This window comes from Kordiimonas lacus (genome assembly GCF_001550055.1).
Classification (GTDB): domain Bacteria; phylum Pseudomonadota; class Alphaproteobacteria; order Sphingomonadales; family Kordiimonadaceae; genus Kordiimonas; species Kordiimonas lacus.
Window position 1 is genome coordinate 745,937 of sequence record NZ_LRUA01000006.1, and the last position, 228,542, is coordinate 974,478.

The window sequence follows — 228,542 nt, forward strand, 5'->3', positions numbered from 1 at the left end:
TAGCCCACACCGCCCTCGGAAACCGGCTTGCCCGGGCCGCCGTCCATCTTGTTGGACACGGTACCGGAGCCGATGATGGCGCCAGCGCCCAGCGGACGGGTTTTCGCGGCATGCGACACCAGCTTGGCGAAATTGAAGGTCATGTCGATGCCGGCTTCGGGCTTGCCGAAGATAGTGCCGTTATAGTGGGACACTAGCGGCAGGTGCAGCTTGGTATCTTCCCATACGCCGTCCAGCTCATCAGGTGTTACGCACACGGGGCTGAAAGCGCTCGAGGGCTTGGATTGGAAGAAGCCGAAGCCTTTCGCCAGCTCACCCGGGATCAGGCCCCGCAGCGATACGTCGTTCACCAGCATCAGCAGCTTGATGTGGCCCGCGGCGTCTGCTTCGGACACACCCATCGGCACGTCGTCGGTGATCACAGCAATTTCAGCCTCGAAATCGATACCGAAGCCCTCATCCTGTGGCATCACAATCTTGTCGCGTGGGCCCAGGAACGTGTCGGAGCCGCCCTGATACATAAGTGGGTCAGTCCAGAAGGTTTCCGGCATTTCCGCGTTGCGTGCTTTACGCACCAGCTCAACGTGGTTGACGTAAGCGGAACCGTCCGCCCACTGGTAGGCACGCGGCAGCGGTGAAGCACAATCCGCTTCATTGAAGGCCTCGCCTTCAACCGCGCCGGAATTCAGCGATTCATAAAGCGCGCGCAATTTCGGCAGCGCTGTGGCCCAATCATCAATGGCAGCCTGAAGGGTCGGCGCAATATCTGCTGCCGATGTCATACGCTTCAGGTCTTTGGACACAACAACAAGTTTGCCGTCGCGGCCGTGCTTGAGAGACGCAAGTTTCATAAACTCTGTTCCTTAAACTTTTTTGTTCCAGATCGCCCATGGGTCCCGCACCCGTGGGCGTTTGCCAGATCTTACCCCTGATGCCCGGGGAATTCACCTTCGCCGTGCAGCCAGGCTGCCGTCTTTGGTGCTTTCTTGGTTTTCGACCATTCTTCCAGCATTTCCGGACCCACGCGCTTCAGCTCCTGAAGCATGCCGGGCTCGTCCGTGTTGGCGGCCAGCTCAATGCGGTGGCCGTTGGGGTCGAAGAAATAGATCGACTTGAAGATGGTGTGGTTTGTTGGCCCCAGCACTTCAACGCCCGCAGCCTCAAGACGTTCCTTCGCTTCCAGAAGTTCGTCCATGCTGCCCAGTTTGAATGCAATATGTTGCACCCACTCAGGCGTGTTGCTGTCGCGGCCCATCTCAGGCTGGTTCGGCAGCTCGAAGAAAGCCAGCACATTGCCGTTCCCGGCATCCAGAAAGATATGCATGTAGGGATCAGGCTCGCCCGTGGACGGCACTTCGTTTTCCGCAATCGCCAGCTGGAAATCCATATCCAGGTTCTTCTGGTAAAATTCCACTGTTTCCTTGGCATCCCGGCACCGGTACGCCACGTGATGAACGCCTTGAAGCTTCATTGGTCTAACCCTTCGAATACTTGATACCTGTTGCGCAGGGGCACAAAGCCCCTGCCCGACTGCCATTTGGTTAGGCTGCGTTTTCGTCGACCTTCAGCGCACCACGGCGAATCTGGTCGCGTTCCATGGATTCAAACAGCGCCTTGAAGTTGCCTTCACCGAAGCCGTCATCTTCCTTACGCTGGATGAATTCGAAGAACACAGGGCCCAGGCGCGTTTCAGAGAAAATCTGAAGCAGCAGGCGAGGTTCGCCGCCTTCGGTCGTGCCGTCCAGCAGGATACCGCGGGATTTCAGCTCGTCCACGGGCTCGCCGTGGCCTGGCAGACGCTCTTCCAGCATTTCATAGTAGGTTTCCGGAGGCGCGGTCATGAACGGCACGCCTTTGGCTTTCAGGCGGTCCCAGCACTCCAGCAGGTTGTCGCATGAGAAAGCGATATGCTGGATGCCTTCGCCGTTATAGGCCATCAGGAATTCTTCAATCTGGCCATTGCCGCCAGCCGCTTCTTCATTGAGCGGAATACGGATCTTGCCGTCAGGTGCGGTCATGGCTTTCGACGTCAGGCCGGTATATTCGCCTTTGATGTCGAAATAGCGGATTTCCTTGAAGTTGAAGAACTTTTCGTAGAAATCAGCCCAATATGCCATGCGACCGCGATAGACATTGTGTGTCAGGTGATCAAGCGTGTGGAAACCACAGCCTTCAGGGTGACGGTCCACGCCTTCGATCCACTCGAAATCAATGTCATAGATGCTGTTGCCGTCGCCGAAGCGGTCAATCAGATAGAGCGCGGCACCGCCGATGCCTTTGATGGCAGGCAGGCGCAGTTCCATCGGCCCCGTTGGCATTTCAATGGGCTGCGCGCCCTTCTTGAGGCACTCTTCATAGGCAAAGTGGGCGTCTTTCACACGGAAAGCCATGCCGCAGGCGCTGGGGCCATGCTCTTCGGCATAGTATGCCGCCGGGCAGTTCGGCTGATAGTTCGCGATGAAATTGATGTCGCCCTGACGCCACAGTGTCACGTCCTTGGAGCGGTGATTGGCCACGTGGGTAAAGCCCATGCTTTCGAATACCGGCTCCAGAATGCCTTTTTCAGGTGCCGTAAACTCAACAAATTCAAAGCCGCAAAGGCCCATTGGGTTCTCAAAGAGATCGGCCATCTTCCAACTCTCCTATATGTCCTATATACAAAATGGAAAGGCGTACAAAAATCTGCTCCCGGAATTTTCGAAATTTTGGACGCCGTGTTAATTTCTCTTGAACCCATATTAGTTTCATACGAAACTAATTGCAAGAGCATGTGTGAGGGAACGATGAAAAAAAATTCAGAGGACGCGATCTGCCTTGCGGATTTCCTGCCCTACCGGTTGTCGGTACTATCGAACCGGATCAGCCGCGCGATTGCCGACGGCTATGAAGAAAAATTCCAGCTGAGCCTGCCTGAATGGCGGGTTATGGCGGTTTTGGGGGAAGAAAGCGACCTCTCGGCAGCCCAGGTGGCCGAGCGCACGGCCATGGATAAAGTGGCTGTATCCCGCGCCGTGAACAAACTTCTGGACAGCGGCCGGCTGGAGCGCCACTTCTCGCCGGAGGACAAGCGCCGGTCCGTTCTCGCTCTCTCGGCCGATGGCCGCACCATCTATAACGAAGTGATTCCGATTGCGCTGGGCTATGAGGGCAAAATTCTCGCGAAACTGAGTGCTGTGGAAAAAGAGGCCCTCACGAGCCTTCTTGATAAACTGGAGACGATCCAGCTACAGGCTTAATCAGCCTTTACGGGCTCTGCATCCGGCATCCCGAACAGATAGCCCTGCAGATAGTCCACGCCCGCACTTTCAAGCATGCGGGCGGTTTTATTGTCTTCAACGCCTTCTGCGATCACTTTGATGTCTGATTGCTTGGCGGAATCAACAATATTGGCCACCAGCGTCCACTTGCGGCCATCATCATTCAGGTCGTGGGTCAGCGACTTATCAAGCTTGATGAAATCAGGCTGGATTTCCGTGATACCCGAAAGGTTATTGAAGCCGGTGCCAAAGTCATCAAGGGCAATGCGAATGCCCCGGTCCTTCAGGCGGCGCACCAGGCTGCGCACGGTTTCCAGGTCAGACAGCTGCTGACTTTCGACAATCTCGAACACAAGCTGGTCTTCGGCCAGCCCGCTTTCACCCAGCACGTTCGACAGCCAGGCTTCCATACCGTCTTCGGTGTCGATGGTGAAGGGCAGAACGTTCACAAATACGCTTTCCTTGAGGCCGAAACCCTTTGCGGTCCGGGTCGCGCACTCACCGGCGGCCATATCAAGGGCATAAAGCATCCCGGCGGATTCGGCGGTTTCAAACAGAACCGGCGCCGGGATTTCCATGCCATCTGTGTGCAGGCCGCGGATCAGGAATTCATAACCCATGATATTCTTATGGTCCTCAACACACACAATCGGCTGCAGCAAGGATTTGTAGCGGCGGTCGACCAGCAAATCACCCAGCCACTGGGCAGACAGGCGCAGACCGAGTTCCTCAACGGTATGAATACTGCCAAATTCCTGAAGTGTCGGCTTGGCGTTTCCTGACAGCAGCGCCCGGATCAGGCGGCGCTCCTTGGAGGCGAAGGCCTGCTCAAGAACCGGTAAAACCGATTCCATATCGTCCGCAAGGAAGCAGACAACAAGCGGCTCGCCCGTTGGCACTTCAATAAACCCAGCCTTGATGAGAATGGCGCGCAGACGGTCACTCAGATGCTCGTCATAGCACCAGAAGAAGGCATGCCCCAAACCTGAGACAATTGGAAACAAAGACTGATCAGGCAACACTCGACCCCTCAAGCTGTCTGATATTAACTATCACTATGGCCTCACACTCAATCACTTTTCACCACCCGGGTAAAGGCTTGTTTCCAATTTGTTACCCCCTGCCCCAACAGGCCAGAAAGAAGCAAGCGAGCCTTTCTTGCCCGCAACCATCCAGCAGGGACAAGTCCCCTGGACAGCAGATCAATTTCGGCCCCACGATAGCCATAAGACCTTTCGAATATCTTACCGCCACGCGCGCGAGTTGATAAAACAACGGGCATGACCTTTGCGAGCGCTTCAGCTTTGTCGGCCCAGATCTCAGACAGGTGCCCCGCCCCAAAGGCTTCTATCACCACACCTTGATAGCCAGCCTCGGCCACCATATCGAGCATTCGGCCGTCGTCATCTATCACGGCACTCACAAGGGCCACAGGCGCAAATTCTTTGACCCCAGAAAGACTTACGTCGCGCACTGGGCAATCCTTGCGCCAATGCAACTGCCCTTCCGCAACCGTAGCCATCGGTCCTTGCTCTGACTGGAAAGCCTGCAGGCTCGACGTGTGCTCCTTGGCGACACGCCAGGGATCGTGAAGCTCGCCGTTCATCATAAGCGCAACGCCGCGCAACCGGCTGTCGGTTGCCGCCAGTACAGAATCATAAAGGTTCGCCGGTCCATCGGCCCCCGGCTGATTGGGCGTGCGCATGGCGCCGGTAAAGACAACCGGCTTATCACTTTGGTTCATGAGGCTGGCCAGAAACGCCGTTTCTTCCATCGAATCAGTGCCCTGGGTAACAACGACAGCATCTGCGTCACAGGCGCTGGCACGGTCCATGATATCGGCGATCAGCGGCATGGTGAGATTGGCGCTGCCCTTCTGCACCAGCGTTTCAGCGTGCAGGTCGGCCAAATCCTCAAGGCCCGGCACGGCCGAGATAAGGTCGCGCGCGGTCAGAGACGGAATGACCCCCGCGCTTGCGCCGGGGGTCATCGCAATGGTTCCGCCGAGGGCGAAAACCTGGATGACGGGTTTCTTGTTCATACCCGCCATATATACCAGTTGACGTTACGCGCCAATAGCTTCCAGCGCTGGCGTGTAATCAAGGTTCTGGTCGCGTGCAACGGCTTCATACGTGATCTTGCCTTCGCACACATTCAGGCCCGCCAGCAGGTGCTTGTCGTCCGCCAGCGCTTGTTTCCAGCCCTTGTTGGCGATGGCAACAGCATGACGGAGCGTCGCGTTGTTGAGCGCCAGCGTGGAGGTGCGGGCAACACCACCCGGCATGTTGGCAACGCAGTAATGCACCACTTCATCAACAATGTAGGTTGGGTTCTCGTGAGTCGTCGCCTTGGACGTCTCGAAGCAACCGCCCTGGTCGATGGCCACATCAACAAGCACACTGCCGCGCATCATCTTGCCGATCATCTCGCGGGTCACCAGCTTTGGTGCCGCCGCACCCGGGATCAGAACCGCGCCAACCACCAGGTCAGACGCCAGGCAATGCTCTTCAACGGCATCCTGCGTGGAGAACACAGTCTTCACTGTGCCCTTGAAGATGTCGTCCAGCTGCTGCAGGCGGCGGATCGAACGGTCAAGGATCGTCACGTCCGCGCCCATGCCAACAGCCATACGCGCAGCGTTCGTGCCCACGACGCCACCACCGATCACGGTAACTTTGGCAGGCGCAACGCCTGGCACGCCGCCCAGCAGCATACCACGACCACCTTGGCTCATCTCAAGAGCATGAGCACCGGCCTGGATCGACATACGGCCCGCAACCTCAGACATTGGCGCAAGAAGGGGGAGGCCGCCAAAGTCGTCGGTTACGGTTTCGTATGCGATCGCAATCGCACCGGATTTGATCAGACCTTGGGTCTGCTGGGGGTCCGGAGCCAGGTGGAGGTAAGTATAGAGGATCTGGCCTTCACGCAGCATTTCGCATTCAACTGCCTGGGGCTCTTTCACTTTCACGATCATGTCGGCTTTCGCAAACACTTCAGCAGCTGTATCGATGATTTTGGCGCCAACAGCTTCATACATGTCGTTGGTGAAGCCGATCTCGAAACCGGCATTATTCTGAACGATAACCTCGTGGCCGTGTGCAATCAGCTCACGTACAGACGCAGGCGTCAGACCAACACGATACTCACGGTTCTTAATTTCCTTAGGAACACCTACAAGCATTCTGCCCTCCTAAAAACTGGTTTTGCTTGTGCGGCAAGGGATCGCCTGACGGCCTTATGATCGGTCGTTCCAGTCCCCTCACTTCTCTGGCAGGGAATTTACTCCAAAGCCGTTAGAATGTCCTTGCAAAGACATGCGTTTTGATTGATCATTTTGCATGATTATTGTGCTATTTAAAATATATACGCAGGAATCTGCGAATGATTAAACTTGATAAGATTGATCGTGCCATCCTGGATGCCCTGCAGAAGGATGGCCGCCTGTCGAATGTTGAGCTGGCTGACAAGGTTGGCCTATCGGAATCCGCATGCCTCAGGCGCGTTAAGAACCTCGACGACAAGGGCGTGATCATGCATTACGCCGCCCACCTGAACGCCAGCGCCGTCGGCCTACCAGGCACGGTGTTTGTGCGCATCTCGCTTGAAGACCAGCAGGAGGAAAAGCTCCGCCGGTTCGAGGAAGCCGTGCGCGGCGTGATGGAGGTGATGGAATGTTATCTGATGAGCGGCGACGTGGACTATATGATCCGCGTGGCGGTGAAGGATGCGCCGGATTATGAGCGCATCCACAATATTCTCACCCGCCTGCCCGGCGTGGCGCGCGTGCATTCAAGTTTCGCGCTCAGGAATGTGCTGAGACGGACAAGACTGCCCCTGCCCGCCCAGGAAGGCTAGCGGCCCGGCCTAGAGCCAATCCGGCACCGGCAGGTTCTTTGACTTCAGAAATTCAGGGTTGAACAGTTTGGACTGATAACGAAGCCCACTGTCACACAGCAACGTCACAATCGTGTGCCCGGGCCCCATCTGTTTCGCCAGACGAATGGCCCCTGCTACATTGATCCCGGTGGAGGAGCCCACACACAGCCCCTCGCGTTTCAGCAGGTCGAATGCGATCGGCAGTGCTTCCTCGTCCGGAATCTGGAAAGCCTCATCAATCGGCGCGCCTTCAAGGTTCGCCGTAATCCGGCCCTGCCCGATACCTTCGGTGATGGAGCTGCCTTCGGCCTTCAACTCGCCATGCTTGACATAGTTATAGATGGCGGCGCCCATCGGGTCAGCCAGGCCAAGAACGATGTCCTTGTTGAATTCCTTGAGTCCCATGCCGGTGCCCACAAGCGAGCCACCGGAACCAACTGCGGTGATAAAGGCGTCAACCTTGCCGTTCGTCTGGTCCCAGATCTCGCGCGCAGTGGTTTTGATGTGCGCCTCGCGGTTCGCCACATTGTCAAACTGGTTGGCCCAAATCACACCATGCTGTTCCGTTGCGGCAAGCTCTTCAGCCCGGCGCTTGGCCACATGGTTAAAGTTTCCCGGGTTGGAATATGGGGCGGCAGGCACAAGTTCGAGCCCCGCGCCCATAATGCGCAGCGTATCAATCTTTTCCTGGCTTTGGGTGTTGGGCATCACGATCAGGGTACGGTAACCCTTGGCGTTCGCCACCACCGTCAGGCCGATACCCGTGTTGCCGGCAGTGCCTTCCACAATCAGCCCGCCAGGCTCAAGAAGGCCCTTCTTTTCGGCATCTTCAATGATATTCAGCGCTGGGCGGTCCTTCAACGACCCACCGGGATTGGCATATTCCGCCTTGCCCAAAATGGTGCAGCCTGTCAGTTCTGACGCATATTTCAGTTTGATAAGCGGGGTGTTGCCAATTGCGGCAAGCGCGCCAGTCTGGGCCGTCATGATGAACTCTCCAAAAGAAACTCTTTCTTAATTGGCTAGCGTTTTGACAATTTCAAGAAAAAAATCAACCCAATAATTCGTGATGGCTGGAATTTATTTCTCTGACACGTGAAATTGGTTCAGGTAGAGGATCGTGTCCACCGTATCCCCATCGTCAAGAAACGGCAGGCACAGCGTGTCATAGGTTTTATAGTCCTTCTCAGGCGACCAGGCCAGTGGCAGGCCGATAATCAGCATGGGCTGCACCTTGGAGACAATCCAGCGGGCGCGGCGGATCAGCGGTTCGGTATTCGGGTAATCGTCGACATAGTGACCGGTCGCGTCATACCCGATGGCACCCACAAAGGCGGACCCCATCAGGCGACACTTCATTCTGAACGGATCATAGCTGACATCAAAGATTGTCAGAAACGGCAGATATTCACTGATATTCATAGGCGACAAGGTGGTCCGCGGCGGGGCCACCTTGTTACCTCGAAGGTCCTGCCACATCGCCAGGAACCGGTCCGCCAAGGGCCAGCTGTTTCCAGCAAGGTCACGACCGATATATACCTTTGCCGGAACGGACAGGCCGATCAGGGTTTCCAGGCTATCGGGCGCTGGCTCTTGGGTCATTCTTCCTCGTTCAGTTGTGCCTCAATCCATTCATCGATCCGGCTTTCCAGAATATAAAGCGGGATACCCCCCGCAGACAGGACTTTATCATGGAATGCCCGCACATCGAACTTGTCGCCCAACGCCTTGGTTGCCTTCTCGCGCAGTTCCACGATCTTCAACTCTCCCATCTTGTAGGCCAGCGCCTGGCCCGGCCAGGCGATATAGCGGTCTACTTCCGTGCGGATATTATGCTCGGACAAAGCTGAATTTTCCGTAAGCAGCTGGATGGCCGCTTCCCGCGTCCAGCCTTTTGAATGGATGCCGGTGTCGATCACCAGGCGGCAGGCGCGCCACATCTCGTAGGTCAGGCGGCCAAAGCGCTCATAGGGCGTCTCATACAGGCCCATTTCTTCGCCGAGCCGTTCGGAATAGAGGCCCCAGCCCTCGCCGAACGCATGCGGATATTGGCCCAGGCGGAATTCAGGGACGTTTTCAAGCTCTTGCGACAGCGCGATCTGCAGGTGGTGCCCCGGCACCGCTTCATGGAGCGTCAGCGCAGGCAGCGTATAAAGCGGCCGTTTGTCGAGCGCATAGGTATTCACCCAATATTCCCCACCCCGCGGCGCATCCAAGGGCGCACCCGAATAGCGGCCGGTGGTGTAATTTGGTGCCAGAACGGCGGGCACTGGTTCCACCCCGTACGGCTGGCGCGGCAGCTTGCCAAACAGTGCTGGTAGCTTGCCGTCAGCCTTTTTGGCCAGATAGCTGGCGACCATCAGCAGTTCTTTTTCTGTCTTGGCATAAAACTGCGGGTCGGTGCGCAGGAAGGTCAGGAATTCCGCAAAACTGCCTTCAAAGCCAACTTCTTCGATAATGGCTTCCATGGCTGCCCGGATACGCGCAACCTCGCTCAGGCCAATCTGGTGCACTTCATCGGGGGAAATATCAATGGTGGTATAGTAGCGCACCATGTCCTCATAGTAGGCCGCCCCACCCGGCACTTCGCTGATGCCCAGGCTTTCCCGTGCAGCAGGGTAATAAACGTCATGCATAAAGCTGGCGAGTGTGGCATAGGCTGGCAGGACATCGTCCTTGATGACCGCCCGCGCCTCTGCCCGCAACGCTTCTTTCTGCTCATCCGTCAGGCTTGCCGCCATATTGACAAAGGCCCCATAGAAGGAACTGTCCTCCGGTGCGCCTTTGGCCAGCACGTCAAAGCTTGGCATCAGGCCCTTGAGTACCACCTTGGGCATGGTGAAGCCTTCCTGCAGGCCCGTGCGCATGTGAGCCGTGTTTTCTGCCAGGTAACGCGGCAGGTCCCTCATCCAGCGGATATAGGCCTGATAGTCCGCCACTGTCCGGAAGTTGATGGATTGCCAGGCACGCGTTGGATAAGTGTGGAAGCCGCTGTCGCTAAAGAGCGGCTGGCGCCATGTACGGTGCTTGGAATTCAAGAGGCGGCTGTCGATCATGTAGCGGAACATGTCATAGTTCAGTTGGCCTTCTTCATCCAGCCGCTTGCGCTTTATGTCGTCCAGGCGCGCAAGGAACTCCCGGTTCTTTTCTGCCCGGCGCATTTGATCCTCAAGCGCAAGGGAGCGAAAACGGTCTGCAACAGGACGCGGCTTGCCGCGCGGGCCAGTCCCTGGGTTTTCCTGGTAATAGAAGGCGCGCTCATCCTGCATCAGCAGCTGAAACTTTTCTTCGGCGCTTTCGCGTCGCTCCATGCCCGAAGCCGTCACACTTGTCAGCATTATCGCTGATGCCAGCACCCCAGTTTTAAACCATACTCCCATGGATCGTCCCCTTCCCGATTTACGCCGATTGCCGCCTTATAACTTTCGTTCAGCAGCAAAGACTTGATGTTGTTTCCTTCATGCGAAACAATCCAGCGTCTGTCAAATGGGAGCGAAACATGTGGTATAAAAAAGTCGTCGCAGCAGTGGCGATTGTGACACTGGGGGCATGCATGAGTGAAACACCGGAAAAGCCTGAGTATGCACTTGTGATCCATGGCGGTGCCGGGACGATCACGCCAGACAAGCTGACGCCGGAACTGGAGGCCGAAATCCGCGCCGACCTGATGGCAGCCCTGACAGCCGGGGAAGCCGTTCTCAAGGATGGTGGTGAAGCGTTGGACGCCGTAACAGCCGCCATCCAGGTTATGGAGAATTCACCCCATTTCAACGCTGGTCGGGGGGCCGTGTTTACCGCCGAAGGCAAGAACGAGATGGACAGTTCGATCATGGACGGCCGCACGCTGGATGCCGGTGCGGTATCTGGTGTCCGGAACATCAGGAACCCCATCCTGCTGGCGCGGGCAGTGATGGAAAAATCGCCCCATGTGATGATGCAGGCGCACGGCGCCGAAGCCTTTGCCGCGACGCAAGGCATAGAAACAGCGGACGACACCTATTTCCACACCGATCACCGCTGGAGCCAATATGAAGACGCCAAAGCCAAAAAGGCCGGCCCCATGCTGGATCATGACGGCAAGCCTGCTGAAGGAGCCGATGCGACAAGCAGCGCAGACGATGGCCTGAATGGCGACTATAAGTTCGGCACCGTAGGGGCTGTCGCACTGGACAGAGACGGCAACCTGGCAGCCGGTACGTCAACAGGCGGCATGACCTACAAGATGCACGGCCGGGTGGGCGACAGCCCGATCATCGGTGCGGGCACATACGCAAACAACGAAAGCTGTGCTGTATCAGCGACCGGCCACGGCGAATATTTCATCCGTGCGACTGTTGCCCGCAACATCTGCGCACTCATGGAATATGCAGATCTCAGCCTGCAGCAGGCCGCCGACCGTATGGTGATGGACCAGCTTGTGAAAATGGGCGGTGACGGCGGCATTATTGCAGTGGACAAGGACGGGAATATGTCCATGACCTTCAACACATTGGGCATGTTCCGCGGCACCGTCAGCAGCAAAACGGAAGCCGGCGTCGCAATTTATAAGGATTAGGGGCTAACCCCCGAGTTCATCCAGAAGACCATCAAGGGCGTCTACGCCGCTTTTGTCTGGCGCGCTGGCAGGCTCATTGATGCTGCCCTTGCGGACTGGCGCCTTTTTGCCTTCAGGCGCGCCGTTTTTCGTCGCCTTGGGCGGCGCTTCAGGCAAGGCTGCAGGAATGTCTGTGGCAACGCCTTCCTTGACGATGGCGTGGATTTCTTCGCCCAGCACCTGGTTGATCACCATCAATAGCCGTTTGCGGTTGATGGGTTTGGTCACCACATCCTCCATGCCGGCCTGCCGAAACCGTTCGATCTGTTCAGGGAACGCGTCCGCCGTGCACCCCACAATCGGCACCCTGGCCTTGTCACCGTCCATGGCGCGAATCCATTTTGTGGCATCAATGCCGCCAAGAACCGGCATCTGAATATCCATAAGGATCAGATCGAAATCCTGTTCTTCCGCCAGCCCACAGGCCTGCGCGCCGTTTTCCACTGCCACCAGCTCATGGCCAAGCTTGCCCAGCATATTGTCGATAATGCGCTGGTTGATCAGATTGTCATCGGCCACCAGGATACGCAGTTTGCGGCTGGCAGAGGCTTCCAGCACCGCCATATCGGACGAGTCATAGCCAAAGTCATCAACCAGATCCTCTTCACTGCCCTCACGGCACTGAAAGGTGAACCAGAAGCTGCTGCCTTCGCCCTCTTCGCTTTCGACACCAATCTCGCCGCCCAGAAGCACCGTCAATTGCCGACAGATGGCAAGCCCAAGCCCGGTACCACCAAAACGCCGCGTTGTGGACGCATCGGCCTGGGTGAACTTCTGGAACAAGCGCCGCTGTGCTTCATTGCTGATACCAATGCCTGTATCGGTGACCACAATCTTGATTCCCAGGTCACTGCCAGAGCCATAATCGCGTGACGCATGGATGGTCACACCACCGACTTCCGTAAACTTGAGGGCATTACCCACCAGGTTGAACAGGATCTGCCTCAGGCGCGTGGGGTCCGTGATAACCACTTCTGGCACGTCTTCCCCGCATTCCCAGGTAACGTCCAGGCCCTTTTCCTTGGCCTTGGGCTCCAGGAAATGGATGGTGTCGGAAATCACTTTCTCGATTTTGGCAGCGTGGAAATCCAGTTCCACTTTCCCGGCTTCGAGTTTCGAAATATCCAGAATATCGTTGATGACAGTCAGCAGTGTCTGGGCGGATTGCTGCAGCGTCTGGGCGAAATAGATCTGGTTTTCATCCAGCTGCGTGTCCATCAACAGATCGATCATGCCAATAACACCGTTAAGCGGCGTCCGGATTTCATGGCTCATAGTGGCCAGGAACTCGGATTTGGCAACGTTGGCCGCCTCGGCGGCATCACGCGCTTTCGAAAGTTCATTCGCGAGCTTGGCGAAGGCCTCGCGCTGTTCCTTCAGCACCGCCTCGTTGCGGCGCTTATCCTGCACCACTTGCTGCAGGTTATATTCCACTTCGGAAAACTCGATCAATCGGGCCCGGGCTTTTTCCGCCGTCGTGCGTACCGTATCCAGGGCTTGCTGCAGGTCCGGCCGGTTGATCAGCTCTTCCGATGCCTCGGCATACTGTATTTTATCGCCCGCCACCCAGCTTTGCAGGTGCTTGAGGAAGTCTCCCTCAGGCTCAATCATATTGGCCTCGATATATTGGCGTAGCGCAAACCCGACGATGCCGCCAATCACGGCGGTCGCCACCAGCGGCCAAACCGGCGGAACCGTTTCGGTGGCGAACAGGTAAATAGGCCCCGCAGCCACAACTGCGGATATCGCTGCTATCCAGGGGATGACTTTGACCATTCGGGTCATATGCGTTGAGCCATAAAAGCGGTGGTTGTTTTTGCCAGACTAATGCGTCGAAGCCAAAATCGCAATATATGTAACCAGATCGGGTATTTAGAACTGGATTCGACGGGTAAATCCACCGTCAACCACCAGGTTTGTACGGGTTACCCAGGAAGCCGCCGGGCTGGCCAGAAACGCCACACAGTTTGCGACTTCCTGTGTTGTGCCAAGCCGCCCAAAAGGGTGCCTGGCCACGACACCGTCATAGGCTTCCTGCTGGGCGGCCTTCACCTGCCCCCAGAAACCATCGTCAACATGAACCGGGCCGGGAGACACAGCATTCACCCTGACCCCGTGCTGGGCCGCCAGGTCACCAAGCTGGCTAGAATAGGATATAAGGGCGGCCTTGGCGGTGTTGTATGGCGCAGGGGCGCCCATGGCTTCAACGCCTGCGATACTGGCAATAATGACAATTGCCCCGTCACTGCCCTGTACCAGTTGCGGCAACAGGCTTTCGCAGCCCCGAACAGTGGCCAACATGTCCACCTCAAAAGCCGTACGCCAGCCTTCTTCCCCCTGCCCGGCGCCTCCAGATACATTGGGCACGAAAATATCAACACCGCCCATCGCTTTCGCGGCTTCTTCAAGCCACGCCAGATAGGCCTCAGGCTGCCGGACGTCCACGGCACTACCCCAGACGTCATGACCGGCGTCGGTCCAGTCTTTCAGCCGGGCAGCCACTTCATCTTTATTTCGGGCACAGAAAGCCACCTTGGCGCCCTCCGCCAGGAAGGTCTGGGCAATGGCCAGACCGATACCGCGCGTGGCACCTGTGATGATGACGCGTTTGCCTTTAAGACCCAGATCCATAATCAGCCCCTTGTTGAGGCTTCCCCTAAAGCGATGCTGCCAAATCCCGCAGTTCGCGGCGCAGCACCTTGCCAACAGGTGACTTGGGAAGCTCGTTCACAAAGCATACAGTCTTCGGAACCTTGTATCCGGTCAAGTGTTCTCTGCAGTGACGGATCACTTCGTCATCTGTAAGGTCTTGATCTGCCTTGACAATATAGGCCACGACTTTTTCACCGGTCTCACCGTCCGGTGCCCCGACAACTGCGGCTTCCGCGACCCGGTCGAACCGTGTCAGCACGTCTTCAATGTCAGTTGGGAATACGTTGAAGCCCGATACGATCACCATGTCTTTCATACGGTCCACGATGGAAAGGTAGCCTTCTTCGTCAAAGATCGCCACGTCGCCGGTCCTGAGCCAGCCATCATTGATGGCTTCATCGGTGGCCTCGGCATTATTCAGGTAACCCTTCATGATTTGTGGGCCCTTCAACCAAAGCTCACCCGGTTCGCCGCGCGGACGATCCTTACCGTCCTCGCCCACGATCCGCACTTCAGTGCCCGGGATCGGGCGACCGCAAGTCCCCCGCCTGGGCGGCTGATCCAGCGGCATGGACGCGACAATGCAGGTCCCTTCCGTCAGGCCGTAACCTTCATAAATAGGCGCACCGGTGATGTCCTCCCAGGCGTCAGCTGTTGCAGGCTGCAGGGGCGCCGCACCAGACATGCAAAGCCTGAGCGATGTTGGTGGATTGGATGTAAACCATTTTTCCTGCATCAGGCCCAGATACAGCGTGTTCACGCCCGGCATGATGGTAATATCGAAATTCTCGAACACCGGCTTCAGATTTGAAAGCGGCCTGGGAACCGGCACCAGCACCACATGGATGCCCAGATGCATGCTATTGATGGCGCCAACAGCCAGTGCATAAACGTGATACAGCGGCAGGATCAGCATCAGCGCGTCATCAGGCTGCGCCGAGAAGGCTCCCTCGCGGTGGTTGGCCTGCGAAATGTTGCCCACGACATTGCGGTGAGTCAGCTCCGCGCCCTTGCTGCGGCCTGTTGTGCCGCCGGTATATTGGAAGATCGCCACATCATCGAGTGTCGCGCCTTCGCGGTAAGCCTCAATGTTGACCCCGGCCGCCAGATGCTTGCGCCCCTTGCGGATCACGCCGTGGATCGAACCGGCCTTTTCCGCGCCAAAATCAGGCACGGCCTTTTTGATATACTTCAGCGCAAACCCAAGCAGGTGGCGTTTCATACCGGGGAAGAAATCAACCAGCGAAATGGGGTAAATGCGGCTGACGTCCGTGTCCTTGATGGACTCCTGCACCCGGTCACCGAAAACATCAATCACAAACCAGACCTTGGCACCACTGTCTTTCAGCTGGTGGTTGGTCTCGTCCGGCGTATAGAGCGGATTCACATTGGTGATAATCAGCCCCGCCTTCATGATGCCGAAAGCCAACACCGGATAGGCCAGCGTATTGGGAGACTGGATCGCTACCACGTCGCCGGGCTTCAATCCCAGGTCTTCGCGCAGGTAGGCGGCGACGGCGTCAGAGTATTCCCCGAGTTCCGTGTAGGTCATGGTGTGGGAGTGGCCTGTGGGCAGCACACAACTGAAAGCAGACTTGCCCCCGTGGGCGCGCACACAGTTGTCCACCATCTCGCCAAGGTGCCCTGCAAGCAGGTCCTTTTCAGTAAACGGCACCTCGTCCATCAACGTTCCCTCCATGTTACTCCCACTTCCCTAATAATAGCCCACTAGTCGGGGGCGGCTTCAAGTCTATTCATCAGCGCGTCCTGATTTTGGCAAAGTTCCCCAAACTCGTCTGCCATGCGGTAGCTCATATCCACCACCTGGCGCCAATAAGGCAGGCGCTCACTGTCTTCCATATCGGTAAAATTCTTGCGGTCCGGTATTCGGCCGTTTGGCAGGCTGGCAACAAACTCGTCCGTTGGCGCCAGGATCAGCTGCTGGTCCAGCACGTCGCCTGTCACCCGCCGCCTCTCGCGCGCCTTGTCGAACCAGCCCGGCACCAGATGGCCGTAGAAATGCGGATAAAGCACAATGCCGTCGTCATACTGCCACGGGATCTCGAAGTGATAGTCAATCACCCCGCCATCCCGGTATACGCCCTTGGGCGCCCCCATGATATCACGTACGGCTTCCACCACGAAAGGAATGGAGCCTGAGGCCATCAGCGCATCGTGGATCGCGTCAGCCTGCAGCTTCACATCGATCCGGCCGAAATCTGCCCAGGCGCCTGAGCAAGCCACACGGTCGCCTGAATGGAATACGGCGCGCTGGAAGAAGTTCCCCAGAAGCGGCCGGCTGATGCTGTTGGCGGCGAAAGCGCCCAGAAGCCCTGCGCCCTCAAGGAAACGCGATTGGCTGCCGGTTGCGCCCAGGCACTTTACCGCCACGATATTGAGGTTCCGCGCTTTGTTGGCGATGATGGCGTCCCGCACATCCGGGCCCATAATCTGGTTCAGAATGCGGTAGGATGCCTTGGTCACGGCTTCGGGTGTGGCGCCGTCTTCCTTGCGGTAGCTGAAATAGGCATCCTCAAAGGCGTTGAACATGGCCCCCGCATCCGGGTGGGACGCCAGCGTCATACGCCAGGCGCCGATGGAGGAGCCCACCATGTCGATCGGGCGTTTGGCATCCTTCAGCCAGTCACCAAACACAAACTGGTCCAGCCCGCGCAGGATCAGCCACTTGGGGCCGCCCGAGGCGCCAACAACAAGCCGCACCAGGTCCGGGGTCAGCCCCTTTTCCTCTATGCGGCGGCGCGCTTCTTTTCCTGCGATAAGACGTAAGGCCTTCATACACTCCCCATTCCTGTTTGTGCCCGTGGTTTACGTTCACGGAAAGGAAGATACAGCCCTCGCGATCTTTTTCAAGACTAACCAGTCCAGAAATTTAAAAAACTAAAAACAAAGGCCGCGACATGACTGCCGCGGCCTCCACATTCAGGCATGCAATAAGCTTATGGCTTCAGGATCACTTTGCCTTTCGCCCGGCGTTCGGAAAGGCATGCGAAGGCATCCACCACATCGTCCAGGGCAAACACATCGTTCACCAGCGGCTTGATGGTGCCTTTTTCGAACATGCCGAACATATCGATCATATTCTGCATCTGCACCTTCGGGTTAGCGCGGGCGAAATTGCCCCAGAAGACGCCAACGATAGAACACTGCTTCAACAGACACAGATTGAGCGGCGGACGCGGGATATCGCCTGCGGCAAAACCGATCACCAGATGACGCCCACCTGGCGCCATGGTCCTGAGCGCGGCTTCGGTATAATCGCCGCCCACAGGGTCATAGATCACATCCACGCCCTTGCCGCCGGTGATTTCCTTCACCCGGTCCTTCAGCTCTTCCTTGGAATAGTTAATCAGGTGATCAGCGCCCGCGTTCTTGCAAAATTCAAGCTTTTCGTCTGTGCTGGCCGCCGCGATCACGGTCGCGCCCATGGCCTTGCCCAGTTCAACGGTTGCGAGGCCCACACCGCCCGCTGCACCAAGCACCAGAAGCGTTTCGCCCGGTTGGATACCCGCGCGCTGCTTAAGCGCGTGATAGCTGGTGGCATAGGTGATGGTGAAACCGGCAGCCACTTCAAACGGCATGCTGTTGGGCATTGGCACCAAAGTCATGGCAGGCGCCACGGCTTTTTCGGCAAACGCGCCCTGCTGGTTGAAGAAAATCACCCGGTCACCGACCTTCACATTGGTGACACCCTCGCCCAGTTCGGCAACGACGCCCGCGCCCTCGCCGCCCGGCGTGAACGGCAGGTCTGGCTGGAACTGGTATTTGCCCGCCACCATCAAAACGTCAGGGAAATTCAGCCCCCCTGCTTTAACGTCGATCAGCACCTCGCCCTTGCCTGGGGTTGGATCTTCGATCTCTTCAACTTTCAGATTGCTGGCGTGGCCCAGCGCGTGGCAGCGAACCGCTTTCATAATCTCTCTCCCGGAAACAAAAGGCAGGCCCCTCGAGGCCCGCCCTGTATTACATCAGATATTGGCTTATGCCACCTCAAAGAGGCCGGCTGCGCCCATACCGCCGCCCACACACATGGTGCAAACAACATATTTGGCACCGCGGCGCTTGCCTTCGATCAGCGCGTGACCAACCATGCGCGCACCTGACATGCCATATGGGTGGCCGATGGAAATGGCACCACCGTTGACATTCAGAAGCTCATTCGGGATGCCCAGCTTGTCACGGCAATAAAGCACCTGCACAGCGAAGGCTTCATTCAGCTCCCACAGGCCGATGTCATCCATCTTCAGGCCGTTCTTCTCAAGAAGCTTTGGAATGGCATACACAGGGCCGATACCCATCTCATCCGGCTCAAGGCCAGCAACCGCAATGCCGCGATAGATGCCAAGCGGGTTCAGGCCGCGCTTTTCGGCTTCCTTGGCTTCCATCAGAACGGATGCGGACGACCCGTCAGACAGCTGGCTGGCGTTACCCGCCGTGATGGTACCGCCTTCAATCACGGTCTTGAGGCCATTCAGGCCATCAAGCGTGGTCTCAGGCCGGTTACCTTCGTCCTTGTCGAGCGTCACATCGTGGAAGGTCATTTCCTTGGTTTCTTTGTTCACCTGCACCATCTTGGTGGAAATCGGTACGATTTCGTCGTCGAACTTGCCAGCCTGCTGCGCCGCAGCCGTGCGCTGCTGGCTCTGCAGGCCATATTCGTCCATGGCGTCACGGCCAATACCATAGCGTTCCGCCACAATTTCCGCCGTCTGCAGCATCGGCATATAGGTGTGTGGGTGCATTTCCACGAGCGACTTGTCCACGGCCTGCCAGCGGTTCATATGCTCGTTCTGCACCACTGAGATGCTGTCCTGGCCACCACCAATAGCGATGTCCATGCCGTCAGAAATGATCTGCTTGGCCGCCGTCGCGATCGCCATCATGCCAGATGAGCACTGACGGTCCATGGTCATGCCCGATACGGTAACCGGCAGGCCCGCGCGCAGGGCTGCCAAACGGCCAATGTTGGCCCCTTGCGAGCCTTGGGTCAGGGCGCTGCCCCATACCACGTCTTCGATTTCGCCGCCTTCAAGCCCAGCACGCTTCACCGCGTGAGCAATGGAGTGCGCGCCGAGGGTTGGTCCGAGAGTGGCATTCAGGGCCCCGCGATAGGCTTTGCCGATCGGCGTCCGGGCGGTTGATACGATTACTGCTTCCCGCATGGGAGTTCTCCTTGTTTGGTCTAAGCGCCAGGCGCGTTACATTTTTACGCCGAGTGTTTTCGCGGCTTTTCCGATAAACTTCATGGATTGCTGTCCGCCCTGCACCAGCTCCTGCTGGCCTTCCGGGTTGGACAAGTCGTCGAACTGGGCACGGACATTCTCCGGCGTCTGGTCTTCAGGCTTCAGGTAGATGCCGTCGGTTTCATACACCACAGCCTTGGCGTAACCACCTGCACCCGCCGCCAGAATGGTGCGGTTTGGTGCGTCCCGGTCACACAGGGTGATCAGGCCGGCCGTCACGGACTCAGGTGTCGAAAGGTCTAGCGCCGCTTGCGGCAGCAGGCCTTCTGTCATGCGCGTGGCGGCCATCGGCGCCAGACAGTTGACACGGATGTCATACTTGCCGCCTTCAAGGCACAGCGTGTTCATGAAGCCCACCAGCGCCATTTTGGCCGCGCCATAGTTGGATTGCCCGAAGTTGCCGTAGAGGCCCGAAGACGACGTGGTCATGACGATACGACCATAGGCCTGTTCGCGCATGATCTCCCACACTGCCTTGGTGCAGGTAACCGAGCCCATCACGTGAACCTTCATGACGAATTCGAAATCCTCAAGGGTCATCTTGGCGAACGTCTTGTCGCGCAGCACGCCGGCGTTGTTGATCAGCACATCGATGCGGCCCCATTTGTCCATGGTTTTACTCACCATGTCGGCTACCTGCTCGGCGTCACACACGTTGGCGCCGTGGGCGATGGCTTCACCCCCCGCATCGGTGATTTCCTTCACAACGGCTTCAGCCGCCGCAGATGAGCCGCCCTGACCGTGCACATCGCCGCCCAGGTCATTCACAACCACCTTGGCACCCCTGCGCGCCAACTCAAGTGCGTGGGTCCGGCCAAGGCCGCCACCCGCGCCGGTTACAATCGCCACCTGGCCTTCGAAACTGATACTCATGAAATGTCTCCTAACCTAAATCTATTCGCCCACCACGATCATGGTCAGCCACTCGGCGATCAGCGCCGGGCGGTCTTCGCCTTTGATCTCGATGGTAATCTCGTTTTTCAGCAGCAGCCGGTTGCCGGGCTTTTCGTCCACACTGGCCAGCTTGACCCGCGCACGGATTTCGCTGTTCACCTTCACGGGGCTCATGAAGCGAACCTTGTCGCAGCCATAGTTGATGCCCATCACCGTATCCTTCACCCGGAGCGATGCGCCGGATGAAAGCGGCGTCAGCAGCGACAGCGTCAGGAAGCCATGCGCGATGGTGGTGCCGAACGGTGTCTTGGCGGCGGCCTCAGGGTCGATATGAATGAACTGGTGATCGTCTGTCACGTCCGCAAACTTATTGATGCGGTCCTGATCAATTTTCATCCAGTCAGAGACACCTGTCTCCTTGCCGATGTAATTCTGAAGGTCTTCCTTTGCGACCATTTCTGCCATTTCGGCCCCCTCTCAATCCTTGAAAACTCCACTTTGGAGCTTTGATTCAACAATGCAGAACAAGTATTTGTTCCGACTCAATTTTTACGATTCGAATCAGTCTGCGTCGTCCGATTCGTTTTTGCGTCGTTTTCCCTCACATCACGGCAACGCCGACAGACCTCCATCCAGTGGGATAATGCCACCTGTAATGTAACTACCGGCCTTTGAAGTCAGCATCAGAAGCACGCCCGCGATGTCTTCTGGCGTGCCACAGCGGCGTAGAGGTACGCCTTCTTCCATCGCCTTGCGGCGCGCTTCGTCACTCGTGATATGGGCCATCATGCGGCTGGGAAAAGGCCCCGGTGCAATGGCGTTCACGGTAATGTTGTCGCTGCCAAGCTCGTTCGACAGCATGCGCGTCAGGTGATGCACCGCCGCCTTGGAGGCACCATAGCTGTAGGCCGTGTTCGACACAGGCCGCGTACCCACAACGGAACCCAGATTAACAATCCGGGCCGGGTCTGACGCTGTTGCTGACTTCCTGAGCATCGGCAAAAGGCGACGCGTCAGGTCGGCAACCGCCGTGACATTCAGGGTAAAGACCTCATCCCATTTGGACCGGGGAAACTCCTCGAACGGGGCACCCCATGTCATCCCGGAATTGTTCACCAGAATATCCAGCTTGTCCTCATGCGCCGCCATGGCCTTCGCCAGATGGGCCGTGCCCTCTTCTGTCTTCAGGTCAGCCTGCAGCGCAATCACCTTACCCGGGCCGACGGCATTCAGCTCTGCGGCAACGGCCTCGCAGCTCTCCAGCCGCCGGGATGCAATATAGACCTTGCATCCGGCGCGCACGAGCGCCTCTGTGGCCATGGTGCCGATGCCCGAGCCTCCGCCCGTCACCAGCGCCACTTTGCCTTCGATGCTGAAAAGGTTGGAAATCTCCATGCCTTTATCCTTCAAGCCCGCTTAAACGCTGTTTGAGCGGTATTTCTTCAACTCAGTCCGGGCGATCACCATGCGGTGCACCGCATCCGGGCCGTCGGCGAAACGAAGCGTCCGCTGACCGTGCCACATAGCCGCCAGTGGGAAGTCCTGGCTGATGCCCTGCCCGCCATGCATCTGCATGCTTTCGTCGATCACCTTCAGCGCCATGCGCGGTGCCACCACCTTGATCTGGCTGATGTAAGGCTGTGCCGCCTGCGTGCCGATGGTGTCCATCATGTGTGCAGCCTTGAGGCACAGAAGACGCGCCATCTCGATCTCAATCCGGCATTCGGCGATGATGTCATAGTTGGCACCCAGCTTCACAAGCGTCTTGCCGAAGGCTTCCTTGGAGAGCGAGCGTTTGATCAGCAATTCAAGCGCACGTTCCGCCGCGCCGATGGAGCGCATGCAGTGGTGGATACGGCCTGGGCCCAAGCGGCCTTGGGAAACCTCAAAGCCACGGCCTTCGCCGAGAACCAGGTTTTCCTTTGGCACGCGCACGTTGGTAAAGCGGATATGCATATGGCCGTGTGGTGCGTCGTCGTGGCCGAACACCATCATTGGGCGCAGCACCTCAATGCCGGGGGTGCCAGCTTCCACCAGGATCATGCTGTGCTGGCTTTTGCGCGGCGCTTCGTCGCCTGCAGTTTTCACCATGGTCACATAGACCGCGCAGCGCGGGTCACCGGCGCCAGACGCCCAGTATTTCTCACCGTTCAGGACATATTCGTCGCCGTCCAGTTCGGCCGTCATGGCAATGTTGGTGGCGTCAGACGAGGCTACGTCCGGTTCCGTCATCAGGTAAGCCGAACGGATTTTGCCTTCCAGGAGCGGCTTGAGCCACTTTTCCTTGTGCTCGTCCGTGCCGTAGCGTTCGATCACTTCCATGTTGCCGGTGTCGGGCGCAGAGCAGTTGAAGCTTTCCGCTGCAAGGTGGGACCGACCCATTTCTTCTGCCAGATAGGCATACTCGACAGTGGTCAGGCCATAGCCTTCCTTACTGTCCGTCAGCCAGAAGTTCCAGAGGCCGGCCTCTTTCGCCTTGGCCTTCAGGTCTTCAAGGATTTCCGTCATGCGCGGCGTAAACTCGAACCGGTCGCCCGTACCACCCACTTCGTGATGATATTCATCGTCAACTGGCACAACGTGCTCATCGATGAAGCTGCGAACTCTTTCTCTCAGTTCCTGGCCGCGTTTGCTAAGCCCCAAATCCATAGACATGACTAATTCCTTCTTCTCTTAACTCTATTGTTATGCTGCCGCTGCTGCCCAAAGGCCGCGGTATTGTTCCTTGATGCCCTTGCGGTCGATCTTGCCCGAGGCAATGATCGGCAATGGCTCATGCGTGATCCAGATTTTCTCAGGCACCTTGAAGGCGGCCAGGTGTTTGGCCACCTCGGCCTTCAGGTCAGCCTCGCTGATATCCCGGTTGACGGACACAACAGCGCCTACAAGTTCGCCAAGGCGTTCATCCGGCAGGCTGAAGACCATCACGTCATCGACTGCATCATGCGCGTGCAGCACGCCCTCAACTTCAAGCGAACTGATGTTTTCGCCGCCGCGGATGATGATGTCCTTCAGGCGATCAACGATATAGAGATACCCCTCGTCGTCCAGATACCCGACATCGCCGGAATGGAACCAACCGTCCTTGAAGGCCCGCGCCGTAGCTTCAGGGTTATTCCAATATTCACGGATGTTGACCACGCTCTTGATACACACTTCGCCGGGCTCACCCGCCGGCAGTTCCTTGCCCGTCGCCGGGTCGGTGATCCGCACATGGATCAGCGGCGGCGTCGGTTTACCCGTGCTGGTGGGCCGGTCAACATATTCGTCAGCCGACAGCACGGCGGTCAGACTGTTGGTTTCTGTCAGGCCATAGCCGATGCCAGGGTTGGCGTTCGGGAAAGACTTTTTGATCAGTTTGACATGCTCGGGCGGGCGCGCGGCGCCACCACCACCGATGTCTGTGAGCGTTGAGAGGTCATATTTGCCGCGAAGGTCCGACGCCGCCATCTCGTAAGACATGGTGGGTACACCGGTGAAGGTGGTCACCCCCTCCTTCTCGATCAGGCGAAAGGCTTCTTCCACGTCCCACTTGTACATCATCACAAGCTTGCGCCCGATGGTGGCTGACACAAACAGGACCGGCAAAAGCCCCGTGATATGGAAAAACGGCACCGCCACCAGCATCACAGGCTGGAAATCCGGGTCCGGGTTCAGGCGCCCCAGCATCTTGAGCGACAGGGCAATACACACCCAGTTCATCAAAAGGCTGACCACCGCCCGGTGTGTGGAAAGTGCCCCTTTCGGGAAGCCGGATGACCCACTGGTGTACATGATCATGGCCAGATCTTCTGGCCCCAGGTCCACCGTTGGCCACACAAACGGCTTCTTGCCTTCAAGCGTGGTGGCCATGGCTGTCACATTGGCAGCTTCCGGCGCGACATCGCGCGCGACAATGATCTGCATGTCGGCCTGTGTCATGAACCTGAGGGCACGCTCACCGTCCGTCACGGCAACTTTGGCGCCGCTGTCCTTGATGCCCCAGGCGATCTCTTCTTCGGTCCACCAGGCGTTCATCACCACCGCAACACCACCGGCGGCGATGATTCCCATATAGGCGATCGGCCATTCCGGATAGTTGCGCATGGAAAGTGCGACCCGGTCGCCCTTTTTGACGCCGAAGTCATCCACCAAGGCCTGCGCGAACATGGATGCGCGGGCGATTGTGTCCTTGAAGGTCAGCCGTTCATCGTCATAGACCATGAACTCCTTGTCGCCGTGCCCCAGGAACATCATGAAGGCTTCCCGCAGGCTGGGCGGCTGGTTGGCAAACACGGTGTGTGTTACGCCATTAATTTCCTGTTCCGTCGTCTCGAACGGCATGCCTTCGCGGGTCAGCATGCCAATCACCTGATCGGACGGCGTCGATGGGTCGACGCTTGGCAGGTTCAGATTATCAAATGCACTCATTCTCTACCCCCTCCGGCTCAATAGCCTGAGCAGGCTGCAAACCTGTCTGCGTGATAATTATAATCACCGAACAGATGCTGAAGCACCCGCGCGCGCTTGATGAAGAACCCGAGGTCGAACTCGTCAGTCACCCCCATGCCGCCATGCATCTGGATCGCTTCCTTGGTTGCAAGCTCCGCAGTTTTGCTGGCTTTCGCCTTCGCAAGGCTTGCGAACCAGCGGATATCGCCGCCCGCATCCGCCATCTGCAGCGCTTTCAGCACGGCTGACCGTGTCACTTCAATCTCGCCAAACCATTCAGCGGCCCGGTGTTGAAGCGCCTGGAAGGAGCCAATCGGCACGCCGAATTGCTTGCGTTCCTTGATATATTCCATGGTGACCTCGAACGTCTGCTGCGCGACGCCCAGCAGCTCCGCCGCCACGATGATGCGGCAGCGGTCCAGCGCGGGCTCAAGCACGTCCATGGCCTTGCCTTCAGCACCTAGAAGCTCAGCGGCATCGACACCTTCGAACGTCAGCTTGGCCCAGTTGCGGCTGTCCATGGAGATCACACGGTCGACGATCAGGCCGGATGCGCCCTTGTCCACCAGATAGAGGCTCAGGCCGTCCCGGTCACCCGGCTCGCCCGAGGTGCGGGCCAGCACGATGACCTTATCAGCCACATGCCCGTCCGGCACGAAAGTCTTGAGGCCGTTCAGCTTGCCGCCAGCGGCCTTGAGTGCCGTTCCTTCAGGGTCATGCTTGCTGGTCTCATCAAGCGCCAGCGTTACGATCAGCTCGCCGGATGCGATGGCAGGCAGCAGCGCTGCCTTCTGTTCCTCGCTTGCAGCAGCCGCAATAACCGATGCGCCCACCACGCTCGACGCCAGAAATGGCGAGGCCGACAGCGTTTTGCCCATGGCTTCCGCCACAATACCCGCGCCGACACAGCCGAAGCCGGTGCCGCCGTGGTCTTCATCCACCATCAGGCCGGCAAAGCCCATCTCGGACATTTCCTGCCACAGGTCAGCGGAATAGCCTGTCTCATCCTTGTTATCACGCAGCTTCCTGAGCTGGGTGATCGGTGCTTTTTCTGCGAAGAAGCCCTCTGCGGATTCTTTCAGAAGCTGCTGTTCTTCATTCAATACCATTGCCATGGTGAAACTCCCCCTTAACTCGGCAGGCCAAGCACACGCTTGGCAATGATGTTGTGTTGAATTTCGGTGGTGCCACCCTCAATGGAGTTGGCTTTGGTCCGGAGCCAGGTGCGCGGGATTTCGCCGTTGTTGGAGAACTGGCCTTCCCACTCAAACGCATCAGAGCCGTTGATCTTGACGATCAGCTCGTGCCGATCCTTGTTCAGTTCGGTACCGTAAGCCTTGAGGAAAGACGAATAAGCGCCCATCTCGTTGCCGGCCTTGGCCTCATCCTTGGCGCGCTCCATGGTGAACATGAAAGACATGACGTCGATCTCATGTTCGGCAATCTGGTGGCGGAGCATGGTTTCCGGCAGCTCACCCGCGTCATTGGTGCCCAGTTTGTCGACCGCAAGGCGGTTGAGCGGCGTGGGCACACCCATTTCAGAAATGCCCGTGCGCTCGTGCGTCAGCAGGTATTTCGCGACCGTCCAGCCCTTGTTCACTTCGCCCACAAGGTTCTTCTTGTATGCCTTCACATCGTCAAAGAAGGTCTCACAGAATGGCGAATAGCCGGAGATCAATTGGATCGGCTTCGTCGACACGCCCTCGGATGCCATATCGAACAGGATGAAGCTGATACCATTGTGCTTGTCTGTTGTATCGGTGCGGATCAGGCAGAAAATCCAATCCGACTTGTCAGCATAGGACGTCCAGATTTTCTGGCCGTTGATAATATAGTGATCACCCTTGTCTTCAGCCTTGGTGGCGAGAGCCGCAAGGTCAGACCCCGCGTTGGGTTCGGAATAGCCCTGACACCAGCGGATCTCACCGCGCGCGATGGACGGCAGGTGCTCAAGCTTCTGCTCGTGCGTACCGAACTTCAAAAGCGCCGGGCCAAGCATCCAGATGCCGAAGCTGGTGAGCGGCGAGCGCGCCTTGATGCGCTTCATCTCTTCCGCCAGGATTTTGGCTTCGTCTTTACTAAGGCCGCCACCGCCATATTCCTTTGGCCAGGTCGGCACTGTCCAGCCGCGCGCGCCCATGCGCTCAAGCCACAGCTTCTGGTCTTCGCTTTGGAAATTGAAATTACGACCGCCCCAGCAGATGTCTTTTTCGCCTTGCGCAGGCGTGCGCATTGATGCAGGGCAATTTTCTTCCAGCCAGGCCCGCGTTTCCGTGCGGAATGCCTCAAGATCACTCATTATACCAGTCTCCCCAGACGTCGCCCCTTCCCGGGCGGCAATACAAGTCTCAGGGGTAAGGAGTAAGGCGGTTTTGCCCCACGGCAAGGCGTGGAGCGAAAGTTTCTGGCCGAACTGGCCGTAACGTCAAAAAAACTTCTGATCGGCTGGCCTAAGCTGAAAACAATCCTATCTAACTGTCCGTCTATCCTGTCGTTAGAGACCGGCAGCGCGCGCAAGAATGAGGCTTATGGCTGGATTTTCCTATCAAACTGTATGGCGGCTCGCTGGGCCGAATATTGTCAGCAATATCCTGATGGTCTCCATCTCCTTCGCGCATCTCTGGATCGTGGCGCCTCTGGGGCCGGAAATGAGCGCCGCCGTTGTCGCCGGAGGGCGGGTGCATTTCCTATTGATGGCCGCCGCCATGGCGCTATCGGTTGCCACAACTGCTGTAGTGGCCCGTGCCTGGGGCGCGGATGACACGCATGAGACATCAGCTTCGACCGCCAGTTCGCTCGCCCTCGCGATCATGATTTCAATCGTGCTGGGTATCACCACCTACTTTGCAGCGCCTATTCTCGTGAAAATGTTCAGCCTGGACGGCAAGACCGCCGCGCTTGCGGTGGCCTATATCCAGCCGGCGGCGCTCCTCAATATCGTCTTCGCCCTGATGCTGACAATCGCCACAGCCTTTAGGGCCATTGGCGATGTGATCAGGCCGCTGCGTTATATGGCGGTCGGCGCCGGAGCCGCAATCCTGCTTTCCTACATGCTTGTGCGCGGCGCCTTTGGGGCGCCTGCTGTCGGCATTGCCGGGATTCCCTGGGGAACGGCTGCCGGCCAATCCCTGATTGTCCTGTGGTTCCTCGTCAACTGGTTGCGCGGGCGATATGTATTCCGCCCTCACCTTCAAGGGGCGCTCAGAAAACGCCGGATCGGGCAACTGGTCAAGATCGGGGCGCCTGCCGCGATCGAGCAGGTGTTGATCCAGATGAGCTTCCTTCTGTTCATGATGCTGATCAGCAGCTACGGCACCGCGGCCTTTGCCGCCTACGGCATCGGCATCACCATCCTCAGCATCACCATCGTGGTGGGACTGGGCTTCGGCACCGCCAGCGCGACACTTTCGGGCCAGTTGATCGGCGCTGAAAAGCACGACGAAGCCGTCGCCAGTGGCTGGGCCGCCATGCGCCTTGCCATGGTGGGCATGTGCGCGCTCGCGGTCGTCACCTACGCCTTCAAAACACCCCTGGCCAATATCCTGTCCGCAGACCCTGTCGTGCGGGCAGACACGGAATTCTTCATCCTGATCCTGGCGCTGATCCAGCCGCTGATGGCAATCGAATTTGCCATTGGTGGTGCACTAAGGGGTGCGGGCGATACGCGCTACCCGCTGTTTGTGACATTCTGCGGCATGATTGTCGGGCGCCTTTCGGTCGGGTTCGCTGTGCTGGCCCTGGGCGGACCGGTTGAGGCCATGTATAGCGTGATCGTTGGCGACTATGCCATCAAGGCTGCCCTTTTGGTGCGCCGGTACCGCAGGGTTGACTGGACAGAGATGGAGCGCCACCCTCATGCGCCCAGCGCACTGCAGTCAGTTGCGGGCATCAGTCGCGGCCCGGTCCGCAGCTTCTTTGGCCGCCGCGAAACCGTAGAAAAACAGCCATAATCACAAATTTACAGCCAAGCTTTGGACATGGCCCCCAATTGGCCTAGTTTCATGACTGGAAGACGTCGGGGCACGGCCCCAATCAAAGGAGGGGAAAATGGCAAAACCAGGCATGCTGGACATCAGAAGCGTCAAGGATCAGGTATCGGCAGAAGAATGGCAGGCCCGCGTGGACCTTGCCGCCGCTTACCGCATGATGGCCTATATGGGCTGGGACGATTTGATCTATACCCACCTGTCCATGCGCATTCCGGGGACAGACCACCATTTCCTGATCAACCCGCTGGGGCTGATGTTCGAGGAAATCACGGCTTCAAGCCTTGTGAAGGTGGACCTGAACGGCAACCAGCTGATGGACACACCCTTCATCCCCAACGCTGCCGGTTTCGTGATCCACAGCGCCATCCACGAGGCGCGCGATGACGCCAACTGCGTGATGCACCTGCACACGGATTACGGCATTGCGGTATCGAACCAGAAAGATGGACTGTTGCCCATGTGCCAGACCAGCATCGTGCCCTGGGCCATGGTGGCCTATCATGACTATGAAGGCTTTGCGGTAAACGACGGCGAAAAAGAGCGTCTGGTTGCAGACTTCGGCACCAAAAACGCCCTGATCCTCCGTAACCATGGCACGCTGACGGTTGGCGATACAGTTGCAAAAGCGTTTGAAGCCATGTGGTTCCTGGAGCGCGCCTGTAAAATCCAGGTGCTGACACAGTCTACCGGCGCTGCCATCTATAAGCCAAGCCAGGAATCGATCGACAATGCCCTTCGGGACCTCCGCGTCGTGGCCGGTGCAAACGGGGCTGACAATTTCGTCTGGCCCGCTATTCTGAGAAAAATGGAACGGCTTGACCCAAGCTTCCGTGACTAGCTTTTGATTTAACACCAGGGGTTTTATGACCAAGGTTCAACCGATTATTGACCAACTGGCCGTTGAACGGCTGGATAAGCTGCTGTTTCGCGGCACACCAAACCAGTGGCCGAACCAGCATGTGTTTGGTGGCCATGTTATTGCGCAGGCCATGGAAGCCGCAACGCTGACGGTCGGGGAAGGCTATAAGCTGCATTCGCTGCACTGCTACTTCCTGCGGCCGGGCATCGCCACCCAACCGATCCTTTATGATGTGGACCCGATCCGCGATGGTCGCAGTTTTGTGACCCGGCGGGTCGTTGCCATCCAGAACGGTGAGGCGATCTTCACGATCGCGGCGTCCTTCCATGTGGGCGAACAAGGCGTTGAACACCAGATAGATATGCCAGATGTGCCCCAGCCGGAAGACCTGGACGATGATGAGGCCTATTATGCCCGCGTGCTGCGCGCCTTTGGCAAACAGCCCAAGGACAAGCCTTTCATGCCGTTCGAGATGCGCTCCATTGACCGGATGGACCTTGAAAACCCGCAGCCCAAAAGCCCGGAAACAGGCTATTGGTTCCGCTTGAAGGAAAAAATTGATGGTGACCAAGCGCTGCATGCCCGCCTGATGGCCTATATCTCCGACTTCGCTTTCCTGTCAGCGAACCTCAGGCCGCACGCCATGATCCCGCGCGATCCGCGCCTGAAGACTGTGGCCAGCCTCGATCACGGCATGTGGTTCCATCGGGAAAACTTCCGTGTGGACGACTGGATTTACTACAAAACTGACGGCTACTGGACCGGCAAGGGCCGCGGCCTCGCCCGGGGTGCGCTCTATGACCGCACGGGCCGGTTGCTGGCCTCCACGGCACAGGAGTGCCTGCTGCGGCTCAAACAAGAAGAAAAAGAGGCCCTTTCCTAACCGGAAGGGCCTCTTTGGCTTGTTACCAATTTCAAGGGCTTACTTGAGCCCGTATTTCTTGCGCCAGACCACATAGCGCACTTCAACCCCGCTCATGATACTGCGCCTCAGCCCTGAGGCCGACTTGACCATATCGAGGGTCTCGATGGCCATTTTCTTGTCTTTCTCGTCCGGTTCCCACGTATCCAGCGCCATATAGCTGTCGCGAATCTGCACAGCAGTTTCCTCGCTGACATTATAGTTGCCGACGAGATCAAAATACTGATCCAGCGTGTTCTTTTTGGCTGGCAGATTGTTTGAGACCTGTGAATAGACAAAATAACCGTCCGCGCGCACCATGGCCTGCACATGGGCCGTCCATTCATGGTCTTCGCGGAAAGCGCGCAGGTCATCCATGCAGAAGAGCGCGTCAAACTTCATCTTCTCGCGCCGCATTGGGTCGTCCAGATGATGGGCCGGATGAATTTTGGCTGCACTTGTGCCGACGAACATACGTTCCAAGTGCTCGCGGCATTCGACCCTGCCCTCATAGGCATCCACCGTATAACCGCGCTCGACCATGGTTCTCACCAACCGTCCGCCGCCCGGGCCAATCACACCAACCCGCGCCCTGCCGGGCAGGTCACTGAACATGGCCATGTCTTCGATGATGTCCAGGCTGATCGGACGCTCGCAATAGTCCATATTCTGCCCATTGAAGAGCAAATCCAGTGCGAGCGAGAAAGCTAGTTTTTCAGCCACAAATGTCCCCTCTGCCGTGCTTGGTCCATAAGCCGCAGAATAACGACAGAAAGTGAACCAATGTTAAACAACTCGCCACAATTGTAGCTGAGTACGAAAGCCTGAGAATATTTGCCTGAAAGAATAAAGCCTCCGACGCACTGCACCGAAGGCTTCACCCTATACCATAGATTTTTCGCTAAATGCCAGATTTTTCAATCAGTAAGCGAGCATAGTTGCCGATCTGGTTGGTTCGCCCACCAAACCCTGCAAACGCCTTGTTCTTGGTCTGGCCATGGTAATAGCGATAATAGATTTGCTGCAAAATCACCGCCAGGCGGAACACGCCGTACACCAGATAGTAGTCGAACTTGGCCAGGTCATAGCCGGTCTTTTCGGCATAGAGCTCACAGATTTCCTCGCGGGTCAGCATACCGGGCGCCATGCAAGGCTGCATGCACATGGCAATCATCTCGTCCGGGTCACCGGGCTGCGACCAGTAGGCCAGCGTGTTACCAAGGTCCATCAATGGGTCGCCCAGCGCGCTGATTTCCCAGTCCAGGATCGCCTTGATCTCGAACGGGTTGTCTTCGCACAGGATCACATTATCGAGCCTATAGTCGCCGTGCAGCACCGCGTGGCCAACCTCACCCGGCGGCATATGGTCTTCCAGCCACTTGCGCACATCGGCAAAATCTTCGACGTCATCGGTGATCACGCGCTCATAGCGGCGGTTCCAGCCTGTCACCTGACGTTCCACATAGCCTTCAGGCTTGCCGAAATCACCGAGGCCCGCCGCCTCATAGTCAACCTGATGCAGTTCGATCAGTTTGTTGAAGAAAGACAGGCACAGTTTGCGGCCTTCTTCTTCGCCAAAGCCCCAGCTTGCGGGGATCGTGCGGTCCAGCTTGCGGCCGTCCACCTGTTCCATCACGTAAAATTCAGCGCCCAGGGGGCTGCCTTCGTCCGGCACATGGAAGTAGGTTTCTGGCACCGCCGGGAAGACCGGTTTCAGGGCATTCATCACGCTATATTCGCGGATCATGCTGTGACCTGATTTCGGACGCGTGCCATGCGGCGGACGCCTGAGAACCAGACTTTTGTTCGGGTACTGGATCGAATAGGTCAGGTTCGAATGGCCGCTGGCGAACTGGCGGATCGTCGGCGTGCCTTCAAGCCCGCCAATATGCTCTTTGATGATATTGTCGATCAGATGGCTGTCCAGCTCCTCGCCTTCACGCACATTGACCGTTTTATTGAGCGATTCTGTCATGTCTGCCTCCCTTACGCCGTCCAGCCGCCGTCCATCACCAGCGTGGTGCCGGTGGTGAAAGCCGCCGCATCAGACGCCAGATACAGAACGCCGCCCACCATATCCTCCGGCTTGCCCGCGCGCGGGATCGGGAACTGGCTGGTGTATTGGGACAGCATATCTTCATTCGACGTGAACACGGCCGTCATCTTGGTATCCACCAGCCCGGGGCAGATGGCATTCACACGAATGCCGTCATGGCCATATTCGCGGGCGTAGGCCTTGGTCATATTGATCATGGCCGACTTGGTCATTGAATAGATGCCCTGCAAGTGCCCCGGCGAGATACCGTTGATAGACGCCACATTGACAATGGCGCCGCCGCCCTGCTCTTTCATCATCTTCACCGCTTCAGCGGACAGATAGAAAGGGCCTTTCAGGTTCACATCGATGGTTTTATCGAACGCGGCTTCCGGCGTTTCGCCAATCAGACCATAGAATGGGTTGGTGCCACCGCAGTTCACCAGTACGTCCAGGCGGCCATATTCCGCCTTGATCCAGTCAAACACCGCCGTCACATCTTCCATCTTGCCGGCGTGCGCTGCCTTGGCCTTGGCGTCACCACCATCCGCCCGGATGCTTTCAGCAACGCCCTCACAGGCGTCCTGGTCACGGGAGGAGACGATGACCTTCGCGCCGTTGGCGGCAAAAGCGCGCACGATGGCTTCACCAATACCGCGCGAGGAACCGGAGACAAAAACCACCTTGTCGGTGAAATCCATTAATTTGGTATAATCCATTGAAAATACTCCCTAAAATCAGATCGGACGACCGGTGGTTTCCAGCTGGTGGCGACGGAACTTGCGCATGCCCCCCACCCAGCGGTCATAGTCATTGGCCTTGTGTTTGAAATAGCCTTCCACCTGCTCATGCGGGCGGATCATGAAGCGCCCTTCCCGCATCATGGCAAGTGTGCGGCTCGCCAGTTCCTCGGCGGGCATGATGCCGTCCGCGGCGGCAGAGCTTTTCTCCGCGCCCGCAGTCATCTTGCTGGTCACGGCCTGTGGGCACAGGCAACCGACATAAATGCCGTCGTCGCCGTGGCTGATGGCCAGGCTTTCGGCAAAGCCCACCGCTGCGTGCTTGGTGGTGGAATAGCTGCTGTCGCCAATCTGGCTCAGGAGGCCGGCAGCACTTGCGGTGATCAGGAAACCGCCTGAGCCGCGCTCAACCATGCCCGGCAACACTGCCCGGCACGCCAGGATGTGGGCGAACACATTGACTTCCCAGATTTTCTGCCATTCGGCGTTCGAACGGCTGATCACCGTCCAGTCTGGCGCGTCGGAGAAGATAATCCCGGCGTTCGAGCAATAAAGGTCAACCGGACCAGCCGACGCCTCGACATCCTCAACCATCGCCTTCACGGCCGCTTCATCGGTCACATCCAGCCTGTAGGCCTTGGCGTTCGGGCCGATCTCACCGGCCACCCGCTCGGCGCCCGCAGCGTCCATATCCGCCACGGCAACAGCTTTCGCGCCCTCGGCGGCAAACAGCTTCGCGAGCGCCTCACCGATACCGCTGGCACCGCCTGTCACCACAATAACCTTGTCTTTCACATCCATTACAAACTCCCCTCCTGGCAATATTCAGGGGCCGAGATGGATGGTCTCCAACAAGGCCCTGAAGTCCTTTGGTAATGAAGTGGGGCGGCGCGTCTTTCTGTCCACATAAACATGGACAAAATGTCCCTGCGCGGCAGGTTCCTCGGCGTCTCCAGCGAAAAGGCCTATCTCATAGCGTACGCTTGAGCTGCCGATATGGGAGACTGCGATGCCGGCACGGACGGGTTCAGGGAACTCAAGCGGTTTGAGGTAGCGGCAGTTGGTTTCCACCACCAGGCCAATCACAGCGCCTTCATGGATATCCAGCACGCCGCCCTCGATCAGGAAGCGGTTCACGGCGGTATCAAAGAAGCTGTAATAGACCACATTGTTGACATGGCCATAGACGTCATTGTCCATCCAGCGGGTCTGGATATCAGACACATGCGGGTATGCGGTCACGCTGCGCAGGGCTACTTTCTCGCTCACCAGGCCGCCTCATAAATCTCGAGGGCGTCACTCCGGGTAATCTCACGCGGGTTGTTGACCAGCAGGCGTTCCTGAAGCATGGCATCATCCGCCAGCATTGGTAACGCCCCTTCCTTCACGCCCACATCCCTGAGGCGCTTTTCAATACCCACATCATCCGCGATACGTTCGAGCCAGTCGATCAGCGCGGCGGCACTGTTCCCAGCCCCCACAAGCTCCGCCAGTTCGGCATACAGGCCGCCCGCAACCGGTTCATTGAACCGAAGCACATGCGGCAACACCAGCGCGTTCGACAGACCATGCGGGATATGGAAATGCCCGCCCAGCGGATAGGCCAGCGCATGCACGCCCGCGACCGGCGCGTTGGCAAAGGCCTGCCCTGCCAGCGTTGCCCCCACCAGCATGCCCCGGCGCGCTTCCATATTGTCGCCCTCCTTGCAGGCGACCTCGATATTGGCGCCCAGCATCAGAAGCGCCTGGCGTGCGAGGCCGTCTGAAATGGGGTTCTTCTTGATCTTGGAGGTGTAGGCCTCAATGGCATGCACCATGGCGTCAATACCCGTCGCCGCCGTGATATGGGGTGGCAAACCTTTCGTCAGCGTCGCATCAAGGATGGCCAGGTCCGCCAGTAGCGTCTTGTCGGAGACGCCCATCTTGGTGCTTTCGCCCGTCGTGACAATGGCAATCTGCGTCACTTCCGACCCCGTGCCCGCCGTTGTCGGCACCTGCACCAGCGGCAGACGCCCGCCAGACACCTGGTCAAGGCCATAGATATCGCCAAGCGCCTGTTTGCCTGTGCACAGGATCGCCACCAGCTTGGCCACGTCCATCGAACTGCCGCCACCAAAACCGACAATCAGGTCAGAACCGTGCGCCTTGGCCGCCTTCACGGCTTCCAGCACCACTTTCTCAGACGGATCGGCCTCCACACCGTCATAGAGAGACGGATGCAATTCCGCTTCTTCCAGCGCCTGCATAACTGACCCGACCATGCCAAGGCGCACCAACCCCATGTCCGTGATGACCATGGGTTTCTGGCACCCAAACCGGGCCTTGAGGGTTGCGCCCAAATTGTGGGCCGCACCGTCCTCAACCAAAATCGATGAGACGCTGTTGAAATTATAGGCGATCATGTCCGCCACTCCTGACTGCTGGTTAACCTGTTACTTGATCTGACGCTCCACATTCTTGCGAAGCTTGTCCGTGTATGGTGGGACGATCCCAAGGAGATTGCCGATCGACAGTTTCGGGTGCCTCAGCACCGATTTCTGGTGGCTGAACTCCAGAAAACCGTCATAGCCGTGATAATGACCCATGCCGCTGTTACCCACACCGCCGAACGGCAGGTTTTCATGGGCCCCGTGCCACAGCACATCGTTGACTGTCACGCCGCCGGATGTCGTGCGCGTCAGCACTTCGGCTTCCTCGGCCTTGTCCCCACCAAAATAATACAGCGCCAGCGGGCGTTCCCGCGCGTTGACATAGTCGATCACCTCAGACGTCTTTTCATAGGTACGCACTGGCAGGATCGGGCCAAAGATTTCTTCCTGCATCACCTTCATGTCGTCGGTCGGGTCCAGGATCAGGGCTGACGGCAGCTTGTTGGCCTGGTTCTGGCCTGCAAAATCCTCATCCGCGGGGTTGATGATGCGCACATCCGCTCCTTTGGCTTTGGCGTCCTCAATATAACCTTCAAGCCGCTCCCGGTGCCGCGGGCTGATGATCGAGGTATATTGGTCGTTTGCTAGCATGGACGGATACATGCTGGACACCTTCTTGGTGTAGGTGTCGACAAAGGCGTCGCGCCGGTCGGCATCAATATTGATATAATCCGGCGCCAGGCAGATTTGTCCGGCGTTCATATGCTTGAAGGTGGCAACGCGCTCGGCCACCATATCCAGGTCTGCGCTTTTGCCAACGACAACCGGGCTTTTGCCGCCCAGCTCGAGCGTCACGGGCGTGAGGTTCTCGCTTGCCGCCCGCATGATCAGCTTGCCCACCACCGGCGCGCCCGTGAACATCAGGTGGTCCCATGGCTGGCTGGCGAAGGCCTGGCTGGTTTGCACCGCCCCTGTCACAACCGCCACTTCGGTTTCATCGAAGTTTTGAGCGAACACTTCTTTGAAGAAGTTGGAAGTGCGCGGTGTGTGCTCACTTGGCTTGATGATCACCCGGTTACCCGCCGCCAGCATCTGTGCAAGCGGCACGAAAACCATGGTCAGCGGGAAGTTCCAGGGCGTAATCAGCCCCACAACACCTTTCGGCTGCGGCACCACCTGCGCCTTGGCACCCAACAGCCCCAGCGGGAACTGCAGCTTACGCTTAGAGGGTTTCATCCACTTGTCCACATGCTTGATGGCATCCTTGAGGGCGCCAGAGCTTGCCGCTACGTCAGCGAACAATGTGGTCTCGGCGGACCGGTTACCGAAATCTTCCGAAATCAGGCGGATAAAGTCATCCTTATGATCCATCAGGCACTTGAGCGCGCGCCTCAGCCTGTCCTTGCGCACCTCCGCGCTTACGAAGCCTTCAGCCAGATAGCTGTGGCGCTGGGCCTGAAGCTTGGCTGCGATGTCTTCCGCTGGCGTCTCGTTGAGCGTCATGCCGTCCATGGTCTTTTCCCCCTTTGAAAAGTTGCCTTTCCCCAAAGGCAATGTGTTCCATTAAAGTGTAGTTCGGCAGCGCCGGACTTCAAAGGCCAAAACGAAAAAAGCCCGCACAGATGCGGGCTTTTCCATAGTTTCATGATTAAAGTAATCAGGCTGACCGCAACAGATGTATCTCTGCGCCCTTGTGGCTCTTTTCATCGGCGTTGTCGGAAGACGCTACGGCCTCTTCTTCTTTTGTGTCGCGCACTTCAGCCAGGAACCGATCCACCTCGCGCTTCAGGCTATCCGATTCAGACATCAGGCTTTCCGCACTTGTCTGCAGGTCGCTGGACATGGTGCGGGTCTCAAAGGCGGCCGCGTCCACAATCGACACACTGGCCCGGACTTGTTCTGTCCCAGCCGAAACCTGCTGCACATTTTGGGCAATCTCGCCGGTGGCTGCGGCCTGCTGCTGTACTGCCGCCACCACAGACTGCGTCACATCATTCATCTGGCCAATAATATCGCCGATCCGCTCAATCGCTCCCGACGCGTCGTTTGACACCAGCTGGATCTTTTCCACATAGGCCGCGATATCTTCGGTTGCCTTGCTTGATTGTGCTGCCAGGTTCTTTACCTCGGACGCCACCACAGCAAAACCTCGGCCTGCGTCACCGGCGCGCGCGGCCTCAATGGTCGCATTAAGCGCCAGAAGGTTGGTCTGATCGGCGATATCGCGGATCATTTTGACCACAGAGCCAATCTGGTGTGCGGCCTCCGACAGGCCCGCCACGGTTTCCGTGGTGCGGCTGGCTTCATCAACGGCGCTCAGGGCCACCTTCGCGCTATGGTCAAGCTCATCGCTCACGGACCGGAACGAGACAGAGAGTTCCTCGGTCGCCCCTGCCACGGCCTGAACGTTGCGCGATGCCTCATCCGTTGCATGCTGGGTCGCGCTGACTTCCGACGCAGTGCGTTCGGTGTTGCCGACAAGCTTATTGGCCGCCCCCGCCATGTTCCGGGATGCGCTCGCCACCGTTTCCACGATGCGCATCACACCCACTTCAAACGCATCGGCCATCTGCAGGCGTTGCTGCTGGCGGGCTTCCTGACGCTCCAGCCGCGCGCGTTCTTCGGCCTGCTTGTGTTCTTCAAGGCGGCGGGCGTCCTCGATTTCCTGAAGGCGCCGGGCTTCAGCTTCCCGGCGCTCGCCCTCGCGTTTGGCTTCGGCCAGACGCTCCAACTCAAACGTCTTGTCCTTGAAGATGCCTGCCGCTTCGGCCATGCGGCCGAGTTCGTCACCGCGGTCACGGCCCGGAATTTCAACCGTCTTGTCGCCTGCCGCCAGCCTACTGATCGCATCGGTAATACGGCCAAGCGGGCGCGCGACCGAAAAACCGATATACCAGGCCATAATGGCTGCGATCACGGCGCCAACGATCAATCCAATCAGGCTCTGGACCACAGCCTTGTTCACGGCTGCGATCATATCGGTCAGCGCAAGCCCTTGCTCATCACGGGCAGCCAGTTTTGCCTTGCCCGTAATGTCTGCAATGGCCGTTGCCGCCCCTTCAAGCTGGGTCATGGCATCCTGCAAGGACGTGGCTGCCGCATTCTTGGCGCGCAGGCTTTGGCGGATTACGTCGCTATCGCGGCGGGCATAGATCAGCACCCGCATGTCGCGCCGCGGTATGCCCTTCAGCGCCACCTGTGCTGTCCTGATCAAACCGTCCAGTTCTTCACCTGCGGCAATGGCCTCGGAAAAGTCTGCGGTACGGCCCGATGCCACATAGGCAATGCTGGCCTGGTTATAGCGTGCCACAAGCGGCCCTAATTGGCTTGCAAGTGCAGCTGCCTCGCCGCCCCTGGACTGCAGGAAATCGGCCAGCTTGGCGGCTGACACTTCCAGTTTGCCAATGCCAACAGCAACAACCTGAAGGGCGTCCTCTTCGTTCCCCAGACGGTTTTCAACTGCCGTGAAAACAGCATCAAAATCATGGGACGCGGCCTCAAGGGCTTTTGCCGTCTCGGCTTCGCCTGTTTGGGTCAGGATGTCGGCCACCTCGGTGCGGGTTTCTTCCGCCCGGGCCTGGGCCTCGGTCAGGCGCTGCCTGTCTTCCTCCCGGCCTGAGAATGCGTAAGTCCTGAGCGCGCTGGTTTGTGCCGCGATATCGGCCGCATAATCATTGACGTGCCTGACAATGTCAGTCTTGTCGGCAATCGCCTGAGAGGCGGTATCGAGCCCGCGCAAACCGGATGAGGAGATGCGGTTCGCCGCCGCAAGCGTAACGATGACGGCTGCGAAGCCGATGAGAATCCGAAGACGAACGGAAAGACGCATGGAGTGACCCTCGCTATGCGGTGCCTGCCACGCGTGCTGGCCCACAGTGTTGTTGTGCGAGGAAAAGGTAAATCCCTATTGTGACAGATATATTTCACTTCAGTGACACTTCTGCCCCAAGGGCAATATAAGGTGTCACACAACGGAAATATTAGGGGTAAAGCTCCGCCAGCTGCCAGTCCTGAGCGGCTTCATCCAACCGGTAGGTAATGCGCTCATGCAGGCGGAACTTGCGGTCGCGCCAGAATTCGAAATAGCGCGGCTTCAGCCGAAAGCCGGACCAATAATCAGGCCGTGGCACATCGCCGGCGCCAAACTTGGCAGTATATTTCGCGATGGCGCCCTCAAACTCAAACCGGCCTTCCATCTCGCGCGACTGTTGTGACGCCCAGGCGCCGATGCGGCTGGCGCGCGGGCGCGAGGCGAAATAGGCGTCGGCTTCGGCGTCTGTTACCGGCTCGACAGCACCCTCGACACGAATCTGACGGCGCAGGGTCTTCCAGTGGAACAGAAGCGCTGCGTTCGGGTTTTGTGCCAGCTCCCCGCCTTTGCGGCTTTCAAGGTTGGTGTAGAAAACAAGACCGTCCGCATCGCAGCCCTTCAGAAGCACCATCCGCACGCTCGGGAAGCCGTCTGGCGTTGCTGTTGCCAGCGCCATGGCCGTCGGGTCATTGGGCTCGCTTTCCGTGGCTTCGGCAAGCCAGGCGTTGACCTGATCGAACGGGGTTTCAAAAGAAGCACGCTTGTCGGACACCGGTCTTATTCCTTGTCAAAAAAAATCTTTTTCCGCACGTCGGCTGCACAGTCTGCTATATCAAATCTAAGCATCTATAAATGCAAGAATATTGCACGCCGTGCCCTGCCCCTTATATGATAGCAAGACACGTGATTCAGTATCTGTTTTTTGGGTTTGATACAATCCTATGAGCGACCTTTATGATATTTTGGGCCTAAACCGCGACGCCAGCCAGGCTGACGTCAAGAAGGCCTATCGTACTTTGGCTAAAAAATACCATCCAGACGCCAACAAGGATAACCCCAAGATTGTCGACCGCTTCAAGGAAGTGTCTGCAGCCTACTCGATCCTCGGGAACGAGGAACAGCGCAGGCGCTATGACCGCGGCGAGATTGACGAGACCGGCGCCGAGAAGCGCGCCTATTCGAACCCATTTGGGTTTGGCGGCGGCGGCAGGCGGCGGGCATCTGCAGGGTTCGACGATTTCGATCTTGACGAAGCCCAGGATATCTTCACCGAATTTTTCCGCTCCTCAAGCCGGCGCAGCGGCCCATCGCGGGGGGATAACCCGTTTGAACAGTCAGGCCGGAAGCGGGGTCTGGACCTCAGCTACAAGATCACCATCGGTTTTGACGAGTCGATCAACGGCAGCACCCGGCGCCTGACGCTCAACGACAACCGCAACGTGGACATCAAGATCCCACCCGGCATCAAGGATGGCCAGGTGATCCGGCTTTCCGGGCAAGGCGGCCCGGCCTTCGGCAAGGGCCCCAAGGGCGATGCGCTCGTGGAAATTCGCGTGGCGCCTCACCCCTATTTCACCCGCAAGGATTTGGATATCCATCTTGAGCTGCCAATCTCACTTGATGAAGCGGTGCTGGGCGGTGATATCGAAGTGCCGACCCCCAAAGGCCGCCTGACAGTACGCATTCCCAAAAACAGCTCCACCGGCAAGCGCCTGCGGCTGAAGGGCAAGGGCGTCAAGCGCGGTGATGAGGTGGGCAATATGTATGTCAACCTGAAGCTGATGCTGCCGACCGACCGCGACGCGGAGCTTGAAAAGCTGATGAAACAATGGTCCGGCGGCAATGGTGCTGACCTCCGCAAGAAAGCGGGGCTATATTGACACCATGGTAGCGCTGGAACGGCATAAGCGGGCCTGGAAACGCGCCCTCGTCCTGTTTTTCAGCAATCAGGGCATGGCGGCGGCCGGTAACATGGCGTTCCTTTCCATGCTATCGCTGTTTCCCTTCATCATCTTCCTGGTCGCTGTTTCCGGCTTCATGGGGCAATCCGAGCGCGGGCACGAAGCGATCCAGTATATGCTTTCTATCCTGCCGCCCGAAGTCTCAAGCGTTGTCGCCGGCCCGATCAAGGGTATTGTCAGCAACACCGGCGCCGAAATCCTGACCGGTTCGATCCTGCTGGCCATCTGGACCGCTGGAAACGGCGTGGAAGCGGCGCGTGAGGTGTTGATCAAGGCGTTTGGCAAGGAACACGCGCGCGCCATCTGGATCAGGCGGCTTGAAAGCCTGGGCGTGGTGGTTTTTGGCGCCATTGCCATCGTGATTGCCATGTCGATCATGGTGCTGGGCCCGGCGGTCCTCAAGGCCATCACCAGCCTGTTCCCGGACGCCATGATGGACGGGGTCAACACCACCTGGAAATACCTCAGCCTTCTGGTCAGCCCCGCTGTGCTGACGCTGGGGCTTTATATGGTCTACCTGTCGCTGACGCCCAGGAAAGTGAAGAACGTGGTGCGCCTGCCCGGCACGCTGCTCAGCGTCGCCGTGTTGATCGCAACAGCCAAGGGCATGTCGGTTTACCTCAAATATGCAGGCAACTATGACGTCACCTACGGCAGCCTCGCGGGCGTGGTGGTGATGCAGCTTTTCTGCTTCCTTGTCAGCCTCGGTTTTGTGCTGGGCGCGGAACTGAACGCAGCCTATACGTTCGACGAGGCAGACAGGGCAAAGGCAGAGGCACGCGCCAGCAAGCGGACTGCAAAGGACGCGGCCAATAATGGCGATGACAAACCGGCAGAAACCGACGCATAATCAGTTTCCGCCAAAACAATTGACGGGCGGGGCGCTTCGTGTAGGATGCGCCGAATTCTCGGCCTAACAGATATAAAAAGGGGGCGAATATGACCAAATTGATGGAAGGAAAACGCGGGCTTATCATGGGCGTCGCAAACGACCGCTCGATGGCCTGGGGCATTGCCAAGGCCTGCGCGGAGCAAGGCGCTGAGGTTGCCTTTTCCTATCAGGGTGAAGCCCTGGAAAAGCGCGTGCGGCCACTGGCGGAATCCATTGGGTCCGATTTCCTGGTGCAGTGTGATGTCTCCGACGCCGCGTCGATCGACGCCATGGCTGCAAAGCTGGCGGAAAAATGGGACAGCATCGACTTCTTCGTACATGCCGTTGGTTATTCCGACAAGAATGAGCTGCGCGGCCGCTATATCGACACCACGCTCGACAACTTCCTGATGACCATGAACATCTCCGCCTACAGCTTCGTCGCCGTGGGCCAGCGTCTCGAGAAGATGATGACCAACGGCGGCAGCATGGTCACGCTCAGCTACTATGGCTCGGAAAAGGTTGTGCCCCACTATAATGTGATGGGTGTGGCGAAAGCGGCCCTTGAGGCCAGCACCCGCTATATGGCGCGTGACCTGGGCGAAAAAGGCATCCGGGTGAACACCATCTCCGCCGGCCCGATGAAGACGCTCGCGGCGTCCGGCGTTGGCGATTTCCGTATGCTTTTGAAGTATAACGAGAAAAACGCCCCCCTGCGCCGCAACATCACGCTTGATGATGTGGCCGGTGCGGGCCTTTACCTCCTGTCTGACCTGTCTTCCGGCGTGACCGGCGAAACCCACCATGTGGATAGCGGTTTCTCCACCACCTGCATGCCGACAGACGACGACGCGATGAAGGCCTTCATCAAGATCCTCGACGAACAAGACAAAGACTAGGCTTTCATATGTCCTATAACACCTTTGGCAGACTTTTCCGTTTCACCACCTGGGGCGAGAGCCACGGCCCGGCGCTTGGCGCCACCGTCGATGGCGTGCCGCCGCTGTTGGAGATCACGGAAGAGGAAATCCAGGTGTTTCTGGACAAACGAAAGCCCGGCCAGAGCAAATACACCACACAGCGCCGGGAACCCGACGCTGTGAAAATCCTGTCGGGCGTGTTTGAAGGCAAAACCACCGGCACGCCTGTGCAGCTGATGATCGAAAACACCGACCAGCGCTCGAAGGATTATGGCGATATCGCTGAACGCTACCGCCCCGGCCACGCCGATTTCACCTATATGGAAAAATACGGCATCCGCGATTATCGCGGCGGCGGGCGCTCCAGCGCGCGCGAAACCGCGGCCCGCGTGGCGGCCGGCGCCATCGCCCGCAAGGTGCTGGGGGACGGTATCACCATCCGTGCCTCCATGGTGCAGATGGGTGCCCACAAGATTGACCGCAGCCGGTTCGACTGGGCTGAAGTGGACAACAACCCCTTCTTCTGTGCCGACGCGCAAACGGCCGAAGAATGGGCAACCGAGCTGGACGCGATCAGGAAAAGCGGCAGCAGCATTGGTGCCGTGATCGAAGTGGTAGCCGAAGGCGTACCCGCCGGTTGGGGCGCGCCGGTTTACGGCAAGCTGGACGCCGACCTCGCAACCGCGTTGATGAGCATCAATGCCGCCAAAGGCGTGGAAATTGGCGCCGGCATGGAAGCAGCCCGCCTGACAGGCGAAGAGAATGCGGACGAGATGGTCCCCGGCGCAAACGGCGGGCCGCAGTTCATGTCCAACAACGCGGGCGGCATATTGGGCGGCATTTCAACCGGCCAGCCCATCGTAGCCCGTTTTGCCGTGAAGCCCACCAGCAGCATCCTGACGCCGCGCAAAAGCGTGAACACGCGTGGCGAAGCCGTTGATGTGGTTACCAAAGGCCGTCACGACCCCTGCGTGGGCATCCGCGCCGTACCCATCGCCGAAGCCATGATGGCTGTGGTGCTGGCCGACCATATGATGCTGCACCGCGCCCAGTGCGGTTAATCTTCCTGGTCGGAGGCTGACGGTTCCGCCTGCTGGTCTCGTTCCCCAAGATGATAGCTGATGCGCCAGACGTGGTAGGCTACGCGCTGCAGCCAGCGCATGGCATCCAGCCGCGCCATCAGCGTGGTGTCCGGCCCATGCTCTTTGATGGAGCTATGCACCTCTGACTGGCGGTACCGGTGGCGCTGGACACGCATGAAGCCGTGCAGGCGCTCAAACGCCGCCCTGCCCGCCGAGATATCACCATCCAGGGTGAACCGCCCCACGGCATGCGCCAGCACGGCGGTATAGCGCGCCAGCCGCCTGTCGGCAGACAAGGCCCCCACCCGGGTGATCTGCGTGCAGCGGTGATGCAGGCGGCGAATATGGTCAAGCGCATGCAGCGCCGCCACCTGCTGGTCGGCCGACACCGGGTCTAGCGCGCTCGATGAGATCTCCTCCACATAGAGCTGGGTGTTTTCCGTGGCGCGCAGAAGCGCTTCCAGTCTTGCCTCCTGGCTGGCCTGCCGCGTTTCCGGCCGCAACTGACTATGAAGGATGGCAAAAGCTTCCTGCCCCAGCCTGCGGGCAACCTCAAGCGCCGTGGCCATGGCCACGCCGGGTTCCTTCAGGAGGTGCCTGTCCAGCCCGCGCTCCAGCGCTGGTACCTGTTCAGGCACCAGACGGGTGATAAAGCGGGCGAAGGCACCGGTGAAAGGCAGTATCAGGATCACGCCAAGAATATTGAACATGGTGTGGAAGCCCACGACCGCCATCTGGGCATTGCCCGCCGCGCCGCCCGCCACCCAGGCATCCATGAAATTGGTGTAAATCCCCACCAGGAAGAAGGCCATGACACCCGTCATGACGTTATAGATCACGTGGGCGAAGCCGGTTTGGCGCATGGCGGTTGAACCACCCACGGTCGCGAGGGCGGCTGTGAAGGTGGTGCCCACGTCCATACCAATCACCATGGCCGCCGCCTGCGGGAAGGAAATCGCCCCGGACGACAGCGCCACAAGGGCCGTCGCCACACCGGCGCTTGATGACTGGGTCACAAGCGTGATCCCCACACCGATCAGCACAAGCTGCAGGCGGCCCAGAAGGGTATCCGCCGGGAAGCTGTCGGGCGTGACAATGCCTTCAAAGGCTGCCATGCCGTGCTGCAGCGTTTCAATGCCGATAAACAGCAGGCTGAAACCCGCGAGCGCGGTGCCCGCGTGACGAAACTTTGGCTTACCAAACAGGCGCATCAGCACCCCAACAAGCAAAAGCGGCATCACCATCAGACCAAGCTGGAGCTTGAAGCCGATCAGCGCCACCAGCCAGCCGGTGATGGTGGTGCCGATGTTGGCACCAAAGATGACCCCCAAGGCCTGCGAGAATGTAATCAACCCTGCCCCCACAAAGCCAACGGCTGTTACCGTGGTGGCACTGGAGGACTGGATCACGGCCGTTGTCAGGGCACCGGTGACAGCGCCTGAGACCGGATTGGTGGTATAGCGCGCGAGGATCGCCCGCAAGGCCCCGCCGGCCAGCGCGCGCAAGCCCTCTGTCAGCACCGTCATGCCGAACAGAAACAGGCCAATGCCCCCAAGGGCGGTAAGAATATGCTGCATCATGCTGCCTTGTTGCCGTGTCAGGCCCCAAGTGTCTCTGACAAAGGTCAAATCTGGCAAGTGTCAATTTTTGATGGCACCGCTGCGCGGCAGCAGAAAGGCTCCGACAGCAGCCAGCAGGAACAGGACTGGCAGCAGCCAATAATCAGGCTCGCCCATGGTGTGCAGTATGCCTGCGGATATAACCACCCACAAAAACGGGATCACCCACAGCAGAAGCCGCCGTTCGCCCACAAGCAGGAACCAGCCAAGCGTCAGTGGAACAGCGGGATCGGGCATCAAAGCCACGGCCTCAAACGCGGCAGGCGCCCTGCCCGCAAGCATGGCAACAACAGGGTATAGCACCAGCGCCACTATCATAAGAGAAGCGCCGCCCCACGCCCCAATGGGTGACACATGCGCCGGACCTTTGACAGGATGTGCCCGCGCAATCAGCAGCAAAGCCCCCTGAAGCGCAAATAGCGTGGCAAAGGCGGGCGCTGCTGTCATTATTTCGGCGTAACGGCCAAGAAAAAACAGTGGCACCGGCATGACCCAGGCAGCAGCCAACAAGCCCCAAACCGGCAAGTCCTGACCTTTCTGGTACCAGAGCCACAGCGTACCGGAGAACCCAAGCACGAAAGCCAACGCAAGAGGCCACCAACTGCCCACATAGGCTTCCACCATGCGGAAATAGACAGCTGGCGAGAACATCAGGAAATCGGCCAGCTCATAGCTTTGCAGGGTCTCCCAGAAGAACATCTACAGGTCCTTCACATAGGCAGCCATACGGGCCCGCAGGGTCGCATCCGGCAGTCGGCCCTTACTTGCGGCCATATTTTCCCGCACATGCGCCACTTGCGTGGTGGCGGGGATGGCGCAAACGACCGCCGGATGCGATACGTTGAATTTCAAAAGATAATCCGCCCACCCTTTGAAGCCCTCAGCTTTCGCCCAGGCGGGGAACGGGTGGCGTTTGACCGCGCGGATCAGCCGCCCGCCGTCAAAGGGCCGGTTGACGATCACCCCAATGCCGCGCTCACGCGCAAGCGGCAGGATGCGGTCTTCCGCCTCCCGGTTGGTCATATTGTAGGTCAGCTGGACAAAATCGAGCGGCTGGTTTTCAAGGATTGCCGCCAGCTCGCGGTGTCGCCTGCCGTGCGACGTGGTCACGCCTACATAGTCGATGGCACCGGCGGCCTTCATCTCAAAGAGGACCGGCAGATGGGCTTGCCAATCACGCAGGTTATGCACCTGCAAGAGGCTGAAACGCAGCACACCCCAGTTCTTGAGGCTCGCCTGAACCTGCGCCCTGCCCTGGCGCGCGCCGTTGATCCAAACCTTGTCGGTGGCCATCAGCGACGGCGGCGCGCCCAAGGCCGTCAGCGCCTGCCCAATGGTGGCCTGCGATGAGCCATACATGGGCGAGCTGTCAATCATGCGACCGCCCGCCTCAAGGAAGGCCGCGATGACCTTCTGGCTGGCCTCAAGGCCAACAGGGTCATTCCCGACATTGAAGGTGATCCAGCTACCGAGGCCGATGGTCGGAATGGCTTCCCCGCTTGAGGGGATGCGTTTCAGCAGCATGTCACTTGCAGCAGACGCAGCACCCAGGCCAGCCAGCGACACCCCGGCTGCCCCCAGCATCGCAAGAACTGTCCGTCTGTCCATCCGGCGGTCCATTGGACGGTCCATTGGACGGTCCATCTGCTTGCCTGACACCATGACATGCTCCATAAAGTTATGACATAACATTACCAGCCGCGCCCGCGCCTGTCACTGGGCCAAAGGTTTAGCGCGCTGAAAATCGCCGCTGGCGCGTGTAGGCCCCTTCAGGTAAGCTCCCGCCAAACGGGGGAGTGACAGATGATGAAATGGCTGAAATACCTGCTGGCCGCGCTGATGCTTGGCTTTGCGCTGGTGGTCTATATTTCCTGGACGCCGGATATACCGCACGAAACATTGGCCGAAAAATACGCCACAGGCGCTTCAGATTTCATCGAACTCCCGTCTGGCGCCCGCGCGCACTTTCGCATGCAGGGCAATGCCGAAGGGCCGACAATCCTGCTGCTGCATGGCTCGAACGCGTCCCTACACACCTGGGAAGGCTGGGTGGACGCCCTTGACGAAGACCATTTCGTTGTCACCGTTGATTTGCCAGGCCACGGCCTCACCGGGCCGACGCCCGCGGACGATTATACCTATGGCGGCATGGTGGCTTTCGTGGATGAGTTCGCATCAGCCCTCAACCTGCAGGATTTCATCCTTGGCGGCAATTCGATGGGCGGCGGTGTCACGCTGGCTTATGCGCTGGCGCACGGGGAAAAGCTTCAGGGCATCGTTCTGGTGGACGCCGCAGGAGTGAACCCGCCCGCAGACACCAAAATCCCCATAAAGCGCCCGAAAGCCTTCGACCTGGCTGGCCGCTGGTACAGCGACTGGATCCTGGAGAATATCACGCCGCGCAGCTTTGTCGAAGAAGGCCTCATGACCTCCATCGTTGACCATACGCTGATCAACGACGCCATGATCGACCGCTATTGGGAGCTGGTGCGCCATCCGGGCAATCGCCGTGCCACTGGCATCCGTTTCGCCTGGTACAGGGACGGCGGCCGGGCTGACCTTGATGTGGCCCAGATCAACCTGCCTACGCTGATCCTCTGGGGCGAAGCCGACAGCCTGATCCCCATGGAAGTTGGGCAAATACTGGCAGAAAAGATCGAAGGCGCCAAGCTGGTGACCTACCCCAACATCGGCCATATCCCGATGGAGGAAATTCCGGCCATCTCAGCCACGGCTGTCAGAAGCTTCGTCGCTGACCTGCAGGACTGATATCGGCGTTTATTCTTCGTTGCGGAAGAAGGCGGCCTCCTGGGCCTTGCAGCTGTTCGCCGGCTTGGGCCGGGTATTGATATTGTCGACGGTCCAGCATTCGCGGTAGAGCGAGCAATAACACATGGATACGGTGACACGAGAATCCAGCTGCCCCCTCATAAGCGCGGCAATTTCGGGCGTTGTGTCCATCTTGATCATCTGAACACGGACGTCAGCAGGCATCAGCGCGCCGGGGTCCAGATCGGTAACCGCAACGGAATCCACATTTCGCTCCGGCCCGTCCAGACGTACTGCACCATCTGTGGCCAAGGCCACAGCCTGTGTCCAGGTTGCTTGTGCTTTACCATCAACGCTGACAGTCAGCCCCTCAATGGACGCCGGACCTATGCCCTGGTTGGTCGCCCCGATATAGAAGCTGCCTTCCTCGTCGCCCACATGGCTGCCGGTGAACACCATGATGCTCGGCAGCACCGAAAGGCGGGCATGTTCGCGCTCCATCATCGCCTCGTCATGCATCACCTGTGTCTGCACGATAGCCACCACCACAGCAGCGACTGCCGTGATCATGGCGGTGATGGACATCAGGAGTTCAAAGCGAATTTTCATATTTAAAATAATGCCTTATTTTATTTTCTTGAGAAAATACCTACAAGCTCCATATGGGGTGACCACAGGAACTGATCAACGGGCTGGACGCTCTCAAGCTCATAGCCGCCATCGGCAAGCGTACGGGCGTCGCGGCTGAAAGTATTGGGATTGCAGGACACGGCTACGATGCGCGAAACACTCGATGTTGCCAGCTGTTCCACCTGGTCCTTGGCCCCTGCCCGCGGCGGATCGAAGACGACAGCCTCGAACATCTCAAGCTCCTTGGTCGTCAGCGGTCTGCGGAACAGGTCCCGATGCTTGGCCACAATCTGCTTGAAGCCTGTGGCCACATTGGCGGCTGCCTGCATGGCATCCAGCGCGTTCTTTGCGCCTTCGGCCGCCAGCACCTGATGCTCTTTGGCCAGCGGGAAGGTAAAGGTGCCGATGCCCGAGAACAGGTCCGCCACCCGGCCATGGCCTGCGCAGCCGTCCACAACAGCCTTCACAAGCGCGGCTTCGCCCTCATCCGACGCCTGGATAAAGGCGGCCGGCGGCAGCGGCACACGGGCGCCTGCGAAATCCATCACCGCTTCGCGGCGGATTGCCACCGGGTCCAGGAAGCCCTGGTCCTGCCAGTGAACGGCGGCGATATCGTGGGTGTTGGCAAAATCCACCAGCGCCTCGCGGTCCGCCAGATCAAGCGCTTTCGCGGCATCGATCAACAGGTCAACACCGGAAGCCGTGACGGTCATATGCACGGTCGCTGCCATGCGCTGCGGCAGAATGCCAGCGAGCAAGGCCCTCAAGGGCGCAAACAGGCGCGTCAGCTCGGGCCGCGCGATCGGGCATTCCTTGACGTCCACAATCTGGTGGCTCTGGCGTTCGTTGAAGCCCAGCACCACACCGGATGCCACCCTGAGCGCCTTCAGGGCCACCCGGCGGCGGCTTTCCTGTGGGGTGATGATCGGGTCCCGCACGAGGCCCGCGTCAAAGCCGTGATGCGCCAGCGCCATTGCCGTGCGGTCCCTGACCCAGGCGGCATAGACATCGGGCTTCAGGAACTGCAGCTGGCAGCCGCCACAAGTGCCGAAATGCTGGCACGCGGGCGCTGTTCGGTCCGCGCTCTCCTTCGTGATGTCCACAAGGTCGGCATAAATGCCGTTCCGGCGCACGTCTTTTGCCGCCACCCGCGCCACATCGCCTGGCACGGTGCCGGGCACGAACACCGGCGTGCCGTCCCGCTCGCCAACCCCGTCGCCTTGTGCGCCCAGCGCGGTGATTTCAACGTCAAACAATTCTGCTTTTGCCATCAGGCCTTCTCGCCATACAGGAGGAATTCAATATTGCCTTCGGGGCCCTTGATCGGGCTTTCGGTCAGGCCACAGGCCGTCCAGCCGTCCATTTCATCGTTCAGCCAGGCCTGCATGTCCGCACAGACGGCCGTATGGAGCTCAGGGTCGCGCACCACGCCGCCCTTGCCCACATTCTCGCGCCCCACCTCAAACTGCGGCTTGATGAGCGCGATAAGCCGTCCACCGGGCTTCACCAGTGCCATGGCGGCCGGCAGCACAGTCTTCAATGATATGAAGCTGGCATCACACACCACGATATCAATGGGGTCTGGGATGGCTTCAGCGTCCAGATAGCGCGCGTTGGTCTTTTCCATCACCACCACGCGGTCATCCTGCCGGAGCTTCCAGGCCAGCTGGCCATGGCCCACATCAACGGCATAGACCTTCTGGGCGCCCCCTTGCAGTAACACGTCCGTAAAGCCGCCCGTAGACGCACCGACATCAATGGCAACAAGCCCCGTGGGGTCCACACCAAACTCTTTGAGGCCTTTTTCCAGCTTCAGGCCGCCGCGGCTGACCCAGTCATGTTCCTTGCCGCGTACTTCAAGCGCCTGGCCATCCTTGATCTGCTGGCCTGCCTTCAGGATTTTGGTTTCCCCGGAAAACACAACGCCCGCCATGATCAGCGCCTGTGCCTTGGCCCGGCTTTCCACCAGGCCGCGGTCCACCAGTGCCACATCTGCCCTGACTTTTGCTGCCACTGGTTGCCTCCCCCGGCCTTATGGTTTCTGCGCGGCTGCGCTGTCCCCTAGGGCCTGGCCATAGTCATTATGGCCGAGCGTTTTCAAAATGGTCGCGACAATGCCGGACGCATTGAGACCCGCGTCCTCATACATCTGTTCCGGCTTGCCATGGTCCTGGAACTGGTCTGGCAACTTCATGGCGCGAACCTTCAGGCTGCCGCCATCAAGGATGCCTTCCTCAGCCAGGAAATCCATCACATGCGCACCGAAGCCGCCGATGGCGTTTTCTTCAAGCGTGATCAGCACGTCGTGGGTCGCTGCAAGGTCGCGGATCAGCTGGTCATCCACAGGCTTGGCGAAACGGGCGTCGGCCACTGTTGTAGACAGGCCCCGGCTTTCAAGGTCTTCGGCGGCCTTCAATGCTTCACCGAGACGCGCGCCCAGCGACAGGATCGCAACCTTGCTGCCTTTCTTGACAATCCGGCCCTTGCCAATCTCCAGCACTTTGCCTTCATCCGGCAGCTCTACACCCAGGCCTTCACCGCGCGGGTAGCGCACAGCGGACGGCCGGTCATCAATGGAAGCGGCTGTTGCCACCATATGCATCAGCTCGGCCTCATCTGCCGCTGCCATCACCACCATGTTCGGCAGGCTGGCAAGGTATGTCACATCAAAGCTGCCCGCGTGGGTCGGGCCGTCCGCGCCCACGAGGCCGGCGCGGTCGATGGCGAAGCGCACCGGCAGCTTCTGCACCGCCACGTCATGCACGATCTGATCATAAGCGCGCTGCAGGAAAGTGGAATAGATGGCCACAAACGGCTTGTAGCCCTCGGTTGCGAGGCCCGCCGCGAATGTCACAGCATGCTGTTCCGCGATACCCACATCAAACGTGCGATCCGGGAAACGGTCGCCATACTTGTTGAGGCCCGTGCCCGACGGCATGGCCGCCGTGATGGCGCAGATCTTGTCATCTTTTTCCGATTCCTTGATCAGTGCGTCAGCAAACACATTGGTGTAGGTCGGAGCCTTGGGCGTCGACTTCTTGCGCTCGCCAGTCACCACATCAAACTGCGGCACGGCGTGATATTTTTCCTGGTTCGGTTCTGCGAACGGATGGCCATGGCCTTTTTCCGTCACCACATGCACCAGGATCGGGCCGTCAATGGCGTCACGCACGTTTTCCAGCACCGGCAGCAGGTGTTCCATATTGTGGCCGTCAATGGGGCCGACATAATAGAAACCAAGCTCGTCAAACAGCGTCCCGCCGCCCGCAGCCATGCCGCGCGCATACTCCTCGGCCTGCCGCGCCCGGTCCGCAAGCGGCCTAGGCAGCATTTCGATGATCTTTTTGCCGAAGCCGCGCAGGCTCAGGAAGGTGTGGGAGCTGACGATCTTCGCCAGATAGGCGGAAAGCCCACCCACGGCAGGCGCGATCGACATGTCATTGTCATTGAGGATCACCACCAAACGGTTGCCGGCCTGCTCGGCGTTATTCATGGCTTCATAGGCCATCCCGGCGCTCATGGCGCCGTCACCGATCACGGCAATCGCCTTGCCCGGCTTGTCCGCCATCTTGTTGGCGACAGCCATGCCAAGCGCGGCGCTGATGGACGTGGACGAATGCCCGGCCCCGAATGGGTCATAATCGCTTTCACCACGCTTGGTGAAAGGCGAAAGCCCGCCGCCCTGGCGAATGGTGCGGATACGGTCCCGCCGTCCGGTCAAAATCTTGTGCGGATAGGCTTGGTGGCCAACGTCCCAGATCAGGCGGTCGTCTGGCGTATTGAACACATAGTGAAGCGCCACCGTCAGCTCCACAACACCGAGACCCGCGCCAAAGTGGCCGCCGGTCACGGATACGGCGCTGATCATCTCTTCCCGCAGCTCGTCTGCGAGTTGCTGCAGCTTTTCCTTGGGGAGCTTGCGCAGATCCACCGGGGTCTGCACGCTATCCAGCAAAGGCGTTTCAGGGCGTACGCTCAACTTCTTATCCTTCTCAGCCTCTGGGCAATCTGCCCATGTGGCACAGGCCTGTCTGCGCAGGCTTGGTTCGCTTTGGCCCAAAAGGCCTCAAACGTTGCGATTTATAACAAAATGCGCGACGGCGCGCAAAAGCGATGCTTTATCGTCGAATTGCGCCAAATGTTCAATAGCCTGATCCGCCAAAATCTGGGCCTGCTTGCGGGCGCGCTTCACGCCCATCAGGCCTACCAGCGTGGCTTTACCGGCATCCTGGTCCTTGCCGATGGCTTTTCCGACTTGTTCCTCGGTACCTTCAACATCCAGAAGGTCATCGGCAATCTGGAAAGCAAGACCCAAATCACGCGCATAGCCATGCAGGGATGCCCGTGCCTGTTTGCCAGCGTGACCCATGATAGCGCCCGCTTCAGCAGAAAAACAGATCAGCGCGCCGGTTTTCATCTGCTGCAGGCGCTGCACGTCCATTTCGTCCAGTTCCAGCTCCGGCGCCTGAAGATCAATCATCTGGCCGCCTACCATGCCGCGGTGCCCCGAGGCCCGCGCCAGGTGCTTCACAAGCTCCAGCCGCACATAGGGGTCGGAATGGGTCTCGTCGCTCGACAGGATCTCGAATGCGATGCTCATCAAGGCGTCACCAGCCAGGATTGCCGTGGCTTCGTCAAACTTCTTGTGGACGGTCGGCATGCCGCGGCGCAGGTCGTCGTCGTCCATCGCAGGCAGGTCGTCGTGGATCAGGGAATAGCAATGAATACATTCGATTGCCGCCGCCACACGAAGCGCCTGGGGGCGGTCCACGCCGAACAATTCAGCGCTCGCAAGGACCAGGAAAGGCCTCAAGCGCTTACCGCCGGAGAAAACAGAATAGCGCATGGCCTCGACAACGCGGTCTTCAGGGCCACCATTCCGTGCGAGAATAGGATCGAGAACCCGTTCTATCGCTGCAGAGGTGGCAGCAAGGGCATCGTTAAGAGGTCCATTATCTTCCACGAGCAATCCGCCTATTCGACTTCGAGAGGCTGGGTGCCGGCAGCGGCGCCACTGTCGTCCAGCGTGATCTTTTCGATCTTCGCCTGGGCATCCTTCAGCTTGGCTTCACAGTGAGCCTTCAGCTGGGTACCGCGGGTATAAAGCTCAATGGACTGCTCAAGAGGCGCATTTCCGGATTCAAGCTTGGCCACAATCTGCTCAAGGGACGCCATGGCTTCTTCAAAGCTCAGCGCACTTAAATCTTTGGTATCTTTGCCTGTTTCGTTCATTGTCCGGAACCTTCAGCCCTTAGAATTGCCTGTGTGTCATAATCTGAGGCTGTTATAGGATGGCCCATGCCGAGACGCAAAGGTTATTGCTGCGAACCACTCTCATTTTAGGGTCAGAAATGGCGGATTTCTGTCAGTAGATGTCGGCCAACTCACGCAGGGCGACGCCGGGCAACGCCTTGGCCTGGCCCGCCACCAGACTGGCATCATATGTGCCTACTGCCTCAAAACGGTAGACGTCACCATCAAACGTCCGCTTCATCAGCGACAAGGATTCCAGCAGGTGCAGGTGCGCCAGCGCTTCGCCCAGCGCCATATAGAAATCCATGCCCGTCAATTTGCGCCGAAACAGGGATGGGAAAGTTTCAACCGGGGTGCGCGCCTCACTGCACCAGTCATGCAGCGACTTCAGTTTGCCCAGATGGCTGTCCACGAGCGCCGTCAGCCGCGTTTCCAGCCCCTTGAATACACGGCCATGGCTTGGCAGCACCAACGGGTCTCCCGGAATGCCCTTCATCCGCTCCAGGGACGTGATCCAGTGCGCCAGCGGGTTGGCTTCCGGCTCGCGCGCATGCACGGACACATTCGAGGTGATGTTCGGCAAAACCTGATCGCCCGAGATAAACAGCGGCTCGTCCAGGCACGACAGGCAGGCATGCTCAGGCGAATGGCCGCGGCCAATCACCACGCGCCAGCGCCGGCCACCAAGCATCAGGTCACTGCCGTCCTCAACGCGGATATAGCGGGGCGGCAGTTGGTGCACACCGCGGCGGTAGTTATCAAAGCGCGCACTGCGCATCATGGGCTCGAACTGCGGGTCCACGCCGGATTTCAGCATGAACTCGATTTCATTGTCAGGCACTTCCTTGGTGCCGCCCATCCACAGGTTGGAGGCGGTCATATACTCAAGGGCGGTCATGGTCAGCGACGCACCGAAGCGTTCCGCCAGCCAACCCGCGAGGCCGATATGGTCCGGGTGGAGGTGCGTACCAATGACGCGGGAGATTGGCTTACCGCCCAGGAAGTCCGCCTCAAGCGCTTCCCAGGCCGCGATGCCGCGTTTGCCCATGGAGCCCGTATCGACGACAGACCAACTGTCGCCTTCATCGAACAGATAGACATTGATATGGTCCAGCGACCACGGTAGCGGCATACGCGCCCAATAGACACCGTCGGCTACCGGAATAACGGTGCTGCCTTCAGGCACCGCATCACCGTGCGGGTACCAAAGACCGTCGTCTTCCACGACACCGCGCCGGTGGTCTGCCACCGACGCCTGTGCCAGAGCTTTGGCCTCACCCTTGCTCACACCTGCTTTGTTTTTGGTCATATGTCCCTTGTCCCGCTTGGATACTCAATACAAAGGGCCCCATGACCCCCTAGTGGCGCAGAAAGGCCTCTTCGGCCATATCTGTGATGTGGCGTGCCCCCGCCTTAATTGAAGGTAGAAGCGCAACGGCAGAAGGCAAGATTTGTTCGCGGTAGAATGCCGCCGTGGATACCTTTGCCTTCAGGAACGAAGGGTTCCCCTCGCCTGCAGCCAGGCACTTTTCTGCTTCAACCGCCTGTCGGCTGAGCATATAGGCGCCCAGGACGGTGCCGAACAGCCGAAGATATGGTGTCGCGGCGGCTGCCGTATCGACAATCTTGTCGAACCCGTTTTCAAACAGCGTGTTGGCGGCGTCTTCAAGCGCATCAACGGCTGGCGCAAGATCACCCGCATAGGCACTGCCTTCACCTGCCGCGAAATCGCGCATTTCTGCGATTAGGGCACGCCAATGGGCGCCACCGTCCGCATTCAGCTTGCGGCCCACAAGATCAAGCGCCTGGATGCCGTTGGTGCCCTCATATATCGGCGCGATACGAGCATCGCGGTAATATTGTGCCACGCCGGTTTCCTCGACAAAGCCCATGCCGCCATACACCTGGATACCAAGTGACGCGGCCTCAACACCGATATCGGTCGAATAGGCCTTGGAGATCGGCGTCAGCAGATCAGCCTCGCCCTTCGCAGCAGCGCGGGCCTCTGCATCTTCAAGTGCGTGCGCCCGGTCAAGCGCCCAGACATTCCTGTAAATGATCGCGCGGGACGCTTCAGCCGTCGCCCGCATGGTCAGGAGCATCCGGCGCACATCCGGGTGGTTGATAATGGTGACGCTTTCACGCGTTTTGGCGCCAATGGCTGCCGACTGTACACGCTCAAGCGCGTAAGACGCCGCGTGCTGGTAGGCGCGCTCAGCAATCGCGACACCCTCAAGGCCCACGCTGATGCGCGCATGGTTCATCATGGTGAACATGTTGGCCATGCCGCGGTTCTCTTCGCCCACAATATAACCAACGCAGTTGCCGTTATCGCCAAAGCTCATCACGCAGGTGGGGCTGGCGTGGATGCCCAGCTTATGCTCGATGCTCACACATTTGACGTCGTTCGGCTCACCCAGGCTGCCATCCGCGTTCACATGTACCTTCGGCACCAGAAACATGGAAATGCCTTTGGTGCCAGCCGGCGCGTCCGGCAGGCGCGCCAGCACAAGGTGGATCACATTGTCCGCCAGGTCATGGTCGCCCCAGGTGATGAAAATCTTCTGCCCCGTGATCAGGTAGCTGCCGTCTGGCTGCCTTGAAGCTTTGGCGCGCAGGGCGCCGACGTCAGAACCCGCTGAGGGCTCTGTCAAATTCATGGCGCCAGACCATTCGCCGGTGATCATCTTGGGCAGATACAGGTGGCGCTGTTCGTCCGTGCCGTGGGCATCAATGGCCTCAATCGCGCCAGATGTCAGCATCGGCAACAGGCTGTAGGCCATGTTGGCGGATGTCACCATTTCGTCAACCGCGGTCGACAACGTGCTCGGTAGCCCCTGCCCGCCCAGCTCCGGCTTGGCCGACAGCGTCGACCAGCCACCTTCCACATAGGCTTGGTGCATGGGCTTGAACACGTCCGGGCTGATGACGCCCTCTTCCGTCCATTTGGCGCCGATCTGATCACCTGGCACATTGGTGGGCGCAATCTCTCCGCCGGCCAGCTTGCCGGCTTCCTCTAGAATTGCTGCAACAAGGTCGTCGCCCGCTTCCTCAAAAGCGGGGATGGACGTCCAGTCCGCCAGGCCTCCAGCGGTTTCAAGGGCAAAGCGTATTTCTTCAAGCGGCGCGCGATAGTCAGTCATTATCCGAAAATCCTGTTAAATTCCGTTGTCAGATGATGCCACCTGGCCTATCAGCATAGGTGGCCGGGCCGCGTTGCGACCCAACTTGCTTTGTCCCGTGAATGCGAAATTGTGCATGGCAACATTTAAAACACAAGTGGTTTCTGAAACGGAAAATGGGGCTGTTTCCCTTGCTGTCCAGCATTTGGCTGCTGGAAACCTGGTCGCGATCCCAACTGAAACCGTTTATGGTCTTGCAGCTGACGCTACGGAATATGCCGCAGTGCAGCAAATATACAAAGCCAAGGGGCGCCCCTCCTTCAATCCGCTGATCTGCCATGTGGCCGATGTGGCCATGGCAAAAAAAATTGTCACCGTGTCGGCACTGGCTTCAAGACTGATGGAAATCTACTGGCCCGGGCCGCTTACGCTGGTGTTGCCGGCCAGACCAGATTCGCCGATTGCGGCGCCAGTTTCTGCCGGGCTGGACACGCTCGCTGTGCGCTGCCCCAACAAGGGCATCACGCGGGAGATCATCAGGAAGCTCGAGAAGCCGATCGCGGCGCCCAGTGCCAACCCGTCCGGCAAGCTGTCACCTACCAGCGCGGCCGACGTGCTGGCGGGCCTTGACGGCAAGCTGCCGCTGATTATTGATGCCGGCGACGCGCCCGAAGGCATTGAGAGCACCATCATCGGTGTGAAGAATGACAAACTCTATCTGCTGCGCCCCGGCACCATCACCGCGGACGAAATCGCAGAGCGCCTCGGCCAGCCGGTGCTGGACCGCAATGAAGATGAAATCTCGGCCCCGGGCCAGCTTCTCAGTCACTATGCGCCGGAAGCCAGCGTGCGCCTGAACGCGACTGAGAAACGGGACGGCGAGCTGCTGATCGGCTTCGGCGACATCAAGGGCGATATCAGCCTCAGTGCCTCAGGTGATTTATCAGAAGCCGCCCATAACCTATTTAAAACTATAAGAAATGCTGATAAAACATCAACACGCATTGCCGTTGCCCCTGTCCCCAATGAAGGGATTGGTATCGCCATCAATGACCGCTTGAAGCGCGCTGCAGCGCCCCGGAAAGACGCATGACTGACCAGAAGCACATCGATGCGCTAGTCGCCCTCGCCGGCCCCAAGGGCGCGTCGACAGACGCAGGCGAGATTGCCCCGCACCTGAGGGAATGGCGCGACAAATTCAACGGCCAGACGCCCCTGATGCTGGCGCCCACTGATACGGCGACCGCAGCAAAACTAGTGCGCTATTGTAATGACCATAAGATCGCCATCGTGCCCCAGGGTGGCAACACCGGCCTGGTGGGCGGGGGCATCCCTGGACTTGAAGGCCGCGATGAAGTGCTTTTCAGCACCAAACGCATGCGCGGCAGCATCACGGTTGATCCCGATGACATGACCATCACGGCAGACGCAGGCTTTACGGTCGCGGAAATGCAGGCGGCTGCGGCCGACCATGACCTGCTGTTCCCGCTATCGCTGGCGTCAGAAGGCAGCTGCACGGCGGGCGGCGTGGTATCGACCAACGCGGGCGGTGTGCATGTGGTGCGCTACGGCACGACCCGGGCGCTGACACTGGGGCTTGAAGCGGTTCTGGCAGACGGCAGCATCCTGCACGACCTGTCGGCGCTGCGGAAAGACAACACAGGCTATGACCTGACCCAGTTGATGGTTGGCGCCGAGGGCACTTTGGGCGTCATCACCAAAGTCACTTTCAAGCTCGCGCCCGCGGAGAAGCAGCTGCACAGCTGCTGGCTGGCCGTGGGCAGCCCCCAGGATGCCCTCAGGTTGCTCAGGAGCGCGCGGGAAGCCACGGGCGACCGGGTATCGGCCTTTGAACTGATGCCGCGCTTCGGGCTGGAGCTGGTGCTGGCACATATCCCCGGCACCACCGATCCGCTTGAAGAAGCCCATCCGTGGTATGTGCTGACGGACATCGCATCAAGCAGCATGGACCCTGCCCTTGAAAGTCAGGTGAACGACTGGCTGGAACGGGAAATGACCGCCGGCACCATCAAGGACGGCGTTGTGGCCAGCACATTGGCACAGCGCGAAGCCCTGTGGCGCCTGCGCGAAACCATGTCGGAAGCGCAAAAGCATGAAGGCGGCAGCATCAAGCACGATATTTCCGTGCCGGTCTCGAAAGTACCGGCCTTCCTTGAAGAAGCGGGCGCGGCTGTTCAGGCTACCTGCCCCGGTGCACGCCTGACACCGTTCGGCCACCTGGGCGACGGCAACATCCATTTCAATGTCATGCAGCCGAAAGAGGCCGACAAGCAGACGTTCCTGGACGGCTGGGAAGCCATGAACGCCATGGTGCATGATATCGTGACCTGTTATGGCGGGTCGATCTCGGCTGAGCACGGCATTGGCACGCTCAAGCGCGCGGAACTGGCGCGCCTGAAGGACCCAGCCCAGCTGGCGGCCATGCGCGCCGTCAAGGCAGCACTTGACCCCAACAACATCCTGAACCCCGGCGCGCTGTTCGGCTGACATCTCTTGGTTTAAGGCGACTACTGGTTTCTGGGGTTGATGCCCTGCTTGCCCTCATAGAATGCCTGCAGCACTTTCAGGTCCGCTTCCATGTCACCTGTGGGGTAAAACAGGTCGCCAAAGCCAATTTCCTTGGTCGAGGCATCGAGGTAGGCCGGCAGGATCGGCACGCCCGCCTGAACGGCAATGCGGTAGAAGCCGGTTTTCCATTTGGTAACCTTGGACCGCGTGCCTTCCGGCGCCAGCCCCAGCACCAGGCGGTCGCGCTTGGCAAATTCTTCCACGGCCCTGTCGACTGCATCGGCCGCCGACTTGCCTTCCCGTCTCACCGGAATGCCGCCCAACCAGTAAAAGAACCAGCCAAGCGGCCCTTCAAACAGGGTGTGCTTGCCCAGGAAGCTGATATGCAGCTTCAAATAGCCCACAGCCGCCATGAATACGGGGAAATCCCAGTTGCTGGTGTGGGGGGCCGCGATCGCAACGAACTTGGCGTCACTTGGGAACCTACCAATCACGCGCCAACCAAACGCCTTCAGGAAAAGGCGGCCGGTATGATACAGCAGCGCGGAAAAGAAGCGGTTTTCGTAGATTACTCTGTTGGACACACGGGCCTCACAAACAAAAAAGGTTGCGCAGCATAGTCGGGCACCGCCCACACGCCAAGCTTTTCTATCGACCCCGGATTGTGCCCCAATAAAAAACGGGCGGACAGGACCAGGTCCCGTCCGCCTCGTAGTTCGTGCGGCATCCACCCTCAGGCAAAAGGCGAACGCGCCATACTCATTCGAGTAACCTTAGCAGATCTCAGGCAAAAATCTTTAAGGTGCTCTAACAATCGCAAGGGGTGTGCCAGAAATGAGACCCCTTATATTTCAATGGGATAGATATTTTCGTCCCAAATCAGGACACTGGACCATTTCGATATCGTGTATCAAAATGACACATGTGCCGTTTTGATACTATAACGCAGCAACTACCTTGTTGAACCGATCCTCGTCTTCGCCATCGACCCACAGATGGGGTGACAAGCGTAGCAAATCCCCGCGCAGGCTGACCGACACACCGGCGTCCTTGAGCGTCGCCTCAAGCGCAGGCCCCTTATCGCCGACACGCACGCCCAGGATATGCGCTGCCCTGCGCTCGGATGCGATTGGTTCCATGCCCCTGGCCGCAAGCACCGCTGCCATCCGCCCGGTGATGGCACCCAGGCTTTCATAGATATTCTCTACGCCCCAGCCCAACAGCTGGTTCAATCCTTCAAGAAAAATGGGGGCCAGAACATGATTGGCCCGCTCGCCCATATCGAACCGCCGGGCGCCAGGCTCAAATCCGTCGCGGTAATTCACCAAGTTGGCAAAATTCCGGCTGCCCTCGCGGGTAATCCACCCCGCTTCAATGGGCACGCCCCCGTGATGGCGCGGCGCCACATACATCAGGCTGATGCTATAGGGCCCCAAAAGCCATTTGTAGCCCGCAGCAACCATGAAATCCGGGTCGATGGCCGGTATGTCGATCGGCATGGCACCCAGCGACTGGCTCAGGTCCAGCACCAGCGCCGCGCCGACCCGCTTGCAGGCAACGGAAACAGCCACAAGGTCAACCACCGCGCCAGACGACCAATGCACATTGGCAACAGAAACGATATCGATGGCCTCGCCTTCGCGCTCCATAACCTCGAGTATAGCCGATGTCCAATCATCGTCTGACGGCTGCGGCACCGCCAACACCTCACCGCCGGCCGCCTTGGCGCTTTCCTGCCAGGGATAGACATTCGACGGGAATTCCTCGGCCATCACCAATACTTTGCCGCCCGCGGACACTGGCAGGTTCTTCGCGGCCGTGGAAATGCCGTAGCTGGCGGACGGCACAATGGCAACATCATCCGCTTTCGCCCTCATCAAGGCGGCACCTGCAGCGCACACATCGGCAGCGGTATTGAAAAAATCATCCGCGCCAATACGCCAGGGCTGGGAGGAAAGCTGAAGGGCCTGCTCTCCGGCAGTCACCTGCGCACGGCTGAGCGGCGTCATATAGGAAGCGTTGACGTAACAAACGTCGCGGGGAATATCGAAAAGGTCTCGCTGCGCTGGAAGGATCATTATTGGCTCCTGTTTTCAGCCACGGTAAGGGCTGGCCCACGAGGAACCAATAGAATTTTTCCAATATAAAGTTATAGAAAAGCTAATTGCCGCGGATCAGCCGGTCATAGGCGATCAGGAGCACGCCAATAACCGATTTGGAAAAGCCAGCGGCCTCGAGAAGACGCGCCATGACTTTCTTGTCACCCTTGCTGAGCCGTGCCTCCACAGCGTCATACGGGCGGTCCAGCAAAACAGCGATCGCCATGGTAAACAGCTTCACATTGGCATTCTGCAGGTAGCTGAGAAGCACGTCTGATGTCAGGCTGCCAACCTGGTCCAGTTGCTTCAGGTAATTTTCGACCTCGCTCAGCGGTGCCATTTCCAGCGTGCGTGAAAACACTTGGCGGTTCGCCATGGAGACCAGATAAGACGCATAGTCTGTCGCCAGGCCGAATTTGCTGGAGAGATATTCGCCGTATCGCTTTGAAATCTTGAAGATGATGCGCTCAACAACTGCGGCCGGCAGATCGGCCCGCTGGGCCAGCTTTTCCATCAACGACCGTTCTTCAGGGAAACGGTCAACAACCCGATTGCAGCTGCGCTCAGACAGTTCAACCGTGTCGTTCCCAACAAGCGATTCAACCGCGCTCTGGCACCCGACATCGCTGATGGCATAGCTGACAGCTTCAGACAGGCCTACACGCTGCGCAATGGCTTCCTGCGCGCCTTCGCTACAGCTGCGCACGATATCTTCCAACAGTGCATCATCCATGGCCTGTGAGGCCATCAGGAACGGCATGGATACCTGATCGATGTCCTGCGCCAGCTTGGCTACAAGGTCTTTGGGCAGAAAACTGCAGACTTTGAGCTCGCGTGACAGGGCCTCGCGCACAGAAACCGCAGCGTCTTCCATCAGAATTTGGGCCAGTTCAAGAGCGTCAGCCTTGTCGCCAGAACCGTTTTGCTTGGCCAGAATCTTGCCAACCTTGCGCGCGATCTCCACGCGGGCGGCCAGATCCACATGCCTCAATTCTTCGACATCATTGATATTAACGCTCATTCGATCCTACCCAAAACAGCTATCGGCCCCACACGCCCATTGAATGGCTGGCGCCCAGATACCCTTTTTGACGGCAAATTCCTAGTCAATTCTGACTTCCTTGAGACCCTTGGCAAATCTTGCTGCGTTATCTGTATATATTCGCTCAGACATCTTAATCATTTCTTGTTCTTCAGGCTTTAGCTTGCGCACAACCCTTGCTGGCGCACCCACAATCAGAACGCCCTCCGGGAACTCCTTACCCTCGGTAATCAGGCTGTTTGCGCCAACAATACTACCCGCCCCGATCTTGGCATGGTTCAAAATGGTGCTTCCCATGCCGATCAAGGTGTGATCGCCAATGGTGCAGCCGTGCAGCATGACCTTATGGCCAACAGTAACGCCCTTGCCCACAACGCACGGCGCGCCCAGATCCGCATGTAAAACAGAATTATCCTGGATGTTGCTGCCCTCGCCGATAGTGATCGGGTCATTGTCGCCCCGGATCGTGACACCAAACCAGACGCTGGCGTTGGCCTTGAGGATCACATTGCCGATCACAGCTGCATTGGGGGCAACCCAGACACTGTCGTCCGCGCATTCGGGCGCCACGCCATCAAGTTCATAAATCATGCACAAAATCTCTATTTGGGTTTTAAATCAGTCACATTCCAAGTATCACGCTAGCATAGAGGAAACAGATTGAAAGCCCAACATTGGATTGTGGCCGTCAACCCCGAACGAGTGCGAGATGGCAGACGAAGACGTGACGAAGGATCAAACGACCCAGCTTGAATGGCGTGGTAATGCGCCAGTCTCAAAAGCGTTTGACGATGTCTATTACTCGGCTGAGAACGGCTTGGAAGAAACCAATTTCGTATTCCTTTCCGGCATTGGCGCCCCTGACGTGTGGGCCGGCAAGGACCATTTCGTCGTTGCGGAAACCGGCTTCGGCACCGGGCTGAATTTTCTGGCCACCTGGAAGAAATGGGAAGAAAGCGAAACCGAAGGACGACTGACATTCATTTCGGTGGAAGGCTACCCGCTGTCTGAGGACGCGCTTGAAGAAGCGCACCAAACGTTCCCTGAAATCGAGCCCTATGCCGCGGACCTCAGGGCCGCCTGGCCACCGGCAGCCCCAGGTTTTCACGCCCGGTCGTTCGCGAACGGCAAAATCCGGCTGATCCTGATCTTCGGGCAGGCGGCGGAAGCGTTTGCCCGCCTGAACGCCAGCGTGGACGCCTGGTACCTGGACGGATTCGCGCCAGCCAAAAACCCGGACATGTGGTCGGACGCCCTGATGGACCAGATCGCGCGCCTGTCGCATGTAGGGACGCGCTTTGCCACCTTTACTGCAGCAGGGTTCGTCAAACGGGCCCTGAGGGACAGAGGTTTCCTTGTTGAGAAAACACCGGGCTATGGCCGCAAACGCGAACGTCTGGTTGGCGAAGCACAGGCCCCGCAGGACCTGGACCCGCAACCCACAACACGCCCTGAATGGGCGGACCTTGGCCAACCGAATGAGGGTTCGGTCGCTGTCGTCGGCGCAGGCATCGCCGGCGCCAGCGTGGCCGCAGCCTTGCAGGCGCGCGGGCGCCGGGTGACGCTGATCAGCACGCCGGAACGCCCATGCGCCAGCCGGGTGCCCGCAGCGATCCTGTCACCCCGTTTCATGCGGGAGCGCACGCCGGCGGCCGAGTTTTTCACCAGCGCCTATGCCTACAGCTGCGCCTTCCCGGCCTACCGGAAAGCCTGGGCCGAAGTGCCCGGCGTACACCAGCTTCCAAAGAATGCTGCAGACGCAGACAGGCTGGATGAAATCCGCACCGCCCTTCATTGGGGCAATGACTGGCTCAGCGCCGCCGATCAGGGGTTCCTCCTGCCGCGCGGCGGGTCGGTGGACGCCAGTCTGGCCCTTGAAGAGGTCTGCAGCAGTGTGCCGCAGACCCAGATGACCGTTGCCAAGATTGAGAAGGCTGGTCCGGTCTGGCGGCTGCTCGGCGAGGACGGCCAGGTGCTGACCGCAGACATTGTAGTGCTGGCGACCGGCATCGGTACATCCGACCTGCTGGCCACTGATGACTGCCCCGAGCTAAGGCCCAACCGTGGCCAGGTGGAGCTTGTCGGCGCTGACGCAGCCCCCACCCTGCCTTTAGAAAGCATCGCCTACGGCGGCTATGTGACGGCCGAAACGGCGGGCTTCCGCACCATTGGGTCCACCTTCGACCGGATGGAGGCGGTGTCCGACAGCGACCATGAGCCAAACAAGGATGACCGCTTGCGCATCCTGGCCATGCTGGACGAAATCGTCGGGGTAAAAATCGCGGAAGATGTGGTTGAGCGCTCGTGGGCAGGCGTGCGGGCCACCACGGCCGATCATCTGCCTTTTGTGGGGCCAGTTCCGAAAGGCGGTGAAGCCCGGGCACAATATGCCCCACTGGCCAAGGACGCCAAGCTGCGCGGCCTCGGCACGCCGCCGCTCCATGACGGGCTTTATATGCTCGCGGGCCTGGGGTCGAAGGGCTATCAGTACGGCCCCATATTGGGGGACTATCTGGCCGCCATGATCTGCGGTGACCCGCTGCCGCTGCCGGACAACCTGATCGCGCCCCTGCATCCGCTCCGTGACCTGGTGCGCACCCTCAAGCGCTCGAAAGCTTAGGTGCCCTCTGGACTGTCCTCTGGACTGTCCTCTGGCCTGTCGCCTTCATCCACCAATTGCTGCGCCAAGGCTTCAAGTCGGGCGATTTCATCCCGCTTGCGCTTCAGGAACGGTATGGTGAAAAAGGGAAACAGCAGGAAAAACAGAATGGTGCCTACCATCAGGTAATTCGCGACGGTCAATTCCGGGTGATCAATCGCCCCATATCGCTCGATCAACGACCAATAGATATAGATGAAGGTCAATAGGCCGAGGCCACAGCCCCAGTTGTTCACGACCATATAGCGGACAGAAGACCGGGCGCGCCTGATCTGCAGGTCGACAAGGGACTGGGCCGTGCCGTCCGCCTGCCCCCAGGCGCCCGCGCGAATGAAACAGGATGCCCAAAGGCCGAGGCCACACAGCAGAAGCATAGCAACAGACAGGGCCGTACCGCCCACTTTATCAGCCGCATCACCGGTCACCAGATGCCATCCGAACAACGCCATACCGCCCAGGCACAGGACCACCTCGATCGCGAAATTGATACGCATGCGCCACCAGACGAAGCGGGCGTGGCGGGCCATCTTGTCCATGTCGACTTCCGGGCTTTGCTGCCAGATGTCTGTCAGGTCATCCCAATCGGGCATGTTGCTGTTTTCCGTCATCGCCCTTCTTTCCCAACTGATGCTTGCATCAAATCTTTCAGGGCCGTCTTCGCCCTGCTGAAACGCACCATGGCGTTGTTTTCACTGATCCCCAGCGCGTCTGCGATCTCCCGGTGGGAGAAGCCTTCAAGCGCCAGCGTCGTTACCTGCTTAAGCGGCAACGGCAACGCCCGAACAGCAGAGAGAAGCGCTTCACGCTGCTGGGCTTTTGCCACGTCCTCCTCGGGGCCTGCCCGCTCGCTTGGCAGGGCGTCATCCAGCACGGTTTGGCGCGGGGCCTTCACCGCCCTCGCCACATGGCTGATGCACCGGTTCTGGGCGATCCGAGCGGCATAGGCCTTCAGGCTGCCGTCACCACGATACTTTCTCAGCGCCTGCCACAGCGCCAGCGAGACTTCCTGCATCAGCTCCTCCTGCAGCGACGGATCGGCCTCATATGACGCCACGATCCGCCCCAGCATGTTGCCGTGCTCCTGCAAGACTGCCTTGATATCCACGCGCTTGTCGCCCCGCCCCTACCGAATTTGCCCTATGCTTCAGACAGTATCTGTTCGCTGGAAAGCCGGCGGCTTGTCAACCACAAGCACACGGCGGTACCCAAAATGGCCGACAGGAAAGCCGAGCCAGTGACCGCCAGATCAGGCGTGCCGTCAAAGAAAATCCGTCCCAGGCTTTCGACATCCGCGAAGATCGGCAGATATTTGGTGACCGCCGGCAGTTTGTTTTCGCCGTACATCTTGGCGTAGCCCACAATCACCGGCGCCATCATCATCATGGACATATAGGTCTGGCCTTCCTTGAAGCTTTTGGCATGGATGCTGACCGCGAGCAGGACCGACGCCACAAACATGCTGAGCGCCGCCAGTTCCGCCACCGCAAGCGCGAATCCGCCCACCGTCAACTGCAGCTTGAACGGCAGCACATCCGCCGGCACGAATTGAAGCAGGATCAGGTCAACGGTGACCGCCAGCATGGTGCCGCCGAAACAGAAGCTGGCCACCATGGCCCATTTGCCCGCCACCAGATGGCCGGTGGAAATGGGCTGCGCCATCAAACACTGCAGGCTCTGGCGCTCGCGCTCACCCGCCAGCGCGTCAAGCGCCACACTCATGCCCATAACAAAAGGCGCCAGCATGAAGACCAGCATCAGGCTGTTACCCAGCATCTTGTTGATGAAGCTGGAAGGCGCAAGGTCTGACGTATTGACCATGATCGGCGCCATCAGCCCAAGCGGCACACCGCGTGTCACCAGCCGAATACCCGCCACATGCTGGCTGTAGGCATCAAGGGCCGCCCGCACTTCACCGCCCCTGTCCGCCTGCTGGCGCGAGGTCTCGTCCACATAAAGCTGGATCGGTACGCTTTCACCGCGGTGGAGCTTTTCGGCGAAATCGTCCGGCAGCACCACCATGGCATCCGCGCCATCCGGCAAGCTTTCAGGTTCCGCAAGCGACACCACTGGCGTAATTTCAAGCCCCTGTTTCTCCAGGAAAGCCACCATGCCCGGTGCCTGATCCCCGCCCGAAAGCGCGAGGGTCGACCTTGCTGTCTCTGCCCGGTCGTCAGCCATGAGGAAAAAGATGAAGGCCATCAGAAGCGGCACACCAAACGCATAGGACGCGATGGCCAGCACCGCGCGCTTGTCGCGCAGCATGTCTTTCATTTCCTTGCGGTAGACAATTTTTATCAAGCGGTTCATGCGGCGGCCCTCCCGTGCGCAGAAGTCAGCGCCACAAAGGCTTCTTCAAGGTTTGGCTGGCCCGCCTCGCGCACCAGGTCTGCAGGCGTGCCGTCAGCGCACACGACGCCGTCCGCGATCATCACCACATGGTCCGAGAGAATTTCCACCTCGGCCATCACGTGGGACGACAGCAGCACACAGTGCCCCGCAGCCTTCAGTTCCAACAGGATTTGCCGGAGCATCCGGATGCTCATGACATCGAGGCCGCGCGTGGGTTCATCCAGCACGATATTCTGCGGCTTATGGATGATGGCCCGCGCCAGGGCCACTTTCATGCGTTGGCCCTGGCTGAAGCCCTCCGTACGGCGCTCCAGGATATCTTCCGTATGCAGAAGGCTGATCACTTCATCCACGGCGCTTTTAAGCGCCGGCCCCTGCATGCCGTGAAGCTCCGCGTAATATTCCAGATGCTCGCGCGCCGTCAGCCGGGTATAGAGGCCAAACTGGTCCGGGAAAATGCCCAGCAGTTTCTGCGCCCCAAGAGGGTCTTCCTGGACACAAATGCCGTCCACCGTGACCTGGCCGTGGTCGGGCTTCAGGAGCGCGGCCACCGTCCGAAGTGTGGTCGATTTCCCCGACCCGTTCGCGCCGAGAAGCGTGGTGATGGTGCTGTCTTTCGCCGTGAAACTGACGTCCCTGACGGCCTGAATCTCACCAAAATTTTTCGCAATTTTATCAACAATAATCATAACTTACCCCCCTTACTTCACAGTACCATTGAGGCCAGTAACGACCGGCAGGCGCTTCAGGTGCCCAAGGCATGCCGTGTCCAACGCACCCGCATCAAGTGTGGTCACGAATTCATCCAACAGGTGCGGCATGCAGGCTGTGTTGCTGGTGATATGGCCATTGCCCGCGACCACGATATGGCGACCGTTCGGAAAGCCTTTCAGCCAATGCTCGCCCATCGAAGGCGGGGTCACGGGGTCCAGGTCCCCGCTGAGGATCAGCGCAGGCACATCGCTGGTGACAGGGTCATGGGCGTCTGGCGCACCAGGCAGCGCATCCCAAGCCTTGCAGCCTGCATTCCAATATTGATAGTAGCTATCCTTCGCGAAGCTGTCCTCGGCGGCGCGAGCGAGCGCATCCATATCCGTCCGCGGGACCTCTTCGCCGCACAGGATAGAAAGGGTGGCCCCCAGATACATGCTATCGGACACAGAGGCGCCGCCCGCATAAAGGGCGATCAGTGGCTCCAGGTCACCCTTCGCAGCGGCGTCCACCACAAATGGCAATAGCACAGTCGCGTCGGTCGAATACATGACAGAGCGGATGCTTTCCACCGCCATCACAAAGCTGATTTCAAGGTCAAGCGCGTCGCCTGTCATTGGGTCATTGCCGGTATAGCGCAAATCACCTGCGGCGGCCTTGTCGAGAAACGCTGCGACTTGCGCTTCAAAGTCCGGATAGCGGCTGGCGCAGGCTTCACTGTTGCGGCAGTCTTCGGCCAGCATATGCTTGGCGCGCTCTGCCGAGACTGGCGCGCTTTCAAACAGGGAAACGTCCGGCGGCGCGACACCATCGACGATGATGCTGCGCACATGCTCAGGATGACGCTTCAGATAGAGCCCGACCGTCCGGGTACCCCAGGAACCGCCCCACAGGTTCAGCTGGTCATAGCCAAGCGCCTGACGCACGGCCTCCATGTCACGCACCACATTTTCCATGGTGAAATGGCGCACATCAATGTCATTCTCTTTGCGGCAATCGGCGACGAAAGCCGTCCAGTCGTCCAGGCTGGACATCATCTCGCCCGGCTCAACCTCACAGCGCAAGCCGTGGGATTTGCCGGTGCCGCGCTGGTCCACCAGCACGATATCGCGCGATTGGCGGATTTCCCGAAATGCGGCGGACGCCAGAACACCATATTCACCGGCCGCCTGGCCCGGCCCGCCCGCAAACACCCAGATGGGGTCAGGTTCCGACCGGCTGCTTTTGGCCGGAATGACCGCCGCGTGCAGCGTGATCTGCTCGCCTTCCGGGCTGGCATAATCAAGCGGCACATCCATTTTAAGGCAGCGTACCCGCTCCCGCACACCTTTGATGAAGCAAGCTTCTGTCGGCTCCAGACCGCCCTGGCCTGCCGCATCATTATCCTGCTGGGCGCCTGCGGGCAGTATCGCCGCAAGCGCCAGCAGTCCTGCTGTCGTGATCTTGGAAAAAGTCTTCACCGAATTCGTCCCCCTGGTGATTGGCCTTATGTGTTTCTAACGCACTTGGCTTTTCAGTCCATAGGGGACGAAAAAACTTACAGGATTATTTTACCGTGGCACGTCACCCGGTGCGGCGCGCCACCGTATGGTTCTTCAGGACCTGGTCCTTCTGCCTGCCCGCCAGTTCGGCCAAATGGTCGAACTTATGCTCGAACGTGCCGACGCCTTGCGTGAGCGACCGAAGCTCAATGATCAGGTCCTGCATTTCGGACGCGGGCATCTTTGCGTCGATCTGATCCCACCCGGGCCAGCCGTCCCGGCCGTCAAAGCCCATGATCTGCCCCCGTCGGGAACTGATCATGCCGTTGATCTTGGCCATATAGCTTGTGGGCGCCATCACGCGGACATGCTCAATGGGCTCCAGGAGCACAGGATCGCACTCGGGCATCGCGTCAGCCATGGCCATGCGGCCCGCTGTCTTGAACGCCATGTCAGAACTGTCCACGCTGTGATGCTGACCGTCCTGCAACGTCACCTCCACGTCAACCACGGGGAAACCAAGCGGCCCTTGGCGCAAATATTCCTTCACGCCGGCCTCGACGCTGGGGATATATTGCTTGGGCACCGCACCGCCCGTGACCTTTTCCTGGAATTCAAAGCCTGCCCCCAGGCTACGGGGCCGCACTTCGATCACCACATCGCCAAACTGGCCATGCCCGCCTGACTGCTTCTTGTAGCGGGTGTGCTGAACCTTGTTGCGGCGGATGGTTTCCTTATAGGCCACGTGTGGGTCTGCGAACCGAACCTCAACACCATATTTGTCATTCAGGCGTATCATCGCGGCCCGCATGTGGATTTCGCCCTGCCCCCAAAGGAGAAGCTCGCCTGTATCTTCATTATGCTCCACCTCATAAGACGGGTCTTCTTCCACAAGCTTGGTCAGCGCCTCAGACAGCTTCGCTTCATTTTTGCGGTCGCTGACCTCGATGGCGCGGGCATAAACCGGCTGAAGCTTTTCAGGCATCGGAGCGTCCTTGCCACCAAGCGTTTCGCCGGTATTGACCCCATCCAGCCGCGGGACCGCCACGAGGTCCCCCACATCGGCCATGGTGGCTTTCTTGAGATCAGTCCCAGCTATCCTGAACAGGCCGCTGATCTTGTTGCCATCAACATGCAGCCCTTCAGTGACAGAGCCCTTGAGCACACGCGCGAAAGACAGTTTGCCCATATGGGACAGATGCCGTGTCTTCAGAATATAGGCGGCTATTTCCTTGGTTTTCTTGGGCATCATGCGCTTGGACGCCAGCTCAAAGCCGGGCATTTCATGCCGCAGCGCCTTCATCAAGCGCTTCAGGCCGTATGCTTGTGTCGCGCAGCCCATCAGCACCGGCATGATGCGCCCCTCTTTGAGGTCATCGGCCAGGTCGGCGAACACCTCGTCGCTCGGCGGGTCTACCTCCTCCAGCAGTTCTTCCATCAGGTCGTCATGGAAATCCGCGAGCGTCTCCAGCATATGGAAGCGGTCTTCGGCAATCTGCTCCAGAATGCTCTCGGCGCCGTCCTTGATTTCCCTGCTGCCGTCCATGCCGTAGTTGTAGGCCCGCTTGGACGCCAGATCGACGAAACCGGTGATGTCATTGCCGTCACGGATGGGTACGTGCCTCAGCACTGCCGGCAAGGCACTGACTTCATCGAGCGCCGCAGCGATTTCGCGGATATGCACATCCGAATGGTCAATCTTGTTGATGAACATCAGATGCGGAATGCCTTCCGCTTCCAGCTCATGGAGCAAGGGGCTTAAGGCGAATATTTTCGCAGGCTCCGGTTCAGCCACCACCACGGCGACATCTGCCGCATGCAGGGCATTCCTTGTTTCCTGCATAAATTCGATGGAGCCGGGGCAATCCAGAAAAATATACCGGTCATCCAGATAATGGACAGAGGCAATATTGGTATCGACCCCCATGGAAAGCGCTTTGGCCTCCACACTGTCGTCACCAAAAACCCGCTCGCCATTTGCCCGGCGGCGGGTTGTTTCTGTCAAAAAAAGAATATTTTCAAGAAGTGTGGTCTTACCGCTTGAATAGGGGCCCACGAGCGCAACCACCCGCGGGCCGTGTAGAGTGCCTTTGGCCATCTGTTCCTCCGTCCCAAACGTGTTTACCGCCGGGTGAAACCGAATGTTCCACCAGCGACCGAGGCACAGGCATGTTGTTCTTCGTAAGCGGACAAAAAGCCTACCAGAGGCGACGGCGCACCGCAAAAAAACTGGAGCTGCCGCAACGACGGTTCACAACCCCTTGTGCATACTCCACAATTTATTAGGTCAGATGCCCTGCCCTTTGACGCCCCCACGACAAATCCAGTTGCCGAGTCGGACCTTCAAGCGTGAAACCGCTTGACCATCGGAAGCTGACTTATCATGTATGTGTAGGCTTTTTCCCTGCGGAATGTTCAGGAGTGAGACGGGACCATGACGAACCAAACGGTTGAAATTGTTGAAGTTGGCGCGCGTGACGGCCTGCAGAACGAAAAAGTCATGTTCTCGACCGACCAGAAGGTGGCGCTGATCACCCGCGCGATGGACGCCGGACTGAAGCGTCTTGAAGTGGCAAGCTTCGTTCACCCCAAACTGGTCCCGCAGATGGCCGACGCCGAAGCGGTCATTGCTGACCTGCCGGATATCAAAGGCGTTGAATATGTCGGCCTGGTGCTGAACAAGCGCGGCCTCCTGCGCGCGCTGGCGACCCGTGAGGGTAACAAGCGCGGCGTGGATGAAGTGGGCTGTGTGGCCACCGCCTCCAACACCTTTGGTGAAAAGAACCAGGGCCAGTCACGGGAGGAGTCTGTGGCTGTCAGCAAGGACATCATCCGATTGGCGAACAAGGAAGGCCTCAAGGCACAGGTCACCATTTCAACCGCCTGGGGCTGCCCGTTCGAGGGCGAGGTACCCCCTTCTGTGGTGGTGGATATGGCCAAGGAACTGGCCGACGCCGGCCCGCGTGAGATCGCGATTGCCGATACCATCGGTGTGGCGGCGCCCATCCGGGTGCGCGAGATATTCGAAGCCGTCAGGGATGCCCTCCCGGGCATGCCGCTCCGCGCCCATTTCCACAATACCCGCAACACCGGCATCGCCAATGCCTGGGCGGCGTATGAAGCTGGCGTGCGCATTCTGGATAGTTCGGTCGCGGGCCTGGGCGGTTGCCCGTTCGCGCCGCGCGCCACTGGCAACATCGGCACCGAAGACCTCCTTTACCTGCTCGACCGCTCAGGCATCACATCAGGCGTGGACCTGGATAAGGTGATCGCCCTCTCGGCCTGGGTTCAAGAGGTACTGGGCCGCCCGGTGCCCTCCATGGTGGCGCACGCGGGCGGTTTCCCTAAAGGTCAGTCCTAATAGTTCAGGCCTGACGCCCTAGAGCGCGATATAGATCCACAAGGCCATCAGCGGCACGTTGCTCAGGAAAAATATCTTGAAGCGCGTAGGCACATCATTGCCGGTCACATGCACCAATGTGTGGATGACCCTGAGCGCCACATAGGCCCAGGCCAGACTCAGGCTGATGGCATCAACCTTGTCCAGCATTCCGGCGGCCACACACGCGGGGTAAAACAGCATTGGCATTTCGAACAGGTTGGCAAAGTTACGCTGTACTGCCTGCACGCTCGGGGGCTCCGGGCTTTCACCGCGAAAAGTTTTAAAGAAGGCCGGATTCTTGGTTTCACCAGATTTCACGGCCGCAAAGCGCCGCTTAGCCAACAAAGTGACGACGCTGAAAGTCAGCGCCGCCATGCCCAGCATTGGGTAGAAAATTGCCTTGTCCACCGATGGTCCCCCTTGGTGGTCTGCCAGGCCTCTATTTGGCCGCAGCAAACAGTTTCGGTTGCTCCTCCTGAAGCCGCGCCAGCGCCCGCTGTGCGATGTCACTTTTCGGCTTCAGCCGTACAGCCTTGGCATAGTCCTGATGCGCATCGGCATATTCGCCTTTGGCTTTCAGAACATTGCCCCGGTTCACATAAGCGCGCCAGAAATGGCGATCTTCAGCGATAGCCCGGCTACAGGCTTCTTCGGCACTATCCAGCTTGCCAAGCGCATAGTCAACGGCGCACAGGTTATTCAGAAGCGGTACAAGGCGTTCCTTGCCCAAGTTGGTCTCCGCCGCCCGGTGGAAATATTTGGAAGCGGTTTTCAGGTCACCCTGCATCAGGGCATCTGTGCCGCGCTCGATATTGCGGTCAGGACCGGCGTAAAAGGTTTGCGCATTCGCTGCTGCGGAAAAACTTGCTACCGCCAGCACCGCGCCGGCCACCAGTGATTTACGTGTCGTCCACATGTCTTGTCTCCTCGTCGCATGTCGTGACGCGGGCAAATGGGGTTCAGGGAGGGTTGCCCGTGTCATAGGGCCTATATGTGAATTTCATTTTTGGATGTAATTGACAATTTATGCAGATTAGCTATTCATAATTGAATTGTTCTAGATTTCTGTGGAGGCTTCCCATGCTGGATTGGGATGATCTGAAATACTTCCTGGCCATGGCCGAACAAGGCAGCCTGTCTGCCGCAGCCCGCAAGCTTAATGTCAGCCAGCCGACCCTGTCGCGCCGCCTGACCGCGCTTGAGGAAAATGTTGGGGCCGAGATTTTCTCCCGCACCCGTACGGGGCTTGAGATGACCGCCCTTGGCGAGCAGATGATGAACCACGCCCGCCACATGCAGGATGACGTGCACGCCATCGAACGCCTGATCACCGGCCACGACAGTAGCCTGCAGGGGTCAGTTGTAATCAGCTGCACCGAAGCCATCGGCTCCCTGTGGCTTGTGGACAAACTGATCGGTTTCCGCAAACAGTATCCCGGCATCACAGTGGATGTGAAGGTGGACAATGCGGTGTCTGACCTCCTCAGGCGTGAGGCCGATATCGCCCTTAGGATGTTCCGCCCAGTACAGAATGACCTGATCTGCAAACGCACGGTCTCAATGGCTTACGGCTATTATGCCCATAAGGATTATCTGGCTGAGCACGGCATGCCCAAAACCATGTCCGACATGAAGAAATATGACTTCATCCTGCCGCACGACGAAATTCTCGCCTACACCTCGACCGAGCACCGCAAGAGCATCGGCGCGCCGAAGGGCGCCGCTTTCCGGTCCAACAACCTTGTGGCGCTGTCTGCCGCGGTGAAGGCTGGCTATGGCATCGGCGCCTATTCATGCCTGGCCGCCGCCAACGACCCTGACCTTGTGCGCCTGTTTGACGATTATGTGGTCTTCAGCTCAGATATCTGGCTGGTGAGCCACACGGAACTCAGGCGCAGCGCGCGCATCCGCGCCATGTATGATTATCTTGGGGACCTGCTGCAGGACAATGCGGCTGCTTTCGCGGGCGCTGCTTGAGGGCCATAGGCCGCATCAGCCACCCAAGGCAGTTGAACGGCACGGCAACATGACCTAAAGATCATTCCAGACAAGATTTATGTGTGCCATTTCTGCGTACCTCAGGGGGAAAAGACATGATGCTGAACAAACTCTATGCCCGGCGGGACCGTGTCGCGAAAATGCGCCGTACGGTGGATGTTGGCTGGGTCATGAAAGCCCCCAAGGCTGGTGTTGTCTGGTATGAGCCCGAGCCCTTCCGCCAGAATGTACCGGAATCGCCCGACGCGAAATCTGTACAGAAATGCCCCGGTGCGATCGATTTCGACAGCCGTCATTTCGTGGTCAAATGCCCCTATGACCTGCATCTGCGCCTGACGCGCTCACCGGACGGGAAACCACAGCTCTTGAACGTCCAGGGCGCCAATTCGGCGATCCGCTCGAGCGTCATGAGCCAGATCATGCTGATGCACCCGCAAAGCGAATGGCGCCACCCCGACAGGCCGCTGTTGCAGTTCGTAACGCCCTATGTGTTCATCTCTGACGAACCGGTGTGGATCAACCAGCTGCCACCTTATCTGGATTACCTGAAAACACCGCGCCCCGGCCTGATGATTTCCGGGCGCTTTCCGATCCATATCTGGCCGCGCCCCTTCATGTGGGCGTTCGAATGGCATGACACCACGCAGGACCTGATCCTCAGGCGCGGCGAGCCCTGGTTCTATGTCCGGTTCGAAACGCAGGACCCAACCCAGAACGTCCGGATTTTTGAGGCCGAGCGCACCAAGGAACTTGAGGACTATATGCAGTCGGTGCTGGATGTATCCAACTATACCAACCGCACATACAGCCTGTTCCGCCAGGCGGAAAACCGCCGCCCAGAGCGCTTGTTGGTGAAGAAAAGCTGAGGCCTTAGCTAGCGCAGCCGGTATCGGGCCAACACTTCGTTGCCCCGGCCCATGTAGGTGACTTCATCAAAACAGCCACCCGCCATGGTGACACCCCGACCATGCTTTTTGGTGTGGCCACCTTCCACGCCTGTGAAAGCCTGATGATCAAACCCTTCACCAGGGTCTGTGATGCGGAAAAGAATATCAGTGTCCGTACGGCGAAATTCCACTGTGACATACCGGTCTGCATAAGCGGGCAATGACCGCCGGTATTTGATTTCCTCCGACAGCCGACCTTTTTCGATCAGCCGACCTTTTTCGCCGTGACCAATGTTGAGGCAGCCGTGCTCCACAGCATTGACGAACAATTCAGTCAACCCAAGCGCAACCGGAACCGGTTCCGCGCACGCCCCCGCGAGCATGGTGGCCAAATTCTTGGCCTCTTCCCGCGTCCTGAAGCGGTAGCTGGCGAGGTCCACATCACCAATTTCTGCCGTCCGCCGCCCAACAGCATCTGCGGCTGACAGGCGCAGCAGATAGTCGTCCGCCTCTGCGTGGACAGCGGCCCACAGGGCATCCGCCCCCTTACCCAGGCTGACAATGCGGCTGACATTCAGGTCAAACTGCAGTTGCTTCAATCCAGGCTCACGGTCAATATCCGCCCATAGCACAATCGGGCCGCCTGCCTTGATGAAGGCGTCGCCCAACGTCGAACAGATTTCCGCAGGCCCTTCCCGGCGAGCCGTTTCTGCGTCTGTGACAAACCCAACCACAGGCAAATCGCCGTGCACCTCGTTTGCAAGACTGGCGGTATCGGCCACGCGCAGGCACTCAAACTCTACCGGCTGGCTGACACCCACGACTTCAGCAAGCGTGCTGTTGTCAGGCGTCATAACCAAAACCCGCCCCTTGACCCCACCCGTGACAGCATCGTCTGAAATCGCACTGTGCTGATCACGGTGAATGGCCAGAGCTGTCAGGTCATCGGGCAGTTCGCCGGGCAACTTGGCGTAGAATGATTTCAGCAACCGGTCCAATAGTGTTTCGCGTTTACCTGCCTTTGCTTTGCTTTCAACTTCCGCAACGAAGCCGTCTTCACCCAAAAAGGCACCATCCGGCCCCGCAGCTTCCAGAAGCACGTCCGAATAACAGATGAGCGTTTCGCCGGCGCGCAGGCAAGCCGTCTTGTTTTCATATCCCGGACGGCTGAGAATACCCACCGGCGTGCCCGCACTGTCCAGCAGGCGCACCTTGCCCTCCGTGTTCACAATCATCGGCCTTGGCGCGCCGGCTCCGGCATAAACAATATCGCCGGTCCGGTGATTGATCACCGCATAAAACATGGTCACAAAGTGCCCCAGCGGGAATGTGGGCTTGAGCGCACCATTCAGGCACGTCAGGAAGCTTGCCGGGTCGTCACGGTACATCTCGAACCGGGTCATGGTCGCATGCAGGCGGAAGGTATTCAGCGCAGCCCCTACCCCGTGGCCTGACACATCCAGTATGAAAACGCCAAACTCGTCGTCAGAGAGCGCCCAACCGCCCCACAGGTCGCCGCCCAGTTCAAACGAGGCCTTATAGTGGGTTTCAAACGCCATACCCGAGATATGTTCAAGCGCGTCGAGGGACTCTTTGTCGGGCAGAAGGGAATGCTGCATGTCCCGCGCCATGGAAAGCTCGGACTGCATACGGGTCTGGAAATCGCTCAGGTTCTTGATCAGGAACTTGTTTTCAAGGTGCATACACACCCGGGCCAGCAGTTCCGGTTGGTTGATGGGCTTGGAGACAAAATCTGTCGCGCCACTGCTGAAAACCTTCACGCGCTCTTCCGCGGTTTCCGAGGCTGACTGCACAAGAATGGGCATTCCAGCCGTTTTCGGGTCAGCCTGCAATATCCGGCAAACCTCATAGCCGGTAACCCTTGGCATATTCAGGTCAAGGATCAACAGGTCAGGCGGCGTTTCCTTAATGAAATCAAGCGCATCCTGGCCATCTGCAGCATAAAAGAGTTCGGTAAATCCCGCTTGCTCGAGGCAGCGCCCAATGATCTGGCGCATGATCGCCATATCATCCACGATAAGGATGGTGGCACCCCGAACTTCGGCTGCGAGTTCCTCGACCCGGCCGGGTATGCCCGTATTCTCGACGCTGTTCACCGTTGCAGCCGTTTCTTGGCAGCCAGACGCTGCATCAAGACTGCAGCAGGTCAGAAAGCTTGGTCAGCTTCAACATGCTTGCCACGTGCCCCTGCGCGCCGGAAACAGACAGCTTCCATCCCGCCGTATCGGCCTGCTCTTTGGCAATGAGAAACATGCCGAGGCCTGCAGAATCAACCATATCAACGGCTGACAGGTCAAACACACAGGACGTGATATCGCGGTCTGCCAGGTCTTTCAGCAACTGCCGGAACGCAACATTTTCGGAAAATGTGATGTCGCCCGTGAAGGTCGCTGTGATTGCACCATCCTCTGAATCCTTGATGCGGTATTCCATAAAAATCCCCCTTCGGCCCAAAAAGCCTGAAATGACGGGGTAGACAACCAAGGCTTGACCCAGGCCACCTGCCCATTGGAAATAACACCCAACCCACAGATGGTATTATGCTTCAAAACTTTAATAATTCAATAAGATAGGCGGTCAATCACAACAAGCGTACAACGCCGGCGTGCCATCCAACCCTCAGGGATTTGGGCTCATACCCGCCGATGCTTGAAATCCCGGATGATTTCCGCCGCCGCATTGTGCCCCGGCACACCGGTTACACCGCCACCCGGATGCGCACCCGAACCACACAGGTAAAGCCCATCAACCGGCATGCGGTGGTCTGCATGTCCAAGCACGGGCCTGGATGCGAACAGTTGGTTCGGTGTCAGCTGGCCATGGAAGATATCACCGTCAATCAAGCCGAACTTTCGCTCCAGGTCCAGTGGCGAGTGAATTTGGCGCGCGATAACGGCCTTCTTGAAATTGGGCGCATACTTGGTGACGGTATCAATGATCAGGTCAGCCACCTCTTCCCTGTGGTCGTCCCAGCTCTTGCCGTCCGGCAAATGAGGAGCGAACTGCTGACAGAACAGGCTGGCCACATGCTGGCCCTCTGGCGCCAGTGTATCATCCAGCGTGCTGGGGATCAGCATCTCGACTATGGGTTCTTTGGACCAACCCTGAAGCTGCGCATCCAGATAAGCGCGGTCCAGATAGTCCATGCCCGGGCCGATCACGATGCCGGCGCTATGATGGGGCGCCTGCCCTTTGGCTGGCAAGCAGGTAAATTGCGGCAGTTCCGACAGCGCCACATTCATGCGGAAGGTGCCTGACCCACTTTTCAGGTGCTTGATACGCTTGCCGAAATCTTCCGGCACCAATTCAGGGTCCACCAGCTTACCAAAAAGCAGCTTCGGCGCCACGTTGGCCGCCACCGCGCGCGCCTTGATAATGGTGCCGTCCTCCAGCGCCACACCGCAGACCTTGCCTTTTTCCGTGATGACTTCCGCGACCGGGCTTTCAACCCGAATTTCGGCACCGGCCTCAAGCGCTGACTTGGCGATGGCTTCACTAATTGCGCCCATGCCGCCAATAGCGTGCCCCCACACACCCTTCTTGCCGTTCACTTCACCAAAACAATGGTGCAGCAACACATAGGCCGTCCCCAGCGCATTGGGGCTGGTGTAGGCGCCAACAATCCCGTCAAAGGCGAAGGCCGCCTTGATCATGTCATTTTCGAAATAGCGGTCCAGCATATCGGCGCAGCTTTGTGTTGCCATGTCCAAGAGCAGGCGCTGTGCCTCGATCGGCTGGCGTATGGCGCTCAGGCCCAGCTTGGCGGCCTTCATAATGTCACGCAGTCCGCCGCCCGCATTTGGCGGCGCCTGCAGCAGAAGCTGTCTCAGCTCGTCGGCCACCATGGTGATATCGGCGCTGTAGCGGTCCAGCGCCTCGGCATCATGTTTGGAAAAGCGGGCGAATTCTGTCTTCTGCTCCTCGCTGTCATAGGAAAAAGCCAAGTGATCGCCATTTTTCATCGGGAAGATGTTGGCCAACTTCCGCTCCACGAGCTTAAGACCATGGCGGTGCAATTCCAGGTCGGCAATCACCTTGGGGTTCAAGAGGCTGACGGTATAGGACGCAGAGCTGTTGCGAAAACCCGGGTGAAACTCTTCTGTCACCGCGGCGCCGCCGAGCATGTCACGGCGTTCAAGCACTACCACCTTGAGGCCCTTTTTGGCCAGATAGGCTGCACAGGTCAGGCCGTTATGGCCACCGCCGACAATTGCCACGTCATACATAGATTCACTCCCTCAAAAAAGTCCCCACAGGTTGGGTACGACAGTCCTTGCGTGCGGGCAATGGCATTTTTGCAGGTGCGGCTTTCCGATTGCCAAATCTACCCTTCACAGTCGCGCCCCTTTTCGCTACAAGCGGATTAAGTTTCTTTGTCAATTAAGGTTTCAGCCAATGAAGACCGTCTTTGTTATGATCAAATGTGAACTGGGTCGCACCTATGATGTTGCGGCTCATTTGGCGGATGAAATTCCTGAGGTTCGCAGTGTCTATTCCACATCCGGCAACTATGATCTTCTGGCCCAGTTCCAGCTGGGTACGGACCAGGAGATCGGCCGCTTCATCACGCAGCAGGTGCAAACCACGCCAGGCGTCAAGGACACCTACACGATCATCGGCCTGAATGCCTTCACTGAAGACAATATGGGCGCCGGACCAGACCCTATCTGAGCCAATCCCCATCTGACTTTCTGCTGATGTTCAGCAAAAAAAGGGGCGCCCCGAGGGTGCCCCTTTTCTATTCTGCTATCCCTTATTTACAGCCGTGCACGCAGGCCCCGCTGATAAAGGTGTTGATCACCGTGATATCGCTGATCGTCTCCGGGACAATCTTGTAGGGGTCGGCGTCCAGGATGATGAAATCTGCTTCCTTGCCCACTTCAATAGACCCACGGATATCGTCCTGCCCCATCAGGTAGGCGCCGTTAATGGTCAGCGCACGGATCATATCATCAACACTCAGCGCCTCCTCGGGAATCCAGCGCTGGTCTTCAGCATTCAAAGGGTCCTTGCGCAGAACCGCTACTTCAATGGAATGAAACGGATTGCTTGTGGATACCGGCCAGTCGCTGCCCCAGACAATGCGGGCATCCGCCTCGACAAAGCTTTTCGCCGGGTAAAGGCTGTCGCGCAGCTCTTCCTGCAGGAACGGTTCTGTTAGCTCAGAGATGTAAGCATCCCGGAAGTGCCACAGCGTTTGAAGGTTTGCCGTCACACCCAGGGGCGCGAAACGCGCGATGTCTGATGGCTGCACGATTTCCAGATGGGAAATATGGTGGCGACGGTCCCGCTCACCATTTGTTTGAATGGCAGCCTCAAAGGCGTCAAGACCGACGCGAGCGGCCCGGTCCCCAAGGGCATGCATATGCACCTGGAAGTCCTTGGCTTCAAGCTGGGCAGTATAAGCATTCAAAGCCTCTTCGCTCAGATTGATTTCGCCCGCGTGCTCCGGCCCCATCGGGGCGTTGACATAAGGCTCCAGAAGCGCCGCTGTATGGTTTTCCGGCACACCGTCGACAAAAATCTTCACAGCTTCTGCATCCAGGCGCCCGGCACTCCGGGCCCGGTACTGCGCACGGCGCGCCACCAAACGGTCAACAGTCTCTGCAACATTGTCCAAAGTCACCTCAGAGGTCACCATTTCGTTTGCCGCCAGCAGCGACACGCGCACCCGTTGTGGCAGGTCTGCGCGTTCCGATGCCGCCAGATAGGCCTGCTCGTTCACATCCGACATGATGGCCGCATCAATGGTTGCGGTAATGCCGTGACCGGCCTGATAGGCCATACCCGCTTCAAGATTCTTGATCACATCTTCAACCGCTGGCGCCGGGAATACGTGAGCCACAAGGCCTTGCGCGCTTTCCCTCAGGGTACCCGTCGGGTTGCCATCAGCGTCGCGCTCAAGTCGGCCATTCACAGGGTCTTCCGTGTCTTTGGTAACGCCAGCAAGTTCAAGCGCCTTGCTGTTCACCCAACCATTGTGACCATCCGCCGCCACAAGGAAAACAGGCCTGTCCGGAACAACAGCATCCAGCAGTTCTTTTGATGGGTTGGCGTCGGGGAACAGGTTCAGCTCCCACCCACCGCCGGTGATGGCCCCCAGTTCGGGGTGCGCTTCAGCATAGGCCTTCACCGCAGCCAGGACTTCATCCGCCGAGGTCATACCCTGGAGCCCGAGCCCCAGCAGTGTTCCCCCGCCGTCGGGTAAGTGGGCGTGGCTGTCGGTAAATCCAGGAAAGACGGCCTCGCCCTGCAGTTCGATCAGCTTGGTCGCATCACCCCTGTAGGCAGCAGCGTCCGCATCTGACCCGACATAAATAATCTTCCCGTCTCTGACAGCCATGGCTTCGGCGACGCTTTTTTGTCCGTCAATTGTGTAGATGGTTCCCCCGGTCAACAGCAGGTCAGCCGGCGCAGGCGCCTTGCCTGCCTGTTCCCCACAGGCTGCAGCGAGCAGAAGCGCGCCAAGCGGCAAAAATCTATTCATCCTCTTTCCCCTTGATAATGTGATCACATTTAGGCGAGAAGATATCGAAAACCGATGCCTAATGCAAAGCATTATCTGAAAAATAGGCGTGAATAATCCAAAAAACTTACTGACCGAGGCCTGACCGTCCAGTCAACATTGTGATCACTATATAGCGCCTCAAGAAGGCTTTTTAGGCCCGGACTACCCCTGTCCTGTCGATTTGGCGGTGCAGCGACACTACCCACCAAAGCACCAGCACCATGATCAAGCCACCCGCCAGAAGCGGCAGGCCATTGAGCTGCTGGTTCAAAAGCCCGGCAGTCAATGGCCCGGTGGAACGCCCCAGCGACTGCATCGACTGGAACACCCCCATCACCGCGCCGCGTTCGGTTGGTTTCGCCCTGTGAGATGCCAGCGCTGCCATGGATGTGTTGAAAAGTGCGGTCCCAAGGCTGGTGGCGGCAATACCCAGATAAACAAGGCTCGCTGTGGGCACCAGCATGATCAGGAACAGCCCCACCCCCATGAAGAACACCCCGACGCGGGCCAGCGAAATCTCGCCAAACCGGAGCGTCAGGCGCCCGATCAGACCGCCCTGCACAAGCATCAGGATCAGGCCAATCATGAAGAAGAGCTTGCTCATGTCCGGCGGCCCCCACTGGTAGCGCGTTTCCATGAAATAGCTGAGCACCGATTCCATCATCGACAGCGGCACGGTAAAGCACAGCATCATCAGGCAGATCTGAAGCAGAATTGGGCGGGTGCGAATGCGCCCGAAGGCTTCCAGGCGGCTGATGCGGTCTTCGCCTTCCACAGTATCCGTGTGGCTTTCGCGAAAGCGGACGGCAACCACAAGCGCGCCCACAAGCAACAGCCCGGCGGCAATGGCTGCAGGCACGGAAATGGTGGCGGTCTGTGCGTCACCGCCCCCAAAAATGCCGCCCACGGCGGGCCCCAGCGTGAAGGCAAGGCCGATGCCCGCCCCCATAAGCCCCAGCCCTTTCGCCCGGTTTTCCGGCGCTGTCAGGTCGCTCACGGCTGCCATCACCACCGACGTGTTGCCGGAAAAGATGCCGATGAGGGTAAGCCCCAGGAGAACCATGGCCGGCGTATCTGCCATGGTGGCCAGAAACAGATAGCAGGCGGAGGCGCCCACAAGCGTGATGATCAGGATGGGACGTCGGCCAAACCAATCCGACAACCGCCCCCACACGGGGCCAATGATAAACTGAGACAGGCTGTAGCTGGCCAGGATCGGCGTCGCTTCCGCCTGGCTGGCACCCAGGTTTTCCAGCACATACATGATGGACGGCAACAGCATGGCAAAGCCCGCCATCACGAAAAATACGACTAGAAACAGAATCGGCATAAAATATCCGGCGAATTGGGCCGCAAGCGGCCAGGAAACGTCATTGACCGGTTTTACGCACTCCACCCCAATAACTCAACAGCCGTGTCAGCGCCTCGTGGCCTATGCCTAAGTGGGCTCCCCTCAGGCCCCGCCGTCAGCCTTGGGCGGGTCGTCACCTGTCTCAGGTTCTGTCTTGGGTGCTGTTTCAGCTGCGTCGTCAGCCGCAGGCGCGCCATCGCCCCTCGTGTCATCAATCAGCTTCTGTTTCGCGGCTTCACGCTTTTTGCGGCCTTTCTCAAGCTTGGCGCGGCGCTCGGCCTCCTGTTCGGCCTCTGCATCCGCTTCAGCCTTGATGGTTTCCTGCCAGCCATCCACAAGCCCGGCCAGATAGGTCACCAGTCCGGCGTCAGTGCCTTCCGCCAGCTTCTGCGCCTTTGACGCCTTGTTGATCGCGGACGAATAATAGCCCTGACGCGCAAGCGCCAGCGACATGTCCGCTGCCACAATGGCAGAAGACGGCAGAATCTCTTCAGCCTGCCTCAGCTCAGCCATCGCCTTCTGCGTTTCGCCCTGTTGCAGGTAAACCCGCCCCAGCATGGCATGGATTTGGCCGTCCGAGGGCGCACTGGCCGCCAGCCCCACCAGGTCTTTCTCGGCATCATCAAACCGCGACAGGGCAATATAAACCAACGCCCGGTTCTTGATGGCTGACTGATAGTCGACATTTTCCTTGAGCGCCGCGTCGAAATGGCCAAGTGCCGCCTCAAAGTCGCGCTGACGATATTTGACCGACCCCAGGATATTCGCCGCCTGGGCAGACCCCGGCACCCGCGCCTGTATCTTGTGCGCCAAATCCTCGGCCGCTGCGTAATTGCCCTGCCCCAACCACAGGTTGGCCAGTACCGCCATGCTTTCCACATCATCCTGATTCTGCAGATAGTAAGCCTGCAGTTCCTCGGTCGCGCCTTTCTGGTCACCCGCAAAGAAGCGGGCCAGCGCCAGGCGCCGGGTCAGCCCCTTCATCAGTGTTTCACCGTCAGCGCCGCGCTCTGCCGCCAGGCTACGGGCTTCCCTGAGACGGTCCCGAACCTTGGCCACTTCCCCTAGCGCCCCGTGGGCGGCGGCGGCCATCAGGACAGCCTCAAGGTCCCCCTCTTCCTGATCCAGAAGCGGCCTCAGCACATCAAGGGCTTCCTGCGCCCGCCCGCGCTGTGAAATGCTTTCCGCCAGCGCCAGGCGCGTCAAGCGGTCGCTCGGCTGGCCCTCCAGAAACCGCTCCAGATACATGCTGGCCGTGGAATATTTCCCAAGCTGATACGCCACATGCCCGTAGGTGCGCGCAGCCGGCGGGTAAAGCCGCGTCAGGTCCCCCGTTCTCAGTAACAGCGCTTCGGCTTCGCCGGGCTTGCCGGTCATCGCCAGGATCAGTGCCGAATGATATTGCGCCATCGAATTACCGGGCGACAGAGCATAAACCGCATCCAGCTCCTTCTGCGCGTCTTCAAATTTTCGGGTATCAATATAAGTGCCCGCAAGTTCCAGACGCGCAAGCAGGTGGCCACTGCGGGCCGCGACAGCTTGTTTCAAAAGCCCCACGGCTTCCTCATGGCGCCCTTCATAGCGTGCAATGGCGCCGCGCACGTGCAACACGCCCGGGTCGTCCGGGGCCATCTCGCCCGCCTGTTCTGCAAGTCGCCCGGCCTCTGCCAGATCACCCTGCGAAAAAGCCAGAGTCGCCAACCCCAGATAGCCACCGAAATGGTCGGGCCGTTCCTTGATTGCCTGCTGGAAATACTCCCGCGCGGCATCCGGGCCGCGCCGGTCCCGCGCCACGTCGGCTTTCAGCAGCAAGGCATCAAACCGGTCATCTGGCGGGATGTCCCCTTCCACCAGCACCTTCCAGGCGCGGTCCATTTCCCGCTGGGCCACAAGGGCACGAGCCAGCGGCAGCACAAGCTCCGCCTCATCAGCGCCCGCTTCGCGTGCTTTCTCCAGCGCCACCTCTGCCGCAACACCGTCCAATACGTCGTTATAGACCTTCGCCAGCACCAGATAGTCATGCACATCGGCGATATCCGCCTTGTCCTGCGCCTCAATGATTTTGACAACCATCGGAAAATCGCCTGCGTCCACGAACGCATCGATCTCCGCGTCTGTCACGGCGTTATAATCAATATCTTGTTCCGCATCGTTGTCGCCACACGCAGCGAGCATCAGAAGCGATACTAAAGACAACTGTTTCAACATGCCCGAACCCCCATTCAGTTCATGAAACCCATAATGTGATATCCAGCATAGGTGATAACCATTCGCGATTACAACATAGCCGATATTTTCCCGTGACAATTTTATGCAAATGCAATAGAAAGCTTAGCTAATGCCGGAGCCTTTAGGCGCAGATAAACCTAGGTTTACAGTCAGGATTCCGGTTTCGGGCATCGTCGAAAATGACAACCGCAGATAGATAGGGCATAAGCGGTACAAAGCGAATTGGGGTTCGAACGATGAAATTCTTGAAAATGCTTGGCGCGGGGCTTGCGGCCTTTTTCGCTGTATCTACAAGTGCATACAGCCAGGACGCCACCTATCCTTTCATTGATGTAAAATCTGACGTGGGCAGCTACGACCCGGTAGCGCTAGGTGAAGACATACAGCTTGACGGGTGCGGCACCTCCATCTGGGCGGCCAGCGGCACCAGCACCTTTTCCTGGTGCGACATTACCGATTATGCCGAATTCTCGCTGTCCTGGTCAGTGTGGAACTGGGACACCTGGAGCTGGACAACCTTTGCCTCTTTCTCAGGCAACAGCGTAGGCAGCGGCCTGACTGCCGTGGTCAACACTGGTGTTGGCTCACCTTTCACATCGGCGGGTGTCTATTATATCGGACTGCTTGCTGAAGTGACCAGCTCTCAATATAGCCTTGGCAAGGATGTTTCCATCACACTGCCCGGCGGCCTTATCCGTTATCCGGGTGGCGACAGTTCCCTCAGCTATGACGGCAGCACCAACCGGGGCTTTGATTACACTGCGTTGGTAATTGACGACGCGGCATCGGTACCCGAGCCCCTTGGCGCGCTTCTTCTGCTGCCTGGCCTGATTTACATGGCGCGGCGCGAACGCAGACGTCGCAAGGCGTAAGAGGAACATGAGACACAAGAAAGGCCGGAACGATCCGGCCCTTTTTCTATGGCTTTGAACACCAGGCTGTTAGGGTTTCAAGCTACGAAAGGCTTCAGAATTTTGGGGCCTGAACGATATAAGCACCAATGTCCGATTCCCCCAGGGCCCTGTTGGCCTCCAGGCGGTTCATCCCTTCGACCAGCACATAACGGCCTTTGCCGTTGCGCACCTTGATCGGCTTCGGGTCTTCGCCATTCAGCAACTTCTCGGTTACGGCGTCCACCTTGCTTTGGTCCAGCTCACCACGCCTGGCTGTAGGGATGTAAATTTCGTCGATTTTTACAGACACGATTTTCAGCATTATCCGGTTCCATATCTGCTAATGCCCAGCCTTGCAGCATGGGCGTCTGGGCAAGGCGCGCCTGCCGGGTGGCAGAGGCGAATTTTTGAGATATCATAATTGCCCGTCAAGCTTAGCCGATCAGCCGCACTTGGCAAGCCGTATCAGTCTTCGGGGGGCGAGCATTTTCCCGAAAAAAAAAGGTGAGGCACAAAGCGCCTCACCTTCATGTCTTTAGGCTTGTCTTTAAGTCAACTGCAGGTTTTCAGCAGAAGATTTGCCGCGCATTTCGTCGACCTGGATTTCATATCCAACTTCGTCGCCTTCATTGAGGCCGCTCAGACCAGCACGTTCGATTGCGCTGATGTGTACGAATACGTCAGCACCGCCGTCAGTTGGTTTGATGAAGCCGAAGCCTTTGTCTGGGTTGAACCATTTTACAGTACCTGTAGCCATGTGAATTTCCTTTCAGTCTACATTTTGGATAACGGTATTAGTTGTTTAGTGTGTGCCTTTTTCAGGCGATGCCTGCCGCGAGTGACTTGCTCTTGCCGAGCATGCGCATCAAGCCGTCGGTGGGCATTTCCGGCCCAGGTTTGCGCCATGGTGGCGCGCTGGGCTTCCTGCTCTGTGGCTTGCTTTTTATTTCAATGCCACGGCTGGATTTCTGATTCTGCTCTGATGTTGCCTTTGTTGCCTGTGGGCGAGCCTGCGAGGCGGTGCGGGTCTCGTCGCTGCTGTCAGCGCCAACCTTGGCCTGTTCAGCCTTGACCTGATCAGAGGCAGGCAGCAATTGCTGGCCTGTGAGTTTCTCGATCTCGCGCAAAAGCTTCACTTCGGATGCATCGCACAGGGATATGGCAACGCCGCTTCGCCCTGCCCGTGCTGTGCGGCCGATCCGGTGCACATAGGCTTCGGGAACATGGGGCATATCGAAATTGATAACATGCGAGATGTCGTCGATGTCGATGCCGCGGGCTGCAATCTCGGTGGCGACCAGGATTCTGGTTTCGCCGTCCCGGAAGCCTGCCAGGGCCTTCTCGCGCTCGCCCTGACCCTTGTCACCATGAATGGCCTCGGCGGGTTGCCCCGCGCCTGCCAGATGGGCCGCGACCTTGTCCGCGCCGTGTTTGGTGCGGGTAAAGACAATGGCTTTTGTCACCGTGTCGTCGGCCAGAACATCAACAAGAGCACGGCTCTTGGCATTCTTTTCAACACGCATCACGATCTGGGAGATGCGGGCGATCGGCGTTGATGCCGGCGCAACTGAAATTTCGGTCGGGTTGGTCATGAATTCATTTGCCAGCTTCCTGATCTGTGGCGGCATAGTTGCCGACATCAGGATGGTCTGGCGCCCTTTGGGCAGTGCCAGCATGATCTTGCGAAGTTCAGGCAGGAAGCCCATGTCCATCATCTGGTCGGCTTCATCGGCCACCACCTGAAGCGTCTGGTCCAGCCGGATCGCGCCCGATGCCATATGGTCCAAAAGCCGACCCGGCGTCGCGACAATGATGTCGACGCCCGGGGCGCAAGCCGCAATCTGGGGCCGGGGGCTGACGCCGCCGACAACAACAGGGGCGCTCACTTTCATGAACTTGCTGAAGGTCTGGATTTGTTCTGCAATTTGCTGGGCCAGCTCGCGCGTCGGCGTCAGAATGAGCGCGCCGCAAGTTCCTGGCCAATGCCGCTTTTTCCTGGCTGCAATCCGGTTCAGGATCGGCAATACGAAAGAAGCGGTTTTACCGGTTCCTGTCTGCGCGATGCCAATAACGTCGCTGTGGGCGTTCATGGCCGGGATTACATCACGCTGGATAGGTGTTGGGGTAGTATATCCTGCTGCATCAACAGCGCGCAGGACTGACTCAGCAAGGCCGAGGTCTTTAAAATAAGTCAAATAGTCTCTTCAATCCTCCTGCAACACATCACCTCAGGAGGCGACAGAAAGCAGGCACTTTGTTTGGGAAGTCTGTGTAGATCAGCTGCCGTATGTTCTTTGCCAAAATTGGCTATTATTCAAGGCAGCAATCGAAGGATCAATGACGAGAATGGAATGCCGCTGATGAAGTCATCTACACACGGCATTTGCACCGCTTAGAACACGGATCCGGAACAATAGCAAGCAAATCATCAGTTGCCTGCCCATCAACTCGCCCCCCACAGCGTCTGAGCACTGAACATATCATGTCACCCTACCCAGCGCCTAACGCCTTACGATTGACTGATGGTTGTGTGCCACCGTAGGTCCATCCAGATAGCCCCCTTGCTGCTACCCAATAAAAAAGGCCGGAATGATCCGGCCTTTTCATCATTCGATTTCCCAGAACGTCTTACTTCGCTTCAGCCATGATCTGCTGCTGCGCTTCGCCCAGAAACTCTTCAAGGTGCTTCTCAATGCGGTGGCGGGAAATATCCAGGCCTTTGCCTTCGATATCCGCCAGCACCTTGCGAATCACGTCCTCGTCGCCGTCTTCCTCAAGGTCGGATTTCACAACCTCTTTGGCGTAGGCCGCTACGTCGTCACCCGAAAGGCCCATCTCACCGGCCAACCACTCGCCCAGCAGGCGGTTCCGACGCGCGCGCGCCTTGAACATCATGGTCTCGTCGTGGGCGAATTTGTCTTCAAAAGCCTTCTCGCGGCTGTCGAACGTGGTCATTGTTACTCATCCTCTTATCCGAGTCTCAGATCGAGACCCCACTAATTTAGCATAGCGCTTCCCTCTATAAAGGAAATTTCTGCGCACATTTCCAGACCTTAGACGAAACTTCTTGTTATTTGTTACAGAAAGATTGTCGCAGGGAACCTTTTCCCTTATGTTCGCGCCCGCGCAACCCACTGACATCCCTCAAGCTGAGGAAAAGAGGCAATATATGTCCCGCCGCAACAAGATTTACGAAGGCAAGGCCAAAGTTCTGTTCGAAGGCCCTGAGCCCGGCACTATTATCCAATATTTCAAAGATGACGCCACTGCGTTCAATGCCGAAAAAAAAGGCACGCTCGCAGGTAAAGGCGTGGTGAACAACCATATCTCTGAATATATTTTCACGGCCCTGGCCGACATCGGCGTTCCAACGCATTTTATCGAGCGCACGTCCATGCGCGAACAGCTGGTTAAAGCTGTTGAGATCATCCCGGTTGAAGTGATTGTACGCAACATCGCCGCCGGTGGCATCTCCAAGCGCCTTGGGATCGACGAAGGCACCCCGCTGCCCCGCCCGATTGTTGAGTTCTGCTACAAGTCCGACGAGCTGGGCGACCCGCTGATCGCTGAAGAGCATGTGCTGGCGTTTGGCTGGGCCGACGAGATCGAGCTTGAGGAAATGACGCACTATGCCCTGCGCATCAACGATTTCCTCTCCGGCCTGTTTGCCGGCATCGGCATCAAGCTGGTGGATTTCAAGCTTGAGTTCGGCCGCCTTTATGAAGGCGAAGACTGCATCACCATTCTCGCAGACGAGATCAGCCCCGATGGCTGTCGCCTGTGGGACATGAAAACCGGTGAGAAGCTGGACAAGGACCGCTTCCGCCGCGACCTTGGGGGCGAGATGGAAGCCTACCAGGAAGTCGCACGCCGCCTTGGCATTCTGCCGAACGCGGACATCACCGAAATCGCAGATCATCAGAACAAGGGCCAGAAGCAGTAGCTTCTGGTCCGACCTTTTTGTAAGCCCAAAGCCTAACGGCACAATTATCTGACTGAAAGAAAGTGAGCCCAATGAAAGCCCGCATTCACGTGACCCTTAAAAACGGCGTTCTGGACCCTCAAGGCAAAGCCATCGAGCACGCGCTCGGCAACATGGGATTTGACGGTGTCGAAGCCGCCCGCCAAGGCAAATATATCGAGCTGGACCTCAAGTCCACGGATCGCGCATCGGCGGAAAAGGAAGTGGACGAAATGTGCCGCAAGCTTCTGGCCAATACCGTGATTGAAAACTATTCCATCGAACTGGAGTAGATCACATGAAATCCGCGGTTATCGTTTTCCCGGGATCGAACTGCGACCGGGATATGGCTGTCGCCCTTGAGAAGATCACAGGGCAAAAGCCACTCATGGTCTGGCACCAGGAGTATGATTTCGACAAGGTCGATTTCATTGCCCTGCCAGGCGGTTTTTCCTACGGCGACTATCTTCGTTGCGGCGCCATGAGCGCGCGCAGCCACATCATGAAGGAAGTGATCAAGCGCGCGGAAGCGGGCGTGCCCACTTTCGGCGTGTGTAACGGCTTCCAGATCCTGACGGAAACCGGCCTCCTGCCCGGCGCCCTGATGCGCAACGCGGGCCTGCATTTCGTGTGCAAGGACGTGAAGATGACGGTGGAGAACGCCGACACCATGTTCACAAGCGCCTACGCAGCCGGCGAAGAGATCACCATCCCGGTTGCCCACCATGACGGCAACTATTTCGCTGACACTGAGACGCTCGACCGCCTTGAAGGCGAAGGCCAGGTGGCGTTCAAATACAACGAAGACATCAACGGCGCCCAGCGCCGCATCGCCGGCATCACAAACGCCAAAGGCAATGTCCTTGGCATGATGCCTCACCCTGAGCGCATGATCGAACCAGCACTTGGTGGCTCTGACGGCCGCAAGCTGTTCGAATCTGTCATGAACCGACTGGGCTAAGGGGAAGAGCAATGAATAACGGCAACGAAATCAAGATCACCCCGGAACTCGTCAAGGAACACGGGCTGAACGAAGAAGAATATGCGCGCATTGTCTCGGCAATGGGGCGTGAGCCAAACTATACCGAGCTTGGCATCTATAGCGTGATGTGGTCCGAGCACTGCTCCTACAAATCCTCGCGCTTCCACCTGAAGAAGCTGCCCACCAAGGCCCCTTGGGTTATCCAGGGCCCGGGCGAGAACGCCGGCGTGATCGACATTGGCGACGGCCAGGCCGCGATCTTCAAGATGGAAAGCCACAACCACCCATCCTATATCGAGCCCTACCAGGGCGCGGCGACGGGCGTGGGCGGCATTCTGCGCGACGTGTTCACCATGGGCGCCCGGCCTGTGGCCAACATGAACGCGCTCCGCTTCGGCGAGCCTGACCACCCGAAAACCCGCCACCTGCTGGCAGGCGTGGTTGAAGGCATCGGCGGTTACGGCAACTGCGTGGGCGTTCCCACCGTGGGCGGCGAAACCAACTTCGACGAAAGCTACAACGGCAACATCCTTGTGAATGCCATGACCGTTGGCCTCGCAGACACGGACAAGATCTTCTACTGCGCCGCAGCGGGCGTGGGGAACCCTGTTGTCTATGTGGGCAGTAAGACCGGCCGCGACGGCATCCACGGCGCCACCATGGCGTCTGCCGAATTCACCGAAGACAGTGAGGAGAAGCGCCCGACCGTGCAGGTTGGCGACCCCTTCACCGAGAAGCTGCTGATTGAAGCCTGCCTTGAGCTGATGGCCACCGATGCCATCATCGCGATCCAGGACATGGGCGCGGCGGGCCTGACGTCGTCAAGCGTTGAGATGGCATCCAAAGGCGGCGTGGGCTTTGAGCTGGACCTCGATCAGGTGCCACAGCGCGAAGCGAACATGCTCCCTTACGAGATGATGCTGTCTGAGAGCCAGGAGCGCATGCTCATGGTCCTCAAGCCGGGCCGTGAAGACATGGCGAAGAAGATCTTCGAAAAGTGGGAACTGGACTTCGCCGTGATCGGCCATATCACCGACACCGGCAACCTGACGCTGAAGTTCGGCGGCGAAGTGGTGGGCGACATGCCGATCAACAGCCTCGTTGAAGACGCGCCAGAGTATGAGCGCCCCTACGTGCCAACGCCGAAGCGCGACGCGGTGGACGTGGACGCGCCTGCCGACCTCGGCAAGGCTGTGATGGACCTGATCGGTGGCCCGAACCTTTGTTCGCGCCGCTGGATCTGGGAACAGTATGACCACATGGTGATGGGTGACACCATCCAGCGCCCCGGTGGCGACGCCGCTGTTGTGCGCGTGCACGGCACAGAAAAAGCGCTGGCGATCTCAACCGACGTGACCCCACGCTACTGCTACGCCGACCCGGTTGAAGGCGGCCGTCAGGCGGTTGCGGAAACATGGCGGAACATCACGGCTGTGGGCGCGACCCCTCTTGCCATCACCAACTGCCTCAACTTCGGCAACCCCGAGCGCAAGGACATCATGGGCCAGTTCGTCGGCTGCCTTGAAGGCATGGGCGAAGCCTGCCGCGCGCTGGACTACCCGATCGTGTCCGGTAACGTGTCGCTCTATAACGAGACCAACGGCTCCGGCATCCTGCCAACGCCCGCCATCGGCGGCGTGGGCGTGATGGCTGACAGCAACAAGATGGCCACCATCGCGCTTAAAGGCGCGGGCCAGACTGTGGTGCTGATCGGCGAAACCAAGAACGAGCTGGGTGCCAGCCTCTACCAGAAGCAGATTCTGGGCAAGAACGAAGGCTGCCCGCCGCATGTGGACCTGGATATCGAACGCCGCAACGGTGATTTCGTCCGCGCGCTGATTGAAAATGGCCAGGTTTCCACCTGTCATGACCTGTCTGACGGCGGCCTGATCGCAGCCCTCGCGGATATGGCGATCGCGGGCCGTGTGGGCGTGAGTGTGAATGTCGAGGGCGACCTGCCACTTCACGTAGTACTGCTGAGCGAGACCCAGGCGCGTTACCTTGTGGCAACCGACGCCGAGACGGCAGAGACCATCCGCAAGGAAGCCAAGGACGCCGGCATTCCGGTGGCCGTACTGGGCGAGACCGGCGGCGACCGCCTGACCGTCAACGGCGGCGTGCTTGATCTGGCGCTCAGCGACCTCACGGCCGCGCATGAGGGCTGGATGCCGAACTATATGGCAAAAGAGCCGCTGTCGGCCTAAGCAGGCAACACGACTTAATCACGAAAAAGGCGCCCTACCCGGCGCCTTTTTCTGTTTGCGGGTCACACGCCCACCGTGCCGGGGTCGACTAAAGGCCCCGGGCTTCCGCCCAGTCTTTCAACGCATCCAAAATATGCAGGGTCGACCGCCCTTCGTCGGTGATCTCATAGCTCACGGCGAATGGTTTTGTGCTGATCACCGTGCGCACCAGCAAGCCCGCGTCTTCCAGTTCCTTCAGCCGCTGGGTGATCATCTTCTTGCTGGCACCCGGCAGCATCCGGGCAAGCGCATTGAAGCGCACCGGGCCATCCTTCAGGTGCCACAGGATAGTGCCCTTCCATTTGCCGCCAATGATCCGCATGCCGTTTTCAATGGCGCATGGTGTCAGCCAGCCATCGGGCTTGTTGCTCGCATCCATCGCTTCTGCCTCACTCGCATTGCTGCCTGTTTGCATTCGAATTTAGGTTACAAAAAGTATACTAGTTGATTTTATAAACCAATGTACCCACCTTCGCCAGCATCATCTTCATGCAGACGAAGGAGCGACAAATGAAGGATCAGATTACCACGGCACTGGTTATCAACGGCGCGGACCCGAGCGCCTATTCACGCGGCGAGTTTAACACGGCCATGGCAGACGCGGCGGCAGCCGCACTGGCGCCGCATATGACCGTGCTGAGAAGCCGTGTGGCAGACAATTATAATGTGCAGGCTGAGATCGAAAAATATCGGGCGGCCGATCTGGTGATTTATCAGTATCCGGTGTTCTGGTTCATGGTGCCGGGGCGGTTGAAGCAGTATATGGACGATGTGTTCGCCTATGACGCTTTTTTCACCTACAACGATGGCCCGTATGGCAGTGGCGGCCTGATGCACGGCAGGAAGGTGATTTTTTCCACCACCTGGAATGCGCCGGCAGAAGCCTTCGCGGACAGGAATGCCTTCTTCGGCGGCATGAACCCGGCCGAGGCCATCCTGCCCATGCGCAAGGCCCACCAATATTGCGGCTTCACGGAACTGCCCCATTTCTCCAGCCACAATGTGATCAAAGACCCGCAGTTCGCAAGCCACAAGGCCCGGCTTGAAAGCCACCTGCGCAAGGTGCTTCACCTCGAAAAAGCTGTAGCCGCGGCCTGAGCTGTTTTCAATGTCCTCAAGGGGCCAATGGTGCCCCTTTGAGGTGCAGGATTCACTGGCGCCTTTCTATGGATCTAGCGCCGTTCAACGGCACTGATGAGCACGGAAAGGCCGAAGATGAACGCCCCATGGATTGCCGGGGCCACCAACAGGATGGGGATCGCCAGCGGCTCCTGCCAACCGGTATAGCCAACATAAGGGAACCCATAATTCGCCGTCAGCAGAAATGTCCCCACAAAGGCGGGCATCCCGCCCTGCATGACGCCACGCGCCCCCACCTTCAGGCCAGCAATCATAGGCAGGATGATCCAGATGGTCAGTAACGCACCACCGAGTCCCGTGAAAAACTCTCCGGCGATCAGGTAGCAGAGATGCAGAAGCCCAACGGTCGCGAGCCCCGCGATCACCCACTTATAGTGGCCCGGCCCCTCTGAATGCCGATGCCGCCGATGTGGAACTGTCTTCATGTCTGCCTCAATGGTCTCACCTACATCCGCAGCGACAATGCTGCGAATTCATCAGGCATGTACGATGCCATAAATTCTCCACATCTTATGGTATAGTCTGGCCGTACAGAGACAATCATAAAAAGGGAGATCACGTATGACACACTTTATGAAGCCCCTGACCGCCACTGCCATGCTGCTGGCCCTTGCCGCCTGCGGCGATAGCGGCGACAGCACGCAGAAGGCTGACGATACGGCCCCGGCTGCGACGGAAGCCACTGCTGAAAAATCCACCATGGACACAGCTGCCGATATGGCCACAAAGGCCGCTGAGGCTTTGAGCCTGGACACCAGCTCGCTCGACGCTTTCAAATCCAGCCTGGCGACCATGAAAGGGTCGCTGTCAGCAGAAGATCAATCGAAGCTGATGGATGCCCTTTCCGGCATGGTGGCAAGCGACGGCAAATCCAGCACCGGCGGCCTGATGGATACCGCCAAGAAAATGGCTGAGGGCAAGTCGCTCACCGAAACGCTCTATGAAAAAATGGGCGACAAGCTGGACGGCAAGACATTCGAGGACATTCTTGCCATGAACGGTTAAGTCCTTTCAATTTCACGGGAAAAGGCGCCCCAATCTGTGGGCGCCTTTTTCTTTGCGCCCTGCCCGCCACAGCCTTGCCGCACCGTCGTCACAATTCCGCTACAACCCTGCGTTAGTAAAAATAGCCAGGGGCTAGACATTGAGGGAGAATGACCATGAAACGCAATATGGCTCTGAAAGCAACTGTTGGCCTGCTGGCGCTTGGCGCCACCAGCACCTTGTCAAGTCTGCCCGCATTCGCGGAAGAGACAACAGAAGTGGCTGCCGCCGAACAGGCAATGGTGGCCAAACTGGACACCAGTTCACTTGCAACATTCAAGGCAAGTATCCGGGCAATGAAAGCCAGCCTGTCCAGCGAAGACAAAGAGCAATTGACTCTGGCTTTTGAAAAGCTTGCTGCAAGTGCCACTGAACCTGCCGCGGGTGGCGAACCAGGCACTGAAGCCAAAACGCCCGACGTGCGGTCGACCATCGAGATTGTCTATACCACGATGGGCGACAAGCTGAGCGGCAAGACCTTTGCTGAAATTGTTGCCCTGGCTGGGTAACACCTTCAGTTTCGGTCGTCATTCGCCAACTTGATTGGCGAATCTATAGGAAGCCCTGGACTCGCCGGTCAAGCCGGCGAGTGACGAAATGGGAAACTGACCCAAAAAGGCGCCTCACGGGGCACCTTTTCCTTTGCCGGATACAGAGCCGCTATTTGGCTTTCCTGAGGCCCATCAATGCCGCGATGGTCATCAGCACCACGCCGCCCAGGAAAACATAGCCGCCCCATTCAAAATCATCGATGCGCAGGAACAGGCGTTCTGCGATATGCTCGCCTGCTTCTTCAAGCGGGTCCGTGACATGCTTTTCCACTTCGCCCCAGAAGCCATGCTCTCGCTCAAGATGCAGCTGCCAGCGGATGAGCGGCCAACACAGCGCCCCCCAAACGCCCAAGACTGCGACGAAAGCGCCCTTGCGGGATTTCACAACGTCCAGCATTGGCGCCAACACCGCACAGGCAATCAACGCATAAAGCTGCGGCTTGCCAATGTCGGCATAGCTGATCACCTTCAGGTGGATTACATCCAGCAGGGGTGAAAAGGCGCCGATGATGGTCATCAGCGCCCCTGCAAACATCACAAGACTGATGTTTCGGTTCGGTTGCTTCACGGTATCGCCCTTAGGCTTTCTTTGCTGCCATAAAGGCCATCACGGCACCGACCGTCATGACGATCATGCCAAGAACGAACATCAGGCCGCCGATTTCCATGTCGAACACGTTCGAGAAAATCCGGCCAGCCACATCTGATGCGGCTTTCTGGATCGGGTCTGTCACCTTCGAGAGCTTGCCCATCAGGCCGCCATCGTCACCGCTGTCACCGCCCATATTCTTGATAACGGGCCACAGCAGCACCAGCCACGCACCGATGGCCGCGAACAGGCTGAATTTGCGTTTGTCGAGGAAGATCACAACCGTGGCCGCCAACGCGAAGGCCACCAGTAGATACACTTCCGGGTCTGCCGCGTCTGCATAGCTCATGGTGCCGATACGGCCAATTTCCACCATCGGCAGAAACGCGCCAATCGCCACCATCAGCGACCCGACCAAAGTGATAATATCATTACGCCCAAGACTGATTTTCATGAGATTGCTCCCCTCTTATTTAAAGCCCACGCCATCCTACGCCCAAAGTTCGATGTAAAACAAGCGCTTAGATCGAAGCCACCACCAACGGCGGTCCTATTGAAGGAACGCCTGCAATAAGGCACGGCGATCTTTTCAATCTGCGTTGGAGGAGCGCTTCCGATTGCCGAACCGGCGGGTCGCTGAAGGTAGCAGACGTGACGTGGCCGGCTGGACGCGCCCCTGCTGCAACTTGGATGAGGCATTAGAGGCTTCCAGCCTGGTTTTTTTTGTTTCTGGATAATAGTTGCTACCCAACCACCCAGTACCAATAACCGTGACTGCCAAGAGTGCAAATGGCCAGTGTTCCATGGCGCTGTGCACATAGGAGGCTTCTTTGACATTGCCGAGCGGGTAGCTAAATAGGTTCGCAAGGCTGACGCTGATCACTGTAACGAGAATGAGGCAGATAAGTATGCCAACATAATAGCCATGGGAGGAACGCGGCACGAAAGCAAAGGCGGCAGCCGCCAGCATCGGCACGTGCATCAATAAGCGGCCCGACATTGAAAGCTGGTTCACCTCAACCAGTGGCAAGGTAAACCAGGCGGCAAGCGATACAGCCACAAATGCAATGCTAATATAGGGTGTCCAGCCTGCATCCACGTATTGCCATGTTTTGTGTTGGGACTTCCACAGCACGGTTTCCTCAGTTGTCGTGAACAACTCGATCGCGGCACTGATCCACACACCGAAAGCCAACATAAGGAGTGACTTCGAAACAAAGCTCGTGAGCCCCAAATCCTCTGACAATATGGGATGCACATGAAATAGGACCATAGCCAGAAGGGGGATTGGAAGCCAACGGAAAAAATCGACTTTGAAAAGCGGCCAGCAGCCACCCAGAAGCATGAATAGTGGCAAACGACGCCACAATAGTTCGAGAAACGTTTCGCCTGCATAGGCATCGCGCCACATCGGCCCTGATGTCACAGCATAATAGTGTACGACAACCAACGCCGCCAACAATGTGGCGATAATCTCTTTAGCTTTCATGTCGGATATGCCCCCATCAGCAAAATCTCTTCTACGGATAGGCTATCGCACACCTATAGGGCGCGCAAACAACTACTAAAATTTGAGTTTTCTGATCAAGGCTATGAAATATTCCGCGCTAGCCAAAGGCTGCACTGTTCTCCAGTTCGCCACAACGAAGCAGGCGGCTGTCGAGAACGGCTGCCTGCCTGTGCTTCACCGCTTTGCGGTATTCAGGGTCTGTCACCATTTCCATGAAGGCGCCGGCATTCGGGTAGCGCGCCACAAATGCCAGGTCCCACGTTTCTTCCTTCGGGCCGATCAGCATCAACTGCGGCGCACCGCGCCAGACAATGCTGCCGCCCACGCGCGCGAAGATGGGGCCGCTTTCCTTGCCATACGCCTTGTAGGCGTCTGCCCCCGTCACCACTCCTTCTGGCGCTGTGCCCTCATACTCTGCCTTGTCCTTCAATCGGATCAGGTTCAGCATATTGATGGGCTGGTCGCGCGGCAGGTCCTTGAAGGCTTCGAACTGCTCGCGCTCGGGGTCGATGTGGCTCATAGTGTTCTCCCTTGTGGTTTATCCTGACATAGGGGAAAGCAGGCCTGCGGCAAGAAATTGCTCAGCCCATCCAGCTCACGATTTCGCGAACCACGCCGTCGGGCCGACGCGCCCAGTCAAAATGGCCAAGATACTCGCCCTGCTCTGTCTCTGTTAATTTGCGGCCTGTCAGGTCTGCCGATTTGAAGCAGCTACGGCTGAACGCAACAGCTGTATCGGGGGCCAGGCCGTCCCTCTCAAACGCAAGCGACAGCACCCGCCCCTCATAGCCCGCAATCGCGTCCATGGCATCTGGTGTTGCGGGGCCATCATAGCTGCCGCCCATGGCCCAGTCGCGCCAGTCCAGCATCAGCTGCCTGTATTCCCGCCCGCCAAAGCCCAGCCTGTCGCCCGGGAAGTGGCCCACAAGGGCGGTCAGCGCCGGCAGCATGCGACAAAGCCATTTGATCTGCCGCGCCCGCTTCGCGGGAAACAGGCCCTGGTAGGGAAACCCGCACGCCAGATGCACCACGCCCGCAATATCGTCCCGTTGTCCAGCTGTGATGGAACTCAGGTGCCCGCCCAGGCTGTGTCCGCCCAGAAAGAAGGGGGCATCGGGGAACAGGCTTTGGACGTGATTGATCGCCGCGGGAATATCATCGTTCAGAAAAGCATCGAGGCCGAAGGATTGGCCGCGCCCTGCCCTGTAGGGGCTTTCACCGTGGCCGCGTTGTTCAAACAGGCACACCCCGACGCCCGCGCCCGCCAACCCTTCCGCCAACCGGCGGTAGAAGCGTGCCTGCACACCAAGGGCCGGCAACAACAGCAGCGCCGCCTTTGGCTCCCCCCCGGGTTCAAATGACCATACAGGGACAGAGACCCCGCGGCCGTTATCGATGTTCGTCCAGTCCCCCATATGTGCCTTCCATTTATCAAACTGATCAGTCTCGTAAATGGACGCTAGCGACTTTGGGGATCAGAATCAATCCTGATCCGGATTGGGGAGGTGTGCTTTCAGAAGGGCCTCTGCGGCAGCTTCCTCTGCTGTGTAAAAGTCCGCGTCGACACTGTGGTCATAGCCTTCCTGCCGCGGCGCCATCAGGCCCTCAAGCGGGCTCAGGTCAAATGGGCACACTTTGGGCACTATGGGTGTGCCCTTTTGCGATTTTTGGGCACTATGGGTGTGCCCATTTTCCATTAAAAGATACCCTATTGTGCCGGCAAAATCGGCGCACAGGGCCTCGTAACTGATAGACGTGTGGGCCCATTCAGCCGCGAACAGATCAGAGAAGCGCGAGAGCAGATAGTGCACCCGGTAGGGATGAGTTTTCCGCGCGTCTGCAAGCAGCCACGGGTAGCTGATCGCCAGATCCCGATACCAGGGCAAAAGGTAAAAATGGCAGTAATCAGAATACGTTATCAGATTCCAGTCACGATCATTGGTGGCTCCCTTCAGTGTCGATCGCCAGCTGTCGCGCGGGTTTCTGCGCAGGTGCAGAATGCTGGCATCCGGGAATTTGGCGCGCAAAAACGGCAGGCGAAAATCGACCCGGTTGAACTGCAGAACAGGCCTCTCCGCAGCATGTGAAATCAGCGCGGCGACGTATTTTTCAAGGGCACTAGAATGGGCACTATGGCCCATGGCCAGATTCTGATAGGTCCATTTTGTCGAAAACAACTCGGACATATGCTCCAAGTCGTTGTAATTATTATAGTAATTCTGGACACCCCGATGAGTCTCGTCTGTGCCCTCGCCGCGCGTAGAAGGGTCAAACCAGCGCCTTTCATTCAGCGGCTCATAATAGGCGGTGAAGCCCGCGAGCCGGTCGAAGGCCTGCCACAACAGGGTTGATCCGCTCCGGAAGCGGGCCGTGATGAAGATCGCGTCATTTTCACCCAATACCCTGTTTTCATTAGGGAAATACCCTGCAGGCCGATAGCGCGGCAGCGGCGCGGCGGGCCGGAACAGGCCAAGCGTGCGGGCGGTGATTTGCTCCAAAGCCGAATGGCCTGCAAACCGTCGCATCAAGCGGTGTTGCAAAAGTTCACGCACGTCAACCCTCGTCCCGTAAGCGCTTGAAAAACTTCAGCAATTGATCTGCCTTGCTGTCCCATCCCTGGGTCAGGGCATGGGCGTGCGCGGCCTCAGCCATGCGTTTGCGCGTTACTTCGTCATTCAGCAGGTCGGTGATGGCATAGGCCACAGCGCCAACATCCTCGCCGTCCACCGACCGACCGGTTTGACCGTCCAGGATGGCGTCCACAGCGCCGCCGGCCTTGCCACCAACACTGGGCGTACCGGCCGCTGCGGCCTCCAGAAACACCAGGCCGAAGCCTTCGGTGTCACCGTCAGGCATGGTGCGGTTGGGCATCGCAAACAGGTCGGCACTGGCATAAAGGGACGGCAGCATCTCATCCTTTACAAAGCCCAGCATATGGACGCTGGCGTTCATTTCTGGCCGTTCTGCGGCAGCCTTCAACGCCTCCGAAAGTGGCCCCGTGCCTGCGATTGCGAGCTGAGCGCCGGGTACAGCGGCCAGGATGCGGGGCCAGGCCTCAATAAGGACGTCAAAGCCTTTCCGTGGCACCAGGCGACCGACCGCAAGCACTAGCGGGCCATGCCCCAACCCGAAGTGGGGCCGCACATTTTCCTTCGGCAACCGGTCGTATGTATCCAGGTCCACGCCGTTGGTGACCAGCTCGATGCGCTCCGGGTCCACGCCGTATTTGCGCGCCAGCAGGTCCGCCGTGAAGCTGCTCACGGCCACAATGCCGTCTGCGGCTTTCAGGGCCCTCCGTCGGCGCTCCTCCGCCCGAGCCGAATAGCAGGCCTGCGATATTTCTTCGCCGTGGGTATAGATCACGATTTTGGTGTCCGGGAAGATCGCCCGCAAGGGTTCCACCAGCCAGCCAAGCGCGTCCAGTGCCCCTAAGATAATGGTTTGATAGGATTTTTTCGACAATGTCTGTTTCAAGTAGGCGATGACTTTACGCCTCAGCAGCCTGTCCTGCACCGCCATCCAGGCGCGCCTCAACACGCCCACACGCCCGCTCACCAGCGGCGGACGAAGCTCTTCGATCCTGGTAATCGAATAAAGGGCACTATGGTCAAACTCCCCCACCCCCCCGACAATTTGGCCCGTCATATAGTCTTTTAAGGCGGTAAAAACTTCAAATTCATCCGGCTTGGAGGTAGCGACAGCATCATAGACAGTTTGAGCCCCACCGACCAAAGGGCAGTAATGTGTTGTTATAATTAAATTATTTTTGTTGGCTTTCACGAGCACAATTCCCCATTTGCCGCAGCAGCTAGATTGAGCCCTTCAGTGACGTGGCAGTCAACCTGTATTTTTTTGCGTATGCGTCATACGGGAAGTTGCCATTTTTCTTGCTGGAATATCCCAAAAGGATTGAAAGCAGCAAAGGTCGTGGTTAAAAAGGCAGCAAGCGGCTTGGATGCGTACATGCTATAAGAAGTTCGCGGTTATTGAGATATCGCACCAATCGGGTATTCAAGGAAAAACAGATGGCTATGCACGCAGAAGAAATAGAGAATCTGATCAAAGAGGGCTTGCCAGGCGCAAAAGTTCACATCGAGGATCTACGCGGCGACGGCGACCATTATGCAGCACATGTTGTCTATGATGGGTTTAAGGGTTTGTCGCGTGTCCAGCAGCACCAACTTGTGTACAAAAGCCTCAAGGGCCGTATGGGCGGCGAACTACACGCCCTCGCGCTCCAGACGAGCGCCCCCGAATAAGCGTCTCATCGCCTCCGCCACTGCTAAACCGGATAAGAATTATCACATTTTAACGCACAGCCCCTTGGAAAGTACACCAAGGAAGATTACTTGTAGCGAAGATGATTAAGTTAAAGGACGACGTAATGAGTGAAAATCCAGTGTTTGATCGAATCAAAGAATACGTCAACAAGGACGATGTAGTGCTGTTCATGAAAGGCACGCCAATCTTTCCTCAGTGCGGCTTCTCGAGTGTAGTTTCTCAGGTACTGACCCATGTCGGCGTACCATTTGAAACATACAATGTCCTAGAAGACTTTGACCTTCGCGAAGGTATCAAGGAATTTTCTGATTGGCCAACCATTCCGCAGCTGTATGTTAAGGGCGAGTTTGTTGGTGGCTGCGATATTGTTCGTGAAATGTTTGAATCAGGTGAATTGCAGCAGCTTCTCAAGGAACAAGGCCTTGCTGAGTAGTTAACTCAAAGCTTTAAATGCAAATCCAGAGGCGCCCGGTAGTTGGCGCCTCTTGCTTTTTGAGCCGCTATTTTTCAAATAGATATACAAATCGGCTTGTTTTCCCTTTGATCTCTGCATTGAAAGGAGACAACGTTAGGCTATCGCCTAGGTTAATAAGTATATCTGATTCAGCAACTAATTGAAAACCAACGCTCTCCATCTGAGCTTTTACTACATTAGGATCAATGCGGTGAAGGCGATCGAAGTCGTTGGGCCCTGCCCCTGCGGGGGCGACATGGTCGATGACAAGCACCTTCCCGCCTTCTTTCATCACCCGGTATAAGGACTGTAGAACAGCGTCCACATCTTCGTATCCGCCCCCTGGGCGAGCCTCATGAGAAAAATAATAATCATGGTAGGCCAAGACGGAGAATGCCACGTCCACGCTATTCGCCGCGATACCAAAAGTTTCTTTATTTTCATGGAGTTGAACAACGTTCGGTAGGCGGTTCTCGGCATAGCGGGCAGGCTCTGTTTCTTTCATAAAGGCCCAGTAAACAGCACCATTATGAGCATAAACCTTGCCGGTTTCACCGACAGCCCGGGACAGGATTTCAGTGTAGAATCCGCCTGCGGAGTTGATGTCTAGGACCGTTGTGCCCGGCTTTACCCCAGCGAATTCAAGGATTTCAGCCGGCTTGCGCTGGCTGTCGCGTGCGCGGTCTGCCGCTGGCCTCTCGGGGCTGTTGACCGCCGCCTGGATTGCGTCCGCGTGATGCTCTGCCTGAACCGTCACCGGCCCCATGAACGCGGCCCCAAGCGCCAGGGCCGCGGCGCCCGCGCGTAAAGAATTTCTAATCATCATCTGATTTCCCCACTCGTTCCAAGTTGATCCCCAAGTCATGGAGCATGCGCGCCGCGGCGGCACACACCAGCGGAAAGCGACGAACCGAGCCGAATGCGGGATAAAAGGCGCAGGGGCCCGCCCCCCGCGCGGGTATCAAGCCGACACGAGCGCAGGCTTGCCGGTCACAGGCTCCCCGTCCGGACCAAAGGCCCGCTTGAAAGTAAAGGCCATCGGCGTCGGGCCATTTTCCCGCAGGTATTCCAGATGCCTGGCGGCCTCATCAAGGCCGGGGCGGTGGCCTTTGGGCACCCACCACAGCACCATGTGCCCTTCGGACGGCATGTGAAACCATTCTTTCCGGCGCGCCAGATAATCAGTGTGGGCGGTCTTGTAGACATAGTTGAACAGGCTTTCCCTGTCCCGCCACACGCTGAGATTCGGCAGGGTTTCCGCGTCAAACAATGAGAAAGACATGGCGCTGCCCGTCTCGTCCTTGAGCCGCCAGACAAAGCCGTCCGACTGTTCGGCAAGCCCATTGATATGATCCAGCGCGCCAATGAAATCAGCCATTTCGGGACTGTCCTTGGCATATCTGATCTTGCCCACGTTAAGCTGAGCTAACTCGAAATCCGATGCATCAAAGGCCTTTTTGGGGTCGTCATCACGCGGCATTTCGCCCTCCGTTTTATCCTCACCTAGCTTTAGAGATGGGCACACAGGCGCCTGCATTAAAGCCACGATTTCTTCATGAAAGCATGAGCTTTTCTATTGAACGGAAGGCGAAAAAATGGGCACACTGGTAGTGCCCTTATGGCACAAAAGGGCACACCCATAGTGCCCATCGTGTGCCCTTTTTCTGTACCGAGGTTTTTCGACCCCATGGACACCTCCACGAGCCACACCGGAACGCCTGCGAAACGAATGCCCGCAAAGCCGCGCTGGCTGCGGCGTCTCACGGCCGGATCTGCCGCCGTCATGGTGGCGGCCTATGGGGGCCTGGTGATGAATACGGACCATAGTGCCCTCACGGCCCTTGAGGGCCTGTTTCTGTACCTTGTGGGCTTCGGGGCTGCCACCATCGCCAACTCAACCGGTGTGGGCGGCGGCGTCGTGTTCCTGCCGGCCTTCGAATATCTCGGCGCAGGCGGCCATATTGCCATCGTCGCCGGCCAGATTGTGGGCATGAGCTTCATCATCCAGTCGTTCGGCATGTCGACCGGGTCCCTCAGGTGGCTGCACCGCATCCACGACCCCAGAGGCACCGACACTGGCGTACCACCCGCTGTATTCCTGCGCATGCTGGGCCTGGTGTTGGCATGTGCCCTGCCCGCCATGCTGATCACCCAGAGCCTGCACACCAGCCCGCCGGAAGCCATTCTGTGGGCCTTCAAGACTGTTTCCGTGGCGCTGGGCCTGCTGGTGCTGATAACCAGCTGGCTGGGGCGCGGCCGGTTGCAGAACCGGTCACACCCAACCCGCGCTGATTATGCCCTGCTTGCGCTGCTCAGCGTCATCGGGGGTATCGCAACCGCCTTTTTCAGTGTCGGCGTGGGCGAACTGGTGGCGCTTTACCTGTTCACCCGAAACTTTCCGCTGATCACAACCGCCGCCCTTGCGGTCATTGCCAGCGCCGTCAGCGTGCTTTTTGGCGTGTGGGACCATCTGCTTTCCGGGCCCCAGCCGTGGGACATCCTGATGTATGTCATCCCTGGCGCGATCACCGGCGGCTTCATTGCCCGCCCTTTCGCGGAAATGCTGGGGCCGGTGCGGCTTAAGGTTTTTGCCGCAAGCTGGATTACCCTGTCTTCCACCTATCTTCTTCTCATCAGTTAGGGCAAGGCCAATTGGAGGCCTGCTTATCAGCAGCCTATTCGGGCTCCTGCCGGTCCGGCTCGCGACTGCAGCCTGGATGGCCTCGCGCAAATGACCAGGCGAAGGCCTGATGGCGGACGAGCGTTTTTCAGGCCCGTTTATCGCCCGATAGGCCTCAGGTAAAAAAGCGAAAAGGCGGCGTTTTCTGTGCCGCCTTTTTCTTGTTACTTCCAGGTACCTGTTTTTGGCATCAGTCTTCGGCGTCAGCGGGCTTTTCCGCGAATACCTTGCGGCCAGTAAACATGGCCGAGACAATGCCACCCCCATGGCGAATTTCCGTCCAGACCACCGCAGCGATATGCAGCACAATCAGCCCCAACAGGGCGAAGAAAACAATTTCGTGGGTGTCAATGAAGGGACTTCGAAACGCGCGCATGTCTTGGTAGGCTGCGGCATCAACCATATCCTTGGCATAGGGCACAAGGCTTGCGGGCTCTACCCCGTCTGCCGCGACCCATTCGGCGATCATACCGCCAAAGGGTGGGAAATAGATATCGGTGCCCGCCAGCACAAGGCCGGTCACGGCCTGCACGGTCATCAGCAACAGCAGCGCCGTCACGGCCAACCGTCCCATGGGATTGTGGCCCAGCCAGGCTGTCTTGTTGCCTGACCGATAGGCCTTGAGGTGAGCGCCATAGCCCCTGCCAAACGGCAGTATTTTGCTGAACCGGGCGTAGGTGCCGCCGATAAAGCCCCAGATGAGCCGCCAGAACAGATTGGCCGCGAACACATAGCCCGCGTACACATGCACTTCCTTGGCGAAAATCTTGCCTTCAGTGGAAAGCCCAAACGCCTTGCCGTTATAGATGACAAGCCCAACAGCAATCAGCACAAGAATGCTGAGGAAGTTGACCCAGTGGAACAGGCGTGTTGTGCGGTCCCAAACTTGGTAGCTTTTCATATGGTTGAACACTGGCGCGCCCCCTTTCATTAATGCATTGGATTAATGAAAGCAGGATATCAGGCATCCTGGCTGCGATAAAGACGGATCGGTGCGCTTATTGGTCGCGTTCAGTCGTCACCTTGATCTGCACGAGCCTGACGTTCAAGCATCACACCGTAGATGGACCCACCCATCACACCAAGCCCCATACCAATGGAAATCCCAAGTGGCATCCCCACGGCCATATCATTCATTACGCTTCCGAAAGCAGCCCCGAGAGCCGAGCCTACGCCAGCCCCCAGCGAACAGCCGAGCCCCACAGCCATGGCCTTTTGCTTATCAAGCGCGCGCCGGGCTTCCTTGTCAGTTTGAATATCAGGCATGTATCCCCCCGATAGTATCCCCTTATTGTCCCCACGGCGCTTATAGCAAACTTTTAGACAAATTGCACTGACATGATGTAGCTGCTGTAAGAGCATGCACCCCAACTGAAGAAGATGAAGATAGGGCTAATCGCCCCCTTTGACGACAGGAACTGCCCTCTCTATCGCTTCTTGAAGAGGAACTTTATCACCATGTTTGCCGTCAAGAGTTGCAGACGCATTATAGGCCACAACCCTTATTGCAGCCTCCAATAACTGTTCCATTATTACATCGTTTTCCTGCCCCAACTCATGAATTTGTTGCTTGAAGCTTTCATAAGACTTCGCCAATGCCTCTTTGTGCGCATATTCTTGCTCAAGTCTTTGTGCCTCACTTCTTCTTTTTGAAGCAAACACAGCCAACCAGATTAAAGGTCCTAGGAATGGAAGCTTCAGGAGAAAACTGCTGCCTAATTCAGATAAGTTTGTAGCGTGCGTAAACTTTAAAGGCCACTCGCCAATGCTCTCCACTGAAAAGATGAACCCAATAACGAACAACCCTGCCATCGCGGCGTAAAACAGACGGGAATTAAACTTTATTGGATCTTCAAAAGTCTTCCGCCTATCAGCATAAGCAGACGCTAGTCCGGCACTGGTAGCACCCGGCAATAAATCCTCAATTCTCTTTTCAAAAGCAGCAAACTTTTTCTGATGAGATTCCGCTAAATCTTTATAAGCTTGTATTTTTTCTTGCAGCTCATTTTTTAAGCCTCCCTCTATCTTACCTTCTTCATTTTCTTGCCCGAAGGCTTCGTGATAGAATTCAGACAGTTCTTCCAATTCTTTATCACAAGTTTTTAGGATCTCCTGAATTTGTTGCCTATTTCCCTGAGCTTCCGATCTTGCCTCAGCAATCTCTTTTACAATCCCATCCTTTTCTGCTTCTCCGAAGAGTTCTCTATGGTAATTGCCAAATCGCTCCTGATTTTCGGTGAGTTCGCTCAACAACTCCGACACCTGTTGCTTCAACGCAGGTTCACCATTGCATCCCTCAAAGTATTCATCTTTTAATTGGTTGATCTCACTACTATTTTTAAGACTAGTAGCGAGGAGTTCTCCTGTCTCCGTCGCATTTGCAGCTATTTGGGAGAGCGCCCCAGAAGACTTCTCTTCTATATCTTTTATCGCGCTCTCTAGCGTCTTAGCATATTGAATGAATGACGCTCTAGCAGAACGGACCGCTTTACCATCAAGCTTTTGGTAGGGCTGAATCTGAACCAAGATTTGATCCACACTCGCATTTGCTTGCTCCAAATACGCTGTATTCCTTGAGCTAACATAATTGGCAAACTGACCATTGCAGTTGGCGGCTGGCGTCTGACAATTGTTCCAAAGTGCCTGCGGGATCAGCTCAGGATCACATGCCTTTATGAAAGAATCAACATAACGAAATGCCTTAACAAATCTTGCCAATTCTTTCTTCTCTGGAAAGTTAGTCACCTTTCGAAGATCTATCCCCTTAGTCAGGTCACCCAGATTTTTCCATATCGTGACAAACTGACTTCCCTTGAATTGATCCAACCATCTGCTCATTTTAGCCCCCCTGAAATTGTCGACCGAAGCAATAGACCTAATCTTCGATCATTCAGTAGATAGCTGTAGAATGCAACTCAGTAAAAAGGCGGCCACAGGGACCGCCTTTGTATGTTCGCCACTCACCGGCTTGACCGGTGAGTCTATGATTGCCGCCACTATGGATCCGCCGATCAGGTCGGCGAATGACGGAGAGCGCGTTACCTATTCCGGCTTGCGGAATTTAAGTGTCATACGGTCGCTTTCGCCGATATGATCATTCTCGCCAGACCTGTTGGAGGGCGGCAAGCGCCAGACCTGGTCCCCTTCCGCGGGCTGGTCCTTCGGGTTGGCGTTCACCTCGCTTGTGGCCACGAGAATAAAGCCTGCGGCCTTGATCTCACGGATCAGGGCAGACTGCTTTACATAGCCATTATAGCCCCGCGCCCATTCATCTGAGGCCTCTTCAGGTGCCCGGTGTTGCACAACCCCGAAAACGCCGCCCGGCTTCAACGCCTTGAAAATGCCGGTGAGTGCCCGCTGCAAATGGCCGTCCACACGGGTTGCCAGATGCAGCGTGCGGATCGCCAGAACGGCGTCCAACTGGCCCTCAAGGCGCGCCGGGACATCATCCATGCGGAAGGCATCGACCTTTGCGTCCCCTGCGCTGCGCCAGCCTTCCGCCCGTTCGCGGAAGCGGCCAACCCAGGTTTCCTGGTCAGCAATATATTTGTCCGGATCGTCAGCAAAGCGGCTGTAATCCCGCCAGGATTCCATATTGAGGTCCGCGCCCACATAAATGCCCTTTTCCCCAAGGTACGGCAGCAAGATACCGCCATACCATTCCTGTCCTGGAAGGAAATCGGCCACTTTCATCCCCGGTTTGACACCGAAAAATTCAAGCGTTTCCTTGGGGTGGCGATACTTGTAGCGCGCCTTCATATGGTCTGGCTGCGCGGCCAGAACCTGATCCAGCTTTGTGGATGCGTCAGATGCAGCAACACTACCCACCCCAAAACCGCAAAGGCCAAATAAAGCCGCGATCAAAAGCCTTTTCATCTATCTGGCCCTATTCCGGCTTGCGGAACTTGAGGGTCATGCGGTCGCTTTCGCCAATGTCTTTTGCGTCACCCGATGGTGGCAGGCGCCAAACATAATCATTTTCTGTTGGCTGGTCCTTGGGATTGGCGTTCATCTCTGACGTTTCAACCAGTTCAAACCCGGCAGCTGTGACGGCCTTGACCACGGCATCCTGCTTGACATAGCCGTTGAAGCCCTTGGCCCACTCATCGCTGTTACCCTCTGGCGCCCGGTGCTGGATGATACCAAGCGTGCCGCCCGGCTTCAGAAGGCGCATGATGTCTGCAAGCGCGCTTGAGAGCGTACCACCGGTTTCTTCATGCTTGTGCAGGTGGTGGGTAGCGCGCACCATCAGGAACACATCGACAGAGCCGTCCATCGAGGCCGGGAAATCACCAAACAGGTGGGCGCTGATATCGGCTTCGCTGCCGCCACGCCATTGTTCCGCTGCAGCGGTGAAGCGGGCTGGCCAGCCCTTGTGGTTGGCCAATTTTTCGGCATCACCCTTCCAGTCGATCGCGCGGTGCGCCAGCGAATATTGCACGCCGATGAGCGCGCCATCGTCGCCCAGGTACGGCAGAAGGATGCGGCTATAGTATTCGCCCGGCAGTGTATCGGCCACCGTCATGCCCGGCTTGACGCCGAAGAACTCAAGCGCCTGTTTCGGGTGACGATATTGGTAGCGTGCCTTGATCGCATCGGGCTGGGCCTCGAGCACGGCATCGAGCTTCATAGACGCGTCATGGCCATGGTGCTCTGCTGTGGCAGCGCCCGCAAGCATGCCGCCCAGTGATACAGCCACCGCAGCGGCCCTGAATAAAGCTTTCATGAAAGTCCCCCTCTTATTGTTCCAAAATGGTTTGTTTCCATGAAGGGACCTTAACCGCGCGCGCAGTAGGCGACTATAAAACTTGGGGTTAGTTTCGGACACAAATATGTGATCAGCCTTGCAAGCCCTTTCTTTTGGACTTGCAAGGTATGCTGTGTGCATCTGGAAAATACCGCTTTAGTCCAAGTCAGCCTGTTTGCGCACCTGCAACAGGCGGTCAGCGGCATTTTGGAACTGCTCTGTGATATTTGCGAACACCGCCATGTTGTCCGCGTCCGACAGGCCAAAGATTTTCAACCCGTCCTGCACATCCTGAAGGTGATCCTTGATTTTACCTTCTTCCAGTCCATCGACCCGGGCGAGCGCGGCTGCAACAGCTGCCTGTGCGATTGAGCTGCGACGCTGTTGCTGAAGCACAGCCTCCTGAAACGCCATAGACAGTGCGTGTGCATATGACTGGCAAAGGCCGGCGAGTGCTACGTCGGAATAGGTCTTGCCCTGGCCAACCTGCTTTGCCGCTGCATCAAAGATTTCACCAGCATCCTGGGCGGGAGGGCCTCCGTTTGCCGCGGTGCTTGATTCCGATGTTGGCGCCTTGGCCTTCGCTCTGGTGTCGGAGGCAGGCGGCGTTTCCGTTTCTGGGTGTTGAGTATCGGGCATGGCCTAGTCCACCTCTTGCGTGGCTTTCAAGGCCGTCATCAAACTGAGCATGGTGTCTGGCTCCGACCGGCCTGCACCATAAATGGTCGCGACACCCTGCGCAGTCGCAGCCTGAGCCACGATATTTTGCTGCTGCTGGGCCGCAGTCGCGTTGGCGAACATCACTGCAAGCGAACTGGACATCGCCTGGCTTAGGGCGCCAATTGCCATTGCAGGCGCCTCACCAAGCACGGTGACATTGGTTTGGGTGATAGCATCGGTGATCTGACTGTTCACAGGTGTGTTGTCTGCCATGGTGGTCCCCTTTTCCGTGCCTTGCCTGCTATTTCTTGTGACTGTCTGACGCAACCATAGCGCTGCGCTGCTGCTCGGCTACCATGTTGGCGTACAGGATAGACTGTGCCTGCGCGAGCGACTGGTAAATCGTGCCCATGGCCATTGCGGGCGCCTGAGCAAGTACAGTGATGTCTGACTGGGTTACGGCATCTGTAATCTGGCCGTTTACGGGTGTTGGCATTGCCATGGATAACGCTCCTGTTGCTAAAAGTCCGGGACACTCAAGACAATTATTGGTAGAGCTTATGCTCGCAATGATAATTTTGAAAGAAGATTTCCTTTAGAGGCAATGGTTCCGGTTGTATTCGGCGCAAACAGATATTGTGCCCACCATGGAAGAAGGCCGGCGCAACAGCACCGGCCTTCGATGGTCTTGATCGTTCGTAGGACGAGTTTTATTCCGCCGCTTCAACCTCGTCGGCGGGCAGGTAGAGGTCGGCACCGCGCTTGGCGAATTCTTCCGACATCTGCTTCATGCCTGTCTCGGCCTCTTCCTTCTTGGCGGCGTAATCGCGCACATCCTGGGTGATTTTCATCGAACAGAACTTCGGCCCGCACATGGAGCAGAAATGCGCCACCTTGTGGGCTTCCTTCGGCAAGGTCTGGTCGTGGAAATCGCGGGCCCGGTCCGGGTCGAGCGACAGGTTGAACTGGTCTTCCCAGCGGAACTCGAACCGTGCGCGGGAAAGCGCGTCATCGCGGATCTGGCTCGCCGGGTGGCCTTTCGCCAGGTCCGCTGCGTGCGCCGCCAGCTTGTAGGTGATCACGCCTTCCTTCACGTCATCGCGGTCCGGCAGGCCAAGGTGTTCCTTGGGCGTCACGTAGCACAGCATCGCCGTGCCGTACCAGCCGATCTGCGCCGCACCGATGGCCGACGTGATATGGTCATAGCCCGGCGCGATATCGGTCGTCAGTGGCCCAAGCGTATAGAAAGGTGCTTCATGGCAGTGCTTCAGCTGCTCTTCCATGTTTTCCTTGATCTTGTGCATCGGCACGTGGCCTGGCCCTTCGATGAAGACCTGCACGTCATGCTCCCACGCGATTTTGGTCAGTTCCCCGAGCGTGCGCAATTCCGCGAACTGGGCTTCATCGTTGGCATCCGCGATGGAACCGGGACGCAGGCCGTCGCCAAGGCTGAAGGCCACGTCATACTGCTTCAGGATTTTGCAGATATCCTCGAAGTGGGTGTAGAGGAAGCTTTCCTTATGGTGCGCCAGGCACCATTTGGCCATGATCGAGCCGCCGCGGGACACGATGCCGGTGACGCGCTTGGCCGTCAGGTGGATGAACGGCAGGCGCACGCCGGCATGGATGGTGAAATAGTCAACGCCCTGCTCGCACTGCTCAATCAATGTATCGCGGTAAATCTCCCACGTCAGGTCTTCGGCGATGCCGTCCACCTTCTCAAGCGCCTGATAGATTGGCACGGTGCCGATGGGCACAGGCGAGTTCCTAATGATCCATTCGCGGGTGTTGTGGATGTTGCGACCGGTGGAGAGGTCCATCACGGTATCCGCGCCCCAGCGTGTGGCCCAGACCATCTTGTCCACTTCTTCCGCGATGGAAGAGCTGACAGCCGAGTTACCAATGTTGGCGTTGATTTTCACCAGGAAGTTCCGGCCGATAATCTGTGGCTCGCTTTCCGGATGGTTGACGTTGTTCACCAGAACCGCACGGCCGCGCGCGATCTCGGACCGAACGAATTCGCCGGTGATATAATCAGGAATTTCAGCGCCGAAGCTTTCGCCCGAGCGCTCAAGCTTCTCAGCCTGGATTTTACGGCCCAGGTTTTCGCGCACGGCAACAAATTCCATCTCAGGCGTCACGATGCCTTTGCGGGCATAGTGCATCTGGGTGACATTCATGCCTTCCTTGGCCTTGAGGGGGCGCTTCTTGACCGGGAATTCAGGCGCGAGATATTTGTCTTCCACATTGCCGTTGTCTTCCGGCTTCATGTCGCGGCCTTCATATTCCTCCACGTCGCCGCGCGCCAGGATCCACTCCTTGCGCAGTTCCGGCAGGCCCTTGTAGATGTCGATCTCCGCGGTCGGATCGGTGTATGGCCCAGACGTGTCGTAAACGCGCACCGGCACTTCATTGGCGGTTGGATGCAGGTGGATTTCCCGCATGGGCACGCGCACGCTCGGGTCGTTCTCGCTCCGTACATAGACTTTCTTCGAGCCGGAGATCGGACCGGTGGTGATTTTGAAATCGGTATTGGCTGTATCAGGCATAATAAGCTCCGTTCCTTCGCTGGTGTTAGCCAGATCAGGTTCTAAGGGTCACTGTTATGCGGTCAGATCGCTTGTGAAACCACTCGTGATCGCTGCTTGCAGACTCTCAGCCCTTCACGCCCTTATTGGCAGCGGGGCTCCCCTCGGAACACAGGTGTGTAGGCCCCCGGTGTACGCCTCTTGGGCGACCCGATCAAGAGCAGATTGGTAAGAATTGCGTGAAAGTCAAAGCTGTTTGATGAAACAATACTCGGTCGTGTTGGAACTATCATTCAAGTCCCGCGTGTAGCCTTGCTTCACATACCCTTCGCGTTCATAGAAGCGATGTGCCCGGGTGAAACGAGTGTCTGACCACAATTCCATTTCAGAAGCGCCGCGTGCACGGGCCTTGTCCTCAACAAAATGCAACAGCTTGAGCCCCATACCGGAACCACGCAGGTCTTTTGAAAGATAAATGCGCTTCAGCTGGAAGCGCATGCCGTCAAGCGGCGCATAGGAAACACAGGCGAGCAATGTGCCATCGTCGCCATCGACCACAAAACCTTCCCCATCAATGCTGTCCATATAAGATGCATAAGCTTGCAGGTCGGCATCCAAATCATCTGGCTCGAGGTGGACACCTTCATATTCACTGAAGATTCCCCCGATCAGAGAAATCAAACCGTCTCGGTCATCGTCTTTGACACTGCGTAACTGCATTATTGTTCCTTCCCATGCTCAGGCACCTCAGGTAGGCGGCGCCCTTGAAGCCACTTGGCCCGTGCGCTGAAGCTTGCCTTTATGGCCGCAATTTCTTCCGGCGTAAGGTCCGGATGCCAGACCTCAAAAATCAGGACGACGCGCAAGTCGTCACTATCATTCCGGGCTTCATGATCGAAGCTGTCGTCGAAAGCGATCAACTCACCTTCAATCCACTGCCTCCACTCCTGTCCGACGCGTATCTGACAATCTTTGGGAACAATCAGTGGCAGATGCACGGTTATTCCATGGTTTGATAAACCAAAATGCGGCGGGATATGCTGGTGCGGCTTCAGCAGCGAGAAGAACACTTCAAATGGGTTGTCCCCCACGCACACAAGGGGCGCAGATTTCAGGGCTGACAGTGTTTTCGGGAATTCGCCGATGAGCGCGTCATTGGGCCTGCCGTCACGGTAAAGGTCAAGCGCGGTCCAATTCATGGTGCCGTTGATCGGGTCAAACTCTGGTCCCAGCTGCTGGCCTGCGTCCAGATATGGTCTGCCGGCTTCATCGGCGCTCGGTAGAGCCGCCAGAAGTTCGGATTTGATATCGTCAAAAGCCGCCTCAACCGCATCGGCCCAGGGCATGTGGTCCCGCGTCAGATAGCGCAATGGACTAATCCCGGGAATATATAACTCATGGGGTTTCTGATCCGCCTCACGATAGCCGGAAAAGCCTTCAATATGCTGAACCCAGCTGGCTTCCTTGATCCGAGGCACCCCTTTGGTTGCTTCAGCATGCAGGCTTTGCATCTTCGCGGCGATGCAGTCAAACGCCGCGTTAGACCGTCGCGCAGTCTCGGGGTCAGCGTCAGGGCTGTGGTAAAGTGTTGTCATGCGGGCATCCACATCCGCGCCAAGGGAATAGATCTGGGCGGCCTGCTCCTTGTCACCCTGCGCCTCGAAGAAAGCCCCTGCATAAAGATAAGACAACATGTTGCCGGGGGCCGCCTTGATACACCGCGCATAGGCCACTCGCGCGCGATCCGGAGTGCCGATTTGCTCTTCCACCACCGCCAGCCTGTACTGGGTGGGTGCATGGTCAAGCGACGCGGCGCCCTGGCGCCTCAGATAGGCAAGCCCCTCTGAATCCTGCCCCCGATCAAATGAAATGTCTGCCAGGAGCCAAAGCGCTTTCTTGTGCTTTGGGCTCAGGGCCAGAACCTGCTTCATCGCCCCAGAGGCCTGCGCATCGCCCGTCCGCAGCCCCTGCTCGGCCGCCTGGAATAGCTTTTCGGCCTGCGCCGCCTGGGCAAAGGATGTCCCCAGAAAATCCATCCGCCGCCCGCGGCCGGAGAACCATTTGTCATAGCGGTCCATGATCGCAGCTGTTTCCTGCTGCTCTTCTTCTGTCAGGGCCGGGTTCCAGACCTCGAAAATCAGATTGACCCGCAAACCATCTGACCTGTTCCAGGCCTCATGCTCGAAGGTGTCATCAAAGGCCATCAGCTTTCCTGCCTCCATCACCCGCGTCTCCTCCCCTGCCCTTAGGGCACAGGCACTGCCCTCGGGTACAATGATCGGCAGGTGTACCGTCAGCCGGGCGTTCGAAGTACCAAAGTGCGGCACAATGTGCATGCCTGGCTGCAGTAGGCTGAAGAATACTTCGACCGGCCGGTCCCCTGTGCGGCATAGCGGCAGCGGTTCAAGCGCCGCCATGGTCTTTGGGAACTTTTCCAGAACCCGATCATTAGGCGTGCCACCGTTATAAAGATGGATGGCGCTCCAATTCATATTCCCTGCAAACTCTTTCCAGTGTTCGGCCTCGGCCATATGGGCCGCGATATAAGGCGTGGCGTCATCGAGAGAGAGCGCTGCCTGAACCTCTGCACGGATATCTTCGTAGGCATCTTCGATGGCTTTTGCCCATGGAAGATCCGCACCATCAAACCAAGCTTGCGGCGGCAGAGCAGGCAAGAAGAAGCGCTCTGGTCGCTGCATTGGGTCATTCCAAACGGGCTCCCCGGTTTCATGAAAGCGCCAGCTTGCGCCCTCAAGTGCCCCGTCGTGCGCAATGTCACCGAACACAAGGTCGGCAACATAGCCTTCCAGGAACGCTGGTGCTTTCGTCAGAATCGCTCGGAGCATAGGCTCTGCCTTGCCATTGCCCGAAAGGATATCAGCAACTGGCATTCCCTGAAGTGCAAGGGACAAGCAATCTGCGGCAAGGTCATCCTGGCCGGCTTGCTGTGCAGCGCCGCCCAAATACACCAGGTTGGCAAGGGCACCAGGCTGAAGTTTGAGTGCTTCCTTAAGCGCTTTCACCGCCTCTTGAAAACGGCCCTGCTGCATTTCCGCAACCCCGAGGGAGCGCCAGCCCTCGGCAGACAGATTATCAACCTTCAGATAATTACGGATTGCGTGGGCGCTTTTAGCAAAATCGCCCCGACTGGCGGCACGGGCGCTCAGGAATTGCCACGACGCCAGGGCATCTGGCTTACGCCCGACGATTTGCTTGTGCAGTGTTTCTGCCCTTTCCAGGTCTCCCTGCTTCTGGGCGTACTGCGCTTGCTGCCATATTTCCTGAAGTGATTGTGCCACACGTCGTCCCCTAAACTTCTGAAGCTTGTGTAGCCGATCACCGCGCGCTCGCCAAGGCACAAGCTGTCGCAGCGCATGCTAAATGGGCAGGGCAACCGCTTATAGATGCATGCGCTTCGTCGTCAGCTACACCAACCCTGGGCAGCAACCGAACAAAAGAAAAGGCCGCCCAGCGTCTGCCGGACGGCCTTCCCGAAATGTCCAGACCCGTAAAAATTAACGGGAGTAGAATTCCACCACCAGGTTTGGTTCCATGATCACTGGGTATGGCACTTCGTCGAGCGCTGGGATGCGAACGTACGTAGCTTTGTGGCCATCAACAGATACATATTCAGGAACGTCACGCTCTGGGCTTTGTGCTGCTTCCAGAACCATTGGGATGTTGCGTGATTTCTCACGAATTTCCACAACGTCACCAGCCTTCAGCAGGCGGGAAGGAATGTTACAGCGCTTGCCGTTCACGAGAACGTGGCCGTGGTTCACAAACTGACGTGCAGCGAACACGGTCGGAACGAACTTCGCACGGTAAACGATTGCGTCCAGACGGCACTCGAGAATGCCGATCAGGTGCTCACCGGTGTCGCCGCGACGACGCACAGCTTCGTCATAGTAGCGACGGAACTGTTTCTCGGAGATGCTGCCGTAGTAGCCTTTGAGCTTCTGCTTGGCGCGCAGTTGGATACCGAAGTCAGACAGCTTGCCTTTACGGCGCTGACCGTGTTGACCTGGACCGTATTCACGGGAATTCACTGGGGATTTAGCACGGCCCCAGATGTTTTCGCCCATACGGCGGTCAATTTTATATTTCGCTTGGATACGCTTGGACATGCGAATCGCTCCTTTCAAATAAGCGCCACGGGCGGTGTGCTGTCCGAAAACCAGTGCACTTTGGTACCCGTGCGGTTCTTAGCGTTATTGCCAGAACCATTCATTAACGGGCGGGGAATATGGGAAACCCCGCCCTAAGTCAAGCAAAAAGCGGCTTTTACCGCCGCCAAGAGCGACAATAACCCGTCTCACAGTCCGGGTCAGGCATTTTTCGCCTTATTCCAGGGCATGCGCGCCAGCATCATGCCCATGGCGCAGGTGTCAGTGATGCCCGCAAACATGAGGCCGGCGCCAACGAAGGCCGACAGCCACACGAACCCCGGCGCGACGGTGAGCGACAGCGCTACCCCCAGAACCACCAGCGCGCCGGCGGTAATCCGCACCTGACGTTCCAGCGACATAACATCCTTGCCGGTATTGACAGGCAGGCCGTTCGACACGCACGCATCTGTGCCACCTTCAACCACGATCACATCGCGTTCCGTATGCGGCGCGATGGCCTCTGCGGCCTTTTTCGCGCGCCCACCTGCCTTGCAAAGCATGTAAAGCGGCGCATCATCACCACCGGCAGCCTTCAAGAGTTCCGTGGGCTTGAGGTCCTGCAGGGGGAACAGCTGCGCGCCCTGAACATGGCAGGCTTCATATTCAGCCCCTGTCCTCACGTCGATGACCGTTTTGCACTTTCCCGCTTCATGGGCTTCCTTGAAGGCCTTAGCCGAAATTGTCTTCACACCACTCATGTCACAAACTCCTTAGGCATATTTGCCAATCAATGTCTCGATATCCATGTCGTCGCCGTCCGGCAGGGTGCCGGCCATATGCTCCTTCACCATGCAGGCCAGCATCGTGTGCGCGGCCTTGTCCAGCGCCTTCCGGGCCGCAGACATCTGCTGCGCCACTTTCATGCAGTCCGCGTCTTCCGCGTCCATCATCTTCTGAAGGCCCCGTAGCTGCCCTTCAATTCGTGCAAGCCGCGCCTTCATGGCTTTCCTGTCCGGGGTAGCAATCATGTCAAACTCCTATACTATACCCCCTATAGTATAGTGATTAGAGTTTCTTGTTTCAAGTGGCACAAGCAGTGAATTGGAATCTTTAGGGAAATTGAGGTACGTTGAATATAGAACAGCAATATTGGAGTTCCCTGGTGAAGCTTTCCAAATTCGGACAGAAATTTTCCGGCCGGTCCGGCATCGTCTCCCTGATGGATGATCTGGGCAGTGCGCTGAATGAAAACCCGAACATGATTTTCATGGGCGGCGGCAACCCTGCCCGCATTCCGGCCGTTGAAGACATGTTCGCAGAAAAATTGAAGGCCATCGCGAACGACCCTGAAAAGCGCCATTCCATGCTGGGTATTTACCAGTCGCCACAAGGCAACAAGGAATTCTGCGACCTGCTGGCCTCCTATCTGGCGAACAAGTTTGGTTGGAAGATCACGAGCCGCAACATAGCCGTCTCAAACGGCAGCCAGGCGGCGTTCTTTTCGCTCTATAATATGTTTGCTGGTGAGATGGCTGACGGCAGCTCGCGCAAGATCCACCTGCCCCTGTCGCCCGAGTATATCGGCTACAAGGATGCCGGCCTCAGTGAAATCACCTTCACGGCCACCAAGCCGACGATCGAGCGCCTGCCGGACAATATGTTCAAATATCATGTGGATTTTGAAGGCCTGGCAGTGGACGACAACACTGCTGCAGTGTGTGTCTCGCGCCCCACCAATCCTACCGGTAACGTGCTGACAGATGAAGAAATCCTGGCAATCGACGCCATCGCGCGTGAACGAGACATTCCTTTCATCATTGACGGCGCTTACGGCCTGCCCTTTCCCGGTATCATCTTCAATGACGCCACCCCGCACTGGAACGACAACACCATCCTGGTCCTAAGCCTGTCAAAACTGGGACTGCCCGGCATTCGCACCGGCATCCTGATCGCCAGCGAGGAAGTCGTTGAAGCCTATGTGAACATCAACACCATCGTCAATCTGGCCAGCAGCACCGTTGGCCCGGCACTGGGCAAGGAAATATTTGCAGGAAACCAGATGGATATGATGTGCCAGCAGCATATCCAGCCGTTTTACAAAGAGCGCGCCCGACAAACTGTCAAATGGTTCCAGGAAGCACTTGAGGGCCTGCCGTTCCGTATCCACCAACCCGAGGGAGCCATTTTCCTGTGGTTATGGCTCGAGGGCCTGCCCATCAGCTGCCAGGACCTGTATGAACGTCTCAAGAAACGTGGTGTATTGGTCGTACCGGGCCAAAACTTCTTCATCGGCATTGAGGACGACTGGGCACACAAGCACGAATGCCTGCGCGTTTCCTATGCCCAGGACGAAGCCACGGTGCGCGAGGGCGTCCGGCTGATCGCCGAAGAAGTGAAAGCGGTGTATGGGTAGGCTGTGCTGCCGCTACCTACCCGCGGAACCGTCGGATCAGGCTTGACGTATCCTGCCGGTTGCCGCCCATTTTCTGAACATCACAATAGAATTGGTCCACCAGCGCTGTCAGGGGCAGCGATACCCCCATCCCGTTGGCTTCACCAAGAACAATGCCCAGATCCTTGCGCATCCAGTCCACCGCGAAGCCGAAATCGAATTCGCCGTCAATCATGGTCGATGCCCGGTTTTCCATTTGCCAGCTTTGGGCAGCGCCTTTGGAGATCACATCGACCACCGCCTTGGCATCAAGCCCGGCTTCCATGGCAAAATGCAGTGCTTCAGAAAGCCCCTGCACAACACCGGCAATACAAATCTGGTTGACCATCTTAGCCAACTGGCCGGACCCAGCCTCGCCCAGAAGCTTCACTGATTTCGCATAGGCCTGCATGACAGGCTCAGCCGTTTCAAATGACGCGGTATCACCGCCGCACATTACCGTCAGGACTCCATTGACCGCGCCAGCTTCACCGCCGGAAACCGGCGCGTCAACAAAGCCAACACCTGCCTCTTTTGCCGCGGCAGCCATAGCGTGCGCGCATTCGGCCGATGCCGTCGTGTGATCAACAAAGATCGCGCCTTTCTTCATGGCGCCGAAGGCCCCTTCTTCGCCAATACATATCTCAGCGACATCTTTGTCTGCGCCCACACAGGCAAACACGATATCTGCGTCGGCTGCGGCACCCGCAGGTGTTGGTGCCGCGAACAGCTCTACACCCTCGGTGTCGGCATAGTCTTCGACCCACTGCTCGGCCTTTGCGCCAGTCCGGTTATAGACCGTCACATTATGCCCGGCTTTCGCGAGGTGTCCGGCCATGGGATACCCCATCACGCCAAGTCCGATGAATGCTACATTTGCCATACGCGCCTCCGAAACTGGACTCATCAGTCCAACATGGTTAGTGAAGATTGTGGACTCTGTTTAGGGTGGGAAATTGCAGGTGTCCAACATTAAGACGGACGGGGAAGTAAAATGAGCAGTATTAAGGTCTGGCTGACTGTAATTGCAGGAATTGTGGTGCTATCGCTGGCAATAGGCGCCGGTTGGATCAGGAGCAGCCTGCCCACCCTGGATGGTACCGTGACCCTTGAGGGGCCGCGTGCTCCAATCACCATCGCGCGCGACCCGAATGGCGTGCCACACATCTCTGCCAGCAGCGAAAGCGATCTTTTTTTCGCAACCGGCTATGTCCACGCGCAGGACCGCCTTTGGCAGATGGAAATGAGCCGCCGCGCAGGCCTCGGACGCTTATCCGAAATGCTCGGCCCTGACACGCTGGGTATTGACAGATATTTTCGCACGCTTGGCTTCGCGGACCGCGCTGCGTCGGCCTGGAAAACACTCGACGAAGGCACCCGCACTGCCCTCCAGACATACGCCGACGGCGTCAATGCCTACCTCAAATCTCACAAAGGCGCCTTGCCGCCTGAATTCCTCCTGGTTGGGACGAAACCTGAGCCCTGGAGCCCGATTGACACACTCGTATGGCAGAAAATGATGTGGCTCAGCCTGTCAGGCAACATGCGGCAGGAACTGGCCCGCGCGCGCCTGCTGACCACCCTGTCGGCTGACCAGCTACACACCATCTATCCAACTTATCCAGGCGACATGGAACCGCCTTTCCCTGACATGGATTCCATATATGCGGCCCTGCCGCTTGAGAAAACCATTGCCATGATCGGCGGCGAACTGCCAGAAGGTATCGGCTCCAACAACTGGGTGATCAGCGGCGAGCGCACCAAAAGCGGCAAACCGCTCCTCGCTAATGATCCCCATCTGGGGCTGACAACGCCCAGTATCTGGTACCTGCTTCGGCTACATAACAATACCACCGGCGCCAACCTCGTGGGTGTGGGCTTCCCAGGGTCGCCGTCCATCATCCTCGGGCGGAATGATAAGATCGCCTGGGGTTTCACCAACACAGCCCCTGACGTGCAGGACTTTTTCATCGAAAAGCTTGTTGGTGAGGACGAATATCTGACGCCGGAAGGCCCCGCTCCCTTCATAATCCGCAATGAGCTGATCAAGGTGAAGGGCGGCGAGGACGTGCTCCTTAAAGTGCGGGAGACACGCCACGGCCCGGTGGTGGACGATGCCCTGTCCTCTCCCACCGAATTCAAGCGCGATGGCTATGTGCTGGCGCTTCAGTGGACGGCGCTTCAAAAAGAAGACACTGCCGTGCGCGGGTTGCTTGCGCTGGCACACAGCAAGAATTTTGAAGCCTTCAAGGCGGCCGGGCGCTTCTACTTCGGGCCAGAGCAGAATATGGTCTTTGCCGACACCAGCGGCAACATTGGCTATTACGCGCCTGCCCTGGTGCCCGTCCGGCACCCGGAAAATGAGATTATGGGCCGCTTGCCATCACCCGGATGGCTAGCGAAGTATGACTGGCAGGGCTTCATCCCCTATGATCAACTACCTACCCACTTCAATCCAGAAGGGGGCCTGATCGCCACTGCGAACGAAAAGATCGTAGGCGAAGACTATCCCTATTATATGACGCGGGACTGGGCCCAGCCCTATCGCGGCAACCGAATCAGGCACCTACTTGAGGCAACGGAAAAGCACGACCTGGCAAGCTTCACCGCTATCCAGCAGGACATTACATCCGATATGGCGCGGGAGTTGGCGCCGCTTGTGGCTGCGGCTACCGGAACCGACCCTGAATTGAAGGACGTCGCAGCAGCATTGGCCGCTTGGGATGGCACCATGGCTGCCGACCGCCCCGAACCGCTGATCTTGTATGACTGGCTCAGGCACTATCAGGCCGCGCTGATGGCGGATGATCTGGGCGATATGTATGGTGACTTCAAGCGCCTGCGGACCCGGCTGATCAAAAGCACGCTGTTCTGGTCAGACATCAAGCGCACAAAAATAGCTCCGGCCTATTATGAACAGCCACCGCTGGACCGAGAAAGCACAATGGCGTGGTGCGACAATATCCAAACGGACGCCACCGAAGAGACCTGCCTTTCCCTGGCTGTGGAGGCAATGCGGTCAACAATAAAAGGCCTGTCAGCAAAATATGGCCCGGAGTGGAAAAACTGGCGCTGGGGTGACGATCACATCCTCGTACAGGCGCACCGGCCCCTTAGCCAGGTTCCGTTCCTGAAGGAGCATTTTGAATTGACCACCCCTATTGGCGGCAGCACCCACACCATCAATGTCGCCGGTGTAAGCCAATCAGACAGCAGCCAGAACCAGTCTACCTTCGGGCCGAGCTATCGCGGCATCTTTGATTTGTCTGACCTCGACAAGTCACTTTATGCGCACCCGACGGGGCAATCAGGCAATCCGCTATCGAATCATTATGATGACCTTTTCCCCCTGTGGCGGGACGGCGTTTATTTCAAAATTGAAACCAAGGATGCGGTTCCGAAAGACAGCCGGCACGTCCTGAAACTGGTTCCTGCGCGTTAACCATATGCTTAACCTTGCAGATTATCCTTAACAGCAGGATTTGATCGCACTATCGTGTGAGGCGAATTTAAGCAGCCACGTGCTGGCGGGAGACAAGAGTGGCAGACGAAGAAAATGTAAGGCCGATCATCAAGAAGATCAAAAAGGTCCAGGCTGGCGGCCACCACGGTGGTGCGTGGAAGGTGGCCTATGCTGACTTCACGACCGCCATGATGGCCTTCTTCATGCTGCTTTGGCTCCTCAATGTTGCACCGCCTGAAACGCTGGCGGGCCTCGCGGACTATTTCTCGCCAACCACGGCTGCGGTTTCCGGGCGTACCGGATCTGACGCAGTGAACGCGCCGTCCAGCGACAAGATCGGCAACAACCCGTCTCCTGTCGTGGCCATTACCGTTCCCGGCCCGCCACAAAGCGGCCCGACAGACGGCGACAAACGTGGCCAGACCGATGCGGGCGGCGGTGATCCGAACTTTCCCAACGACCGTTCTGTGAAGAATTTGCAAGCGCAGGAAGATGCTGCTTTCGCCCAGATGCAGGAACAACTGCGGCTGGCTATGCAACAGTCGCCTGATCTTGCGGATATGTCGGATCAGTTGATCATGGAGATCACTGAAGACGGGATGAAAATCCAACTGCTGGATAAAGACCGTCGTGCCATGTTCAAAAGCGGAACCGATGAACTCTATGATTTCGCCCGCAAGCTGCTGGCTGAAATCGGCCAGTCGATCCAAACCCTGCCGAACCGCGTGACCATCCAGGGCCACACTGATGGCGGCACATTTGTTGGTCCAGACGGCGAAACAAATTGGGAGCTCAGCTCAAGCCGCGCCAACTCCGCGCGCCGCGTACTGGATAATTCAGGCGTGACGCAGGACCGTTTCTATGAAGTTGTGGGCAAGGCAGGCACCGATCCTTTGTATCCGGACCAACCAAATCGCACGGAAAACCGCCGCATCACCATCCTGGTGCTTCGGGAAGCGCCCGTCGTGCCGCCAAACCTGACCGGACCCGAATAAGGACCCGGCGGCCCTAGCCCTTCGCACATATAGTCAGCTGCACATCTTTTGACTTGTCCCCGATAGGGCTCCTCTGTAACACTCTGTCCTTTCTGAGGGGGGCTGCTCACCGTCGGGCATCCAACAATAATTGAGCATAGGCACCTGGTACTTTTATGGAATTAATTGAACCAACCATCCAGATGTGGCTTACATTTGCCATCGTCCTTGGCGCAATCGTGGCCTATGCCTACGACCGCATCCCGCTTGAGATTTCCTCCATCACAACCATCGCGATGCTGCTGTTTGTGTTTGAGGTCTTACCGCTTGTAGACACCAGCGGGAATTCACTCATTACGACGCGAGATCTGTTGCAGGGCTTCGCTGATCCAGCCCTGATCACCATTATGGCCCTGCTTGTTACGGGCCAAGGGCTTGTTCAGACCGGGGCCCTCAATAGCCCTGCCCGCCTGATGGTTCGGTGGGGCAAGAATTATCCTGCTCTGGTCATTCTGGCCTGCCTGATCATCGTGATGGTAATTTCTGCTGTAATGAACAACACGCCTGTGGTGGTGATTTTCATCCCCATTCTTGCGGCACTTGCAGACCGTATGGGCAAGAAGTCCGCCATGGTGATGATGCCGCTCAGCTTTGCGGCCATCCTTGGTGGCAACATGACCAAGATCGGGTCTTCGACCAACCTTCTAGCGATTGGGGCGTATGAGCAAATTGGCGGCGACACCATTGGCTTCTTTGACTTCACAGTCCCCGGCGCAGTGCTGGCAGCTGTTGGCTTCTTCTATGTGATCCTGATTGCTCCCCGCCTGCTGGTGGACCGCGCCAGCCTGGCAAAACGCATGGCAAGCGGCGGCGGCAAGCAGTTCCTTTTCCAGATGGAACTGACACCCGACAACGGACTCGTGGGCCAGAACGCCATTGCAGGCATGTTCCCGGGGCTTAAGGAAGTCACAGTTCGGATGATCCAACGCGGCACCGAAAAACTGCTGCCGCCTTATGACGACATCACGCTGCAGACCGGCGATATCGTGCTGGTGGCCGCGACGCGCTCGGTCATGACGGAACTTCTGAACGCGTCACCCGAACTGGTATCGTCAGCCGAGGGCGAGGACGTTGACGATAAAGCTGGCGAACGCCGCGTCATCGCCGAGGCTGTCATTGCGCCTGCCTCCCGGATGGATGGCCGTACACTCGCGCAAACCGGTTTCCGTGCAGAAACCGGCTGTTCTGTGCTTGGGGTACAGCGCCGCAGCCGTATGATCCGCGCCGCCCTGTCCGCCCTTCGCCTTGAAGCAGGCGATGTGCTTCTGATCATGGGCAGCCGCACAAATGTGCTGGCGCTCCGCGACAACCGCGATGTGATGCTAATGGAAAGCTCGGCCAGCGATGTTCCCATGCAGGAATTTGCCTGGCGCGCGCTGGCCATCTTTGCCGGTGTCGTTGCAACAGCCGCACTTGAAATATTCCCGATTGTTGTCGCGGCCCTCCTGGGCGCGACCCTGATGATGGTAACCCGCTGCCTTAACGTGCGGCAGGCAGCACGGGCCATCGACCGACGCGTGTTCACTATTGTGGGTGCCGCCCTTGCCCTTGGTACAGCCATGCAGGCTACAGGCGGGGCGTCATGGCTGGCGCATAGCATGATAGAAGCCCTTATGGGTGCGCCAGTTTGGGTCATCCTGTCCGGCTTCTTCCTGCTTGTTGCAGTCCTGACAAACGTGCTGTCAAACAACGCAACAGCTGTGCTTTTTACCCCCATTGCGGTTTCCGTAGCCCATGAGCTGGGCGTGCCGCCCATGCCGTTCCTGTTGGCAGTGATCTTCGGTGCAAACTGCAGCTTCGCAACGCCCATGAGCTATCAGACCAACCTTCTTGTGATGGCGCCTGGTCATTACCGGTTTGTCGACTTCATGCGAGTGGGGACACCGCTAATTTTTGTCGTCTGGTTAACCTTTACGCTGTTTGTTCCGTGGTATTATGATCTCCTGTAGAAAGGAGGTCATGGCCCGATGACCGATCAAGGGCTTCAATTTCCTAAGTTTTATGTAACGGCGCCCTCGCCTTGCCCGTATCTCGACGGCAAGACAGAACGTAAAGTTTTTACTGAACTTAGAGGACCAGACGCAGCGGCGCTGAATGAAGCGCTGGGGCGGGTTGGATTCCGCCGTAGCCAATCTGTTGTCTATCGCCCTGCCTGCGAAGGTTGTTCTGAATGTGTTTCCGTGCGCGTTCGGGCCCAGGATTTCCGCCTGTCACGCTCCCACCGCCGGGTTGCCCGCGCGAACGCCGACCTAAAGTCCGAAGTCTGCCCACCACAGGTAACCGACGAGCAATATGAACTATTGCAGGCCTACCTGAACACCCGCCATGCCGATGGCACCATGGCCGACATGACAGCCGACGAATATTGCGACATGGTGGAAACGAGCCCCGTACCGACAATCCTCGTGGAATACCGCCGCGCCATCGACAGCAAGCTGATGGCTGTTGCCCTGACCGATGAGCTTTCGGACGGCTATTCGATGATCTACAGCTTCTTCGACACATCAGAGCCCCACCGCAGCCTGGGCACACACCTGATCCTTGATCATATTGGCAAGGCGAAGGCTGCGAATCACCCTCATGTCTATTTGGGCTACTGGGTGAAAAGCAGCCCGAAGATGAGCTACAAGGGCCGCTTCCGCCCACTTGAGCGGCTGGGCCAGAACGGCTGGTATGAGCTCACTGAAGACGAGCTTGGAAAATAAGCCGCTTTTCCCTGACTTCCCAATGATTTGACATCCAACTGGGCTTGCTCTGCATGGCTGGCGCACTATACTGAGCCCCGGCGACTCACCGGGAGGGTGGCGCAGATCAATGTAAGGGGAGTTACACGTGCGTTTCGATGCCAAAAAGCAGCCAGCAAAAGGCCCGTCAAAGAACAAGGCTTCGACTTCCGAAACAAAAGCCATGAGCCGCAGGAATATCCTGCGCGGCGCGGGCCTCGTTGGCGCGGCAGCAGTAATTGCCGCCTGCGACAACAGCCAGAAATCGGACAGCGCGGGCGCCCCCGCCGTTGTTACCAAACAGCGGCAACTGAAAATGGTTACCAGTTGGCCGAAAAACTTCCCCGGCCTCGGCACCGGCGCTGAGCGTCTGGCCAAACGCATTGAGCTGCTCTCGGACGGCAACATCAAGGTGAAGGTTTATGCGGCAGGTGAGCTTGTCGGCGCGCTGGGCGGCTTCGACGCCGTCAGCCAGGGCAAGGCCGATATGTATCACGCCGCCGAATATTACTGGCAGGGCAAGTCCCCGGCCTTCAACTTCTTCGCCGCCGTGCCCATGGGCATGACAGCGTCTGAAATGAATGCCTGGATCCGCTTTGAAGGTGGTCAGGAACTGTGGGACGAACTGTCCGGCGGCTTCGGCATCAAGCCTTTCATGGCAGGTAACACTGGCGTACAGATGGGCGGCTGGTTCAAGAAAGACATCAACAGCCTTGAAGATTTCCAGGGCCTCAGGATCCGTATGCCGGGCCTGGGCGGCGAAGTGCTCAAGCGCGTGGGTGCCGCGCCGGTAACCAAACAGGGTGGCGAGATTTTCCAGGCGCTGAGCCAGGGCAACATTGACGCCACGGAATGGATCGGCCCCTGGAACGACCTGGCCTTCGGTTTTCATTCCATTGTGAAGAATTACTATTACCCGGGCATCCATGAACCCGGCACGACGTTGTCGCTGGGCCTCAACAAGGACCTGTGGGACGATATGACACCGCACGAACAGGAAATTATTCGCGCCGCGTCCGCTGCCGAAAACGACATCATGTATGCCGAGTTCACTGCCGGCAACGCGCGCGCGCTTGAAACCCTGATCAATGATCACGGCGTGAAACTGAAACGCTTCAGTGATGACATCCTTCGGGAACTCGGCCGGATTTCCGCCACTGTTCTGGCTGATGCAGCCAAATCCGATGCCATCACCGCCCGCGTCTATGAAAGTTTCGAGACAGCGCGCAAGGGCGGTATTCGCTGGGGTGCGATCTCGGAGCAGGCCTTCGCCCACGCTCGCGGCCTGATTCAGGAATAATCTCAAGATGACAGCCAGGGTTGTTGAAGCGCTTGACGCCTTCCAGGAAAAGAGCGGCCATGTGCTGGCTATTCTGCCGCTTGCCCTTGTCCTGATTCAGTTTGCTGTGGTGCTGATGGTATATGTTTTCGCCACCGGCAGTATCCAGCTGCAGGAAAGCCTGCAATATATCAATGCCATGATGTTCCTGGGCGGCGCCGGTTATACGGCAGTCAAGGACGGTCACGTGCGGGTAGATATCTTCTACAGCCGGATGAGCGAACGCGGCCAGGCGATCGTCAACTTCTTTGGCACACTCCTGCTGCTGGTACCGTTCCTGATCCTGTTCTGGATTTCCGCCCTGCCCTACGTTCTGGACAGTTGGTCGATCATGGAAACAAGCGTTGAGGCCTCCGGCCTGCCGTTTGTTTATATCCTCAAGTCCACCCTGCTGTTGTTTGCGCTGACGCTTTCGTTGCACGCAGTCGCAGACCTTATCCGTTTCGGCGGCAAGCTAAAGCGGAGGACTTAAGCCATGGATATGTCTATCGTCCTGACCGCTTCCATGTTCCTTGTGCTTGTCGGGTTTCTGATCTCCGGCTTTCCGGTGGCTTTCACCCTTGGTGGCACGGGGCTCTTGTTCGGCCTGATTGGCATTGGCACCGGCACACTGGATGCTACCTTCCTTGAAATCCTGCCCAACCGGCTGTTCGGCAATGTGGTGAAGAACGAGCTTCTGTTCGCTGTGCCGCTGTTTGTCGCCATGGGCGTGATGCTGGAAAAATCCAATGTGGCGGAAGACCTGCTTGAGAATATGGGGCGCCTGTTTGGCCCCTTGCGTGGCGGCCTTGGGATTTCAGTCACCATCGTGGGGGCGCTACTGGCGGCCTCAACCGGCATCGTCGGCGCCACCGTAGTGACTATGGGACTGTTGAGCCTGCCCACCATGCTCAAGCGCGGCTATAACCCGTCGCTGGCCACCGGCTCAATCGCCGCCGCCGGCACGCTGGGGCAGATCATCCCGCCCTCGATTGTCCTGATCCTGCTGGCGGATGTGCTTTCAAGCGCATGGCAGCAGGCGCAGCTGAACCAGGGTATCTTCTCCCCAACACCCATGAGTGCCGGCGAACTGTTTGCGGGCGCGCTGCTGCCGGGCTTGATACTTGTCGGTCTCTATATCGTCTACCAGGTGATTGTCGCGGTCCTGAAGCCGGACGCCAGCCCTGCTATTCCGGCCAAAGAAGGCCAAAAGCTGGACGCTGCCTTTTATGGCCGCCTGCTCATGGCCCTGATGCCGCCTCTGGTGTTGATTGTTGCGGTGCTCGGCTCCATCCTCACCGGCATTGCCACACCAACCGAAGCCGCCTCCGTTGGCGCCATTGGCGCAATCCTGCTGGGTGCCGCGCGGTTGCAGGCACGCATGCGAAATATCGTGATCGCAACCCTCTTGGCCCTTCTTGGGCTGCTGGCGATTGCAAATTATGCGGACCTGCGGATGAGCCGCGAAGTGGTCCCGACAGTTGACACAATCGCCTTTTACCTGGCGATCCTGCTGACACTGGTTTTCACAGCCGGGCTGGGCCTTGCCCTGTTCAAGACCCAAAAGAATGGCGTGCTGGGCGAAGTGATGCGCTCTACTGTCCGTATTTCCAGCATGATTTACGGCATCCTCATAGGTGCCGCGCTGTTTTCGCTGGTGTTCCGCGGCCTGGGTGGTGATGAGATCATTGAGGATATGCTGCACGGCCTGCCCGGTGGTCAGTTCACGGCAATCCTTCTGGTCATGGTGTTGATGTTTGTGCTGGGCTTCTTCCTCGACTTTATCGAAATCACCTTCGTTGTGGTGCCTGTGGTTGCCCCGGCCCTTCTGGCGATGGACGGCACCTATGGCCCCATCTGGCTGGGTGTCCTGATGGCGATGAACCTGCAAACCAGCTTCCTGACGCCACCCTTTGGCTTCGCGCTCTTTTACCTACGCGGCGTGGTGCCGGAGAGTGTCCCCACGACAGCCATCTACAGGGGTGTCATCCCATTTGTCATCATCCAGGTCCTGGCACTGATTGTGATCGCGCTTGAACCTGAGCTGGTCACCTGGCTGCCAAACAAGCTGTTTGGCAGCTAGATCACGCTTTCCTCACGACAGTTTCAGTTGCCGCCATAGACTCAAATGGGTAGGCACTCAGCATGAAAAGCAAGATGCAGAAAATCTGGGCCACCGTTGGGGTCACCGGGCTGATCGCCCTCGCGCTCTTTGGCAACCTCATCTATATGAACCTCCGTGACGCAGATCCGATCCTGCCCGGCTGGGAGGAATACAGCCCTGCTCGCTTTGCGGAGCTTATGGCCCGTGATGAACCGGTGATGGTAGAGATCTATGCCTCCTGGTGCCCCACCTGCCTGCTGCAACATCGGGCGTTTGAGACCCTTCAGAAAGAAGGCCGCGCGCCACGCATTCGTGCGGTGCGGGTGGACTTTGACCGTGATCGCTCTTTCATCGAGGAACACGGATATCGGGGCACGGGCTTGATCGTAGTTTTCCGGAACGGCAGGGAGGTCGAGCGCGCAGCTGGCCTGACATCCGCCGATGATATTGCTGCGTTCCTTGTGGACCAAGGCATCAGCTGAGCATTTCACCTGCGAAAGACCAGCTATTCATTTTTGAAGGTACCTATCCCCAGAACCTCCCCTATATCATTCATATCGACATATACGTGAGGGACAAGACAATGATCGGATATTCAACTGTTGGCACCAACGATATGGACCGTGCTGCCGCATTCTATGACGCGCTGTTCGCAGAAATGGGTGTGCCTGCGCGCGCCTGGGACAGCGACGGCTTCAAGGGCTGGTCTGCGGGCGGGCCCATGTTCTGCATTTCCAAACCCGCAGACGGCAAAGAGGCCACTGTCGGCAACGGCGTGATGGTTGCCATTGCTGCCCCCGACAGGGAAACGGTGGATAAAATGTATGCCAAGGCCATCGAGCTTGGCGCCACCGATGAAGGCAGCCCCGGGCCACGACCGCGAGACAATGACGACAGCCCCTTTTATGCGGGATATTTCAGGGATCTGGACGGTAACAAGCTGAACTTCTTCCACTTCCGTCAGTAGACAAAACAAAGGCGCTCCAGGGCGCCTTTCCTTTTATCCGGCCATGGCTTTTTCCAGCATGGCTTTCATCATTTCGTGGACCTTGTTGACGGCCTTGAGCGGGCGGATCATCACCTTGAATTCGCTGATCTTGCCGTCTTCGTTCCAGGTGATCATGTCGATGCCATCGATCTTGATGCCGTCAATCTGGGTGTTGAACTCCAGCACTGCTCCGCGTTCGGTCAGATACTCGCCGACATAGCAGAAGTCGTCATGCCCCAGCACTTTGCCAGCGGCCGCCAGATACATGAAGGTGATGGCTTTCCCCTCCTGTGGGGTGTGGACCACGGGGGAGTGAAACACCACATCATCTGCCAGCATGTTCGAAAGCGCTTTTTCGTCTTCGCTTTCAACGAAATCATACCAAGCCCGAAGATTTTGCCGTAACTGGTCCATCATCACCCCCTCGCATCAAAAGAAAAGGTGCCGCGGGATTGCCCGGGGCACCTTCATAAAGCTATTTCGCGTTTGGCTTAAATCAAGCCCATCAGCGGAACTTATTGTTCCTTGGGAAGCCCATTGGCGGCAGGCGCCCGGCATTGCCGCGACGACCGGTCCATGGCGCGAGCTCTGTTTCTGTACGCCAGCGGTCGCTGTTGCCACCCATCGGCCATGTCAGGCCTTCTTCCTTGTGGAAGATCATCACATCGGCCATACCGCCGTCTTTGTAGCGCTGAAGGGCTACACCCTGCCCGCGCGCCAGTGTCGGCACTTCCTCGATATCGAACACCAGCAGCTTGCGGTTTTCACCGATCACAGCCACACTGTCGCCGTCTACCGGGATACAGTGGGTACCCACCACATCGCCTTTGACGTTCAGGATTTGCTTACCGCCCTTTTTCATGGCCACAGCATTGTCGGCTTCAACGATGAAGCCCTTGCCGATGGACGACGCCACAAACAGCTTGCCACCCGGTTGGTACGGCAGGATCGAAACGATCTCGTCGTTGGCTTCCATATCCACCATCAGGCGCACGGGTTCCCCGTTGCCGCGCCCGCCCGGCAGCTTGTCTGCCCCCAGCGTGAAGATTTTACCATTGGTCGCAAACAGGAAGATCTTGTCTGTGGTCTGGGCGTGGAAGCGGAACCGCTCCTCATCGCCTTCCTTGTACTTCAGCTCTTCCTCAGGCTTGGTATGGCCCTTGAGCGCCCTGATCCAGCCGCGCTTCGAGCAGACAACCGTAATCGGCTCTTTCTCAATCATGGCTTCAAGCGGCACGACTTCCGCCACAGGCGCATCGCCAAAGCGGGTCCGACGCTTGCCCAGCACTGTTTCGGGGCCGAAACGCTCCTTGATATCGCTAAGTTTGTCGCCTACTGCGATCCATTGAAGCTCTTCACTGTCCAGCAGGGCCAGGATCTTGGATTTCTCGTCCTCAAGCTTGGCGTGCTCGGTACGGATTTCCATTTCCTCAAGCTTCCTGAGGGCGCGCAGGCGCATGTTCAGGATGGCTTCGGCCTGATTGTCCGTCAGCTTGAAGGTGCTCATCAGGCTGGCTTTGGCGTCATCCTCTTCCCGGATGATGCGGATCACTTCATCAAGGTTGAGGTATGCGATCAAATAGCCGGACAGAATCTCAAGACGGCGCTCGATCTTCTCGAGACGGAAGCGATTGCGCCGCAGGAGCACATCGATCTGGTGGTCGAGGAAGCTATCCAGGATTTCCTTGAGCGACTGAACGCGCGGACGTTGGTCCAGCGCGATCACATTCATATTGAACGAGAAACGCGTTTCAAGTTCGGTGAACCGGAACAGGCTTTCCATCAGGACCTTCTCGTCCACCGTGCGGTTCTTCGGCTCCAACACGATGCGCAGGTCCTCGGCGGATTCGTCGCGCACATCCGTCAGGATCGGCAGCTTCTTGTCGCCGATCAGCTCCGCGATCTTCTCGATCAGTTTGGATTTCTGCACCTGATACGGAATTTCCGTGATCACGATGTTATAGAGGCCGCGCGGCAACTCTTCCTTTTCCCAGCGGGCACGCACCCGCAGGCTGCCACGGCCGGTCTCATAGGCGTGCAGGATGGTTTCGCGGTTCTCCACCACTTGGCCACCTGTCGGGAAATCCGGGCCTGGGATACGGTCCAGAAGGTCAGAAACCGTCACTTCACGGGCTGGATTGCGGCGCGCCTCAATAAGAAGCTGCAGGCCGTCAACCAGTTCGCCCACATTGTGCGGCGGGATGTTGGTGGCCATACCCACGGCAATACCGGATGACCCGTTCGCCAGAAGGTTCGGGAAGGCACCCGGGAACACCACAGGTTCTTCGTCTTCCCCGTCATAGGTTTCGCGGAAATCGACCGCGTCTTCCTCCAGCCCTTCCATCAGGATAGCGGCCACTTCGGTCAGGCGCGCTTCGGTGTACCGCATCGCCGCCGCGTTATCGCCGTCGATGTTACCGAAGTTGCCCTGCCCGTCCACAAGCGGGAAGCGCACGGAAAAGTCCTGCGCCAGGCGCACCATGGCGTCATAGACCGCCTGGTCACCATGCGGGTGGTATTTACCGATTACATCACCAACCACGCGGGCACATTTCTTGTAGCCGGTCTTGGGGTCCAGCTTCAGAAGCCGCATGGCATACAAGAGCCGCCTGTGCACGGGCTTGAGGCCGTCGCGCACGTCCGGCAGCGACCGGGACATGATGGTTGAAAGGGCATAGGCGAGGTAGCGTTCGCTCAGTGCATCTGCGAACGGGGCCTCGATGATGTTTTCGCTAAACTCAGGATTTGTCGTCATGGCGCCGACTATAGCAAGTGGACAGCGCGTTTCCACAAGATATTGTGGTTATCCACAGCAAAATTCACCGATGGTGGGCCGCTTGTCACCCTGAACTTGTTTCAGGGTCCACCTTGCCGGGAATTATGGGCGTAATTCAGGCTTTTGATGGATGCTGAAGCAAGATCAGCGTGGCGGCGTCCCATGCCTGGCAGAAAGCCAGACAGGGTAGCGCCCGGTACTGCGTAAATCCTCCCGAGAATCTGTCCCTTAGGTAAAACCTGACAGATGTAGTATGGTTTTTCGATCCTGAGGGGAATCATCATGTCCACCACCAAGACGCCTAACTTAGTAGCCAGAAGAACTTTTCTTTTGGCTGCTGCAGCTCTGTCTACCCAGCTCATTAGAACACCAATGGCCAAGGCGGAGACTGTTAAAAAACCGGTCAATCTGAATAAGAAGGTCAACCTGGATCACTTTATCGCAGATTGTATTGAAGCGAATAACGAAGCGGATGCCCAAATGGCTGTTCGTGAGGTTCTGGCAAAAGCGGTTTCCAAGCCGGGTGCCCTTTTGAATGCCCTTGGTGAACCGGACAAGGCGGGCATTCAGATCCTTCATCAATCTGCTGCCCTGACAATTTTCAATGCCATGTGGACACCGCAGATGAACCTGCTCCCACACAATCACTTAATGTGGGCGAACATTGGCATCTATACGGGGCGCGAGGACAATATTCTTTGGCGCAAAAACGAGCATACGATTGAGGCATACGGTGCTGAAGCTCTCTTTGAAGGCGATGTTGGCACCCTAGGCCACGATATCGTGCATTCGGTCACCAATCCCCTGCTACGCTTCACTGGCGGCATTCACATTTATGGTGGTGACTTCTTCCATACAACACGCAGTGAATGGGACCCGGAAACACTTGATGAGCGCCCTTCCGATGGCCCGGCTATCCAGGCGATGTTTGCAGCTGAAAACGAAAGACGAGCCAAGAAATGACATAGGCGTCTACGCAGGAAGCAGCACCGCCTCATGGAATAAGTGGCTAGGATTGCGCAGCACGCGCCAGCGTTGAGATAAAGCGGTCGCGGGCGGGCGGCATGCCCTTGCCGCTGACCACCCAGACATTGCGTTCCAGGAAATAGCCCGTCGTTCTGAGGCCATCGAGCGCATGGTGCTTGCTGGCGCCCGAAAGCTCGCCTTCCGTCATGAAAGGCGGCAGAGGCAGCAGCTTGCCCTTATAGGGCCCACCCGCCTCTTCGCTGACCGCCCGCCCGGTTTTGGGGGACACATATTTAAGGTTTTCGGTCGCGCCGGTGCCTGCGCATGCGCTCAGGTCAAGCCCGTAGCCCAGTTCCTTCAGTATCGCCAGTTCAAGCTTCGCCAGCGCACCCGCCCACAGGGCGATATCGCCGTCATGTTCCTGCAGGAGTCCCACAACCGCTTCAAGCCGGTCGAACAGGCCTTCGTGGCTTTCGCGTTCCGGCATGGTGCTGGCCACCACCGCAGTGATGGCCGACAGGGCCGAGATGCGGTTGCCGTCCCCCATCATCAGGCCCAGGGGGCTGTGGATCAGCTCATGAGTGAAACGGCCTAGGTTGGTCTCGATCCGGGCCCGCCAGTTCACGGACAAGCGGTTACCCACCTGCAGGTTAGCCTTGTTCTTCCGGCTCATCCCCGCCTTCACATAACCGCGCGCGCGACCATGTGACCGGGTCATCAGCTCAAGCAGTGCGTCATGCTCACCGAAGCGGGAAGCGGATAAAACAATGCCTTCATCCTGCCATTCCACGCTTTACGGCTCCCTATTCGACGAAATCGAGGCCCATGTCCTGATACATGGTGCGGTCTTCGGCCCAGCGTTCGGTCACACGCACGTGCAGGAACAGATGCACCTTGCGGTCGAACATCTCTTCAAGTTCTTCGCGCGCCATCTGCCCAAGCATCTTGAGCATGGTGCCGCCTTTGCCGATCACGATACCCTTCTGGGTCTCGCGCTGCACATGGATGACCTGCTCGATCCGCACGCTGCCGTCCTTGCGCTCTTCCCACTTTTCGGTTTCAACCGTGGTGGCGTAAGGCAGTTCGTCATGCAGACGCAGGAAAACCTTCTCGCGCGTTACCTCCGCAGCCAGAATGCGCATGGTCACATCCGCCACCTGGTCTTCCGGGTACATCCATGGGCCCACGGGTGCGCGTTTCGCCAGGAAAGCCTTCAGGTCTGCAACGCCGTCACCCTTCATAGCGGAAATCATGAAAATCTCATCGAACACGCCGGTTTCGCTGAGCTCTTGGGCGAGCGCCAAAAGGCTATCGCGACGGACAGTATCAATCTTGTTGATCGCCAGATGCACCTTGCGGCCTGCATCCTTGAGCGCCTTCACAATGCGCTCAACTTCTTCGCTGAGGCCTTTCTTGGCGTCGATCAGAAGCACGGTTTCCTCGGCGTCCTCACTGCCCTTCCAGGCAGCGTTGACCATGGCGCGGTCCAGACGGCGCTTGGGCTGGAAGATACCAGGGGTATCGATAAACACCAGCTGGGCATTATGGTCATCTTCCATCGCGATACCGGTGATGCGGGTCCGCGTGGTTTGAACCTTGTGCGTCACGATCGCTACCTTGGCGCCAACCATGGCATTCAGCAGTGTGGATTTGCCCGCGTTCGGCGCGCCAATCAGCGCAACGAACCCACAGCGGGTTTCAGGCGTGGCCGCCTCTGTCATTTTCTTTCTCCTGTAAGCGTCGCCAGCAGGTCTGCTGCCGCGGCTTGTTCGGCCTGGCGCTTGGCATTGCCTTGCGCGGTCGCCGATCCTTTGTTCTCAACAATTGCCTGGATGGTGAAGACAGGGCTGTGATCAGGCCCTGAACGGTCAAGCATCTTATAGTAGGGCAGCGGCAGGCTGCGCGCCTGACACCATTCCTGCAACTGTGTCTTGTGATCCTTGTGGACGCTGGGGCCTTCCTTCATCAGGGGCGCCCAGTGCTTGCGAATGAAGGCATCCGCCACCTCGAACCCGCCGTCCAGATACATGGCGCCAATCACCGCTTCGGTAACATCGGCCTGCACGGCTTCCTTGGTTCGTGTTCCTTCGGTTTCCGCGCCGGGCGTCAGCATCAGGTCATCAACCAGCCCGAGGCTGCGGGACATTTCAGCCAGCGTTTCGCGCCGCACCAGCGCCGTGAAGCGGCGGTTCAGCTTGCCTTCGGCTTCGCCCGGAAAGGCTTCCAAAAGCAACGTCGCGACCGACAGCCCAAGCACCCGGTCCCCCAGGAATTCGAGCCGCTGATAGTTATGCGAGCCCGAGAGCGAAGGGTGCGTCAGCGCTTCCTCGAGAAGGCTGGGGCTCTTGAAGGTGTAGCCGACAATGGTTTTCTGGTTGCTCATAGGTCTCATTATGCTCGCGCTTCATCCATCAGGCGGCGCATTTCCTTGATGGAAACCTCCAGCCCGTGAAAGATCGCCTCGCCGACCAGGAAGTGGCCGATGTTCAGCTCCATCAATTCCGGGATCGCGGCAATGGGTTTCACGGTTTCATAGGACAGGCCGTGGCCCGCGTGCATCTCAAGTCCCTTGCCGGCGCCGTAGGCTGTCGCCTTGCGGATACGCGCAAGCTCTTCCTGCTGTGGCTCGCCCGAAAGTTCACAATAAGCGCCTGTATGCAGCTCTGTGACCGGCGCACCCAGCGCAACAGCGGCATCCAGCTGGGCCTCGTCCGGGTCGATGAACAGGCTAACGCGGCAGCCTGCCTTGTTCAGGGCATCGACATAAGGCTTCAGCCGGTCAAACTGGCCAGCCACATCCAGGCCGCCCTCTGTCGTCAGTTCCTGACGTTTTTCCGGCACCAGGCACACAGCGTGCGGCTTGTGGCGAAGCGCAATCTCAAGCATTTCTTCGGTGGCAGCCATCTCAAGGTTCAGCGGTACGGACAGCACATCAGACAGCGTTGCGATATCTTCATCCGAGATATGCCGGCGGTCTTCGCGCAAGTGCGCGGTGATGCCGTCTGCGCCCGCGAGCACAGCAAGGCCTGCCGCCCGCACCGGGTCCGGATGGCGGATGCCGCGGGCGTTCCTGATGGTTGCCACATGGTCAATATTGACCCCGAGACGAAGTCTGCTCTTGTTCATTTGATGCCTCTGCGTCGCTTATTGCGACTTTTTTGCCTGTCGTCTGTTCAATCTGGCGGCATGATAGCCCGTCAGTAGCCCTTTGAAAGAAAAATAGAAAAGGAGCCACACAACGATCGCTACCGGCACGCCCCCTACAAGTAGCGGAAACACGATCGGTAGGAAAGCAGAGAGATAGGTCACCGGGTCACTTAGCAATGCGTCCCAGTTCCAGCTTGGAATTTCGGACACAACACTGTCACCCAATATCAATCCCCCAACTTGCCCGGTAAGCGCAAAGATAAAGGGGAATGTCCAGGGGTTGCCCACTGCTGTTCCGATGGCTGAGGCCAGCATATTGCCGCGCACCACCCAGGCCACAGCAAAACCCATCAGAAAATGCAGCCCCAGAAACGGTGTGAACGAGACCGCTGCACCCGATGCCACACCCGCGGCAATGCTGTGCGGCGTGCCCGGAAGCCGCGCAATCCGGTGCCAAAGATACTGACCGGCGCGCGTCAGCCCCGAGCGTGGCCACAACCACCCCAGTATCTTTTTCCACATCGGAAGCTGCTGGCGGCGCCGAAACAGCATATCGGTCTACTTTCTGTTGTGCCTTCTGGCTATCAGGCCTTGAGCCCACGGCTCCCGGGTTTGATGGCCGGGATTGTCTTCAAATCTTCTGGCAGGTCCTCAGTTTTATAGGTCGGGGCGTCGATGGTCGCGAGGGCCGTGATCGGCGCGCCCACCTCAGCTTTACCGCCGGAGCGGTTGATGAGGGCACCCGCAGCCACAACATTACCACCCCATTCGTTAATGGTCTTGATACATTCGCGTGATGACAGGCCCGTGGTGATCACATCTTCCATCATCAGGATGCGGGCACCCTTCGGGATTTCGAACCCGCGGCGCAATGCGAATTCGCCGTCCACGCGTTCTGTGAAGATGCCGTCCACGCCCAACTGGCGGGCCACTTCATAGCCCACGATCACGCCGCCCATGGCCGGGCTGACGACCAGGTCGATCTCTACACCCGTGGCTTTCAGCTTTTCAGCGAAGGCGGCGCACAGGCGGCCCGCGCGCTCAGGGTTCATCAAAACCCGCGCACACTGCAGGTAAACAGAGCTATGCAAACCGGACGACAGCTTGAAATGACCTTCAAGAAGCGCGTCTGCCGCGCGAAATTCGTTCAAAACCGCTTCCTGGTCCATGGCTGTTGCTCCTGCCTTGTGCGAATATAAAAATTGCTATAGCGCGGATAGTGCGCGCATGGCTCTAGGTCAAGTATTTTCAGGCTTTTTGCGGCGAATTGCCCACTCTATCCGATCACTCGGTCGACCCGACTGATCACCCGGCTGACGCGCAGCGCGCGGCTGATATCGTTCAGGTGCTTCACATCGCGCACTTCAACATCCACCACCATCACATAAAACTCTGGGTCGCGTTCCGGGATTTCAAGGTTGGAAATATTGCCGCCGCCCTTGGACACTGTTGCCGCAATGGACGCCAGCGCCCCGCGTTCATTGACCACTTCCAGGCGCAGGCGCCCAGTATAGAAGATGCCGTCGTCTTCACCGTCTTCCCACCTCAGGTCCAGCCACAGGTCAGGATGGTCGTCATAGTGACTCAGCATGCTGCAATCGATGGTGTGGATTTCCGCGCCTTTCCCCGGCACGCGAATGCCTACAATACGGTCGCCGCGCACTGGATGGCAGCATTCAGCGAAATGAATGGCGGATTCCTGGTTGATACCGGAGATGGGGACCGCATTGCCGCCCATTTCTTCCCAGTCGTGGTGAACTTCCGGCAGGCCTTCACCGCGCGCATCTTCCTTGAAGCCTGGGAAGGCCGCGCGCAGGATTTCTTCTTCTGTCAGCGTGCCCTGCCCCACCAGTGCATAAAGCATCTTGGCGTCATCCAGATTGAGCACCTTGGCCGCCTGTTCGATCACCCGATCTGAGAAATCAAGGCCGTTCCGGCGACAGGCTTTCTCAATAAGTGTGTGACCCAGTTGGCTGTATTCCACCTTGCGCTTGTGCTTGACGTGCCGGCGGATAGCCGACCGTGCTTTGCCGGTAATGACAAAGCTCTCCCAGCGCGGTGACGGCGACTGGCCTTTGGACGTCAGGATTTGGACCTGGTCACCATTCTGCAGCTGATGGCGAAGCGGCACCATGCGGCCATTGACCTTGGCACCCACACAGTGGTCGCCCACTTCGGTGTGCACCGCATAGGCGAAATCAACTGTTGAGGACCCGCGCGGCAGGGAAACCAGTTCGCCCTTCGGCGTGAAGCAGAAGACCTTGTCCTGGAACATCTCAAGCTTTGTATGCTCAAGGAATTCTTCGGGGTCGTTGGTGTGTTCCAGTATTTCCAGTAGTTCGCGCACCCAGCGGTACTGCGAGCCTTCAACCTGTTCGGCGCCCTGCTTGTATTGCCAGTGGGCGGCCACACCGATTTCGGCCTGTTCATGCATCTTGTGGGTGCGGATCTGGATCTCGAGCCGGTAATTCTGTGGCCCGATCACCGTTGTGTGGATCGACCGGTAGAAGTTCCGTTTGGGCGTGGAAATATAATCCTTGAAGCGCCCAGGCACCATCGGGAAGGTCTGGTGCACCACGCCAAGGGCCTTATAGCATTCTTCCACATCGTCCACTTTGACGCGGAAAGCCATCACGTCCGATAGCTGTTCAAAGGTGATGTTCTGGCGCTCCATTTTGCGCCAGATGGAATATGGCCGCTTGATCCGTCCGCTGACCTTCGCCTTGATGCCCTTATCCACCATCAGGTTCGTCAGTGCCTCGACCATGTCCTTTTCAAGATCAGGGCTTTCCTCGATCAAATAATGCAGGCGGGCATTGATCGATTCCATCGCTTCCGGGTCAAGGTGCTGGAACGACAGGTGCTCCAGCTCGTCCTTCAGCTCATGCATCCCGATACGCTCTGCAAGCGGGGAATAGATCTCGAGCGTCTCAAGGGAGATGCGGCGGCGCTTTTCAGCCTTCTTGATATAGAAAAGCGTACGCATGTTATGCAGCCGGTCCGCCAGTTTCACCAACAGCACGCGAATGTCGTTTGACATGGCCAGAAGGAACTTGCGGAAGTTTTCCGCCTGCCTGAGGCTTTCCGTCTGCATCTCGATCTTCGAAAGCTTGGTAACGCCGTCGACCAGCTCCGCCACCTTTGGACCGAACAGTTCTTCGATTTCCTCAATCGTGGCGACAGTATCCTCGACCACATCATGCAGAAGCGCTGTGGCGATGGTGTTGCCGTCCAGCTTCATGTCCGTCAGGATGCCTGCCACTTCAAGCGGGTGAGAGAAGTATGGATCACCTGACGCGCGGGTCTGACTGCCGTGTGCCTTCATGGCAAACACATAAGCCCTGTTCAAAAGCGCCTCATCGACATTCTTGTCGTAAGCCCTGACCTTCTCAACAAGCTCAAACTGACGGATCACGCGTTCTTCTCACTTCGTCTTCTAAACTAAACACCGAATAGACAGAAATAATGGTTCTGACGGATTAATCCAGCCCTTATTGAGGCTTATGGCGCTTCTTCGTCAGGCGCATAAAAAAAGCCCGACCAACAGGCCGGGCTTTTCTGGAATTCCGTTTGGAACAACGCTTATTCAGCGCTGTCTTTCTTGGCAGCGCCATCTTCCATGCCGGCCATCAGAATGGACATATCCACTTCTTCCGGCTCGTCGGACTCAACCACTTTCCTGAGGCCGTGGATCACTGATTCCATCAGGTCATCAGCCACGACTTTTTCTTCCGCGATTTCACGCAGCGACACAACGGCGTTCTTGTCGTTGTCGCGCTCCACCTCAAGCGGGGCACCGGAAGAGATTTGACGGGACCGCTGTGCAGCAGCGAGAACCAGGTCAAACCGGTTGGTTACTTTATCAACGCAATCCTCAACGGTAACGCGAGCCATGCTTTATTCTCCAATTCATCTGTCCGCCGGCCACGACAACAGCCGTCCGGCATACGAGCGCCCGCTTATACAGGCGCCAAACACCCCTGTAAAGCTTGGAATCACTATAATAGCAATCCGGTCATGCGCCAGCGGAAATTTTCTTGATTACGCCGCCACGTGCACCTGAATTAATTTCAGAGCATAGCTGCCTAACCGATTGTTTTAAAACAGGATGTACCCAGTCCGGCGCAACATCACGAAGCGGGACCAGCACGAAGTCCCGCACATGCGCGCGCGGATGTGGCACCATGGGCTCTTCAATGAAGGCCGCCGGATCATCGCTTCCTGCCAGCGCCCGCCACACGTCAAGTGACGGCAAGACCCGGTCACCAAAGCCGATAATATCGATATCCAGAGGGCGCGCGCTCCAGCGGGCGGAAGCCACACGGCCATAGGCTGCCTCCTGCTCCTTGCAAACCCCAAGCAGCGCTTCAGGGTCAAGGTTTGTTTCCAAAAGGATGCAGGCGTTCACAAAGTCCGGCACGCTTTCGTCTCCATCAAGCGTGACAGCTTTGGTACGGTAAAATGCAGACACGGCAAGTATCTCGCCAGCCCTGGACGCCAGGTCACCAATCGCAGCGCGGATGGTGTCAATAGGCTGGCCCGCCCGAGACGGCAGGTTTGCACCAAACGAAAGTGTTACCTGTTGTTTTTTCAATTGCTTACCCCGGATAACATTTACTTGAAACGGTGGATTTTTCGGCTGAAATTTACCAAACTTTAAGGCGTAGACAGCATTCTTGAATCATAGTTTGTACGCGATTTTGTTGCTGAGTGATTTTTAAATTTTGAATAGATTGGACCCCTTATGATTTTCTATCCAGAGGAGCGTCTCGGCCTTTTCATCGACGGCGCCAATTTATATGCCACTGCCCGTGCTCTCGACATGGAGATTGATTATAAAAGCCTGCGGGCTCATTTTTCAGAAAAGGGCCGGTTGATCCGCTCATTTTATTACACTGCAATCCTTGAAGACCAGGAATATTCGCCACTCAGGCCTCTCATCGACTGGCTCGACTATAACGGCTTCACGCTGGTGACCAAACCGGTCAAGGAATTCACCGACGAACACGGTCGCCGCAAGATCAAAGGCAACATGGATATCGAAATCGCGGTTGATATGCTGAATATCTCCGAAGCGCTCGACCATGTGGTGCTGTTTTCCGGCGACGGGGACTTCCGGCGTCTCTTGGAGGCCATCCAGCGTCGCGGGGTGCGGGCGACGGTTGTCAGCTCGAACCGCACCCAGCCTTCGATGATCGCCGATGAGCTCCGGCGCCAGGCCGACCAGTTCGTGGACCTTGAAGACCTGCGCGATGTGATCGGGCGATCTTCGGGTGGCACCTCGCGCCAGCCCGACCCGCGCGAGGCCTATGAAGAACTGGCGGTTGAAAGCGCCTGAGCGCCACGCTAAAGTTTAGCAGACGATCCAACAGGGCGGCTTCGGCCGCCTTTTCCGTGTCCAGAGGTCCCACAATGCCCCGATACCCGGCAGAACCAAAAGTAGGCTGCACCCGTTGCCCACGCCTTGTCGCCTTCCGGCGCAAGAACGCGCAGGCGTACCCCACCTATTTCAATGGGGCGGCGCCCAGTTTCGGGCCGGAGACGGCCTCCGCGCTGATTGTCGGCATGGCCCCAGGCCTGCACGGTGCCAACAAGACCGGACGGGTGTTCACCGGCGATGCCTCTGGCGAAATGCTATACAGCTGCCTTGCGGAAGCTGGGCTGACATCCGGCGTGTTTGAAAATGATCCCAAAGACGGCTTTGACCTTGCGGGCATCATGATCACCAACGCGGTGCGCTGCGTGCCGCCGGAAAACAAGCCGACAGCCGCTGAAGTCGCCAAGTGCCGACCGTTTCTGGAAACCCGCATCCGTGCACTTCCCAACCTCAAAGCCCTGTTCGCGCTTGGAAAAATTGCGCATGATGCCACGCTGCGCACGCTGGGGCTACGCCTGGCAGACTATCCGTTCGCCCATCAGGCCGTGCACACGCTGCCAAACGGCCTTGTTCTGGTCGATAGCTATCACTGCTCGCGCTATAATGTGAACACCAAGCGCCTGACCCGGGAAATGTTCCTGGGCGCGCTCGATGAGCTTAAGAAAGCCGCAGACCTATGATTCTGGAACACGCGATCCTGAATGTGAAAGCCGGCGAAGAAGCTGCGTTTGAAGCTGCCATGGCAGAGGCCAAAACCATCATCGCAGGCATGAAGGGCTTTAAAGGGCTGGAGGTACGCCCGTGCCTTGAACAGACGGGACAGTATCTATTGCTGGTGAGGTGGGAGACACTCGAGGATCATACGGAAGGCTTCCGTGGTTCCCCAGAATACCAGGCATGGAAGCAGTGCCTGCATCATTTCTATGCGCCCTTCCCCACAGTCGAGCATTACGCAGCGCCGATCATCACCGCATAAAAGGTAAGCGGCGGCGTCTTGGGGGACACGCCGCCGCTCATACTCGGAACGGATACTCGAAACATCAGGAGGAAAGTGGCGGATGCCTTACGCCGCCGCCACTTCGTTTGCTAGTTCGGACTGGCTGGAGAGCCAGGCTCCGACCTTATCAAGCACATCCCGGGGGCCCATATGGGCTGCGGCCCCAGGGCCTGCAACGACGGGGAACAGGCTGGCGGCCGTCGCCGCGTCACCACTTTCCACCGCCATGATCAGCGCCCGCGTCAAGTTTGGGCGCATGGCTGCAATGGTATGTGCATAAGTCCGGGGGAGGATATAGTCTGCCATTGCTTTCACCTTTGTCGTTCTAGACGACTCAATTACACTATAAATTCCTTAATTTTCAGATAAGACCACAATATATAGTGTTTCACGCGCATTTACCGGACACCAAAAACAGAGTAGAATCGACCCACAGGCAGGATTAGGAGGCTCTATGACCATCCAGCCATCAAGTATGGGGGAACAGGTCGCTTTCAAGAAAGGCGACACAATCTACGCACAAGGTGATGACAGCACCGGCGTCTATATGATCCTTGAAGGCCAGATTGACATCTGGCGTTATGAGGGCGAGCACAGTCACCATATCGCGGCCCTCGGCAGCGGTGACCTGCTGGGCGAGGTCAGCGTTATCGAGAAGAAGAAGCATTCTGTGACCGCGCGGGCATCGCGCGATACCACTGCATTGTTCATTACGGCAGAGGCCTTTCGCAAAAGCTTCGCAGATCCTCTGGTCCGCCATGTGGTGCACACACTGGCCAACCGGCTCAGGAGCTCTTACGCGGTGCAAGACGCCATCGCAGCCAAAACGGACCAGCCTGCCCACTATAAAAGCCAGCACCCAATTATCGAGGGCGAAAGTCGGCTGGTGGCCGACAAGCTGCTGACCTTTGTAGAGGTGAAGGATTTCCCCTTCAGCGTCGGAAACATCGCCAGCAAGAGCGACCATGCCGTGGTGACGCCTGCCGGCATGAAAGTGCCACTCAACAACACGCCTGAACTGTCGGACAGTCATTTCGAAGTGATCAAACGCGACGGCAGTATCTGGGTGCGGGACCTGGGAAGCCAGCACGGCACTATGGTGAACGGCCAGAAGCTGGGGAAATATACGATGAATGCCACGGCAAAACTGAAGACAGGCCGCAACCATGTAGCGGCGGGCGGGCCTGAAAGCCCCGTCAAGTTTCTGATTACCGTACCGCCGGGCGCAGGTGACGCCTAGCTCATTTCCTTCAACAGGCGGGACTTCTGGCGATCCCAGTCACGCTGTTTGACGTCCTCACGCTTGTCACGGACATTCTTGCCCTTGCCAAGGCCGATCAGAATCTTGGCCCTACCCCGTTCGGTGAAATAGATCTTGAGCGGCACCAGCGTATAGCCCTGGCGCTGCACAGCCCCCCCAAGCCGGTTGATTTCCCGCCGGTGCATCAGAAGCTTCCGTGGGCGGCGCGGTTCATGGTTGAAGCGATTACCGTGCGAAAATTCCGGGATGTGGGCATTCACCAGCCACAGTTCACCGTTTTTTTCTTCGGCATAGCTCTCGCGGATGTTGGCTTCACCGTTCCGGAGCGATTTTACTTCTGTACCCGTAAGCGCGATACCGGCCTCATATTCGCTTTCAATATGATAGAGGTGCCGCGCCTTGCGGTTATCCGCCGCGACGCGGTTTGGCAGGGTGCTCTTGCTTTTATTTTTGTTTTTGCCCGCCATGATGCTTATCCGAGTGTTACAGGCTCAAGCTCGAGATCATGCAGGATGGCATCGATGGTCGAGCGCAGCGCTTCCGTTGCTGGCAACAGCGGCAGACGAACCATGTCAGTGCCGATGCCAAGCGTTGAGCAAGCATATTTCGCCGGTGCCGGGCTGGGCTCCGCGAACATGGCGCGGTGCAGCGGCAGCAGTTTGTCCTGGATGGCAAGCGCAGTTTTATAGTCACCCGCGAGGCAGGCCGCCTGCATCTTGGCGCAAAGGCCTGGCGCCACGTTGGCGGTTACGGAAATGCAGCCCACACCGCCCATGGCGTTAAAGCCGTGCGCTGTGGCGTCTTCGCCGGACAGCTGGATGAAATCAGGCCCCATGGCTGCACGCTGGCTGGCGCAGCGGTCCAGGTCACCTGTCGCGTCCTTCACACCCACGATACGCGGCAGTTCAAACAGTTGCGCCATGGTGTCTGTGGTCATGTCCACGACGGACCGACCGGGGATGTTATAGATAACGATTGGCAGGTCAGAGGCGTCATGAACCGCCTTGAAGTGGGCATAAAGACCAGCCTGGCTCGGCTTGTTATAGTAAGGCGTCACCACAAGCGCGCCGTCCGCGCCCACTTTTTCAGCGTGCTTGATCAGACCAATGGCCTCAGATGTATTGTTGGAACCCGCACCGGCAATCACAGGCACCCGGCCATCTGCAGCCTCCACGCACAGTTCCACCACAAGCTTGTGTTCTTCGTGGCTCAAGGTAGGGGATTCACCCGTTGTACCCACGGGCACAAGCGCGCTACTGCCCTCCTTGATTTGCCAATCGACAAACTTCTGGAACGTGTCACCATCAACTTTACCGTCCGCAGTAAAGGTGGTGATAAGCGCGGGAATGGAGCCTTTAAACATACCGATGGCCTTTGTACTGACAAAATCTTGGCAAAAATCACGGCGCACCCTAACGCCGGACACCTGAAAGGGCAATAGGCCCCATGCACCGGAGGCCGCTAGATGCACGAGAATAATTCCCGCCGACAAGAAGTTTTGCTTTTCATCGCTAGCTTACGCAGCTTTTCACCTTGGAGAAACACCACACTGAAGCGAACAATTGCATCCAGCGGGTGTTTTACAATTGCTTAACTAAACTATTGATATTATTGCCAGAATCAGTGATGGTATTAGTCACCAAAGCACGCGTTCCTAGGGGGTCGAACGGAGAATTATCTTGTTCGATCGTTTCAAACTGCGCACATCCGCAACTGATGACGCGATGATATCCGCTCTCAACAAATCTCAGGCGGTGATCCACTTCAATCTTGACGGTACAATCATCTCAGCGAACGACAATTTCCTGCAGGTGATGGGCTATAGCCTTGCAGAAATCCAGGGCAAACATCACAGCATGTTTGTTGAGCCCGGCTTCGAGACAACGCAAGAATATAAAGACTTCTGGACACAGCTCAGAAGTGGCAAATTTCAGATGGCGGAGTACAAGCGGCTGGGGAAAGGCGGCAAAGAAATCTGGATTCTTGCCTCCTATAATCCCGTACTGGACGCAGCTGGCAACCCGGTAAAGGTGGTGAAATTCGCTACCGACATTACAGATGCAAAACGGCAAAACGCTGAATTTCAGGGCCAGATTGATGCGCTCAATCGCTCCCAGGCTATTATTCACTTTGAACCGGACGGCACCATTTTGGAAGCGAATGACAATTTCCTGAACGCCATGGGCTACCGCCTTGATGAAATCCAGGGCAAGCATCACAGCATGTTCGTTGCACCAGACCAGCGGGACAGCCAGGAATATAAGACCTTCTGGAAGGAACTGGGCCAGGGCGAGTTCAAGGCCGCTGAGTATATGCGAATTAGCAAGGGCGGCAGGGAAGTCTGGATTCAGGCTGCCTACAATCCTATCAAAGATCCGTCCGGCAAGGTCTATAAGGTTGTGAAATTCGCGACTGATATCACGGACCGAATGTTACGCGCTGCAGAACATGAAGGCCAGGTGGCCGCCATCAACGAGGCGCAAGCAGTGATCCATTTCGAACTGGACGGCACGATCACCTATGCCAATGAAAACTTCCTTGGCGCGATGGGCTACAGCCTTGCGGAAATTCAAGGTAAACACCACAGCATGTTTGTTGAGCCCGGCTTCGAGAAAAGCGAAGAATACCTCTCATTTTGGGAGTCGCTCCGGAAGGGCAACTTCCAAAGCGGCGAATATAAGCGCCAGGGCAAAGGTGGAAAGGAGGTCTGGATTCAAGCATCCTACAATCCAATCCTAGACCCCAAGGGCAAGCCCTTCAAGGTCATCAAGTTTGCGACGGACCGTACGGCCCAGGTGCAGATGCGGGCCGAACGCGAACGCGTTGGAAACCAGGTAGACAAAAGCCTGAGGGAAATCCAGTCTTCCGCCAATCATGTGGAAACACAGGCCACTTCAGCAGCAACGGCTTCCAAACAATCTGCCAGCACCGTGCAGACGGTGGCTGCCGCGACAGAGGAATTCAGCGCGTCAGTCAATGAAGTGGCACAAAGCATGGCCAACTCCCAAAAGTCTGTCTCCGACGCGCTGGATGAAGTGAATGCCGCAAGCAGCTCCACCAGGCAGATGGCCGAATCTGCTGGGGCCATGAACAGCATTGTTGAAATCATCCAGCAGATTGCCAGCCAGATTAACCTGCTGTCGCTGAATGCTACAATTGAGTCTGCGCGGGCTGGTGAGGCCGGCAAAGGTTTTGCCGTTGTCGCCAGCGAGGTTAAAAATCTGGCCGGCCAGGTTGCGTCGGCCACCACGACTATTTCCGAACAAATCGACGGTATCCAGGGTATCTCTGACGATGTTGTAAGTCGGCTTTCAGCCATCCAACGCCAGGTGGAAGCAGTCCATAGTTCAGTAACTGGCGTCGCTGGCGCCGTTGAGGAACAGAACGCGACGACGCATGAGATTTCAGCAAGCATCCAGCAGGCTTCTCAGGCTGTTGATAGCATCGAAGAAGCCCTTAGGGGCATCGTCGCATCCGCAGGTAAAGCGGCCGAGCTTTCAAGCGAAGGGATCGAGCTATATCGCACCCTGCGCTGACGTGTTGGCGCACCCGGCGCCGCTGTCGTCGGCGGCAAGATACAACATGCCCGGCCATTGGGGGTAAGACCAACGGTCGGGCATGTCTGAGGCTCCCCTGATCAAACCAGGGTATCAGTCAGAAGATCAGTCTCACTCGGGAGGAGTGTGCTTGGGTCACCGTCCGTGATGGGGCTGCTTCGGGTGGCCCTTCCCTCTTTTCATCCTGTGCTCTTTGGCAGCCTCGAATGCTTCATCCTTGGTGACTTCACCATTGCCATTGACATCCATCCGCTTAAAGTGGCGGAGCGCCTTGACGGCAAATTCCTCGAGCGAAACACGCTCGTCTCCGTCACGGTCATGCTTGGCGACAAAATGCAGGCGGGTCGGCTTGCCGTCAAAGCGCGCGCCGCGAGGCCCCCGAGGTGGTGGCATGTCTTCAGGGTCGAACTCTTCCCCCTGCTCTGCCATCCGTTCCTGCATCCTCTCAGAACGCTTTTCCATGCGCTCCCGGACATGCTCCGGCACCGGCATTTCCTTCGGCAGCTCGGCAAGGCTCAGAAACCCATCACGGTTCTTGTCAAACTCTCCAAACTTTTCCTGAACAATGGACATCATCTCAGCGTGCGTGATGATACCATTGCCATTCCGGTCCAGTTCCTTGAAGCGCTGTTCTATGCGCTCTTTCATATTATCTGCTGCAAGCACCCCGGTCGCGAACAGTGCCGTTGCAGAAATCGCTATCGTCTTTTTCCATACTTTCATCATTATGGTCCTCATCTTGTTGGCTCTCGTCATTTCTGCGCGTCCACTCCTTCTACGGCGTCTCATCTGCGGACCCTTCGCTGCACCTACATAAACTTTGGATTATTCACACGTCACATTTTCGCCATAGTCTTGCCCAGACGGATTTTGTGGCCTAGGGTCGCGCCCAACAAAAGCTAACAACCCAACCTAGTGAGGGCAGAAACATGAGACTTTTCGGGATTCTTTTGGCAGCTTTGGTTGCCTTCCCGGCCCACGGTGACGCCAATGAACAGACCAAAGGATCGTTCAGGGACAAATTCCGACAGCTGGAAGCCGATCTTCCCACCCCTAACGTTTATCGCACCGCTTCAGGTGCGCCGGGGCATGCCTATTGGCAGCAAGAGGTCGATTATAAGATCAAGGTGCGGCTGGACGAAAAGGCCCGCCAGATTCACGGTTCAGAGACCATCCACTATAAGAACAACAGCCCGGATACGCTGACGTACCTCTGGCTGCAGTTGGACCAGAATCGTTTCGCCAAGCACTCGGACGCCTACACCACAATGGACATGGGCGAAAAAGCATCCAAAAAGATGGGCTATTCGACGCTGCGTTTCATTGCCCGCACCGAAGGCAAGGATTGGGGTTTCAACCTCAATAGCGTGCAATCCGGTGGCAAGGACCTGAAATATACCGTGGTCGATACCATGATGCGCATCGACCTGCCCAAGCCGCTGAAGCCTGGCGCCAGCTTCGATTTCGCCATCGATTGGCATTTCAACGTGCCTGAAGGCAAGGCCATGTGGGCACGCGGCGGCTATCAGCCCTATGAGCGCCACGGCAACGACATCTATTTTGTCGCCCAGTGGTTCCCGCGCCTTGCAGCTTATACAGACCTTGCGGGCTGGGAGCATAAACAGTTCCTAGGTACTGGCGAGTTCACGCTGGAGTTTGGCGACTATGATGTCGAAATCACTGTTCCCGCCGACCATATCGTTGGATCAACCGGTGAATTGCAGAACCCGAAAGACGTGCTGACCAAGGAACAGCGGGACCGTCTTGAAGAAGCGCGCACTGCTGACCGCCCCGTCTTCATCGTGAACCGCGAAGAAGCACTGGAGAACGAAAAAGAAGGCACGGACGCCACCAAAACCTGGCACTTCAAGGCCGATAATGTGCGCGATTTCGCCTTTGCAACGTCGCGCAAGTTCGTCTGGGATGCCTGGGGCGTGAAACTGCCGGACAGCGGTCGTACTGTGATGGCCATGTCGCTCTATCCTGACGAAGCCATGCCGCTTTGGGATAAATATTCGACCCAGGCCATTGCCCACACGCTGGACACCTACAGCCGTTATTCGTTTGAATACCCCTACCCTGTCGCCTGGTCCGTGCACGGACCGATTGGCGGCGGTATGGAATATCCGATGATCACATCCAACGGCTATCCGGTGGAGATTGAGAAAAACGATGATGGTACGGAAACACGTACCTATTCGCGGCGCACCAAGTATGGGCTGATCTCTGTCGTGATCCACGAAATCGGGCATATTTATTTCCCAATGGTCGTAAACACCGACGAACGCAACTGGGCATGGATGGATGAAGGCATCAACAGCTTCTTGCAAACCATGGCAGAGCGTGAGTGGGAAGCCGATTACCCGGCTCGCCGGTCTGTACCAAAAGGCGTCATTTCCTATATGACAAGCCCGGACCAGACGCCGATCATGACACAGTCAGACAGTATCATCGGCTATGGCCCCAACGCCTATACCAAGCCTGCGGTTGCGCTGAATATCCTGCGCGAGACCATCATGGGCCGCGAACTCTTTGATTTCGCCTTCCATGAATATAGCCGCCGCTGGAAATTCAAACGCCCCTACCCGGCCGACTTCTTCCGCACCATGGAAGACGCCAGCGCCAAGGATCTTGACTGGTTCTTCCGCGGCTGGTGGTACACGACCGACCATGTGGATATTGCCGTCACTGGCGTTACCCACGCTCGCATCAACACCCAGGACCCAGAGGTCGAGAACCCGATCAAGCGCGAAGAAGACCGCAAGGACAAGGTCTATATCGGCGAGATGCGCGATCAGGCGGCAGGCTTCCAGCACCGGGTGGACCGCTTCCCGGATCTTCTGGATTTCTACAATGAAAACGACGATTTCATTGTGACAGAGAAGCAGAAGAAGGCTTATGCGGGCAAGCTCAAGGACCTCAAGGACTGGGAAAAAGAGCTGCTGAAGTTTGGCCATGAACTCTATTTCATCGACTTTGAGAATATCGGTGGCTTGGTGATGCCGCTTGTCCTCGACGTGGAATATCAGGACGGAAGCCGCGAGGAAGTTCGCATCCCTGCGGAAATCTGGCGCGAAAATGCCCAGAAGGTGACCAAGCTTCTGGTTCGTGACAAAGAGATCAAGTCAGTAACCCTTGATCCCTATCATGAAATCGCAGACGCCGATGAGACCAACAACGCCTGGCCGGCCAAGCCAGTGATGTCGCGGGTTGAACTTTATAAGCGCAAAGCGTCCCGTAACCTGATGAAGGAAGTTCTGGACGGCGAGAAACAAGCTGATTCGCCCAAGAAGGATTAATCCGGACGCACACTCGCATCCAGCAGACACAAGGGAGGCTCTGGCCTCCCTTTCTTTTTTTGCCCGTATTCTCCAAAATTTTACTTTTGGCACGGTAGTCTGGTGATGACCCGGGCTGACCACTTGACAATGACCGCGATGTGGGGTCCTTTGCCTGCGGGGTCGGAGGATTTTTTGCGGAAACTATGGCTAAGCTAGATATAGCTAAAGCAATTTTGGGATTAGCTTCATTCACGCTTCTTTTGCTTGGGCGTGGAATGGGTAGCGATGTGCCGTTTGAGCTTCCCTTGTTTATTGCCGGTCTCCTGCTTCTCGGTGCGCTGTTCCTGCTCACGCTTTATGGCATCCTGAAATCACCCCAGAGGCCGCGGGCCTCAGGTAAGGTGCTGCTGGACCCTGACCGCCTACCGGACGGCGTGGTGATTTCCGGCATTGACGGTCGCGTCTTGACGGCTAATGCCGTCGCCCAGCGCCTGATCACCAATTTCGACCCAACAAGCGATATCAAGAAGCTGTTTGATGGTTGGCACCGTGAGCTAGGTGATCGGTCCCAGGCCGACCAGGTTGTCGACGCTGTGCTGGCATCGCCAGACATCCAGTTTTCCGAACTGCTGAACCTCAAGGACGGCCGCGTGATCGAACGCAACACGCGCCCCCTTGACGATGAAGGAAAACGCATCTGGTTTCTGCGTGACATTACCCATGTCCAGCAGGCCAACCACGACAGCGCCATGCACCAGTCCATGGTGGAGGCCGATGCCGCCCGCACCGCAGAACTGGCGGAACAACTGTATCATGCCAAGGCAGAGCTCGAGGCCAAACAGGCTGAACTGCGGCGTCTTGCAAATACAGATTCCCTGACCGGCCTGCTGAACCGCCGGCGCTTTACATCCCGCGGGGAAGAAGCCGTGTCCAGTGCAAAGAACACCGAAATATGGGTGATCATGATGGATATTGATCACTTCAAGCGCATCAATGATACCTATGGCCACGCTGCTGGCGATGTGGCGATCAAGGATTTCGCCAATATTGCCAAGACCTGCGTTGGCGAAAAGGGATTTGTGGGCCGTATGGGTGGCGAGGAATTCGCCGCTATCCTGCCCGGCTCAGACATGCATGAGGCCATCCGCCTCGCAGAAGACATCCGCAAGGCGACCGCCAAAAACCAGACCGTCTGCGAGGCTGAAAAATTCCGCTTCACGGCCAGTATTGGTGTGGCCCAGTGGATGCAGGAAGAAATCACCATTGAGCCGGCCCTCGACCGGGCCGACCAGGCGCTCTATAGTGCCAAAGCCTACGGCAGAAACCGTGTCGTTGGCTTTGAATACGCGACAGCCTGATCCTTTACTTTAGAAGTTGACCTGTAATGATAAAAACACTGCGCACCTACGCCGTGCATCTGACCTTCCTTGCGCTTGCTACAACAGGCGCCTGGGCCCACAACGCTTTTGCCACGCTCACAGAAATTGAATGGAACCAAAGCGACCAGTCGCTGGAAGTAATCATGCAGATTCATGCTGAACTTCTGGAGGCGCGGGTGTCCATTGATCACGGTAGTCGGCTGAGCTTCCTGAACCCGGAACATTTTGATCTGCTGGAAAGTGGCACCGCCCCCCTTATGGCCGATCACTTGCGCATTGTGGTGAATGGCGATCCGGTAGACCTGACCTTCCTGGGGCTCGAGTACCGCGACCAGGAAGTGTTCGTGTACCTTGAAAGCGACCTGCCAGAGGCGCCGGAACGCATGGAAGTCATGAACAGCCTGCTGATCGATCGCCTGCCGGGTCAGGTCAACTCGGTCATTGCGCTGGTGAAAGGTCAACGTATTGCTGGCGACATCGCGTCCAGTGGCGAACCACTTGAATTCGAGTTCCCCTAAATATTCGTGAGGTCACTTGCATGCCACATTTTGCCTCGCTAATGTGACGTCAGGTATCAAGAACAAGAATGATGGCAATGAAAAATAACATCGCACTGGGCCTTATGATGGCCACCATGATCGGCAGCGGCTTTCCAGCGTCTCACGCAGACGAAAGCGAGCTCCTGAGGTTCGCCCGCAGCAGCGCAATTATCGCTGGCGGCGCTCAATACTGCAAAGCTGACGAGGACATGATCGACGAGTTCGTCACCAAGGCGGAAGCCCGCTTGGCGATCCTTGCCAAGGACGACTATGAAAAAGTCTTGGGCAAGCTGGAATTCAAGAATGTCCTGGCAGGCGCGGCCGCCCGTGAACCTGCAGAAGGCTGTAACGCCTTTGTGGCAGGCTTTGAAGAATCGGTCCGGCTGGCACGCTAAGTCCACCCGCCGAAATGCGACGAACTGTTTTCCCTGAAGGATCAGACGAACACACAGGCATTGACTTGCCTGAACGGGGTGGTGACACTCGTTTTTTTCTTATGGGACAATAAGGACCCGGCGCGTGGGACACGCGATAGCTGGGATTAAGGGGAGGACCGCGCCAAAGCGGCCACTACATCGAGGAGAAGCAAGGTGAAAAACCTAGACCAAAAATTCCGTTTCCTGCTGACAGGCGTTGCCCTGGGCGCAGTGGCATTTGTCGCGCCGACAATCGCCGCAGAAGATGACAAGCCGGCCAAACCGGCAGTTGCCAAGAAACAGGATGAGGACGCAGAGGCCAAAGAAGAAAAGGCCGACGACAAGGCTGAAGAAGCCGAAGACGAAGATAAAAAGAAAAAAGAGAAAACCATCGCTGAAAAGGTCAAGGACATGACCGAACTTGATGGCCTCTTTAAAATGTATCAGGACCCCAAGAACGGCTCTCTGATGATGGAGGTCCGCGAAGACCAGCTTGGCAAGGAGTTCATCTATTTCTCCCATACCGCTGACGGCGTGGTTGAAGGTGGACATTTCCGCGGCCAATACCGGCAGCAGAAAGTCTTCCGCATCGAGAAGCATTTCAACAAGCTCGAATTCGTTGAAGTGAACCCTTACTTCTATTTCGATCCCGACAATGCACTGTCGAAAGCCAAGGACGCCAATATTTCATCGGCGACCATCGCGACCCACACGATCGACGCCAAATCCGAAGACGGCAAAAGCTATCTGATCAGTGTGACCGGCCTGTTCCAGTCCGAAGCGTTCGACCAGGTCAAGCCAACACCCAATCCGCGCCTCAAGCCATGGGAGCGTTTCAACCTGGGCAAGCTGAATAGCGCAAAAACCAAGATCCAGGCGGTCAACAACTATCCGGAAAACACGGCCGTCACGGTCAATTATGTTTACTCCAACCCAACGCCGATGAACCGCGGTCAATGGTTTGAGATTACGGATGCCCGGAACGTGACCGTTTCCGTTCAGCACACGCTGGTGGCCATGCCTGAAAATGATTTCAAGCCGCGTTTTGACGACCCCCGCGTTGGCTACTTCCTGGACTATGTCAACGACATGACAGACCACGGCGCAACCCCGTGGCGTGACATGATCAACCGCTGGAACCTGGTGAAGAAGGACCCAAGCGCCGAGATTTCAGAGCCTGTGGAGCCGATCACCTGGTGGATTGAAAACACAACACCAACCGAGCTGCGCCCGACCATCCGAAAGGCAGTTGAAGCCTGGAACATTGCGTTTGAAGCAGCTGGCTTCAAAAACGCAGTGGTGGTGAAAGAGCAGCCTGACGACGCTGAATGGGACGCAGGTGACATCCGCTATAACGTGTTGCGCTGGACTTCCAGCCCGCAGCCTCCGTTTGGCGGTTATGGCCCAAGCTTCTCCAACCCACGCACTGGCCAGATCCTGGCCGCTGACATCATGCTCGAATATACCTTCCTGACCAACCGCATGAACGCCAGCAAGGTGTTTGAAAGCGCGGCTCTTGGCCTGGAGAGCCAGGACAGCCAGATGGAAGACTTCATGGCATCTGTTAAAGGCCATGGGCGCAACTGTAACCTCGCAGGCCACCTGCAGATCAACAATATGCTGGGTAAAACGCTGGCAGCCATCAACGAAGCCGGCCCACAGGCCAGTGAAAAGCTGGTGGAAGAAGCCATCTATTACCTGATGCTGCACGAAGTGGGGCACACGCTTGGTCTCAACCACAATATGAAAGCCACCCAGGCCCGCGCCTATGACGAAGCCCATGACATCGACAAGCAGGCGAACGGCCTCGCGGGCTCCGTAATGGACTATCCAAGCATCAACTTCGCCCCTCCGGGTGAAAAGCAGGCGCATTATTACACCGTCACGCCAGGGACTTATGACATCTGGGCCATCCAGTTTGGCTATGACCCGGATCTGGATGACCCGGCCAAGATGGAAGCGCATCTGGCGCGCTCGACGGAAAAAGCATTGGTGTTCGGCAATGACGCCGACGACATGCGGGCACCCGGCAAAGCCATTGACCCGCGCGTTAACATCTATGACATGACGGACGACGCCGTTCAGTTCGCGCAGGACCGGTTGAGGCTTGACCGCGACGCCATGGGCAAACTTCGGGCGAAGTTCACCACAGAAGGCCAAAGCTATCAGGAACTCAGGAACGCCTATCTGATCCTGACAGCGGACATGGCTTGGCAGGGCCGCGTAGCAAGCCGCTATGTGGGCGGCGTGTATGTAGACCGAGCGGTCGCAGGCCAGGACGGTGCCACAGCGCCGTATCGTCCGGTGGAGAAAGACAAGCAGGAACAAGCCATGAAGCTGCTTCGCGACTATATCTTCGCGCCAGATGCCTTCCAGGCTGACCCTGCCCTGTTCCAGCATCTGGCAATCCAGCGCCGTGGTTTCTTCCACTTCACGTCGAATGAAGACCCTGCCCTGCATGGCCGGGCGCTGAGCATCCAGGCAGACATTCTGGCTCACCTGCTGCACCCGAACACGCTGATGCGGATCACGGACAGCGGACTTTACGGCAACAGCTACGATGTCACGGAGATGATGACGGACCTGACGGACGCCATCTTTGAAGATGACAGCCGCGGTGCCGTAAACACCTTCCGCCAGGAACTGCAGGTGCATTATGTGAAGCGCCTGATCGGCATCCTGGAAAGTGACGACTATGACTATGTCGCCCGCTCCAACGCTTTCTCCTCGCTCAAGACACTGGGCAAGGATATGGCCCGCTGGCGGGGTGACGCAGCAACCCGCGCGCACCGTGACCACCTGGCCTTCCTGATCGAGAAAGCACTTGAGGTACACAAGGGCTAGAAGGCCAGTGAATATCAACCAAATGAAAACGGCGCCCCACTAGGCGCCGTTTTTTGTTTCTGTCGCTTAACACCATTCAGCGCACGTAGCTTGCCCCGTTGATATCGATCGCACAGCCTGTGGAATGATCGATCAGCCCACTCAGGAAAAAGGCGACCATGCTACCGATATTCTCTGGTGGGGCTGCCGCGCCCATCGGTACTTCCTTAAGCATCCATTCGTTGCCTGGCTCAAACGCCACAGACGCCATGTCGGTTTTCACCCAGCCGGGCGCAATGGTGAAGGCATAGATGCCCTTGTCGGCGAACCCCCGGGCAATGGAGCGCATCAGGGACACAACAGCGCCCTTGCTCGCGGCATAATTCAGATACTCCGGGCCGTCCCCCCGGAAGGATGCACGGCTTGCGATCGTGACAATCCTACCGCCCCCGGTTTTACCAAAATCGCGGATCGCTTCACGGCACAGGTCCGCCACGGCTTGTACATTCACGGTCATGACATCTGACCATGCCTGGTGCCAGGCATCATCAGACAGGTCCAGTGGGGTTTCCGGCATGATCCCGGCATTGTTCACCAACCCATCCAGGCGACCTTTAAAAGCCATCGCCTCACTCCACAGCGCCTTTCCGGCTCCCAATTCCCCCAGATCAGACCGCACCGCCAGAATACGATCCTGGCCAAATTCAGCCTGCAGGTCATTCAAGGCGCCCTCACTTGAGTTGTAGCTGCCAACCACGGACGCGCCTGCCTCAAGCAGAATGCGCGCAGTTGCAGCCCCAATGCCGCGTGATGCACCGGTTACAAGAAAAGTCTGGTTTTCGGAAAAATGGATCATGCTGCCCCGCTCCTGTTTGTTTGGGGCAGTATAGTTTTTTTACGGCGTTTGACTATGGCTCTTTGGCAAAGACGCCATCAATGCACCTGCAGCCATTCCCTAGCTTGGCGCTGGGCCTCAGCAATCTGTTGACGGCTCATATCCTTGGCGAGCTCACACCGGTCCACCTGGGCGCGCGAAAGGCCCCTGATAGCAGCCAGATTGAACCATTTGTGTGCCTGGATATAGTCGCGCTGGACCCCTTGGCCCGTGGAATACAACAGCCCAAGGTCATAAAGTGCATCAGGCGCACCGGCTTCTGCCTTGGCGATACGTTCAGCTACATAGTCGAATAAATCCCGGTCTTTTTGTCCCATACCATTCCTCCATCCCTATCGGCAGAGCGAAACAGGCACGCGCCCGCCGCCTGTGAAAAACGCCACAGTGGGAGACACACATAAATGTTTGAACGGACCGGCAGCTGCTTCTTTGCGGCAGTGCTCATTGGCGAGCATAGCAAAATTTTCTGAAAACCAGAAGCAAATAGGCCAACCAGTGCCACTTAGATGTAAGCGTATTCGCGACCTTCTCGCGTTACAGACCGATCCGCCGGGAATCGGATCACTGCGCGGGTCCCAACCCCAGGCTGGCTCTCCAGAACAAGCTTGCCGTCATGGGCTTCTGCAAACGCTTTCACCAAAGGTAGCCCAAGGCCAGTGCCTTCATGTCGCCGCGAAAGCCCGACATCTCCCTGAATGAAGGGCTGCAAAACCATTTCAAGCTGCTGCTGGTTCATGCCTGGGCCGTTGTCCAACACCACGATCTCGATACCGCCATCTACAGTGAGTTTCTGCGATACAGTCACTTCTGAGCCGTCCGGTGAAAATTTTACAGCATTGGAAACGAGATTGATCAACATCTGCTTCACCACTTGGAGGTCAGCAAAAAGTTCTACACCCAGGTCTTCAACATCCGCCTTCAGGATAATCTTCTTCTTTCGCGCAGCTGCGGTCATCATGCGCACCACCCTGTGAATAATCTCCTGTGGCGCCTCGTAATCTTCCCGCAGGCTGAACGCATTGGCCTCGATTTTTGAAAAATCGAGGATCGAGTTGATCACGCCCAGAAGATGAGACCCGCTGTCCCGAATATCCGCCACATAGCCCCAGACATTGTCCGGCGATCGCCCCCTGGCTTGCTCCGCCAGAATAAAATCTGCAAACCCAATCACGGCATTGAGCGGCGTCCTGAGCTCATGGCTCATATTGGCCAGAAACTGGCTGCGGGCACGGGTGGCGGCCTCTGCTTCAATTCGGGCAGCGTCGAGCGCCCGCATCCGCTGTTCTGCCCGCTTCATATGGAGCTGGAGAAGCGTATGTGACGTACAAATGCCCTTATAGAGGCCTCCTTCTGTGACAATAAAGCCTTCCTGAAGCGCATGCCGCTGGTCATCAATCAGCATCGCATAGAGACTGTCGATGGACATGTCTTGGTCCACGATAAGTGGGGCGTGGTCCATCAGCTCAGTCACTGGCTTGTTTTCATAGAGCGGACGCCCAAAACGGTCGGCAAGTCGCACCAGGAATTCGGTTCGCTTGAGAAGGCCGATCGGCACACCGCGCTGGAGCACCGGGATGGCAACAAGGTTTGGGTCTGCCTGAAAACGCTCAAACACCGTGCCACAATGTGCTTCCGGCACCTCGGGCCGAACAGGTGCCGAAATTAAGGTGATGTCTTGCATCTACTTATGGTTCCTCACTGTTTCATGCCCTTATCAGCAGCGGTCGTTACGGTGTGATGACAGTTTCATTGCGCCTTTGCGACAGGGGCGAAAAAGCCGTTCATCGGCCATTCAGACCCACACGCGTATGGTTCAGGAGAACAAAGATTGCTGCCATTAAATGGCCGCGTTTCTGGCAAATATTTCATGGGTGAGGAAAACCAGGAGTTCAGCACCATGTCTCTCAACAATAAAAAACTGGCGCTTTTGCTGCCACTCGCCTTGACTGCAACAGCGTGTAGCCAATCCGTTTCACCCCATAGTTATGACTCGTATGCTGTCGGTGAAGCCCGGCGTGTGGAACGCGGTGTCGTGGACAGCTATCGGTGGGTCGAAATCCGAAAATCCAACAGCGGCGTCGGCACAGCTGCAGGCGTTGGTATTGGTGCAGCCGCGGGCTCCACCGTCGGCAACAGCGGCGCAGAAAATGTCATTGGTGCTATCGGCGGTGCGCTACTGGGGGGCCTGATCGGCAACAGTATCGATAAAGCAGGCAGCAAGACGTCAGGCTTTGAATATATCATCCGCACCGAAAGCGGGAACCTGATCACCATTGTTCAGGCTGACCGCCATCCCTTCGCTGAAGGCACCCCGGTTATTCTGGTGTTCAGCGGAGACCGGACGCGCATCCGGCTTGACCACAATGCCTATGAAGACGCGGACCGTTATGGCACCTATGAGCCGCAAGACCAGGGCTATGTCCCGCGCAAATATGAAAGTGACGGGCTTGAGGACTTTGAACCTGCCGACGAGCCAGCAGGCTAGCAGCCAAGCATGGTCAGGCAACCGCCCTGCCCAAACCGGTCCAAATTTGAAATCCCTGACAAGGCGGCTTTTGCCGCCTTTTTAGCTGCGCAATTTCCGCAGCGCTTCCTGCGTCCTCTGCAAATGGTTCATAACAAAATCGATATGATGGAAGATATGCGAATGATCATCCTCAAGAAACTCGAACCGCTGGTGCAGGGCATTGTCCGTAAGCACGATTTGGTCGCCCTCCTCCGGTGTCAGGGCAAGCTCCAAACGGCCTTTGCGAAGCCTTAACACGGCAAGCAGGCCCAACCAGAACTGGTCGAGATCGTCTCGTACCGCACATCCTGTAACAGCAAAATATTGCCCCCCATGAATCACATGGGTCTTGTCCTCAAGCCCTACGAAGCCAACCACCTGATAATCTTCAAGAACACCCCATGTCCCCTCAACATCAAAGCTTTGAGGGTCTTCAATGCGTACAGCACTGCCAAGGTTCAGTTCGAAAAAGATCTGGTCATACGGGTGAGTGACCCGTTTCAGCCTTGCAATCATTTGCGCCCCCATCAAAAAAGCTACCGCGCTTGCACACGGTAGCCTTGATCGCTTTGTTCAATCAACTGTTTAGACTGGGTCAGTCATCATACTGATACTCGACTTCCCATTTACGGCAGACATATTCGCCTTGCCGATACGCATACTCGATGCATTTGCGCACTTCCCGCGGCGGATTGTAGACGTCATCCTCAAGCGAGTAGCGGTTCGGGTCGTTGCTGCGGTAGCCGTCATAGCCATCATAGTCATATGACCTGGAGCTATAACCATCGTCGCTTGTTGCCGCATTGCCGATCGCCATGCCCACGAGCGAACCGATAACAATGCCAGCTGACCGGTTGCGGCCGCCATCGATCTCAGACCCCAGGATACCGCCAATCACACCACCAAGGATCGTGCCGGCGACATTACCGGACCCGCCACCATGGTAGCCCACCGAATAATGGGTATCATAATGATAGTCGAAGCCCGGGCAATAGCCACCATAGTGATAGTGATGGTGATGGTTGTGCCACCGCCAGGAGGCATGGGCATTCCAGTACCCGGAATAATAAGGCCAGTGGCCGAAGTAATAATAACTTGTGTAGCTGGGCACACCATACCACCAGCTGTGATAGCTGTGGCGATATCCCTTCCTGTAGCCTTTCCAGTAACCGCGGCTATAGTCCCGGTCATACCGGCGGTCCCAATAACGGTCCCTGTCGCGGCTACGGTCCCGCCACCAACTGCTGCTTCGCTGATGGTCACGGCCACGGTGCTGGGACCGCCAGTTTTCACGCGTGTCGTAGCTGCGTCTTTCCCGGTTGGCCTCTGCACGCGTACGACTGGCGTCGGTCCGCGCACGACGCTCTTCTCGAAAGACCTGGCGACCACCGTCATTGTGCACATCGCGCCGGTCACTGGCATTGCCCCGCCTGGACCTTTCCCGCCCCGTTTGACGGGTGGAGCGCTCCTGCGTACGGACTTCCCTTGGGGCGCGCGGTTCGCTGCGCACTTGCCTTGGGGCACGCTGCTCAGTCCGAACCCGGCGGGGTGCATGCTGCCGAGCTTCCCGGCGCTGTTCAGCGGCTGCCTCGCGGCGGTGCTCGGCCCGGCGCTCTTTCTTGTCGTCTGCCGCCACCTCAACCGATGGCAAAGCAAGCATCGTTGTTGCCATCAAAAGCGGGGCCCACAGTTTAAGGGATGTCATTCGCATCATACCCTCCTTCTATCATGAGGCCAAAGATACCCCAAGGAAACTGAACGGTGCATGAACCCCGGCGCAGGCTGTAGGAAAGCTTGGAATAGGTACCGTTTGATTGCGCAAAAACATCGCATGCTTGTTCGTGCATACGATGTTATTTGCTCCAGCTGGCAGGCTGCGAAAGCTGAATTCTCCCATCACTTCCTGGCTCAACACTGAACTTAAAGGAAGCTTGAAACGCGCTAGTGGCAAAATTGAGGCAGGTAAAATTGCATCGAATCTGGTGCCCTGCTTCGATGTTTGGCTAGCGTTCCGACCACCGCACAGCCTTGAGCACGTCCGCCACAGGCACCATATCCAGGGCGACGCCTTCGTTGTTGGTCACCGTATAGCTTATGGGGCTCACACCCTCTGGCGTGGAAGCTGACAGTTCCGACATCATGGCATCGACGAGGGCCGCGACTTCATCCTTGTTGGCTGGATAAGTGAACCGTGCCTTGAGCATCCAGTTGCCATCCTTGGCCACCCAGACGCCTGTACGGTAGTCGGTTCCGCCAAGCGTGATCTTGAACAACCGGTACGGCCCGACAATTGGGTTTCCGCCTTCAGGGGTAAAGGTGCCTTCCTGAACAAATTCAAGCCCTTCGAAACGGTCGACAATCGCCTGCGTCGCGGAATTCAGATATTGCTGTGCCGAGATACCTTCATGATAGGTCGCATAAAGCGTGATTTCGTCAGCAGCGCCGTCTGGCCCCTCCGGCGCTTTGTAAACCACACCCACATCACTGCCGTCCTTGGCGAAGTCAATAACCCTGATGCGCTTATAGGCGCCAACCGCTTCCGGGAAGCCGATACCGCTCGGTCCATGGCGAAGGTCGCCACCCGCTTCATGCCGCCACCCGGTCTGCGGCGATGCAAACTGCGCCTGAGGGACCTCGTCGCCGCCACACGCCGCAAGCACGAAGAACAACCCGAACACAATCCAGTTTTTCATGATGACCCCCACCGGAATGGTTATAATATAACAATACTAGCATAAAGAAAAACCACCGGCAATACCGGTGGCTTTTACTGTGATCTGAAATTTTGACAAAGTCGAGGCTGACTAGCCGTCCAGTTTCGGCTTCAGAAGCTGGTTCACCATGCCTGGGTTGGCCTTGCCGCCCGTGGCTTTCATCACCTGCCCCACGAAGAAGCCGATCAGCTTGTCCTTACCTGCACGGTACTGTTCCAGCTGTGCCGGGTTGGCCGCAATCACTTCGTCGATGATCTTTTCGATCTCGCCTGTGTCAGAAACCTGTTTCAGGCCTTTTTCTTCAACGATCACCTCGGCGTCCTTGCCGGTCTCGAACATGATCTCGAACACGTCCTTGGCAATCCGGCCAGAAATTGTACCGTCCTCGACCAGCGCCAGAAGGTCAGCGCCTTGCTTGGCGGATACCGGGCTTTCGTTCACGGTTTTGCTGGCTTTATTGAGCGCACCGAAAAGGTCACCCATTACCCAGTTGGAAGCCTTGGCCGCCAGTTTCTGGGCTGGCTTGCCTGTTTTCTCCGCGAGCGCCGACAGAAGGTCTTCGAAATAGTCACAGGACTCTTTCTCACCCACAAGCACGCTGGCGTTATAGTCAGACACGCCCAGTTCCTCAACGAAACGGGCCTTCTTGTCGTCCGGCAGTTCAGGCAGGCTTTCGCGCGCGGCTTCAATGAAAGCATCATCGAACTCGACCGGCAGCAGGTCGGGGTCAGGGAAGTAGCGGTAATCGTGTGCTTCTTCCTTGGACCGCATGGACCGCGTTTCGCCTTTGGACGGGTCGAACAGGCGCGTTTCCTGGTCAATCACGCCGCCTTCTTCCAGAATGTCCACCTGGCGCTGTGCTTCATACTCGATCGCCTGACGCACAAAGCGGATAGAGTTCACGTTCTTGATCTCGCAGCGTGTGCCCAGTGGGTCACCCGGCTTGCGCACAGAAACGTTCACATCCGCCCGCATGCTGCCCTGCTCCATATTGCCGTCGCAAGTGCCGATATAGCGCAGGATGGTGCGCAGCTTCGTCAGGTAAGCGCCGGCCTCTTCAGGGCTGCGCATATCCGGTTTGGAGACGATTTCCATCAGCGCCACGCCAGACCGGTTCAGGTCGACGTAGGTCAGCTGTGGGTGCTGGTCGTGCATGGACTTGCCCGCATCCTGCTCAAGGTGGATACGCTCCACGCCCACGTCTTTGGTTTTGCCGTCGCCCATATCCAGCGTGACAGTGCCCTCACCCACGATCGGGTGCTTGAACTGGCTGATCTGATAGCCTTGCGGCAGGTCGGCATAGAAATAGTTCTTGCGGTCAAAGACCGAGAATTTGTTGATCTGGGCACCGAGTGCGAGGCCTGTGCGCACCGCCTGGCGGATACATTCTGCGTTGATGGTTGGCAGCATGCCGGGCATGGCCGCGTCAACGAGCGACACCTGCGCGTTTGGCTCAGCGCCGAATTCAGTAGATGCACCGGAAAACAGTTTGGCGTTGGAGACGACCTGGGCGTGGACCTCAAGACCGAGGACAACTTCCCAATCACCTGTGGCGCCTTGAATACGATAATTGCTCATGACGCTTACCTCCACCACTCTGCGGGTTTGGCCGTAAAGTTCGCGGCCTCTTCCATCACACCCGATACTTTGAATACGGTTTCTTCATCCCATGGCTTACCCAGGATCTGCAGGCCAAGCGGCAGGCCATTGGCATCAAGCCCTGCCGGAACGCTGGAGCCCGGCAGGCCCGCAAGCGACGCCGGAACGGTGAAGACGTCATTCAGGTACATGGCAATCGGATCGTCAGACTTTTCACCTGGCGCAAACGCCGCCGATGGCGCAGTTGGCGTCAGGATCGCGTCAACCTTTTCAAAAGCGCGCTTGAAATCATTCGCGATCAGCTGCCGCACCTTCTGGGCCTTCAGATAGTAAGCGTCATAGTAACCGGCGGACAGCACATAGGTGCCAATCATGATCCGGCGCTTCACTTCGTCGCCAAAGCCAGCGGCACGGGTTGCTTCATACATGTCCACAAGGCCACCGCCCTGCACGGTCTCGCGCAGGCCGTAGCGAACGCCATCATAGCGCGCCAGGTTCGAGGAAGCCTCAGCCGGCGCCACGATATAATAGGTCGGCAGCGCATATTTGGTATGCGGCAGGTTGATATCGACGATTTCCGCGCCCGCGGCCTTCATCCACTCAATGCCCTGGTGCCACAGCGCTTCAATTTCGCCCGGCATGCCTGCCAGGTGATATTCCTGCGGGATACCGATTTTCATGCCGCGGATGTCGCCCGTGAGCGCCGCTTCAAAGTTCGGCACAGGCAGATCAACGCTGGTGCTGTCCTTGGCGTCAAAACCGGCAATGCTTTCCATCATGATCGCGCCGTCACGAACCGTGCGGGTAATCGTACCTGCCTGGTCGAGTGAGCTCGCAAACGCCACCATGCCGTAGCGGGAGCAGCGGCCATAAGTTGGCTTGAAGCCAAACGTGCCGGTGAAGGACGCTGGCTGGCGGATGGAACCGCCGGTGTCGGAGGCCGTTGCGCCCATCGCGGCAAAGCCGGCCACGGAAGCCACGGACCCACCAGAAGAACCACCAGGTACCGTGTCGGTATCGCCGCGGCGCCATGGGTTTTTCACCGGGCCGTAATAGCTGGTTTCGTTCGACGAGCCCATTGCGAACTCATCCATATTCAGCTTGCCAAGCATCACAGCGCCGTCGTCCCAAAGCTTTTGGGAAACCGTGCTCTCATACTCTGGTTTGAAGCCGTCAAGGATGTGCGAACAGGCCTGCGTGTGCACGCCTTTGGTGGCGAACAGGTCTTTGATGCCTACTGGGATACCGGTCATGCCGGTTTGCTCGCCCGCCTTGATTTTGGCGTCAGCCTTGTCGGCCATCTCCAGCGCCATCTCAGGCGTCTTGGCAATATAGGCATTCAGCGCATCCGCCGCTTCAACGGCTTCGATATGCGCTTCCGTCAGCTCGCGGGACGTAATGTCGCCCTTTTTCAGAAGGTCGCGGGCATCCGCGATCGTCAGTTTGGTCAAATCCGTCATGGCCGCCCCCTACTCGATTACTTTTGGCACGGCGAAGAAGCCATACTCAGCGTTCGGCGCATTCTTGAGAACGCTAGCCTGCTTGTCGCCGTCGGTCACTTCGTCCTGGCGCCAACGCAGTTTCGCGTCCACCACGCTCGACATCGGCTCGATGTCGTCGGTGTTCACTTCGTCAAGCTGCTCCACCCACCCAAGGATGTTGTTAAGCTCGCCCGCCAGGGGCTCCAGCTTGTCTTCTTCAATTTTGATGCGCGCAAGCCGCGCAATTTTGGCAACGGTTGCCTTATCAATATCCGACATGAAAATTCCTATGATACTAGCCAGGAAAATGCGTAAAATCAGCGCGGAACTTAACGCCTGACAACCCTGTGAGCAAGGGCTTATCCACCCTTTGGTGCAGATTCTGGGCGCTTTGGCACCGATGACGACCCATCAGGCCTTCAATCGAGCGGATCAAGCCGTACATAGGAAAAGAAACGATTGACCGTTTCACCATCTTCCGACAGCGGCATATAGAGGATATGAAGGCGTACATGCGGCATTACGTGGCGCTCATCACTCACCCCGATCACAGCAGACCTGATATCAATTGCATGCTGCATGGATGCGATCACACGGTCGGCCACATCGGGCTTGTGAGCCTCCCGGACACGCTTGTGGGTGATTTCGCTATAGGCGCCGGCTACTGCGCTACCATGCAAGGTAACGCGGCCGTCTGCCAATCGGCCATCACCTCCCCAGAGAGGCTCTATCAGCGACACCCACGGCAGGTAGGCCTTCAGGGCGACTGGTGACACATCTATTTTCTGGTTAAAGGCGCGAATGCCCCGGCACGCTTCGAAATGTTTCAAGATGGCTGCGAAGTCCTCGCCGAATACAGGCGCGTCTTTTGCGGGATAGAGGGAATAGTTCCCGTCCCCATACCCTTCCTTCAAACCGATCAGGTCAGTTGTCGAATCAAAAGAGGAAATTTTGACCTCCCGCGCCCTGCATTTTTAGAATGGCAGGCACACATAAAAGTGCCTAATCACACGGCTTGTTGCAACTGTACAATTTTGTATTGTGTGGAAAACCGCAAGAATCGACTTGCATTTGCACCGCCTACACGCACAAATCGGCTGTTAGCGGCATGCGGGGATGAGAGCTTTGAGCGACCAAATTATACTTCGGGAAGCCAGGTCATCTGACGCTGGACCCCTGAATGAATATATCAGGGAAACCTTTGCTGACGCCAATCACCTGATTACGCGGGCAGCAGAATTCCGCATGGGTCGCTGGCGGCAACGTTTCTGGATCGCGCGCAAGCAGAGCAGCCCTTATGAAATCTGTCTCCTTGCCACCTCAGGTGATAAAATCGTTGGGATGTTGGACAGCTGGACTGACCGTCGGCACCGCGTTCGCCATTCCACCTGTTTTGCCATGAGCGTGGCAAAAGACTGGCGCGGTCGGGGCGTGGGCAAAAAACTGCTTTTGCATTTCACCGAATGGGTGCAAAAACATGAGATACTCGAGCGGATCGAGCTGCATGTCCACAGTGACAATTTGGCAGCTATAGCGCTCTACCGGGCGGTCGGTTTTCAGGAGGAAGGCATCAGGAAAAATGCTGTCCGGTATGAAGACGGCCGTACCGTTGACGACCATATCATGGCCTTGTGGCCATAACAGACTGGAAGAACCGGCCTAACCAAGGGGGTGAACGCCATTATGGCAAAGCATAAAACTGCACCGGCGGCAAAATTCCTGCTGGCGATCGCTGTTGTGATCGTCCTGATCCTGATCGGCGGCATTATTCTGAACCTGAACGAGAAAGCAGCGCTGAAGTTTGCGTTTGTGCCGTCCCATGAAATCGCCAGCGAAGAGGCCACCCCTGCGCCGGATTACACATCGGATGCGGCCTGGGCCGCGGTTCCAGGCAAGACCTCAAGTGCCCAAATGATGCCTGAAGGCGTAATGCGCACGGCCATGGTGCCGGAAGTGGACGTTTTCTATATCCACCCCACCACCTACTTTGAGAAGGAACGCTGGAACGCGCCTTATGACGGCAATGAAAAAGCCATGCGCTGGACCGACAATTTCGCCCTCCGGTATCAGGCCAGTGCGTTCAACCTGGCTGGCCAGGTTTACGCCCCGCGCTACCGCCAGGCGACATTCGGCGCCTTCTTTGACGATAGCGGCCAGGGCGTCCGGGCTGTCCTTAATGCCCACAACGATATCCTCGCGGCATTCGATAATTTCATCGCCACAAGAAACAAAGGCCGTCCTTTTATCATCGTAGGCCACAGCCAGGGTGCGCTGCATGCCCTGCTGCTTTTAGGCGAACGGGTTTCGCCCACAAACCTGCGGGACCTGATGGTAGCGGCCTATATCATCGGTTGGCCGGTCAGCCATGAAGGGGACCTGGCAGTCCTGCCTGGCATCGAGGCCTGCCAGACCAAGAACGACACCGGCTGTGTGGTGTCCTACCAAAGTTTCGACAAAGACGGCGACGCCACCTCGCTGCTGAAAGTCATCGCCACAACACCGGGCCTCAACGGCAAACCCCGTGGCGGCACAAAAATCCTGTGCACCAACCCGCTGAACTGGAAAGTGGACGGTGAAGCCACAAAGGCTGCCAACCTTGGCGCCCTGGAACTGCTTCCCGAGCCTGGCCCGATCGCCGAGCCCATCCCGGCACTGACCGGCGCACGCTGCGGCAAGGATGGCATCCTATATCTGACCCGCCCGCCGAAAGGTTCCTGGAGCCAGTATCAGATGGCCGGCGGCAACTATCATACCTATGACATCAACCTGTTCTATATGAACCTGCGCGAGAATGCGGCAGACCGCGCGAGCGCCTGGCTGGAGAAACACCGGTGAGCCAGCAGGTTTCCATATCGGAACTGAGGGCCCGGCTGAAGCCGCGCCAACGTCTACTGGGCATGGACCCGGGCACCAAAACCATTGGCCTCGCGCTTTCAGACACCACGCTGATGATCGCAACGCCAATGGAAATCATCCGGCGCAAGCGCTTCAAGGACGATGCGGCCCGTATTCAGCAAATCGTTGACGAACAGAATGTCGGTGGCTTTGTCATTGGCTGGCCGGTGAATATGGATGGGTCACTGGGGCCGCGCTGCCAGTCCGTTCAGGCCTTTTCGGAAAACCTGGCGAAGGTGTTCGACCTGCCGCAAACCCTGTGGGACGAACGCCTGTCCACCAGCGCGGTTGAGCGCACCCTGCTGGAAGCTGACAGCAGCCGTGCCAAGCGCAAGGATGTGATCGACAAGATGGCGGCCGCCTACATTTTGCAAGGAGCCCTCCATGCGATTTGAGACAGAACTGACAGCCGAAGACGGCCCAAACATCGACCACCTGCTCCGCACGGTCTACCCCACCGAATTTGAAGCCCATCTGGTGGAAAGCCTGCGCACACGCCGCATCATGGCAGCAGAGCACGGCCTGTGGGACCAGGGCGCGCTTGTGGGCTATATTGCCTATTCACCGGTCACCATCGAAGGCATGGAAACCAAACGCCAGATACTCGGCGTTGGCCCCATGGCCATCCATACCGACTATCAAGGCACCGGCCTTGGCCGCAAGCTTCTGGAAGAAAGCCTGAAGGAAGTTGACGCCGACGCCCTAGTCCTTCTGGGCCATACTGCTTTCTATGAAAAGGTTGGCTTCAAGCCCGCAGCCACTTATGGCCTGACCTTCAGCGACGACGCGGAGCAGAATGCCGCCTTCATGGCGCTTGAATGTTGGCAAGGCGCCCTTGAGGGCCTGAAGGGCCGCGTCGAATATGACCGCAGGTTCTATGACGAATAGGGGGGAATAGGATGCCCTCGCGCCCCAGCAAGACACCCCTGCCCGGACGACCGGTCAAGGGATCGAAAACCGGCAGGCCCATTATGGCGGCGCTGGACCTTCTGGGTCGACGCTGGGCACTCAGGATCGTCTGGGAGCTGCGTGACGGCCCCGTCGGCTTCCGCGCCATGCAGGCCCGCTGCGACGGTATGTCGCCCAGCGTGCTCTCAACCCGCCTGAAGGAACTTCATGAGGCCAGGCTGATCGAGCCCACAGAAGACCAGCAGTGGCAGCTGACCGCCCTGGGGACAGACCTCAACAAGGCCATTGCGCCGCTCAATGACTGGTCCGAAGGCTGGAAAGACGCTTTCTAGACCGTTCCTGCTTCCCCTTGAAAATAAATGAGTCAACGTCTCTTGAAACACTTCAAACATACGCTACTTTTTTAGTATCGATACTAAATTAGAAGCGGATACATTATGTTTGCATCTCTCGTTGCCCCAATCACCCCGCCATATGACGCGGATACTGAAGCCCTCCTCAAGAAATGGATGCCGCCTGGCGCACCGTTTGAGCCCCTGAGTCTCTTTCGCACACTGGCACAGACGCCAGACCTGATGTCGGCCATGCTGCCACTGGGGGCCTATTTCCTGGGCGGCCAAAGCCCGCTCACGGTACGGCTCAGGGAAATCCTGATATTGCGCACCTGCACAAACAGCGGCTGCGGTTACGAATGGGGCATTCACGCCACGGCCTTTGGTACCGCTGCGAATCTGTCCGCAGACGATATCCATGCGCTGCACCGAAAAGGCGCAGATGACGACCGCTGGACAGCCGCGGAAGCCGCAGCCATCCGGCTGTGTGACGCCTTGTGCGCAGGCCAGACAGCCGATGAGGCCACCAAGGCCGAAGCGCGTGCGCACTTCGATAAAGAATGCCTGTTGGCAATTACCGTGCTCACGGGCTGGTACCAGACGGTCGCCAAGGTCGCCAACACCTGTTGCGACGGCCCGGAAGCCTGGGCAGGCGGCTTCCCGAAAGCCGCAGAATAAAAGGCCAAAAGCGTGGTGGTTACCGGGCCGCCACGCCGCCCCTGATCACAGACAAATCCATCAGGCGGACAAGGTGCTTGCAGGTCTCAAATTTTGGGCCTATAAGGCGGGCTTAATGAGCACGCAACAGACCGACACACAGTCCTACCCGCGCGCGGAAGTTTCTCCGCCCTCGGGCCACCTTTTCCCTCATAAACATCTGCTAGGCATCTGGAATCTTGATCCAACGGCGATCAAGCACGTCCTGGATGTGGCCGACGCCTATGTCGAGCAGAACAGGCAGCCGAAAAAGTCCTCGCCCAAGTGCGCGGGCCTGACGCAAATCAACCTGTTCTTCGAGAACTCGACCCGGACGCTGATGAGCTTCGAGATCGCAGGCAAGCGCCTGGGCATGGAAGTGACCTCCATGGCCACCGGCTCAAGCTCGATCAAGAAGGGCGAGACGCTGCTGGATACCGCGGCCACGCTGAATGCCATGCACCCCGATGTGCTGGTGATGCGCCACGCAGACAGCGGCGCGGTAAAGCTTTTGTCTGAGAAAATGGACTGCGCGGTGATCAACGCAGGCGACGGCCGGGCCGAACACCCGACCCAAGCGCTGCTGGACGCGCTGACCATCCGCCGCCGCAAAGGCAAGCTGCATGGCCAGACCATCGTGATTTCAGGCGATGTGGCCCACAGCCGGGTCGCCCGCTCAAACATCTATCTGCTTAACGCCATGGGCGCGCGGGTCCGACTTGTTGCCCCACCAACCCTGCTGCCCAAGGATGTTGACCGCTTGGGTGTGGAAGTGTCTCACCGCATGGACGAAGGCCTCAAGGGCGCGGACGTAGTGATGATGCTGCGCCTGCAGCAGGAGCGCATGCAAGGCGCCTTCCTGCCAAGCCTTCGCGAATACTACCGCTTCTGGGGCCTGACGCGCGACACGCTCAAATACGCCAAGGAAGACGTCCTGGTAATGCACCCCGGCCCCATGAACCGGGGCGTGGAGATCGCCTCCGACGTAGCCGATGACCTTGACCGCTCAGCCATCGAAGAACAGGTGGAAATGGGCGTGGCTGTCCGCATGGCCTGCCTGGATATCCTGACACGGAATTTGCGCGGGGAGGACGCGGTATGATTTCGGCTTACACCAACGCCCGCCTGATTGATCCGGCAAGCGGCCTCGACACCAAAGGCACGCTGATCGTCAACAACGGCAAGATTGCTGATTTCGGCCCTGATGTAACGGTGCCGGACGATGCAACCGTCACAGACTGCAAGGGACGTGTGTTGTGCCCAGGCTTCATTGACATGCGCGCCCATTCGGTTGATGCAGACGCCGCCCTTGCCGGCGGCATCACCACCGTGATCCTGCAGCCAGACCAGACAACCTTGATCGACAGTGACCCAGTGGTGGAACGCATCCGCCGCCGCGCTGAAGACACACACACGGTCAACGTTTACCCCATGGGTGCTGCAACGCGCGGCATGGAAGGCATGGAACTGGCAGAAATCGGCCAGATGAAGGCCTCCGGCGCCGTAGCCTTCACTGATTGCCGCAAACCGGTATCCAGCAGCCAGGTGATGCGCCGACTGATGGAATATGCCAGCTACTTCGGTGCCGTGATCGTGCAGTTCCCGCAGGATGTGGGCCTCGCGAACGGTGGCATCGCCCACGAAGGCGAAATCGCGACGCGGCTTGGTTTTGCCGGCATCCCGGCCATGGCAGAAGTGATCCAGATCGAACGCGACGCGCGCCTTAGTGAAATGACGGGCACGCCGATCCATTTCGCGCTGATCTCAAGCCGCGAAGGCGTGGAAGCCGTGCGTGCGGCCAAGGAACGCGGCGTGAAGGTTACCTGCTCCACGGCGCCCCATTATCTGCACCTCAACGACAATGCCATGGAAGGCTACCGCACGTTTGCCAAAGTCAGCCCGCCGCTTCGGTCTGAGGAAGACCGGCTGGCGCTGATTGCCGGTATTGCAGATGGCACCATTGATACCGTCGTCAGCGACCACGACCCGAAAAGCGAAGACGTCAAGCGCCTGCCATTTGGCCAGGCCGCTGCTGGCATCGTAGGTTTTGAGACGCTGCTCGCGCTCGCGCTCGGCCCCGTGCATGCGGGCAAGGTTGACCTCATCACCATGCTGAAGGCCATGACCGCCACACCGGCCGCGCTTCTGGGCGTGCCCGGCGGCAAGCTCGAAGCCGGCGCACCCGCAGACCTGGTGATCTTCGACCCGGACAAGCCGTGGCGCATTGACCGCGAAGCCTTCCGCGCCAGCGCCAAAAACACACCGTTTGACACGCTGCCCGTTCAGGGGCAGGTTTGGCAGACGATCGTGGGCGGCAAGGCGCTCTATAGCGGAGAGTAGCGATGACATTCTCGGGGGAGATGGGGCTGGTACTGGCCCTGAGCTATCTGTTGGGGTCCATACCTTTTGGCCTTTTGTTCACCAAGATGGCCGGGCTTGGTGACATCCGGGACGTGGGTTCCGGCAACATCGGGGCGACCAACGTGCTGCGCACTGGCCGCAAGGACCTGGCGCTCGCGACCCTCATAATGGACGCAGGCAAAGGCGCCATCGCGGTTCTGCTGACCCGCTATATGGTGGACCCTGCCCTCGCCCCCCTCGCGGGTGCGGCGGCTTTCATTGGCCACTGTTTCCCGATTTACCTCAAATTCAAAGGCGGCAAGGGCGTTGCCACCTTCTTTGGTACCGTCTTCGCCATCAACCCGCTTCTGGGGCTGGCGTGCGGCGTCACCTGGCTTCTGGCCGCCGCTATCTTCCGTTTTTCAAGCCTGTCTGCGCTGATTGCGTCGCTGCTGGCACCGGCGATCAGCTATTATATCGTGGGCCCTGACAGCTGGATCTTCATCGCCTTCATGACGCTGGTGATCTACATCCGCCACAAGGAAAACATCGCGCGCCTGATGCGTGGTGAAGAGCCTAAAATCGGCAAGAAAAACAAATAAAAGCGCGCACTCCTGCCACCAGTGATTGACTTTGGTGCACACCGGCGGCACTCTGCCACCATGAACAAAACGGAAACAGACCAGTCCCTGTCGGACGCGGAAAAGCTCGCGCAGCTGCGGCTTATTCGTACGGAAGGCATTGGGCCCGTGACCTTCAGGGGGCTTCTGGCGCGGTTCGGGAACGCGGTTCAGGCGCTTGAAGGTGCGCTGGACCTGGCCGCCCGGCGCGGGCGCAAGAAGCCGCTCAAGCCCCCTTCACAGTCTGCCGCAGAACAGGAGCTGGAGCGCATCACCGAGGTTGGTGGCCACGCCCTGTTCCTGAATGGTGCTGACTACCCACCCCAACTGGCAGCCATCGAGGACGCCCCGCCCGTGCTGTTTACTATCGGGCGGCTGGACTTGCTCCATGGTCGCAGTGTTGGCATCGTGGGGGCGCGGAACGCCAGCGTTTCCGGACTTAAGCTGACCCGCACCATCGCGAGCGCTCTTGCAGACGCGGGCGTCACCATTACATCAGGCCTTGCGCGCGGGATCGATACCGCGGCCCACCAGGCATCTGTTGACCATGGCACCATTGCCTGCGTGGCGGGCGGGCTGGATATCTTCTACCCACCCGAGAATGAAGCATTGCAGCGGAAAATTGCAGAAGTCGGCCTTCTGGTATCGGAAATGCCCATGGGCACGCGGCCGCAGGCACGCCATTTCCCACGCCGGAACCGCCTGATTTCCGGGCTTTCGCAGGGCATCCTGGTGGTCGAAGCCGCAATCAAGTCCGGCTCGCTGATTACCGCTCGCTTCGCACTTGAGCAGGGCCGCGAGGTGTTTGCCATCCCCGGTTCGCCCCTTGATCCGCGCGCCAAAGGCGGCAACCACCTGATCAAGGACGGCGCCATTCTGGTGGAAGGCGCCGACGATATTTTAGCCGAACTGCAAGCCCTGCCCGACCCTGGGCAAATAGGGCACACACAGCGCATCCATCGTGCCCAAAATAGTGCCCCCGTGGCACAAAAGGGCACACCCATAGGGCCCATTTCCCCCGCCCCTGCCCCCAAGGCGCCAACAGGCACAAGTGATCTGCTTGGCCTGCTGACGAGTACACCCATTCACATGGATGACGTTGTGCGGCAGTCTGGCGCGAGCACGGAAGAGGTGTTGGCCGCCTTCCTGGAACTGGAACTCGCCGGCGAAATCACCCGTCATTCGGGCGGTCGGGTTTCCCGAAATTACGCCTGAAATGAAGAAGGTCATTGCAATCGCCGCCGCTTCGAACTAGGTGAAAGCAAAGGCAAAGCGCTATAGCGCACCATTATTATAAAGTAAGGAACGGGCTGACGTATGAACGTCGTAATCGTGGAATCGCCAGCGAAGGCAAAAACCATCAACAAATATCTAGGTAAGGATTACAAGGTCTTAGCCAGTTTTGGCCACGTCCGGGACCTGCCTGCCAAAGACGGTTCCGTAAAGCCGGATGAAGACTTTGCGATGGACTGGGTGGTCGACCGCGATTCGAACAAACGCCTGACCGAGATCGCCAACGCCGTCAAAGGCGCGGATAAACTGTATCTCGCGACTGACCCCGACCGCGAAGGGGAAGCCATCAGCTGGCATGTGCTTGAGGTCCTGAACAAGAAGAAGGCGCTGAAGGACGTTACTGTCAAACGCGTGGTCTTCAACGAGATCACCAAATCCGCGATCCTGAAGGCCATGGCCGAGCCGCGCGACCTGGACGACGAGCTGGTGCATGCCTACCTCGCCCGCCGCGCGCTGGACTATCTAGTGGGCTTTACGCTGTCGCCTGTGCTGTGGCGCAAGCTGCCGGGCGCCCGGTCTGCAGGCCGCGTGCAATCTGTGGCGCTGCGCCTGATCTGCCAGCGCGAAGCCGAAATTGAGAAATTCGTACCCCAGGAATATTGGAGCGTGGAAGCCGGCGTCAAAGGCGACGAAGGCAAAAGCTTCATGAGCCGCCTGTTCGCCATGAACGGCGATAAGCTGAAGAAATATGACCTGAACAATGAGGCGGACGCGAAAACTGCCGCGGCGCTGATTGAGCGCACACCGCTGAAGGTGTCTGGCGTTGAGCGCAAGCCCGCCCGCCGCCACCCACAGCCACCGTTCACCACATCCACCCTGCAGCAGGAAGCGGCGCGGAAGCTTGGCTTCCCGGCCCAGCGCACCATGCGCGTGGCGCAGAGCCTTTATGAAGGTAAGCCGATCGACGGTGAAGTGACCGGTCTGATCACCTATATGCGTACCGACGGCGTGACCATCGCGCAGGAAGCCATGAACGCGACCCGCGGGGTGATTGAGAGCCGGTATGGCGACAAATATCTGCCGGACAGCCCGCGCGTATACAAGACCAAGGCGAAGAACGCCCAGGAGGCGCACGAAGCGATCCGCCCGACCGACCCGATGCGCACACCAAGTGAGGTCGCGCACACGCTGGATGCGGACGAAAAGAAGCTGTATGAGCTGATCTGGCGCCGCACAATCGCCAGCCAGATGGAAAGCGCGGTTGCGGAACGCACCACGGTGACCATCATGAACGCCGACCAGACAGCCGAGCTGCGCGCCACCGGCACCATCATCCAGTTTGACGGCTTCCTGTCTGTCTACCAGGAAGGCAAGGATGACGAAGGCGACGAGGATGAAACCCGCCTGCCAATGATCAAGGAAGGCGAAGTGCTGACCCTTGAAGGCGTTGAACCAAAGCAGCATTTCACCGATGCGCCACCACGCTTCACGGAAGCAAGCCTGGTGAAACGCATGGAAGAGCTGGGCATCGGCCGCCCGTCCACCTACGCGTCGATCCTGTCGGTCCTCAGGGACCGCAGCTATGTGCATATGGAGCGCAACCGCTTCATCCCGGACGACAAGGGCCGCCTGGTTACCGCCTTTCTGGAGAAATTCTTCACCCGCTATGTGGAATATGATTTCACGGCGAACCTTGAAGAACAGCTGGATGATATTTCCGCCGGTCAGGAAGATTGGAAGAAGGTGCTGGCTGAATTCTGGGAAGCCTTCAAGCCGAAGACCGAAGAAATCATTGGTGTGCGCAACTCGGTCGTTATCGACGCCCTTGATGAGTTCCTTGAGCATATGATGTTCCCGGAAGCCAAGGAAGGCGGCGAAGACCCACGCAAGTGCCCGAAATGTGACGATGGCCGCCTGGGCCTGAAGACCAGCCGTTATGGCGCTTTCATTGGTTGCTCCAACTATCCGGAATGCGGCTATACCCGCCAGTTTGGCAACAAGGGTGACGCAGACGGTGACGGCAACGCGGACGAGCCGGCAACCCTGGGCAGTGACCCGGAGAGCGGTGAGCCGATTTCCATTCGCACCGGCCGCTTTGGCCCCTATATCCAGGTGGGCGAAGCGGTGAAGGGCGAGAAGCCGAAGCGCGCCAGCATCCCCAAGGATATCGACACCGGCGATGTGGACCTGGAGAAAGCCCTGGCGCTTCTGTCCCTGCCGCGCGAAATTGGCGCGCACCCTGAAGACGGCAAGATGATCACCAGCGCCATTGGCCGCTATGGGCCCTATGTGGCGCACGACGGTACCTATGCCAAGCTTCAGTCGTCTGAGGAAGTCTTCACCGTTGGCCTCAACCGCGCGGTTTCCCTTGTGGCGGATGCCAAAGCCAAGAAGGGCGGCGGCAAGACAGTCCTGAAAGAACTGGGCGAGCATCCGGAAGACGGCGATGCTGTGCGCGTTCTGGATGGCCGTTATGGCCCATATGTCAACCACAAGCGCACCAACGCAACGCTGCCCAAGGGCACAGAGCCCGAGAGCGTAACACTCGAGCAGGCGCTGGAGTGGCTGGCCGCCAAAGCCACCAAGAAAAAGCCTGCCGCAAAGAAAAAAGCGGCGGCGAAGAAAGCCCCAGCCAAGAAGAAGGCTGCGCCGAAGAAAAAGGCCTCCTAAGGCCAAACCATTCCGACGGGCGGTGCCTCAGCCGCCCGCACTCCCGAAAGGATACCGCCCTTGGCGCGTAAAACAGAACCCGGCCAGATACCCACTAAAGAAGAAATCATGGAGTTCATCCGCGGTTTCGAGGGCGGCAAGGTCACGAAACGCGATATTGCCCGCGCCTTTGGCGTGAAGGGCCCGGACAAGGTGCACCTGAAAAAAGCGCTCAGAGAACTGTCGGAAGACGGAATCCTGTCGAAGGACACCAGCCATGCGCTGCGGCCTGCTGACCGCCTGCCCGGCGTGCAGGTTGTTGAATTTGCAGGCCTTACCAAACAGGGCGAGGTCCTGGTCAAGCCGGTGAATTTTGAGGGTGGCGGTGAAGTGCCGATCATTTTCCTCAAGGAAAAGAAACGCGGCCGCGGCAAAGGCGGCCCTGCCCTTGGGCGCGGCGACCGGGCACTGGTGCGGCTGACGCATATCAAGGACGAGCCCCCAACCTACAAGGCCATGGTGCTTAAGGTGCTTAAGCCTGGGCCGAGTGCCGTCATGGGCATCTTCCACGGCAATGAGAACGGTGGCCGCATCCACCCGGTGGACAAGAAAAACCGTGACGAATATTGGGTCGACCGCGACGACACAGCCGGTGCCAAGGAAGGCGAGCTTGTGCTGGCCGACCCGGTCAACAGCCGCCGTCAGATGGGGCCGAAGCGTGCCCGCGTGAAAGAACGCCTGGACGATATCTCCAGCGCCAAGGCGATAAGCATGATCGCAATCCATGCGCATGATATCCCTTACGAATTCCCCGATGATGTGATCAAGGAAGCGGAAGCGGCAAAGCCTGTGGACCTGAAAGGCCGCACGGACCTGCGCGATATTCCGCTGATTACCATCGACCCCGCGGACGCGCGCGACCATGACGATGCCATCTGGGCCGAAGCGGACCCGGACCCCGAGAACAAGGGTGGCTGGCACACGATTGTCGCCATCGCAGACGTGGCCCACTATGTGAAGCCGGAGAGCAAGCTGGACCGCGAAGCGCTTAAGCGCGGCAACAGCTGCTATTTTCCGGACCGTGTGGTGCCCATGCTGCCGGAAGCGCTGTCAGCGGACCTCTGCAGCCTGATGCCGGGCGTGGAGCGTGCCTGTATGGCTGTACACATGTGGTTTGACAGCAAGGGCCGCAAGATACGCCACAAGTTCGTGCGCGGCCTGATGAAAAGCGCCGCCAACGTCAGCTACACCGAAGCACAGGCCGCCATCGACGGCACACCGTCTGACCTGACGGGCCCACTGCTGGAACCGGTGCTGAAGCCCCTGTGGGGCGCGTTCAAATCCATCATGGAAGCCCGCGCCAAGCGCGAGCCGCTGGACCTGGACCTGCCGGAGCGCCGGGTGGAGATCAATGAGGACGGCCATGTGACAGGCATCACCCTCCGGGACCGGTTCGACGCCCACCGGGTGGTTGAGGAATTCATGATTTCTGCCAACGTGTGTGCCGCGGAAGAGATGGAAAAGCATCACTTGCCGACCATGTACCGCATCCATGAAGAACCGCCGATGGAAAAGCTTGAGAGCCTGCGGGACTTCCTGGCGACCATGGACCTCAATCTGGCCAAGGGGGCGGTGATGATGCCGCGCCTCTTTAACGGTATCCTTCATAAGGTGAAGGACACGCCGCAGGAGCATCTGATCAATGACGTGGTGCTGCGGTCCCAGACCCAGGCCTACTACGGCCCGGACAATATGGGCCACTTCGGTCTGGCCCTGCCCCGCTATGCTCACTTTACCTCGCCGATCCGCCGCTATGCCGACCTGATCGTGCACCGCGGCCTGATCCGGGCGCTGAAGCTCGGCAAAGACGGTATGACTGACCTTGAGGTTGAAGAACTGGCCGCGATTGGCGAACAGATATCCAACACCGAACGCCGCGCCATGGCGGCAGAGCGCGATAGCACCGACCGCTATCTGGCCAACTATCTCTCAGACCAGGTAGGCAAGGAGTTCGTTGGCCGAATCACCGGCGTGACCCGCTTTGGCCTGTTCGTATCCCTGGAGCCGTCAGGCGGCGACGGCCTGATCCCGATTTCCGAGATCGGCGCGGATTATTATGAGCTGGACGAAGCGCATCACCGCCTTGTGGGTGAACGCTTCGGTGAAGTCTTCCGCCTGGGCGACCGGGTTGAGGTGCGGCTTGAGGAAGCCAACAAATTCACAGGCGGCCTGAAGCTGTCGCTCGTTGGCGAAGGCAACCTGCCGGACTTCGTTGAGAAAGGCGGCAAGCGCGCGCCAAAGCTGGCCAAACGCCATGACCGCCCCCGAGGAGCCAAGGGCGGCAAGCCCAAAGGCAAAGGCCGGGGCGGCAGCAAACCCGGCAAGCCGGGCACCAGCCGCCGCACGCGTTAACTCCTTACTATTGCTTGAGCCACCGGCCCGCTGGAATGCGGCGGGCCAGATGGCTTTCCCCCAGTTCAGGGCGAACCGCAACAACAGCTCCCTGCCCGCCCAGCTCAAACACCAGCCTTTCGCCTGCCTGGGCGTCAACAAAGATGAACTCTGTTGGTGAAACGGGCTTTAGCCTGACCTTGAACCGCCCCTTTGACTGCGCGAAAAGCATGCCGCCTTCGTCATAAACCTCGAACGACAGGCCTTCCGGGCTTTGATAGGTGCCGGTGAAGGCCTGCATGTCGGTGCCTGACATTGGGTGGCTTGGGGTGAACTCCGCCGAAAGCGTGGGCAAAATGTCGTAATCATGCAGGCCAGCAAAGCGCTCGAAGCTCTCAGGGAAAGTGTTGCGGGTGATCCTATTCAGCTCCACGTCCAAGATCATTTCATCCACTGACATGCCGGCCTTGTAAAGCGCGCCAATGCGGTCCACAAACGCCTGTCGAGCCTTCTTTTCCCGCAGGATATCAGCGCGACTGAATTCCAAGTCGCCAACATAACCGCCAGTAATGAATACGGTATTTTCGTCCGCGCCTTCGAGCGCCCTATCAAGCCCTTCAAAATATCCCTTCAGCCCCCATGGCCCCATCACACCGAACCAGTCGGCGCGGAAGCTGTCCGCCATGAAGGTGACGTTGGCCTTCTCGACCCGGATATTGACGTGCGGGAACGAGTGGCCCCCGCTTCTGTAGGCGGTAATCGTGTCGCCGCCAAACCGGAACGAGATACCGTCCTTGAACAGCAGGTCATGGAACACGGGGTCATAGCTGGGGTTTCGGGGCGCATACTGCACATCTTCCTGGGCGATAATCATTGCACCCTTTTCGGCGAAATATTCGTTGCCCAAGACGTTATAGAAATCCCAGTTGCTGTTAAGGACATATGTCACCGGCTTGTCTGCGATTGTCTTGAGTGTGGCTGCCAGGGCCTCGGAGTCGTTCGACATCATGGAATTGATCAGCAGCAGGCCATCTTCGCCCACAACAACGCCCATGTTATTGCCGACACCCGGTTCCCACAGGCGCGTCAGGACATAGACATTGTCGCGTATGTGATGAACAGCGAATGGGCTGCCATTTTCCTGAGCCTTGGCGCCGCTGACGCCAAAAAGGAAAGAAACAACCAGTAAAACCCGTAATACAGACATAGATCCCCCTGAAATCCCGCGTTACTCAGATGCCCTCATTGAGAGCACCGGCCCGATGGCGGGAAAATTGATTATGTGCATAAGCATGCACAAGTCAGGCATGCCTGACGACGGGGGCGCCGTCCAATAACAGATTTCTCAAGGAGGTAACAAAGCCGTTATCCGGGCGGGCGGGCAATAGTCCGCTTTAGAGAATACCCAGCTTGACGAATACGTCAGCCACGTCGTCGGCGAAGTTGGCGCCTTTCCGTAGCACAGGCACGTCCGCCGGCAAGTCGGTGTATTTCTCTTTCTGGCTGGTGGCGATCAGCGCCACGGGGATGTCGCGCGTGGACGGCATGGCCTTCAGCGCACACGCCAGGTCAATGCCTGTCAGCTCCGGCATCACGCGGGAGACAATCACCGCATCAGGCCGCATGGATGGGATCAGCTGGATGGCGTCCATAGTGGAGGCCACATTGATCATACGGTAGCCGCACTCCAGAAGCTCGCGCGTAACGATCTTGGTGGCGATCCCCGGCTCCATCACCAGCATCACCTCGATATCGGTCACCGTGATATCGCCCACATTGAAGCCGCCCTTGTTCGGCAGCTTGCGCATCATCTGGGAGACGTCGATCTCCCGATTCTGGATGAAGGCCTCAAGGCACTCGGCCATGCGGTCAGCGTAGAACAGGATGTCCTTGCACGACTCAGGCGTCAGCTCTTTCATGTTGAAGAAATAATCTTCAAACCGGTGGCACATGACCTTCAGGGACTTCATCTCGAAGCTTTGCGCCACAGACTTCAGTGAGTGCGCCTCAAGCCGGATCGCGGCCAGTGCGTCATTGCCCTGGATGATACCCGCCTGGAAGTCCTGCACGGCTTCCGTGAGGCTCCTGAGACGGTCTTCAACCGTATCGATGGCTTCGGTGCGAAGTTCTTCAAGAAGATCATTATCAGTGGTGGACATAAACCGGCCTTTATCTCTTGGTTACCCATTCTTGTGGCACATAAATGGTTACCCGAGCGTTAGCATTTTCAATTAGTTTTGCAAGGCCCTCGGAAAATAATGTAAATTCCGAGAAACAGCGCTTGACTTATGGGCCGGTGTGGGTATTTTGCGCCCTCAACGTGGTCGTAGTCAAAAGCGGCCTGGAACAATGTTTTCTTGGAGTTAATAAGATGGCCAAGCCGTCCAGCATCAAGATCAAGCTGCTTAGCACTGCGGACACTGGTTACTTCTATGTAACCAAAAAGAACCCGCGGACACTGACCGAGAAAATGGTCCTGCGCAAGTATGACCCGGTTGTTCGCAAGCACGTAGAATTCAAGGAAACTAAGATCAAGTAATCTTGGTTTTCGGATTGATCTTAAAAGCGCCGCGCCCCACCATAGGCCGCGGCGTTTTTTATTGCGCCCAGCCCAGCCAAAAGCAACAGCCACAAAAAAGGCCGGACAATGCCCGGCCTGACGGTCTTCGGTTTCTGAGGGACGCCGCCTAACGGTTGGCTTCGGCGATAATCACGCGGTTACGGCCGTTTTCCTTGGCCTCATAAAGCGCCTTGTCGGCGGCCTCCAGAAGCGCGGCTGGGGTTTGCCCCTCGTCGCTGGTGGCAACACCGATGGAGACACTGATGGTCAGCGGGCCGTCAGCGGCCCCAACATCGAACGGGTTATCGAAGACTTCCTGGCGCAAGCGGTCCCCGATCATGAAGGCCCAGTCTGTCGGCGTTTCGGGCATCATCACCACGAATTCCTCGCCGCCATAGCGCGCGGCCAGGTCAACGCCGCGGATATTCTTGCCGATCCGGTTGGCGAATTCCTTCAGCACCAGGTCACCCACTGCGTGGCCGTAGGTATCGTTCACTTTCTTGAAATGATCGATGTCCATCATCAGGACGCTCAGCGCCTTGCCGGACTTCTGCGCCGCCTGCAGGCGGGTCTCAAGGTGGCTGGTCAGATAGTGGCGGTTATAAAGGCCGGTGACCGCATCTGTGGTCGCCAACTGCATCGACAGGTGGAAGTTTTCCCACAGCTTGTCGGCGTAGCGCTTGCGCTTCAGCTGAGTCTTGACCCGCGCCAGGAACTCCATCCGGTCCACCGGGCGCACCACATAGTCGTTCACGCCCATCTCAAGGGCCCGCACCAGTAGTTTGGTGTTGCCGTCGTCCACCATCACCAGAATGGGCACATGGCGGGTTTCCTCGAATGACCTGAGTTTGGAACAGACCCGAAGGCCGTCCGTGTTACGCATGGTGAGGGATACGATAATCAGATCGAAATTCTTTTCGCGCGCACGCTCGGCCGCGTCTTCACCGCCGGCCATGAAGGTCAGCTCGCCGACACCCTCCAGCGCCCGCGCGATACGCTCCATGACCCGCTCCTGCTCGTCTACGATCAGGATTGAGCCGTCTGTGGGTGCGTCAACCTCAAGGGTTGGCTCTTCCTCGTTTTCCCAGCCCAGGCTGGCGCCGGTGGCTTCACGGTTCCGAAGCTCGTCCATCATGACCTTCAGCCGCACCAGCGAACGGACGCGGGCGAACAGCGCCAGGTCCTGCACAGGTTTGGTGAGGAAATCGTCAGCCCCAGCCTCAAGCCCGGCCACCCGGTCGGACGGCTGGTCAAGCGCTGTGACCATAACAACAGGAATATGGGCCGTTGCGGGGTCTGCCTTGATCCGGCGGCAGACCTCGAAACCGTCCATGCCCGGCATCATCACATCCAGCAGGATGATATCGGGGTGCTCGCGCGAAATCACATCCAGCGCCTCAGGGCCACTGAATGCAGTCAGCACGTCAAAATATTCGCTTGTCAGCTTAGCTTCGAGAAGCTTGACGTTCGGCGGAACGTCATCAACCACCAGCACCCGAGCTGTCATCGCCCTCTATCCTACGAACTGTTTTACGGTTTCGAGGAAGTGTCCCACGGAAATAGGCTTGGCGATATAGGCCTCGCAGCCCCCTTCTCTGATTTTTTCCTCGTCACCCTTCATGGCAAAAGCGGTAACGGCGACCACTGGAATCTTCCTGAGGTCTTCGTCTTCCTTCAGCCACTTGGTCACTTCAAGACCGGAGACTTCCGGCAATTGGATGTCCATCAGAATCAGGTCGGGATTGTGCTCGCGCGCCAGATCAAGGGCAGCCATACCGTCCCGAGTCTGGATCGTCTCATAATCGTGAGCTTCTAAAAGATCGCAAAACAACTTCATATTGAGTTCGTTGTCTTCGACTATCAGGATCTTTTTACCCATACGGTTCCCCTGGCCCCTCCACAAGGCGCTTTGGTTCATTACCCAACCTTTTTGATAATAGTCGTGCTTTCGATAAAAATACAAGCCCGTCAAGGGATTAAAATAGAAATTTCCGCGAAAAGCCCATGCTTGTGCCAAAAAAGTCGTTTCCCAGTCGGGTGGAATTTGGGACAATAGCACCAACACGAATAAAAACGACCGCTTGCGAGGCAAAATCCATGACTCCCGACACCGCCCAAACCATCGCGCTCCAGAGCGCCGGCTTCATCTTCCAGGAGGATGATATCCGCGACCGCTTCATGGCCCTGTCAGGCGTTGATGTGGACGATATCCGCGCGCGTATCGCGGACCCTGCCTTCCTGGCGTCAATCCTTGAGTTCCTGGTGAACTTCGAGCCCGACCTAATGGCCTGCGCCGAAACGCTGGGCGAAAAACCGGAAACGCTGGTGGCCGCATGGCGCACCCTGGGTGGCGGCAACGGGCAGGACTGGTAAACCAATGACAAGCGTAAGCGACCTGATCACCAGCATTGACCCCCACCGCCCGCTCCTTCTTCTGGACGCGGACGAAGTGCTGCTGCGGTTCGTGGAAACGCTGGAGCAATACCTGGTCAGCCAGGGCGTGGAGCTTCGGCTAACCAGCTTTCAGCTGGGCGGCAACATCTTTCCGCTCGGCGGTGATGCGCCTGTACCAGGGGAACAGGTTCGCGACCATATCGCCGGCTTTTTTGATACCTGCGTTGATGAAGTCCCCCTGGTGGACGGTGCACTGGAGGCACTGGACGGTCTGCGCGAGCATTATCAGATCGCGATCCTGTCGAATGTGCCAAGCCGCTGCCGCGCCCGACGTGAAGCCAGCCTGAAGGCCCAAGGGCTGGATTTTCCTGTCATCGCCAACAAGGGCGACAAGGGCCCCGGCGCCAAACAGCTGGCGGACGCCATCCGCGCCCACACAGTGTTTGTAGACGACCTGCCACCCCAGCATGCGTCAGTCGCGGCCCACGCGCCGGATATCCACCGGGTACATTTCATTGGCGACCCAAGGCTGGCGGCTCTCATTGGCAAGGCGCCCGACGCCCATGTGCGGTTCGATGACTGGCCCACCCTTGAAAGCCACCTGAAGGACCTCATGCAAGGGCACCCGTCATGACACCCGCCACCGCACCGCGCCCCAGCCTGTGCCGGGTGTGCCTGCACCAGTATGAGGGCGGGAAGATTTGCCCGAAGTGCGACAGGCCAAGGACAATTTCGCATCCGGAACTGTTTGAGCTGACAGTGGCACACATCGACTGTGACGCCTTCTATGCCTCGATTGAAAAGCGCGACAACCCTGAGCTGGCGGCCAAGCCGGTGATGATCGGCGGCGAACACCGCGGCGTGGTGTCCACCTGTTGTTATATCGCGCGGATGAACGGTGTCCGGTCGGCCATGCCCATGTATAAGGCCAAGAAGCTGTGTCCGGATGCGGTGATCCTGCGCCCGCGTATGAGCCACTATCAGGCCGTGGGGCGCCAGGTGCGCGAGATGATGCGCGACCTGACTCCACTGGTGGAACCGCTGTCGATCGACGAGGCTTTCCTGGACCTCACGGGCACGGAGCGCCTGCACAAGGCCTCGCCTGCCAAGCTGCTGGCCAAGTTCGCGCTGGATGTGGAACGCGAGGTGGGCATCACCGTCTCGGTCGGCCTTGCCGCCAACAAGTTCCTGGCCAAGCTGGCGTCAGACATGGACAAGCCGCGCGGCTTCACCGTGATTGGCGAGAGCGACAAGAAAGCCGTGCTCGCGGGCCTGCCCATCACCCGCATCTACGGCATCGGTGCAAAATCCGCCAAGGCGCTCGAAAAGGACGGTCTGAGCCAGATCAGCCAGTTGCAGGAGATGGAGGAAAGTACCCTGATCCGTCGCTACGGCGAAACCGGCCAGCGGCTTTACCGCCTGTCGCGCGGCATAGACACCCGCCGCGTCAGCCCGGAAAGCGAGACCAAGAGCGTATCGAGCGAACGCACGCTGGATAAAGACCTGGCAGACTATGACGCGCTGGAGGAAAAGCTGTGGGGCCTGTGTGAAAATGTCTCCGCCGACCTGAAGCGCAAAGAGCTAGCGGGCGTGACCATCACGCTCAAGCTCAAGACCAGCATGCACCGCATTATCACCCGGTCCCGCACCATCTCAGGCGCGACCCAGCTTGCGGGCACCATCTTCGAGATCGGTCAGCAGCTGCTGCGCCCGCTCGCCGACGGATCGCCCTACCGGCTGATCGGCATCGGTGTCAGCCATTTCAGGCCGCTCACGGAAGCAGACCAGCCCGACCTGATCGAGCCCGCACGCACCAAAAGGCAGACAGCCGAAAAGGCCATGGATGCCCTACGCGGCAAATTTGGCACTGCGGCCATCGTCAAAGGGCGCAGTTCTCTCCCGGCAAAAGATGCCCCCTCCCCCACCAAGAAATAGAAAATCCTTATATTTCAATACCATGACTACGCGCCGACCGTGGCACAGGACTTGCTAGCCTTCTCCTGAGTAACCAACGTTTGGAGAGACGCATGATCGAGCAGTCAAAGAATAAGCTGAACGACAAAGCAGAGATCAATCCCTATGTCAGCAACCTTGCGAGCAAGCTGATGCAGACGGCTGCCAATGCCGAAATGAAGTTCGACAGCGCGGGCTGGCAACTGATTACCGAAGTATTGAGCTTTGCTGCCGCCGCCGAACAGCGCATGTCCGAGCAGCAAGAGCGCATCTCGTTCCTGGAACAGCTTTCTGTTACTGATGAACTGACAGGCATCCCGAACCGGCGCGGCCTCCGCTCTGCCCTCGGCCAGACGCTGGCGTCCGCAGGGCGCCACGGTGAATCCGGCGTGCTTGGTTTCATTGACCTGGACGGTTTCAAGCATATCAATGACGTGCACGGCCATATGGCCGGGGACGCAGTGCTTCGGTATGTTGCCAAGGCGCTCAAGCAACACACCCGTCCGTCCGACACTGTAGCGCGCATCGCGGGCGACGAGTTTGCCGTCATCCTGAAGCGCTGTTCAGCCGACCAAGGCATGAAACGGCTCCGGACCCTGCAAAAGGAAATCAACGCCGGCAAGGTCCGCTATGGCGGGGCCACGATTCCGGTGAAATGCTCCATCGGCGTGCAGGCATTTGACGGCACGACTGACCCAGCGACCCTCATTGAAGCCGCGGACCAGGCCATGTATCACGACAAACAGGCGCGCAAAGGTGCGCACCTGAAGACGGCCTAAGACAATATCTAGGTTCGTCACTGGCCGACCTGATCGGCGAGTCCATCGCCACGAACACAGACAGAAAAGCGGATTCGCCGGTCAAGCCGGCGAATGACGCCTCAGGGGCCGCCAAGGCCCTTTTTTTATGCCGGATCGTTTGCTATAAGGGCTTAAGTTTCTTAAGTTTTTCTTGAATCTGGATACCCTTATGAGCATTGAAGCACGCCTCAACGAGCTGGGCATTGACCTGCCAACCCCTGTCGCCCCTGTGGCCAACTATGTTCCGTTTGTCAGAAGCGGCAATCTGGTCAGCATCTCCGGCCAGATCCCGATGCAGGACGGCAAGCTGGCATTTGAAGGCAAAGTGGGTGACCCGGTATCCGAAGACGACGCCAAGGCGGCGGCCCGCCTGTGCGGTATCAACCTCATTGCCCAGATGAAAGCAGCCTGCGACGGTGATCTGGACCGCGTTGTGCGCGTCGTGAAGCTGGGTGGTTTCGTGAACTGCACCGACGGTTTCGGCGGCCAGCCGCAGATCATCAATGCCGCGAGCGACCTGATGGTTGAGGTATTCGGCGACAAGGGGCGCCACAGCCGCTCAGCCGTAGGCGTGAACGCTCTGCCGCTGAATGTACCCGTGGAAATTGACGCGCTCGTTGAAATCAGGGACTGACATGGCAAACGGCAAGAAAGCATCCCGTGAGTTTCCTTGGCTGACCGAAAAAGATGTTGCCCATCGCGGGCTTCACAAACCCGGTACAGTGACTGAGGAAAATACCATCGCCGCCGTGTCGGATGCCGTGCACGCGGGCTATGCCGTTGAAATTGATGTCCGGGCCACCGGTGACGACATTATCGTCGTGTTTCATGATGATACGATCGACCGCATGACCGACGGCAAGGGCCCCATTAGTTCATGGGGCTTTCAGCAGCTTCGGAAATTCATGGTGGGGAAAAGCGGCAAGCCAATCCCCAGCCTGCCCGATGTGATGGATGCGGTGGATGGCCACGTGCCGCTGTTTATCGAGATCAAATCCCACCCCAAAATGGACATCCAGAAGCTGTGCGCGGGTGTACGCCATTCGTTTGAAGGCTACCAAGGCCCTGTGGCGGTGATGAGTTTCGACCCACGCATCGTGCATTGGTTCAAAACCTATATGCCCAAATATGCCCGCGGGCTGGTCATTGGGCGAGAGGTGCTGCTGGGCGTCAGGAAGCGTCTCGGGCTTCAGCTCGCGGTCCATAAATGCAAGCCGGATTTCCTGGCCTGCGACATCAACCTGTTGCCGAACACCTACTGCACCAAATGGCGCGCCAAGGGTAAGCCACTGCTGACCTGGACGGTGCGCGACAGCCGCCTTGAAGCCATCGGGCGCGAGCATGCGGACGCCGTGATTTTTGAGCCCCCCGCCGTGGTGGGCGAGGATTTCTAGCATGCCTGACGGAGCCCAAATTCAGGCTTCCTTCGCAAACGCTATTACCGAGATCGGCCGCGACGCATGGGACGCCTGCGCGGGTTCCAGCAACCCCTTCCTCAGCTATGATTTCCTTGAAGCGCTCGAGGAAAGCGGCTGCGCAACGTTAGGCACCGGCTGGCAACCCTATCACGCACGCATCAGCTTTGAGGGCATGGACGCCCCGCTTGCGGTGATGCCGCTTTATATGAAAAGCCATTCCTACGGCGAATATGTGTTCGACCATGCCTGGGCGCAGGCCTATGAGCGCGCAGGCGGGCACTATTACCCCAAGCTCCAGTCTTCCATCCCCTTTGTGCCCGCCACCGGCCCAAGGCTGCTGTCACGCGCGGACGAGATGGGCCAGCTGGCGCTTCTGGAAGCCGGGCGGGGCCTGACGGACCAGCTGGGGCTGTCTTCCATTCATTTGACTTTCCTGCCGGAAAAGGAAGCCACGCTCGCGGGCGCGAACGGCTACCTGATCAGAAATGACCAACAGTTCCATTGGCGCAATCGCGACTTCCGCGATTTTGAAGATTTTCTCGAGGCCCTGTCGTCTAGAAAGCGCAAGCAGATCAGGAAGGAACGCAAGACAGTTGCTGAAGCCGGTATCCAGATCGACTGCCTGACCGGCAGCGACATCACGGAAGCACATTGGGACCATTTCTTCACCTGCTACGTTGATACCGGCATGCGCAAATGGGGCCAGCCGTACTTGAACCGGGAATTCTTTTCGCAGATTGGCGAACGGATGGCAGACCGTATACTTCTGGTGCATTGCAGCTTTGAAGGCCGCCCCGTCGCGTCAGCGCTGAATTTCATCGGCCATGACACGCTCTATGGCCGCCACTGGGGCTGCGTGGAAGACCATGCCTGCCTGCATTTCGAGGCCTGTTACTACCGCGCCATTGATTTTGCCATCACGCATGGCCTCAAGTTCGTCGAAGCCGGCGCCCAGGGCCCGCACAAGCTGGCCCGCGGCTATGAACCGGTAAAGACCTACAGCGCCCACTACCTGCGCGACCCAGGATTCCATGATGCGGTCGACCGCTACCTGCGCGGAGAGCGTCAGGCGGTCGAAGGCGACATCGCCTATTTCACTGACCATTCGCCGTTCAGGAAAAAGTAAACTCCGTCATACCGGGGTCAATGCCCCGGCATGACAATCAGCAGGAAAGAACAGCGTCCGCTTTGATGCGGTAAAGCACATGCGGGCGAATAGGGTGGCCCTCATCAATCATCGGATGGTCGAAGTCACCCGCCAGATCGCGCGTCATGCCGATCTTTTCCATAACCCGCATCGACGGCTTGTTCACTTTGGCCGTGAAGGCCACCACCTCTGGCGCCCCAAGTTTTGAAAAAGCATAAGCCAGGCAGGCCCGCGCGCCCTCTGGCGCCAGCCCCTGCCCCCATGTGCTGGCGGCCAGGCGCCAGCCGATCTCGATGCCGCCCTTCATACTGTAATAATCCGGCGCGTCCTGGATGCCGATAAAGCCGATGAACTGGCCGTCTTCGCGCTTTTCTGCGGCCCAGAAGCAATAGCCCCTGTCGGCCTGCGCCTTCATCTGGCGGTCGACCGTGGCGTCGGATTGCGCGCGCGTTTGCACGCTGGGGAAATAGCGCATCACATCCGCGCAGGCGTTGATGGCGGCGAAGGGTTCGCGGTCCGCGTCAACCCACGGGCGCAGGATCAGGCGGTCGGTTGTCAGCATGGCAGGTCCCCAGGAATGCAGTGAAAGGGCGCCGTCTTTAGCGTGCACCGGATCACCAATCAAGAAAAAAGCCAGCAACCGAAGCTGCTGGCCTTCATTATTGGTCTCACAGAACCTTATTTCACCGGTACGTTATTTCACCGGAACTGGCGGCTTGCCTTCCTTGCGGGTGGCGGGCACGCCAGACTTGGCTGTCTTTTTCTTCGGCGCTTTCGCTTTTGGCGGTGTGGGCGCATGAGGCGTGATCTCGAAGGCGATTTCCTTGTCCTTCACCTTCACGACCACTTCGCCACCTTTCGCGAGCTTGCCAAACAGCAGTTCGTCGGCCAGCGGCGTCTTGATATGCTCCTGGATCACACGGGAAAGCGGCCGCGCGCCATAGTGGCGGTCATAGCCACGTTCAGCCAGCCAGGCTTTGGCTTCTTCCGTCAGGCTGATTTCCACATTGCGGTCCGCCAGCTGAAGCTCAAGCTGCAGCACGAATTTCTCAACCACACGGGCCACCACTTCAGGCGGCAGGAAGTCGAACGCGATGGTCGAATCCAGCCGGTTGCGGAATTCGGGGCTGAACATCTTCTTGATCGCGTCATCGGATGCGGTCTCGTCCGTCTCACGCCCGAAGCCGATGGCGGATTTACTAAGCTCAGCCGCGCCGGCGTTGGTGGTCATGATCAGGATCACATTGCGGAAGTCGATCTTCTTGCCGTTATGGTCTGTCAGCGTACCGTTATCCATCACCTGCAGAAGCACGTTGAAGAGATCCGGGTGCGCTTTTTCGATTTCGTCCAGCAGAAGCACACAGTGCGGGTGCTGGTCGACCGCGTCGGTCAGAAGCCCGCCCTGGTCAAAGCCCACATAGCCCGGAGGCGCACCAATCAGGCGGCTGATAGAGTGGCGTTCCATATATTCGGACATATCGAAGCGGTGCAGCTCCACGCCCAGAAGGCTGGAGAGCTGGCGCGCCACTTCGGTTTTACCCACACCCGTGGGGCCCGAGAAGAGATAAGAGCCAATCGGCTTATTGGGTTCGCGAAGGCCCGCACGCGACAGCTTGATCGACGCCGACAGGGCATCGATGGCCTTGTCCTGGCCGAACACCACGCGCTTCAGGTCTTTCTGCAGCGTCTGCATCACGCGGCTTTCGTCGCGGGACACGGATTTGGGCGGGATGCGCGCAATCTTGGCGACCACGGCCTCCACGTCCTTCACGCTGATGGTTTTCTTGCGTTTTGAGGGCGGCAGCAGCATCTGGGCCGCGCCTGTCTCGTCGATCACATCGATGGCCTTGTCCGGCAGCTTGCGGTCGGAGATATAGCGGTCCGACAGCTCCACCGCCGTCTTGATGGCATCTGCCGTAAAGCGCACATTATGGTGGTCCTCGAAGTAGGGCTTCAGGCCCTTGAGGATTTTCACCGTGTCTTCAACTGTTGGCTCGTTCACGTCAATCTTCTGGAACCGGCGCAGAAGCGCGCGGTCTTTCTCGAAATGGCTGCGGAACTCCTTGTAGGTGGTGGAGCCCATGCAGCGGATCGAGCCCGAGGCCAGCGCTGGTTTGAGCAAGTTCGAAGCGTCCATGGCGCCGCCAGACGTCGCCCCTGCCCCGATCACCGTGTGGATTTCGTCGATGAACAGGATCGAGCCCTCGAGGTTTTCAAGCTCCTTGACCACGGCCTTCAGGCGTTCTTCAAAGTCACCGCGATACCGGGTACCCGCCAGAAGCGCGCCCATATCGAGCGAATAGATCGTCGCGTCTTCAAGCACGCCAGGCACATCTTTCTCAATGATGCGGCGCGCCAGGCCTTCGGCGATCGCGGTTTTACCCACGCCCGGATCACCCACCAGCAGCGGGTTGTTCTTGGAGCGCCTGCACAGGATCTGCACCGCGCGCTCAAGCTCGGCCTCCCGGCCGATGAGCGGGTCAATTTTGCCGTCGCGGGCTTTCTGGTTCAGGTCCACGCAGTATGCCGCGAGGGCGGTATCTGCCTTCTCAGGCTTGGCGGCAGGTTCCGCCTGAACGGTTTCCTCTTCCTCGGCGGCGCCACGCACCCGGCGCTCTTCACCGAATTCGGGCACCTTGGCGATGCCGTGGGAGATATAGCTGACCGCATCAAGCCGCGTCATGTCCTGGCTCTGCAGGAAGTAGACAGCGTGGCTTTCACGCTCGGAGAACAGCGCCACCAACAGGTTCGCGCCAGTCATTTCCTCGCGGCCCGAGCTTTGGACATGCAGGAGTGCCCGCTGCACCACGCGCTGGAAGCCGGCGGTCGGCGTGGCTTCAAGCCCGTCGGTTTCCACCTTCAGGTTTTCCATGTCGTCGTCGAGATACTCGATGATCTGGGCGCGGAGCACATCGATATCCACATCGCAGGCCTTCAGAACCGCGACGGCCTCAGGGTCATCAAGGAGCGCCAGCAGGAGATGCTCAAGCGTGGCATACTCGTGGCTGCGCTCGTTGGCTTCCTTCAGTGCTCTGTGGAGGGTCTCTTCAAGATGTGGGGAGAAACTTGGCACTCTTTTTTCCTTCGGCTGTCAGCGCCCCTAATAAACCTTAGTGGCGCGTGGGAACTCATTCTTTCTCAAGCGTACACTGGAGCGGGTGGTCATTCTGGCGGGCGAAGCTAAGGACTTGATTTACTTTTGTTTCGGCCACCTCATAGGTAAAGACACCACACACGCCCACACCCTTCTGGTGCACATGCAGCATAACCTCGGTCGCTTCCTCGATGGTCATGCGGAAAAAGCGTTGCAAGATGTGCACCACAAATTCCATAGGGGTGTAATCGTCGTTGAGAAGCAGGACTTTATACATGGACGGCTTTTTGGTTTTGGCCTCAGACCGGGTTAACACACCCGTGTCGCCACCATCATTTCCGTCTTTTCGCTTGTCAGGCATCGATCCTCCGTCAATCCATACCTACATAATGTAGTATATCTATTGCCTACTACAAATAGCTGTCCGTACTTTTTTCGTCACCATTAAGTGATGGACGATTTTCACACCAGTTGCATCCCCTACAGACTGTGCCAAAAGGGTAAAGATGCGGTGAAGGAAAACGGGATTCCTGTTAAGGATTTGGCAAAGACTGTGACACTTTCCCGATCCGTCGCGCATCACGACCGATTGACCGCATATGCCTGTCTCCAGCCCGCCCAGACGCTATGGTGGTTTCAATAGTAACCCGATGGGGACACGACACGATGACAGCCAAAACCCTACGTTGCCTTGCAGGCAGTGCGCTCGCCTTCTTTACGACGGCTCCAGGCTTCGCCGGAGATGCAGAGCAACATGCCCTTGAGACCGCGAACTTAGAGAAGGCCATCTATTGCATGGACTTACTTGAGAACAAGCTGGATGTGGACACGGCGGCAAAGGAATGCTTTGGCGACACCTACATCCAGCACCACTCACGCCTTGAAGACGGGCGGGACGCGGTGATTGCGCTCTTTCGCGCGCGGGCCAAGCGCTACCCACAGTATTCTGCCCGCATTGTACGCTCAGCCGCCAGCGGTGACCTTGTGTGGCTGCATATGCATGTCAAGCGGTCGCCAGAGGAGTTGGGCGGCGCGGTGGTGAACATCTTCCGCATGAAAGACGGCAAGATGGTCGAGCACTGGGGCGTAGCCATGCCTGTGCCCGAGACATCAAAAAACGACAACGGGATGTTTTAGACCCCACTCGTCTCCTACAAATTGCACATATCTTCATCACCTTCCCCTAAGCCAAGGGGAAGCGCCTTATTGACAAGCTTTGGTTCGACTTTTTCCGATTGATGCGCAGTTGTTCGAAGTAGAGAGATTACCTTACTTGCTGGCCGGTAAGATAGCTTTTTCATAAAACTGAAAAACGGGATTTCCATAAGGAAAGTCAGGCTTGCTGAATATGCCTCCATCCTGCCCCAAAGCGCACACATAAGGATGAACGTGAGGCCAGATTGCCCGCCGCAACATACCTGGCTGAACTTTTAGAGTAGAAAAAGAAGATGCAACTTTCGGTGTACTTGTAGAAGTGTCCCAAATTTCCTTCCGCCACTCTACTACTTCGTAGGGCAGTAAAATGGTAAATAATTCATGGCGTACTTCATACGATTTCTTAATTGCAATCGTCGGTCTTTTATTCGGGTGAACAGTTGTAGTAAAACACCATCCGTCATTCGTAAGCTGTTGTGCCGCCACTCGCCCTGTACCGAATGAGCTAGTCAAAAGCAGATTATTGATAGGCTCCTGGCAAAAGGTCTGATCTTTTGAGACAGATACCCAAAGCTCCTTGCCTCCCAGCTCATCGTCTGCATCCCTCAATATCAAAACAGACTGGATGGCAGGATGGGCTAGTAATCGCGGAACCCCATAACCTCCTCCATCCATAATGACGCTGTCAGTTTCAATAGGTTCAAGTTGAGTGATGCCACCATACACGGCACAGTGAGCCCGGAAGGAAACCGCAATATATATCTCTTCAGCGAAAGGGAGGCAGAAAATGCCTGTGGCTAAGAAGAATACCTGATACTTCTTCCATTTTCGCTTGGCCAACGCGTTGGCTATCCCAAAAGAGATTATCCCCCACCCTACGATAAATAGAATTGCAATAAGCCCAATCATCTCGTCACCATATGGCCCTACAAATCGCTTGGCGCGTCGACGCCGGAGGCCTTGAGGGCTTCAACGAGGGCGTGTTTGAGGCGGCTAAGCCCAGCCTCTGTTGACGCCTCACACCGCGCGACCAGCACAGCTTGCGTGTTGGACGCCCTGAGGAGCCACCAGCCGTCTGACGTTTGCACACGCACGCCGTCCACGGTGGACATTTCGGCGCCCGCGGCTTCAAGCCGGGCTTTCACTTCCTTGACCACGTCAAACTTGCGCACGTCGTCGCAATCGAACCTGAGCTCCGGCGTGTTGATGGCGGCCGGCAGGCCGTCCTTGAGCGCGGCCAGATCCCCGCCCTGCTTGGTGATGGCATTCAGGAACCGAATACCGGCATAAAGTGCGTCATCATGGCCATAGAATTTATGCTTGTAGAAAATATGGCCTGACATCTCGCCCGCAAGCGGCGCGTTCAGCTCCACCATCTTGTCCTTGATCAGGCTATGGCCGGTTTTCCACATCACCGGCTCACCGCCGAGTTCCTTGATGCGGTCGAACAGCGCCTGGCTGGCCTTCACGTCCGCAATGATCGGCGCACCGGGCAGTTCCTTCAGAAGGTCCCCTGCCATGATAGCCAGCATCTGGTCGCCCCAGACCACCCGGCCCTGCCCATCGGTGGCGCCGATGCGGTCACCGTCACCATCGAAACTGAGCCCCATGTCGGCACTGTGTTTGGCCACGGCGGCCTTGAGCTGCTCAAGGTTTTCTTCAACCGTCGGGTCGGCATGGTGGTTCGGGAAGGTGCCGTCCACCTCCGCATTGATCACGATATGCTTGCCCGGCAGGCGCTTCACCAGCGCTTCCACTGCGGGGCCGAGCGACCCATTGGCCGGGTCCCACACAATGGTGAAGGCCTGCATATCCACGTCGCGCATCATACGGTCGATATAGCGGTCAAACACATCTTCTTCCCGGATGCTGCCTTCGCCCACCTCATAATCGCCTTCGTTGGCGGTTTTGCCGATGGCCTGAATGGCTTCGCCAAAGCAGGGCTTCTTGCCCATCATCATCTTGAAACCGTTATAGTTGGCCGGATTGTGGGAGCCGGTGATCATGATGCCGCCGTCACTGTCCAGCTCGAATACGCTGAAATAGAGCATCGGCGTGCCCGCAAGGCCGATATTGATCACCTCAAGCCCGGTTGACGCCAGGCCCGCCATCAGGTTTTCCGCCATCTTCGGGGAAGACACCCGCCCGTCATAGCCCACACACACCCTTGTGCCGCCCGAACGGCGCACGTGCGTGCCGTAGGCTTTGCCGAGCGCAATGGCATCAGCGTAATGCAGCGTATCGTCCACAATGCCGCGGACATCATATTCGCGCAGGATGGTGTGATGGAAAAAGTGACCGGCCATGAAATGATCCCTGGAAAAGCAACAAATTGAATGTGTGAATTTCGCCCAAAGTGTCAGCGCCGGCGCGCCCCGTCAACATGGAAATGGCCTTACTGGCCTAAGGCTCACCATCCTGAAGATAGCGGGCCCTGACCCTTGCTGGGGCGTCGCCCGCAAGCATGGTCGCCACGCCCTCATTGAAACGCTTCACCAATGCTTCATCGCGCACGCACAGTTGGCGCGGGGTGGGCGCAAAGCGAACGGCGACTTTATAGGGGCGCGGCTGGTCTGACGCCAGTTGCTGATAGGCATACTCAAGCGCCCAATAGTCGCCGATGTAGGCGTCCAGCCGCCTGTAGAGAAGCACCCTGACAAGCTGCTCCCTGTCGTAAACGATCATGCTGCTACCGAAGGTCATGACATCCTCAGGCGTCAGATATTTCAATACTTTCACCGCACCCGGGAACATGCCCACGCGCATGCCTTTGAGGTCTTCGATGGAGCTGATGGGTGCTTCCGATTCGACCGGGACGGAAATGCCGTCATGCCAATAGCTGAAGGGAATGCTGTTGACGCACAGGTCTTCAATGGTACGGAAGGTGGTCATGGCATCCACCTTGCCGGTGGCCAGCAAAACCTGCACCCTTGAGAGCGGCGCATGAACGAACTCAACCTCCAGCCCCACATGGGCAAACGCTTCCGTCACCAGATCAAGGTCGATCCCCGCTGAGGGGTTTTCAAACACATAAGGCGGGTTGTGGGTGATGGTGCCCACCAGCACAGGGCGACCTTCCATCCAGGGCTCTGGCGCTGGCTGCGCCCACGCGCCACTTGGCGCCAAAAGCGCCATCAGCATAACCAGCGGTTTGTACCAGCGCCCCATGGGATCGCGCCTTACCTCCTGAGAAGGGTTTGTTTTGCTTCGTTCAGCTTGCCAGCCAGATAGTCGTTTCCGCCCTTGTCCGGGTGGCACTGCGCCATCAGTTTACGGTAGGCCTGGTTAATTTCCTGTTCACTGGCGCCTTCCTTCAGACCAAGGACATCCAGGGCTTCGGTGCGGGTCATGGGGCCACCGGCGCGGCCGCCAGTGCCCTGCCCGCCTCCCTTGACGCGCTCTGCCGCCTTGGCACCAAACATGCGCCAGGCAGCGAAGCCCGCGGGAATGATGGCGAAGAAGGGCTTGCCCGCCGCCACCATCACCAGGCCAAACAGGCCACACAGGCCCACAATGGCCCAGAACAGGCTGGTTTTTGCTGCCTTGACGTCAGCGCTGGCCCACCAATTCAGGAGAGCAAGCAGCGCAGCAGCCAGGATAAGACCAATGACAAACCAGGCGATCACGGCGCTCAGGCCTCCTCATCTTTACGGAACGGCAGGTTCAGCGCATCCATCAGCTTCCGGACTTCCTGGCGCGCGGCCACATGCGACATGGACAGGCCTTTGCCGTCCAGGCCGCCAGCTTCCTTGAGATCCATCAGCGTCAGGCCGCGCAGGAACAGCTCGCGGTAGATCACTCGTTCGCCCAGGCCTGATACATGACGGATACCAATACGCTTGGTCAGCTCATTCAGCACCCGTTCCACCCGTTCCTTGTTCTTGGCGTGCAGCGCGCCCACCCGGTTCCGAAGCACTACCCAGTCGATGGAGCTGCCGTCCGCCATGGCGCGGCGCTGGCGCGCCTTCCAGACCATTTCGGCATAGAGGCTTGGACCAGCCACCTTGTGGGTGGTGGCGTCAACGCGGGCCAAAAGGTCCAGGTCCACGAAGCTGTCATTCACCGGCGTCACCAACGTGTCGGCTGCCGTGTGCGCGAGGCGCGACAGGAACGTGTCGCTACCGGGGCAGTCGATCACCACCACATCCACCTTGTCCGCCAGATTGACGTAGGCTTCCTCGAACCGCTGCTTTTCGTCCGCTTCGGCTTCATCCGCCGACCGCAGCTCGGACTTGGGCACCACCAGCTCAATCGGATGCGGCAAATCAAGGCCCTTCTGTTCGGCATAGGCCCGGCGGTTTTCAATATAGCGCGTCAGGCTTTTCTGCCGGGCATCCAGGTCAATGGTGCCCACACGGCGGCCTTCGCGCAGCAGCGAAACAACAATATGCATGGCGGTTGTCGACTTGCCCGACCCGCCTTTTTCATTTCCTAATACAATGAGATACGGACGGCCTGTGGTGTTGGCCCCACCGCCCGAAACCTCTGGGTTTGCCTTATTATCTGGCACCTAGCCCTCTCCCTTACACAATACTGACTGTGTCATGCATGTCACGCATCAGACCGGTTATCATTAGACGATCTTGCGATTTCCAACTACACTTATTAGCTAGATATAGGTAAAATATCGCTTGGGAGAAATGCTCAAAGTGCAGATAAACGTGCGCAACATTATAGGACTTCTGTTTGTGGTGGCCGTCATGATTGTCGGCCCCATTGTGCTTGCGCGCCATATGCTCGCTCAGGGCCGGACGGACGCCTTCCTGGCTGACCAGCCAAATTACCTGGCGCATACACCGCCGCCGAAGAAGGTCAAGATGACGCCCAAGCTGGCGCGGCTGCTGAAGAAAGAGATGCACGCTGTGGAAGCTGTGCCGCGGGTGTTCCTGACCCGCCTGCCCGAAGGCCTTCCTGAGGTGAATGATGCCAACCGCAAGAAGCGGCTGTTTACGTCCACACTGCTGCCGATTGTGCTGCGCGCCAATGAGCTGATCATCGCAGATCGCGGCCGCCTGCTGACACTCCGGACAAAGCTTGAAAACCAGGAACCGCTGAAGCGCGCCGAGAAAAAATGGCTGCGCCAGATGGCAAAGACTTACCGTCTCAAGCGCCGCCAGGACTTCCGCACCAAGGATATCGATTTCCTTCTCTATAAGGTTGATGTGATCCCGCCTTCGCTGGCTTTGGCGCAGGCCGCCATGGAATCGGGCTGGGGCACCAGCCGGTTCGCACAGGCTGGTAATGCCCTGTTTGGCGAGTGGGTGTGGGGCGATGCCGAAGGCCTGCTGCCGGAAAATCGCGATGAGGGAAAAACCCATAAAATCAAAAGCTTCGAGTATCTTCTTGATAGCGTGCGCAGCTATATGACCAACCTCAATCGCCACCCGAGCTATGAGGACCTGCGCCAACGTCGAGCAGAACTCAGGGAACTGAACATCGGTATCACGGGGGCGGCCCTTGCACCTGCGCTTGTGCACTATTCAGAGCGTGGCGCGGACTATGTCAGCGACATCCTGTCGATCATCAATTATAACGATCTGGACGGCCTCGACGGCGCCCGCCTTGTGGCTCAGAACTCATAATCAAACTCTTTTCCGGATACCCTTTTCATGACTGCTTCCGTCCCCGCCGTACGAACCGTCAAAGACCTGCGCGCGCAGGTATCCGCCTGGAAGCGCCAGGGCCTGACCGTCGGGCTGGTACCCACGATGGGCGCGCTGCACCATGGGCATCTGTCATTGGTGAGTGCGATTGCCGAAAAGGTCGATCGGGTCGTGGTGTCCATCTTCGTCAACCCCACCCAGTTTGGTGAAGGCGAAGATTTCGACGCCTACCCCCGCACGGAAGAGGAAGACCGGATAAAGCTGGCGACCACACCCGCAAACCTGGTGTTCGCGCCCAATGGGGCTGAGATGTACCGCACCGGGCATGCCTCCACGGTCACCGTCGCGGGCCTCACGGACCGGCTTGAAGGCGCCTCCCGCCCCGGCCATTTTGACGGCGTGGCCACGGTGGTGACCAAACTGTTGCTGCAATGCCTGCCGGATGTGGCCATCTTTGGCGAAAAGGACTATCAGCAGCTGGCGGTGATCCGCCGCTTTGTGGCCGACCTGGATATCCCGGTGGAGATCATGGGCGGCAAGCTGATCCGCGAAGAGGACGGCCTCGCCGCTTCGTCGAGGAATGCCTACCTGAACGTTGAAGAACGCGCTACCGCAGGCAAGTTCAATGTGATCCTGCATGAGTTGGTCGCAGATGTGGCGGCAGGAGCAGACTTGCGAAACGCCGAGGAAACCGCCACCCAGAAGCTGCTGGACGTGGGCTTCAAGGCCGTAGATTATGTCTCAATTGTTGACGCCAACTCATTGGAACTTATCGATAAAATCGGTGCACCCGCGCGTGTACTGGCTGTGGCACGCATTGGCAGTGTGCGGCTCTTGGACAATATGGCCATTGAACCGAAATAGGCCCAAATAGAAACGGGGCACTCACGGGCGCCCCGCTTCAAGCTTTACCGTTTCAGACAAATCCTATTCGTCGGCCTCGTCCTTCTTCAGGTCCTCTTCCCGCTCGCGCGGCTCGGGCTCGCGTGGGAAGCGTTCGTCCCGCATGGCGGCATTATAGACAAAGCTCGCCATAATCACCGCGGCCTGCTTGAGGTCTTTTTCAAACGCATGGTCATAGGTGTCGGCAGTGCTGTGATGCAGCCTGCTGTCGTAATCGAGCGGGTCCTGGATGAACTGAAAGCCCGGCAGGCCGATATCGTCGAACACCTCGTGGTCTGTGCCGCCGGTATCGTTCATGGTGACGGTATCAGCGCCCAGGTCATGGAACGGCTCCAGCCACGTCTTGAAGATCGCGGCAGCTGCGGCATTGCCTTCGGCATAGACACCGCGGATTTTGCCTGAGCCGTTATCCAGATTGAAATAGGCGGAGAAACGGTCGAATTCCGGCTTTTTCGCAATCGGGAACATGCCGAATTCCCTGGCATAGGGTTCCATATATTTGAGCTTTTCGTCCTCACGCGCCGGGCGGGTGGCCAGATGGTTCTTCACATATTGGTACGAACCATAATAGCCCTGCTCTTCGCCGCCCCACAGCCCGATGCGGATGGTGCGCTTGGGCTTGATACCAATGGCCTTGAGGATGCGCACAGCTTCCATGGTCACCGCCACGCCCGCACCGTTATCCACAGCGCCGTCGCCCATGAACCAGCTGTCCAGGTGGGCGCCCAGCATCACAAGCTCAGGCCTGCGGCCCTGCCCCGGAATGTCGGCCAGTGTCGAATAGGACTGCATATCGTCCGTGTGATAGCGGGCCTTCACCTCAAGGCTCAGGCTGACAGGCAGGTCTTCGTTCAGCAGGCGCACAGCCCGGTCATAATGCTCGGATGCCATGCGCACGGCAGGGATGCTTGGCAGCTCGCCTTCCAGATACTGGTATCCCGTGGCGTCGATCAGCAGGTTGCGGCGCGGGGACCGGCGCACGATGGCGGCAGCCGCCTCTGCTTCCAGAAAATCGGTGAGATAATAGCCCCAGCTTTTATAGCTCACCCAGGAATCGTCACCCGGTGCGCCTTCAGGCACGTCATAGGCGCTGACATCCTCAAGCTCACCTTCCGTATACCGCAGGATCGATTCGTTGGCGTGCCGCCGGTCTTCGGCGTTTAATTCTGTCGGGTCTTTGTAGGGCCTGACAGCGTCTACCAGCACAATCTTGCCCTTCAGCTTGCCTTTGTATTTTTCGAAATCAGCTTTCGATTTCATCGGCGCGAAGACCACCTCCCCCGTCACCGGGCCATCGGTGCCGGGATACCAGCTGATCGGCAGGGCATAAAGCTGGTCGGTGCGCGGCGCCGTCATGCGCACGTCCACACTTTCCCATGTCCAGCCCGGCCCGAAGTCGAAGCCTTCAAGGCGGGCATTTTCAAGGCCCCAGGCGGTCAGCTGGTCACGCGTCCATTCATTCGCCTGCGTCATGGCCGGGGACCCGGTCAGGCGTGGGCCGATCCGGTCGGTCAGATGATGCAAGGTCTTCATTACCTGCGAGTGGTTGAAGCCTTCATCCCGTATTTTGGAGATCACCTCCAGGTCAGGGGCGTCATCTGCCCAGGCGCCGCCCCAAAGACCGCTGATGCCAATCGCAACAGATGCGGCAAGAATCGATTTCTTGATCATGATTTTCCTTTTGAACCAATTGTCAGCGTCAAGGCCATGTCCCCTGGCCACACACCCAAAAGTTATACCGGCCAGCCCCGCTGGCTGTATGCGCCTTAGCGACTAACCGTCCTATTCCGGCGATGAACCGAACAGACCAGGGCCTAGAGCCCGTCCATATACCATTCGTACTGCTGGAACGGCTTCAGCGGTTCCATGCCAGAGAGCACAAAGCGTGTGTCGCAGGACCAATCCTCAAAACGTTTCAGAAGCGGCCAGAGCTCATGTTTCCACGGTGGGTTCACCCGGTTGACCGCACCGATCATATAGTCCGGGAAGCGCAGGAAATGGCCAAAAGTGTGGCTTTCCTCGATGATGACTTTCGACAAGCGCCCCAGGAAACACACCCGCTCCACCAGGCGGAGGCCATAGCCTTCCGGCATCATGGCAATTTCTTCGGCAATGCGGGCGCTGACACGTTCTGTGATGGCGCCGTCGACCTTGATATGGTCTTCCACGTGGGAGAATTCATCGCCTTTCATGGCATTGGCATCCGCCAGCGCCCGGCGCCGAAGGTCAGACGGCAGCTCAAGGAAGCCACTGACCATCCAGAAAGCAATCCGGTTCTTCAGCCGCTCGACCGACCCACCCTTGATGACAAAATCATCGCCACCCGCCTTGAGGCCACCCCGGATGATATCAATGTCGTCATAGCCCGTGAGGTAAATCACCGGCATATTCTTCAGGCCCTGTTTTTCAAGTGAATCGACAAAGTCGAACCCACCCTCGCCTGGCATCTGCACATCGCTGATGATCAGCGACGGCCGGTGCGCGCGCGTGACGCTGATGGCTTCCTCAACAGTTTCCGCGATCAGGGTTTCAAAGCCGAATTGCTGGACGGCGGCAGCCTGAATCCGCAGGACGACAGGCTCATCATCCACCAGCAATACAAGACCTTTGTCCATATTGTGCGTGCCCTAGAGAAGGAACAGGGCAGCAAGCCCCAGGAAAACAAAGAAGCCTACCACATCTGTGATTGTGGTGACAAAAACGCTGGAGGCAATCGCAGGGTCAGCCCCCGCCCTATTGAGCCCAAGGGGGATCAGAACGCCGCTGAGGCCTGCCACCACCATATTCACCAACATCGCAACGGCAAACAGGCCGCCCAGAAAGGCATTGCCAAACCATGCCCAGGCGACAAACCCGGAGAAGACCGCAAGAGCGAAGCCGTTCACGGCCGCCGCCATCAGTTCCCGGTTCACAACCCGGAGGGCGTTGGTCGAGCTGAGTTCCTTGGTGGCAATTGCGCGCACGGCAACTGTCATTGTCTGGGTGCCCGCGTTGCCGCCCATGGATGCCACAATCGGCATCAGGACCGCCAGGGCCACCATCTGTTCGATCGTGGCGTCAAACAGGCCAATCACCACTGACGCCAGAATCGCGGTACCCAGGTTCACGAAAAGCCAGGTGAAACGGTCTTTCGTCACCTCAATGAAATTCTCGTTCACGCCGGATTCTTCGGACACACCGGCAAGGGCCAGAATATCTTCCTGGGCCTCGTCGCCGATCACTTCGACCACGTCATCCACCGTAACCACACCAACAAGGCGCTGGCTCTGGTCAACCACACCGGCGGAAATCAGGTGGTATTTACTGAACTGGTAGGCCACTTCTTCCTGGTCGGCCGCAACGTCGACAAGCGTGGGATCATCATCCATGATCTCGCCAATGGTGACAGGCCGGTGCGTGCGCATCACGCGCGACAGCGGTACCGTACCCACCGGCTTGTGCGACGGGTCAACCACGAAGATGTCATAGAAATCGTCCGGGATATCTTCATTTTCCGACCGCAGATAATCGATGGTCTGCCCGACTGTCCAGAACTCGGGCACCGCCACCAGATCGCGGCTCATCAGACGACCGGCGGATTCTTCCGGATAGCTCAGGCTTTCCTCGATCGCCACCCGGTCGTCAGCGGCCAGCGAGCGCAGAACCTCTTCCCGGTCTTCGGCACCGAGTTCCTCAAGAACGTAGACCGCATCATCGGTCTCGAGCTCGGTCACCGCGTCGGCAATCTGCTCGTTCGGCATATGCTCGTAAAGGTCAGCCTGGGCCGCGCCCTCAACTTCGACCAGAACGTCCGGGTCCAGCCGTTCCCCGAGAAGCTCAATGAAGCCAACCCGCTGCGGCGACGACATAACCTCAAGAAGGTCGGCGATATCGGCGGCGTGGAGGTCTTCAACCAGCTCGACAGCCTGGTCCTGGTTGTTTTCGCGAACGGCGCTCAGGACCTGCTGGATAAATTCCTTATCCTGGTGAACCTCAAGCTCAGGGCCTTCGGCATGCTCGTCTTCTGGCTCGCGGTCATTGTTGTGCGGCGGCTCACCTTCAGGTGGCATGGTCAGCACATCATCTTCAGGCAGGTTTGGATTTTTGTCCTTTTCAGCCATGTATGCCTCCCCTGATGTCCCTGAAATCATGTTGGTTTTCGAGCGCACCCCCAACCGGTGCATGGTATGCCCTCTAGTGATAAAAGAAAGGTCCTTAGGTTTCCAGCGAAACGATGAAAAAAGATGCGGCTATAAGCGCCGGAAGTAGAAAACGGGCCCAAAATGAAAGAAAGCCCGCAGGGCGTTCCCTACGGGCTTTCATTGGTGCGGCCGAGAAGACTCGAACTTCCACGGGATATTATCCCACAGCGACCTCAACGCTGCGCGTCTACCAATTCCGCCACGGCCGCGAGGTCGGGCGCTTATCTATCAAGGAAGCCCCTATGCCGCAAGCGGAAAATGACATGATTTTGAAACTATCTGAAAAAGCCCGGTTTTCCGGGCGACAGGCTGGGAAAGTGGGGGCTATACCTGAAGCTGGCTCATCATTCGGGTGATGGACACGCCGATTTTCTCGCCCACGATCATGATTTCACCGCGCGCGATCAACTCATTATTGGCGTAAACCCAGCATTCGTCTTCATGCTTGGCATCCAGGTCAATCACCGCGCCCCGGCCCATTTTAAGGAGCTGCCGGATCGGCATGTGGGTACGCCCGAGCACGACGGTAATTTCAACGGTAACCCTGTTAACAGCCTGAAAATTCATTATTTCCTCATCCGGAAGTGCCTTCGGGCCAGCTTGCCACGGCATCCTTATCAAATGATTAACCCAAAAGATTGGGCCACATCAAGCGCCGTCGTGGCCAACTGGCCCGGAAACTTGCTTGGCTCAGCTGCTCAAAAGCGGTATGTAACGCGCAACGTTTAGGTATTTTGTGAGTTTAAGGCCATGGCAGACCAGTTTCCCCTTGAGTGGCGAATCAGCGACGAGCTTGTCGCCTACCCCGATGCGCTTGAAGAGATGGAAGAGCGCGTGCGCGCGATTCGTGCGGGCGAAGCGGCTGAAATGGTCTGGTGTCTCGAACACCCACCGCTCTATACCGCCGGCACCAGTGCCGACCCGGCCGACCTGGTGGACCCGGACCGCTTCCCCGTTTATGACGCGGGCCGCGGCGGACAATATACCTACCATGGCCCCGGCCAGCGCGTTGTCTATTTCCTTCTCGACCTGAAGAAACGCGGCAAGGATGTGCGCCAGTTTATCTACGGCCTTGAAGAGGTGATCGTGCAGTCGCTGGCGAAATTCGGCGTGACGGCAGAGCGCCGCAAGGGCCGCGTGGGCGTGTGGGTTGAGCGTGGTGGTGGGCGCGAAGACAAGGTTGCCGCCATCGGCGTGCGCGTGCGCCAGTGGGTCACCTATCACGGCATCGCCATCAATGTGGAGCCTGACCTCTCGCACTTTGAAGGCATCGTGCCTTGCGGCATTTCAGAGCACGGCGTGACCAGCATGGCTGACCTCGGCCTGCCGATCACCATGGATGACCTGGATGTGGTGCTAAAAGAAGTGTTCGACGACATCTTCGGCCTTGAAGCCCGCCGGATGACACTTGAGTATCAGGAAGCACCCGAGGGGCCGACCACTAAGCTGCCGTATGAGGCCCAGCCCACAGAAAGCGGCGAAGTGGACGCAGGCGAGCCAATCGAGGAAAGCCACCCGGTCTTCCAGATTTAAACAGCTTCTGCTGATCCAAATGGTTTGAGCGACGTCAGCATGGCGTCGTCCACGCCCTTGCCGCGCGGCAGGTCTGTTTCCCCCACCTGCACCTTTTCACTGTTGAAGGCAGTGATATGGGCCTTGTTCACCACATAGGACCGGTGCAGGCGAATGAAGCCTTCCGGCAGGTCTTCAAGAGCCGCCCTGATGGACCCGTGGGCCACCAGCTTTTCGCCGTCCACAAGGAAATAGCTGACATAGTTGCCCATGCTTTCCAGATACAGGATATCGGCTGGGTCCAGAAGGTATGTCCGGCGGTTGGCGCGTACCGCCACCTGCTCAGCCTGCCCTGACACCCGGTTCTTTTCCGCTTCCACCAGATACAGCTGGAACATCTTGGCCGCCGCCACAAACACCACCGTGGTGTTGACCAGCAGGACGGCACGCACCAGCGCGCCAGGGTCAAAGAACGGGTCGGCCTGGCCAAACAGCAGCTTTTCGTAGAAAAAGTAGGCCGACAGCCGGTGCACCAGCCCCGCCAGGACAATCAGGCCCGCGTACGACAGCAGGAAGCGGCCATACTGGCGCACCAGCAGGAAGCGCGGCATCAGCACATAGATCATGGCATAAACGGCCGCAAGGCGCGCGGGCAGCAGCACGAATTCCAGATAGAAGGACGCGAAATAGCCCTTGTCCGGCTTCATCCACACAAGGCTGAACAGCACATAATAGCCGACCCAAAAGAGGATATGCGTGAGCACGCGTGACCCGAACAGGTAAAAGCTCTGCCTGATCTCCTCGTGTGGTTGTTCCCCCGTCATCGAAACCCCGCCTTTGATGTAAATTTATCCGCTGTTCGTATAAAGCCGCCTTCCGAACCGGCCCGCTGCCGCCCATCGTTGCGTCCTGCACAGCTTTTGTATCCACGCTAATTGACGGAATGGCAATGATCCAATCTTTTCTAAAAACCGGCCTTCTGGCCACGCTTCTTCTCTCATCAACCGCCGCTTTCGCCGATGATCTGGCACGCCGCGCCAGCTGGCAGGCACGCTTTAACCCGCAGGAAACTTCGGGCATGACAATCCGCGAACTGACGGCAGGCTCCCCACTCGCCGAAGCCGGGCTGAGGGTCGGCGACACGATACTGAAAGTGAACGGCCAGACAGCAACATCCGGCCCCAACTGGTTCGACATGACAGATGCGCTGATGGCTGGCCGGCCCTATGAGCTTCTGGTGCGCCGCGGCGTTGACGTGCTGTCTGTTTCCGCCAGCTTCCCGCCAGTCGCGCTTGAAAACCATGATGGGCTTGAAACCATCTATGACAGCATCACCAGCGATTACGGCATCCGCCAGCGGGTGATCATCACCCGGCCTGAAGGCATCACGGCTGACGCCCCCGGCCCCGCAATCTTTGTGCTGCAAGGGCTGAGCTGTTCATCCATCGAGGCCACACCGGGACGCAGCTCCAATTATATCCGCATCCTGACAGACCTGGCGGAGCAATCTGGCATGATAATGATGCGCGTTGAGAAGCCCGGCATGGGCGACAGCGAGGGCAACTGTTCGGAAACCGATTTCCGGACAGAGCTGAACGGCTATGAAGTGGCGCTCAGGAAGCTGCAGGCGCTGCCGTATGTGGACGCGGGCCGTATCCTTGTGTACGGCAACAGCATGGGCAGCGCGCTGGCGCCCTATTTCGCCAACAAATTCGGCCTGAATGCGGTGATTTCCGACGGCACCTACTATCGCACCTGGTTCGAACATATGCTGGAGATCGAGCGCCGCATCAAACAAATGCAGGGCATGGACGAAAGCACCATCAATGACCTGATCAACAGGGCCTATATCCCGCTTTACTACGGCATGCTTATGGAAGAAAAATCATACGCTGACGTGATCCGCGAAAAGCCAATGCTGGCGGAGCATAACTATCATGGCCCGATGCATATGTATGGCCGCCCCATGACATTCTATCACCAGATGCAGGATTTCGACGTGGCCGGCAACTGGCAGAAACTGAAGGCCCCCGTGCGCATCCGCTGGGGCACCAATGACTGGATCATGTCGGAGTATGACAGTGACATGATCATGGAGGTGCTGACGGCGGCTGGCCATGAGAACGCGGAGCTTTACAAATATCCCGGCATGGACCATTGGGCCACAATCCACGAAAGCCCTGCGAACAGCTTTGGCGGCAAGCCCGGTGTGTGGGAAGACCGCATCAGCGGGCAACTGGTGGAATGGGCGAAGGATCTGAACAGCCAGGCTAACGCCTTGGGGGCTGACTAAACGGTCGGCTTGACCTCGAACCGGTGCGGCACCATGCCCTGCGCCGGTTCTTTCTCCACGCGCTCTACGTCCGCGGCAGGCGGGCCATTCAGGCACAGTTCCAGCATCAGGTTGACGTCTTCGGCGTGGCCATAGAACAGGGCCTCCACCGTGCCGTCCAGCCGGTTCCGCACCCAGCCGTGCAGGCCAAGGCGCCTGGCTTCCTCTTCCGTCCAGCCGCGATACCAGACGCCCTGCACTTTGCCGTATATGCGGGCACGCACAGCGATCCATTTGGTGGCGTCAGACATGGGATGACCTCTTAAGCACTCAATACGTCAGCCAAGCGTTTCATAAAGGCATCGCAGGCGTCAAGCTGGCTTTTGTCGATAAATTCATTGGGTTTGTGGGCCTGGGCGATATCGCCGGGGCCGCACACCACGGCTGGGAAATCGATCGACTGGATATGTCCGGCCTCGGTGCCGAAGGCCACCACGGTCGTATCGTTTCGGCCCGCGAGCGCCAGCGCCAAAGTCTCAGCGTCCGAGCCCGGCTCGGCCTTCAGGGGCGGCAGGTAAGCCCACACGGCATTTTCCGCCCGGCATTCCGGGAAGCTGGCCTCAAGGTGCGGGTTGATCACATCACTGAGGAAATCGGTATAGTCCTTGAGGGTCGCCGCCGGGTCCGCGTTCGGCACGGCGCGGAACTCCCAGTCGAACTCACAATAGTTCGGGATGATATTGAAGGCGCTGCCGCCCTTGATCGGCCCCACATTGAAGCTGGTGTAGGTGGGGTCGAAACTGTCGTCATGGGGCCCGTGGATGCGTGCCTTGGCCGCCAGGCTGCCGATAAAGGTAATCAGCTCCGCCGCCACAGCCACCGCGTTGACGCCGTCCTCTGGCCGGCTTGAGTGCGCCTCCCTGCCCCAGATGCGGGTTTTCGACACATACTGCCCCTTGTGGGCATTGGCCACCTGCATCGATGTTGGCTCCCCCACCACAACAAGGCGCGGCTGGGCGATCTGGTCCTTCAGGACCGGCAGCAGCGACTGGATACCCAGGCAGCCGACTTCCTCGTCATAGGTGAAGGCAAAATGGATCGGGCGCTTCAGGTTTGCGGCCTTGAACTGCGGCACAGCCGCCAGCGCACTGGCGATAAAGCCCTTCATGTCGGCGCTGCCGCGACCGACCAGCTGCCCGCCTTTTTCAGTCAGCGTGAAGGGGTCTGTGGCCCAGTCCTGCCCGTCCACCGGCACCACATCGGTGTGGCCCGACAGCACAACACCCCCCGGCACATTGGGCCCGATGGTGGCGATGATATTGGCCTTTGACTTCTCGTCATTGAACTGAATTTTCGATTCAATATCAAAGCTCTGCAGGTAACTTTGAATGTAATTTATCAGCTCAAGATTCGACAGCCGACTGGTGGTATCATACCCCACCAGCCTTTCAAGAATGGCCTGCGTGTTTTGTGTTTCGCGCGCCACCCTATTCGAACTCAAGGATCACGGCATCGACCGCCAAGCTGTCGCCCGCCGCCGCATTCACCGCTTTGACAACCCCATCTTTTTCGGCGCGCAGGATGTTTTCCATCTTCATGGCTTCCACCACCGCCAGCGCCTGGCCAGCCTTGACCTCATCGCCCTCACCCACATTCAGGGACACCACAAGGCCCGGCATCGGGCACAGGAGGAATTTGGATGTATCCAGCTCCACCTTCTCCGGCATCAGTTCATAAAGCTTGGCCGCGCGTTCAGTCTGCACCCGGATGTCCATGGACACGCCGTCGCACGTCAGGCGCACGCCAATCGGCAGGCGGTCGATCTCCATGGCATAGTCCACATCGCCGATCGTGGCATGGAACACCGGCTCGCCCGGCATCCAGCTACTGACGATATCCACATGCTTCTTGCCGATGATGACTTCCGCGTGGTCTTCCTGCGGAATAATGCCTGTGGTGGCGCTGTCACCATTGATGGACACCACCCAGGGCCGCTCCTGCGGGCCGTGAGGCTCCGAAATCTGGCCCTCAATCTGTGTCTCGCGGGATTTTTCAACCGCATTGATAAAGGTGGCCGCCACAATCATGGCTTCCTTCACCTCGTCCCTGAGCACACCACCTTCAAAGCCGTCAGGATACTCCTCGGCGATGAAATTGGTGGTCATGTCGCCCGCCTGGAAGCGCGGGTGCGCCATCAGGGCCGCCAGGAACGGGATATTATGGCCAATACCGCGGATATAATATTCGTCCAAAGCCCGGCGCTGGGCCGCGATAGCCTCGTCCCGTGTTTTGCCCGTGGTGATCAGCTTGGCGATCATCGGGTCATAGAACATGGAGATCTCAGCGCCCTCGAACACGCCAGTGTCCACGCGCACGGCCTCATCCTCAGATGGGCGTACATAACGGGACAGGCGGCCAATGGACGGCAGGAAGCCGCGGAACGGGTCTTCCGCATACACGCGCGTCTCGATGGACCAGCCCTCAAGCTTCACGTCGGCCTGTGTCATGGTCAGCTTTTCGCCGTTCGCCACACGCAGCATCTGCTCCACAAGGTCCACGCCCGTGACCTGCTCCGTCACCGGGTGCTCCACCTGCAGGCGGGTGTTCATTTCAAGGAAATAGAAGTTCTTGTGCTTGTCGACGATGAACTCGACCGTGCCGGCACTGCAGTAATCCACGGCTTTAGAGAGCGCCACCGCCTGCTCGCCCATGGCTTTGCGGGTGGCTTCATCGAGGAACGGCGATGGGGCTTCCTCCACCACTTTCTGGTGACGACGCTGGATCGAACACTCGCGCTCGCCCAGGTAAATCACGTTGCCGTGCTTGTCGCCCAGCACCTGGATTTCAATGTGGCGGGGTTCTTCAACGAACTTCTCGATAAACACACGGTCATCGGCGAACGATGTGCGCGCCTCATTCTGGGCGGAGATAAAGCCTTCCTTGGCCTCGTCGTCATTATAGGCAATGCGCATGCCCTTACCGCCACCGCCCGCAGACGCCTTCAGCATCACGGGATAGCCGATCTCAGCGGAGATTTTCGCGGCTTCCTCAGCGTCCTTGATGATGCCCATATGGCCCGGCACTGTCGAGACACCCGCTTCCGCCGCCAGCTTCTTACTGGTGATCTTGTCACCCATGGCGTTGATGGCCTTGGGGTCTGGCCCGATAAAGGCAATGCCCGCCTTCTGCACGGCTTCCACGAAGCTCGCGCGCTCAGACAGGAACCCGTAGCCCGGGTGAATGGCCTCGGCGCCCGTATCCTTCGCGGCCTGCAGGATCTTGTCCGCCAGCAGATAGCTTTCCGCAGCCGCTGGTGGGCCGATATGAACAGCCTCGTCCGCCATTTCAACATGCAGCGCGTCAGCGTCTGCATCGGAATAAACGGCAACCGTCTTGATGCCCATACGCCGCGCCGTCTTGATCACACGGCACGCAATTTCACCCCGGTTGGCAATCAGGATCTTACTGAACATAAAACGGTTCCCTTATTCCTTGTTTTTCTTTTTCCGGCGCCCTGACGCCAGATACCACAGCGCGCCGATAACGGCTGCGCCCAGCATGAAATAGATACTGCCGCCGCCACCGCTGAACATGGTGGCGCCCAGCGCGAAGCCGAATACGCCGCCCAGCACAAAGGCCCAGACGGCAACAGAGCGAAGCTCGGAGCGCTTGGCGATACCGCCTACCTTGTCTTCCGCGTCTTTGGGGATTGGCCTAGCCATTGGCTGCCTCCTTAGCCGTCAGGGCCTTCAGTTTCCTGTCAGCCATGCGGCCATAGATTACCGTGGCTGGCCAGATCAGCATATTGGCCCAGCCCGCCCACATGGGGGCAAGCTGGAGCGGCAGGAAGGCCGCACCGATGGTCAGAAGCGGAATGACCGCCACAATCAGGAACATGTTGGCGTGGGTTTCCACGTGGGTGCGTTCAAGGTCCGTCAGTTCCAGATCATCCGCGCTGGCTAGGGCAATCCGGTAGAACCACACAAAACACAGGAACACAGCCGAAAAGCCACCCGCATAAAGGGTGTATAGCAAAACGAACTGATCAGGCCTGAAGGTCACCATCGTCGGCATATCAAGCCCCAGCCACCCGGAAAGGATCACATAATTCACCACCACAGTGGCGAGGAACTTGAGCGGATAGACAAACAGAAGCACCAGGAACAGCAGCACGCCGTTCGCCCACACCACTTTCCCGGTATTCAGGCCAAACTGCCTGAAGAAGCGGTAATGCCAGTACCAGATAAAGACCAGCAGCATGAATGTCAGCGCGAAGGCCGGAAAGCCCAGCACCATGGCGAACAGCTCATCCAGCGATGTCGGCACTTCCATGGAGACGATCAAGAGTGTGATGGCAAAACCGATCACAGCGTCAGTCAGGCCTTCAAGGCGGCTGACATGCGTCCCCCGCACCCGAATGCCGGCCATTTCCTCGTCCACCGATGTCAGCATATGCCGCCGCATCCCAGTTTACTCCCCCTTATCGTCCTGTTTATCGTCCTTGCCGATGTCCTTCATCATGTCGGCGTTCTTCTTGAACAGCCAGAAGGCGAAGGCGAACATCAACAGGCTCACGCCGCCTGCATAGCGCATCAGATCGTCGGTGCCGTACCTGAGGTACGTGCCCACAACCATGATCAGCCCCACGATCAGGCAGCCCCAGATGCCAATTTTCTGTGTCGTCGTCACGCTATAGCCCTCCCCGGCTTTCGCTTAGAGCGGAATATTGTCGTGCTTCTTCCACGGGTTCTCAAGATGCTTGTTCGCCAGCTTCTTCAGCCCCGTGATGATGCGCTTGCGCGTTGAGTGCGGCATGATCACTTCGTCGATATAGCCGCGCTGCGCGGCCACGAACGGATTGGCGAACAGGTCTTCATATTCCTTGGTGCGCTCGGCGATCTTTTCCGGGTCATCCCGATCCTTACGATACAGGATTTCCACCGCGCCCTTGGCGCCCATCACCGCAATCTCAGCCGTCGGCCAGGCGTAGTTCAGGTCCCCGCGCAGGTGCTTGGAGGCCATCACGTCATAAGCGCCGCCATAGGCCTTGCGGGTAATAACCGTGATTTTCGGTACCGTGGCTTCGCCATAGGCAAACAACAGCTTGGCGCCGTGCTTGATGATGCCGCCATATTCCTGCGCTGTACCCGGCAGGAAGCCCGGCACGTCTACAAGCGTAATGATCGGAATATTGAAACAGTCGCAGAAGCGCACGAAGCGCGCAGCCTTCTTACTGCTGTCGATATCCAGACATCCGGCCAGCACCATCGGCTGGTTGGCCACGATACCGACCGTTTCACCGTCCATGCGGGCCATACCGATGATGATATTGCCGGCGTGGTTTGGCTGAAGCTCGAAAAAGTCGCCCTCATCCACCATCTTGGTGATCACTTCATGCATGTCGTACGGCTTGTTGGCGTTCGACGGGATCACATTATCCAGCGATTTTTCAATCCGGTCCGACTTGTCAAAGCTTGGGCGAACCGGCGGTTTTTCCCGGTTGTTGAGCGGCAGGAAGTCATAGAAGCGCCTGAGCTGCGCCAGCGCTTCCACGTCATTCGCAAACGCCTTGTCCGCGACGCCTGATTTGGTGGTGTGGGTCGAGGCCCCGCCCAGCTGTTCCTGGGTGACCACCTCGTTGGTTACGGTTTTCACCACATCCGGGCCGGTTACAAACATGTAGGAGCTGTTCTCGACCATGAAGATGAAGTCTGTCATGGCAGGGCTGTAGACAGCACCCCCCGCGCATGGGCCCATGATCATGGAAATCTGCGGCACCACGCCGGACGCCAGCACGTTTTTCTGGAACACGTCAGCGTAACCGCCCAGTGCCGCAACGCCTTCCTGGATACGCGCGCCGCCACTGTCGTTCAGGCCGATCACCGGCGCGCCCACCTTCATGGCCATATCCATGACCTTGATGATTTTTTGCGCGTGTGTGGCCGAGAGAGATCCACCGAAAACGGTGAAATCCTGGCTGTAGACATAGACAAGGCGGCCATTGATGGCGCCCGAACCGGTCACCACACCGTCGCCCGCGAACTTGGTGTCGCCCATGCCGAAATCGTTGCAGCGGTGCTCGACGAACATGTCATATTCTTCAAAGCTGCCTTCATCGAGGAGAAGCTCGATCCGCTCCCGCGCTGTGAGCTTGCCGCGTGCGTGCTGTGCGTCGATACGCTTCTGGCCACCGCCCAGGCGGGCCTGCGCCCGCTTTTCTTCCAACCGCTCCAGGATTTCCTTCATAGATCCGCCTTCCCTCGGTTTTTATTGTGCAGGGCAGCAAATGCCAGTGCCAGCGCCCCTTAGCGGCCTTTACCGCCGCAAATATTGACTCTTATTATCCTGTCCTTCAGACAGTTTCCAGCGTTTTATTTCGCAGGTGCGAAAGGAACTCGCCTGCCGTCACAAGGTCGGCATAGGCGGCTTCCCGCTTGTCTTCCACTTCCGCGTCCAGGCCCCAAAGTTCCTCCTGATGCAGGCTGTCGAGTATACTGGCCTGCCACACAGCTTCGAGCGGACTATAGTCCTTCATGTAGGCCAGCGCCAGAACCAGCGAACCAAGCACGTTGGTAAAGGCATGCAATACTGTCAGTTCAAAGGCGTCATGGCCCACAACGTCAGCCATCAAGGCCTTCAGGGCCTCATCGTCCTGCGCCACCGGCATGATGCCGTCTGTCACCGTGAGGTCCGCGCCCAGTGTCTCGCTTGCCCAAGCCAGATACGGGTCCCACACTTCGTTCTGGCGGGCCACAAGGTCCTCGGGTTCCGCTGCCCGGTAACATAGCAAATCCGTGCCGCCAAAGGCCGCCACTTCGCGTACGACATCATCGTGGCGCAGCGCCACGCGGTCCAGTGCCGTGTAGGCCAATTGGGTTTTGGGCATGGTGGCGGGCACAATCTTGTCGCCTTGCGCGCGCCATTCGTCCGCCACAGCTTCCGCCAGCGACCGGGTCGGCAGTACAAGTGTTGCCTTGGCAGGCGTCTTCACCAGCCGCCCGTCCAGCGTGATCACATGGCCGGTATCCGCCGCTTCGGTAGCGACATTCTCGTAAAATCGTTTCATGCTTCAGTCGTCTGTCTTCTTGTCAGCTTCTGTATCCAGCGTCTTTTCCGCCTTCATCTGGCGGGTCACTTCGGCCAGTTTACGGCGCGAATGACGCGCCTGCTTGCGCTTGCTGGCCATGCGTTTTTCCGTGGCTCCACTTTCCACCTCAAAGCTGCCTGCATAATTGAGGCTGGATTTTTCCTTCTCGCGCCGCGGCGTGCTGACGATGTCATAACCCAGGAAGCGGTTGCCCAGCTGGGGTTGGCGGTAACACAGCAGCAAAAACATGGCGAGGAAGATCAAGCAGCCAATGAGCAGAACATAGAGGAAATCACCGCTTTGCGCCGCCAGGGCGAAATAGGCGACCACCGCCGCCGCACCCGTGATCGCAGACGCAATCAGGAAGCCGATGCGCGGGCGCAGGGCCTCCGCCTGCAGGTCGTCTTTTTCTTCCTTGTTGAGTTTGTCGCGTATCATGTTGCTATCCAATCAGGGCCTTAACGGCCTTTGGTATGTCATAAAAGGATGTCGCCACGTGGGCCGCGCCTGCGCCAGTCAGTTCATCCGTGTGGTGATAACCCCAATCCACACCAATGCCGCCGCACGGCGCGTTCCTGGCCATCATCATATCAAAGCTGGTGTCGCCGATCATCACTGTCTGATCCGCATGGCTGCCAGCCTCCGCGATCGCGGTGTGGATCATGGACGGATGCGGCTTTGACGGATGCCCGTCTGCCGTCTGAAGGGTAACGAAATGATGCCCGATGCTGTGTTCCTTCAAAACCCGCTCAAGCCCGCGCACACTGTTGCCCGTGGCCACACCCAGCACATAACCATCGGCGTTCAGGCTTTCAAGAACCTCAAGCGTGCCGGGATACAGTGGGTCTGGCCCTGCGGCTTGTTCCACCCTTCGCTTGTAGAAATTGGCCTTGTATTTCTCCGTCGCAAGCTCGTGGAAGGCGCGCTCCGCTTCAGGCAACAGTGCTGCCATGGCTTCCACGAGGCTCAGCCCCACGATTGCGCGCACTTCGGCGTCCGTCAGAACCGGCAGACCCAGCTCCTCGAACGTCTCGTGCATGGTGCCGACAATCATATGCTGGCTGTCCACCAACGTGCCGTCGCAATCAAAAATTACCAGTTTATTCACGTGCGCCCTCTTTTGGCAAAGTCCCTGCTTGTCTAACGTCCGCCGTCATGCTCGCAACTCCGTCTGAGCCTTTTGATACAAGTGCTGAAAATGATGCATCACAGGCCGGTAACATCCACTATTCATTGCACTTTTCCGAAGCGCCTGTATCTCCAGGTCGGCAAACACCGGCTGGTCTCGAACGATGTTCAACCAATATTCGGATTCTTCAGCGCGGTCTTCCACTGACATGTCATCGCGCCCTGGGGAATCCAGGTGCACAGTCGTGACCTGTGGTATCGAGGCAAAGTGCATATTTGCCTCCTTAAACCATTGCCGCCACATATGCAGGTCCATCCAAACACCCTTGGGCGCAGGTTCCCAGCCACGCGGCAGCTGATGATAAGAGCTTCTCTTATGTACGACCGTACTTGTTCCGACAAAGTTGAATTTGAGATTAAGCAACGTATCCCGGCAGAATTTTTTCCCAATATCGCCTGTAAGAATGGACGCCTCCTTGGCGCCATCCACGACGAAATTCAGGCTGTTGCAGAAGTCCGCACCTGTTTCTTCCATGCCTGACCGCATCACCTCCAAATGGCGGCTATGCCAGACATCATCGTCTCCCAGGTAGGCGATATACACCCCATTTGAGGCAAGGACTGCATTGTGGCGCTGGGTTTCGCCCTTGCCCGCATCTTTGGGATTATCAATGAAACGTATCCTGTCGTCTTCCGCGCAGAAGCGTTTCATGATGTCCCGGGTTCGGTCCGGCACGCCATCTCCAGCAACAATCACCTCAAAATCCTGCATCGATTGCTCCTGGACGCTTTTGAGCGCCCAGATAATTGTATCTGCGTGATTGAAGGTTGGTATGATTACTGAAAATAGCGGCATGGGTTGTCTCAGATCCTTCATTTGCGCAGGTGCCGGGCACCTGCGTTGCGACAGAAAGCCCTATGCAAGAGCCTTCCTGCGCAGTTCATTCAGATGTTCCATCAGCCGAATTTCATCCTCAATCGGACTTAACGGACGAACACCCCCTTTGAGAAAATCGACAAACCCTTTGATTTCCCGCAACAAGGGATATTCCGTCGAGATCGGGATTATCTCATGCTCCGCGGTTGGCTGACCATTCTCGTCAAGATGCTGGACCAGCAAATGATCCGCCAAAGGATTCGGTAGGCTCACCACCGCCTTTTCGAAATGGGCTGTAACCTTCCGCCGCGTTTCCGGGTAAATGTCTGAAATCTCCAGCTGCACCTGAGGCACAGGCCCCAAGAATGCAGTGAGGACATGGATATCCTGCCCATGCACATCCGCCTGCACCGCCTGCACGTCCGGGAGCTGCCCAACAATGTGAAAGGTAATTGACAGGTCATGCGGCATCAAAATCCAGAAAGCATCCACATCATCGTGCGGCTGCTGCCACTGTAGCCTGCTGCACCACAGCCGCTTCAGGTCACCAAATTGCCCCTTTTCCCGCACATCCGCCAACGCCTGGACACCTGGGTGGTAGCGCCACTTATGCATGACAAACACCCTGTCTCCCATCAGGTCTTTCAATGCATAAGCTTGATCAAGGTCCGGCGTAATCGGCTTTTCAACGAACACCGGCTTGCCGGTATCCGCGAGCGCACTCAGAACATCGAAATGCCGGTCTGTCTGCACCGCGACAATATATCCGTCTAGATCTTCCGGCAATTCCTGCCATTCCGCAACGACCTTCCGGGCGCCCATTTCAAGCGCCTGCGCCTGGTTGGAATCCCGGTGTTCGGCTACCCAAACCTCACAGCCAATGCTCAGGAGATCACGGAGTATGTTACGCCCCCAACGGCCACACCCAATCAAGCCAACCTTGACCTGCACTCCCGATGAATGCACCGCACTCATTGCGTTTCCTGCCATTTGTCATAGAAAGCCTGCATTTCAGCCAGGGACCCGGCCGTTGTGTCCCTCTCCGACAGGATGCGGGCATCTCCGGGCCACTCAATGTTCAATGCTGGATCATCCGGGTCGCACCCAAAGTCATCATCCAGGGTCCAATAATCCGACAGCCCATAAAGAGTCATGCTTGGCTTGGTAAAATAGAAACCATGCGCGACCCCTGTGGGGATGTAGGCCGCGACATTCATTTCCGGCGTTATGCACAGAAGATGCGACTGCCCGAAGGTGACGGAGGACCGGCGCATATCATAAAGGCCAAGCCACATTTCCCCCTCTACTACGATCAGAAAATCGGTTCGTTTTGCATGAAGGTGGACACCACGCAGTGTCCCAGCGTTCGACCGCACGAGGTTCCACTGGACCCTTGCCGTTTCCTCCACCCATTGCTGTCGATAGACTTCAGTCAACGTTCCGCGACTATCGTCAATCGGCTTTAAAGGCACCAATTTGCACCCCGCCGGCAACTTCTTTAGCAACTTTCACTCTCCAAATATTTTCCCGGTCTCATAACCGTCACATTACTATTAAATCAAAATGTCCGCGTTCAGTCCTCCAGCAGCGGGTCCTCATATTCGCCGACCTCGAAGCCGAGCATATTGAAACTTTCAGCCATATGCGGTGACAGCGGCGCCTTCACACTGGCCCGGCCACCCGCCGGATGCGGGAAGCGCACTGTGTGGCTGTGCAGGTGCAGTTTCTTGGAAATCGCGCCAGAGAGGAACGCGTCCCCGCCGCCATATTTACCGTCGCCCACGATCGGGTGGCCCATTTCCATACAGTGCAGGCGCAGCTGGTGCGTGCGGCCGGTGTGCGGCTTCAGCGCCACCCATGCGGCCTGCTGGCCGGCGTTATCCACCACTGCATAGTCGGTTAAGGAATGCTGGCCATTTGGGTCTGCAACCATGCGCTCGTTCCCCTTGATGGGGGCCTTGGACATATTCAGGATAATCCGGCCGTCGCGCGGGTTCGGGCAGCCGATCACCAGCGCCCAATAGCGCTTGTCGGTTTCCTTGGTCTTGAAGGCGTTGGCGAGCGCCGCAGCAGCGTTCGGGGTACGCCCCAAAAGCAGCACGCCTGACGTGTCCTTGTCCAGCCGGTGCACAAGGCGCGGCCGGTGCTCCGACCCAAACCTCAGGGCATCCAGAAGGCCGTCCAGGTGACGTGTCTGGCCCGTGCCGCCCTGTGTGGGCAGCCCCGCAGGCTTGTTGATCGCGATCACATGGTCGTCTTTATAAAGCACCCAGCTTTGGACTTCCTTGATGTCCTTATCACTCAGGCGTGGTTTCGGCTCGCGTTTCGGCGGTTCCGGCATTTCTCCAAGCGGCGGCACGCGCACAACCTGCCCCTCCTCGACCCGCTCCGGGCCCTTGACCCGCTTGCCGTCCAGGCGGATTTCGCCCTTGCGCATCTTTTTCTGCAGCGTGCCAAAGGGCACCTCAGGAAAATGGCGCTTGAACCAGCGGTCGATGCGAATGCCGTCATCGTCGGCCTTCACTGTGATGTTTTTTACGTTACTCATACCAATACTCGCCCAAGCCAGATGCCTGCAAAAAGACCCATCACACCCAGAAGCAGCGAGCCGAGGGCATACAGCCCGGCGCCGGTCCAGTCGCCGCGCTCAATCAGCAGCACGGTCTCGAGTGAATAGGTTGAAAAAGTTGTGAAACTGCCCAGGAAGCCAACCGCCAGAAAGCCGCGAAGCTCCTGCGTGATGTCAAGCTTGTGGGCAAAGGCGGTTATCAGGAACCCCATGAACAGGCTGCCGAGGATATTCACCGCGAACGTACCGTATGGGAATCCGGTTCCCAGCGCGCGCATGATGGCCCCAGCCACAAAGTGGCGAGACAGCGCACCGGCGGCGCCCCCAACAGCGATTGCAAGCAGCATCGGCATGCCTGATTCCTTATTAGCCCAATAGCTTTGATTGCCCTTTGAGAGGCTTCAGCCCTTCTCTAGCAGAACAAATCGTTATTCTATACCGAAAACCCAACCTTCGGTGCGGCGCACCATAGCCGAGAGTGCCTGCGGATTCCAGTATTTGCGATCATGGTGAATTTGGCGGAGCGCGGCGGCTGTCACACAGGCATCTGCGGCATGGTCCGTGAAGTCCAGCCCCAGGCGCGGCATGCGCTTTGCGCCCAGCCGGTTAAGGATAGGCCTTAATGCCGCCAAGTCGCGGATTTTGCCCCGGTGCCCACCCAGTGCGGCAAAGGCGGCGGCGTAGATTTCCACCACCACGATCCGGGCATCCGTCATGTCGTCGAACGGCCAGATGGCGATATGGTCCTGCCTGTTCAGGTGATGCAGCATCGCCATGGTCGACAGGCCTGAAAGCCCCACCTGGCTGGGGCCAATCAGATGGAACACGCTTTCGCACGGGCCCGCGCCGCTATCCACCGCCAATTGTTCAGGCACGCGCATGCGGCGGCTATAATGCCGACCCTTCAATGTTTCTGCGCCCCTGCTCCGGAGATAATAGGCCGCGTGTTCGTCCACGAACGGCCCGCCATAGAAATCACCCTCAGGGCCACACAGGTCGGCCACATGAGCCCACAGGGCCTTGACGTCTGCGGGCAGCACATCGCCGGGCAAGTAGGCGCCTTCGTCCACGAAGGGCATGCCAAAGGACGAATCGATGCCCACCAGCACCCGTTCGCCTTTCCTGCGCCCCAATCCACCCGCCAGCCAGCTTGCGCAGTCCTGGCGGCTCCAGCGGCGGTGGCCGGAAGGCGGTGAGACCATCTTCGGCGCGCCCTCGCCCGCTTCGCAGAGGGCAACGGCAAGCCCGGCGTGGCGTTTGCCTTTGGCGCCTGTCCAGTCGATCCCGACAAAATGGCTGAAGTCAGCGTGTGGCATAATATCCCATGGGTTTCGTTCTTCCCTTCAAGGCTGTACGGCGCTAGGCTTGCCCCGCTATATCGACTAAGGGGGAGCAGGCCATGACCGGCACGAGCAGCAGGGTACACCCGGGACCGTCACAGACAACCCGTTTTTGGGGCACACTTGGCCTTGCGGCCATGGTGGCGACGGCAGGCTATGCCGTCTATCAAGCCGAAAGCCATGAGCCGCCTGAAAGCGCCACCATCCTGTTCATGAATGATATCTACCGTATAGGTGGCATCAAGCGCGGCAGTGAAGGCGGGCTCGCACGGATCGCCAGCATCCGCACCGAGCTTGAAGCCAAGCATGGTGACCTGTTGATATTGCACGCGGGCGACGCGCTATCGCCATCGCTTCTGGGCGACATGTACAAGGGCGCGCAGATGGTGGAGGCGCTCAATCTCCTGGACGGTGACGACGATCACGACAGCCGCCTGTTCGTCACTTTCGGCAATCACGAGTTTGATGTCTCCTCATGCGACCGCCCAGATGCCCTGGTGGCGCAGGTGCAGGCGTCCGATTTCACCTGGCTTGCCGGCAACCTGGATTTCGGCAAGTGCGCCAGCGGCGACGGCTTCGCCCCGCTTGCGAATGCCAAGAATGTCGTGCCCCGCCAGATTGTGGACATGCACGGCATCAGGATCGGCCTGTTTGGCCTGACCATCAGCGAATCCACTTATGCAGGTTTGCTGACTGACCGCGAAGGCACCGCCACGCTGACCGACAGCTACATCGCCGCCGCCAAGCGCCTGACGGCTGAGCTGCGCGCGGACGGCGCTGAATATATCATCGGCGTGACCCATCTGGCCAAGCCGCAGGACCGCGCGATCCTTGAAACGCTGGGGGACGCGGGCCCGGACCTGATCATCGGCGGGCACGACCATGCCGCCATGAAGGTCGGGCCGGTGAACGGGCGCTATATCTATAAGCAAACGGCGGATGCGCGCGACGTGGGCGCGCTGACCATCACCCGCGCCAAGGACGGCACACTTTCGGCCTCCGAGCGCACGGTTTATGAACTCAAGGGCAACAGCCCGGCCAAAGACCCGACGGTGCAGGCATTTGTCGACCAGAAGATGGCAGAGCACGAAACCGCTTTCTGCGCCAAGAAGGGGCTGGGCGAAGGGTGCCTGTCGGACGGCATGGGCATCACGCAGGTACTGTGGCAGCTGGAAGAGAATAGTAACCGCGAGGAAGAGACCGCCATCGGTAATTGGCTGGCGGACCAGATGCTGGCGCCAGACATCCCCACGTTCGATCAGTGCGATGCCGCCTCCCCCACTGTGGCTCTGTTGACCGCCGGGGGGCTGCGGCTCAATTATGACCTGCCAGCGAGTTTCGAGTTGAAACGGCGTGAAGTGGAAGAGCTGTTCCCCTTCTCCTTGCCGCTCGTGGCGGTCTGCATGACCGGGACAGAGCTCAAAGCCGCGCTGGAAAACGGGCTGGGCGCGCCGGGTGAAGGCCGCTGGCCGCACCTGAGCGGCGTGAGCGTACGCTATAGCTATGTGCCTGCTACGCGCACGGCCACCGTGCTTGAGGTGACCTCAGGCGGCAAACCCGTGGGGCCGGCCGATCCGGTGCGTGTGATTGCCAACGGCTATACGGCTTCCCGTGGGGACGGTTACCAGATGTGGCCAGTGTGCGGTGACGGGAGCGGCGTTGACTGGTCTACTGACGGCGCGCGCCGCCAATGCGAACAGCGCATCATGGCAGGCCTTGAAAGCGCCACAGCCAAGCCGGTCATGGACGGCGACACTGTGTTTGACCTGAAGGATTGGGCGCTTGAGGCGTTCCACGCTGCGGACGGTAAGGGCGTTGGCCCAACTGAGGACCTGACCGACAAGACCCGCCGTGTGACCAAGGAATAGGCTTAATCGTTTTCCGCGTCGGGCTTACGCTTGGCGGCATATTCGGCGCGGATGCGGGCAAAATAGGCCTGGCGCTTCTGTATTTCGCGCTCAAACCCGCGTTCCACCGGGCGGTAGAATTCCTGCCGCTGCATATCTTCGGGAAAATAGTCCTGCCCTGACACGCCTGCCGCTGTGTCATGGTCATAGGCGTACCCAGCGCCGTAGCCCATGTCTTTCATCATCTTGGTCGGCGCATTCAAAATATGGGACGGCGGCATCAGATCGCCGTGATCCCGGGCTGCCTTCTTGGCCGCCTTTTCCGCCTTATAGGCCGCGTTTGATTTGGGCGCCGTGGCCAGGTAAATCACCGCCTGCGCGATCTGGCTTTCGCCTTCAGGACTGCCAAGGAACTCATAGGCGTCCTTTGCGGCCAGAGCCTGATGGATGGCTTCCGGGTCGGCAAGGCCGATATCCTCGCTTGCAAAGCGCACAAGCCGGCGGATCACATAGAGCGGGTCCTCCCCCGCCGTCAGCATGCGTTCAGTCCAGTAGAGCGCCGCGTCAGCGTCTGAGCCCCTGAGCGACTTATGCAGCGCTGATATCAGGTTATAGTGACCGTCCCGGTCCTTGTCATAGCTTGGCGCACGCTTCTGCAGCAGCTTCGCCAGGTCCTGCGGCCCCAGCGTTTCGCCAGCCGCAAGGTCATAGAGCGTCTCAACACAGTTCAGCAGAAACCGTCCGTCACCGTCCGCCATGGCCTTCAGCGCCACGCGCGCGTCGGCGTCCACCGGCAGCGGTGCATCCATTTCAGCTTCGGCGCGCTCCAGCAGTTCATCGAGCGCTGTGTCATCATGCCGGTTCAGCACCAGCACCTGCATCCGGGAAAGAAGTGCGCCGTTGATCTCGAACGACGGGTTTTCCGTGGTGGCACCAATCAGCGTGATCGTGCCGTCTTCCACATAAGGCAGGAAGCCATCCTGCTGGGACCGGTTGAAACGGTGGATTTCGTCCACGAACAACAAGGTCCCGCGCCCGCCCATGCGCCGGGCCTTGGCGGCCTCAAACACCTTCTTCAAGTCCGCAACGCCAGAAAAGATCGCCGATATCTGCTCAAATGCCAGGTCAGCGTGATTGGCCAGCAGGCGCGCGATGGTGGTTTTTCCCGTGCCCGGTGGGCCCCACAGGATCAGGCTGGAGATACGGCCCGACTTGACCATGCGGCCAAGCGCCCCGTCATCGCCCAACAGATGGCTTTGGCCGACAACCTCTTCGAGCGCCTTGGGGCGCAGCCGGTCCGCGAGCGGGCGCGGCGCGCCCGTCTCAAGACCAGCCTGTTCAAAGA

General features: G+C 57.9%; 225 protein-coding genes, 1 tRNA gene, 1 pseudogene and 1 riboswitch (2 of these 228 running past the window's edge). Of the genes and pseudogenes, 77 read left to right on the forward strand and 150 right to left on the reverse strand.

Translation table 11 applies throughout. From position 1 onward, the window contains the following. The 3 genes from KORLAC_RS11660 to hppD all read right to left on the reverse strand — a co-directional run. Positions 1-851, reverse strand: the 5' portion of a protein-coding gene (locus tag KORLAC_RS11660; RefSeq protein ID WP_068306736.1) for a fumarylacetoacetate hydrolase family protein. Its footprint begins 157 nt before the window's first position; 851 of the gene's 1,008 nt are visible here — the first part of the coding sequence; it begins with the start codon at positions 849-851; its stop codon lies off the left edge, out of view. 71 nt (positions 852-922) lie between these two features. Then, on the reverse strand, positions 923-1,471 hold the full coding sequence (locus KORLAC_RS11665) for a VOC family protein (RefSeq protein ID WP_068306739.1): 549 nt from the start codon (positions 1,469-1,471) through the stop codon (positions 923-925). A 70-nt stretch (positions 1,472-1,541) separates the two neighbouring features. After that, positions 1,542-2,630 carry a 4-hydroxyphenylpyruvate dioxygenase gene (gene hppD / locus KORLAC_RS11670; RefSeq protein WP_068306741.1) on the reverse strand — a complete coding sequence of 363 codons (1,089 nt, stop codon included), beginning with the start codon at positions 2,628-2,630 and terminating at the stop codon, positions 1,542-1,544. A 153-nt stretch (positions 2,631-2,783) separates the two neighbouring features. Here hppD and KORLAC_RS11675 point away from each other — a divergent pair, with 153 nt between their 5' ends. Further along, positions 2,784-3,236 (forward strand): MarR family winged helix-turn-helix transcriptional regulator, encoded by a 453-nt coding sequence (locus tag KORLAC_RS11675; protein WP_082714640.1) that lies wholly within the window; start codon positions 2,784-2,786, stop codon positions 3,234-3,236. Here the strand turns inward: KORLAC_RS11675 and KORLAC_RS11680 are convergent. The 3 genes from KORLAC_RS11680 to ald are packed head-to-tail and all read right to left on the reverse strand — an operon-like array spanning position 3,233 to position 6,441. Next, positions 3,233-4,276 carry an EAL domain-containing protein gene (locus tag KORLAC_RS11680; protein WP_139167639.1) on the reverse strand — a complete coding sequence of 348 codons (1,044 nt, stop codon included), beginning with the start codon at positions 4,274-4,276 and terminating at the stop codon, positions 3,233-3,235. The two genes, KORLAC_RS11675 and KORLAC_RS11680, sit on opposite strands and share 4 nt — an antisense overlap. 50 nt (positions 4,277-4,326) lie before the next feature. After that, positions 4,327-5,298: an asparaginase gene (locus KORLAC_RS11685; RefSeq protein ID WP_074519484.1), complete on the reverse strand. Its 972-nt coding sequence runs from the start codon at positions 5,296-5,298 to the stop codon at positions 4,327-4,329. Between the two features lie 24 nt (positions 5,299-5,322). Further along, positions 5,323-6,441, reverse strand: coding sequence for an alanine dehydrogenase (ald, locus tag KORLAC_RS11690; RefSeq protein ID WP_068306751.1), 1,119 nt, complete (start codon positions 6,439-6,441; stop codon positions 5,323-5,325). A 200-nt stretch (positions 6,442-6,641) separates the two neighbouring features. Here ald and KORLAC_RS11695 point away from each other — a divergent pair, with 200 nt between their 5' ends. Then, on the forward strand, positions 6,642-7,115 hold the full coding sequence (locus KORLAC_RS11695; RefSeq protein WP_068306753.1) for an Lrp/AsnC family transcriptional regulator: 474 nt from the start codon (positions 6,642-6,644) through the stop codon (positions 7,113-7,115). A gap of 9 nt (positions 7,116-7,124) precedes the next feature. On the opposite strand, the gene KORLAC_RS11700 is transcribed toward KORLAC_RS11695, so the two are convergent. From KORLAC_RS11700 to KORLAC_RS11710, 3 genes are all read right to left on the reverse strand, one after another. Continuing rightward, positions 7,125-8,123 carry a cysteine synthase A gene (locus KORLAC_RS11700; protein WP_068306754.1) on the reverse strand — a complete coding sequence of 333 codons (999 nt, stop codon included), beginning with the start codon at positions 8,121-8,123 and terminating at the stop codon, positions 7,125-7,127. Positions 8,124-8,216: 93 nt separating this feature from the next. Next, on the reverse strand, positions 8,217-8,738 hold the full coding sequence (locus KORLAC_RS11705) for a PAS domain-containing protein (protein ID WP_068306756.1): 522 nt from the start codon (positions 8,736-8,738) through the stop codon (positions 8,217-8,219). Continuing rightward, positions 8,735-10,516: a DUF885 domain-containing protein gene (locus KORLAC_RS11710; protein WP_074519463.1), complete on the reverse strand. Its 1,782-nt coding sequence runs from the start codon at positions 10,514-10,516 to the stop codon at positions 8,735-8,737. Before KORLAC_RS11710 ends, KORLAC_RS11705 begins: the two co-directional genes overlap by 4 nt. A 119-nt stretch (positions 10,517-10,635) precedes the next feature. Here KORLAC_RS11710 and KORLAC_RS11715 point away from each other — a divergent pair, with 119 nt between their 5' ends. Continuing rightward, positions 10,636-11,691, forward strand: coding sequence for an isoaspartyl peptidase/L-asparaginase family protein (locus KORLAC_RS11715; protein ID WP_074519462.1), 1,056 nt, complete (start codon positions 10,636-10,638; stop codon positions 11,689-11,691). A 3-nt stretch (positions 11,692-11,694) separates the two neighbouring features. Here KORLAC_RS11715 and KORLAC_RS11720 read toward each other — a convergent pair whose 3' ends face one another. The 13 genes from KORLAC_RS11720 to KORLAC_RS11780 form a co-directional block, all read right to left on the reverse strand. Further along, on the reverse strand, positions 11,695-13,506 hold the full coding sequence (locus KORLAC_RS11720; RefSeq protein ID WP_175445656.1) for an ATP-binding protein: 1,812 nt from the start codon (positions 13,504-13,506) through the stop codon (positions 11,695-11,697). 96 nt (positions 13,507-13,602) lie between these two features. Beyond that, positions 13,603-14,361, reverse strand: a complete 759-nt coding sequence (locus tag KORLAC_RS11725; RefSeq protein WP_068306760.1) for an SDR family NAD(P)-dependent oxidoreductase — start codon at positions 14,359-14,361, stop codon at positions 13,603-13,605. Positions 14,362-14,386: 25 nt separating this feature from the next. Further along, the gene (locus KORLAC_RS11730; protein WP_074519461.1) at positions 14,387-16,081 is read right to left on the reverse strand and encodes an AMP-binding protein; all 1,695 of its coding nucleotides are present in this window, start codon (positions 16,079-16,081) and stop codon (positions 14,387-14,389) included. A gap of 29 nt (positions 16,082-16,110) precedes the next feature. Continuing rightward, complete coding sequence (locus tag KORLAC_RS11735; protein ID WP_068306766.1) at positions 16,111-17,178, reverse strand: hypothetical protein; 1,068 nt, start codon at positions 17,176-17,178, stop codon at positions 16,111-16,113. Positions 17,179-17,339: 161 nt separating this feature from the next. Further along, complete coding sequence (locus KORLAC_RS11740) at positions 17,340-18,314, reverse strand: NADPH:quinone oxidoreductase family protein (RefSeq protein WP_068306768.1); 975 nt, start codon at positions 18,312-18,314, stop codon at positions 17,340-17,342. Positions 18,315-18,380: 66 nt separating this feature from the next. Continuing rightward, entirely contained in the window at positions 18,381-19,562 is a 1,182-nt protein-coding gene (locus tag KORLAC_RS11745) for an acetyl-CoA C-acyltransferase (RefSeq protein ID WP_068306772.1), read from the reverse strand. Positions 19,563-19,598: 36 nt separating this feature from the next. Further along, entirely contained in the window at positions 19,599-20,516 is a 918-nt protein-coding gene (locus KORLAC_RS11750; protein WP_068306774.1) for an SDR family NAD(P)-dependent oxidoreductase, read from the reverse strand. Between the two features lie 21 nt (positions 20,517-20,537). Next, the gene (locus KORLAC_RS11755) at positions 20,538-21,002 is read right to left on the reverse strand and encodes a MaoC family dehydratase (protein ID WP_068306775.1); all 465 of its coding nucleotides are present in this window, start codon (positions 21,000-21,002) and stop codon (positions 20,538-20,540) included. Between the two features lie 141 nt (positions 21,003-21,143). After that, on the reverse strand, positions 21,144-21,932 hold the full coding sequence (locus KORLAC_RS11760; RefSeq protein ID WP_068306777.1) for an SDR family oxidoreductase: 789 nt from the start codon (positions 21,930-21,932) through the stop codon (positions 21,144-21,146). Positions 21,933-21,953: 21 nt separating this feature from the next. Beyond that, a complete protein-coding gene (locus tag KORLAC_RS11765; protein WP_068306779.1) occupies positions 21,954-23,192 on the reverse strand; it encodes an acyl-CoA dehydrogenase family protein in 1,239 nt (412 codons plus the stop codon). A 30-nt stretch (positions 23,193-23,222) separates the two neighbouring features. Then, positions 23,223-24,947, reverse strand: coding sequence for a class I adenylate-forming enzyme family protein (locus KORLAC_RS11770; protein ID WP_068306781.1), 1,725 nt, complete (start codon positions 24,945-24,947; stop codon positions 23,223-23,225). 17 nt (positions 24,948-24,964) lie between these two features. Then, entirely contained in the window at positions 24,965-26,083 is a 1,119-nt protein-coding gene (locus tag KORLAC_RS11775; RefSeq protein ID WP_068306787.1) for an acyl-CoA dehydrogenase family protein, read from the reverse strand. A 14-nt stretch (positions 26,084-26,097) separates the two neighbouring features. After that, positions 26,098-27,267, reverse strand: a complete 1,170-nt coding sequence (locus tag KORLAC_RS11780) for an acyl-CoA dehydrogenase family protein (protein ID WP_175445655.1) — start codon at positions 27,265-27,267, stop codon at positions 26,098-26,100. Positions 27,268-27,496: 229 nt separating this feature from the next. Here KORLAC_RS11780 and KORLAC_RS11785 point away from each other — a divergent pair, with 229 nt between their 5' ends. The 3 genes from KORLAC_RS11785 to KORLAC_RS11795 all read left to right on the forward strand — a co-directional run bounded on the left by KORLAC_RS11785 (position 27,497) and on the right by KORLAC_RS11795 (position 30,699). Next, positions 27,497-28,918, forward strand: a complete 1,422-nt coding sequence (locus KORLAC_RS11785; protein ID WP_068306789.1) for an MATE family efflux transporter — start codon at positions 27,497-27,499, stop codon at positions 28,916-28,918. 97 nt (positions 28,919-29,015) lie between these two features. After that, complete coding sequence (locus KORLAC_RS11790) at positions 29,016-29,795, forward strand: class II aldolase/adducin family protein (protein WP_068306792.1); 780 nt, start codon at positions 29,016-29,018, stop codon at positions 29,793-29,795. Between the two features lie 25 nt (positions 29,796-29,820). Then, the gene (locus tag KORLAC_RS11795) at positions 29,821-30,699 is read left to right on the forward strand and encodes an acyl-CoA thioesterase (RefSeq protein ID WP_068306794.1); all 879 of its coding nucleotides are present in this window, start codon (positions 29,821-29,823) and stop codon (positions 30,697-30,699) included. Positions 30,700-30,738: 39 nt separating this feature from the next. On the opposite strand, the gene KORLAC_RS11800 is transcribed toward KORLAC_RS11795, so the two are convergent. From KORLAC_RS11800 to pdxH, 9 genes are all read right to left on the reverse strand, one after another. Beyond that, positions 30,739-31,440: a class I SAM-dependent methyltransferase gene (locus KORLAC_RS11800; protein WP_068306797.1), complete on the reverse strand. Its 702-nt coding sequence runs from the start codon at positions 31,438-31,440 to the stop codon at positions 30,739-30,741. A gap of 178 nt (positions 31,441-31,618) precedes the next feature. Next, complete coding sequence (locus tag KORLAC_RS11805) at positions 31,619-32,692, reverse strand: phosphotransferase family protein (protein WP_068306798.1); 1,074 nt, start codon at positions 32,690-32,692, stop codon at positions 31,619-31,621. Positions 32,693-32,703: 11 nt separating this feature from the next. Continuing rightward, positions 32,704-33,471 (reverse strand): glucose 1-dehydrogenase, encoded by a 768-nt coding sequence (locus KORLAC_RS11810; protein ID WP_068306800.1) that lies wholly within the window; start codon positions 33,469-33,471, stop codon positions 32,704-32,706. An 18-nt stretch (positions 33,472-33,489) separates the two neighbouring features. Further along, complete coding sequence (locus tag KORLAC_RS11815) at positions 33,490-34,293, reverse strand: SDR family oxidoreductase (protein ID WP_068306802.1); 804 nt, start codon at positions 34,291-34,293, stop codon at positions 33,490-33,492. A 24-nt stretch (positions 34,294-34,317) separates the two neighbouring features. Next, positions 34,318-34,761, reverse strand: a complete 444-nt coding sequence (locus KORLAC_RS11820) for an acyl-CoA thioesterase (protein WP_068306804.1) — start codon at positions 34,759-34,761, stop codon at positions 34,318-34,320. After that, positions 34,758-35,894 (reverse strand): iron-containing alcohol dehydrogenase, encoded by a 1,137-nt coding sequence (locus KORLAC_RS11825; protein ID WP_068306806.1) that lies wholly within the window; start codon positions 35,892-35,894, stop codon positions 34,758-34,760. The genes KORLAC_RS11820 and KORLAC_RS11825 overlap by 4 nt, the downstream gene beginning before the upstream one ends. A 30-nt stretch (positions 35,895-35,924) precedes the next feature. Then, the gene (locus KORLAC_RS11830) at positions 35,925-37,373 is read right to left on the reverse strand and encodes a coniferyl aldehyde dehydrogenase (RefSeq protein WP_068306809.1); all 1,449 of its coding nucleotides are present in this window, start codon (positions 37,371-37,373) and stop codon (positions 35,925-35,927) included. Positions 37,374-37,518: 145 nt separating this feature from the next. Next, a complete protein-coding gene (locus KORLAC_RS11835; RefSeq protein WP_068306811.1) occupies positions 37,519-39,690 on the reverse strand; it encodes a methyl-accepting chemotaxis protein in 2,172 nt (723 codons plus the stop codon). A 151-nt stretch (positions 39,691-39,841) separates the two neighbouring features. Further along, the gene (gene pdxH / locus KORLAC_RS11840) at positions 39,842-40,453 is read right to left on the reverse strand and encodes a pyridoxamine 5'-phosphate oxidase (RefSeq protein ID WP_068306813.1); all 612 of its coding nucleotides are present in this window, start codon (positions 40,451-40,453) and stop codon (positions 39,842-39,844) included. A 160-nt stretch (positions 40,454-40,613) separates the two neighbouring features. Here pdxH and KORLAC_RS11845 point away from each other — a divergent pair, with 160 nt between their 5' ends. From KORLAC_RS11845 to aroC, 4 genes are all read left to right on the forward strand, one after another. After that, positions 40,614-41,552, forward strand: coding sequence for a DnaJ C-terminal domain-containing protein (locus tag KORLAC_RS11845; RefSeq protein ID WP_068306816.1), 939 nt, complete (start codon positions 40,614-40,616; stop codon positions 41,550-41,552). Then, positions 41,515-42,483, forward strand: coding sequence for a YihY/virulence factor BrkB family protein (locus KORLAC_RS11850; RefSeq protein WP_068306821.1), 969 nt, complete (start codon positions 41,515-41,517; stop codon positions 42,481-42,483). The genes KORLAC_RS11845 and KORLAC_RS11850 overlap by 38 nt, the downstream gene beginning before the upstream one ends. Before the next feature lie 89 nt (positions 42,484-42,572). Then, positions 42,573-43,403, forward strand: a complete 831-nt coding sequence (locus KORLAC_RS11855; protein WP_068306823.1) for an enoyl-ACP reductase FabI — start codon at positions 42,573-42,575, stop codon at positions 43,401-43,403. 8 nt (positions 43,404-43,411) lie between these two features. Next, the gene (gene aroC, locus KORLAC_RS11860; RefSeq protein WP_068306825.1) at positions 43,412-44,485 is read left to right on the forward strand and encodes a chorismate synthase; all 1,074 of its coding nucleotides are present in this window, start codon (positions 43,412-43,414) and stop codon (positions 44,483-44,485) included. Here the strand turns inward: aroC and KORLAC_RS11865 are convergent. Genes KORLAC_RS11865 through KORLAC_RS11875 form a run of 3 tightly spaced genes read right to left on the reverse strand, consistent with a single transcriptional unit; the run spans position 44,482 to position 47,787 of the window. Continuing rightward, a complete protein-coding gene (locus tag KORLAC_RS11865; protein ID WP_074519460.1) occupies positions 44,482-46,086 on the reverse strand; it encodes a Na/Pi cotransporter family protein in 1,605 nt (534 codons plus the stop codon). The genes aroC and KORLAC_RS11865 overlap by 4 nt on opposite strands. Positions 46,087-46,146: 60 nt before the next feature. Continuing rightward, positions 46,147-46,824: a hypothetical protein gene (locus tag KORLAC_RS11870; protein WP_068306828.1), complete on the reverse strand. Its 678-nt coding sequence runs from the start codon at positions 46,822-46,824 to the stop codon at positions 46,147-46,149. Beyond that, entirely contained in the window at positions 46,825-47,787 is a 963-nt protein-coding gene (locus KORLAC_RS11875; protein ID WP_206594936.1) for an aldo/keto reductase, read from the reverse strand. A gap of 141 nt (positions 47,788-47,928) precedes the next feature. Between KORLAC_RS11875 and KORLAC_RS11880 the strand changes: the two genes are divergently transcribed. Continuing rightward, positions 47,929-48,894 carry an alpha/beta fold hydrolase gene (locus tag KORLAC_RS11880; protein WP_068306833.1) on the forward strand — a complete coding sequence of 322 codons (966 nt, stop codon included), beginning with the start codon at positions 47,929-47,931 and terminating at the stop codon, positions 48,892-48,894. Positions 48,895-48,903: 9 nt separating this feature from the next. Here the strand turns inward: KORLAC_RS11880 and KORLAC_RS11885 are convergent, their stop codons facing one another. From KORLAC_RS11885 to KORLAC_RS11920, 8 genes are all read right to left on the reverse strand, one after another. Next, a complete protein-coding gene (locus KORLAC_RS11885) occupies positions 48,904-49,503 on the reverse strand; it encodes a hypothetical protein (protein ID WP_068306837.1) in 600 nt (199 codons plus the stop codon). Between the two features lie 20 nt (positions 49,504-49,523). Next, positions 49,524-50,795, reverse strand: coding sequence for a 23S rRNA (uracil(1939)-C(5))-methyltransferase RlmD (rlmD, locus tag KORLAC_RS11890; protein ID WP_068306839.1), 1,272 nt, complete (start codon positions 50,793-50,795; stop codon positions 49,524-49,526). Continuing rightward, complete coding sequence (locus KORLAC_RS11895) at positions 50,795-51,538, reverse strand: TlyA family RNA methyltransferase (RefSeq protein ID WP_068306844.1); 744 nt, start codon at positions 51,536-51,538, stop codon at positions 50,795-50,797. Before KORLAC_RS11895 ends, rlmD begins: the two co-directional genes overlap by 1 nt. Before the next feature lie 18 nt (positions 51,539-51,556). Continuing rightward, entirely contained in the window at positions 51,557-53,503 is a 1,947-nt protein-coding gene (dxs, locus tag KORLAC_RS11900) for a 1-deoxy-D-xylulose-5-phosphate synthase (protein ID WP_068306846.1), read from the reverse strand. Between the two features lie 87 nt (positions 53,504-53,590). Next, a complete protein-coding gene (locus KORLAC_RS11905) occupies positions 53,591-54,487 on the reverse strand; it encodes a polyprenyl synthetase family protein (protein ID WP_068306847.1) in 897 nt (298 codons plus the stop codon). 11 nt (positions 54,488-54,498) lie between these two features. After that, a complete protein-coding gene (locus tag KORLAC_RS11910; RefSeq protein ID WP_068306849.1) occupies positions 54,499-54,756 on the reverse strand; it encodes an exodeoxyribonuclease VII small subunit in 258 nt (85 codons plus the stop codon). A 133-nt stretch (positions 54,757-54,889) separates the two neighbouring features. Beyond that, on the reverse strand, positions 54,890-56,086 hold the full coding sequence (locus KORLAC_RS11915; protein ID WP_068306851.1) for an MBL fold metallo-hydrolase: 1,197 nt from the start codon (positions 56,084-56,086) through the stop codon (positions 54,890-54,892). Positions 56,087-56,135: 49 nt separating this feature from the next. Continuing rightward, positions 56,136-57,920: an acyl-CoA dehydrogenase C-terminal domain-containing protein gene (locus KORLAC_RS11920; RefSeq protein WP_068306853.1), complete on the reverse strand. Its 1,785-nt coding sequence runs from the start codon at positions 57,918-57,920 to the stop codon at positions 56,136-56,138. A 115-nt stretch (positions 57,921-58,035) separates the two neighbouring features. Here KORLAC_RS11920 and KORLAC_RS11925 point away from each other — a divergent pair, with 115 nt between their 5' ends. Then, entirely contained in the window at positions 58,036-58,992 is a 957-nt protein-coding gene (locus tag KORLAC_RS11925; RefSeq protein ID WP_068306855.1) for an L-threonylcarbamoyladenylate synthase, read from the forward strand. After that, a complete protein-coding gene (locus tag KORLAC_RS11930) occupies positions 58,989-60,407 on the forward strand; it encodes an FAD-binding oxidoreductase (protein ID WP_068306859.1) in 1,419 nt (472 codons plus the stop codon). The genes KORLAC_RS11925 and KORLAC_RS11930 overlap by 4 nt, the downstream gene beginning before the upstream one ends. Positions 60,408-60,427: 20 nt before the next feature. On the opposite strand, the gene KORLAC_RS11935 is transcribed toward KORLAC_RS11930, so the two are convergent. The 4 genes from KORLAC_RS11935 to KORLAC_RS11950 all read right to left on the reverse strand — a co-directional run bounded on the left by KORLAC_RS11935 (position 60,428) and on the right by KORLAC_RS11950 (position 64,160). Further along, positions 60,428-61,012 carry a lysophospholipid acyltransferase family protein gene (locus tag KORLAC_RS11935; protein ID WP_206594938.1) on the reverse strand — a complete coding sequence of 195 codons (585 nt, stop codon included), beginning with the start codon at positions 61,010-61,012 and terminating at the stop codon, positions 60,428-60,430. 354 nt (positions 61,013-61,366) lie between these two features. Beyond that, positions 61,367-62,506, reverse strand: coding sequence for an aminotransferase class V-fold PLP-dependent enzyme (locus tag KORLAC_RS11940; protein ID WP_068306862.1), 1,140 nt, complete (start codon positions 62,504-62,506; stop codon positions 61,367-61,369). An 82-nt stretch (positions 62,507-62,588) separates the two neighbouring features. Next, the gene (locus KORLAC_RS11945) at positions 62,589-63,548 is read right to left on the reverse strand and encodes a DUF2336 domain-containing protein (protein ID WP_068306864.1); all 960 of its coding nucleotides are present in this window, start codon (positions 63,546-63,548) and stop codon (positions 62,589-62,591) included. A gap of 81 nt (positions 63,549-63,629) precedes the next feature. After that, on the reverse strand, positions 63,630-64,160 hold the full coding sequence (locus KORLAC_RS11950) for a gamma carbonic anhydrase family protein (RefSeq protein WP_068306865.1): 531 nt from the start codon (positions 64,158-64,160) through the stop codon (positions 63,630-63,632). A 118-nt stretch (positions 64,161-64,278) separates the two neighbouring features. Here KORLAC_RS11950 and mnmC point away from each other — a divergent pair, with 118 nt between their 5' ends. Next, positions 64,279-66,189: a bifunctional tRNA (5-methylaminomethyl-2-thiouridine)(34)-methyltransferase MnmC2/FAD-dependent 5-carboxymethylaminomethyl-2-thiouridine(34) oxidoreductase MnmC1 gene (gene mnmC / locus KORLAC_RS11955; protein ID WP_068306867.1), complete on the forward strand. Its 1,911-nt coding sequence runs from the start codon at positions 64,279-64,281 to the stop codon at positions 66,187-66,189. Here the strand turns inward: mnmC and KORLAC_RS11960 are convergent. The 6 genes from KORLAC_RS11960 to KORLAC_RS11985 form a co-directional block, all read right to left on the reverse strand. Beyond that, positions 66,186-66,836 (reverse strand): hypothetical protein, encoded by a 651-nt coding sequence (locus KORLAC_RS11960; protein ID WP_068306869.1) that lies wholly within the window; start codon positions 66,834-66,836, stop codon positions 66,186-66,188. The two genes, mnmC and KORLAC_RS11960, sit on opposite strands and share 4 nt — an antisense overlap. Beyond that, a complete protein-coding gene (locus KORLAC_RS11965; protein ID WP_074519459.1) occupies positions 66,833-67,333 on the reverse strand; it encodes an RNA polymerase sigma factor in 501 nt (166 codons plus the stop codon). Before KORLAC_RS11965 ends, KORLAC_RS11960 begins: the two co-directional genes overlap by 4 nt. A 32-nt stretch (positions 67,334-67,365) precedes the next feature. Further along, positions 67,366-68,535, reverse strand: a complete 1,170-nt coding sequence (locus KORLAC_RS11970; protein ID WP_068306871.1) for an ABC transporter permease — start codon at positions 68,533-68,535, stop codon at positions 67,366-67,368. After that, positions 68,532-69,266 (reverse strand): ABC transporter ATP-binding protein, encoded by a 735-nt coding sequence (locus tag KORLAC_RS11975; protein WP_068306873.1) that lies wholly within the window; start codon positions 69,264-69,266, stop codon positions 68,532-68,534. Before KORLAC_RS11975 ends, KORLAC_RS11970 begins: the two co-directional genes overlap by 4 nt. A gap of 12 nt (positions 69,267-69,278) precedes the next feature. Further along, the gene (locus KORLAC_RS11980) at positions 69,279-70,748 is read right to left on the reverse strand and encodes an alpha/beta fold hydrolase (protein ID WP_068306875.1); all 1,470 of its coding nucleotides are present in this window, start codon (positions 70,746-70,748) and stop codon (positions 69,279-69,281) included. 103 nt (positions 70,749-70,851) lie between these two features. Beyond that, positions 70,852-72,867, reverse strand: a complete 2,016-nt coding sequence (locus KORLAC_RS11985; RefSeq protein WP_068306877.1) for an elongation factor G — start codon at positions 72,865-72,867, stop codon at positions 70,852-70,854. Positions 72,868-73,203: 336 nt separating this feature from the next. Between KORLAC_RS11985 and KORLAC_RS11990 the strand changes: the two genes are divergently transcribed. Continuing rightward, entirely contained in the window at positions 73,204-74,130 is a 927-nt protein-coding gene (locus KORLAC_RS11990) for a hydroxymethylglutaryl-CoA lyase (protein ID WP_068306878.1), read from the forward strand. Positions 74,131-74,148: 18 nt separating this feature from the next. Here the strand turns inward: KORLAC_RS11990 and KORLAC_RS11995 are convergent, their stop codons facing one another. Both KORLAC_RS11995 and KORLAC_RS12000 read right to left on the reverse strand, forming a co-directional pair. Next, positions 74,149-74,559, reverse strand: a complete 411-nt coding sequence (locus tag KORLAC_RS11995; RefSeq protein WP_082714643.1) for an MAPEG family protein — start codon at positions 74,557-74,559, stop codon at positions 74,149-74,151. 31 nt (positions 74,560-74,590) lie between these two features. After that, on the reverse strand, positions 74,591-75,067 hold the full coding sequence (locus KORLAC_RS12000; protein WP_068306880.1) for a tetratricopeptide repeat protein: 477 nt from the start codon (positions 75,065-75,067) through the stop codon (positions 74,591-74,593). 164 nt (positions 75,068-75,231) lie between these two features. Between KORLAC_RS12000 and KORLAC_RS12005 the strand changes: the two genes are divergently transcribed. Then, positions 75,232-76,128, forward strand: a complete 897-nt coding sequence (locus KORLAC_RS12005) for a LysR family transcriptional regulator (RefSeq protein ID WP_068306882.1) — start codon at positions 75,232-75,234, stop codon at positions 76,126-76,128. A 116-nt stretch (positions 76,129-76,244) separates the two neighbouring features. Next, positions 76,245-77,015, forward strand: coding sequence for a hypothetical protein (locus KORLAC_RS12010; RefSeq protein ID WP_206594940.1), 771 nt, complete (start codon positions 76,245-76,247; stop codon positions 77,013-77,015). Between the two features lie 8 nt (positions 77,016-77,023). Here the strand turns inward: KORLAC_RS12010 and KORLAC_RS12015 are convergent, their stop codons facing one another. From KORLAC_RS12015 to KORLAC_RS12025, 3 genes are all read right to left on the reverse strand, one after another. Further along, positions 77,024-79,153 carry an ATP-binding SpoIIE family protein phosphatase gene (locus tag KORLAC_RS12015; RefSeq protein ID WP_068306884.1) on the reverse strand — a complete coding sequence of 710 codons (2,130 nt, stop codon included), beginning with the start codon at positions 79,151-79,153 and terminating at the stop codon, positions 77,024-77,026. A gap of 34 nt (positions 79,154-79,187) precedes the next feature. After that, on the reverse strand, positions 79,188-79,490 hold the full coding sequence (locus tag KORLAC_RS12020) for an STAS domain-containing protein (RefSeq protein WP_068306886.1): 303 nt from the start codon (positions 79,488-79,490) through the stop codon (positions 79,188-79,190). A 200-nt stretch (positions 79,491-79,690) separates the two neighbouring features. Next, on the reverse strand, positions 79,691-81,283 hold the full coding sequence (locus KORLAC_RS12025; RefSeq protein WP_068306889.1) for a phytoene desaturase family protein: 1,593 nt from the start codon (positions 81,281-81,283) through the stop codon (positions 79,691-79,693). Between the two features lie 169 nt (positions 81,284-81,452). On the opposite strand from KORLAC_RS12025, the gene KORLAC_RS12030 reads away from it, so the two are divergent. Beyond that, the gene (locus KORLAC_RS12030) at positions 81,453-81,728 is read left to right on the forward strand and encodes an Lrp/AsnC ligand binding domain-containing protein (RefSeq protein ID WP_068306891.1); all 276 of its coding nucleotides are present in this window, start codon (positions 81,453-81,455) and stop codon (positions 81,726-81,728) included. 82 nt (positions 81,729-81,810) lie between these two features. Here the strand turns inward: KORLAC_RS12030 and KORLAC_RS12035 are convergent, their stop codons facing one another. From KORLAC_RS12035 to KORLAC_RS12045, 3 genes are all read right to left on the reverse strand, one after another. After that, positions 81,811-83,544: an amidohydrolase gene (locus tag KORLAC_RS12035; protein WP_068306893.1), complete on the reverse strand. Its 1,734-nt coding sequence runs from the start codon at positions 83,542-83,544 to the stop codon at positions 81,811-81,813. A 172-nt stretch (positions 83,545-83,716) separates the two neighbouring features. Continuing rightward, positions 83,717-84,961, reverse strand: coding sequence for an MFS transporter (locus KORLAC_RS12040; protein WP_074519458.1), 1,245 nt, complete (start codon positions 84,959-84,961; stop codon positions 83,717-83,719). 57 nt (positions 84,962-85,018) lie between these two features. Next, positions 85,019-87,124, reverse strand: coding sequence for a tetratricopeptide repeat protein (locus tag KORLAC_RS12045; RefSeq protein WP_082714646.1), 2,106 nt, complete (start codon positions 87,122-87,124; stop codon positions 85,019-85,021). Between the two features lie 257 nt (positions 87,125-87,381). Between KORLAC_RS12045 and KORLAC_RS12050 the strand changes: the two genes are divergently transcribed. Continuing rightward, complete coding sequence (locus tag KORLAC_RS12050; protein ID WP_068306899.1) at positions 87,382-88,017, forward strand: hypothetical protein; 636 nt, start codon at positions 87,382-87,384, stop codon at positions 88,015-88,017. 94 nt (positions 88,018-88,111) lie between these two features. Here the strand turns inward: KORLAC_RS12050 and KORLAC_RS12055 are convergent, their stop codons facing one another. The 4 genes from KORLAC_RS12055 to KORLAC_RS12070 all read right to left on the reverse strand — a co-directional run bounded on the left by KORLAC_RS12055 (position 88,112) and on the right by KORLAC_RS12070 (position 90,993). Beyond that, positions 88,112-88,360: a ParB N-terminal domain-containing protein gene (locus KORLAC_RS12055; RefSeq protein ID WP_068306900.1), complete on the reverse strand. Its 249-nt coding sequence runs from the start codon at positions 88,358-88,360 to the stop codon at positions 88,112-88,114. 225 nt (positions 88,361-88,585) lie between these two features. Then, positions 88,586-88,795 carry a cold-shock protein gene (locus KORLAC_RS12060; RefSeq protein ID WP_068306903.1) on the reverse strand — a complete coding sequence of 70 codons (210 nt, stop codon included), beginning with the start codon at positions 88,793-88,795 and terminating at the stop codon, positions 88,586-88,588. Positions 88,796-88,856: 61 nt separating this feature from the next. Further along, positions 88,857-90,233: a DEAD/DEAH box helicase gene (locus KORLAC_RS12065; RefSeq protein ID WP_068306905.1), complete on the reverse strand. Its 1,377-nt coding sequence runs from the start codon at positions 90,231-90,233 to the stop codon at positions 88,857-88,859. Positions 90,234-90,666: 433 nt separating this feature from the next. Then, positions 90,667-90,993 carry a DUF1476 domain-containing protein gene (locus KORLAC_RS12070; RefSeq protein WP_068306907.1) on the reverse strand — a complete coding sequence of 109 codons (327 nt, stop codon included), beginning with the start codon at positions 90,991-90,993 and terminating at the stop codon, positions 90,667-90,669. A gap of 214 nt (positions 90,994-91,207) precedes the next feature. Here KORLAC_RS12070 and purC point away from each other — a divergent pair, with 214 nt between their 5' ends. The 4 genes from purC (at position 91,208) to purL (ending at position 95,185) form a co-directional block, all read left to right on the forward strand. Further along, entirely contained in the window at positions 91,208-91,981 is a 774-nt protein-coding gene (purC, locus tag KORLAC_RS12075) for a phosphoribosylaminoimidazolesuccinocarboxamide synthase (protein WP_068306909.1), read from the forward strand. Between the two features lie 71 nt (positions 91,982-92,052). Next, positions 92,053-92,292 (forward strand): phosphoribosylformylglycinamidine synthase subunit PurS, encoded by a 240-nt coding sequence (gene purS, locus KORLAC_RS12080; RefSeq protein ID WP_068306913.1) that lies wholly within the window; start codon positions 92,053-92,055, stop codon positions 92,290-92,292. Positions 92,293-92,297: 5 nt separating this feature from the next. Further along, the gene (gene purQ / locus KORLAC_RS12085; RefSeq protein ID WP_068306915.1) at positions 92,298-92,960 is read left to right on the forward strand and encodes a phosphoribosylformylglycinamidine synthase subunit PurQ; all 663 of its coding nucleotides are present in this window, start codon (positions 92,298-92,300) and stop codon (positions 92,958-92,960) included. Positions 92,961-92,971: 11 nt separating this feature from the next. After that, positions 92,972-95,185, forward strand: a complete 2,214-nt coding sequence (purL, locus tag KORLAC_RS12090) for a phosphoribosylformylglycinamidine synthase subunit PurL (protein ID WP_068306917.1) — start codon at positions 92,972-92,974, stop codon at positions 95,183-95,185. 88 nt (positions 95,186-95,273) lie between these two features. Here purL and KORLAC_RS12095 read toward each other — a convergent pair whose 3' ends face one another. Next, positions 95,274-95,603, reverse strand: coding sequence for a winged helix-turn-helix transcriptional regulator (locus tag KORLAC_RS12095; RefSeq protein ID WP_068306919.1), 330 nt, complete (start codon positions 95,601-95,603; stop codon positions 95,274-95,276). A gap of 131 nt (positions 95,604-95,734) precedes the next feature. Here KORLAC_RS12095 and KORLAC_RS12100 point away from each other — a divergent pair, with 131 nt between their 5' ends. Further along, positions 95,735-96,322 carry an NAD(P)H-dependent oxidoreductase gene (locus KORLAC_RS12100; RefSeq protein ID WP_068306921.1) on the forward strand — a complete coding sequence of 196 codons (588 nt, stop codon included), beginning with the start codon at positions 95,735-95,737 and terminating at the stop codon, positions 96,320-96,322. A 74-nt stretch (positions 96,323-96,396) separates the two neighbouring features. Here KORLAC_RS12100 and KORLAC_RS12105 read toward each other — a convergent pair whose 3' ends face one another. Further along, positions 96,397-96,789 carry a hypothetical protein gene (locus tag KORLAC_RS12105; protein ID WP_068306924.1) on the reverse strand — a complete coding sequence of 131 codons (393 nt, stop codon included), beginning with the start codon at positions 96,787-96,789 and terminating at the stop codon, positions 96,397-96,399. A gap of 136 nt (positions 96,790-96,925) precedes the next feature. On the opposite strand from KORLAC_RS12105, the gene KORLAC_RS12110 reads away from it, so the two are divergent. Beyond that, positions 96,926-97,369 carry a hypothetical protein gene (locus KORLAC_RS12110; RefSeq protein WP_068306926.1) on the forward strand — a complete coding sequence of 148 codons (444 nt, stop codon included), beginning with the start codon at positions 96,926-96,928 and terminating at the stop codon, positions 97,367-97,369. Positions 97,370-97,524: 155 nt separating this feature from the next. Beyond that, positions 97,525-97,917, forward strand: coding sequence for a hypothetical protein (locus tag KORLAC_RS12115; RefSeq protein WP_068306928.1), 393 nt, complete (start codon positions 97,525-97,527; stop codon positions 97,915-97,917). 151 nt (positions 97,918-98,068) lie between these two features. On the opposite strand, the gene KORLAC_RS12120 is transcribed toward KORLAC_RS12115, so the two are convergent. From KORLAC_RS12120 to KORLAC_RS12150, 7 genes are all read right to left on the reverse strand, one after another. Beyond that, entirely contained in the window at positions 98,069-98,527 is a 459-nt protein-coding gene (locus KORLAC_RS12120) for a hypothetical protein (RefSeq protein ID WP_068306929.1), read from the reverse strand. A 10-nt stretch (positions 98,528-98,537) separates the two neighbouring features. Beyond that, positions 98,538-99,002, reverse strand: a complete 465-nt coding sequence (locus KORLAC_RS12125; RefSeq protein ID WP_068306930.1) for a hypothetical protein — start codon at positions 99,000-99,002, stop codon at positions 98,538-98,540. 135 nt (positions 99,003-99,137) lie between these two features. Then, a complete protein-coding gene (locus KORLAC_RS12130; RefSeq protein ID WP_068306931.1) occupies positions 99,138-100,037 on the reverse strand; it encodes a hypothetical protein in 900 nt (299 codons plus the stop codon). Positions 100,038-100,155: 118 nt separating this feature from the next. Further along, complete coding sequence (locus KORLAC_RS12135; RefSeq protein ID WP_068306932.1) at positions 100,156-100,578, reverse strand: DUF1330 domain-containing protein; 423 nt, start codon at positions 100,576-100,578, stop codon at positions 100,156-100,158. 61 nt (positions 100,579-100,639) lie between these two features. After that, a complete protein-coding gene (locus KORLAC_RS12140) occupies positions 100,640-101,473 on the reverse strand; it encodes an alpha/beta fold hydrolase (protein ID WP_068306933.1) in 834 nt (277 codons plus the stop codon). A gap of 66 nt (positions 101,474-101,539) precedes the next feature. Next, the gene (locus KORLAC_RS12145) at positions 101,540-102,610 is read right to left on the reverse strand and encodes a sulfotransferase (RefSeq protein WP_068306934.1); all 1,071 of its coding nucleotides are present in this window, start codon (positions 102,608-102,610) and stop codon (positions 101,540-101,542) included. Position 102,611: 1 nt separating this feature from the next. After that, positions 102,612-103,703 carry a glycosyltransferase family 4 protein gene (locus tag KORLAC_RS12150; RefSeq protein ID WP_068306935.1) on the reverse strand — a complete coding sequence of 364 codons (1,092 nt, stop codon included), beginning with the start codon at positions 103,701-103,703 and terminating at the stop codon, positions 102,612-102,614. 380 nt (positions 103,704-104,083) lie between these two features. Between KORLAC_RS12150 and KORLAC_RS12155 the strand changes: the two genes are divergently transcribed. Beyond that, a complete protein-coding gene (locus KORLAC_RS12155) occupies positions 104,084-104,317 on the forward strand; it encodes a BolA family protein (protein ID WP_068306936.1) in 234 nt (77 codons plus the stop codon). 125 nt (positions 104,318-104,442) lie between these two features. Beyond that, a complete protein-coding gene (gene grxD / locus KORLAC_RS12160; RefSeq protein ID WP_068306937.1) occupies positions 104,443-104,772 on the forward strand; it encodes a Grx4 family monothiol glutaredoxin in 330 nt (109 codons plus the stop codon). 67 nt (positions 104,773-104,839) lie between these two features. Here the strand turns inward: grxD and KORLAC_RS12165 are convergent, their stop codons facing one another. Both KORLAC_RS12165 and KORLAC_RS12170 read right to left on the reverse strand, forming a co-directional pair. Further along, positions 104,840-105,619 (reverse strand): class I SAM-dependent methyltransferase, encoded by a 780-nt coding sequence (locus KORLAC_RS12165; RefSeq protein ID WP_082714648.1) that lies wholly within the window; start codon positions 105,617-105,619, stop codon positions 104,840-104,842. Between the two features lie 135 nt (positions 105,620-105,754). Next, on the reverse strand, positions 105,755-106,273 hold the full coding sequence (locus KORLAC_RS12170; protein WP_068306938.1) for a DUF3291 domain-containing protein: 519 nt from the start codon (positions 106,271-106,273) through the stop codon (positions 105,755-105,757). A 249-nt stretch (positions 106,274-106,522) separates the two neighbouring features. Here KORLAC_RS12170 and KORLAC_RS12175 point away from each other — a divergent pair, with 249 nt between their 5' ends. Beyond that, positions 106,523-107,434 carry a sulfite exporter TauE/SafE family protein gene (locus KORLAC_RS12175; protein ID WP_068306939.1) on the forward strand — a complete coding sequence of 304 codons (912 nt, stop codon included), beginning with the start codon at positions 106,523-106,525 and terminating at the stop codon, positions 107,432-107,434. A gap of 229 nt (positions 107,435-107,663) precedes the next feature. Here KORLAC_RS12175 and KORLAC_RS12180 read toward each other — a convergent pair whose 3' ends face one another. The 14 genes from KORLAC_RS12180 to KORLAC_RS12245 form a co-directional block, all read right to left on the reverse strand. After that, positions 107,664-108,386: a cytochrome b/b6 domain-containing protein gene (locus KORLAC_RS12180; protein WP_241493410.1), complete on the reverse strand. Its 723-nt coding sequence runs from the start codon at positions 108,384-108,386 to the stop codon at positions 107,664-107,666. A 98-nt stretch (positions 108,387-108,484) separates the two neighbouring features. Then, a complete protein-coding gene (locus KORLAC_RS12185; RefSeq protein WP_068306941.1) occupies positions 108,485-108,739 on the reverse strand; it encodes a hypothetical protein in 255 nt (84 codons plus the stop codon). 126 nt (positions 108,740-108,865) lie between these two features. Continuing rightward, the gene (locus KORLAC_RS12190) at positions 108,866-110,311 is read right to left on the reverse strand and encodes a GumC domain-containing protein (protein WP_068306942.1); all 1,446 of its coding nucleotides are present in this window, start codon (positions 110,309-110,311) and stop codon (positions 108,866-108,868) included. Between the two features lie 204 nt (positions 110,312-110,515). Further along, positions 110,516-111,349: a class I SAM-dependent methyltransferase gene (locus tag KORLAC_RS12195; protein WP_068306943.1), complete on the reverse strand. Its 834-nt coding sequence runs from the start codon at positions 111,347-111,349 to the stop codon at positions 110,516-110,518. A gap of 10 nt (positions 111,350-111,359) precedes the next feature. After that, positions 111,360-112,199 (reverse strand): class I SAM-dependent methyltransferase, encoded by an 840-nt coding sequence (locus KORLAC_RS12200; RefSeq protein ID WP_068306944.1) that lies wholly within the window; start codon positions 112,197-112,199, stop codon positions 111,360-111,362. A gap of 177 nt (positions 112,200-112,376) precedes the next feature. Then, positions 112,377-112,859: a RebB family R body protein gene (locus KORLAC_RS12205; RefSeq protein WP_068306945.1), complete on the reverse strand. Its 483-nt coding sequence runs from the start codon at positions 112,857-112,859 to the stop codon at positions 112,377-112,379. Between the two features lie 3 nt (positions 112,860-112,862). Beyond that, the gene (locus tag KORLAC_RS12210; RefSeq protein WP_068306946.1) at positions 112,863-113,153 is read right to left on the reverse strand and encodes a RebB family R body protein; all 291 of its coding nucleotides are present in this window, start codon (positions 113,151-113,153) and stop codon (positions 112,863-112,865) included. Positions 113,154-113,181: 28 nt separating this feature from the next. Further along, on the reverse strand, positions 113,182-113,382 hold the full coding sequence (locus tag KORLAC_RS12215; protein WP_068306947.1) for a RebB family R body protein: 201 nt from the start codon (positions 113,380-113,382) through the stop codon (positions 113,182-113,184). A 208-nt stretch (positions 113,383-113,590) separates the two neighbouring features. After that, a complete protein-coding gene (gene thiC / locus KORLAC_RS12220) occupies positions 113,591-115,429 on the reverse strand; it encodes a phosphomethylpyrimidine synthase ThiC (protein ID WP_068306948.1) in 1,839 nt (612 codons plus the stop codon). Further along, positions 115,424-115,583, reverse strand: a riboswitch (TPP riboswitch). (Overlaps the previous gene by 6 nt.) Positions 115,584-115,654: 71 nt before the next feature. Then, a complete protein-coding gene (locus tag KORLAC_RS12225; protein WP_068306949.1) occupies positions 115,655-116,128 on the reverse strand; it encodes a GNAT family N-acetyltransferase in 474 nt (157 codons plus the stop codon). Then, on the reverse strand, positions 116,128-118,707 hold the full coding sequence (locus KORLAC_RS12230) for an aspartyl/asparaginyl beta-hydroxylase domain-containing protein (RefSeq protein WP_068306950.1): 2,580 nt from the start codon (positions 118,705-118,707) through the stop codon (positions 116,128-116,130). Before KORLAC_RS12230 ends, KORLAC_RS12225 begins: the two co-directional genes overlap by 1 nt. Before the next feature lie 216 nt (positions 118,708-118,923). Continuing rightward, positions 118,924-119,535: a 30S ribosomal protein S4 gene (rpsD, locus tag KORLAC_RS12235; protein ID WP_068306951.1), complete on the reverse strand. Its 612-nt coding sequence runs from the start codon at positions 119,533-119,535 to the stop codon at positions 118,924-118,926. 200 nt (positions 119,536-119,735) lie between these two features. Further along, a complete protein-coding gene (locus KORLAC_RS12240) occupies positions 119,736-120,275 on the reverse strand; it encodes a rhodanese-like domain-containing protein (protein ID WP_068306952.1) in 540 nt (179 codons plus the stop codon). A gap of 12 nt (positions 120,276-120,287) precedes the next feature. After that, positions 120,288-120,545, reverse strand: coding sequence for a metal-sensitive transcriptional regulator (locus KORLAC_RS12245; protein WP_068306953.1), 258 nt, complete (start codon positions 120,543-120,545; stop codon positions 120,288-120,290). A 134-nt stretch (positions 120,546-120,679) separates the two neighbouring features. Here KORLAC_RS12245 and KORLAC_RS12250 point away from each other — a divergent pair, with 134 nt between their 5' ends. Next, positions 120,680-121,930 carry a valine--pyruvate transaminase gene (locus KORLAC_RS12250; protein ID WP_068307140.1) on the forward strand — a complete coding sequence of 417 codons (1,251 nt, stop codon included), beginning with the start codon at positions 120,680-120,682 and terminating at the stop codon, positions 121,928-121,930. 16 nt (positions 121,931-121,946) lie between these two features. Here the strand turns inward: KORLAC_RS12250 and KORLAC_RS12255 are convergent, their stop codons facing one another. Then, positions 121,947-122,831 carry an NAD(P)-dependent oxidoreductase gene (locus tag KORLAC_RS12255; RefSeq protein ID WP_068306954.1) on the reverse strand — a complete coding sequence of 295 codons (885 nt, stop codon included), beginning with the start codon at positions 122,829-122,831 and terminating at the stop codon, positions 121,947-121,949. A gap of 111 nt (positions 122,832-122,942) precedes the next feature. Between KORLAC_RS12255 and KORLAC_RS12260 the strand changes: the two genes are divergently transcribed. The 9 genes from KORLAC_RS12260 (at position 122,943) to KORLAC_RS12300 (ending at position 133,557) form a co-directional block, all read left to right on the forward strand. Continuing rightward, positions 122,943-125,390: a penicillin acylase family protein gene (locus tag KORLAC_RS12260; protein ID WP_068306955.1), complete on the forward strand. Its 2,448-nt coding sequence runs from the start codon at positions 122,943-122,945 to the stop codon at positions 125,388-125,390. Between the two features lie 98 nt (positions 125,391-125,488). Next, entirely contained in the window at positions 125,489-126,406 is a 918-nt protein-coding gene (locus KORLAC_RS12265; RefSeq protein ID WP_068306956.1) for a flagellar motor protein MotB, read from the forward strand. A 155-nt stretch (positions 126,407-126,561) separates the two neighbouring features. Continuing rightward, on the forward strand, positions 126,562-128,394 hold the full coding sequence (locus tag KORLAC_RS12270; RefSeq protein ID WP_068306957.1) for an SLC13 family permease: 1,833 nt from the start codon (positions 126,562-126,564) through the stop codon (positions 128,392-128,394). 18 nt (positions 128,395-128,412) lie between these two features. Next, positions 128,413-129,150 carry an arginyltransferase gene (locus tag KORLAC_RS12275; protein ID WP_068306958.1) on the forward strand — a complete coding sequence of 246 codons (738 nt, stop codon included), beginning with the start codon at positions 128,413-128,415 and terminating at the stop codon, positions 129,148-129,150. 202 nt (positions 129,151-129,352) lie between these two features. Next, entirely contained in the window at positions 129,353-130,468 is a 1,116-nt protein-coding gene (locus tag KORLAC_RS12280; RefSeq protein WP_068307141.1) for a TRAP transporter substrate-binding protein, read from the forward strand. 7 nt (positions 130,469-130,475) lie between these two features. Next, on the forward strand, positions 130,476-130,979 hold the full coding sequence (locus KORLAC_RS12285) for a TRAP transporter small permease subunit (protein ID WP_068306959.1): 504 nt from the start codon (positions 130,476-130,478) through the stop codon (positions 130,977-130,979). A gap of 3 nt (positions 130,980-130,982) precedes the next feature. Further along, positions 130,983-132,569, forward strand: coding sequence for a TRAP transporter large permease (locus tag KORLAC_RS12290; protein ID WP_068306960.1), 1,587 nt, complete (start codon positions 130,983-130,985; stop codon positions 132,567-132,569). A 62-nt stretch (positions 132,570-132,631) separates the two neighbouring features. Beyond that, a complete protein-coding gene (locus KORLAC_RS12295; protein WP_068306961.1) occupies positions 132,632-133,072 on the forward strand; it encodes a thioredoxin family protein in 441 nt (146 codons plus the stop codon). A 101-nt stretch (positions 133,073-133,173) separates the two neighbouring features. Next, positions 133,174-133,557 carry a VOC family protein gene (locus KORLAC_RS12300; RefSeq protein WP_068306962.1) on the forward strand — a complete coding sequence of 128 codons (384 nt, stop codon included), beginning with the start codon at positions 133,174-133,176 and terminating at the stop codon, positions 133,555-133,557. A 33-nt stretch (positions 133,558-133,590) separates the two neighbouring features. Here KORLAC_RS12300 and KORLAC_RS12305 read toward each other — a convergent pair whose 3' ends face one another. Together KORLAC_RS12305 and parC are read right to left on the reverse strand one after the other, a co-directional pair. Further along, positions 133,591-133,992, reverse strand: a complete 402-nt coding sequence (locus KORLAC_RS12305) for a nuclear transport factor 2 family protein (RefSeq protein WP_068306963.1) — start codon at positions 133,990-133,992, stop codon at positions 133,591-133,593. 91 nt (positions 133,993-134,083) lie between these two features. Beyond that, positions 134,084-136,333 (reverse strand): DNA topoisomerase IV subunit A, encoded by a 2,250-nt coding sequence (gene parC, locus KORLAC_RS12310; protein WP_068306964.1) that lies wholly within the window; start codon positions 136,331-136,333, stop codon positions 134,084-134,086. 303 nt (positions 136,334-136,636) lie between these two features. Here parC and KORLAC_RS12315 point away from each other — a divergent pair, with 303 nt between their 5' ends. Continuing rightward, on the forward strand, positions 136,637-137,317 hold the full coding sequence (locus KORLAC_RS12315; protein WP_206594942.1) for a hypothetical protein: 681 nt from the start codon (positions 136,637-136,639) through the stop codon (positions 137,315-137,317). A 46-nt stretch (positions 137,318-137,363) separates the two neighbouring features. Here the strand turns inward: KORLAC_RS12315 and recO are convergent, their stop codons facing one another. From recO to folK, 9 genes are all read right to left on the reverse strand, one after another. After that, positions 137,364-138,110, reverse strand: coding sequence for a DNA repair protein RecO (recO, locus tag KORLAC_RS12320; protein WP_068306966.1), 747 nt, complete (start codon positions 138,108-138,110; stop codon positions 137,364-137,366). Positions 138,111-138,123: 13 nt separating this feature from the next. Then, positions 138,124-139,041, reverse strand: coding sequence for a GTPase Era (gene era / locus KORLAC_RS12325; protein ID WP_068306967.1), 918 nt, complete (start codon positions 139,039-139,041; stop codon positions 138,124-138,126). After that, positions 139,038-139,703 carry a ribonuclease III gene (rnc, locus tag KORLAC_RS12330; protein ID WP_206594944.1) on the reverse strand — a complete coding sequence of 222 codons (666 nt, stop codon included), beginning with the start codon at positions 139,701-139,703 and terminating at the stop codon, positions 139,038-139,040. Before rnc ends, era begins: the two co-directional genes overlap by 4 nt. Positions 139,704-139,711: 8 nt before the next feature. Next, the gene (locus KORLAC_RS12335) at positions 139,712-140,446 is read right to left on the reverse strand and encodes a pyridoxine 5'-phosphate synthase (protein ID WP_068306969.1); all 735 of its coding nucleotides are present in this window, start codon (positions 140,444-140,446) and stop codon (positions 139,712-139,714) included. An 18-nt stretch (positions 140,447-140,464) separates the two neighbouring features. Next, positions 140,465-140,989 (reverse strand): DUF2062 domain-containing protein, encoded by a 525-nt coding sequence (locus KORLAC_RS12340; protein ID WP_160328630.1) that lies wholly within the window; start codon positions 140,987-140,989, stop codon positions 140,465-140,467. Positions 140,990-141,051: 62 nt separating this feature from the next. Further along, positions 141,052-141,636 (reverse strand): orotate phosphoribosyltransferase, encoded by a 585-nt coding sequence (gene pyrE, locus KORLAC_RS12345; protein ID WP_068306971.1) that lies wholly within the window; start codon positions 141,634-141,636, stop codon positions 141,052-141,054. Positions 141,637-141,743: 107 nt separating this feature from the next. After that, positions 141,744-143,882: a RelA/SpoT family protein gene (locus KORLAC_RS12350; RefSeq protein WP_068306972.1), complete on the reverse strand. Its 2,139-nt coding sequence runs from the start codon at positions 143,880-143,882 to the stop codon at positions 141,744-141,746. Between the two features lie 167 nt (positions 143,883-144,049). Next, positions 144,050-144,361 (reverse strand): DNA-directed RNA polymerase subunit omega, encoded by a 312-nt coding sequence (gene rpoZ, locus KORLAC_RS19280; RefSeq protein WP_068306973.1) that lies wholly within the window; start codon positions 144,359-144,361, stop codon positions 144,050-144,052. A gap of 121 nt (positions 144,362-144,482) precedes the next feature. After that, positions 144,483-145,061 (reverse strand): 2-amino-4-hydroxy-6-hydroxymethyldihydropteridine diphosphokinase, encoded by a 579-nt coding sequence (gene folK, locus KORLAC_RS12360; protein WP_068306974.1) that lies wholly within the window; start codon positions 145,059-145,061, stop codon positions 144,483-144,485. 150 nt (positions 145,062-145,211) lie between these two features. On the opposite strand from folK, the gene KORLAC_RS12365 reads away from it, so the two are divergent. The 3 genes from KORLAC_RS12365 (at position 145,212) to KORLAC_RS12375 (ending at position 146,820) form a co-directional block, all read left to right on the forward strand. Then, positions 145,212-145,805 carry a LabA-like NYN domain-containing protein gene (locus KORLAC_RS12365; protein ID WP_068306975.1) on the forward strand — a complete coding sequence of 198 codons (594 nt, stop codon included), beginning with the start codon at positions 145,212-145,214 and terminating at the stop codon, positions 145,803-145,805. A gap of 74 nt (positions 145,806-145,879) precedes the next feature. Beyond that, on the forward strand, positions 145,880-146,524 hold the full coding sequence (locus tag KORLAC_RS12370; RefSeq protein WP_068306976.1) for a uracil-DNA glycosylase: 645 nt from the start codon (positions 145,880-145,882) through the stop codon (positions 146,522-146,524). Beyond that, a complete protein-coding gene (locus KORLAC_RS12375) occupies positions 146,521-146,820 on the forward strand; it encodes an antibiotic biosynthesis monooxygenase family protein (RefSeq protein WP_068306977.1) in 300 nt (99 codons plus the stop codon). The genes KORLAC_RS12370 and KORLAC_RS12375 overlap by 4 nt, the downstream gene beginning before the upstream one ends. A gap of 87 nt (positions 146,821-146,907) precedes the next feature. Here the strand turns inward: KORLAC_RS12375 and KORLAC_RS12380 are convergent, their stop codons facing one another. Further along, positions 146,908-147,147 carry a hypothetical protein gene (locus tag KORLAC_RS12380; protein ID WP_068306978.1) on the reverse strand — a complete coding sequence of 80 codons (240 nt, stop codon included), beginning with the start codon at positions 147,145-147,147 and terminating at the stop codon, positions 146,908-146,910. A gap of 148 nt (positions 147,148-147,295) precedes the next feature. On the opposite strand from KORLAC_RS12380, the gene KORLAC_RS12385 reads away from it, so the two are divergent. Continuing rightward, on the forward strand, positions 147,296-148,081 hold the full coding sequence (locus KORLAC_RS12385) for a cyclic nucleotide-binding domain-containing protein (protein ID WP_068306979.1): 786 nt from the start codon (positions 147,296-147,298) through the stop codon (positions 148,079-148,081). On the opposite strand, the gene smpB is transcribed toward KORLAC_RS12385, so the two are convergent. After that, positions 148,078-148,569, reverse strand: a complete 492-nt coding sequence (gene smpB, locus KORLAC_RS12390) for an SsrA-binding protein SmpB (RefSeq protein WP_068306980.1) — start codon at positions 148,567-148,569, stop codon at positions 148,078-148,080. The genes KORLAC_RS12385 and smpB overlap by 4 nt on opposite strands. 5 nt (positions 148,570-148,574) lie before the next feature. After that, on the reverse strand, positions 148,575-149,465 hold the full coding sequence (gene dapA, locus KORLAC_RS12395) for a 4-hydroxy-tetrahydrodipicolinate synthase (RefSeq protein WP_068306981.1): 891 nt from the start codon (positions 149,463-149,465) through the stop codon (positions 148,575-148,577). Positions 149,466-149,826: 361 nt separating this feature from the next. Here dapA and KORLAC_RS12400 point away from each other — a divergent pair, with 361 nt between their 5' ends. Further along, the gene (locus KORLAC_RS12400) at positions 149,827-151,638 is read left to right on the forward strand and encodes a methyl-accepting chemotaxis protein (protein ID WP_074519481.1); all 1,812 of its coding nucleotides are present in this window, start codon (positions 149,827-149,829) and stop codon (positions 151,636-151,638) included. A gap of 156 nt (positions 151,639-151,794) precedes the next feature. Here KORLAC_RS12400 and KORLAC_RS12405 read toward each other — a convergent pair whose 3' ends face one another. Next, a complete protein-coding gene (locus KORLAC_RS12405) occupies positions 151,795-152,385 on the reverse strand; it encodes an EF-hand domain-containing protein (protein WP_068306982.1) in 591 nt (196 codons plus the stop codon). Between the two features lie 203 nt (positions 152,386-152,588). Between KORLAC_RS12405 and KORLAC_RS12410 the strand changes: the two genes are divergently transcribed. From KORLAC_RS12410 to KORLAC_RS12430, 5 genes are all read left to right on the forward strand, one after another. After that, positions 152,589-154,958: a M1 family metallopeptidase gene (locus tag KORLAC_RS12410; protein ID WP_068306983.1), complete on the forward strand. Its 2,370-nt coding sequence runs from the start codon at positions 152,589-152,591 to the stop codon at positions 154,956-154,958. Positions 154,959-155,215: 257 nt separating this feature from the next. After that, positions 155,216-156,298: a GGDEF domain-containing protein gene (locus KORLAC_RS12415; protein WP_068306984.1), complete on the forward strand. Its 1,083-nt coding sequence runs from the start codon at positions 155,216-155,218 to the stop codon at positions 156,296-156,298. Positions 156,299-156,324: 26 nt separating this feature from the next. Next, complete coding sequence (locus tag KORLAC_RS12420; RefSeq protein ID WP_068306985.1) at positions 156,325-156,837, forward strand: DUF6702 family protein; 513 nt, start codon at positions 156,325-156,327, stop codon at positions 156,835-156,837. A 77-nt stretch (positions 156,838-156,914) separates the two neighbouring features. Beyond that, positions 156,915-157,253 carry a hypothetical protein gene (locus KORLAC_RS12425; RefSeq protein WP_139167636.1) on the forward strand — a complete coding sequence of 113 codons (339 nt, stop codon included), beginning with the start codon at positions 156,915-156,917 and terminating at the stop codon, positions 157,251-157,253. 195 nt (positions 157,254-157,448) lie between these two features. After that, complete coding sequence (locus KORLAC_RS12430; RefSeq protein ID WP_068306987.1) at positions 157,449-160,118, forward strand: zinc-dependent metalloprotease; 2,670 nt, start codon at positions 157,449-157,451, stop codon at positions 160,116-160,118. Between the two features lie 76 nt (positions 160,119-160,194). On the opposite strand, the gene KORLAC_RS12435 is transcribed toward KORLAC_RS12430, so the two are convergent. From KORLAC_RS12435 to KORLAC_RS12445, 3 genes are all read right to left on the reverse strand, one after another. Next, positions 160,195-160,953, reverse strand: a complete 759-nt coding sequence (locus tag KORLAC_RS12435) for an SDR family NAD(P)-dependent oxidoreductase (RefSeq protein ID WP_068306988.1) — start codon at positions 160,951-160,953, stop codon at positions 160,195-160,197. Between the two features lie 77 nt (positions 160,954-161,030). Beyond that, complete coding sequence (locus tag KORLAC_RS12440) at positions 161,031-161,309, reverse strand: SEL1-like repeat protein (protein WP_068306989.1); 279 nt, start codon at positions 161,307-161,309, stop codon at positions 161,031-161,033. Positions 161,310-161,494: 185 nt separating this feature from the next. Beyond that, positions 161,495-162,673, reverse strand: coding sequence for an ATP-binding protein (locus tag KORLAC_RS12445; RefSeq protein WP_068306990.1), 1,179 nt, complete (start codon positions 162,671-162,673; stop codon positions 161,495-161,497). Positions 162,674-162,820: 147 nt separating this feature from the next. On the opposite strand from KORLAC_RS12445, the gene KORLAC_RS12450 reads away from it, so the two are divergent. Further along, positions 162,821-163,477 carry a hypothetical protein gene (locus KORLAC_RS12450; RefSeq protein WP_068306991.1) on the forward strand — a complete coding sequence of 219 codons (657 nt, stop codon included), beginning with the start codon at positions 162,821-162,823 and terminating at the stop codon, positions 163,475-163,477. A gap of 81 nt (positions 163,478-163,558) precedes the next feature. Here KORLAC_RS12450 and KORLAC_RS12455 read toward each other — a convergent pair whose 3' ends face one another. The 7 genes from KORLAC_RS12455 to KORLAC_RS12485 all read right to left on the reverse strand — a co-directional run bounded on the left by KORLAC_RS12455 (position 163,559) and on the right by KORLAC_RS12485 (position 170,068). Further along, a complete protein-coding gene (locus tag KORLAC_RS12455) occupies positions 163,559-164,014 on the reverse strand; it encodes a hypothetical protein (RefSeq protein WP_068306992.1) in 456 nt (151 codons plus the stop codon). A 79-nt stretch (positions 164,015-164,093) separates the two neighbouring features. Then, entirely contained in the window at positions 164,094-165,203 is a 1,110-nt protein-coding gene (locus KORLAC_RS12460) for a glycine zipper 2TM domain-containing protein (protein WP_160328631.1), read from the reverse strand. A 298-nt stretch (positions 165,204-165,501) separates the two neighbouring features. Continuing rightward, positions 165,502-166,191 carry a hypothetical protein gene (locus KORLAC_RS12465; RefSeq protein ID WP_068306994.1) on the reverse strand — a complete coding sequence of 230 codons (690 nt, stop codon included), beginning with the start codon at positions 166,189-166,191 and terminating at the stop codon, positions 165,502-165,504. A gap of 111 nt (positions 166,192-166,302) precedes the next feature. Continuing rightward, entirely contained in the window at positions 166,303-167,790 is a 1,488-nt protein-coding gene (gatB, locus tag KORLAC_RS12470) for an Asp-tRNA(Asn)/Glu-tRNA(Gln) amidotransferase subunit GatB (RefSeq protein ID WP_068306995.1), read from the reverse strand. 5 nt (positions 167,791-167,795) lie between these two features. Continuing rightward, a complete protein-coding gene (gene gatA / locus KORLAC_RS12475) occupies positions 167,796-169,271 on the reverse strand; it encodes an Asp-tRNA(Asn)/Glu-tRNA(Gln) amidotransferase subunit GatA (RefSeq protein ID WP_068306996.1) in 1,476 nt (491 codons plus the stop codon). A 9-nt stretch (positions 169,272-169,280) separates the two neighbouring features. Beyond that, a complete protein-coding gene (gatC, locus tag KORLAC_RS12480) occupies positions 169,281-169,571 on the reverse strand; it encodes an Asp-tRNA(Asn)/Glu-tRNA(Gln) amidotransferase subunit GatC (protein WP_068306997.1) in 291 nt (96 codons plus the stop codon). A 140-nt stretch (positions 169,572-169,711) separates the two neighbouring features. Then, positions 169,712-170,068, reverse strand: a complete 357-nt coding sequence (locus KORLAC_RS12485) for a hypothetical protein (protein ID WP_175445653.1) — start codon at positions 170,066-170,068, stop codon at positions 169,712-169,714. A 349-nt stretch (positions 170,069-170,417) separates the two neighbouring features. Here KORLAC_RS12485 and KORLAC_RS12490 point away from each other — a divergent pair, with 349 nt between their 5' ends. From KORLAC_RS12490 to rnr, 12 genes are all read left to right on the forward strand, one after another. Then, positions 170,418-170,933, forward strand: coding sequence for a GNAT family N-acetyltransferase (locus KORLAC_RS12490; protein WP_068306999.1), 516 nt, complete (start codon positions 170,418-170,420; stop codon positions 170,931-170,933). Positions 170,934-170,975: 42 nt separating this feature from the next. Further along, positions 170,976-172,127: a DUF3089 domain-containing protein gene (locus KORLAC_RS12495; RefSeq protein WP_068307000.1), complete on the forward strand. Its 1,152-nt coding sequence runs from the start codon at positions 170,976-170,978 to the stop codon at positions 172,125-172,127. After that, complete coding sequence (gene ruvX / locus KORLAC_RS12500; protein WP_068307001.1) at positions 172,124-172,582, forward strand: Holliday junction resolvase RuvX; 459 nt, start codon at positions 172,124-172,126, stop codon at positions 172,580-172,582. Before KORLAC_RS12495 ends, ruvX begins: the two co-directional genes overlap by 4 nt. Then, entirely contained in the window at positions 172,572-173,075 is a 504-nt protein-coding gene (locus KORLAC_RS12505) for a GNAT family N-acetyltransferase (protein WP_068307002.1), read from the forward strand. The genes ruvX and KORLAC_RS12505 overlap by 11 nt, the downstream gene beginning before the upstream one ends. Before the next feature lie 11 nt (positions 173,076-173,086). Continuing rightward, the gene (locus KORLAC_RS12510) at positions 173,087-173,428 is read left to right on the forward strand and encodes a winged helix-turn-helix transcriptional regulator (protein ID WP_074519455.1); all 342 of its coding nucleotides are present in this window, start codon (positions 173,087-173,089) and stop codon (positions 173,426-173,428) included. Positions 173,429-173,533: 105 nt separating this feature from the next. Further along, positions 173,534-174,106, forward strand: a complete 573-nt coding sequence (locus tag KORLAC_RS12515) for a carboxymuconolactone decarboxylase family protein (protein WP_068307004.1) — start codon at positions 173,534-173,536, stop codon at positions 174,104-174,106. A gap of 115 nt (positions 174,107-174,221) precedes the next feature. Next, complete coding sequence (locus tag KORLAC_RS12520) at positions 174,222-175,226, forward strand: aspartate carbamoyltransferase catalytic subunit (protein WP_082714655.1); 1,005 nt, start codon at positions 174,222-174,224, stop codon at positions 175,224-175,226. Beyond that, positions 175,223-176,464 (forward strand): dihydroorotase, encoded by a 1,242-nt coding sequence (pyrC, locus tag KORLAC_RS12525; RefSeq protein WP_068307005.1) that lies wholly within the window; start codon positions 175,223-175,225, stop codon positions 176,462-176,464. Before KORLAC_RS12520 ends, pyrC begins: the two co-directional genes overlap by 4 nt. Positions 176,465-176,466: 2 nt before the next feature. Further along, complete coding sequence (gene plsY, locus KORLAC_RS12530) at positions 176,467-177,066, forward strand: glycerol-3-phosphate 1-O-acyltransferase PlsY (RefSeq protein ID WP_068307006.1); 600 nt, start codon at positions 176,467-176,469, stop codon at positions 177,064-177,066. Between the two features lie 60 nt (positions 177,067-177,126). Further along, complete coding sequence (gene dprA, locus KORLAC_RS12535; protein WP_068307144.1) at positions 177,127-178,299, forward strand: DNA-processing protein DprA; 1,173 nt, start codon at positions 177,127-177,129, stop codon at positions 178,297-178,299. Between the two features lie 102 nt (positions 178,300-178,401). Beyond that, the gene (gene topA, locus KORLAC_RS12540; RefSeq protein WP_068307007.1) at positions 178,402-180,987 is read left to right on the forward strand and encodes a type I DNA topoisomerase; all 2,586 of its coding nucleotides are present in this window, start codon (positions 178,402-178,404) and stop codon (positions 180,985-180,987) included. Between the two features lie 60 nt (positions 180,988-181,047). After that, a complete protein-coding gene (gene rnr, locus KORLAC_RS12545; RefSeq protein ID WP_074519454.1) occupies positions 181,048-183,378 on the forward strand; it encodes a ribonuclease R in 2,331 nt (776 codons plus the stop codon). A 7-nt stretch (positions 183,379-183,385) separates the two neighbouring features. Here rnr and KORLAC_RS12550 read toward each other — a convergent pair whose 3' ends face one another. Next, positions 183,386-184,564 (reverse strand): MBL fold metallo-hydrolase, encoded by a 1,179-nt coding sequence (locus KORLAC_RS12550; RefSeq protein WP_068307008.1) that lies wholly within the window; start codon positions 184,562-184,564, stop codon positions 183,386-183,388. Positions 184,565-184,751: 187 nt separating this feature from the next. Beyond that, entirely contained in the window at positions 184,752-185,516 is a 765-nt protein-coding gene (locus KORLAC_RS12555) for an Hpt domain-containing protein (protein ID WP_068307009.1), read from the reverse strand. Between the two features lie 212 nt (positions 185,517-185,728). Between KORLAC_RS12555 and rpmG the strand changes: the two genes are divergently transcribed. Further along, positions 185,729-185,896: a 50S ribosomal protein L33 gene (gene rpmG, locus KORLAC_RS12560; RefSeq protein ID WP_068307010.1), complete on the forward strand. Its 168-nt coding sequence runs from the start codon at positions 185,729-185,731 to the stop codon at positions 185,894-185,896. A gap of 148 nt (positions 185,897-186,044) precedes the next feature. Here the strand turns inward: rpmG and KORLAC_RS12565 are convergent, their stop codons facing one another. Both KORLAC_RS12565 and KORLAC_RS12570 read right to left on the reverse strand, forming a co-directional pair. Continuing rightward, a complete protein-coding gene (locus tag KORLAC_RS12565; protein ID WP_068307011.1) occupies positions 186,045-187,424 on the reverse strand; it encodes a PleD family two-component system response regulator in 1,380 nt (459 codons plus the stop codon). 6 nt (positions 187,425-187,430) lie between these two features. Beyond that, positions 187,431-187,796 carry a response regulator gene (locus KORLAC_RS12570; protein ID WP_020401241.1) on the reverse strand — a complete coding sequence of 122 codons (366 nt, stop codon included), beginning with the start codon at positions 187,794-187,796 and terminating at the stop codon, positions 187,431-187,433. Positions 187,797-188,014: 218 nt separating this feature from the next. Here KORLAC_RS12570 and KORLAC_RS12575 point away from each other — a divergent pair, with 218 nt between their 5' ends. The 7 genes from KORLAC_RS12575 to KORLAC_RS12605 all read left to right on the forward strand — a co-directional run bounded on the left by KORLAC_RS12575 (position 188,015) and on the right by KORLAC_RS12605 (position 193,608). Next, a complete protein-coding gene (locus KORLAC_RS12575; protein WP_068307012.1) occupies positions 188,015-188,290 on the forward strand; it encodes a DUF3572 domain-containing protein in 276 nt (91 codons plus the stop codon). 4 nt (positions 188,291-188,294) lie between these two features. After that, the gene (locus KORLAC_RS12580) at positions 188,295-188,945 is read left to right on the forward strand and encodes an HAD family hydrolase (RefSeq protein ID WP_068307013.1); all 651 of its coding nucleotides are present in this window, start codon (positions 188,295-188,297) and stop codon (positions 188,943-188,945) included. Further along, positions 188,942-190,246 (forward strand): DNA polymerase IV, encoded by a 1,305-nt coding sequence (locus tag KORLAC_RS12585; RefSeq protein ID WP_068307014.1) that lies wholly within the window; start codon positions 188,942-188,944, stop codon positions 190,244-190,246. The genes KORLAC_RS12580 and KORLAC_RS12585 overlap by 4 nt, the downstream gene beginning before the upstream one ends. Before the next feature lie 92 nt (positions 190,247-190,338). Next, entirely contained in the window at positions 190,339-191,043 is a 705-nt protein-coding gene (locus tag KORLAC_RS12590; protein ID WP_068307015.1) for a GGDEF domain-containing protein, read from the forward strand. Positions 191,044-191,233: 190 nt separating this feature from the next. Continuing rightward, entirely contained in the window at positions 191,234-191,698 is a 465-nt protein-coding gene (locus KORLAC_RS12595) for a RidA family protein (protein WP_068307016.1), read from the forward strand. 1 nt (position 191,699) lies between these two features. Continuing rightward, on the forward strand, positions 191,700-192,458 hold the full coding sequence (locus tag KORLAC_RS12600; protein ID WP_068307017.1) for a glycerophosphodiester phosphodiesterase family protein: 759 nt from the start codon (positions 191,700-191,702) through the stop codon (positions 192,456-192,458). A 1-nt stretch (position 192,459) separates the two neighbouring features. Next, entirely contained in the window at positions 192,460-193,608 is a 1,149-nt protein-coding gene (locus KORLAC_RS12605) for a GNAT family N-acetyltransferase (protein ID WP_068307018.1), read from the forward strand. Positions 193,609-193,645: 37 nt separating this feature from the next. Here KORLAC_RS12605 and KORLAC_RS12610 read toward each other — a convergent pair whose 3' ends face one another. The 3 genes from KORLAC_RS12610 to clpS form a co-directional block, all read right to left on the reverse strand. Then, positions 193,646-194,191 carry a GNAT family N-acetyltransferase gene (locus KORLAC_RS12610; RefSeq protein ID WP_068307019.1) on the reverse strand — a complete coding sequence of 182 codons (546 nt, stop codon included), beginning with the start codon at positions 194,189-194,191 and terminating at the stop codon, positions 193,646-193,648. A 132-nt stretch (positions 194,192-194,323) separates the two neighbouring features. Continuing rightward, the gene (gene clpA / locus KORLAC_RS12615) at positions 194,324-196,702 is read right to left on the reverse strand and encodes an ATP-dependent Clp protease ATP-binding subunit ClpA (RefSeq protein WP_068307020.1); all 2,379 of its coding nucleotides are present in this window, start codon (positions 196,700-196,702) and stop codon (positions 194,324-194,326) included. A gap of 55 nt (positions 196,703-196,757) precedes the next feature. Then, the gene (gene clpS / locus KORLAC_RS12620) at positions 196,758-197,084 is read right to left on the reverse strand and encodes an ATP-dependent Clp protease adapter ClpS (protein ID WP_068307021.1); all 327 of its coding nucleotides are present in this window, start codon (positions 197,082-197,084) and stop codon (positions 196,758-196,760) included. Between the two features lie 305 nt (positions 197,085-197,389). On the opposite strand from clpS, the gene KORLAC_RS12625 reads away from it, so the two are divergent. Next, a complete protein-coding gene (locus KORLAC_RS12625; RefSeq protein WP_068307022.1) occupies positions 197,390-197,860 on the forward strand; it encodes a nuclear transport factor 2 family protein in 471 nt (156 codons plus the stop codon). 132 nt (positions 197,861-197,992) lie between these two features. Here the strand turns inward: KORLAC_RS12625 and KORLAC_RS12630 are convergent, their stop codons facing one another. From KORLAC_RS12630 to KORLAC_RS12650, 5 genes are all read right to left on the reverse strand, one after another. Continuing rightward, positions 197,993-198,787, reverse strand: a complete 795-nt coding sequence (locus KORLAC_RS12630; RefSeq protein WP_068307023.1) for a hypothetical protein — start codon at positions 198,785-198,787, stop codon at positions 197,993-197,995. Between the two features lie 17 nt (positions 198,788-198,804). Next, positions 198,805-200,184 carry a phosphoglucomutase/phosphomannomutase PgmG gene (gene pgmG / locus KORLAC_RS12635; RefSeq protein WP_068307024.1) on the reverse strand — a complete coding sequence of 460 codons (1,380 nt, stop codon included), beginning with the start codon at positions 200,182-200,184 and terminating at the stop codon, positions 198,805-198,807. A 97-nt stretch (positions 200,185-200,281) separates the two neighbouring features. Beyond that, positions 200,282-201,046: a substrate-binding periplasmic protein gene (locus tag KORLAC_RS12640; protein ID WP_068307025.1), complete on the reverse strand. Its 765-nt coding sequence runs from the start codon at positions 201,044-201,046 to the stop codon at positions 200,282-200,284. 11 nt (positions 201,047-201,057) lie between these two features. Next, positions 201,058-201,504 (reverse strand): DnaJ domain-containing protein, encoded by a 447-nt coding sequence (locus KORLAC_RS12645; protein ID WP_068307026.1) that lies wholly within the window; start codon positions 201,502-201,504, stop codon positions 201,058-201,060. A gap of 5 nt (positions 201,505-201,509) precedes the next feature. Then, positions 201,510-202,388: a division plane positioning ATPase MipZ gene (locus tag KORLAC_RS12650; protein ID WP_068307027.1), complete on the reverse strand. Its 879-nt coding sequence runs from the start codon at positions 202,386-202,388 to the stop codon at positions 201,510-201,512. Between the two features lie 151 nt (positions 202,389-202,539). On the opposite strand from KORLAC_RS12650, the gene KORLAC_RS12655 reads away from it, so the two are divergent. Together KORLAC_RS12655 and panC are read left to right on the forward strand one after the other, a co-directional pair. After that, positions 202,540-203,460 carry a glucosaminidase domain-containing protein gene (locus KORLAC_RS12655; RefSeq protein ID WP_160328632.1) on the forward strand — a complete coding sequence of 307 codons (921 nt, stop codon included), beginning with the start codon at positions 202,540-202,542 and terminating at the stop codon, positions 203,458-203,460. A 27-nt stretch (positions 203,461-203,487) separates the two neighbouring features. Beyond that, positions 203,488-204,345, forward strand: coding sequence for a pantoate--beta-alanine ligase (gene panC / locus KORLAC_RS12660; RefSeq protein ID WP_068307029.1), 858 nt, complete (start codon positions 203,488-203,490; stop codon positions 204,343-204,345). Between the two features lie 63 nt (positions 204,346-204,408). Here panC and KORLAC_RS12665 read toward each other — a convergent pair whose 3' ends face one another. The 5 genes from KORLAC_RS12665 to KORLAC_RS12685 all read right to left on the reverse strand — a co-directional run bounded on the left by KORLAC_RS12665 (position 204,409) and on the right by KORLAC_RS12685 (position 209,132). Continuing rightward, a complete protein-coding gene (locus KORLAC_RS12665) occupies positions 204,409-206,055 on the reverse strand; it encodes a M20/M25/M40 family metallo-hydrolase (protein ID WP_068307030.1) in 1,647 nt (548 codons plus the stop codon). 143 nt (positions 206,056-206,198) lie between these two features. After that, positions 206,199-206,999, reverse strand: coding sequence for a response regulator (locus KORLAC_RS12670; protein WP_068307031.1), 801 nt, complete (start codon positions 206,997-206,999; stop codon positions 206,199-206,201). Positions 207,000-207,011: 12 nt separating this feature from the next. Continuing rightward, a complete protein-coding gene (gene mgtE / locus KORLAC_RS12675) occupies positions 207,012-208,484 on the reverse strand; it encodes a magnesium transporter (protein ID WP_241493413.1) in 1,473 nt (490 codons plus the stop codon). A gap of 202 nt (positions 208,485-208,686) precedes the next feature. Then, positions 208,687-208,774 (reverse strand) — tRNA-Leu (locus KORLAC_RS12680). 115 nt (positions 208,775-208,889) lie between these two features. After that, positions 208,890-209,132: a FliM/FliN family flagellar motor switch protein gene (locus tag KORLAC_RS12685; RefSeq protein WP_068307032.1), complete on the reverse strand. Its 243-nt coding sequence runs from the start codon at positions 209,130-209,132 to the stop codon at positions 208,890-208,892. Positions 209,133-209,315: 183 nt separating this feature from the next. Here KORLAC_RS12685 and lipB point away from each other — a divergent pair. Continuing rightward, positions 209,316-209,951: pseudogene (gene lipB / locus KORLAC_RS12690) on the forward strand (lipoyl(octanoyl) transferase LipB); the annotation flags it as partial. A gap of 143 nt (positions 209,952-210,094) precedes the next feature. On the opposite strand, the gene KORLAC_RS12695 reads toward lipB, so the two are convergent. Next, complete coding sequence (locus tag KORLAC_RS12695; RefSeq protein ID WP_068307033.1) at positions 210,095-210,901, reverse strand: LytR/AlgR family response regulator transcription factor; 807 nt, start codon at positions 210,899-210,901, stop codon at positions 210,095-210,097. A gap of 125 nt (positions 210,902-211,026) precedes the next feature. Here KORLAC_RS12695 and KORLAC_RS12700 point away from each other — a divergent pair, with 125 nt between their 5' ends. Next, positions 211,027-212,370 carry a PDZ domain-containing protein gene (locus KORLAC_RS12700; RefSeq protein WP_068307034.1) on the forward strand — a complete coding sequence of 448 codons (1,344 nt, stop codon included), beginning with the start codon at positions 211,027-211,029 and terminating at the stop codon, positions 212,368-212,370. On the opposite strand, the gene KORLAC_RS12705 is transcribed toward KORLAC_RS12700, so the two are convergent. The 16 genes from KORLAC_RS12705 to KORLAC_RS12780 all read right to left on the reverse strand — a co-directional run bounded on the left by KORLAC_RS12705 (position 212,367) and on the right by KORLAC_RS12780 (position 225,326). Further along, positions 212,367-212,660 carry an acylphosphatase gene (locus KORLAC_RS12705; protein WP_068307035.1) on the reverse strand — a complete coding sequence of 98 codons (294 nt, stop codon included), beginning with the start codon at positions 212,658-212,660 and terminating at the stop codon, positions 212,367-212,369. The genes KORLAC_RS12700 and KORLAC_RS12705 overlap by 4 nt on opposite strands. Before the next feature lie 11 nt (positions 212,661-212,671). Beyond that, a complete protein-coding gene (argE, locus tag KORLAC_RS12710) occupies positions 212,672-213,850 on the reverse strand; it encodes an acetylornithine deacetylase (protein WP_082714661.1) in 1,179 nt (392 codons plus the stop codon). Further along, positions 213,837-215,822 (reverse strand): acetyl-CoA carboxylase biotin carboxylase subunit, encoded by a 1,986-nt coding sequence (locus KORLAC_RS12715; RefSeq protein WP_068307037.1) that lies wholly within the window; start codon positions 215,820-215,822, stop codon positions 213,837-213,839. The genes argE and KORLAC_RS12715 overlap by 14 nt, the downstream gene beginning before the upstream one ends. A gap of 12 nt (positions 215,823-215,834) precedes the next feature. After that, complete coding sequence (locus KORLAC_RS12720; protein ID WP_068307038.1) at positions 215,835-216,071, reverse strand: hypothetical protein; 237 nt, start codon at positions 216,069-216,071, stop codon at positions 215,835-215,837. After that, positions 216,064-216,813, reverse strand: a complete 750-nt coding sequence (locus KORLAC_RS12725) for a TMEM175 family protein (protein ID WP_068307039.1) — start codon at positions 216,811-216,813, stop codon at positions 216,064-216,066. The genes KORLAC_RS12720 and KORLAC_RS12725 overlap by 8 nt, the downstream gene beginning before the upstream one ends. Positions 216,814-216,819: 6 nt before the next feature. Next, a complete protein-coding gene (locus tag KORLAC_RS12730) occupies positions 216,820-217,038 on the reverse strand; it encodes a hypothetical protein (RefSeq protein WP_068307040.1) in 219 nt (72 codons plus the stop codon). A gap of 24 nt (positions 217,039-217,062) precedes the next feature. After that, on the reverse strand, positions 217,063-218,595 hold the full coding sequence (locus KORLAC_RS12735; protein ID WP_068307041.1) for an acyl-CoA carboxylase subunit beta: 1,533 nt from the start codon (positions 218,593-218,595) through the stop codon (positions 217,063-217,065). 106 nt (positions 218,596-218,701) lie between these two features. After that, the gene (locus tag KORLAC_RS12740) at positions 218,702-219,415 is read right to left on the reverse strand and encodes an ATP12 family chaperone protein (protein WP_068307042.1); all 714 of its coding nucleotides are present in this window, start codon (positions 219,413-219,415) and stop codon (positions 218,702-218,704) included. A gap of 3 nt (positions 219,416-219,418) precedes the next feature. Then, positions 219,419-219,874, reverse strand: a complete 456-nt coding sequence (locus tag KORLAC_RS12745; protein WP_139167635.1) for a hypothetical protein — start codon at positions 219,872-219,874, stop codon at positions 219,419-219,421. 4 nt (positions 219,875-219,878) lie between these two features. Continuing rightward, the gene (locus KORLAC_RS12750) at positions 219,879-220,544 is read right to left on the reverse strand and encodes an HAD-IA family hydrolase (protein WP_068307044.1); all 666 of its coding nucleotides are present in this window, start codon (positions 220,542-220,544) and stop codon (positions 219,879-219,881) included. Between the two features lie 45 nt (positions 220,545-220,589). After that, a complete protein-coding gene (locus KORLAC_RS12755; protein ID WP_082714662.1) occupies positions 220,590-221,441 on the reverse strand; it encodes a glycosyltransferase family 2 protein in 852 nt (283 codons plus the stop codon). 39 nt (positions 221,442-221,480) lie between these two features. Further along, complete coding sequence (locus KORLAC_RS12760) at positions 221,481-222,416, reverse strand: Gfo/Idh/MocA family protein (RefSeq protein WP_068307046.1); 936 nt, start codon at positions 222,414-222,416, stop codon at positions 221,481-221,483. Further along, positions 222,413-222,913: a dTDP-4-dehydrorhamnose 3,5-epimerase family protein gene (locus tag KORLAC_RS18700; RefSeq protein WP_241493419.1), complete on the reverse strand. Its 501-nt coding sequence runs from the start codon at positions 222,911-222,913 to the stop codon at positions 222,413-222,415. Before KORLAC_RS18700 ends, KORLAC_RS12760 begins: the two co-directional genes overlap by 4 nt. Before the next feature lie 101 nt (positions 222,914-223,014). Continuing rightward, positions 223,015-223,989, reverse strand: a complete 975-nt coding sequence (locus KORLAC_RS12770; RefSeq protein ID WP_068307048.1) for an RluA family pseudouridine synthase — start codon at positions 223,987-223,989, stop codon at positions 223,015-223,017. Further along, on the reverse strand, positions 223,986-224,363 hold the full coding sequence (gene crcB / locus KORLAC_RS12775) for a fluoride efflux transporter CrcB (RefSeq protein ID WP_068307049.1): 378 nt from the start codon (positions 224,361-224,363) through the stop codon (positions 223,986-223,988). The genes KORLAC_RS12770 and crcB overlap by 4 nt, the downstream gene beginning before the upstream one ends. 75 nt (positions 224,364-224,438) lie before the next feature. Further along, complete coding sequence (locus KORLAC_RS12780) at positions 224,439-225,326, reverse strand: hypothetical protein (protein ID WP_068307050.1); 888 nt, start codon at positions 225,324-225,326, stop codon at positions 224,439-224,441. 83 nt (positions 225,327-225,409) lie between these two features. On the opposite strand from KORLAC_RS12780, the gene KORLAC_RS12785 reads away from it, so the two are divergent. Beyond that, the gene (locus KORLAC_RS12785; RefSeq protein WP_068307051.1) at positions 225,410-227,218 is read left to right on the forward strand and encodes a bifunctional metallophosphatase/5'-nucleotidase; all 1,809 of its coding nucleotides are present in this window, start codon (positions 225,410-225,412) and stop codon (positions 227,216-227,218) included. 2 nt (positions 227,219-227,220) lie between these two features. Here KORLAC_RS12785 and KORLAC_RS12790 read toward each other — a convergent pair whose 3' ends face one another. Further along, a protein-coding gene (locus KORLAC_RS12790) for a replication-associated recombination protein A (RefSeq protein WP_068307147.1) crosses the window boundary here: on the reverse strand, positions 227,221-228,542 show its 3' portion. The gene runs 10 nt beyond the window's last position; only the last 1,322 of its 1,332 coding nucleotides appear in the window; its start codon lies off the right edge, out of view; its stop codon occupies positions 227,221-227,223.

Excerpts from the sequence above, each read along its gene's own strand:
- KORLAC_RS11675 (WP_082714640.1), top strand. The coding sequence starts at position 2,784 with ATGAAAAAAAATTCAGAGGACGCGATCTGCCTTGCGGATTTCCTGCCC.
- KORLAC_RS12685 (WP_068307032.1), bottom strand. The coding sequence starts at position 209,132 with ATGAATTTTCAGGCTGTTAACAGGGTTACCGTTGAAATTACCGTCGTG.
- KORLAC_RS12605 (WP_068307018.1), top strand. The coding sequence starts at position 192,460 with ATGCCTGACGGAGCCCAAATTCAGGCTTCCTTCGCAAACGCTATTACC.
- KORLAC_RS12405 (WP_068306982.1), bottom strand. The coding sequence starts at position 152,385 with ATGATGAAAGTATGGAAAAAGACGATAGCGATTTCTGCAACGGCACTG.
- dprA (WP_068307144.1), top strand. The coding sequence starts at position 177,127 with ATGAACAAAACGGAAACAGACCAGTCCCTGTCGGACGCGGAAAAGCTC.
- KORLAC_RS12215 (WP_068306947.1), bottom strand. The coding sequence starts at position 113,382 with ATGGCAATGCCAACACCCGTAAACGGCCAGATTACAGATGCCGTAACC.
- KORLAC_RS11940 (WP_068306862.1), bottom strand. The coding sequence starts at position 62,506 with ATGATCCTTCCAGCGCAGCGAGACCTTTTCGATATTCCCCGCGACGTT.
- KORLAC_RS11770 (WP_068306781.1), bottom strand. The coding sequence starts at position 24,947 with ATGAGTGCATTTGATAATCTGAACCTGCCAAGCGTCGACCCATCGACG.
- KORLAC_RS12225 (WP_068306949.1), bottom strand. The coding sequence starts at position 116,128 with ATGCAGTTACGCAGTGTCAAAGACGATGACCGAGACGGTTTGATTTCT.
- KORLAC_RS12240 (WP_068306952.1), bottom strand. The coding sequence starts at position 120,275 with ATGAGTGGTGTGAAGACAATTTCGGCTAAGGCCTTCAAGGAAGCCCAT.
- KORLAC_RS11785 (WP_068306789.1), top strand. The coding sequence starts at position 27,497 with ATGGCTGGATTTTCCTATCAAACTGTATGGCGGCTCGCTGGGCCGAAT.
- rpoZ (WP_068306973.1), bottom strand. The coding sequence starts at position 144,361 with ATGGCTCGCGTTACCGTTGAGGATTGCGTTGATAAAGTAACCAACCGG.
- rpsD (WP_068306951.1), bottom strand. The coding sequence starts at position 119,535 with ATGTCCAAGCGTATCCAAGCGAAATATAAAATTGACCGCCGTATGGGC.
- KORLAC_RS11685 (WP_074519484.1), bottom strand. The coding sequence starts at position 5,298 with ATGAACAAGAAACCCGTCATCCAGGTTTTCGCCCTCGGCGGAACCATT.
- KORLAC_RS12165 (WP_082714648.1), bottom strand. The coding sequence starts at position 105,619 with ATGATGATTAGAAATTCTTTACGCGCGGGCGCCGCGGCCCTGGCGCTT.
- KORLAC_RS12050 (WP_068306899.1), top strand. The coding sequence starts at position 87,382 with ATGAAATTCTTGAAAATGCTTGGCGCGGGGCTTGCGGCCTTTTTCGCT.
- KORLAC_RS12495 (WP_068307000.1), top strand. The coding sequence starts at position 170,976 with ATGGCAAAGCATAAAACTGCACCGGCGGCAAAATTCCTGCTGGCGATC.
- KORLAC_RS12135 (WP_068306932.1), bottom strand. The coding sequence starts at position 100,578 with ATGAGCCACATCGACCCCGAGCGCGAGCAGTTCGAAGCCTTCAAGGAC.
- pyrC (WP_068307005.1), top strand. The coding sequence starts at position 175,223 with ATGATTTCGGCTTACACCAACGCCCGCCTGATTGATCCGGCAAGCGGC.
- KORLAC_RS12000 (WP_068306880.1), bottom strand. The coding sequence starts at position 75,067 with ATGTGGACGACACGTAAATCACTGGTGGCCGGCGCGGTGCTGGCGGTA.
- rlmD (WP_068306839.1), bottom strand. The coding sequence starts at position 50,795 with ATGGCAAAAGCAGAATTGTTTGACGTTGAAATCACCGCGCTGGGCGCA.
- KORLAC_RS12340 (WP_160328630.1), bottom strand. The coding sequence starts at position 140,989 with ATGTGGAAAAAGATACTGGGGTGGTTGTGGCCACGCTCGGGGCTGACG.
- KORLAC_RS11915 (WP_068306851.1), bottom strand. The coding sequence starts at position 56,086 with ATGACCAAAAACAAAGCAGGTGTGAGCAAGGGTGAGGCCAAAGCTCTG.
- purC (WP_068306909.1), top strand. The coding sequence starts at position 91,208 with ATGTCCCGCCGCAACAAGATTTACGAAGGCAAGGCCAAAGTTCTGTTC.
- KORLAC_RS12520 (WP_082714655.1), top strand. The coding sequence starts at position 174,222 with ATGAGCACGCAACAGACCGACACACAGTCCTACCCGCGCGCGGAAGTT.
- gatA (WP_068306996.1), bottom strand. The coding sequence starts at position 169,271 with ATGACGGATTTGACCAAACTGACGATCGCGGATGCCCGCGACCTTCTG.
- KORLAC_RS12580 (WP_068307013.1), top strand. The coding sequence starts at position 188,295 with ATGACAAGCGTAAGCGACCTGATCACCAGCATTGACCCCCACCGCCCG.
- parC (WP_068306964.1), bottom strand. The coding sequence starts at position 136,333 with ATGACGACAAATCCTGAGTTTAGCGAAAACATCATCGAGGCCCCGTTC.
- grxD (WP_068306937.1), top strand. The coding sequence starts at position 104,443 with ATGAGTGAAAATCCAGTGTTTGATCGAATCAAAGAATACGTCAACAAG.
- KORLAC_RS12100 (WP_068306921.1), top strand. The coding sequence starts at position 95,735 with ATGAAGGATCAGATTACCACGGCACTGGTTATCAACGGCGCGGACCCG.
- KORLAC_RS12550 (WP_068307008.1), bottom strand. The coding sequence starts at position 184,564 with ATGTCTGTATTACGGGTTTTACTGGTTGTTTCTTTCCTTTTTGGCGTC.
- KORLAC_RS12695 (WP_068307033.1), bottom strand. The coding sequence starts at position 210,901 with ATGACGGGGGAACAACCACACGAGGAGATCAGGCAGAGCTTTTACCTG.
- KORLAC_RS12375 (WP_068306977.1), top strand. The coding sequence starts at position 146,521 with ATGATTCTGGAACACGCGATCCTGAATGTGAAAGCCGGCGAAGAAGCT.
- KORLAC_RS12010 (WP_206594940.1), top strand. The coding sequence starts at position 76,245 with ATGATGCTGAACAAACTCTATGCCCGGCGGGACCGTGTCGCGAAAATG.
- KORLAC_RS11945 (WP_068306864.1), bottom strand. The coding sequence starts at position 63,548 with ATGAGCGTTAATATCAATGATGTCGAAGAATTGAGGCATGTGGATCTG.
- KORLAC_RS11920 (WP_068306853.1), bottom strand. The coding sequence starts at position 57,920 with ATGACTGACTATCGCGCGCCGCTTGAAGAAATACGCTTTGCCCTTGAA.
- KORLAC_RS12770 (WP_068307048.1), bottom strand. The coding sequence starts at position 223,989 with ATGAGTAACGTAAAAAACATCACAGTGAAGGCCGACGATGACGGCATT.
- KORLAC_RS12205 (WP_068306945.1), bottom strand. The coding sequence starts at position 112,859 with ATGCCCGATACTCAACACCCAGAAACGGAAACGCCGCCTGCCTCCGAC.
- KORLAC_RS12630 (WP_068307023.1), bottom strand. The coding sequence starts at position 198,787 with ATGATTGGGCTTATTGCAATTCTATTTATCGTAGGGTGGGGGATAATC.
- KORLAC_RS12270 (WP_068306957.1), top strand. The coding sequence starts at position 126,562 with ATGGAATTAATTGAACCAACCATCCAGATGTGGCTTACATTTGCCATC.
- hppD (WP_068306741.1), bottom strand. The coding sequence starts at position 2,630 with ATGGCCGATCTCTTTGAGAACCCAATGGGCCTTTGCGGCTTTGAATTT.
- KORLAC_RS12700 (WP_068307034.1), top strand. The coding sequence starts at position 211,027 with ATGATCCAATCTTTTCTAAAAACCGGCCTTCTGGCCACGCTTCTTCTC.
- KORLAC_RS12095 (WP_068306919.1), bottom strand. The coding sequence starts at position 95,603 with ATGGATGCGAGCAACAAGCCCGATGGCTGGCTGACACCATGCGCCATT.
- KORLAC_RS11990 (WP_068306878.1), top strand. The coding sequence starts at position 73,204 with ATGACGAACCAAACGGTTGAAATTGTTGAAGTTGGCGCGCGTGACGGC.
- KORLAC_RS12745 (WP_139167635.1), bottom strand. The coding sequence starts at position 219,874 with ATGATACGCGACAAACTCAACAAGGAAGAAAAAGACGACCTGCAGGCG.
- KORLAC_RS12420 (WP_068306985.1), top strand. The coding sequence starts at position 156,325 with ATGATAAAAACACTGCGCACCTACGCCGTGCATCTGACCTTCCTTGCG.
- KORLAC_RS12315 (WP_206594942.1), top strand. The coding sequence starts at position 136,637 with ATGTCCACCACCAAGACGCCTAACTTAGTAGCCAGAAGAACTTTTCTT.
- KORLAC_RS12780 (WP_068307050.1), bottom strand. The coding sequence starts at position 225,326 with ATGCCACACGCTGACTTCAGCCATTTTGTCGGGATCGACTGGACAGGC.
- rpmG (WP_068307010.1), top strand. The coding sequence starts at position 185,729 with ATGGCCAAGCCGTCCAGCATCAAGATCAAGCTGCTTAGCACTGCGGAC.
- KORLAC_RS12735 (WP_068307041.1), bottom strand. The coding sequence starts at position 218,595 with ATGAAGGAAATCCTGGAGCGGTTGGAAGAAAAGCGGGCGCAGGCCCGC.
- KORLAC_RS12755 (WP_082714662.1), bottom strand. The coding sequence starts at position 221,441 with ATGAAGGATCTGAGACAACCCATGCCGCTATTTTCAGTAATCATACCA.
- KORLAC_RS12385 (WP_068306979.1), top strand. The coding sequence starts at position 147,296 with ATGACCATCCAGCCATCAAGTATGGGGGAACAGGTCGCTTTCAAGAAA.
- KORLAC_RS12460 (WP_160328631.1), bottom strand. The coding sequence starts at position 165,203 with ATGACATCCCTTAAACTGTGGGCCCCGCTTTTGATGGCAACAACGATG.
- KORLAC_RS12575 (WP_068307012.1), top strand. The coding sequence starts at position 188,015 with ATGACTCCCGACACCGCCCAAACCATCGCGCTCCAGAGCGCCGGCTTC.
- KORLAC_RS12445 (WP_068306990.1), bottom strand. The coding sequence starts at position 162,673 with ATGCAAGACATCACCTTAATTTCGGCACCTGTTCGGCCCGAGGTGCCG.
- KORLAC_RS12305 (WP_068306963.1), bottom strand. The coding sequence starts at position 133,992 with ATGGACCAGTTACGGCAAAATCTTCGGGCTTGGTATGATTTCGTTGAA.
- KORLAC_RS12045 (WP_082714646.1), bottom strand. The coding sequence starts at position 87,124 with ATGTTGAAACAGTTGTCTTTAGTATCGCTTCTGATGCTCGCTGCGTGT.
- KORLAC_RS12150 (WP_068306935.1), bottom strand. The coding sequence starts at position 103,703 with ATGACGGGCCAAATTGTCGGGGGGGTGGGGGAGTTTGACCATAGTGCC.
- KORLAC_RS12025 (WP_068306889.1), bottom strand. The coding sequence starts at position 81,283 with ATGTATGACGTGGCAATTGTCGGCGGTGGCCATAACGGCCTGACCTGT.
- panC (WP_068307029.1), top strand. The coding sequence starts at position 203,488 with ATGACTGCTTCCGTCCCCGCCGTACGAACCGTCAAAGACCTGCGCGCG.
- KORLAC_RS12125 (WP_068306930.1), bottom strand. The coding sequence starts at position 99,002 with ATGAAAATCAGTCTTGGGCGTAATGATATTATCACTTTGGTCGGGTCG.
- KORLAC_RS12035 (WP_068306893.1), bottom strand. The coding sequence starts at position 83,544 with ATGAATAGATTTTTGCCGCTTGGCGCGCTTCTGCTCGCTGCAGCCTGT.
- KORLAC_RS12715 (WP_068307037.1), bottom strand. The coding sequence starts at position 215,822 with ATGTTCAGTAAGATCCTGATTGCCAACCGGGGTGAAATTGCGTGCCGT.
- KORLAC_RS11665 (WP_068306739.1), bottom strand. The coding sequence starts at position 1,471 with ATGAAGCTTCAAGGCGTTCATCACGTGGCGTACCGGTGCCGGGATGCC.
- KORLAC_RS11740 (WP_068306768.1), bottom strand. The coding sequence starts at position 18,314 with ATGAAAGCGGTTCGCTGCCACGCGCTGGGCCACGCCAGCAATCTGAAA.
- clpS (WP_068307021.1), bottom strand. The coding sequence starts at position 197,084 with ATGCCTGACAAGCGAAAAGACGGAAATGATGGTGGCGACACGGGTGTG.
- KORLAC_RS12365 (WP_068306975.1), top strand. The coding sequence starts at position 145,212 with ATGATTTTCTATCCAGAGGAGCGTCTCGGCCTTTTCATCGACGGCGCC.
- purQ (WP_068306915.1), top strand. The coding sequence starts at position 92,298 with ATGAAATCCGCGGTTATCGTTTTCCCGGGATCGAACTGCGACCGGGAT.
- KORLAC_RS12595 (WP_068307016.1), top strand. The coding sequence starts at position 191,234 with ATGAGCATTGAAGCACGCCTCAACGAGCTGGGCATTGACCTGCCAACC.
- KORLAC_RS12190 (WP_068306942.1), bottom strand. The coding sequence starts at position 110,311 with ATGAGCAGATGGTTGGATCAATTCAAGGGAAGTCAGTTTGTCACGATA.
- KORLAC_RS12425 (WP_139167636.1), top strand. The coding sequence starts at position 156,915 with ATGAAAAATAACATCGCACTGGGCCTTATGATGGCCACCATGATCGGC.
- KORLAC_RS11950 (WP_068306865.1), bottom strand. The coding sequence starts at position 64,160 with ATGATTTATGAACTTGATGGCGTGGCGCCCGAATGCGCGGACGACAGT.
- KORLAC_RS12245 (WP_068306953.1), bottom strand. The coding sequence starts at position 120,545 with ATGATTGCTACCCCGGACAGGAAAGCCATGAAGGCGCGGCTTGCACGA.
- KORLAC_RS11830 (WP_068306809.1), bottom strand. The coding sequence starts at position 37,373 with ATGGACGGCATGACGCTCAACGAGACGCCAGCGGAAGACATCGCAGCC.
- mgtE (WP_241493413.1), bottom strand. The coding sequence starts at position 208,484 with ATGGCTGAAAAGGACAAAAATCCAAACCTGCCTGAAGATGATGTGCTG.
- KORLAC_RS11960 (WP_068306869.1), bottom strand. The coding sequence starts at position 66,836 with ATGACGGAAAACAGCAACATGCCCGATTGGGATGACCTGACAGACATC.
- KORLAC_RS12600 (WP_068307017.1), top strand. The coding sequence starts at position 191,700 with ATGGCAAACGGCAAGAAAGCATCCCGTGAGTTTCCTTGGCTGACCGAA.
- KORLAC_RS11825 (WP_068306806.1), bottom strand. The coding sequence starts at position 35,894 with ATGATCGCCTATAATTTCAACAGCGTCTCATCGATTTTGGTTGAGGAC.
- plsY (WP_068307006.1), top strand. The coding sequence starts at position 176,467 with ATGACATTCTCGGGGGAGATGGGGCTGGTACTGGCCCTGAGCTATCTG.
- KORLAC_RS12155 (WP_068306936.1), top strand. The coding sequence starts at position 104,084 with ATGGCTATGCACGCAGAAGAAATAGAGAATCTGATCAAAGAGGGCTTG.
- KORLAC_RS12110 (WP_068306926.1), top strand. The coding sequence starts at position 96,926 with ATGACACACTTTATGAAGCCCCTGACCGCCACTGCCATGCTGCTGGCC.
- KORLAC_RS12415 (WP_068306984.1), top strand. The coding sequence starts at position 155,216 with ATGGGTAGCGATGTGCCGTTTGAGCTTCCCTTGTTTATTGCCGGTCTC.
- KORLAC_RS11710 (WP_074519463.1), bottom strand. The coding sequence starts at position 10,516 with ATGGGAGTATGGTTTAAAACTGGGGTGCTGGCATCAGCGATAATGCTG.
- KORLAC_RS12105 (WP_068306924.1), bottom strand. The coding sequence starts at position 96,789 with ATGAAGACAGTTCCACATCGGCGGCATCGGCATTCAGAGGGGCCGGGC.
- KORLAC_RS11925 (WP_068306855.1), top strand. The coding sequence starts at position 58,036 with ATGGCAACATTTAAAACACAAGTGGTTTCTGAAACGGAAAATGGGGCT.
- ald (WP_068306751.1), bottom strand. The coding sequence starts at position 6,441 with ATGCTTGTAGGTGTTCCTAAGGAAATTAAGAACCGTGAGTATCGTGTT.
- KORLAC_RS11790 (WP_068306792.1), top strand. The coding sequence starts at position 29,016 with ATGGCAAAACCAGGCATGCTGGACATCAGAAGCGTCAAGGATCAGGTA.
- KORLAC_RS12335 (WP_068306969.1), bottom strand. The coding sequence starts at position 140,446 with ATGAACAAGAGCAGACTTCGTCTCGGGGTCAATATTGACCATGTGGCA.
- KORLAC_RS11730 (WP_074519461.1), bottom strand. The coding sequence starts at position 16,081 with ATGGAGGGAACGTTGATGGACGAGGTGCCGTTTACTGAAAAGGACCTG.
- KORLAC_RS12380 (WP_068306978.1), bottom strand. The coding sequence starts at position 147,147 with ATGGCAGACTATATCCTCCCCCGGACTTATGCACATACCATTGCAGCC.
- pyrE (WP_068306971.1), bottom strand. The coding sequence starts at position 141,636 with ATGGACCAGGAAGCGGTTTTGAACGAATTTCGCGCGGCAGACGCGCTT.
- KORLAC_RS11725 (WP_068306760.1), bottom strand. The coding sequence starts at position 14,361 with ATGGATCTGGGTCTTAAAGGCAAACGCGTCATCATCACAGGTGCCACG.
- KORLAC_RS11985 (WP_068306877.1), bottom strand. The coding sequence starts at position 72,867 with ATGGCCAAAGGCACTCTACACGGCCCGCGGGTGGTTGCGCTCGTGGGC.
- KORLAC_RS12435 (WP_068306988.1), bottom strand. The coding sequence starts at position 160,953 with ATGATCCATTTTTCCGAAAACCAGACTTTTCTTGTAACCGGTGCATCA.
- KORLAC_RS11845 (WP_068306816.1), top strand. The coding sequence starts at position 40,614 with ATGAGCGACCTTTATGATATTTTGGGCCTAAACCGCGACGCCAGCCAG.
- pgmG (WP_068307024.1), bottom strand. The coding sequence starts at position 200,184 with ATGGCCGGTCACTTTTTCCATCACACCATCCTGCGCGAATATGATGTC.
- KORLAC_RS12400 (WP_074519481.1), top strand. The coding sequence starts at position 149,827 with ATGATATCCGCTCTCAACAAATCTCAGGCGGTGATCCACTTCAATCTT.
- gatB (WP_068306995.1), bottom strand. The coding sequence starts at position 167,790 with ATGAGCAATTATCGTATTCAAGGCGCCACAGGTGATTGGGAAGTTGTC.
- KORLAC_RS12515 (WP_068307004.1), top strand. The coding sequence starts at position 173,534 with ATGTTTGCATCTCTCGTTGCCCCAATCACCCCGCCATATGACGCGGAT.
- KORLAC_RS12185 (WP_068306941.1), bottom strand. The coding sequence starts at position 108,739 with ATGCCTGATATTCAAACTGACAAGGAAGCCCGGCGCGCGCTTGATAAG.
- gatC (WP_068306997.1), bottom strand. The coding sequence starts at position 169,571 with ATGTCGGATATTGATAAGGCAACCGTTGCCAAAATTGCGCGGCTTGCG.
- KORLAC_RS12440 (WP_068306989.1), bottom strand. The coding sequence starts at position 161,309 with ATGGGACAAAAAGACCGGGATTTATTCGACTATGTAGCTGAACGTATC.
- KORLAC_RS12140 (WP_068306933.1), bottom strand. The coding sequence starts at position 101,473 with ATGGGGGACTGGACGAACATCGATAACGGCCGCGGGGTCTCTGTCCCT.
- KORLAC_RS11695 (WP_068306753.1), top strand. The coding sequence starts at position 6,642 with ATGATTAAACTTGATAAGATTGATCGTGCCATCCTGGATGCCCTGCAG.
- KORLAC_RS11775 (WP_068306787.1), bottom strand. The coding sequence starts at position 26,083 with ATGGCAATGGTATTGAATGAAGAACAGCAGCTTCTGAAAGAATCCGCA.
- KORLAC_RS11720 (WP_175445656.1), bottom strand. The coding sequence starts at position 13,506 with ATGGTCAAAGTCATCCCCTGGATAGCAGCGATATCCGCAGTTGTGGCT.
- KORLAC_RS12030 (WP_068306891.1), top strand. The coding sequence starts at position 81,453 with ATGAAGACCGTCTTTGTTATGATCAAATGTGAACTGGGTCGCACCTAT.
- KORLAC_RS12200 (WP_068306944.1), bottom strand. The coding sequence starts at position 112,199 with ATGAAAGCTTTATTCAGGGCCGCTGCGGTGGCTGTATCACTGGGCGGC.
- KORLAC_RS11865 (WP_074519460.1), bottom strand. The coding sequence starts at position 46,086 with ATGATGCAGCATATTCTTACCGCCCTTGGGGGCATTGGCCTGTTTCTG.
- KORLAC_RS11715 (WP_074519462.1), top strand. The coding sequence starts at position 10,636 with ATGTGGTATAAAAAAGTCGTCGCAGCAGTGGCGATTGTGACACTGGGG.
- KORLAC_RS11765 (WP_068306779.1), bottom strand. The coding sequence starts at position 23,192 with ATGTCTATGGATTTGGGGCTTAGCAAACGCGGCCAGGAACTGAGAGAA.
- KORLAC_RS12505 (WP_068307002.1), top strand. The coding sequence starts at position 172,572 with ATGCGATTTGAGACAGAACTGACAGCCGAAGACGGCCCAAACATCGAC.
- KORLAC_RS12020 (WP_068306886.1), bottom strand. The coding sequence starts at position 79,490 with ATGGAATACCGCATCAAGGATTCAGAGGATGGTGCAATCACAGCGACC.
- KORLAC_RS12175 (WP_068306939.1), top strand. The coding sequence starts at position 106,523 with ATGCCCGCAAAGCCGCGCTGGCTGCGGCGTCTCACGGCCGGATCTGCC.
- thiC (WP_068306948.1), bottom strand. The coding sequence starts at position 115,429 with ATGCCTGATACAGCCAATACCGATTTCAAAATCACCACCGGTCCGATC.
- KORLAC_RS12720 (WP_068307038.1), bottom strand. The coding sequence starts at position 216,071 with ATGGCTAGGCCAATCCCCAAAGACGCGGAAGACAAGGTAGGCGGTATC.
- KORLAC_RS12300 (WP_068306962.1), top strand. The coding sequence starts at position 133,174 with ATGATCGGATATTCAACTGTTGGCACCAACGATATGGACCGTGCTGCC.
- KORLAC_RS12280 (WP_068307141.1), top strand. The coding sequence starts at position 129,353 with ATGAGCCGCAGGAATATCCTGCGCGGCGCGGGCCTCGTTGGCGCGGCA.
- era (WP_068306967.1), bottom strand. The coding sequence starts at position 139,041 with ATGACAGAGGCGGCCACGCCTGAAACCCGCTGTGGGTTCGTTGCGCTG.
- KORLAC_RS12740 (WP_068307042.1), bottom strand. The coding sequence starts at position 219,415 with ATGAAACGATTTTACGAGAATGTCGCTACCGAAGCGGCGGATACCGGC.
- KORLAC_RS11805 (WP_068306798.1), bottom strand. The coding sequence starts at position 32,692 with ATGACAGAATCGCTCAATAAAACGGTCAATGTGCGTGAAGGCGAGGAG.
- KORLAC_RS11750 (WP_068306774.1), bottom strand. The coding sequence starts at position 20,516 with ATGAGTATCAGTTTCGAAGGCCAGGTGGCGATTGTAACCGGCGCGGGT.
- KORLAC_RS12665 (WP_068307030.1), bottom strand. The coding sequence starts at position 206,055 with ATGATCAAGAAATCGATTCTTGCCGCATCTGTTGCGATTGGCATCAGC.
- KORLAC_RS12370 (WP_068306976.1), top strand. The coding sequence starts at position 145,880 with ATGCCCCGATACCCGGCAGAACCAAAAGTAGGCTGCACCCGTTGCCCA.
- KORLAC_RS12510 (WP_074519455.1), top strand. The coding sequence starts at position 173,087 with ATGCCCTCGCGCCCCAGCAAGACACCCCTGCCCGGACGACCGGTCAAG.
- KORLAC_RS11705 (WP_068306756.1), bottom strand. The coding sequence starts at position 8,738 with ATGACCCAAGAGCCAGCGCCCGATAGCCTGGAAACCCTGATCGGCCTG.
- KORLAC_RS12465 (WP_068306994.1), bottom strand. The coding sequence starts at position 166,191 with ATGAAAAACTGGATTGTGTTCGGGTTGTTCTTCGTGCTTGCGGCGTGT.
- KORLAC_RS11815 (WP_068306802.1), bottom strand. The coding sequence starts at position 34,293 with ATGGATGTGAAAGACAAGGTTATTGTGGTGACAGGCGGTGCCAGCGGT.
- KORLAC_RS11910 (WP_068306849.1), bottom strand. The coding sequence starts at position 54,756 with ATGAACGAAACAGGCAAAGATACCAAAGATTTAAGTGCGCTGAGCTTT.
- KORLAC_RS11735 (WP_068306766.1), bottom strand. The coding sequence starts at position 17,178 with ATGAAGGCCTTACGTCTTATCGCAGGAAAAGAAGCGCGCCGCCGCATA.
- KORLAC_RS12785 (WP_068307051.1), top strand. The coding sequence starts at position 225,410 with ATGACCGGCACGAGCAGCAGGGTACACCCGGGACCGTCACAGACAACC.
- KORLAC_RS12640 (WP_068307025.1), bottom strand. The coding sequence starts at position 201,046 with ATGGGGCGCTGGTACAAACCGCTGGTTATGCTGATGGCGCTTTTGGCG.
- KORLAC_RS11755 (WP_068306775.1), bottom strand. The coding sequence starts at position 21,002 with ATGGCAGAAATGGTCGCAAAGGAAGACCTTCAGAATTACATCGGCAAG.
- KORLAC_RS12760 (WP_068307046.1), bottom strand. The coding sequence starts at position 222,416 with ATGAGTGCGGTGCATTCATCGGGAGTGCAGGTCAAGGTTGGCTTGATT.
- KORLAC_RS12070 (WP_068306907.1), bottom strand. The coding sequence starts at position 90,993 with ATGACCACGTTCGACAGCCGCGAGAAGGCTTTTGAAGACAAATTCGCC.
- KORLAC_RS12285 (WP_068306959.1), top strand. The coding sequence starts at position 130,476 with ATGACAGCCAGGGTTGTTGAAGCGCTTGACGCCTTCCAGGAAAAGAGC.
- KORLAC_RS12455 (WP_068306992.1), bottom strand. The coding sequence starts at position 164,014 with ATGATTGCAAGGCTGAAACGGGTCACTCACCCGTATGACCAGATCTTT.
- purL (WP_068306917.1), top strand. The coding sequence starts at position 92,972 with ATGAATAACGGCAACGAAATCAAGATCACCCCGGAACTCGTCAAGGAA.
- KORLAC_RS12005 (WP_068306882.1), top strand. The coding sequence starts at position 75,232 with ATGCTGGATTGGGATGATCTGAAATACTTCCTGGCCATGGCCGAACAA.
- KORLAC_RS12705 (WP_068307035.1), bottom strand. The coding sequence starts at position 212,660 with ATGTCTGACGCCACCAAATGGATCGCTGTGCGTGCCCGCATATACGGC.
- KORLAC_RS12625 (WP_068307022.1), top strand. The coding sequence starts at position 197,390 with ATGACAGCCAAAACCCTACGTTGCCTTGCAGGCAGTGCGCTCGCCTTC.
- KORLAC_RS12410 (WP_068306983.1), top strand. The coding sequence starts at position 152,589 with ATGAGACTTTTCGGGATTCTTTTGGCAGCTTTGGTTGCCTTCCCGGCC.
- KORLAC_RS11880 (WP_068306833.1), top strand. The coding sequence starts at position 47,929 with ATGATGAAATGGCTGAAATACCTGCTGGCCGCGCTGATGCTTGGCTTT.
- dapA (WP_068306981.1), bottom strand. The coding sequence starts at position 149,465 with ATGTTTAAAGGCTCCATTCCCGCGCTTATCACCACCTTTACTGCGGAC.
- aroC (WP_068306825.1), top strand. The coding sequence starts at position 43,412 with ATGTCCTATAACACCTTTGGCAGACTTTTCCGTTTCACCACCTGGGGC.
- mnmC (WP_068306867.1), top strand. The coding sequence starts at position 64,279 with ATGGCAGACGAAGACGTGACGAAGGATCAAACGACCCAGCTTGAATGG.
- KORLAC_RS12555 (WP_068307009.1), bottom strand. The coding sequence starts at position 185,516 with ATGTCCACCACTGATAATGATCTTCTTGAAGAACTTCGCACCGAAGCC.
- KORLAC_RS11885 (WP_068306837.1), bottom strand. The coding sequence starts at position 49,503 with ATGAAAATTCGCTTTGAACTCCTGATGTCCATCACCGCCATGATCACG.
- KORLAC_RS11975 (WP_068306873.1), bottom strand. The coding sequence starts at position 69,266 with ATGATTATTGTTGATAAAATTGCGAAAAATTTTGGTGAGATTCAGGCC.
- KORLAC_RS11870 (WP_068306828.1), bottom strand. The coding sequence starts at position 46,824 with ATGTTCTTCTGGGAGACCCTGCAAAGCTATGAGCTGGCCGATTTCCTG.
- KORLAC_RS11745 (WP_068306772.1), bottom strand. The coding sequence starts at position 19,562 with ATGCGGGAAGCAGTAATCGTATCAACCGCCCGGACGCCGATCGGCAAA.
- smpB (WP_068306980.1), bottom strand. The coding sequence starts at position 148,569 with ATGGCGGGCAAAAACAAAAATAAAAGCAAGAGCACCCTGCCAAACCGC.
- KORLAC_RS12210 (WP_068306946.1), bottom strand. The coding sequence starts at position 113,153 with ATGGCAGACAACACACCTGTGAACAGTCAGATCACCGATGCTATCACC.
- KORLAC_RS12130 (WP_068306931.1), bottom strand. The coding sequence starts at position 100,037 with ATGAAAGCTAAAGAGATTATCGCCACATTGTTGGCGGCGTTGGTTGTC.
- KORLAC_RS12195 (WP_068306943.1), bottom strand. The coding sequence starts at position 111,349 with ATGAAAAGGCTTTTGATCGCGGCTTTATTTGGCCTTTGCGGTTTTGGG.
- KORLAC_RS12590 (WP_068307015.1), top strand. The coding sequence starts at position 190,339 with ATGATCGAGCAGTCAAAGAATAAGCTGAACGACAAAGCAGAGATCAAT.
- topA (WP_068307007.1), top strand. The coding sequence starts at position 178,402 with ATGAACGTCGTAATCGTGGAATCGCCAGCGAAGGCAAAAACCATCAAC.
- KORLAC_RS11795 (WP_068306794.1), top strand. The coding sequence starts at position 29,821 with ATGACCAAGGTTCAACCGATTATTGACCAACTGGCCGTTGAACGGCTG.
- KORLAC_RS12055 (WP_068306900.1), bottom strand. The coding sequence starts at position 88,360 with ATGCTGAAAATCGTGTCTGTAAAAATCGACGAAATTTACATCCCTACA.
- KORLAC_RS11930 (WP_068306859.1), top strand. The coding sequence starts at position 58,989 with ATGACTGACCAGAAGCACATCGATGCGCTAGTCGCCCTCGCCGGCCCC.
- KORLAC_RS12170 (WP_068306938.1), bottom strand. The coding sequence starts at position 106,273 with ATGCCGCGTGATGACGACCCCAAAAAGGCCTTTGATGCATCGGATTTC.
- KORLAC_RS12585 (WP_068307014.1), top strand. The coding sequence starts at position 188,942 with ATGACACCCGCCACCGCACCGCGCCCCAGCCTGTGCCGGGTGTGCCTG.
- rnc (WP_206594944.1), bottom strand. The coding sequence starts at position 139,703 with ATGAGCAACCAGAAAACCATTGTCGGCTACACCTTCAAGAGCCCCAGC.
- KORLAC_RS11850 (WP_068306821.1), top strand. The coding sequence starts at position 41,515 with ATGGTGCTGACCTCCGCAAGAAAGCGGGGCTATATTGACACCATGGTA.
- KORLAC_RS12295 (WP_068306961.1), top strand. The coding sequence starts at position 132,632 with ATGAAAAGCAAGATGCAGAAAATCTGGGCCACCGTTGGGGTCACCGGG.
- KORLAC_RS12275 (WP_068306958.1), top strand. The coding sequence starts at position 128,413 with ATGACCGATCAAGGGCTTCAATTTCCTAAGTTTTATGTAACGGCGCCC.
- KORLAC_RS11760 (WP_068306777.1), bottom strand. The coding sequence starts at position 21,932 with ATGGAGATTTCCAACCTTTTCAGCATCGAAGGCAAAGTGGCGCTGGTG.
- KORLAC_RS12610 (WP_068307019.1), bottom strand. The coding sequence starts at position 194,191 with ATGCTGACAACCGACCGCCTGATCCTGCGCCCGTGGGTTGACGCGGAC.
- KORLAC_RS11875 (WP_206594936.1), bottom strand. The coding sequence starts at position 47,787 with ATGGTGTCAGGCAAGCAGATGGACCGTCCAATGGACCGTCCAATGGAC.
- KORLAC_RS12565 (WP_068307011.1), bottom strand. The coding sequence starts at position 187,424 with ATGACAGCTCGGGTGCTGGTGGTTGATGACGTTCCGCCGAACGTCAAG.
- KORLAC_RS11780 (WP_175445655.1), bottom strand. The coding sequence starts at position 27,267 with ATGAGTGATCTTGAGGCATTCCGCACGGAAACGCGGGCCTGGCTGGAA.
- KORLAC_RS11810 (WP_068306800.1), bottom strand. The coding sequence starts at position 33,471 with ATGGATTATACCAAATTAATGGATTTCACCGACAAGGTGGTTTTTGTC.
- KORLAC_RS11855 (WP_068306823.1), top strand. The coding sequence starts at position 42,573 with ATGACCAAATTGATGGAAGGAAAACGCGGGCTTATCATGGGCGTCGCA.
- KORLAC_RS12290 (WP_068306960.1), top strand. The coding sequence starts at position 130,983 with ATGGATATGTCTATCGTCCTGACCGCTTCCATGTTCCTTGTGCTTGTC.
- purS (WP_068306913.1), top strand. The coding sequence starts at position 92,053 with ATGAAAGCCCGCATTCACGTGACCCTTAAAAACGGCGTTCTGGACCCT.
- KORLAC_RS12060 (WP_068306903.1), bottom strand. The coding sequence starts at position 88,795 with ATGGCTACAGGTACTGTAAAATGGTTCAACCCAGACAAAGGCTTCGGC.
- crcB (WP_068307049.1), bottom strand. The coding sequence starts at position 224,363 with ATGCCGATGCTGCTTGCAATCGCTGTTGGGGGCGCCGCCGGTGCGCTG.
- KORLAC_RS11700 (WP_068306754.1), bottom strand. The coding sequence starts at position 8,123 with ATGACGGCCCAGACTGGCGCGCTTGCCGCAATTGGCAACACCCCGCTT.
- KORLAC_RS11835 (WP_068306811.1), bottom strand. The coding sequence starts at position 39,690 with ATGCGTCTTTCCGTTCGTCTTCGGATTCTCATCGGCTTCGCAGCCGTC.
- KORLAC_RS11970 (WP_068306871.1), bottom strand. The coding sequence starts at position 68,535 with ATGAACCGCTTGATAAAAATTGTCTACCGCAAGGAAATGAAAGACATG.
- KORLAC_RS12570 (WP_020401241.1), bottom strand. The coding sequence starts at position 187,796 with ATGGGTAAAAAGATCCTGATAGTCGAAGACAACGAACTCAATATGAAG.
- KORLAC_RS12115 (WP_068306928.1), top strand. The coding sequence starts at position 97,525 with ATGAAACGCAATATGGCTCTGAAAGCAACTGTTGGCCTGCTGGCGCTT.
- KORLAC_RS12260 (WP_068306955.1), top strand. The coding sequence starts at position 122,943 with ATGAGCAGTATTAAGGTCTGGCTGACTGTAATTGCAGGAATTGTGGTG.
- KORLAC_RS12725 (WP_068307039.1), bottom strand. The coding sequence starts at position 216,813 with ATGCGGCGGCATATGCTGACATCGGTGGACGAGGAAATGGCCGGCATT.
- KORLAC_RS12670 (WP_068307031.1), bottom strand. The coding sequence starts at position 206,999 with ATGGACAAAGGTCTTGTATTGCTGGTGGATGATGAGCCTGTCGTCCTG.
- KORLAC_RS12255 (WP_068306954.1), bottom strand. The coding sequence starts at position 122,831 with ATGGCAAATGTAGCATTCATCGGACTTGGCGTGATGGGGTATCCCATG.